Raw genomic sequence first — 230686 nt, forward strand, 5'->3', positions numbered from 1 at the left:
GCAAGCCGATGGTGCTGCCGGCCAAGGCCGACGAGTACGTGCGGCGATCCGACGACGGCTGGGCGCTGGAACTGCGGCACCCCAAGAAGCAGTACCCGTTCCTCACCGCCACCCTCGCCGAGGGCTGACCGTCCGCCGGCGGACGGTCGTCACACGACGCAGCACCCCGCCCCCGTGGACCGCACGGGGGCGGGGTGCTGCGTCGTGCGGCTAGTCCTTCTTCTTGCCCGCCAGGCCGCGCCACGCCAGCCCGGTGACGATGGCAATCGCGTTCTCCACGTCGATGTCCGATTCCACCAGGCGGTTGGCCACCGCCTCGCCCGCGCCGACGAGAGCCACGGCCATCAGCTCGAACTCGGCGTCGTCGTGCCACTCCGTCGTACCGGCCTTGAGCAGGCCGGCCGTGAGCTCGACCAGCTTGGCGCGGTTGGCGTTGATCTCGTCGGCGAAGGTCCCGGACGAGGCGGCCTCGCGCACCATGACCCGCCAGGCGTTCCGGTGCTCGCCGACGAACTCCAGCACGGCTCGCAGCGTGAACTCGAGCGTTTCACGCGGGCCCGCAGCGGGCGCGGCGCGCTCGGTGATGGCGGCGATGAACCGTTTGCTCTCGCGGTCGAGGCACGCCTCGAAGAGCTCCTCCTTGGAGCCGTAGTAGAGGTACAGCATCGGCTTGGAGATCTCCGCGTGCTTCGCGATCGCGTCCATGGACGTGCCGTGGTAGCCGTACTCCGCCAGCACCGCGATGGCCGAGTCCAGCATCTGCTGTTCACGCACGGCCCGCGGCAACCGTTTCGCTCGCGTGCCCATCCCGCTCCTCACCATCTGCGTCACAAGAATCCCAATTCAACTTACTTCACGGTAGGGATCGGTAGGGCGCGTTCCCGGCCACCGGGATCACGCGGCCGCCGTCACCCGCACACCGGCAGCCCCTTCATCTTCGCAATCCGCACCACCGAGTCGTCCACACGGTCCATCGGCAACGCCCCGGAGTCCACCTCCTGCTCCAGCCTGTCGAGCACCGCCGGCACCTGGTCCGTGGTCAGCCACAGCGCGACGTCGGCACCTGCCTCGAGCGCGGCGGCGACGGCGTCCGGCACCGAGTACGAGTCGCTGATGGCGTCCATGCCGGACAGGTCGTCGGTGAAGATCACCCCGCCGAACGGGGGTGCGCCGTAGCCGGTGCCGTCGCGCAGCAGCGACATCGCGGCCGGGCTGAGGCTGGCGGGGACGCCGTCGGTGAGCCCGGGGACGTCCAGGTGCCCCACCATGACGCCCACGTCGGGCTGCTCGGCGATGAGCTGCCGGAACGGCACCAGGTCCTTGTCCTGCAGCTGCGCCAGCGGGGGCACCGACACGGCGCCGTTGTGCGAATCGCCGCTGGACGAGCCGTGCCCGGGGAAATGCTTGATCACCGGGTGCACGCCTGCGTCGCGCAGCCCGCGTGCCACCGCACCGGCGTAGTCGGAGACGGTCTGCGGGTCGTCGCTGTAGGAGCGGTCGCCGATGACGTCGTCGTCGGGCTGCGCGCTGACGTCGGCGTCGGGCGCGAAGTCGACGGTGATGCCGAGATCGCGCAGCTTCCCGCCCCGCTCGAGCGCCATCCGATACGCCTCGTCGACGCTCATCGTCCGCGCCACCTCGCGCGCCGAGGGTGCGGGGCCGATGAGGTCGGCGACCCGGGAGACGCGCCCGCCCTCCTCGTCGATCGTGATCATGGGCGGCGGGGCCGCGATGTCCGCGTCGTGCACCTTCGCCGCACCCCCGCCGGTGAGCATCGACGGGTCGGTCCAGCTGCCGACGAACACGCCGCCCACCTGCTCGGAGGTGACGACGTCGAGCGCATCCTGCGTGCCGGTGACGCCCACCACCAGCATCTGCGCCAGCTTCTGCCGGGTGCTCAACGACGCGAGCAGGTCGGATCCTTCGCACGCGGGTGCGTCGGCGGACTGCGCCCCGTCGCCTCCGGGCCCGCCGGCCGTCGGCGCGGACGGCTGTGTCGAGGCGCCGCCCTGCGGCGCGGCCGTGGTGGCGGGCGCGGAGGTCCCGTCGCCCGCATCCCCGGATCCGCACGCCGCCGACACCACGAGCCCCGTGGTGAGCACCGCGGCGATTCCCAGCCTGCGCACACCGATACGCCTGTTGCCGAACACCATTACCGCGTCTCCTTCACGTACTGCCAGGCTCCGTTTCACGTACTGTCAGGCTTCGTCGCGCTGCACGGCTGCGAGCACCGTACCGCGAACCCCGGAAATGCCCCGGCGTGCGCGGGGCCGGTAGTAGGTTCGTCGATGAGCACGCCGCATTCATTTCGACCGAAAGCGCAGGTGACAGTCGATGTCCACCGAACCGGCCGATCTCATCGTCATCGCCTATGACGGCACCGAGAACGCCCGGCGCGCCATCCGGTACGCGGGCCGATTCCTCGCTGCCGAGCGCGCGATCCTGGTGACGGTGTGGGAGCCGATGGTGCGGCAGGCGGCGCGCATGTCCGGGCTGTCGGGCATGATGCAGCCGGACTGGCTCCCCGACGACGACACCGAGGACATCGCGCACGTGGAGGCGCGGGAGGTGGCCGAGGAGGGCCTCAAGCTGGCCGCCGACGCCGGCCTGCAGGCCGAGGCCCGCTGCATCGAGTCCGGCACCACCGTGTGGACCACCATCGTGGAGATCGCCGACGAGCTCGACGCCGACGTCATCGTCACGGGCACCCGCGGCACCACCGGTCTGCGTTCGCTCATCCATTCCAGCACGGCCGACCAGGTCCTGCGTCACAGTCACCGGCCGGTGATGATCGTCCCCCCGGGCAAGTGAGCCGGCTTGCGCAATCCCGGCGGTAGTCCCGGCGGAGTGCCCGATACCGGTAGCGGCGGCCGGGACGCGAGCGCCCCCGGGCGCGCCGGCATCGCGGCGGGGTTCCTGCTGTCCGGCCCCGGCGGGACGGTGTCCGCCACCGGCCGCACCCGCTCGTTCGACGATGCCCGCGCAGCTGCGGCGGCCCTCCGCTCGGGGGCCGCGGCGATGGTGGTGGGCGCGCTGCCTTTCGACCCGGCGGCCCCCGCAGCCCTCACCGTCCCCGAGTCGGTCACCCGCTCCGCCGGAGCGTGGGTGCCGCACCCCGACGCGCCGCAGCTGAGCGCCGACGCGCTCCGCGTGCACGTCACCGGCTACGTCCCCAGCGCCGAGGAACACCTGGCGCGCATCGGACGCCTGCTGCACAGGGTCGACGACGGCGAGCTGGACAAGGTCGTCGCCGCGCGCGCCGTGCTGCTGGAGGCCGACGCCCCCATTTCGCGCACGGCGCTGCTCGCCCGCCTGGTGGCCGGCGACACGGCGGGCAACGGGTTCACCGTCGACCTGAGCCCCGCCGGCGGACGCTACGCGGGGCGGGCGCTGGTGGGCGCCAGCCCGGAGACCCTCGTGCGCCGGCGCGGGCGGCGCGTCGAGTGCCGCCCGCTGGCGGGAACCGCCGCCCGGACGCCCGGGGCCGCACAGTCGGGCGGTCCAGAGCAGCCGGGCGGGGCGGGCGATCCGGCCGCCCGCGCGCTGCTGAACTCGGGGAAGAACCTCCGCGAGCACGCCTTCGTCGTCGACTGGATCCGCGGCGCACTGGCCCCGCTGTGCAGCGGGCTCGACGTGCCGCCCACGCCGACGCTGCTTTCGACCCCCCACCTTTGGCATCTGGGCACCGAGATCAGCGGCACGCTGGCCGACCCGTCCACCAGCGCCCTCGACCTGGCGCTGGCGCTGCATCCCACCCCCGCGGTGTGCGGAACGCCCACCGACCGCGCGCTGCACGCGATCCGCGAGACGGAGGAGCCCCGCGGCTTCTACGCCGGGGCGGTGGGCTGGTGCGACGACGACGGCGACGGCGAGTGGGTGGTGGCGATCCGCTGCGCGGAACTGTCGCCGGACAGACGCAGCGCGTTGGCGCACGCGGGCGGCGGCATCGTGGCGGGCTCGCGGGCCGACGCAGAGCTGGCCGAGACCGACGCCAAGCTGCGGACGCTCCGCCGGGCGCTGGGGGCGTGAGCACGATCCGGGTGATAACTTTGGGACCAACGATCCCGAGGAGACTTCATGAAGTTCACTGTGCCCGCAGTCGTCAGCGCGGTCATCGGCGTGGCGGTCGCTCTCGCGGTGGTCATCCCCGTGACCTCGGCCATCGAGGGCACTTCGCGCCCCGACACCGCAGCATCGTCCAACCCGTCGGACGCCCAGGTCCAGTACGGAACCCGCTGACCCGGGCGTCCTGAGCATCACCTTTCCGCGCGGGCGCCGCCGGCGCCCCGCATCCACCTCCGGCGCCGGGTCGGAACGCCACACCGGGACCCCACCCCGCACGGCGGACGGCGTCGTCGTCGCCCCGGTCCCCCGCCGATGGCTGTGGGCCGCGTCGGCCGTGCTCATGGTGCTGGCGTTCTGCCAGTCGCCCGGCCGCATCGTCGCGGACACCAAGCTGGATCTCACCGCGAATCCGCTCGGATTCCTGGCGCGCGCGGCGCACCAGTGGTCCTCGATCGCCCCCCTCGGCCAGGTGCAGAACCAGGCCTACGGCTACTTCTTCCCGCACGGCGCGTTCTTCGCGCTCGGCGACCTGGCGCATATCCCCCCGTGGGTGACGCAGCGACTGTGGTGGGGCCTCCTGCTGGCCGTGGGTTTCTGGGGCGTGGTCCGGGTGGCCGAGGCGCTGGGCATCGGCAGCCGCACATCCCGCCTCATCGCGGGCGCGGCCTTCGTGCTCGCCCCACGCGTTCTGACCACCATCGGACCGATCTCCTCGGAGACCCTGCCGGTGATGCTGGCCCCCTGGGTGCTGCTGCCGGTGATCAGGGCACTCGACGGCGGGGCGCTCGATCCGCCCGGGACACGCCCCGCGTCGATGCGCATGCTCGCCGCCCGGTCCGCGGCGGCGGTGGCGCTGATGGGCGCCGTCAACGCCGTGGCCACGGGCTTCGCCTGCCTCATCGCCGGACTGTGGTGGATCGCGCACCGGCCCGACGCCCGATGGCGTCGATTCACCGCCTGGTGGGTGCCCATGATGGCGGCGGCCTGCCTGTGGTGGCTCGTGCCGCTGTGGCTGCTGGGGCGGGTGAGCCCTCCGTTCCTGGACTTCATCGAATCCTCCTCCACCACCACCCGGTTCGCCGCGCTTCCGGAGTTGCTCCGCGGCACCAGCTCGTGGACCCCCTTCATCTCGCCGACCACCGCCACCGGTGTGGAGCTGGTCAGCGAGCCGATGCTGGTGCTGGCCACCGGCCTGATCGCGGCCGCGGGGCTCGCCGGCCTGGCCATGCGGCGGATGCCCGCACGCGGGCGGCTGCTGTCGATCCTGCTGGTGGGCCTGGTGGGGATGGCCCTCGGCTACGACGGAGCCCTCGGCTCCGCGGTGGCCGAGCAGGTGCGCGCGTTCCTCGACGGAGCCGGCGCGCCGCTGCGCAACGTGCACAAGCTCGAACCGCTGCTGCGGCTGCCGCTGGTGTTGGGGCTGGCGCACCTGCTGGCCCGCGTCCCGCTGCCCGGATCGGTGCAGTGGCGCAGGGCCCGCAGCGCGCTGGCGCATCCCGAGCACGAGCCGATGACGGCGGTCACCGCGCTGGTGGCGGCCGCGCTGATGCTGGCCTCCAGCCCGGCCTGGCTGGGCAACCTGGCGCCCCCCGGCGGCTATACCGCGATTCCCGACCACTGGCACCAGGCGGCCGATTGGCTCGCCGAACACGCGGGATCCGGCGAGGCCACCGCGGCCGGCATGACCCGTGCTCTCGTCGTCCCCGGCGCTCCGTTCGCCATCCAGGAGTGGGGCATGACGCGCGACGAGCCGCTGCAGCCGCTCGCCGAGACGCCGTGGGCGGTGCGCGACGCAATCCCGCTGACCCCGCCGGGCGCGATCCGCGCGCTCGACGCGATCCAGCGGCAACTCGCCGACGGACGCCCGTCCGACACGCTCGCACCGACCCTCCGCCGCATGGGGATCGGGTATCTGGTGGTGCGCAACGACCTGGACCCCGAGCTGGCGCGGGCGCCCCGGCCGCTCGTCGTGCACGCCGCGATCGACGGCTCCCCCGGGCTGGCGCGCGCCGCGGCATTCGGCGACCCCCCGCTGCCCGCGACGCGGCAGGTGCCGGCGGACGATTCGGGTGACGATTCGGAGGGCCGGGAATCCGTCACCGAGTTCCAGGATGCGGGCCTGCGCCAGGACTACCCCGCCATCGAGATCTACCGGGTGGGGGCCGACCCGGTCACCGTCGCGCCCTACACCGTCGGACTCGACGACGTGCCGGTGGTGGCCGGCGGGCCGGAGGTGCTGGCGCGCCCACGAGCCGTTCCGGCGGGCACAGCCGATCCGGCGGGCACAGCCGATCCGGCGGGCACAGCCGATCCGGCGGGCACAGCCGATCCGGCGGGCACAGCCGTTCCGGCGGGCACCGCCGATCCGGCGGGCACAGCCGTTCCGGCGGCAGCAGGCCCCGCGGGCGCGCGCCCCGTCCCCGTCGTGCTGTACGCCGACGCCCGGGCCGCCGGCCTCGACCCGCCCGGCGTGGCCGTCACCGACACCCCCACCGCGCGTGAACAGGACTACGGGCGGGTCACCGACGGCACGTCGGGCATCCGCGCGGCCACCGATCCGCGCCGCACGCCCAACGTGGCGCCCGATTACCCCGTGCCCGGCGCCGGCCTCGTCGAGGGCCGTTGGGTGGGGGCCACCGTCACGGCGTCCGGCTCCGCGGCCGACGCCACGCAGCTGGGCGGCGTGAATCCGGCGAGCGGCACGACGGCCGCATTCGACGGCGACGACACCACGAGCTGGGTGAGCGGCGGGGCGGACAGCGCCGTGGGCCAGTGGCTGCGGATGGATCTGGACGCGCCGATCCGCTCGGGGACCCTCACGCTGCGCACCGATCGCATGGCCGTGGGCCCGCCCGTCACGGCGATCGAAGTGCAGACTGCCCGCGGCACCATGGGCGCGGAGGTGCCGGAGCCGGGCGCCGAGGTGACGGTGCCGATCCCGCCGGGCACCACCGAGTGGATCCGGATCGAGGCGGTGCGCACCGCGGACGGCACGGCCGGGCGCCAGTTCGGCCTGTCCGAGGTGTCGCTGACCACGCCCGACGGCCCCGTCGACGTGCACCGCGAGGTGGTGCTGCCGCCACCGCCGCCCGACGCCCGGGTGACCCGGTGGAGCCTGGGGCAGGAGTTCCCCGGGCGCAGGCAGTGCGCGGCGACCGGCGGCCGGGTGCTCTGCGACACCACGCTCGGCGGCTCGGCCGAATCGCCCGGGAAGTTCACCCGCACCATCGACGCCCCGGCGGACGTCCCGCTGGGCGCGGAACTCACCGTGCGCGGACGGCCCGGGCAGGACCTGGACGCGCTGCTCACCCCGGCCGGCGGCGTGCGCGCCGAGGCCGACTCGGACATCGTCGACCCGCGTGGCAACGCCCACGCCGCCGTCGACGGCGACCCCGCCACCAGCTGGTACGCCGCGGATTCCGCTGCCCGCCACGCCACCTCGTCGCCGACGATCACGTTGCGCCTGCCCCGCGAGCACGAGGTCGCGAGCCTGCGCGTGACCCCGCCGGCCCCCGCCCCCGGCGGCCGGGACGGGCAGTCGATACCGGCCCGGCCCACCACCGTCACCGTGGACCTGGGCACCGGCCCGCAGCAGCGGGACGTGCCCGCCGACGGGATCATCGAGCTGACGCCCGCGCGCACGGACACGGTGACGGTGTCGGTCACCGACTGGCAGGAGGTCCCGGTGCACGGGGCCTTCGGCCGCCGGAAGGACCAGGCCCCCGGGATCGCGGAGCTCGCCGCGTACGCCGGACCGCACGGCACCGACCGCATCGGCACCGCCGCGGACCCGGACGCGGCGGCCACCGTCGGCTGCGGCGACGGCCCCGTCGTCACGATGAACGGACGCGCCGTCCACACGTCCGTCACGGCGACGGCCCGGCAGCTGCGGGACGGCACGCCGGTCACCGCGACCGTGTGCGGCGGAGCGACGCTGCAGCCCGCCGCGGGCCCGGACGACCTGACGGTGCGGCCCGGCGGCGCGTTCACGGTGTCCACGGTGACGCTCACGCCGCGGCCGTCGGGGGCACCGGAAGCCTCCGCCGCGGCATCGGCGGCGCCGCAGCCCGCACGCGTCGAGAACTGGGGCGACGACCACCGGGTGATGCGGCTGCCCGCGGCGGCCGCCGACCGTCTCCTGGTGGTGCCGGAATCGACCAACCCCGGCTGGGTGGCCCGCGACGCGGCCGGCACGGAACTGCAGCCAATCGTCGTCGACGGGTGGCAGCAGGGGTGGATCGTACCCGCGGGCGCCGCGACCACAGTGGAGCTGACCTTCCCGAGCGACCACTGGTATCGGCTCGGCCTGTTCGGCGGGCTCGCGCTGCTGCCACTGCTGTTCCTCGCCGCGGCGGTCCCGGCCCGGCGCCGCGAACGCACCGGGTTCGGCGCGGCGACCCGCACGTGGTCGTCGACGGCCGCGGGGGCCGCGGGCGTGCTGGCTGCGGGATTCGCCGTGTCCGGTCCGGCCGGGCTGGCGGTGACCGCCGCGGGCCTGGCGGCGACCGCGACGGCACCCGTGTGGGTGCGACGGATCCGCGCCCGCGGCGGGCGGCGCGACGGCATCGCGGCCCGGATCGCCCGCGCGTTCGCGACGGGACGCGCATGGCCGGTGGTCGCCGGCGGCGGCCTCATGCTGTCCATCGGAGTGCTGGCGACGGGGCCATGGCTCTCCGGGATGCCCTACCAGGGGCATTCCCCGTGGGCTCAGCTGTTCGCGCTGATCGGCGTGGCGGCGGCGGGTGTGTCGGCCGTGCCGGCATCCGGGCGCCTGCGTGCGTGGGCCCGGCGCGCCTCCCAGCGCACCAGGGCGCGGCGGGCAGGCTCCTCCACCAAGGCGTAGGAGGCCGCCGAGACCAGCACACTGAGCACAAGCGTCGCGATCCACACGAACAGCATGTGCCCGCCGAACATCGGCAGCCCGAAGGCGGGGAACACCATGGCCAGCACTGCGACATGCCACAGGAACAGCGCATACGACCAGCGGCCCAGCGCCAGCGCCACGGGGCCCGACAGCCACCGGTGCGCGCCGCGGTCGCGTCCGTCGCCGGGCGCCGCAAGGGTCAACGGCGCCAGCAACGCGAATCCGATGACGGCGCCGAGCCCGATCTTGCACGCGTACTGCCACGGCGCCGGCTGCACCAGACCCGGCGGCCCCGCCAGATCCGTGCACGCCAACGCGTAGGCGACGACGGCCACGCCCAGCATCGGCGCCGGACGCGCGATCAGCCTGCGCAGCCGCCCGTGCTCCAGGGCCGGCGGAGTCGCCGGCGCCGCAGCCTGCCCGGTCGCGCGTGCGGAGGCCCGTGCTGTCGCCGCCATTGCGGCCGCCGCCATTTCGGCCAGCACCATCCCCGACGCGAACCACGCCGCATGCCCCTGCAGCCAGGTGTCCGTATTGACGCCGTCCGGCACCGGCAGGTCCACGTAGCCCCAGAACAGACCGGCCACGCCCACCGCGATCAGGATCGGCACCCGCAGCCGGGTCCGGCGCCCGCGCAGCCGGATCATCAACCACGCGACCAGCGGCAGCACCAGGTAGAACGTCATCTCCACCGACAGGCTCCACAGCTGCGTCAGCCCCGCCGTCAACGCGTACGGGACGTACACCTGGGTGAGCGTCAGGTTGGCGAACCACGTCGATGCGGATGCCGAGGCGGAATCTGACGCCGCCCCGCCCACCGGCAGCAGCCACAGGACCGCGACCACCAGAACCAGGTACGCGGGCATGATGCGCACCAGGCGCGAGCGGTAGTAGCGGGCCGTCGCGGGCCGCGGGCGCAACCCGCGCGCCGCCTGGGCGTGCGGGCGCCACAGCAGAAACCCGGAGAGCGCGAAGAACAACGCCACCGCCAGGTCCAGCCGCCCGAAGACCCGGCCCGGGACGGTGTCCACCGCATTGCCCGTCTGGAACGCCACGTGCGTGGTCATCACGCCGATCGCCGCGAGCGCGCGCATCCCCTCGAGCGCGGGGATGAACCCGCCGCGGGCCGCCGCGCCGCGCGCCGCCATCCCCGCCGCGTCCACCTCAGCTCCCGCCGTAGCCGTCATCGCGCTCCAGTATGCCGCCCCGCCGGAACCGGCGGCGGCCGACGCAGGGCGTTTCCCGACCCGCGGCGCGTCACCGGACGGACCGGCGGACGCGACCGTGCTGTTAGTCTCACGTCCAACGTGTGCTCATCCTGCGCAGCGCGTACGCGGCGCGCCGTGTCACGTTGCGCGGCGCGCACCATGCCGGGAGCCACAATGGCAGGGGCCACAGTGTCAAGGGCACGACACCGGGCCCAACGACGACAACCCGCCCGGGCCGGGCGGGAACACGAGGAGCGGGGATGGCGAAGAAAAGGCTCGGCAGTGCGGGGATCGTCGCCTGCATCCTGATCGGCCTCGGCGTGTTCCTGGTGGTGGTGGCCATCATGCTTCCCACCTACACCAAGGGCAAGGCGCTCAAGACTCCGCTCGACCTGCACGTGGAGACGGTCGCCACCGGCAAGGGCGCGGTGCTCGACGCGTCGTCGCTCGTGGCCGGCGCGCCCGAGGTGGCGCACGACGTCGAGCTCGAAGCAATCCGCAACGTCACCGTGCAGGACCCGTCCAACGAAGACGTCATCACCCTGCAGGCGGGGCAGCGGCTGCTGCGCATGGACAAGCCGGCCCCCAAGTCCGATGCGCCCACCGCCCGGGATCCGCGCCTGATCAACGCCTCCGTCGACAAGGTCACGCTGGACCGCGTCACGTCCATGCCCGTCAACAACCCGGACAGCCCCAACGGCGTCTGGACGGACGCCGGCGGGCAGATGGACCCGGTCCCGCGCGACGGACTGCAGTACAAGTTCCCGTTCAACGTCGAGAAGAAGTCCTACCCGTACTTCGACCTGACCTCGCGCACCACGCACCCGATCGACTTCGCCGGCGAGGAGGAGATCGACGGGTTGAAGGTCTACCACTTCACCCAGGACATCGCGCCGGTCGACCTCGCCAAGACCGTGGGCGGCACCTCGGACAAGCTGACCATCCCGGCGAAGGCGCTGGGCGTCACCGGCGAGGGCGACGTCGAGGTGCACCGCTTCTACACCAACCAGCGCGACCTTTACGTGGACCCGGTCACCGGCGTCATCGTCAAGGGCCGCGAGGTGATCAACCAGTACTTCGCCCAAGGAGCCGACGACGACGCCCGCATCACGGCGCTGTCCGTCAGCCCCGAGACCGGGCTGACCTTCGACCAGGACACCGTCGACTATCAGCTGGAGCAGGCGCGCAACGGCCAGGACGACATCCAGCTGGTGACGTTCACGATCCCGCTGATCGCCGGCATCGTCGGTGCGATCGCACTGCTGGCGGGGCTGATCCTCGGATTCCTCAGGGCCGGCCTGCCCGGCCGCCGGGACGACGACCGCTACGACCCGCCCACCGAGCAGATCCCCACGTACTGACGGGGCGGCCCCCGCCGGCGGGGGCCCGCAACGACAGCAGCACCGCCACCGTGACCGCCGCGGTCGTGCCCAGCGCACAGACCGCGGCGGTCACGGCCATCTGCGCCACCGACGACGCGAACGCCAGCGCCACGCCCTCCGCCGCCAGCCCCGCCCACGCGAGGGCCGCCAGGCGCGTCGCATCGCGGGCGATCGCCGACAGCAAGGCCCCCTGCAGCACCGAGAACGCGGCACCGACGAACGCGAACAACCACAGCAGCCCCACGACGGGCCGGTACTGCTCCCCCACCAGGATCGGCACCAGCGGCGCCGCCGCCGCGGCGCAGGCGACCACGCCCACGCCCAGGCCGGCGAGAACCGCCAGGGTGAAGCGCACCGCGCGCAGCGAATGCTCGGGCCGGGCCATCCGCGGATAGAGCACCACCCCCACCGCCGCGGGCAACCAGAACGCCGCCTTGGTGGCCACCGACCCCATCGCGTACACGCCCGCGTCGGTCTCGGCCAGCACCACGCGGGCCATCATCAGATCGATGGACGTGAGCAGCATGAGCACCAGCTGCACCTGGGAGGCGCGCAGCACCGACGCCGTCGCCGCCCTCGAGCGGCCGGGGTCCGCGGCCGCCGCCGTCCCGTCCTCCGCCGTCCCGTCCTCCACCGTCCCGTCCGCCGCATCGTCGACGCCGGTACGCGCAACGACCGCGCGCGCCAGCAGCACCGCCACGGCCGTCCCCGCGGTACTGGCGGCGAGCGCCGCCGTGGCTCCCCCGCCGGCGAGCAGCACGACCGCCGCCGGCAACACCTTGCCCAGACCCGCGATACCCAGCACCACGCCCAGCGCCGGGAAACGCTCGTGACCCTGCAACGCACCCTGCTCACCCGCGAGCAGCACCAACATCGGGGCCATCGCCATCGCCGCGGCGGCCGCCGTCACCGGCGTGTCGAGCACCGCGGCCAGCAGCGGAGTCGCGGCCGCCGCCAGCACCGTCACGATCGCGGCGGTCCGATACGTCAGCGCGCGCCCCGCCCACGGCGCTGTGTTCCGCTGCGCTGTGTTCCACTGCACTGTGTTCCGCTGCGCTGTGTTCCACTGCACTGTGTTCCGCTGCGCTATCTCGCGCGCGATGACGGCCTGCAACGCCAGCGCCGGAACCGCCAGCACCATCTGCGCCGTGACCAGACTTGCGAACATCCCGTAGCCCGCGGGCAGCAGCAGGCGCCCGGCCACCAGGTAGAGCACGTAGGACAGCGCATTGGCGGTCATCGCGCCCGCGGTCACCCACGTCATGCCCGCAACAGTGCTGCGGCCCGCGGCGCCCGCCCCCGGCGACCGCGCCGCGCGGATGCGGGACAGCCGCCCGTCCGTCAGGGTCCGCCGGTTCGCCGTCACGCTCCCATGCTCCCAGGCGGGCGGCGAAGCGTGCGCCAGTAGTCTCTCGGTCATGCGCGCGCAGGCTCCGTCGACCGGTTCCGCCGCCGTCCGCGTCCGCCGTGCGCCCGCCGCCGCGCGGGCGGCGCTGCCGACGATCACGCTGGCACTCTGGCCGCTCGCGCTGGCGCTGCTGATCGTCGGCCCGTTGCTGGGCGGCGGGTACCTTCTGCTGCGCGACGCAGTGAGCGCCCCCCGCTCGTTCTTCACAGACGCCGCGCTGGGCGTGTCGGATTCGGCGCCTCGCGCTGTCCCTCAGGATGTCCTGGTGGCCGCCTTGTCGTCGGTCCTGGACGGCGGCATCGTGGTCAAGGCCGTGCTCGTGCTGGCGTTGTGGGCCGCCGGCGCGGGGGCGTCGGCGATGGTCGGCGTCCTGCTGCCCGCACGCGGGCTGGGGCTCCGCGCGGCCGGCCTGGCGGGGCGGCTCACCGCGTCGACCCTGGCCGTGTGGAACCCCTTCGTGGCCGAACGCCTCCTGCAGGGCCACTGGAGCCTGCTCACGGGCTACGCCGCGCTGCCATGGCTGGTGTGGGCGGGAGTGCGCATGCGCAGCGCCCCGGCCGCGGGGATCGGCGTCACCCTCCTCGCTCTCGCGCTCGCCGGGCTGACCCCCACCGGCGCGGTTCTGGCCGTCATCGTCGCCCTGGTGGTCGCGGCACTGCCCGGCGGGTGGCGGCGGGCCGTGCGCGTCGCGGTCATCGTCGCCGGCTTCGCCGCGGTGGCGGCGCCCTGGCTGATCACCGCCGCGATGGCCGCGCCCGGATCCACATCCGATCCGGCCGGGGTCGACGCCTTCGCCGCCCGCGCCGAGCCGCACCTGGGCACGCTGGGCAGCCTCGCCGGGCTCGGCGGCATCTGGAACTCGCAGGCGTTGCCGCCATCACGCACAGGCGCGGGCGCGCTGATCGGCACGCTGATCCTGCTGGCGCTGGTGGCGTGCGGTGTACGCGGGCTGTGGCGGCGCCGAGCGCACCCGGTGATCGCGGCCGTCGTGGTCCTCGCAGTGCTCGCGGTGGTGCTGCCGGCGCTCGGGGCGACCGCACCCGGGCTCGCCGCCGCGCGCTGGGCGGTGGAGAACGTGCCGGGCGCGGGCCTGTTCCGCGACGCGCAGAAGTGGGTGGCGCTCGCCATGCCGGGCTACACGCTGGCCGCGGCGCTGGAGGTGCGCGCGCTCTCACGGCTGCCGCGGCGACTCCCCGGAATCCGCGCACGCGTTGTACGGGATCACCGCGAGAATCGGCGCGCGGCTGCACAGAAGGTGCGCGGATCTGTGGGGGCGTACGCGGCCGCCGCAGCCATTTCGAGCGCGGTGCTCATCGCGGCGCTGCCGTCGCTGGCGTGGGGCGTCGGGGGCGCGCTGCAGCCGGCGCACTACCCGCAAGGCTGGGACCGGGTGGCGGCGATCGTCGACTCGGCGCCGTCCGACGGCGCGATGGCGACGCTCCCCGCCGGATCATTCCGCGATTTCGCGTGGACCCGCGGCCCCGTGCTGGACCCGGCGCCCCGGTACTTCCGGACCGACGTGCTCGTCACCGGCGACCTGCTCGTCGGTGACACCACGGTGGGCGGCGAGGGGACGCGGGCGCGCGACACCGAGGAGGCGCTCCTGGCCGGAGCCGCACCCGCCGTGCTCGCCCACGAGGGGGTGCGCTGGGTCCTGGTGCAGCACGGCACCCCGGGGACGCTCGGCGACAGCGCCGCCACCCTCGCCCAGGCCGAGCAGGTCTACTCGGACCCGGACGTGAGCCTGTACCGAATACCGGGGCCGGTGGCCGCCACGGGGTCGACCTCAGCCGACCGGGGACTGGCGTGGGCCGGGCACGCACTGTGGCTCGCCGCCGCGGTCACGGGGGCCGCGCTGACGGGCGGCGCGGCCCTGCGGCAGCGCATGCGCCTGCCGCAACGCGCCTGAGCGTGCGGCGACCCCCGCCTCAGCGCGCAGGATCGACCGCGGGCGCCGAGGCCTCTGCCAGCACCGGGACCGCCGCGAGCGCCGGGTCGATCACGGGCACAGGCCGTTCCTGCTGCGGCCGCGCCCCCACGAGTCCGCTCACCCGGCGCCCCTTCGCCACCTCGTCGAGCACCCCCAGGAACGCCTCGCCCGACCGCTCCCACGAGAACTCCTGCACCCGCGTGCGCGCCTTCCGGCCCAATTCCGCACGCAGGTTGGCGTCACCCACAAGCTCGGACACCGCGGCGACGAGCTCCTCGCGGTCGTCGACGAGCAGACCGGTCACGCCGTCGAGGACCGAGTCGGTGAGCCCGCGTGATCCGCGGTAGCCCACCGTCGGCACCTCGTGCTGGGCGGCCTCGACCACGACCAGCCCCCAGCCTTCCTTGCGCGACGGCATCACGTGCACCCACGACTGCGCCAGCAACCGGTGCTTGTGCTCCTCTGACACGTGCCCGTGGAACGTGACGGCATCGGCCACACCCAGCTCGCGGGCGTGCCGGTGCAGCGGTTCCGACCACCAGCCGTCGCCGATCACGTCGAGTCGCAGGTCGGGCATCAGCGGCCGCAGCCGCGCCAGCGCGTACATCGCGTCTTCGATTTGCTTGTGCGGCACCAGCCTCGACAGCACCACCAGGCTGGGGTGCGCCGTGCGGCTGACCGCGCAGCCCGGGGTCACTGCCGCGGGCACGGGGTCCAGGCCGGCGCGGACGACGGCGATCCGCTCGCCCTCCACTCCCAGCGTCTCGAGCTCCTCCGCGGACGGCAGCGACACCGTCAGGTACTGGCGGCGCCGGTGCAGCCGGGGCGAGGCCACCGACTCGAGCCACCAGCCCAGCCGGCCCAGCGCGCGCCCTGCCACCGGCCACTGTTCCTTGTGGCAGTGGTGGACGAGCACGGCCACGGGCGCGCCCGCCACCAGCGCAGCGAAGAAGGGGATGCCGTTCTGGGTGTCAACGATTACATCGGGCCGCGCGCCGCGCAGCGGGCCGACCCCGATGCGTCCCAGCGCGATCGCCGCGAGGGCGCGCGGATAGACGGTGATCCGGCCTCCGCCGCGGCTGACCCCGATGCTGCCCAGCCGACCCCGCGCGGGTGCTCCCGGGTATCCGGCGGTGCGCAGGGTGACGCGCACTCCGCGCCGGGCGAGCTGCTCGCCGACCTGCTCGAGATACCGCTCGCTGCCGCCGCCCTGCGGGTGTCCGGAATCACGCCAGCACAGCAGCAGCACCTCGCGTACCGGCCCCGCGCCACCCGCGCGCTCAATCGCGAGATCGACGCCGGTCACGGCGCTATCGTCTGCCGCTCCGGGCGCAGCGGTTCCACCGGACTCCTGCACGGACACGCATGCAGGATAACGGCTGATCCGCCGCCCGGCCATGAGGCCCGGGCGGCGTCCCGGCGGCACCGATCATCCGAAGAGGTCCGCCAGGCTGCCGACGCTGCCGGTGTCGAGGCTGCCGAGCATCTGCCCCACCACGCCGAACTCGTAGTTGACGGCACGCAGGTAGACGGTGGCGTGCACGCTCGGGTCGGCATCGCCGGCCCCGTCCTGCCCCTGTTCCGGCGTCGCATCTCCGCCCGGCACCGTGCCGCCGCTGATGCAGGTGCCGAGCGCCGTGTACGCGCCGCCGCCGAGCGCGTAGTCGAGCGTGTTCCGTGCGCCCGGATCCACGCGCGTCACCGCGTCGGGGTCGATCGGGGAGACCTTGCTCGCGGTGTCGTCGTCGGCGAGCGGGTCGTCCTCCGCCGCGGGGGCATCGGCCGCGGGGGCATCGGCGAGCGCCGCGGCGGGTGCGGGCTCCCCTCCGGTGCCCGCATCACCCGTCCCGCCCGTGTCCCCGGTGCCTGCGTCACCGGTTCCCGAGTCACCGGTTCCCGAGTCACCGGTTCCCGAGTCACCGGTTCCGGAGTCGCCGTCCCCCTGCTGCTTGCGTTCGATGAACCCCTGGACGATCTCCTTGACCTTCGAGTCCAGCTCGCCCACATACACGTACGGGCCGTAGCAGGTGGTGTTCACCGGGCCGGCCGGGGGCGCGAAGGCCACCGCCGTGTCCGAACCCTCTGCGGCGGTCGTCAGCTCGGCGGTGTCCAGGCGCATCTGGACGTCCGGGAGTTTGTCCGCGAGCGACGCGGACGCGACACCGGGCCCCGCCGCCAGCACCGTCGCCACCACCGTCATCCCGGCTGCTGCTGCACCTGCGGTACGCCCCATCTTCATTCGCCCGGTCTCCTTACTGCGGTTACTTCCCACACGACGACTCTTCCGACCAGGCGAACGTTAAGAACCACACGCGCCGACGACAAGCCCCACTGTGACGACTCACCCGCACCGGTGTCTGCGGTCATGAAAGCGCGGCGGCCCGGCAGGCAAAGCCGCCGGGCCACCGCGGAGCTTCCGCCGTACTACCCCTTGCTACCGGAAAGGCTCCCGAACAGGCTCCCCAGGCTTCCTGTGCCGGCGTCGCCACCGCCGGTGCCGCCGGTGCCGCCGCCGACGTCGTATCCGATCGTGCGGACGTAGATGTCCATGCCGGTCACCGTCGAGTTGCCCTCGCCGTCATTCGTCGCAGTGAAGCACTCCCCGACGGCCGTGTACTTTTCCTTGCCATCAAGCGTGTAGGCGAAGGTGTTCGAGTCCTCCGAGAGCACCATCCCGGACGGCAGGTCGATGCCCTGTTGCTCGAAAACGTTCGGCGTACCGACTCCGCTCATCATAAAGCTGAGCGTCAACGCGGCGAGATTCTCATCGCCATCGGCCTGGCCAACAATGGGATCGTAGAACCCGGCTTCCACCAGCACGTCTTTGAGCCCATCCGGCAGCACCGCGGTGAACTGCGACGCATCGACACCATCCATACCTTCGCCGGAGGCAGCACCTTCGCTGATCTTGTCGATCTGTTCCTGCGTGAGTTGACCCGCGTAGACAAGCGGGCCGAAGCATAGCTCGTCATCGGCCATCGCACCCGGCGCGAATTTCACATCGGTGACCGCTCCAACCTCTTCCGCGGTCAGCCGGCCATCGTTTACGTGGACGGCAGGCGTCACGTCCGGGCTCTCTGCCGCGCTCGCCGCAGTCGGAGCCGCAATCAACACCATGGCTGCGGCAGCGGCGATTCCGCTCACCATTGTCTTCGTGTTCATGATTTCTCCCAATCCTATACCGACAGCGACTTCAACACATTGACTATAAGCATTCGAAACTGCCGATAGAAAGCAGGAAAGAAAAAGTACTGTCATTGAATGACACACGATGGATCCTGGAGCCCGGCGGCGTGTCCACGGCCATCACCTTTACACAGCCCGCGCCGCGGACCACTACCCTCGACCCGTGCCCCGATCGCCCCTGCGCAAGCGCATCTCCACCGCCACCGCCCGCTTCGCCCGACGCGCCACGTTGCGGCGTTCCGTGCGCCTGCTCGGCGCGTTCCGCTTCGAGCAGTCCGACCCCGACAGGTTCTACCGCCCCCTCGCGCGGGACTCGGCCGAGATGATCGAGGACCTGCACCGCGGCGCGACGGGGACGGGCCTCGGCGGGTGCACCGTGCTCGACGTCGGCGGTGGCCCCGGCTATTTCGCCGACGCCTTCCGCGTGGCCGGCGCCCGCTACGTCCCCGTCGAGCCTGATCCGTCGGAGATGCACGCGCGCGAGATCGACCTGACCGGCGTCGCGATCCGCGGCTCCGGCACCGCGCTGCCGATCCGCGACGGCGCCGTCGACGTGTGCTTCTCCTCCAACGTGGCCGAGCACGTCGCCGAGCCCTGGCGGATGGCCGACGAAATGCTGCGCGTGACCAGACCCGGCGGCATCGTCGTGCTGTCCTACACCCTGTGGTGGGGCCCGTTCGGCGGCCACGAGACGGGCCGTTGGCACTACCTGCTCGGCGGCGAGGGCGCGGCGCGACGCTACCGCCGGATCCACGGGCATGAGCCGAAGAACCGCTTCGGCACGTCGCTGTTCGCCGTGCACTGCCGCGACGGGATCGCCTGGGCCCGCTCCGCGCCGTCGGGCGAACTGCTCGCCGCGTTCCCGCGGTACCACCCGCGCTGGGCGTGGTGGCTGGTCCGGGTGCCGATGGTGCGCGAGGTGCTGGTCAGCAACCTGGTGCTGGTGCTGCGCAAAGCGTGACAACGCCCTGCCCTGGCTTAACTCTGTAACAGGTTCTACTCTATGTGATAGATATCTCCCGGACGCGCTCACGGCCGGGCACGCACCACACACAAGGAGAACAGATGACCGACTACGACACCCTGTTCATCGGCGGAAAATGGGTGGCCCCCCACGGCTCGGAGCGTATCGACGTCACCTCGCCCGCCACCCTTGAGCACGTGGGCAGCGTGCCCGCCGCCGACGATGCCGACGTCGACGCCGCAGTCGCCGCCGCCCGCGCCACCGTTGACGACGGCGCGTGGGGACGCACCTCCCCCGCCGAGCGCGCCGCGATCCTCACCAAGGCCGCCCAGCTGATCACGGAGCGCAAGGACGACCTGATCGCACTCACCTCCTCGGAGATGGGCGCCACGCACGCCGGCGTCGACATGATGCAGATCACTCCGTCGCTGGCCACGCTCAACGCATATGCCGCGCTGGCGGAGACATTCGCCTGGGAGGAGACGCGCCACGGGATGTTCGGCGAGTCGCGCGTGATCCGCGAGCCCGTCGGCGTCGTCGCCGCCGTCACCGCGTGGAACGTGCCGATCTTCCTCGCCGTCAACAAGCTTGCCCCCGCGATCATGGCCGGCTGCGCCGTGGTGCTCAAGCCCGCGCCGGACGCGCCGCTGTCCACGAACGCCATCGCCGAGATCTTCGCCGACGCCGGCCTCCCCGAGGGCGTGCTGTCGGTGGTGCAAGGCGGCGCCACTACAGGCGAGTACCTGGTCAACCACCCGGACGTGGACAAGGTGACGTTCACCGGTTCCACCGCGGTGGGGCGCAAGATCGGCCGGTCGGCGGCAGACCAGCTCAAGCGCTGCTCGCTGGAGCTCGGCGGCAAGTCGGCCGCGATCGTGCTCGAAGACGCCGACCTGGCCGCGTCGGCCCCCATGCTGGCGATGAGCGGCCTGATGAACTCGGGCCAGGCGTGCGTGGCGCAGACCCGCATCCTGGCACCCCGCTCCCGCTACGACGAGGTGGTCGAGGCGCTCAAGGGCATCGTCGAGGCGATGATGAAGGTGGGCGACCCCACCGACCCGGCCACACAGATCGGGCCGGTGATCAACCAGACCCAGCGCGACAAGATCGAGGCCTACATCGCCAAGGGCACGCAGGAGGGCGCCCGGCTGGTGCTCGGCGGCGAGCGGCCCGCGGACCTCGGCGACGGCTACTACGTGGCGCCCACGATCTTCGCCGACGTCGACAACACCATGACGATCGCCCGCGAGGAGATCTTCGGGCCCGTCCTGTCGGTGATCCCCTACGACACCGAGGACGACGCCGTGGCCATCGCCAACGACTCCGACTACGGCCTGGCCGGCTCGGTGTGGACCACCGACGTCGACCACGGCCTGGAGGTGGCGCGCAAGATCCGCACCGGCACCTACGGCATCAACTGGTACGCCTTCGACCCGGGCTCGCCGTTCGGCGGGTACAAGAGCTCCGGGATCGGCCGCGAGTGCGGGCCCGAGGGCATCGACGCGTTCTGCGAGATCAAGTCGGTGCTCATGCCCGCCGGTTACACCAGCGCCTGATCCGCTCCCCGACCCGACCCGACAGCGCGACTGTATGCGGAAACCGCCGGAATCCCCCGGGATCCGGCGGTTTCCGCATACGTACCTCCGGCCGGCGGGCGAGGCGGGACGGCAGATCACCAGGCGGCGCCGACCCGCGCGAACATGCTGTCGACATAGCCCAGGAGCGTCGCCTGCATGGCCAGCAGGTGCTTGTCCACGCGCAGCACGTCCCAGCCGATATCCCGGTACTCCGCATACCGCGCGATATCGGATGAACGCTTGTCCTCGGAGCGCCGGTGCCAGTCGCCGTCGTACTCGATGCCCGCCTTCCACTGCGGCCACGCCAGGTCGATGCGGGCATGCAACTGTCCGTACTCGTTGAGGACCGGATACTGAGTACTCGGCCGCGGGTATCCGCGCCTGGCGAGCAGCAATCGCAGGCGCGTCTCCGGCGGTGAGGCCGCACCGCCGTCGACCAGGCTCAGCACGGCGCGAAGCCGGTCGCCGCCGGCCGCCCGCGGATGGGCCTTCGCCACCTGCGCGATCGCGGCGGCGTCGATGCGGGTGGCGTTGCACAAGGCGTCGAGCAGGATCAACCGCCGAATGAAGTCCTCATCACCACGCGCGTCCCAGCACCGGTCCGCAGAGGCGGGGTGCCGCGCCAGGTCGAACCCCGTGCGCGCCGGCGTCGTCACACGCATCCCCTGCACCACCGCGACCTCGTCCAGGGGCAGATCCGACGTCCAGACCGTGATCCCCGGCGTGGGCCGGGTGCTGGCGGAGCGCGGCCGGATCAATACCGGGGGCTCGAGGTCGTGATACTCGTACGCATCCCACTCGTGCTCGCGATAACGGTAGGGCGCTGTCGTGTGCGCCGGGTTCTCCCGCCTCCTGCGCTGGTCGAGGTATCTGGTGCCGAGCACCGCGGCCGCCGACCGTCCGCCGAGCACCCCCCGGCCGCGCCCGTACAGCCACGCCGCCTCCGCCATGATGCGCGCCGTACGCTGCGTGCCCGGATCGGCGTACACGCCCCGGAGCAACCGCACCTGATGTTCGCGCAACCGCCGATCGCTCAGCCCGCTGCCCGCCCGCACGCGGACCCTCCCCCGTCTTTCCCCCATGCGCCCCATGATTCCGGACGCCTCGCGCGGCGCCCTCTCGTCCCCCGCCTCACACCTCGCGAGCGCCTGCGGAAACCGCCGGAAGCGACAACGATCCGGCGGTTTCCGCATACGGATACCCGCACACGGCTCGCGCCCCGTGCCGGCGAACCGGAGCGGGGCGCGAGTCGTGACTGAAGTGACCCGGTCAGCCGCCGATCTGGTCGGCGATGATGGTGCTGCCCGCCTGGAGCGCCAGGCTGCCGAATCCGGCCGCCGGCGCGATGCTGCCGATGCCGTTGGGCACGATCACCGGCTGGATGGTGAGGTTCTCGGCCAGGTCGCCGAGGAGGGCGGAGAAGTCGCCCGCGGCGATCGCCCGGATGATGTCGACGATACTGCCGCCGCTGACCTCGGTGCACGTGCCCATCAGCAGGTAGACGCCGTCGGCCGGGGTCCATTCGGTGGTCGACGGGTTCGGCAGCGGCTGCGTGCCGATGATCGGGATCCGCACGCCCGACGCGGCCGCACCGAACTTCACGTTGTCGCCGCCGCTGGTGAGCAGCTCGCCGATGCGGCCCCAGTCCTGGGTGGCGTAGGCGACGCCCACCTCCAGGGCGGTCTCGCCGCTGACGAGGATCGGCAGGCACAGCTGATTGCCGACCGTGTCCTTCGTGGTCACCGTCAGGTCGCTGACGTCCTGCTCGACGGTGACCGTCGGCGCGTCGGCCATTGCGACCGCGGGCGCGGCCACCGCCGCCCCGCCCGCCAGCGTCGCGGCCGCGACCACGCCGACTCCGACCTTCTTGAGCTTCCCGATCCTCATGACGATCCCCTGCCGTTGGACTGCTCCGAGCCCCCGACCGGCCGCGTTGCAGTGATTCTCACTACTTCTTGGCGGTTATCATCACCCATGAAATCCTGATCGGCAAGCGGTTCGGGCAACCCGAACCACTCAGGGTCGGCAGCTCGGTCAGCCCTGGAACTTGGGGGAACGCTTCTCCAGGAACGCAGCGACGCCTTCGCGTCCCTCAGGGGAACCGGCGCTGACGCCGATGGCGGTCGCCTCGGCGAAGAGCTGGGAGCGCAGGTCCCGCTGCTCGCCGTCGCGCACGAGCGTCTTGAGCCGCCCGTACGACGCCGTCGGACCGTTGGCCAGCTGGGAGGCGAGCCGTGACGCCTCGCCGACGACCTCGTCGTCGTCCACCACCCGGCTGACGACTCCCATCGACAGCGCGTCCGTGGCCCGCAGGACGGATCCGGTCATCGCCAGATCCATGAAGCGCACCCGCCCCATGGTGCGCGGCAGCGTCCAGCTCATCCCGCCGTCGGGGGTGAGCCCCACGGCGAGGTAGGCGGGGCGGAGCTTGGCCGAGCGCCCGCACACCACCACGTCTCCGATGCCCGCCAGGCTCATGCCGGCGCCGCCGACGCCGCCGTGCAGGCCGATGACCACCGGCACGTCGAGTTCGGCGAGCGCGGCCACGGACTCGTGCAGCCGCGTGGCGAGGGCGTCGAGGAACGGCCCCGGCTCCTCGGCGGCGCCGAACTCCTCGAGATCCCCGCCGAGGCAGAAGTGCTTGCCTTCGCCCAGGATCAGCACCGCACCGATTCCATCGTCGACCTGGCGTACCGCGTCGGCCAGCGCGTCGGCCAGCGGCATGTCGATGGCGTTGCCGTTGCCGGGCCTGTTCAGGCTGATGGCGAGGACCCGCCCCTCGCGCTCGACCAGCACGGGCGGTGCGGGGGCTTCCGTCCCGGCGGGATGCTCGACGGTCTCGGTGCTGTCTGCCATCGTCTGCGGCCTCTCAGTTCTTCGTTCAAGTCTGTCGGGTCTGCCGGCGACGCCGCGGCCGGTTCCGGCGCGCGCCGCGCGAAGGCATCGCCCTCCAGTGCAGCATTTCATCCCCGGGACGGCGAACCGTCATCCCGGCCGGGAATAGCGCCGATGCTCACACGTTGTATCGGGCAACAGGTAGTTGCGCAATCAACTACATTGGATCGCGGCACACACGATCCGCTGCGTCCGTCCTGCGACCCGAGGAGCCCGCAATGCCCGCCATCACCGTCGACAACCCCTTGGCCCTGCCGCGCGTCCGCGAGATCCCCGACGACGTGGCCGGCCCCGGCAACAGCCCGCGCCCCGTGCTGGGCGTGGCCACCGCGCCCCAGGGCTTCGAGGGCGAGGGGTTCCCCGTGCGCCGCGCGTTCGCCGGCGTCGACCAGCGGTTCCTCGACCCCTTCATCCACATGGACCAGATGGGCGAGGTCCAGTACGCGCCCGGCGAGCCCAAGGGCACCGACTGGCATCCGCACCGCGGCTTCGAGACCGTCACCTACATCATGGACGGCATCTTCGACCACCAGGACTCCAACGGCGGCGGCGGATCCATCACCAATGGCGACACGCAGTGGATGACCGCCGGCGGAGGCATCCTGCACATCGAGCGCCCGCCGGAGCACCTGGTGGTGTCCGGCGGCCTGTTCCACGGGGTGCAGCTGTGGGTGAACCTGCCCGCGGACGACAAGCGCGCCCACCCGCGATACCAGGACATCGGCTCCGAGCACATCACGCTGCTGTCCACGCCCGACGGCGGCGCACTGCTGCGCCTGATCGCCGGCGACCTGGACGGCCACTCGGGCCCCGGCAGCACGTACACGCCGATCACGCTCATCCACGCGACCATCGCGCCGGGCGCGGAGGTGAAGCTGCCGTGGGACAAGCGCTTCAACGCGCTCGCCTACGTGCTGGCCGGCGACGGCTCCGTTGGCGCCGACCGCCACCCCGTCACCACGGGCCGGCTCGCGGTGTTCGGCGAGGGCGACCACCTGACGCTGCGCGCCGACGAGACGCAGGACTCGCGCACCGAAGCGATGGAGGTGTTCATCCTGGGCGGCGAGCCCATCCGCGAACCGATCGCCATGTACGGACCGTTCGTGATGAACACCAAGGCCGAGGTACTCGAGGCGTTCGAGGACTTCCAGGCCGGACGGCTGGGCACGATCCCCGCCGACCACGAAAGGCGCTGACCGGCAGCCGGGCGCCGCACCCACCGTCAAACACACGATGCCCCGCCCGTTTCCGGGCGGGGCATCGTCGTCATGCGGAGCTCGTCGTCAGCCCAGCCGCTGCTTGAGCGCCTCGAGCTCGTCACGCACCGACGAGGGCACGTCGCCGAGCTTGTCGAACCACTCCTCGATCAGCGGGATCTCGCTCTTCCACTCGTCCACGTCCACCTTGAGCGACGCGTCGATGTCGCCCATGTCCGCGTCGAGCCCCTTCAGGTGGAGCTGCTCGGCGGTGGGCACGTAGCCGATGGCGGTCTTCTCGGCGTCGGCCTTGCCCTCGATGCGCTCGATGATCCACTTGAGCACCCGCGAGTTCTCGCCGAACCCGGGCCACAGGAACCGCTTGTCGTCGCCGCGGCGGAACCAGTTGACGTAGAAGATCTCCGGCAGCTTGGACGCGTCCGCCTGCTTGCCCACGTTCACCCAGTGCGCCAGGTAGTCGTTGGCGCTGTAGCCGATGAACGGCAGCATCGCCATCGGGTCGCGCCGCACGTTGCCGACCTTGCCCTCGGCGGCGGCGGTCTGCTCCGACGAGAGCGTGGCGCCCATGAAGGTGCCGTGCTGCCAGTCGAACGACTGCGTCACCAGTGGCACCGTGTCCTTGCGGCGACCGCCGAAGAGGATCGCGGAGATCGGCACGCCCTGCGGGTCGTCCCACTCCGGCGCGAGGATCGGGCACTGCGACATGGGCGTGCAGTACCGCGAGTTGGGGTGGGCGGCCTTCTCGCCCGACTCCGGCGTCCAGTCGTTCCCGTGCCAGTCGGTGAGGTGCGCGGGCTTGTCGCCCCCGATGCCCTCCCACCAGATGTCGCCGTCGTCGGTGCGCGCGACGTTGGTGTAGATGGTGTTGCCGCCCTCGACCGTCTTCATGGCGTTGGGGTTGGACGCCATGCTGGTGCCCGGCGCCACGCCGAAGAACCCTGCCTCCGGGTTGACCGCGTACAGGCGGCCGTCCTCGCCGAAGCGCAGCCAGGCGATGTCGTCGCCCAGCGTCTCGGCGCGCCAGCCGGGGATGGTGGGCTCGATCATCGCCAGGTTGGTCTTGCCGCAGGCGCTGGGGAACGCGGCCACCACGTAGTAGGCCTTGCCCTCCGGGGAGATCAACTTGAGGATCAGCATGTGCTCGGCCAGCCAGCCCTCGTCGTGGGCCATGGCGGACGCGATGCGCAGCGCGTAGCACTTCTTGCCCAGCAGCGCGTTGCCGCCGTAGCCGGAGCCGTAGCTCCAGATCTCGCGGCTCTCCGGGAAGTGCGTGATGTACTTGGTCTCGTTGCAGGGCCAGGGCACGTCGGCCTGGCCGGGATCCAGCGGCGCACCCACCGAGTGCAGGCCCTTGACGTACTCGCCGTCGGTGCCGATCTTGTCCAGCGCGTCCTGGCCCATGCGGGTCATGATGCGCATGGACACCACGACGTACGGCGAGTCCGTGATCTCGATGCCCAGCTTGGGCTTGTCCGCAGCGAGCGGGCCCATGCAGAACGGCACCACGTACATGGTGCGCCCGCGCATGCTGCCCTCGTAGAGGCCGCGCATCAGCGTGCGCATCTCCTCCGGGTCCATCCAGTTGTTGGTGGGGCCGGCGCCTTCCTCCGTCTGCGTGCAGATGTAGGTGCGGGATTCCACGCGGGCGACGTCGGCGGGGTCCGACTGCGCGAGGAACGAGTTGGGCTTCTTCTCTTCGTTCAGCTTGGTGAACGTGCCGGCGTCGACCAGCTGCCCGGTGAGGCGCTCCCACTCCTCGTCGGAGCCGTCGGCGAAGACGACCCGGTCCGGCTGCGTGAGCTCGGCAACCTCGGTCACCCAGGCGAGCATTTCGGCATGCCGGGTGGGCGGGTTGTCGTCCGCTGAGTTCAAACCTGGAATCGTCGCTGCGGTCATCAGCCTCTCCTGGAGTGGGGCCGGAGCCTCGTCCGCACCCGCCGGGTACGCCGAGGCCGGGATTCCCGGCCGGTCGGTGCAAATCGGGGGCGCGAACTCGGCTGCGCCCCGTCGGTTGGGGTGCTACCCGAATGCTCGTCTGCCGCGTGCCACCGCCCCCTCCCCAGGGGCCGCCGGCACGTGGCCCGAGGGACACGGGCGCCGGGAGTCCTGACACGAGGTTAACGCCGTTCGCAAATTTTCTCCGAATCGGGTCCCGCACCGTGCACGACCCCCGTGGAAACGATCAGCCCGCACGCGCATCGCCGCAGTTCAGCACACCCGCCCCGCGTGATGGTCAGGGACGGTCCCAGTCCGCGAGCACGCGGGCGAGAATGTCCTCCGCCACGCCCATTCCGCCCAGGTGGCTCTCGCCGTGCAGCAGCGTCATATCGGCACGCGGCAGCATCCGCACGCAGTGCTCGCCGTGCGTCTCCGGCACGATGTGGTCGGCGTCGCCGTGGTACCAGTGCACGGGCTTGTCCACGTCGGCCAAGCGGAAGTCCCATTCCTTGGAGAACAGCATGATGTCCGAGAACGGGGCGGAGAACTGCTTGCGGCTGCCGTTGAGCAGGTCGTCGATGAACATCGCCTTGAACTCCGGGCGGGCCAGCAGGTTGCGGTCGCCCTCCGGCGAGAGGAACCCGTAGGCGTCGATGATCTGCGAAGCGAACGGTTTGACCACGCGCACCAGCGAGGTCAGCGCCATGCCGATGGGCACCCGGCCGAGCGAGACCAGCGGCGCCACCATCGCGCCGAACCCGGCGAGCCCGCCGTCCACCGCGTCCTCGCCGCGCGTGGGCGCCACGCCGCCCAGCACCGCGCACGAGCGGACCCTGTCCGGCAGGTACCGCGCGGCGGCCAGCGTGTACGGACCGCCCCCGGACAGGCCCACCACGGACATCTCGTCCAGGCCCAGGTTGTCGGCGACGATGGCCAGGTCGTCGGTGAACTCGTGGAACGACTTGTACACGTGCGCGGTGGACGAGCCGATGCCCGGACGGTCGATGCCGATGATGCGGACGTTCTCCCGCTCCGCGAACTCGCGGGCCTCCACGGGGACCTGCCGGCGGCTGCCCGGCGTGCCGTGCAGCCACACCACGGGGCGCGCGTGCGGCACGCCGAACTCCGAGAAGCTCAGGACGCGGTCACGCTCCGGCCCCACGAGAACCTTGCCCTCGAGCCGGGGGCTGGTGATATCCGTCATGCATACATGATGCCGCGTGCATGTATGACTGCGCAGCCCGGGATCCCGGCGGCCGACTCACCCCGAGACTCACCCCGAGACCCGCCGCCAATGCCACGTCCCGTCCGGGTCCTGCTGGTCCTGCCACGACACCGCGTGCCCCTCGCTGTCGAAGACGGTCTCGTAGTCGGTATCGCCGTCGCCGTCGAGATCGTAGGAGACGGTGATCTGCTCCCCGTCGTGGACGATCATCGTCTCCAGGACGCCGTCGCCGTCCATGTCCACCGCGGTGATGGTGTCGAACGGCAGGGGCTCGTACTCCAGCACGTCCCCCGGGCCCGCCGCCCCGCCCTCGGACGCGGGCCACGTCGAGACCCCGTCGGCCCCGGAATGCACCGCGGCGAACTCCTCGCCGCCCTCCAGCCCGTCCTCCGGCAGTTCATTGCCCAGCCACATCCCGTGCTCCTCTCCCCTCACTGCTCACCGCGCGTACTGGATCCCCCGCGCCCCCGGCAGGACCCGTGCTCCCCGCCGGCCCCTCGCTCCCCGCCGGCCTCGTTCCTTCGACCGTCACGGTACTGCCGCGCCCCACGCCACGCGTCCGTTCATCCACAGGCCCCGGGAACCGTCCGTGCAACCGGGCCAGCCGGCCGTCGATGTCCGCCAGCCGCCGGTCGATCTCGCGAGTCTCGCGCGCATGCGCCTCCGCCACCGCGCGCGCCGCTTCGGACTCGGCGTCGAGCACCCGGTGCGCGATGTGCTGCTCCCAGGCCGCCCGGAACTCGGCGATGGCCTCGTTGGCCCACTGGCGCACCCGCGAGCGGGCCCCCAGGTGTGCGCGGGCCCGCACGATCCACCAGGCGACGAACCCGCCTAGAACCAGAGCGGCCGGCCACGCGAATGCAGCCCACGGGCCCCCGCCCGGCAGCCCGCCCGCCAGCGGGCCCGCCGTCACCAGCCGGCCCACCCCCAGCCCGCCCGACGCGCCCATCAGGATCATCAGCCGGTCCTCCGTGGCACGACGGCGGCGCCCCGGCGGCGCGGGCAGCAGCGGCCTGATCGCTCCGCCCCCGGCATCCGCCTGCGCACCGGGAGAAGCATCCGAGAATTCGGGGACGGCGGCGGCGATGCGCTGTTCGACCATGGCCGCGAGTTCGTCGCCCATGGCTTCGAGCCGGCGTGTCAGCTCCGCCGGATAGCCGCCGATCTGCGTCCGCCCCGCGACGTCCAGCTCGTCGCGCACGGCCGCGGCCGTCCTGCGGCTGAGCGCGGCGATCTCGTGACCCAATTCCACCCGGGCACGCGAGAGCCCCGTACGCAGGGCCGCCATCCGCGCGGGAAGGCCTTCGGCCGTGCGCAGTTGGGCCTTGCGCCCGGCGAGCGCGTTCCGGTGCCGGCGCAGCGCCGACGATTCGGTGCGCGCCGCCGCGCGGGCCCGCTCCGAGCCCCGGTTCCGGCGGGCACGTTCCGCCGCCGCCCTGTCCGCCGCCAGCGCCGCATCCGCGTCGCGGGCCGCCGCCGCGCACTGCGCGTCCGCCAGTGCCGCACGCAGCACCTCCGCGGGCGCGTCCGCGGAGACGATGGGGCACTGCTCGTAGCCGGGGGCGAACTCGCCGAGCAACGCACGCTGCCGCCGCGCCGCGTCGCCGAACCCCGCGCCGCCCGCCGGGCCGGCCAGCACGAACACCACCGCCGTGCCGGGCGCCGCAGCCCGTTCCACGAGATCCAGCTCATCGACGCCGAGGGGGACCTGGCCGGGCAGGACGATCACCGCCGCCCCGCGCCCGCCGCCTGCGACCGAGGCCATGCCACGGGCGAGGGCGACGATCCTCTCCGGCACGGTCGCGCCCGGCACCGCGAACACCCGGACCCGGCCGGCCGGCGGTCCCGCCACCGATTCCTCCCGCTCAGCCATCCGCAGGCTCCTCCACCTCGGCGCCCAGCGCCACGGCGCGGTCGGTGAACCGGCGGCACCACTCGATCGCGTGCGCGCGCTCGCCCGGCTCGGCGGCCACGGCCGCCACCGCCCGCCACTGTGCAGCCTCGCGCAGCGCCGCCCGCGGCCCGTCGGCCTCCGCCGCCCAGGTGCCCGAGCCCGCCGCCCGCATGCGCCGCGCCGCGTCGGAGCGCAGGTAGCGCTCGGCCGCCTCGCGGTCGGGGCCCTCGATCGCCGCACGCATGCGCCCGAAGCGGTGGGCGTCGGCGCGTGCCGCGAGGATCCGGCCGACCCCCGCGGAGAGGCAGTCCGCGAGCTCGTCCAAACCCGTCGGCCGCCCGCCGGGCGGGAGCGAGACGGCGAGGGGGACGCGCGCGGCGGCCTGGCCTGAAGCCGCGTCCGGCCCCGCGTCCGCGCCGCCCTCATCGGCTCGCGCGCGGACCAGCACGACGGGAACGCCGCGGCGGTGCTGACGCTCGATCGCACTCAGGTCCGCGGGAGCGGGCGAGTCCAGCACCATGTGCACCGCGATGTCGACGGGAACCGCGCAGCCGCCGCGTGCCGCGCCGTCGGCCGCCGACTCGGCCGCCCACGGGTCGTTGCAGGCCGGAAGTTCGCCGACGGTGAGCGGCCCGCGCCCGTGCATCCGCGCGGACAGCGCGTCGACGAGCGCGCTCCGGCCGATCCCCGCCCGGCCGCCGACGCCGATGCACACAGGCTCGGGCGCATCGTGCACCGCGTCCGCGGACACTTCCCCCATCCGATCGGTCCCCCGTCCCCCGCGGTGTGTCCCCCGACACCGTCTGCGGCGCAGGATACCTTCCGCGCTCGCCGCGTCCGGGCCGGGATGCGTCGGCCGAGGCGGATACGGGACCATGGTGTGGTGGAAACCCCCCAGGACCCGACGCACAGCCCCGCCCCCGGCACACAGGACCCCCGGCGCGACGGCGACGTGCGGCTTCCCGACGCCGCCTCCGCCGGAGACTCCGGCACCCGGGGCGACGGCGCCGCCGCACCGCAGTGGCAGCGGACGGACGAGGGCACGGACGGCGCCGTCGGCGTGGAGCGCGACCGGTTCGGGCGTTCGCGTCTGCATCCCCGTGTGACGAGCTTCCGCACCCGCCGCGGCACGTTGACCGAGGCGCAGCTGCGGACCTGGGATGAGAAGTGGCCGACGCTGGGGCGCGACGTCCGCGACGAGGTCATCGACACGGAAGAGTGGTTCGGCCGCGACGCCCCCGTCGTCCTGGAGATCGGCTGCGGAACGGGCACCTCCACCGCCGCGATGGCGCTGGCCGAGCCCGACGTCGACGTGCTGGCCGTCGAGGTCTACCGGCCGGGGCTGGCGCAACTGCTGCACCGCATCAAACGCGAGGACATCGGCAACATCCGGCTGCTGCGCGGAGACGGGGTCGATGTGATGGAGAACATGATCGCACCTGCCTCGCTCACCGGCGTGCGGGTGTTCTTTCCGGACCCGTGGCCCAAGAAGCGTCACCACAAGCGCAGGCTGCTGCAGCCCGCGACCTTCTCGCTGATCGCCTCGCGCCTGCGTCCCGGCGGCGTCCTGCACGTGGCGACGGATCACGCCGATTACGCCGAATGGATCACGGAAGCGGGCGCCACCGAGCCGATGCTGCGTACTCTCGATTCGACTGCCCCTATCAGTCTGGAACGCCCGGTGACAAAGTTCGAGGGCAAAGGGCTCCGTGCGGGCAGCACTATTACCGAAATGATCTGGAGACGAGTCGACTCATGAGCGACCATCACGCAGTGATCCCCGGCAGGCGCGTGCTGCTGGTCTGGGACGCCCCCAACCTGGACATGGGCCTGGGTTCGATCCTGGGCGGCCGCCCCACCTCCGCGCACCGCCCGCGCTTCGACGCGCTGGGCCGGTGGCTGTTGGGGCGCGCACAGGAACTCGCCGACGAGGAGGCCGAGGCCGCGGAGGAATCCGGCGGCACGCCCCCGGCGGAGGACGACCCCATCGTCGCCGAGGCGACCGTGTTCACCAACATCGCGGCCGGGTCGGCGGACGTCGTGCGCCCCTGGGTGGAGGCGCTCCGCAACGTGGGCTTCGCCGTGTTCGCCAAGCCGAAGACCGACGAGCACAGCGACGTCGACTCGGACATGCTCGACCACATCGCCCTGCGCCGCTCCACGATGGGCCTTGCCGGCGTCGTCGTGGCCTCCGCGGACGGGCAGGCGTTCCGCGAGCCGATGGAACTGTTGACGGACGCCGGGATCCCGGTGCAGGTGATCGGCTTCCACGAGCACGCCAGCTGGGCGGTCGCCTCACCGAAGCTCGAGTTCGTCGACCTCGAGGACATCCCCGGGGTCTTCCGCGAGCCGCTGCCACGCCTCAGCCTCGAGAACCTGCCCGTCGGCGGCGCATGGCTGCAGCCGTTCCGCCCGCTCACGTCACTGCTCGACGGCAGGTGAGCAGCGGCGCACCATTGATGCCGTTCGCATCTGTACCCAGTCCCGAGATCTTCCGGAGGAGCTAGCGTTGTTCAGCAGTTGGGGGCGGTTGGCCTACCGCCATCGTCGTCTGGTGCTGGTCGCGACGACGATCCTGTTGCTCGTGGGCGGCGTCTTCGGATTGGGTCTCACGGGTCAGCTCAGCCAGAGCGGGTACGACGACCCCGGCTCGGAGTCGACCCAGGCCGCGCAGCTCGCAGACAAGACGTTCGGCCGCGATCACATGTCCGACGTGATCGTCCTCTACACGGCGCCGGACGGTCTCACCGTGGACGACCCGGCCTTCGCCACCAAGGTCGAGGACAGCCTGACCCGGCTGCAGGCCGAATTCCCCGAGCAGATCGGCGGGATCACCAGCTACTGGACGGAGACCTTCGGCAAGTCCCTGCTGTCCACCAAGGACAAACGGCACGCGTTCGCCAGCGTCCAGCTCACGGGCAGCACGGACACCCAGACGCTCGAGCAGTACCACGACATCAAGGGCCAGTTCGCGCTGCCTGGCATCAAGGTCGAGGTTTCCGGCCTGCAGCCCATCGGCGACGCGATCGGCGTCGGCACCGGCAACGACACCCAACGCGCCGAGCTGATCGCGCTCCCCGCCGTTGCCGTGCTGCTGTTCTTCGTCTTCGGCGGCGTGGTGGCCGCGCTGCTGCCGGTGATCGTCGGCGTGCTCACGATCGCCGGCGCCACCGGAGCCCTGTGGATGCTCACGCACTTCATGGACGTCAACACGTTCGCCCAACCGGTGGTGACGCTGATCGGCCTGGGCCTGGCGATCGACTACGCGCTGTTCATAGTCAGCAGATTCCGCGAGGAGCTGGCCGAGGGCTACGACGTGGGCGCCGCCGTGCGCAGGTCCGTCGCCACGGCCGGGCGCACCGTCGTGTTCTCGGCGACCATGCTGGTGGTGGCCTTCACGGGCCTGCTCATGTTCCCGCAGGGGTTCCTCAAATCAGTGGCCTTCGGCGGGCTGTTCGCCATCGCCATCGCAGCGTTCACCTCGCTGACGGTCCTGCCGGCGCTGCTGGGGCTCCTGGGCAGGCGCGTCGACTCGCTCAGCCTGCCCTTCCTCAACCGGAAGAAGACGAACGCGCAGATCGAAGCGGGCTTCTGGGGCAGGCTCACCGACTGGGTGGGCAAGCACCCGGGGTGGGTCGCCGCGCCCATCGTCATCGTCATGCTGCTGCTGATCATCCCGTTCAAGAACGTGGCGTTCGGCGGCCTCAGCGAGAAATACCTCCCCCCGGACAACCCCACCAGGGTGGCCCAGGAGCATTTCGACGAGCTGTTCCCCACCTTCCGCACCAACCCGGTCGATGTGGTCATCACCGGCGCTTCCGATTCGCAGGTCGTCGAGATCGCCACGGCGGCCAACCAGATCGACGGGTTCACCGGGCCGTTCAAGGTGGACAAGTCCGCCGACGATGTCACGGTGCTATCCGCCGGACTGGTGGATCCGGACCGCCCGGGGAACACCATCACCGAGCTCCGCGACATTCCGGAGCCCGACGGCGTCGAAGTGCTCGTGGGCGGGGTGCCCGCGATGACCGTGGACACGATCGACGCGCTGGTGGACATGCTGCCGTGGATGATCCTGTTCCTCGTCGTCACCACGACGGTCCTGATGTTCCTCGCCTTCGGCTCGCTCGTACTGCCGATCAAGGCCGTTCTCATGAGCGCGTTGGGCCTGGGGTCCACCCTGGGCATCCTGACGTGGATCTTCATCGACGGCAACGGCGCGTCGATGCTCAACTTCACCCCCGGACCGCTCATGCCGGCGGTGGTGGTGCTGCTGTTGGCGATCATCTTCGGCCTGTCCACGGACTACGAAGTGTTCCTGATATCCCGGATGGTCGAGGCGCGTGAACGGGGCGCCACGACGCGGGAGGCCATCCGCATCGGCACCGCCCACACTGGCCGCATCATCACCGCGGCCGCCCTCATCCTCATCGTCGTCACGGGCGCCTTCGGGTTCTCCGAGATCGTGATGATGAAGTACATCGCCTACGGCATGATCTCGGCGCTCGTCCTCGACGCGACGGTGATCCGCATGCTGCTGGTCCCCGCGGTGATGACGATGCTGGGCGACGACTGCTGGTGGGCTCCCAAGTGGATGAAGCGCATCCAGAAGCGCATCGGCCTCGGCGAGGTGCACCTGCCGGACGAGCGGCCCACTCATATCGCCACCGGAGTCGCCGTCGCGGGGGCCGGTGCGGGCGCGGCGAGCCCGGTCAGGGCCGCCCCGGCACGCGTCGGCGCCGGCGTTCAGCACCATGCCGGCGCCGCGACGACGGTCGGCGCCGCGCTGGCCGACGCGCCTCCGGACGCCACCACGGTGATTCCGCGGATCACGGCGGAGCAGACGCCGGCCTACGCCGCGGAGCAGGCGGAGGCGCGTACCGCCCAGCGGCCGCAGGCGCGCCCCGGGCCCGCGGGGGGACCCCGGCGGGCCGAGTCCCAGGGGACGGAACCCCAGCGCGCAGAACCCCAGCGCGCAGAACCCAGGCGTGCAGAAACCCGGCGCGCAAGCCCGGCCCCCGCGCAGCCCGCGCCCGGCCGGGCCGCCCCGCGGCCCGCACGCGGCGCTGCATCGGCCGACGCTCGCCCGGCAGGCGGTCCCCAGTGGACGGAGTCCTCCCGCACAGGCGCACCCGACCAGCCGCCCACGCGCCGGACACGCGCGGACCGCGGGCAGGCGGGCGCCGGGCGAGGCGAAGCACCGGCCCAGCCGCAGCGGCCGGGCCCGGAACGGCGCACGGCACCGCAGAACGACGCGCCGCAGCGGCGCCCGGCACGGCCGGCACGGCCGGCGACCCCCGCGGCACCGGATCCGTCGACCGCCGCGAATCCCGCGCATCGTTCGGGTGCCGAGCCGCCGCGCCGCAGCAGCGCCTCTCCGTCCACCGCCTCCGGCTCCGGGCCCGCCCGGCCGAGATACCCGTGGGAGGAGCGCCCCACCGCCCCGCGCATGCGCGCGGAGCAGGACGCGCCGCATGCCCACCCAGGAACGGGCACCGACCGCCCCGGTGCGCACTCCGCACCCGAACATGGTGCGCCGGAACCGGATTCCGCACAGTACGAGACCACCGATCCCGATGCGACCACCGGTGGGCGGCACCTGCGCCCCGACGCCTCCGGCCAGGTCACCGTGGAGGAGCTGCTGCGGCGCCACCGGGGGTGAGCGTCACGCCGACCGCCCGCGGGCCCGGTCGACCGTCCGGGTCGCGCCGGCGGTGACGACGAACACCCTGCGGGCGGGTTGCGGCATGCGTCCCTTCGACCGCCCTACGGTAGCGGCCGCCACTACCGCCCCCACCGGGCGATACGGTGAGACCGTGGCCTCCTCCCGCGACATCCTCGCCCGCGGCGTCAAGAACCGCTGGATGCTCTACATCGCGAGCATGGCGGGAGCCAACGTCTTCGCGGGCGTCATCGCCGCGGTCCTGCTCCTCTGGGTACTGCCGATACCCCGGGACGCCCAGGTGTCCGACCGCGGCGACGTCATCTTCCTGACGGCCCTGACCTACCTCGTGGCCGGCGCCGTGATCAGCGTCGGAACCGCCATCGTGCTGCTGAGCCCCTTGACACGGTGGCGCAGGCGCGGAGGCCCGCCCACCACCGCCGAACAGTCCGCCGTCATGCTCCTGCCACTGCGCCAGTCGCTGGTGCACACGGCCGTGTGGCTGATCGGCTCCCTCGCCTTCATCGCCTACAACTACTCGGACACCCCGAACCTCGCCATCACCGGCGGCATCGTGCTCGCGCTGGTCTCCGTGGGAACGTTCGGGGCCAGTTACATGCTGGGCGAACGCATCCTGCGGCCGGTCGCCGCCCGGGCCCTCTCCGACGCCGAGTACGCCCCGCAGTACGCGCCGCCGATCAGCATGCGCCTGCTGCTCACGTGGGGGCTGGGGACGCTGGTGCCCACCATCGGGCTGCTCACCCTCGCCATCGGGCAGATCACGGGATGGGTCGACGCCACCAGCACCACGTTCGCCGCCGCCGTCATCGCGATGTGCGTGCTCACGGGGCTGACGTCGCTGGTGCTCACGCTGCTGACCAGCTCGCACCTGTCCGATCCCGTACGGCAGCTGCGGGCCGCGCTGCTCGACGTGCGCAACGACGTCCGCGACACCCGTGTCAACGTCTACGACGGCAGCGAACTGGGCATGCTGCAGGTCGGCTTCAACCGGATGGTGACCGCGGTCGACGAGCGACGCCGGCTGCGCACGCTGTTCGGCAAGCACGTCGGCGACGACGTCGCGCGGCTCGCGCTGGAGAACGGCACGGAATTGGGCGGCGAGACCCGTTTCGTCGCCGTGCTGTTCGTCGACATGATCGCGTCCACGCGGATGGCCGCGGCCCGGCCGCCCACCGAGGTCGTCGACCTGCTCAACCGCTTTTTCGAGGTGATCGTGGAGGTCGTGCACCGGCACGGCGGTTTCATCAACAAGTTCATCGGCGACGAGGTGTTCGCCGTGTTCGGCGCGCCCCTGGAGATGCCGGACCCGTGCACGGCGACGCTGCGCGCGGCACGCCGGATGCACACCGAACTCGTGCGGCGCACCGGGATCGACGCGGGGATCGGCGTGTCGTCGGGCGTGTGCGTGGCGGGCAACGTGGGCGCTGCGGAGCGCCTCGAGTACACGGTGATCGGCGACGCGGTCAATGAGGCGGCGCGGCTCACCGAACTGGCCAAGATCCACCCGTCGCGGGTGTTCGCCGCGCAACACACGGTCACCGCAGCGTGCGCCGAGGAACGCGCGCAGTGGACGGCGGGCCGCAGCCTGGTGCTGCGCGGCCGCAGGATGCCGACCGGGATCGCGTACCCGGCGGACGCGCCCACCGCTGCGGACGGTTCCGAGCCGGGGGCCGGCGGCGTCGACGGAGACGCGGCAGGGGACGAGGCCGAGGCGCACTCGGCCGTCGCCGACGACCCGGGCCCCGCCACCGAGCCCCGGTACCGCCCGCGGCCCGACGAAACCGCGTGACGCTCTGCCCGCGTGACGCTCTGCCCGCGTGACGCTCTGCCCGCGTGACGCTCTGCCCGCGTGACGCTCTGCCCGCGTGACGCTCTGCCCGCGTGACGCTCTGCCCGCGTGACGCTTCCGCGCGCCGGCCGCCGTGCCGCACTCGCCTGACCGTGTGCATACGTCCCGCCCGAGCAGGTGTTCCGAGGCACGCCGGTGCAACCTGCGACGCAGACTTCGCGGACGGGGCAGATAGGCTGGGATGATGCCCGCCCGCGACACTGCTGCGCCCGCTTCCCGGCAGCGCCCCCGGTATTGGTGGGTACGCTGGGTGCTCGGCATCGGGCTGGTCGCGCTGCTCACAGCGGAGGGTTTCTACCTGTGGCCCTCGCTGCACAACTCCTGGAATGCGCTCAGCGAGATCCACTGGGGGTGGGTCGCCGCATGCATCCTCGCCCAGGCGGCGTCGATGAGCAGCTTCGGGCGCGTGCAGAAGGTGCTGCTGGGCGCCGCCGGCGTGAAGATCAGCCAGCTCAAGTCGCTGGCCGTGATCTACGCCAGCACGGCGATGAGCCTCACCCTGCCGGCCGGGCAGGTCTTCTCCACCGCGTTCACCTACCGGCGCACCCGCCGGTGGGGCGCCAGCCCGGTGGTGGCGTCGTGGCAGGTGGCCATGTCCGGCGTGCTCGCCGCCGCCGGACTCACCGTGCTGGGCGTGGGCGGGGCGCTGTTCGTCGGCACGGCGGTCAACCCGTTCACCGCCGTGTTCAGCGTGGTCGGCCTGTTCGCGCTGGCCTACGCGGGCCGCTACGTGGCCAAGCATCCCGACTCGCTCGAGGACCTCGGCCGGTGGGCGCTGCGCTGGTTCAACTGGGCGCGCAGCAAGCCCCGCGCCACCGGGATGGACCGCTGGCGCGGAATCATCGAACAGCTCAAGTACGTCCAACTGGGCGCCAAGGACGGCGCGGTCGCCTTCGGCTGGTCGTTCTACAACTGGATCGCCGATATCGCGTGTCTGGGGTTCGCATGCTGGGCGGTGGGCGCGCATCCCAGCATCTCGTCACTGGCCATCGCCTACGCGGCGGCCAAGGCCGTGGGCGCGATCCCCGGCATGCCCGGCGGGCTGGTGTTCGTCGAGGGCACGCTGATCGCGGCGCTGACCGCCGGCGGGCTCACGGGCGGCGAGGCCGTGGCCTCGGTGCTCGTCTACCGCATCGTCAGCTTCATCCTGGTGGCGATCGTCGGGTGGATCATCTTCTTCGTGCTCTTCCGCACCCAGGACCATGAAGACCTCGCCGCCGATCGTGACCTGCGCGAGCGCGAGCTGGCCGAGCTGGAGGACGAGAGGTCGGGCGCCCACGACGAGAGCGCCGCGCCGGACGACTCCGCCCATGACCGGCCGCCCGGTGGCGCACCGGCGCACGACGGTGCCGCCGCCACCACGCCTGAGGAGTCCGACGGCCCGCCCCCTCCGCTCGCCGACGGCCCGCTCGCCGACGACCCGCGCGAAGGCCCCCCGCTCGAAGGCCCCCCGCAGAACAGCACCCCGGCGGATCCCCCGGAGGCCGCCCACCCCCCGGCGACCGACCCCGCCACCGAGGTCCGTCGATATCCGAGCGCCCGCCTCCGCGAATGACGCTCCGCTCCCATACCCCGCGTTCAGACCCCGCGCTTGTGCGCCGCGTACCAGTCGATGAGGCCTGGATCGTCCACCGCGGTCCTGTCGACCGTGGTGGCGGGATCCGCGCCCAGTAGCAGCCGCTTGATCGGCACCTCGAGTTTCTTGCCCGTGCGCGTGTGCGGGATGGCCGGGGCCGCGATGACCTCGTCGGGCACGTGCCGGGGCGAAGCCTGATCGCGCACGGCCGCCTTGATCCGGTCCGCCAGCGCGTCGTCGAGATCGGCACCCTCGCGCAGCACGACGAACAGGGGCATCCAGTACCCGCCGCCGGGCTGCTCCACGCCCAGCACCATGGCCTCGGCGACCTCGGGGATCGATTCGACGGCCTGGTAGATGTCTGCGCTGCCCATGCGGATGCCGTTGCGGTTCAGCGTCGAATCCGAGCGGCCGTGGATCTCCACGCTGCCGCGCGCGGTCACCGTCACCCAGTCGCCGTGCCGCCACACGCCCGGGTAGGTGTCGAAGTAGGCGTCCCGGTAGCGCGCGCCGTCCGGGTCGTTCCAGAAGCGCACGGGCATCGACGGCATCGGCCGCGTCACCACCAGCTCCCCCACCTCGCCCACCACGGGCTCACCCGCCGGGTCGAACGCCGCCAGCGCCACGCCCAGCAGGCGGCAGGACAACTCGCCCGCCCATACCGGCACGTTCGGCGCCGCGCCGACGAAGGCCGTCACCACGTCGGTGCCGCCGCTGATCGAGTTGATCTGGACGCGCTCGCCCACCTCGTCGCGCAGCCATTCGGCGGACGTCGCCGGCAGCGTCGCCCCCGTGACGCCCACCATGCGCAGCGCCGTCAGGTCGTGGTCCCCGGCTGGATGCGCGCCGGCCTTCATGCACGCCAGCACGTATCCGGGGCTGGTGCCCAGGATCGTCACCGCGCTCTCCGCCGCCATCCGCCACAGGCCGTCCGGCCCGGGGTGCGCCGGGCTGCCGTCGTAGGTGACGATGGTGGCACCCGCCAGCAGACCCGCCACCTGGAAGTTCCACATCATCCAGCTGGGCGAGGTGAACCAGAAGAACGTCTCGCCCGGGCCCAGGCCCGAGTGCAGCACGCCCGCCTTGAGGTGCTCGAGCAGCACGCCGCCGTGGCCGTGCACGATCCCCTTGGGCAGCCCGGTGGTACCCGAGGAGAACACCACCCACAGCGGATGGTCGAACGCCACGCGCTCGGTCACGAGCGGGTGCTCACCCGCGGTGGCGGCGCTCCATCCGAGCACCCGGTCGCCGCCCGCCGCCAGCGATCCCACCGCGTCGTCCTCGCCGCGGCCGGACCGCGCCACCAGCACCGTGAGCGCCAGTCCGGGCAGGCCCGCGCGCAGCTCGTCCACCGCGGCGCGCTGATCGCGCGGCTTGCCGCCGTAGTCGTATCCGTCGGCGGCGATCAGCACCGACGGTTCCAGCTGGCCGAGCCGGTCCACCGCCGCCGGGGCGGAGTAGTCCTGGCCGCACGCGCCCCAGACCGCGCCGATGCTCGCGGTGGCCAGGAACGCGATCACCGTCTCCGCGATGTTCGGCAGGTACCCCACCACCCGGTCGCCGGGGCCCACCCCGGCCCCGCGGAGCGTGTGTGCGAGCGCGGCGGTCCGGCTGCGCAGCTCGCCCCACGGGACTGCGCGGGGCTCGCGGCCCTCCGCCAGGTCGACGATGGCGGGCCGGCCGGCGGCGTCCTGCTGCTCGGCGTGCCGGAACACCTGGTCGACGTAGTTGATACGCGCACCTGGGAACCAGGAGGCGCCGGGCATGCGGTCCTCCGCCAGCGCCGGCCCGGGATCGGTGTCGGAGGCGATGTCGAAGTAGTCCCACACGGCCTGCCAGAACGCGCCCAGATTCTCGGTCGACCACTGCCACAGCCGGTCGTAGTCGGAGGCGTCGGTGGGCACGCCGGGGCTGTCGGGGTTCAGCTGCCGCACGAGGTCCGCGAACTCGACGATCGCGCTGCCCGCCACCGCCTCCGCGTCCGGTTCCCAGAGCATCTCCGCCGCGTCGTCGCTCGCCTGTGTCACCTTCGCCGCCCTCGATTCACTGTGGTCCGGGTCTCAGGAAAGGCTATCGCGAGTGACCTCGCCCACCGACGTGAGCCCGGCCAGCCCGACGGTCAGGTCCAGCTCGGCGATGATGTTCGCGACCGCCTCCCGCGCGCCGTCGCGGCCGCCCAGCGCCAGCCCGTACAGGTGCGGACGCCCGACGGTCACCGCATCGGCGCCCAGGGCGAGGGCCTTGAACACGTCCGCGCCGCCGCGCACCCCGCTGTCCAGCAGCACCGTCAACCGGCCGTCCACCACCGGGGCGATCGCCTCGAGCGCGTCAAGCGACCCGATCGCGCCGTCCACCTGGCGGCCGCCGTGGTTGGACACGACGATGCCGTCGAGCCCCTCGTCCACGGCCCGGCGCGCGTCGTCCGGGTGCAGCACGCCCTTGAGCAGCACCGGAAGCCGTGTCCGATCGCGCAGCGTGGCGATGTCCGCCCAGCTCAACGACGGCCGGGAGTAGATGTCGAGGAACGTCTCCACCGCGGCCCGAGGCTCCGGCGAGCGCAGGTTGGCCGCCAGCGCGCCCGGGTAGCGGCGACTCATGGAGATCAGCGACCGCACGGCACCCCACGTCACCTCGACGTCCGCCTTGGCCCCGGCCGCGGCGCGCACCCGGTCCTTGACGATGCGCACGAACCGCGGGTCCGAGGTGTACTGCGCGATGCCCTCGCCGCGCGCGAACGGCAGCGACCCGATGTCGAGGTCCCGCGGCCGCCAGCCGAGCATCGTCGTGTCCAGGGTGACCACAAGCGCGTCGGCGCCGCTGCGCTCCGCCCGGCCGATGAGGCTGTCCACCAGCTCCTCGTCGGTGCTCCAATACAGCTGGAACCAGTGCGGCGCCGCCCCGGCCCCGGCGACCCGGTCCATCGCCGCCGCCGCGTCCTCCATCGGCGCGCAGCCCTGATTGGAGAAGATGTAGGGCACGCCCAACTCCGCCGCCGCCTGCGCGATCGCCACGTCCGCCTCCGGGTGCACCAGCTCGGCGGCGCCCACAGGGGCGAACAGCACCGGGGCGGGGATGCGGCGCCCGAACAGCTCCACCGACAGGTCCCGACGCGAGACGTCCCGCAGCACCCGCGGCACGATCCGGTGCCGGTCGAAGGACGCGCGGTTGGCCTCCATCGTGGCGCCCGCGCCCGCGCCGCCGGCCACGTACGCCCAGGCGCGCCGCGACATCCTGCGCCGGGCCGCCTTCTCGAGGGCGGCGAAATGGGTGGGGATCGCGGGGCGCCGGCCGAACACCCCGTCGCGGTAGATGCGGTTCTGGCGCTCACGGCCCGGGCCCTGCGCGGTCGGGGAATCCTGCGCGGTCGGGGAATCCTGCGCGGCGAGGGGATCCTGCGAGTCCGCGGCGCCGCCCGTCGGTTTCGTCTCCGTCATGAGCGCAGGATAATGGGCGGGTGGATGATCAGAGCCCCCTCGACGCAAGTGCGCCCTGCCCCTGCGGATTCGGCCCCGCCTACGGCGAGTGCTGCGGCCGGTTCCTCGGTGCCGCCGGGGGCGAGCCCACCGCCGCGCCCACCGCCGAGAAGCTCATGCGCTCGCGGTACACGGCGTTCGTCGCCGGCGACGCCGGTCACCTGCTGCGCACCTGGCATCCGGACACCCGGCCGCGGTCCCTCACGCTCGATCCGGAGGTGCAGTGGACGCGGCTGACCGTGCTCGCCACCACCGGGGGCGGGCTGCTGGAACAGACGGGCACCGTGGAGTTCGTGGCGCAGTACCGGACCCGCGGGCCCGACGGATCCCTCCAGCGTGGCCGGCAGCATGAGCACAGCCGGTTCGTCCGCGTCGGCGGGGAGTGGGTGTACCTCGACGCCGAGCCGAGCGCCTCCTGATCCGAGCGTCTCTTGCCCCGCACCCCCTTTGACCCGCGCCCACCGGTGCAGTCCGAGCGCCTCCTGAGCTGTCCGAGCGCCGGATCCCGTGCCGCAGCGGGGAAACGGTGCTCGGAACAGGGGCGCGCGCCAGGTCAGCCGTAAAGCCACGCGCGCGTGTGCGGCATGCCGCTCTCGCCGCCGGGGCCCGGGCGCACCGCCAAAGTCTGGTTGAGCCCCAGCCGGTGCGGGTACTCGAAACCGATCGCGCTGGCCGCCAGGTACAGCAGCCAGATCCGCGCCCGCTCCACCCCCACCAGCGCCACCGCCCGGTCCCACTGCCCGGTGAGGTTCGCGACCCAGGCGCGCAGCGTCAGCGCATAGTGCTCGCGCAGTGATTCCGCATCGCGCACCTCGAAGCCGCCCTGCTCGAGCGCGTCGACGGTGGCGCTCAGCGGCAGGATCTCGCCGTCGGGGAACACATAGCGGTCGATGAACGTGCGCGCCGCCGCGCGCCGCGAAGACATCACCCGCGCGCCGCCCTGCGCACGTGCCCGCGACGAGTGCCCCGGCGGCAGGGGCCGCACCGACGAGATCTGGTGGTTGAGCAACCGGCCCCCGTCGTGCAGCAGCCCGTACAGGTCCTCCGCGTACACCGGCAGGTGGTCCAGGCCCACGTGCTCGGCCATCCCGATGGAACAGATCGCGTCGAAGGGCCCGTCGTGCACCTCGCGGTAGTCCTGCAGCCGGATCTCGACCAGGTCCTCCAGGCCGGCCTCGGCCACCCGCCGGCGACCCAGTTCCACCTGCGCGTGGCTCAGCGTCACGCCCACCGCCCGCACGCCGTGCTCGCGCGCGGCGTGCATGACCATGGTGCCCCAGCCGCACCCCACATCCAGGAGCCGCATTCCCGGCTTCAGCCCCAGCTTGCGGCTGATGTGCTCGCACTTGGCCCATTGGGCGTCGTCGAGGGAGGTGCAGCCGTCCTCCCAGTACCCGCAGGAGTACACCATCGTCGGCCCCAGGAGCAGCCGGTAGAACTCGTTGCCGATGTCGTAGTGCGAGGACACGGTGACGGCGTCGCGGACCTCGCTGTGGCGTCCGCCCGCGCGCCTGCGCAGCTCCGTCGCGGGCGGCCGCGGCGGCGGTCCGACGACGCCGTGGCGGATCATGCGCGCGACGCCCCTGCGGATCGATCGCGCGTCCACCCCGCGGACCCCGTGGCTGGAGACCCGTTCGATGATCTGCGGCATGTCCAGCAGGTCGAACACGCTGCCCTGCACCTCCAGGTCGCCGGAGACGTAGGCGCGGGCCAGGCCCAGCTCTTCCGGCGCATACAGGATGCGGCGCAGCGCCCGGCGGTTGCGGAACACCACACGCACCGGGGCCTCCGGCGGTCCCGCCTCCGAGCCGTCCCAGGCCTGCAACCGCAGCGGCAACGGCGCCTTCAGCACGTCTTCGAATGTCGCCAGGATGCTCGCCGCTACCGAACCCACGTGGACGATTGTGCTCTGGCGGGCCCTCCTGCGAGGCGCTTCCGGGATTCCGCCGCCTCCCGGCGCCGAGTCGGTGGTTCTTCGGTGCTCCACCCGCTCCGCGGCACCGGAATGCGCCCACTCGGCGGGGCGCCGCCGCCGCGGCGTGGACACGCGTGCGGGCCCGCGCACGTCCCGGACCGCTCGCGTATCCTGCGGCGCGGCGTTCCCGTAACGTTCAGGGCATGTACAAGATCATGCTGGCGCTGCACCTGGTGTTCGCCATCTTCGCCATCGGCCCGCTGATCCACGCCACCACCACCGCGTCCCGCGGCCTGCGCACGGGCGACGCCGGCGCCATCGCGACGTCGTCCAAGTCCACCCGCATCTACTCGTACGCGTCGTTCCTGGCCGTGATCTTCGGGTTCGGGCTCATGTCGTCCAAGTTCCCCTGGAACGATCAGACGGTCGCGTCGTTCTCCGAGCCGTGGATCTGGATCTCGCTGATCCTGTGGTTCGTGGCCATCGTCATCGCGCTGATCGTGGTGGTCCCCGCGCTGGATTCCGCCGTCGAGAAGGTCAAGGCGGGCGAGTCCGCGTCGGCGATGATCGGCAAGGTCGCGGGCTCAGGCGGCGTCATCGCCATCCTGTTCCTGGCCACCGTGTTCCTCATGGTCTACAAGCCGGGGGCGTGACGATCCGCAGGCCGTGAGCCGGATGGCGCGTCAGTAGGGCCAGCTCGGCACCGCCGGCAGACCCTCCCGCGTGGGGCGCCCGATCAGCCAGGCGAGCAATTCCGCCTCCGGCAGGTCGGGCGTTTCGCCGTCCCATCCGGTGGCCTGCAGCGCCGGCAGCTCGGTGTCCAGGGTGCGCGAGACGAAGGTGGCCGGCCAGTCGGCGGGGACGTACCCCAGGCCCAGGTCCACGTGGTGGATCTCCAACTCCCGCCACCGCAGCACCGGGATCATCCGGGCCGGCACCGTGTGCTTCCAGTTGATCTCGGCATCCCGAAGCCCCGCGTCGATGGACCCCATCGCCCGGGTCGCCCGCGCGCCCGCGAACGCGGCATCCGCCCGCAGAAGCTCCACCGGCCGGTCGGCGCCCTCCTCGATCGCAGAAGACCGCGCGTCCGCGCCGCCCGGATACATCTCCGGCGCGGGCCGGCCGTCGAGCACGCCCCGCGCGAAGCGCCACATCGCGTCCGCGTTGCGCGCCAGGTGCGTCACCACGTGCCCCCGCGTCCAGCCCGGCAGCAGCGACGCCTCCCGCGCCTGCTTCTCCGCCATGCCGGCGAGCGTGGTCTGCAGCCGCTCCCCCGATGCGTGCACCTCGTCGACAAGCACCCCGTAGTCGTCGCCCATGCCCCGAGAGTAGCGCCGAGTTGGTGGTTCTCCGGTGCCCGAGCCCGGCCGGAGCACCGGAGAACCACCAACTCGGCGCGAAGATAGCCGCCGCTGCGAACAGCGCCTCTTCCCCTCCACCGGCGAACTCGATACGTTTCAATGACCGGGCGGACACCCGCCCAACTCGTCGCACCCGAACCGCCGCATGTTGGACACCCCATCCCGAGGAGCGCAGATGACCCAAGACGCCGACGTGATCGTGGTGGGAGCCGGCCTGGCCGGCCTGGTCGCCACCTACGAGCTCACCCGCGCGGGCCGCCGGGTGCTCGTCGTCGAGCAGGAGAACGAGGCGAACCTGGGCGGGCAGGCGTTCTGGTCGCTCGGCGGGATCTTCCTGGTCAACAGCCCCGAGCAGCGGCGCATGGGCATCAAGGACTCCTACGATCTGGCACTGCAGGACTGGACCGGCTCGGCCGGCTTCGACCGCGACGACCAGGACCGCTGGCCGCGGCAGTGGGCGCAGGCCTACGTGCAGTTCGCGGCCGGCGAGAAGCGCGCCTACATGCACGACCTGGGCATGCGGTTCATGCCCACGGTGGGCTGGGCGGAGCGCGGGCGCGGCACCGCCCTGGACCACGGCAACTCCGTCCCCCGGTTCCACATCTCGTGGGGCACCGGCCCGGAGGTGGTGCGCATCTTCGCCGAGCCGGTGATGGCGGCGGCCAAGAAGGGGCTGGTCACCTTCCGGCACCGGCACCAGGTGGACGAGGTGATCGTCGAGGGCGGCGCGGCGGCGGGCGTGCGCGGCACCGTCCTGGCGCCGTCCACCGAGTCGCGGGGGGTCAAGTCCAACAGGGACCCCGCCGGTGAGTTCGAACTGCGCGCGCAGGCGGTGGTGGTGACCTCCGGCGGCATCGGCGGCAACCAGGAGCTGGTGCGCAAGAACTGGCCCGTGGACCGGCTGGGGCGCATGCCGCAGAACATGATCTGCGGGGTGCCCGCGCACGTGGACGGCCGCATGCTGGAGATCACCGAGAACGCCGGCGGCAGCATCGTCAACCGCGACCGCATGTGGCATTACACCGAGGGCATCGTCAACTGGGACCCCATCTGGCCGGATCACGGCATCCGCATCATCCCCGGACCGTCCTCGCTGTGGCTCGACGCCGAGGGCAAACGCCTGCCCACACCGCTGTTCCCCGGGTTCGACACGCTCGGCACCCTCAAGCACATCCTGGGCACGGGGCACGACCACACGTGGTTCATCCTCACCCAGTCGATCATCGAGAAGGAGTTCGCGCTCTCCGGCTCCGAGCAGAACCCCGACATGACCGGCAAGGATCTCAAAATGCTGCTGGGGCGCGTGGGCAAGGGCGCCCCCGGCCCGGTGGACAGCTTCATGCGCTTCGGCGAGGACTTCGTGGTGCGCGATGACCTCCGCTCGCTGGTCGACGGCATGAACGCTGTCGGCTCCGGCCCCGATCTGGACTACGCGCAGGTGGAACGCGAGGTGCTGGCCCGCGACCGCGAGCTGGACAACACCTACTCCAAGGACCTGCAGCTCATGGCCGTCCGGAACGCGCGCAGCTATCTGGCCGACAAGGTCATCCGGGTGGCCCGGCCGCACAAACTCCTCGACCCCGCCCACGGCCCGCTCATCGCGGTGCGCCTGCACCTGCTCACCCGCAAGACGCTCGGCGGGCTTGAGACCAACCTGGATTCGCAGGTCATGCGGCCCGACGGCACGGCATTCGACGGGCTCTACGCGGCGGGCGAGGTGGCCGGCTTCGGCGGCGGCGGGATGCACGGGTACAACGCGCTGGAGGGGACGTTCCTGGGCGGGTGCATCTTCTCCGGCCGGGCGGCGGGCCGGGCACTGGCGCGCGACCTGGGGTAGCCGCCGAGCGACCGCCAAGGTGGCTACTCAGCAGTCCGGGTACGTTCGCGCCGCCGAACCGTACCTGTACTGCTGAGTAGGCGCGGAAACGGACCGGCGGGGCGGCCCTCACTCACTCCCCGGGCAGCCACGCCCCGTGCAGCCCCGCGGGCACCCGGTGCGGCAGCCGTACCCGGGCGCGCGGACCGGCGGCCGGCTCCTCGCCGTCGAACACGTAGAACCAGCCGGTCCGATCGCGCCGTTCAGTGACGATCGCGCCCCAGTAGTGCTCGCCGTCCTCGGTGGGCAGGTGCACGGGTTCGCCGAACGACAGTGCCTCGTCGCCCCAGGAAACGCCCGCGCCGGTGTCGAGGTCGTACCACCGGAGCAGATCCGCGTCGCCGCCGACGAGGTCCGCGCCCGGGCTCTCGCCCACCGTCGCCACCTGCCGGTGCGGGCGGCCGATGAGGCGGTCGTCGATGCGCGGGAACTCCATTCCGGCCCGGGCCACCTCGGTGCGCGTCATCAAGCCCGTCGCCGGGTCCAGCACTGCCCGCACCAGGGTGCTGGCGGTCGGTTCCTCCGCGCCGGTGACGATGCCCGGGTGGTCCCACTGCACGTAGTCGAGTACCACCGTGCCGTCGCCGGCGTCGTAGGCGTTGGCGGTGTGCCACATCCAGAACGCCTCATCCGAGCACCAGCGCACCGGCGAGCCGTCCCGGGGGATGAGCGCGATCCGCGCCCCGGCCTCCGGGCGCCACTGGAGCACCGACCCGCCGGTCATGGCCGCGGCGATGTCGAAGACGAGCGGGCACACCGGCACCACCAGGTACGTCGCGGTCAGCGCCATGTCGTGGATCATCACCGGTGCGTCGAGGCCGTCCACCGGGGTCGCCGCCCGCGTGGGGACGCCGTCGCGTCCGATCGCCGTCCACGTGAGATACGGCGGCTCGAACGAGTAGCAGAACGAGAACATCTCCCCCGTGGCCGGATCCACCTTGGGGTGGGCGGTGAGTCCGGCCGGCAGCCGGCCGTCGAAGGTCTCCTTGCACACCGTGCGCAGATCCGCCGGGTCGAGCCGGAACGGCGGGGCGGATTCCGCGAGGGCCAGCAGCCGCCCGCCGTGCCGGACGACGTTGATGTCCGGCAGGTCGCGGTCGCTGTAGGCGAGGGCGTCGCCCACCAGCTCCGGGCCCGGACGGTAGGGCGTCATGATTCCCGGCCACAGCGCCCGGCCCGCCGACTCCTCCGCCACGAGCGCCGGAGTGCGGACGAATGCGTTGCGGTAGTGCGCGGCGCCCCCGTCGAGCTCTATGCGGTGGACCATCGCGTCGCCGTCGATGGGGTACAGGTAGGAACCGATGGGGTCGAAACGCATGTTGGGGCCGTTGCGCAGGTAGCTGCCGCGCAGCGCCGCGGGCAGCTCGCCCTCCACCACCAGACGTTCGGCGTCCACCTCGGCGCGCTGCGGCTCGAACAACCCCCGCAGGTGCGGATTCGCGGCCGGGTCCACTGCGGCGGGCAGCTCGTCGAATGCGGTCATCGTCTCTCCTCGGAGGGCGCAGTCCAGCCACGTCGACTCCGATTATGCGCGCGCGTGGGCGCCGTCACATCGGTTCATCGAATTCCATGGGTTGCATCTGTCCCACTGATCACATTCCGCGTTCCCACTGGACACCAGTCCGTCCTAGCATGACGCGACGGACCGGAATTCCGGCGACACACCTCCGACCCCGGGAGCAGCGCGTGCGATTCACCTTTGCCGATGCCATGACGAACCCGCAGTACTACGTACCCCTGGCCAAGGCGGCCGAGGATGCGGGCTACCACTCCTTCGCCGTGGCGGACAGCATCTGCTACCCGGAGGTCTCCGACTCCACTTACCCGTACACCCCGGACGGCAGCCGCGAGTTCCTGGAGAACAAGCCGTTCATCGAGGCGTTCATCCTGATCACGGCGATGGCACAGGCGACGGAGCGGATCCGCTTCGTGCCGTTCGTGCTCAAGCTCCCCGTGCGCCCGCCGGTGCTGGTGGCCAAGCAGGCGGCATCCATTTCGGCGCTCTTCGGCGACCGGCTGAGCCTCGGCGTGGGCCTGAGCCCCTGGCCGGAGGACTTCGACGTGATGGGGGTGCCGTTCCCCAAGCGCGGCAAGCGGATGAACGAGGCGATGAAGATCATCCGCGGACTGACCTCCGGCGGATACTTCGAGCACCACGGCGAGATCTACGACCTGCAGTCGATCAAGATCAACCCGGTGCCCGCCAAGCCCGTCCCCATGCTGGTCGGCGGGCACAGCGACGCCGCCCTGCGCCGCGCTGTGCGTCTGGGCGACGGCTGGATGCACGCCGGCGGCAAGGCCGACGAGCTCGATGAGATCCTCACGCGCCTGGCGGCGGTGCGCAAGGCCGAGGGCAAGGAGAACGACCCGTTCGAGATCCACGTGGCCTCCATCGACGCGTTCTCCGTGGACGGGGTCAAGCGCCTCGAGGACAAGGGAGTGACCGACGTGACCGTCGGATTCCGCATGCCCTACCAGATGGAGCAGGACACCCAGCCGCTGGAGGAGAAGATCGCGGCGCTGCAGAAGTTCTCCGACAAGGTCATCGCCCAGTGCGGTTGACGGACGGGTCTACGCGGCCGGCGTGAACCATCCCACCGGTCCGGCCGTGGCGGTCACCGCACGCAGCCGTTAGCTTGGGTGTATGCAAAAGCAAGCATTGCAGGTCCGCGAGCTGGTGCGCCGGCCGGTCCTGGCCTACGCGGCCAAGCTCATGCTTGCACACCTCATCGGCGGCGTCGTGGTGTTCCTTCTCGTGCTGGAGGTGCTGCCGCTGCCCACCGGCGTCACGCCGCTGCGCCTCGACCGCGCCAACGCCGTAGTCTTCTTCGTCTTCATGCCGTTCGCAGCCGTGATGCTGCTCGGCGGCGGCCTCGTCGCGGGGCGGCCCATCCTGGCGTGGACGGCCCGCGGCGGGCCGCCCACGCCCCGGGAACGTCGCGCCACCTTGCGCCAGCCGATGCGCCAGCTCACGGTGCAGGTCGCCACCTGGGCCGTCGGCCTCGTCGTCTTCCTGGCCACCAACCTGCAGGGCGGAACGCAGCTCATCACGCTCGTGACGGTCACCATCACGATGGGCGCCACCACCGCCTGCGCCATCGCCTACGTGATGGGCGAACGCGAGCTGCGCGGGCTCGTCGCGCTGGCCGCCGCCTCCGACCCGGACGCCACCTGGCGCACCTCCGGCATCAAAGCCCGCGTCATGGTGATCTGGCTGCTCAGCACCGCCATGCCCGTGTTCGGCGTCGTGCTGCTGGCGTTCCCCGAAGCCGCGGGCCTGAACGACCGGCAGACCGGCCCCATCGGCTCGGCGGTGTTCGTGCTGGGCATCCTGGCGATCGCCGTCGGCGGCGTGGGCATGCTCTACGTGGTGCGTTCCATCGCCGACCCGGTCCGGCAGGTCAGCGACGCGATGCGGGAGGTCGAGAACGGGTCCACCAATGCGCGCGTGAGCGTGTACGACGGCTCGGAGATCGGCAAGCTGCAGGCCGGCTTCAACCGCATGGTCGCCGGGTTGGCCGAACGCGAGCTGGTGCGCGACCTGCTGAGCAAGCACGTCGGCGAAGACGTCGCACGGCATGCGGTGGAGCAGGGCACCGCGCTGGGCGGCGAGATCGACGACGTTGCCGTGCTGTTCACCGACATCATCGGCTCCACCGGGCTGGCCACCGTGCACCGGCCCGAGGACGTGGTGGGCATGCTCAACGAGTTCTTCCGCGTCGCCGTCGACGTGGTGGACCGCAACGGCGGGTTCATCAACAAGTTCGAGGGCGACGCGGCGCTCGCGATCTTCGGCACCCCCCAGCACCTTGACGACCCGGCCGGGGCCGCCCTGCGCGCCGCGCGCGAGCTGCGCACCGAGATCATGCGGCTCGGCATCGCCGACGCGGGCATCGGCGTCTCCTCCGGCCCCGTCGTCGCCGGGTACGTGGGGGCGTCGAACCGGTACGAGTACACCGTCATCGGCGATCCCGTGAACGAGGCTGCCAGGCTCACCGACCTGGCGAAGAAGCGCCCGGGGCGGGTGCTCGCGTCACAGCGCACCATCGACGCCGCGGGCCCCTCGGAGCAGGCGCACTGGCGACTGCGCGAGCGGGTGCTGCTGCGCGGGCGCGGGGCCCGCACGCGGCTGGCGACCCCGCGGCGCTCCTCTTATCCGCCGGAACTCGTCGGGCTGCAGGTGCGGTAGCGGCGGGGCACGGAGCCCCGCCGCGGCCGCTGCTTTTGGCCCGCGCCCCGCCCCGCCCCGCGCGCCTGTTGCGACGACACGCCGGGACAACGCGCGCGCGTCGGGATGTCCGGCGCGCGGCGCGGCCGCCGACAACACACAGCGCCGCCTGTGGCGTTCGCCACTCCGGGATTACATCGGCGCCCGCCGTCGTTAGCCTTGTTGCAACGTCAATCATTGCGGAGGAAACAAACCATGACGACATCCGTTCGCGAATCAGGACTCACCGCAGGCACCTGGAACATCGACCCCGTCCACTCCAGCATCGGCTTCAGCGTCCGGCACATGATGGTGAGCAAGGTCCGCGGCAACTTCGACGAGTTCACCGGCCAGATCACCATCAGCGACGACGGCGAGGCCACCGTGGTGGCCGACATCAACGTCGGCTCCATCAACACCGGCAACGACCAGCGCGACGCGCACGTGCGCTCGGCCGACTACTTCGAGGTCGAGACCCACCCCGTCGCCACCTTCCGCTCCACCGGCATCCGCGCCAAGGGCGACGCGCACGTGCTCACCGGCGAGTTCACGCTCCGCGGCGTCACCAAGCCCATCGAGATGGACCTGGACCTCACCGGCGTCAACCCCGGCACCGGCGACGGGCCCGTCGCGGGCTTCGAGGCGTCGACGGTCCTCAACCGCAAGGACTTCGGCATCACCCTCGACATGCCGCTCGACGGTGGCGGCGCGGCCGTGGGCGACAAGATCACCATCAGCATCGACGCCCAGGCCCGGCAGGCCGCCTGACCGGCCCCCGAACGTCGGGGGCTCCCATCCCCCTCGGCCCCCGACCCCGCCTGCGCGCGGCCCCCGGCCCCCGGGCGGCCGCGCGCAGGCTTCCGACCAGCACCGCCCCACCACCGACTACGGTGGTCCACGTGAGCGATACCGGAGCACCCGCCAGCACCGAGACACCCGAAGCGGGCCCCCGCGGCACGGCCGCCGGCCCGTCGACCGTCGCGCTGGCAGTCGTGGCAGACGCGCTGCTCGTCATCATTTTCGCCGCGATCGGCCGGCAATCCCACGACGAGACGAACGGCGTCGTGGGAGCCCTGTCCACCGCGTGGCCGTTCCTCGTCGGCCTCGCGGTCGGTTGGGCCCTGGTCTTCGCTGCGTCCCGCCGCAACCGGACCGCTCCGCACCCGCTGCGCGCCTGGCCGGCCGGCGTCGTCTTGTGGGTCGCGACGGTCCTGTGCGGGATGCTGTTGCGCGCCGCCACCGGCGAGGGCACCGCTTTCGCCTTCATCATCGTGGCGACCCTGTTCAACCTGCTCACCCTCGTGGGCTGGCGGCTGCTGGCCCAGCTGGCCGCAGCCCGCCGGCGGTGACGATCCGCCGCCCGCCGCCACCCTGAGTCGACTACCCGCTGAGCCCCGTGCGCGCGCCGCAGGCCGTCTCCTACCGCACTGAATCTCGCAGAGTGGCTCGGGGCGCGATTCACATAATCGCGTGCACAACGCGCGCCGCGTGCCGCGGGATGCCAGGCTGTCCCACATGAGTTCCACTCCACCCGCGCCAGGGGACGACACCCGCGAGGCCCGCCGGGACCGCGCCTTCTTCGGACAGCCGTTGGCGTTGACCAACCTGTTCGGTGTCGAGATGTGGGAACGGTTCTCGTTCTACGGCATGCAGGGCATCCTGCTGATCTACCTGTACTACCAGACCACCGACGGCGGACTGGGCATCTCGGAGCACACCGCCACCGGCATCGTCGGCGCTTACGGAGGCATGGTCTACATCTCGACCATCGTCGGCGGGTGGATCGCGGACAGGGTGCTCGGCGGCGAACGCACGCTGTTCTACAGCGCCATCCTCGTCATGGGCGGGCACATCGCACTGTCGGTGCTCCCCGGCCTGCTGGGCGTGGGCGTGGGCCTGATCCTGGTGGCGTTCGGCAGCGGCGGCGTCAAAGCCACGGCGACCTCCCTCGTCGGCGACCTGTACGACGAGGACGACGAGCGGCGCGACGCCGGATTCTCGCTGTTCTACATGGGCATCAACATCGGCGGACTCGTCGGTCCGCTGCTCACCGGACTTCTGCGCGACAACGCCGGTTTCCACTGGGGCTTCGGGCTCGCCGCCATCGGCATGGCGCTCGGGCTGATCCAGTACACGGTGTTCCGCAGGAACCTCCACGGCGTCGGCGGCCGCCCCAGCGACCCGCTCGGCCGGAATCAGCGGCTCGCCTACGCGGGCGGCGCGCTGATCGTGGTCGTGATCGTCGCCGTCCTCTCCGTCACGGGAATCATCACCGCCGACCGGCTCTCGGACATCGTCGTCGGCATCGCCACCGCGGCCACGATCATCTACTTCCTCGTCATCCTCACCAGCCGCCAGGTCACCCCGGTGGAACGCCGGCGCGTGGTCGCCTTCGTGCCGATGTTCATCGCCTCGGTCGTGTTCTGGTCGCTGTTCCAGCAGATCTTCACGGTGCTGACGATCTACAGCGACAAGCGGCTCGACCGCAACCTGTTCGGCTGGGAGTTCCCCGTGTCCTGGGTGCAGTCGATCGAGCCCGTCTGGGTGGTCGTCGGCGCCGGCGCCTTCGCGGCGATGTGGACCAAGATGGGCGAACGCCAGCCCGCCACCCCGATCAAGTTCGCGCTGGGCACCGGCGGCATGGGCGTCGCCTTCCTGCTGTTCCTGCTCATGCCCGCAGGGCAGAACACCGCGCCGGTCTGGGCGCTCGTGCTGATCCTCGGCGTCTTCGCGGCATCCGAGCTCATGCTCTCCCCCGTCGGCCTGTCGCTGGCCACCAAGCTGGCGCCGCGGGCATTCCACACCCAGATGGTGGCGCTGTTCTTCCTCTCGGTGGCGCTCGGGACGGCGCTGTCCGGAACCCTGGCCCGCTACTACGACGAGAGCAATGAGGCGCCCTACTTCGCCACGCTGGGGCTCGTCGCCGTGGCGGTCGGCGTGGCGCTGGCGATCGCATCGCCGGGGATCAAGAAGCTCATGAGCGGGGTGAAGTAGGGGGCTCCTTCGCCGGGGCCGCGACGTGGACGCGCGCCCCCATCGGCCGTGACGTTCGATGTTCGAACGCCACGGCCGTTTCGCGGCCGCAACCGTGCGATGTGGTCCGCAACTTCACGCTGATTGAAACAATTACGGGCGCGACGCATCACCGCGTTCGAAGTCCGGGCGTGACATGGACGCCACGCTCGAACTTCGAGTGTGACGGCGGGGCAGCATGCCCGGATCCTCGCACCCGAACCACGCCGCATCCTTGAAAGTTGCTCGGCCAAGGAATATACTGACGGCACTTAGTTGTTCGGCTAAGTAATGACGTTGACTTCGACAGGGAGGCGATTCCCATGACCACCGCATTCGATCCGATCGATCTCGGAGGACGGACCCTGCGCAATCGCATCGCCATGGCGCCCATGACCCGCAGCCGCGCCTATGGAGACCGAAACAGCCCCACTGCGGACACGGTGACCTACTACGCGCAGCGCTCCGGAGCCGGCCTGATCGTGACCGAGGGGACCCAGCCCAGCGTCATCGGACAGGGCTACCCGTACACGCCCGGGTTGCACGACGACGTGCAGGTCCGCGCGTGGCAGCGCGTCACCGAGGCCGTGCACTCCCGCGGCGGGACCATCTTCGCGCAGCTGATGCACACCGGCCGTGTCGGCCACCCCTCCACCTTCCCGACGCCGCAAAGTCCCGTCGGCCCCTCACCGGTACGGGCGGCGGGGCAGGTGTTCACCAGTGCCGGCATGCAGGACTTCGTCGAGCCGCGGCAGCTCACTGCAGCACAGGTGGAGAGCACGATCGAGGACTTCACACTGGCCGCCCGCAACGCCATCGCGGCGGGGTTCGACGGCGTCGAACTGCACGGGGCGAACGGGTACCTGCTGCACCAGTTCCTGTCGACGAACGCCAACCGGCGCACCGACCGGTGGGGCGGGACGGCCGTGAACAGGTCACGCATGGTGATCGAAACGACGCGGGCCGTCGCCGCGGCCATCGGCGCTCCGCGCACGGCGCTGCGCCTCTCGCCCGCCAATCCGCTCAACGACATCGTCGAGGACGACCACCGGCAGGTGTACCCGCTGATCCTGCACGCCCTCGATGGCCTGGGCCTCGCGTACCTGCACATCCTCGAATCTGTCGACCCGGACTTCACGCCGGAACTGCGGCGGGCCTGGAGTGGACAGCTCATGCTCAATCCGGCCACTCCGGGAGGGCGCACCGGCCCGGAGCACCTCGCGCTGATCGACAGCGGCGCTGCGGACCTCGTGTCGTTCGGGCAGTCCTTCATCGCGAACCCGGATCTCCCCGCGCGGCTGCGCGCCGACGCCCCGCTCGCCGTCCCGGACATGTCCCAGGCCTACGCCGGCGACCACCACGGCTACACCACCTACCCGGCTATGACAGGTGCCGCCGACCCGGCCGCCGCCGCCGTCTGACCCCGCATGAACCCCCAGGAAGGACACGCCATGACTACGCATAGCGACACGAACGGACGCATCATCCTGGTGACCCGCGCCGGCCGCGAGGACCGGCCTGGTCCGACAGAGAGGAGTGGACAATGACCGCAGCCCCGCTCGGCCACGACGACCCGGCACGCGGCCTGGCCGTCGCCCGCCCGGATTCCGACGAGAAGTTGCCGCACTACGGCGTCGTCGGCGACAACTACACGATCCTGCTCACCGGCGAGGAGACCGACGGGCGCTACGCGCTGATCGACATGCTCATCCCGCCGGGCGGAGGCCCGCCGCCGCACCGGCATGATTTCGAGGAGATGTTCCACGTGCTCGAGGGGCGGATCGACATCACGTTCCGCGGGCAGCGGCACACCCTCGCCGCCGGGGAGACGGCCAACGTACCGGCCAGGGCGCCGCACTTCTTCCGCAACAATGCGAGGGTGCAGGCCCGGGTGCTGTGCATGATCACGCCGCCCGGCCTCGATCGGTACTTCGCCGCCTGGGGGATGCCCTTGCCCACCCGCACAGAGTTGCCGCACCTGGACGATGATGAGTCCCGGCGGCGGCTGCAGACTGCTGTGGAGCTGGGGCCGCAGTATCGGATCGAGAACCTCGAGACGACGGAATGAGACGAGAGGGTCAGGATGGACGACCGGGCTGAGCAGCCAGGACGGCGGGATGGGAAGGTCCGGCACTCGACCGGCCCGGCCGAGACGCCTGGGCCGCGGGCCGGCGAGGGCAGCGACGACATCCTGGCCCGGCTCGCGCCGGTCAGCCACGCGATCTTCCGTGTCGCGCGGCTGCACAAGACGCTGGCCGGGCAACTCCTGCGGGAGGTCGGCATGTACCCCAACCAGGAACTCGTCATGATGCGCCTGTGGGCCGAGGGGCCGCAGCGCCAGGTCGACCTCGTACGCATGCTGGAGTCCGAGGCCCCCACCATGACCCGCACGATCAAGCGCCTCGAGAAGGCCGGGCTGGTGCGAACGTCGCGGAGCCCCGAAGACGGCCGCGTCGTCATCGTCGAGGCGACCGGGCAGAGTCGAGCGCTGCGTGCCGAGGTAGAGCGGGCCTGGTCCACGCTCGAAGCCTCGACTATCGGCGAATGGACCGCAGGCCAGCGCACCGCCGCGCTCGATGCTCTCGCCGCCCTGGAAGCGAACCTCACCGAGGCACCGATCACGCGGGGCGGCGAGGACGCCACGGCGCAGGAGTCCCCGGACCCGGTCGCCGACCGTGCGGGCAGGCGATCGTGATCGGCGCAGGCGCCGCGCAGCGCACGACCGGATCCACCGGCCGAGGGCCGATGAGACGCGTCCTGCGGTGGGCGGCCGTCGCGGGCACGGCCCTGCTGCTCACGGTCTGCGTCGCGCTCGCCGCGAGCTTCGTCCACCACCGCAACGCACTGGATCGCGAGGACGCGCTACTCGACCCGCCGGGCACGATGGTCTCCGTCGACGGGCATCGGATGCACGTCTACACCGAGGGCGGCGAGGGGGCGGCGCCGGATGCGCCCACCCTCGTGTTTCTCTCCGGCGGGGGAACCGCGTCGCCGGTCCTGGACTTCACGCCGCTGTTCTCACGGCTGTCGGGCGACTTCCGGATCGCGGTCGTCGAGCGCCTGGGGTACGGGTTCAGCGATGTCGCGGACGAACCGAGGGACGTGGACACGGTTCTGAGCGAGACGCGGCAGGCGCTCGGTGAGGCCGGTGTGCACGGCCCGTACGTCCTGTTCCCCCATTCGATGGCCGGCCTGGCAGCGATCCGCTGGGCACAGCTGCAGCCTGAGGAGGTCGCCGGGATCGTCGGGCTGGACGCAGCTGTTCCGCAGTCGTACTCCCACATCGCGATTCCGAACAGCCTTCTGCTGCATGCCTTCTCCGTGGCGGCGAAGCTCGGCTTGACGCGACTGGCTCCGTCGTTCGCCGACGGTCGGCCGGCGATCGCGTCGGGCGGGCTGAGCGCCGCGGACGAGGACGTCTACCGGGCTATCCTGTACCGGCGCACCGAGACCACGCCGATGATCCGCGAGATCGAGGCTGTGAAGGAGAACGCCGAGAAGGTCGGGGCCGCACCTCCGCCGCAGGTGCCGATGCTGTTCTTCACCTCGAACGGCGAGGGGACCGGTATCGACACGGACACCTGGCGCGGATACCAACGCGCGTTCCTGGACAAGGTGCACGACAGCCGCCAGGTGATCCTGGAGTCCGGACACTACGTCCACGACTACGAGACCGACACCATCGCCGGCACCGCCCGGAACTTCATCGACGGCCTGGACGACCCCCCGCGCTGACAGGGAGGGAGTTGATGGAAGCGTATGCAGTCGCGGCACCGGTTGTCCGGCAGGGGACTCCGCAGCCGTCGGGCGTTACCTGGCCGCGTTCTCGCCGGCTGCCGCTTCCTGCACCGCCCCATCACGCGACGGCGGGGCGGGTGCCCGGATCGCTCCGGCACCCGCCCCGCCGCGACCCCTCCCCGGGTCCGAGCCGCCTGCACTCAGGTCAGGATCAGCACACCGCCCAGTGCCAGCGCCGCGACGAAGACCGTCTGGATCGTGGCGAGGACGAACGGCTTGTGCCCCACCTTCTTCATCGTCGCCACGCGCACCCCGGTGCCCAGCGCGAACATCGCGGCCGTGAGCAGCGCCGTCTCCACGGTCTTGCCCACCGAGAGCACCCCGTCGGGCAGGATCCCCGTCGAGCTGATCGCCACGAACACGATGAACATCACGACGAACAGCGGCACCAGCGGCGGGCGCTTCACCGCGGCGGGATCGCTGACGGTCTCCGCATCGGTGCCCCCGGCGGCAAGGCGCACCTTGTCGGCCCGGCGGCGCATGAGCCCGATGGCGGTGAGGACTGGGGCCAGCATGAGCACGCGCCCCAGCTTGACCACTACAGCGATGGCCAGCGCGCCGCCGCCGATCGCCCCGCCGGCGGCCACCACCTGGGCGACCTCGTGGATCGAGGCGCCCGCCCACATGCCGCCCTGCTCGTCGGTGATCCCGATAAGGTCGGTGAGCAGCGGGATCACCAGGATCATGAGCGTGCCGAAGATGACGACGAGCGCGATGGCGGTGATCGTCTCCTCCTCCTCGGCATCGACCACGCCGTCGGCCGCGGCCACCGCTGCCGCGCCGCAGATCGAGAAGCCGCACGCGATCAGCAGGCGCTGTGTCCAGGTGAGCCCCATCAGCTTGCCCACCCACATGCCGAACACGATGCCCAGGCCGACGACCGCCACGATGAGGCCGATGACGCCCCAGCCGAGGTCGAGGATGTCCCCGACCACCAGCTGCAGCCCCAGCAGTGCGACGCCGACGCGCAGCAGCCTCTTGGCCGAGAACGTCAGCCCGGGCTCGATGCGCTGCGGCAGCGGGACGATGTTGGCGATCAATGCACCGAGCACGATGGCGATGAGCAGGGGACTGACCGTCGGGGTGAACTGGCCGATCAGCATCGACAGCCCCGTGCACACCGCCACGAAGGCGAGCCCGGGCAGCGCATCCCGACCCCACGACGCGAAGCGCTGCGACACAGGCGGCTTCGCCCTCGCCGGACCGGAGGGCACGGTCGCGGCGCCGGTTCGGGGGCGACGCGGCTCGTCGGCCTCGGTATCCACATCTGTTTGGGTCATGCCACCACAGTGCTGCCATTCCGCCCCCGCCAGTAGCCCCCAAACCCGGATGGGCCCATGCCTCTACGGCATGACCGAGAGCCGAGGCATACGATCGACGCATGACGTTGGAGTGGCCCGACCTCACGGTTCTCGAGCTTCTCGTGGGCATCGACGACCTCGGAAGCCTCGGCGCCTCCGCGCGCCGCGTGGGGATGGCCCAGCCCAACGCGACCCGCCGGGTCCGCAGGCTCGAGACGCAGCTGGGGCTGCCCCTGCTGGACCGCAACCCGCGCGGTTCCCGCCTCACCCCGCAGGGCACGGTGGTCGCGCACTGGGCCCGGGAGCTTCTCGCGGACGCCGAGAGGCTGCTCGACGCCGCGTCCGCGCTGCGCGGCGAGCGCGAGTCCGAACTGAAAATCGGCGCGTCGATGACGGTCGCCGAGCACCTGGTGCCGTCGTGGCTGGGGGCCTTCCGCGAGCAGCACGCCGAGGTGCACGTCCACCTGCGCGTGCAGAACTCCACCGAGGTGGCGGAGGCGGTCCTTGCCGGCGAGCACGACGTGGGGTTCATCGAGTCCCCGCACGTGGCCAGGGGGCTGCATTCCGCCGTGGTCGGTCAGGACCGGCTCACCGTGATCGTGCACAAGGGCCATCCCTGGGCGCGGCTGCGCCGCCCCCTCACCGTCACCGAGCTCGCGGCGGCACCGCTGGTGGTGCGCGAGACCGGCTCCGGGACGCGCACCACGCTGGACATCGCCCTCGCGGACTACCAGCGCCCGTCCCCGCTTCTGGAGCTGGGGAGCAGCGCGGCCGTGCGCACGAGCGTTCTGGCGGGCGTGGGCCCCGCGGTCCTGTCGACGCTGGCCACCGCGCCGTGGATCGCGAGCGGCGCGCTGCACGAGGTCCAGGTGCAGGACCTGGACCTGCGCAGGACGCTGCGTGCCGTGTGGCGTTCGCCGCGCACGCTCGGCGGGCCGGCCGGCGACCTGGTCAACCTGGCCCGGCGATCGCGGCTGCCGCAGTACTCGCCGGAACACTGACCGCCGGCGGAGCCCCTACTCCGACGGCGGGCGCTCCAGCCACCGCAGGAACTGGTCGGCGACGATCACCGCGTTGGAGGCGCCGTCGGTGGACGCCACGTACACCGCGAAGGCCAGGTCGCCCTTGATGCCGATGAGCCAGCTGGGCGGGTTGGGCTTCGTGCTGACCACCTGCCCCGTCAGCGCGTCGAGCCCCTCGTGACGCTTCAGCGAGGACAAGGCGCCCGTCTGCACCGACTCGCGCATCATGGCGCGGTACTTGTCGCGCAGCTCGCCGGGCAGCGCCGGCGGGTCGCCCTGCGGGTCCCCCGCGTCGCCGGCGAACAGCACCGGATGCGGGAGCGCGCCCACCGAGATGGTCGAGGCGGCCACCGCCATGCCGTAGGTGGTGGCGGTGACGCCGTCGTCGCCCGCGCTGCCGGTGCTCACGTCGAGCCCGGGCACCGGTACGTCGACGCCGATGCCGAGCTGGCGCGCCGCCTTCGCGACGGCGTCCTTGTCACCGGGGTCCACCCCCGCCGCGTCCAGGAACGCCTGGAAGATCACGCCCGGCTCGTCGGCCTGGTCGAGCGCGACGATGCCCTTCTCCTGCTGCGCCTGGTTGTTCTGCGCCACGGCCACCAGTTGCCCGGTGGACGGCCGGAACGCCACCATCGCCGCCGGCTGGGCCACCCCCACGACGCCGTTGCGCGCGGCGATCTGCACGTGCGGGTCCACCGACGTGGCCAGATCGGGCGGCGGGGGCCCCTGCTCCCCGGCGACCCGGTGCCGGGTGCCGTCCGGGTCGTTGATGGTGATCTCCCACCCGGCGGTGGCGTCGCGGCTGGCCTGCCACCGCTCGGCGATCGCCGACGTGACCGGCGAGGTGGCGAGCCTGTTGACCAGCACCAGCTGCGGTTCCTCCGCCACCGCCACGCCCGGGATCGCGTCCAGGGTGCCCTTGAGCACCGCGTAATCGCCGTCGCGCAGGGCCACCACGTCCACCGGCTTGCCCTGCGCGTCCGCGAGCTTGGCCGTCAGCGAGGTTTCGGTGACCAGCGGCGCCACCGGGGCGAGCGCCGCGGCGAGCCTGCGGGAGGTCTCCGCCGGGTCGCGCACCTTCGCCGGGTCCAGGCGCACCTCGTGCACCTTCTGTTCCTGCATGTACGGCTTGCCCGCGGCGTCGAGCACCGTGGGCGCCGCGGCATCGGTGCGGTTCAGGTGCACCGACTGCCCCACGCCCAGATTGGGGACCATCAGGCCCGGCGACCACACGATCCGCCAGCCGATCGACAGCTGGGTGAGCTGGCCGTCTGTGGTGTACCGCCAGGTGCGTCCGTCGCCGAAGTCCCACTTGGCCTCGAGGCTGACGTTCCCGGACCGGCCGCCGGTGGTCGCCACCTGCTCGATCGAATAGTCGATGTCCTTGGCCGGAAGGTCGGTGAGCATCTGCTCGATCACCGGACGCGCGGCCGCCGGATTGTCGGTGAGGTTGGCGGCCGACGCCGCATTGCGGCTGTTCATCGACGCCGTGAACTGCCGGACGATGTTCTCCGCCGATGACGGGGTGTCCGCACACGCGACGAGGCCCGCGACCAGCGCGGCCGTCACCGCCAATACCGCCAGCGTGCGGCGCGTGCGCCCCCGGGTCTTCACCGTCGATGTCCTCCTCACATCACGATTGTCCTATGCCGATGCCCCCGCACAGGCGCAGGGTGCCCGGGCGGATCGCGGAACCGCGTCGCCACCTGCAGTTTCCTCCGAATGACGGCGTGGCGCGGCGCGTTTTCCGGTATGCGCGCCGGATCAGCCCCCGAAGGTGGCGTCCAGCGCCTGGCGGACGTCGTCGAGCAGGTCCTCCGTGTCCTCGATGCCGGCGGAGAACCGCAGGTGGCCGTACCTTCTGAACTCCTCCGGGTACGGCGCCACCCGCGGGCCGTCGCCGGAGACGTGCACGATCAGCGACTCGTCGTGGCCCAGCGACACCGCCGAGGTGACGATGCGCAGGTTGGCGACGAAGCGGTTCTGCGCAGCGGAGTCGCCGTCGACTGCGAAGGCAAGCATCCCCCCGTATCCGCCGCGCATCTGCCGCGCCGCCAGCGCGTGCTGCGGGTGCGACTCCAGCCCCGGGTAGTAGACGTAGGCGACGCGCTCGTCCGACTCCAGCAGTTCGGCGATCGCCTGCGCGTTGGCGCAGTGCTGCCGCATGCGCAGCGGCAGCGTGGTCGCGCCGCGCCCGATCAGCCACGCGTTGAACGGGCTGATCACGCCGCCCACGTCGACCATCGCGTCCGCCTTGATCGGCTCGATCAGCGCTCGCGACCCCAGCACCGCGCCGCCCATCGCGTCGCCGTGCCCGTTGATGTACTTGGTGAGCGAGTGCACCGCGAAGTCCGCGCCCAGCTCCAGCGGGCGGAGCAGCAGCGGCGTGGCGAACGTCGAATCCACCGAGACCAGCGCGCCGGCGGCGTGCGCGATGGACGACACCGCCGCGATGTCGGTGATCTTCGTGGTGGGGTTGGCCGGCGTCTCCAGGTGCACGAGCCGCGTGTTCGGGCGCATCGCCGCGCGCACCGCCTCCGGGTCCGACGCGTCGACGAAGTCCGCCTCGATGCCGTACTTGCGCGGCAGCAGGTCGGAGAACAGCCGGAAGATCGCCTCGTAGCTGACGTCGGCCACCACCACGTGGTCGCCGGCCTGCAGGTGGGCGAAGAAGATGCCGTGCAGCGCGGCGACCCCGCTGGCCAGCACGACGGCGTCCTCCGCACCCTCGAGCGCCGCCAGCTTGCGTTGCAGCGCCAGCTGATTGACGCCGCTGTTGCGGGTGTAGAACGGCACCTCGGTGTTCGACCAGCTCATCTGCGACGGGTCGTACGGGAGGGCGTAGGAGTTGGCGAGCACCAGCGGGGTACGCACCGCACCCGTGCCCTGGTCGATCTCGTTGCCCACGTGCACCGCCGTGGTCATCGGACCCATCACGTCGGGTGCGGGTGCGGGACCGGAAGCGGAGGAGTCATCGGCGTTCACGCTCCCAATCTATGCCGGGGCGGGCGGCGGCCCCCGCGCCCCGGGGGCGCACGCACCGTGTCGGACGTCCGTCCCGGCGCCTCCGCCGCACCGGAGGAAGGCCCGCGATGTGTCATCGATTACAGTCGCCGAATCACTACCCACGAGTACGCCGCCACATACCCGTCGGTAGCTTTTCCCATACCTGCCGGTAACAATTCCATTACCCATTGGTAGCGGAATCCCGAACCCTTCGGACGCTGCCGGAACGGCAGTTCACAGGCATTCTTCCCACCGTCCACGACGCCCTCCTGACACCGAAATCCGGGGCGTTGCGCAGGCCAATGCGCATTAGGACGCTGATATGACACGCGCCACCGGAATGTGCATTATTGGTGTGGTCTCCCGCGTCGGCGACCCGGCCGGGCCGAATCCCGGCGCCCGGGGAGGCCGGCGCGCGAACCCGCCACGGGAACCCCGCCCCGGGCACCCGGCGGGCGCCGATCCGCCGTCCACCACGGGCGGATCGCCGACAATGGGGTTGCGGACCGCTGCGCGGACCACGGGGAACGGCCGCCGGCCTCCGCAGACGACTCTGCGGAGCGCGGCGGCACGGGCGGGGAGCGACACGGAACGGGCAGAGCGCGCGCCCGCCATGCGGGACCAGGACACGGCGACGACGAGAGCGATGGTTCAGATGACGATGTTCAAGCGGATTGCGGTAGTGAACCGAGGCGAGTCTGCAGTGCGCCTCATCCGCGCCGTGCGCGAGCTCAACGCCGAGCACGGTTACGGCATCCAGTCGATCGCGATGCACACCGACGCCGAACGGCGCGCGATGTTCGTCCGCCAGGCCGACGACGCCGTCTGCATCCGCCCCACCGGGCCGGGCAACGCCTACCTGGACCACGAGGCACTGGCGGACGCGCTGCGGCGCAGCGGGGCCGACGCGGTCTGGGTGGGCTGGGGCTTCGTCGCCGAGGACCCCGCCTTCGCCGACATGATCCGGCGGATGGGCATCACGTTCATCGGCCCGTCGCCGGAGGCGATGAAGCTCCTCGGCGACAAGGTCGAGGCCAAGCTGCTGGCGGAGAAGGTCGGCGTGCCGGTCGCCCCGTGGAGCGGCGGACCCGTCGAGACCCGCGCCGACGCCCGCCGCCACGCCCAGGCCATCGGCTACCCGCTGATCATCAAGTCGCGCAGCGGCGGCGGCGGCCGCGGCATCCGAAAGGTCTACGCCGAGGACGAGCTGGAGCTGGCCCTCGAGCGCACCCAGGGCGAGGCCGAGCGGTCCTTCGGCGACCCGGTCGTGTTCATCGAACGCCTGGTCACCGACGCCCGCCACGTCGAGGTGCAGATCATCGCCGACAAGCACGGCAACGTGTGGGCCCCGGGCGTGCGCGACTGCTCCATCCAGCGCCGCAACCAGAAGGTCATCGAAGAGTCGAGCTCGGTCCTCATGACCGAGGAGCAGAAGGACCACCTGCGCACGGTGTCCGCCGACCTCGTCCACGCCGCCGGCTACCACGGCGCGGCCACCGTCGAGTATCTCTACCAGCCCAGCCAGCAGATCTTCACGTTCCTCGAGGTGAACACCCGCCTGCAGGTGGAACACCCCATCACCGAGATCACGACCGGCATCGACCTGGTCAAGCTGCAGATCCTCACCGCCGCCGGCGAGAAGCTCGAGGGCGACTGCCCGCCCGAGTTCGGGCACGGCGTCGAGGCCCGCCTCAACGCCGAGGACGCGGAGAACGGCTTCGCCCCGGCCCCCGGCACGGTCAAGCTGTGCAAGTTCCCGCTGGGATCCGGCCTGCGCGTGGACACCGGCATCGCGCAGGGCGATGTCATCCCGCCCGACTACGACTCGATGGTCGCCAAGATCATCGCCTGGGGGCGCGACCGCGACGAGGCCCTGGCCCGCCTGCGCACCGCGCTGCGCGAGACCACGGTGGTCCTCGACGGCGGCACCACCACCAAGTCGTTCCTGCTCGCACTGCTGGACGAGCCCGACCTCATCAGCGGCGCGGCCGACACCGGCTGGCTGGACAAGACCGGCGCCGGCGTGGGCGGCGCCCCCGGCGAGACCGCCGAGGTGGCGCTGCTGGCCGCGGCCGCGCACGCCTACGACGTCGAGGAGTCCGTCGAGCGCACCAACTTCCTGTCGTCCGCCCGTGGCGGCCGCCCCCGCGCCTCGCACACCATCGGGCGCACCGTGGAACTCAGCTACCTCGGCCAGGCCTACAAGCTCACGGTGGGCCAGATCAGCCCCCGCAGCTACCTGATCGAGGGCGACTTCGGCGAGGTCGAGGTGGGCGTGGACCGGCTGGGGCTCTACGAGTCGCGCCTCACCGTGCACGGCCGGCGGCACCAGGTCGTCACCGTCGCCGGGCCCGCGCAGTACCTGGTGGAGGTCGACGGCGTCAGCCATCAGATCAGCCAGGACGAGGCCGGCGTGGTCCGCGCGCCCGCGCCCGCCGTCGTGGTGGCCGTGCCCGTGGCGGTCGGCGACCAGGTCGAGGCGGGCGACCAGCTCGTCGTCCTCGAGGCCATGAAGATGGAGACGGCCGTGCGCGCGCCCATCGCCGGCCGGGTCAGCGAGGTCGTCGCCACCGTCAACTCGCAGGTGGATGCCGGCGCCGCCCTGATCCGCGTCGAGCCGGAGGGCGAGGAGGGCGCTGCGACGGCCGCGGCCCCGCGCATCGAGTTCACCCCGTCGACCGCCAGCACCGACGCGGGGCAGGACCCGCGCGAACGCGCGCTGCACCTCATCGAGGTAATGGCCTCGATGATCACCGGATACGACGTGCCGGGCGAACGCGCGCAGGCGTTGCTCGACGAGTACCAGCAGCTGCGCTCGGGCCTGGCGGACGACTCCGCCATCGTCGACGCCGAGCTGAACCTGCTCACGACGTTCGCCGACGTGTGCGAGCTCTCCCGCAACCGGCCCACCTACGAGGAGGAGTCCGGCGACGAGTCCGTCCACAGCCCGCGCGAACACTTCCACGCGTTCCTCTACTCGCTCGACTCCGAGCGCGAGGGCCTGCCGCCGTCGTTCCAGGAGAACCTGGCCCGCGCGCTGCGCCACTACGGGGTGACCCCCAAGGAGGTGGAGAGCGACGCGTCCGACCGCCAGGGCCAGACCCTCGAAGAGGCCGTCTACCGCGTGTTCCTCTCGCAGCAGCGCACCGAGAACCAGATCCCGGTGGTCGCGGCGCTGCTCGAGCGCTGGCTCAGCGACGCCGCGGGATCCGCCCGCCCGGCCGACGCCGGCACCACGCACGACGCCGACCCGCTCGCCCTGGCCGACGCGGACGCCGCCGCGACCCCGCCCGAGCAGCTCGCCGAGGTGCTCGACCGCCTCATCGTCGCCACCCAGCTGCGCTACCCCGTGATCGGCGACGCGGCGCGCAACCTGCGGTTCCGGCTCTACGACCAGCCGCGCATCGCGCAGACCCGGCAGGACTCGTTCGACCGCATCCGCGGCGTGCTCGCGCGGCTCGCGGAGAACCCGCGCGCCACCGACTACACCCGCCGCATCGCGCGCCTGATCTCCACGCCCGAGCCGCTCACCGACCTGCTCGCCGCCCACGTCGCGCGCGACGCCGCCGAGGCCGGCCCGCTGCTCGACGTCATCACCCGGCGCTACTACGACATCCGCGACCTGACCGGGGTGGAGCTCACCAGCCGGGGCGGCCACCACTTCGTCACCGGCTCCTACACGCTGCAGGGCGACACCCTGCGGCTGGTGTCCGCGCTCGGCTCGCACGATTCGATCTCGGAGCTGCTCGACGAGGTCGACGGGATCACCGCCGGCGTGTACGCGGGCGGCGCGGACGGCGAGCGCACGCGGACCCTCGTCACCGACCTGTACATCACCTGGCCGGAGACCATCACCGACCCGGACGCCGTGGGCGAGGAACTCCGCACGCTGCTCGCGGGCCGGGAGACCACCGGCGACGGTCGGCGCGTCACCTTCACGGTGTGCTCCGACACGGGCCCCAACCACCAGTTCACCTTCCGCCCCGACGCAGACGGCGCCCCGCAGGAGGAGGTCGTCATCCGCGACCTGCACCCGCTCACCGCGCAGCGCCTGGACCTGTGGCGGCTGAAGAACTTCGTGGGCACCCGCATGCCCGCGGCCCCGGGCACGTACCTGTACCACCTGGAGGGCCGCGAGAACCCCAGCGACGAGCGGCTGATCGCACTCGCCGAGGTCCGCGACGCCACGCCCGAGTTCGACGCCGCCGGCGAGGTCGTCGGCATGCCGGAGATCGAGCGCACGCTCACCGCCTGCCTGGACGGCATCCGCCGGGCCCAGGGCGCACGGGCCGGCAAGCGCCGCCTCGACGCCAACCGCGTGGTCCTCTACATCTGGCCCACCATCACGCTGGCCCCCGACCGCATCGAGCAGATCGCCCGCAACATCGCGCCCATCACCCAGGGCGCGGGCATCGAGCAGATCATCCTCATGGCATCGATCAGCGACGCCGCCGAACCGGGCCAGGGCGGCGCGGGGCAGGCCGGGACGCGCGACGTCGCCGTGCGCTTCTCCTACCGCTCCGGCGCGGGCGTGGTCATGTCCATCACCGAGCCTCCCGCCCGGCCGATGCAGCCGGTCTCCGCCTACACCCAGAAGGTGCAGCGCTCACGCGCACGCGGCACGGTGTACCCGTACGAGCTGATCCCGCTGCTCACCGGCCCCGACGGCACCTTCGTCGAGCACGACCTGGCCGACGACGGCACGCTCACGCTGGCGCCGGTGGACCGCCCGTACGGCGAGAACAAGGCCGGCATCATCACCGGCGTCGTCACCATCCCCACCGAGCGGTACCCCGAGGGCGTCAAGCGCGTCGCCCTGTTCGGCGACCCCACCCGGGCCCTCGGCACCGTCGCGGAGGCCGAGTGCTCCCGCGTGGTCGCCGCGCTGACCCTCGCCGAGGAGCTCGGCGCGCCCGTCGAATGGTTCACGCTGTCCTCCGGCGCCACCATCGCCATGGACTCGGGCACCGAAAACATGGACTGGGTCTCCCGTGCGCTGCGCAAGATCATCACCTTCACGCAGAACGGCGGCGAGATCAACGTCGTCGTCGCCGGCATCAACGTGGGCGCCCAGCCGTACTGGAACGCCGAGGCGACGATGCTCATGCACACCAAGGGCATCCTGGTGATGACGCCGGACAGTGCCATGGTGCTCACCGGCAAGCAGTCGCTGGACTACTCCGGCGGCGTGTCCGCCGAGGACAACTTCGGCATCGGCGGCTACGACCGCGTGATGGGCCCCAACGGCCAGGCCCAGTACTGGGCGCCCAACCTCAGCGCCGCATGCGAGGTGCTCGTCGCCCACTACGAGCACTCCTACGTGGCGCCGGGCGAACGGTTCCCCCGGCGCGCCGTCAGCACCGACCCCGTGGACCGCGACGTGCGCAGCTACCCGCACGTGCACCCGGGCAGCGACTTCACGACGGTCGGCGAGATCTTCTCCGCCGAGAAGAACCTCGAGCGCAAGAAGCCGTTCGACATCCGCACCGTCATGCGCGCAGTCGTCGACCAGGACCACGCGCCGCTCGAGCGCTGGGCGGACATGAAGGACGCCGACACGTCCGTCGTGTTCGACGCGCACCTCGACGGCAACCCGGTGAGCGTGATCGGCATCGAATCGCGGGCCATCCCCCGCAAGGGCTGGTTTCCCGCCGACGGGCCCGACACGTGGACCGCCGGCACCCTGTTCCCCGCGTCCTCGTGGAAGACCGCTCGCGCCATCAACGCGGCGTCGGGCGTGCGGCCGATCGTCGTGCTGGCCAACCTGTCCGGCTTCGACGGCTCGCCCGAGTCGCTGCGCAACCTGCAGCTGCAGTACGGCGCCGAGATCGGCCGGGCCATCGTCAACTTCGACGGGCCCATCGTGTTCTGCGTGGTCTCCCGGTACCACGGCGGCGCGTTCGTCGTGTTCTCCGGAGCGCTCAACGACAACATGGAGGTGCTCGCCGTCGAGGGCTCCTACGCGTCGGTGCTCGGCGGCGCGCCCGCCGCGGCCGTCGTGTTCACCCGCGAGGTCAACAAGCGCACCAAGGCCGACGAGACCGTGCGCCGGCTGGAGGCCGAGCTGGCCGCGGCGACCACCGAGGCCGAGCAGGCGCGGGTCGGCGTCGAGCTGTCCGCCGCCTGGACGGAGGTGCGCTCCGCCAAGCTCGGCGAGGTGGCCTCCGAGTTCGAGGCCGTGCACAACATCGAGCGCGCCCGCGAGGTGGGCTCGGTGCACACCATCGTCAGCGCCGAGCAGCTGCGGCCCCAGCTGATCGCGGCCGTGGAGCGCGGCATGAAGCGGGCCTCCGAGTAGGCCGCAGACGCACCACCGGGCCCGGCGCACTTCGCGCCGGGCCCGGTCGCCGTTCCGCCGGTTCCCCGCGCCCGCCCCCGCGCCTGCCCCCGCGCCTGCCCCCGCGCCTGCCCCCGCGCCTGCCCCCGCGCCTGCCCCCGCGCCGCGCGCCGATCATCCTCCTGCGCGCGCATTCTCTCGGCGTGTCGTGGCAACCGGCGCGCGGCGCGACAATCGGCGCGCGGCGGCAGGACATTCGCACCGAAGTGGACCGGCTCACAGGAATTTCACAGGCTCCCCACAGCGACCTGCCAACCGCGGTTCGTAACGTCCTTTCCGGGCGCCCGCCCAGGACCCGACCGTGCCCTGCGTCGCCCGCCGAAGGAGGAACACGTGCCCACGCCGTTGACGCCGGACAACCACCACCGCGGGGTGGACCCCCGCTCCGATTCGCCGGGCGCGCGGTTCACCCGGCGGCGCGCGCTCGGACTGGGCGGCCTGCTCGGCGCGACGGGACTGCTCGCCGCGTGCGGATCGCAGGCGGCGGGCACCGCCGAGGCCACCGCGGCCACACCGACAGGGGCTGTCACGGGATCGGTCGGCGAGCAGCTGACGGCGATGCTCGACTCCGCGCCGCAGTGCGTGATGACCGCCGAGGAGACGCAGGGGCCGTACTGGTTCGACGTCGACTCGATCCGCAGCGACATCCGGGAGGACCGCACCGGGCTGCCGATGGAGCTCGCGCTGCGGGTGCAGAATCTCGCCCAGTGCACCGCCGATCCGGCGTCCGGCGCGGTCGCGAACGCGGTGGTGGAGGTGTGGCACTGCGACGCGGTGGGCGTGTACTCGGGCTTCGCGAGCGGGCCGGCAGCCGGCGGTCCGCCGCCCGGCGCTCAACAGGGACCGCCACAGGGTGCCGGGACGCCCCCGCAGGGCGCCCCGCCTGCGGGCGGCCCACCGCCGGACGGCGCCGCTCAGCCGGGCGGTTCCGGCGAGCTCTCCGACGGCGGATACAGCGTCGGCGACCCCGAATCCACGCCGTCCGACGACGCCACCTTCCTGCGCGGCGCCCAGGTCACCGGCGCGGACGGGGTCGTCCGGTTCACCTCGATCTTCCCCGGTTGGTACCGCGGGCGTGCGGTGCACGTGCACATCAAGGTGCACATCGATAAGAAGACGGTGCTGACCACGCAACTGTTCTTCGACGACGCGCTTACCGACGCGGTCTACCAGGACACCGCGCCGTACGACCGCCGAGGGGAGCGCGACACGCGGAACGACTCCGACTCGATCTACGACCCCACCGGCCTGTCGGTGAGCAGGCCGGCCGACGGCTCCATGCTGACGGCGCTCAACCTCGGCATCGACGCCTGAGCCGCCGGCCTGCGGCTGCGCGCCGTCCGTGCGCGATCCGGCGTTGCGATGGAAGTATGGGGCCCATGAGCGATTCGCAGCGCCCCGCAGACCTCCCGTCGGGCATCGACCTTTCGTTCCGGGACCCGGACGTACGCCCCCAGGACGACCTGTTCGCCCACGTCAACGGCAAGTGGCTGGACGAGCACGCGATCCCGGCCGACCGCGCCGTGGACGGGGCCTTCCGCACCCTCTACGACCAGGCCGAGAAGGACGTGCGCGTCATCATCGAGGAGGCGGTCGAGGCTGCGCGCACCGGCGCCGCCGCCGAGGGGTCGGATCAGCGGAAGATCGGCGACATCTACCGCAGCCTCATGGATTCCGAGGCCGCCGAGCGTGCCGGTACGACGCCGCTGGCTGAGGAGTCTGCCGGCATCCGCGCCGCCACCACCCCCACCGAGCTGGCCGTGGCCGTCGCCCGCCTGCAGGCCGGCGGAGTGCGCGGCGTCGTCGGGCTCTTCGTCGACACCGACGCCAAGGATTCGGGCCGCTACCTGCTGCACCTCAACCAGTCGGGGCTCGGCCTGCCGGACGAGTCGTACTACCGCGGCGACGCGCACGCCGGGATCCGCGCGCAGTACGCCGCGCACGTCGGCCGGATGCTGGCGCTGGCGGGGTTCGCCGGCGGCGGTGATGCGGAGGCCGCTGCGGCGCGCATCGTCGAACTCGAGGCGGCGATAGCGGAGGCCCACTGGGACCGGGTGCGCAACCGGGACGCCGACCTCACCTACAACGCCACCACGATCGCCGAACTGGCCGAACAGTATCCGGGGTTCCCCTGGCGGGAGTGGCTCTCCGCCACGGTCGACGCCACCGGGGCGGATGCTTCGGCCCACCCGGAGCAGCTGATCGTCCGGCAGCCGAGCTTCCTGGCCGGCCTGGCCGAGCTGTGGTCGCAGCGCCCGCTGGAGCAGTGGCGCGAGTGGGCCCTGTGGCAGCTGGCCCACGCGCGGGCGCCGTATCTGACCGACGCCGTCGTCGCCGAGAATTTCGACTTCTTCGGCCGCACCCTCACCGGCGCCGAGGAGCTGCGCGACCGGTGGAAGCGCGCCGTGTCGCTGGTCGAGGAGCTGATGGGCGAGGCCGTGGGGCGGCTCTACGTGGAGCGCCACTTCCCGCCGCAGGCCAAGGAGCGCATGCAGGTGCTCGTCGAGGACCTGTTGGAGGCGTACCGCCGCAACATCTCCGAGCTGGAGTGGATGACACCGGCCACCCGGGAGAAGGCGCTGGCCAAGCTGGAGAAGTTCACGCCCAAGATCGGCTATCCGGCCCGGTGGCGCGACTACTCCGCGGTCACGGTGACGGCCGACGACCTGCTCGGCAACGTGCGCAGCGGCAATCTGGCCGAGTCACGCTTCGAGCTGGACAAGCTGGGCGGGCCGGTGGACCGCGACGAGTGGTTCATGACGCCGCAGACGGTCAACGCCTACTACAACCCGGGCATGAACGAGATCGTGTTCCCCGCTGCGATCCTGCAGCCGCCGTTCTTCGACCCGGACGCCGACGACGCCGCCAATTACGGCGGCATCGGTGCGGTGATCGGGCATGAGATCGGCCATGGATTCGACGACCAGGGCGCGAAGTACGACGGAGACGGCAACTTGGTCGACTGGTGGACCGACGACGACCGCGCCGAGTTCGGCGTGCGCACCCGCGCGCTGATCGAGCAGTACGGCAAGCTCTCCCCCCGCGGCCTGCCCGAGCACAAGGTCAACGGCGAGCTGACGATCGGCGAGAACATCGGCGACCTGGGCGGCCTGTCGATCGCGCTGGCCGCGTACCGGATCGCCCTCGAGCGCACTGGCGGCGACGCACAGGTGATCGACGGGCTCACCGGCGTGCAGCGCGTGTTCTTCGGCTGGGCGCAGGTGTGGCGCACCAAGGTCCGCGACTCGGAGGCCGTCCGTCGGCTGACCATCGACCCGCACTCGCCGCCGGATCTGCGCTGCAACGGCGTGATCCGCAACATCGACGCGTACTACGAGGCGTTCGGGGTCTCCGAGGACGACGCGCTGTATCTGCCGCCGAGCGAGCGGGTCGGCATCTGGTGAGTGCGCCGCGCAAGGCGACGGGTCCGTACGGCGCCGGGCCGCCGGCCGCCGACGCGGGCGTCAACCGCCTGGACCGCCGCACGCGCCTGTGCATCTCACTGGCGGCGCGGCCCAGCGACGTGGGCACCCGGTTCCACAATTTCCTCTATGCGGAGCTGGGGCTGAACTTCGTCTACAAGGCGTTCACGACGGGCGATCTGGCCGGCGCCGTCACGGGCATCCGCGCGCTCGGTATCCGCGGCTGCGGGGTGTCGATGCCCTACAAGCAGGACGTCCTCCCGATGCTCGACGGGCTGGATCCTTCGGCCGAGGCGATCGGCGCGGTGAACACCATCGTCAACGATGACGGCACGCTCACCGGCTACAACACCGATGTTCTCGCCGTGCAGGCGCTGCTGCCAGTCGGCACGGGCCGCAGCGCGCTCGTCGCGGGCAGCGGGGGCATGGCGTCGGCGGTGGTGGCGGCGCTGCGGCGCTCCGGGTTCGACGACATCGTGATCGCCGCGCGCAACGAGGAGGCCGGCCCGGCGCTCGCCGAACGGTGCGGCGCCCGGTGGGTACCGGATCCCGGCGGGCACCGGGCGGATGTTCTCGTCAACGCCACGCCGATCGGCATGGCCGGGGCGGACCCGGACGCCGCCGTGGCGGATCCGGCATTCCCGCGCGCCGCGGTGTCGGCCGCGCATACCGTGGTGGACGTGGTGGCGTCGCCGCCCCGCACGCCGCTGATCGCGCTGGCCGAGGAATTCGGCGTCCGCACGGTCACGGGCGATGCGGTGATGGCGTTGCAGGCCGCGGAGCAGTTCCGGCTGTACACGGGGACTCGCCCGGACGACGATCAAGTCCGCCGGGCACGGGAGTACTCGCGTCGCACGTGAGAGGGCGCCGCCGGAGCCCGGCGTGGCCCGGGCTGCGCGCGGCCGATAGGCGGAGGTGCGGAAGATGGACGACGGCTCGCGAGACGGCGGCACCGGAACCAGCGAGAGCACCGGGAACAACGAGCCGGTCGCCCGCCGGACGCCGCCCGCCACCCCCGTCATCGCCCCGCGCTGGCTTCCCCGGGTGAACCGGCGGTTCACCAACCGGGTCCAGGGCGTGTGGGCACCGCACGTGCCGCCGTGGGCCGTCATCCTGCACGTGGGCCGCAACAGCGGGAGAGCCTACGAGACGCCGGTGCTCGCATTGCTCCGCAAGGGCACTGTCAGCGTGGCCCTCCCCTACGGCGCGCGCTCGGACTGGGTGCGCAACATCTTCGCCGCGCAGGGCTGCCGGTTGCGCCGCCGCGGCCGGATCCTCGAGCTCACCGACCCCCGTATCGTCACCGACGGTTCCGGCGGCAACGCCCTGCCCCGGCCCATGCGTGCGCTCGCCGGCCGGGTCGGCATCCTGGTGATGGACGAAGCCGCCCCGCCCAACTGAACGCCCGGCCCGCGTGCTCCATCGGGTCCGCCTGGTGTGCCCGCCCGTCGAGCGGTCTCCCCGCCCGACGGCCGATTATCATCAGGGTATGGCAGAAGGGGAAAAGCGGCGGCCCACACTGGGCGAGCTGATCCGCACCCAGCGTGAGATGGCCTCGTTGCCCATGCGTCGACTCGCGGAGATGGTGGGGATCTCCAATCCGTATCTGTCGCAGATCGAGCGGAACCTGCGCGAACCCAGCGACAAGGTGCTCGAGGCCATCGCCGAGAACCTCAAGCTGTCATCCGAGATGCTGTTCAACTCGGCGCGCCCGTCGGATCCGGAGGGGCAGCCCGAGGTGGTGGCGGCGATCCGGCGCGACCCGGACCTGACGCACGCCCAACGTGCCACGCTCGAGGAGATGTACTCGACCTTCCGTCAGGTCACCACCGAGAACCGTCGACGCGGCCGCGGCACCGGACGGGCCGCCGCCGTCCACGACGGCTCCGGATCGGCGGACACGTAAAGCGGCGCGGGGCCCGCAGTCGCTGCGGGCCCCGCGCCGTTGCGTCGGACGGGTGACGTCGGAGACGCGTCAGAGGACGCCTCAGGAGACGTCGCGTCAGGACAAGACTCCCCGGAGCACGTTGGTGGCGGCGCCGCTCACGCCCATGACCACCTTCTCCTGCGTCTCCACCAGGGCGCCGAACGGCTTGACGCCGGTGATGCCCGCGATCTTCTTCTGGAATCCGAAGCCGCGCTCGAGCGACTTCTCGTAGGTGTCGACGCCGTACAGCCCCGCCTGCTTGACGACGGACACGATCCTGCCTGCGACGTTCCCATCGGAGTCGACGGATCCGTCGATCACGGTCGCGGTCTTGTCGGTGTTCGCCATGGAATGCTCCTCAGTCCGATTCGAGTGGTGCGGTTCTACCCCGCGTGATTAACACGTTAGCAGTTTCATTGCTAACGCGCATCCCCGTTCCGCACGGCGGGCGCATCACGTCTCGACGAAGGCGCCCTGCAGCGCGGCGATCCCCGCCCGCACCGTCGGCCGGTCGTTGTCGCGGCGAGACAGCGCGAACACCTCGCGATACAGCTCCGGCTCCGTGGGCAGCACACGCACGCCGGCAGGCACAGGAAGGTGCGCCAGGCGCGGAATGAGCGCCGCCGCAAGCCCCCTCGCGACGAACTGCAGGTGCGTGGCGAACTCGGCCACGCGGTAGTCGATCCGCGGTTCGACCCCCTGGCCGCGCAGCGACTGCACCAGCCAATCGTGGAACCCCGTCCCCTCGCTCCACGCGGCCCACGGCACCCCGGAGAGGTCCGCGAGGTTCACCACCGTCTTCGACGCCAGCGGATGATCGACGGGAAGGGCGAGGTCCGCCACGTCACGGTGCAGGAAGTGGATGGAGACGTCCTGGGGTATCTCCAGCGGGAGCGTGGACCAGCTGTCCACCACCGCCAGGTCGAGCTGCCGGCGCAGCACGTGCGGGATCAGCCACTCCGCCTCCCCCTCGGCGAGCGTCACCTCCAGGTGGGGATGCTGCGTCTGCAGCGCGGCGACGGCCCGCGGGAGCACCGTGCGGCTGGCGGAGACGAACGCCCCGAGCCGCAGCGCGCCCACCACGTCGCCGTGCATGGACGCCACCTCGGATTCGGCCTGCTCCAGCAGCGACAGGATCCGGTGCCCCCGGCGGGCCAGAAGCGCCCCGGCGTCGGTGAGCCGCACCCCGCGCCCCTGCCGCTCGACCACCGCCACGCCCAGCTCCTTCTCCAGACGGCCGAGTTGCTGGGAGATGCCCGATGCCGAGACGTGCAGCGCTTCAGCGGCAGCGGCCAGCGATCCCAGGTCCGCGACGCTGCACAACGCCCGCAGTCGCTCCACGTTCAGCATGTGTCCCATGATACATTACATTTACTAATGCATATTGCTGACAACACGTCACTTGTGCTGTATTGTTCACGCCGACATTATTGATGCATGGCCTTCCGTTCCCCGTCGCGCACACTCGCCCCCGGCGCTCCGAGCACGTCGGCCGCCCTGGCCCCCGCGACGGGGACTCCCGCTTCACGCCCCGGCTTCGATCCGCGCCTCGTCGCCGCTGCCGGAGCGGCCTCGATCTCGCTCACCGCCGTGTTCACCAAGCTGGTGGACGCCTCCACTGCGACGGTGGTGTTCTACCGCTGCCTTCTGGCCGTGCTGCCCCTCGCGTTCCTCGCCTACGCCGAGATCCGCAGGAACGGCGCACCGTCGCGCCGCACCGTCGCGCTGCACGCCCTCGGCGGGGTGTTCCTGGGGCTCGACTTCGCGCTGTGGACGCAGTCGATCGCGATGATCGGCGCGGGCATCGCGACGATCCTCAACAACGTGCAGGTACTCGTGGTACCGCTGCTGGCCTGGGCGTTCTTCCGCGACAAGATCCCGATGCGGTTCGTCTTGTCCGTACCGGTGATGTTCCTCGGCATCGCGCTGGCCGGCGGGGTGCTCGGCGGCGACTCCGCCGCCGGATCCGATCCGCTGGCCGGCACTGCACTGGGGCTGCTCTCCGGCGTGGCGTTCGCCGGCTACATCATCATCATCGGCCGCACGGGGAAGTCGAGCGGCGGCGGCCCCAACTCGCAGGTGCTCGTCGCCACGGTGACCGCCGGCATCGTCGGGACCGCGTCCGGCACCGCATGGGGCGGCATCGACCTCACCCCCGGCTGGGGCGCCATCGGCTGGCTGGCAGCCCTCGCACTGGTCGGCCAGATCCTCGGGTGGGTGCTGCTGGGCGCGTCGCTGCCCAAGCTGCCGTCCCAGGTGGGCGCGTCAATACTGCTCCTGCAGCCCGCACTCGCCGTGGTGTTCGCCATGGCCATCCTGGGCGAGCGGCCCACGCACGCACAGCTGCTCGGCTGCGTCGTCGTGATCGCCGCGGTGGCGGTGGTGGCCTTCGAGCCGCGGCGAACCGCCGCCCGCGACGCCGACTCCGGGCCCACGCCCGTCGATCTCGAGCCGACGCGCTGGCGCCGGCTGCGCGGCCGCCGCGCCTCTGGCATCCGGCCCGTCGAGATCATCGAGTCGGACAGTGCCGCCCCGGTGGACAGTCGCTGATCCTCCGGCCGGTCCGCTGCCGCCGACCACCTGCTGCCTCCGACCAAGCGAAAAGTGCACGCCCGCGGGGCATGGACGCACAGAATAACCCTTGCTCGGCGGGCGCGGAACGGCCGGAACGGCGAAGCGCACCGGCCACCCGGAAATCCCCGGTGAACCGGTGCGCATCGGCAACTACGGCGCTCAGCGGCCCGTCCGCCCCGGCGGGTCAGCCCGCCCAGGTGCCCCACGGCATGGAGAAGTCGGTCAGGCCGTCGTGCCCGTTGAGCTGGCCGCCCTGCGAGTTGACGACGATCACCGGGTCACCGGGCTGCGCGTTCTCGAAGTACCACTTGGCATCCGCGGTGCTCACGTTGAGGCAGCCGTGGCTGACGTCGGTGTTACCCTGGTCACCCACCGACCACGGGGCGGCGTGCAGGAAGATGCCGCTGTTGGACATCCGCGTGGCGTATTCGACCTCCAGCCGGTAGCCCTCCGGCGAATCCACCGGCACCCCGTAGGTGGACGAGTCCATGATCATCGACCGGAAGCGCTCGCCCACGGTGTAGATGCCGTTGGGGGTCTCGTGGCCCGGCTTGCCCATCGACGTGGGCATCGTGCGCACCACCTGGCCGTCGCGCGTGACGGTGATGGTCTTCGTGGCGTCGTCGGCGGTAGCGATGAGGGCGTCGCCGATGGTGAAGTGCCGGACCGCGTCGCCCGCCTCCACGGTGACCTGCGTGTGTGCGGGCCACAGGTTCTGCGGGCGCCAGCGCGCCTGCGAGTCGCCGAACCAGTGGAACGCGCCGGTGACGCCGTTGTCGGTCGTCACGCGCATCGCCCGCTCGGCGGCGGCGCGGTCACCCACCGGCTCGGGGAAGTTGATGATGATCGGCTGCGCCACACCCACCACGGCGCCCTCTGCGGGCGTGATCTGCGGCGTGCCGAAGTTCGCGGGCTCCAGGGGCGCGGGCCCGGTCTGCCCGACGGTGGCGCCGTCCGGCCCGTGCGCGACGGGGACGCCCACCTGCTCGAGCACTCCGGCGAGGTCCTGCCCGCCGGGCAGCGGGACGTCCGGCACCTGGACGGCCGGCATCTGCGGCAGCTCGGGAGCGGCGATCTCCGGCAGCTCCACGGAGCCCGCTCCACCCAGCGGCTGCGCGGTGGCCGTGCCGCCGACCAGTGCAATGCCAGACGCCAGCCCCGCGGCCGCCACCAGTGCTGTACCCGTCCGCAGCAGACCGGCGCGCATGCGGCGCATCGCACCGCGCCGCCTGGCCACCCCGGGGACGCGGGGGTCGGGTCCGGTCGGTTGTGTCGGCATTCTCATCCACCTCGGTCGGTCCGGCCGTCAACAATTCCTGCGGGCCACCAGAGCGGCCTATCGCGTGCATTCCATCCTCCCACTACCGGGCCCGATACGCGCAGCGACCCCTTTCGCTACGACTTCTCCGGCCGCCCCGCGGCGTTTCACGCCCCCCGGTCACCGCGTTCAGCGGCCTGCGATGTGTAGCGCACGCCGGCGGAGACGCGATAGTCATCAATGCAGACGGTGAACGCCTGTCAAACAATTTGATAACGATGTGATGCGGAACACGTGTCAGTGTGGCATCGTTTGCTCGCGGCACTGGAACGACGCAGTTTTCCGAGATCCGTGAACCGGTACGACGTTGCAGGAGGAGGACGCCATGACTCGTAGTAGTGTTCTACGGCTCATCGAGCCTGGTGGAGGCTCTGCGCGCCGCGCGGATACCGCCGCGCACAGGCCCTCCGCGCTCGGCAGCACGGCCCCGGCGGCCGGCGTCGCCACCACTGTCCGCCGCCAGCACATGCGCGGCGCCAGCCTCCAATCACAACTGGTCTCGCGAGCGCTGAGCGTCACGGCGCGTCCCACCTTCTCGGTGTGGTCCTACACCAGCCGCCTGGGCTGGCCCGTGGGGATGCTCGACGCCGCCGCCACCGCCCTCCCCGCCATCGACGGCACCCAGCACCAGCCGGTCCGGCTGCAGAACTGCGACGCCGAATGGATCCAGGGGCCCGGCGCCAACGCCGAACACGTGGTCCTCTACCTGCACGGCGGCGCCTTCCTGTGTTGCGGTTTGCGCACGCACCGCCGCATGGTCTCGCGCATCTCCGCGGTCAGCCAGTCGTCCGTGCTCGCCGTCGATTACCGCCTGCTGCCGCACCACACCATCAGCGACGCGATCTCCGACGGCGTCGACGCCTACAAGTGGCTGCTGGCCAGCGGCTACAGCGCTGAGAACATCCTCGTGGCAGGCGACTCGGCCGGCGGCTACCTGGCCTTCGAGGTCCCGCTTGCCATCGCCGCGGCCGGCCTGCCCGGGCCCGCGGGCATCGTCGCGCTGTCACCGCTGACGGAGATGGACCCCACGCGCAAACTGGCCCACCGCAACTCCCGCCACTGCTCCATGTTCCCCCGGCGCGCAGTCCCCGCCCTGGCCAAGCTGTCGGATCGGATGGACGAGCAGGCGATGACCACACGCGGCCAGCTCCCCCGCGTGTGCCCCGTGGACGCGAACCTCACGGTGCTCCCGCCGACGCTCATCCAGGTGGGCTCACACGAGATGCTCTACCCGGATTCCGCGCTCATCGCCGAGCGCCTCGCAGCGGCGGGCGTGCCGTGCGAGCTGCAGGTGTGGGACCACCAGCCACACGTGTTCCAGGTGTTCGCCGACGTCATCCCCGAGGGCCACGACGCGATCGCCGAGATCGGCCGCTTCATCCGCTCCGCCTGGGGCGCGCTCCTCACCCCCGTGGACTAGCGCGGGCCCGACGACGCGGCCGCCGTCGTCGCCGCGTCGGCCTACAGTGGGCGTCGAGTCCGCCGTCCGACCCGGGAGCCGCCCCATGCCCACCGCCCACCACGCGAAGCCGGCCGTCGCGTCGTCGGAGCTCCTCGACGAACTCGCCGCCCGGCTGCCCGCGGGAGCGCTCCTGACCGACCCCGACACCACGGCCGGCTACCGCCAGGACTGGGCCAAGCAGCCCGACGCCGGCTCCCCCGCCGCCGTCGTCCGGGCCACGTGCACCGCGGACGTGCAGGCGGTCATGCGCTGGTCCGATGCGCACGGCGTGCCCGTCGTGCCGCGCGGCGCGGGCACCGGCCTGTCCGGCGGGTCCAGTGCGGTCGACGGCGGCGTGGTGCTGAGCCTGGAGAAGATGCGCGGCATCACCGTCGACCCGGCCACCCGCACCGCCGTGGTGCAGCCGGGCCTGCTCAACGCCGAGGTCAAGAAGGCCGTCGCGGAGTACGGCCTGTGGTACCCGCCGGACCCCTCGTCGTTCGAGATCTGCTCCATCGGCGGCAATATCGCCACCAACGCGGGCGGGCTGTGCTGCGTCAAGTACGGCGTGACCACCGATTACGTCCTGGGGCTGCACGTGGTTCTGGCGGACGGCACCCTGGTGCGGCTCGGCGGGCCGCGGCTCAAGGACGTGGCGGGGCTGTCGCTGACCAAGCTGTTCGTGGGTTCCGAGGGCACCCTGGGGGTGGTCACGGAGATCACGGTCCGCCTGATCCCCCGCCAGGACCCGGCCGTGACGATGGTCGCCACGTTCGCATCCCTCCGCGCGGCCGCCGACGCGGTATTGGCGATCACCCGTTCGATGCGCCCCGCGATGCTCGAGTTCATGGACAAGGTGTCCATCAATGCGTGCGAGGACCACCTGAGGATGGACCTCGACCGCGACGCCGAGGCCATGCTGATCGCCCAATCCGACGCTCCCGGTGGGCATGCCGCGGCCGAGCTCGAGCAGATGGTGGCCGCGTGCAAGGACGCCGGCGCCACCGAGGTGTTCCACACCGACGACGCCGACGAGGGTGAGGCCTTCTGCGCCGCGCGGCGCGCCGCCTTCCCCGCGGTGGCGGCCCTCGGCGAGCTGCTGTTCGAGGACGTGGGCGTGCCGATGACGCGGCTCCCCGAGCTGGTCACGGGCATCGCGGACATCGCCGCCCGCCGCGACGTGACGATCGCCGTGGTCGCCCACGCGGGTGATGGCAACACGCACCCGCTGATCGTTTCCGACGCAGACGATCCCGCCGTCGCCGCGCGCGCCGAGCAGGCCTTCGGCGAGGTGATCGAGTTGGCGCTGTCGATGGGCGGCACGATCACCGGCGAGCACGGCATCGGGCGCATGAAGAAGGCGTGGCTGCCGCAGTACCTCGGCCCCGACGAGATGGAACTCAACCGCCGCATCAAGACGGCGCTCGACCCGAAGGGGCTGCTCAACCCCGGCGCGGTGTTCTGAGCAGAACGCCTGGTGGGACCGGTCACAGCCGGACTAAGCCGCACCGCGCCGGGGAATGCCGCCGCCACGCGATATGTTATGCCGTGGTGAGAGCACGACCCCGCCGCAGCGACCGTCACGGCCGCCGGGGCGGGGCCACGCCGAGTGAAACCGACCCGCTCACGGCGGGAAGACCGATTGGAGCGGCCATGGCCACCCAGGACCTCACTGCCGACACCTTCGAGCAGACCATCACCGACAACGACATCGTCTTCGTCGACTTCTGGGCCGACTGGTGCGGCCCGTGCAAGCAGTTCGCTCCCACCTACAAGTCCGTGGCGGAGCAGAACCCGGACATCGTGTTCGGCAAGGTGGACACCGAGGCGGAGCAGCAGCTCGCCGCGGCCGCGCAGATCTCGTCGATCCCCATGCTGATGGCGTTCCGCGAGGGCCAGCTGGTGTTCGCCCAGCCGGGTGCGCTGCCCAAGCAGGCCTTCGAACAGCTCGTCCAGCAGGTCAAGGACCTCGACATGGAGCAGGTCCGGGCCCAGATGGCCCAGGAGGGCTGATCCGGCCGGGGGCGACCGGCCCACCCGACAGCACCGCCGACGGGGCGGGGCGCCCGCACGGGTGCCCCGCCCCGCCGCGTTGCAGCCCCTCTCACACCCCGTCTCCCCGGCCGCCCCTTGCCTAGCACCGCGTACTGCGGGTTATGTAGTGGGCAACGAGTGTCGGTGCTGTCTACGGATAGGGGACCACGATGGCGGACGAGAACGCGGCGCAGAAGCCTGCGCCAGGCGGCGCGGCGGATGCGGGCGCGACGGCGTCGCACGATGTGAAGCCGCGCAGCCGTGACGTCACGGACGGCCTGGAGAAGACCGCCGCGCGCGGCATGCTCCGTGCCGTCGGCATGGGCGACGAGGACTGGGGCAAATCGCAGGTGGGCGTGGGGTCGTCGTGGAACGAGATCACCCCGTGCAACCTGTCGCTGGATCGGCTGGCGCAGGCGGTCAAGGACGGGGTGCACGCGGCCGGCGGCTACCCGCTGGAGTTCGGCACCATCTCGGTGTCGGACGGCATCTCGATGGGCCACGAGGGCATGCACTTCTCTCTGGTGTCCCGTGAAGTGATCGCGGACAGCGTCGAGACCGTCATGAACGCCGAGCGGCTCGACGGCTCCGTGCTGCTGGCCGGGTGCGACAAGTCCCTGCCCGGCATGCTCATGGCGGCCGCGCGCCTGGACCTGGCGAACGTCTTCCTCTACGCCGGCTCCACCCTGCCCGGGCTGGCCAAGATGTCCGACGGCACCGAACGCGAGGTCACCATCATCGACGCGTTCGAGGCCGTCGGCGCCTGCGCGCGCGGTCTGATGAGCCGCGAAGACGTCGACACCATCGAGCGCACCTTCTGCCCCGGCGAGGGCGCTTGCGGCGGGATGTACACCGCGAACACCATGGCGTGCGTGTCCGAGGCGCTCGGCATGTCACTGCCGGGGAGCGCCGCGCCGCCCGCATCGGACCGCCGCCGCGACGGGTACGCGCGCCGCAGCGGGGAGGCCGTCGTCAGGCTCATCGCCGACGGCGTCACCGCGCGCGACATCATGACCAAGAAGGCCTTCGAGAACGCCATCGCGGTGGTGATGGCCTACGGCGGTTCCACCAACGCGGTGCTGCACCTGCTGGCCATCGCGAACGAGGCCGAGGTGGAGCTGACGCTCGACGACTTCGTGCGGGTGGGCGCGCGGGTGCCGCACCTGGCCGACGTCAAGCCGTTCGGCCGGCACGTGATGCTCGACGTCGACCGCGAGGGCGGCGTGCCCGTGCTGATGAAGGCCCTGCTCGACGCGGGGCTGCTGCACGGCGACTGCCTCACCGTCACCGGCAGGACCGTCGCCGAGAACCTGGCGGACATCAACCCGCCCGACCCCGACGGCCAGGTGCTGCGGGCCCTGGACGACCCGATCCACCCGTCCGGCGGACTGACCATCCTCAAGGGCACCCTGGCGCCCGGCGGGGCCGTGGTGAAGTCGGCCGGTTTCGACGACTCCGTGATCCGCGGGACGGCGCGCGTGTTCGACCGTGAAAGGGCCGCCTTGGACGCCCTCGAGGACGGCACCATCCAGGCGGGGGACGCGGTGGTCATCCGCTACGAGGGCCCCAAGGGCGGCCCGGGCATGCGGGAGATGCTCGCCATCACCGCGGCCATCAAGGGCGCCGGCCTGGGCAAGGACGTGCTGCTGCTGACCGACGGCCGGTTCTCCGGCGGCACCACCGGCCTCTGCGTCGGCCACGTGGCGCCCGAGGCCGTCGACGCGGGGCCCATCGCCTTCGTCCGCGACGGCGACCCGATCATCCTCGACGTCTCCGGCGGCACACTGGATCTGGGGGTGGACGAAGCCGAGCTGGAACGCCGGCGCGAAGGCTGGCAGCCACTCCCCGCGCGCTACACACGCGGGGTGCTGGCCAAGTACGCGAAGCTCGTGCACTCGGCCTCCGAGGGCGCAGTCTGCGGGTAGCGCGAGCGGGCCTGTTCGGCGCTCCCTGCTGCCCATTTTTCGCGCCGCGCGCCCGTTCTCGCGCCGCGCGCCCGATGCCGTGCCGCGCGCCTGTTGCCGCGACACGCCGGGACGATCCGCGCGCGGGAGGATTATCCGCGCGCGGGGTGATGATCGGCGCGCGGCACGCTCCCGCGCGCTACTTGCCCAGGGAGCGCAGGGTCTTCTTGGCCTCGGCCAGCTCGCGCGCGAGCTCTTCCACCCGCCGCTCCGCCTGTGCCCGAGCCGAAACGAGCACCGCGTCCACCGCCTTCGACGCCGCCGGAACCCCGAGTGCGTCGACCGACTGCACCACCGACTCCGCACGCACCGGGACCGGCTTGCCGGACCGGGCGCCGCCGCCCACCACGGTGACGGTCCACTCGTGCGGGGTGCCGGAGGCCGCGCCCTCGATGGTGACGGTCACCGACGTGGGGCCACGTCCCCGCGGCTTGCGCCGTTGCGCGGCGGTGGCACCTGGCGCGTCGGCCGCTCCCGATGCCGACTGCGCGGCGGCGGCCTTCCCGGAGCCGGACACGGTCCCGCCGGAATCCGGCTCCGGCGCAGCAGTCCTGGCCGGAGATGCGGCCTTCGCAGGCGCGGTCGGCGTCCGCTTGGCCGGGACCTTCCGCGCCGGGGCTTTCCTTGCGGCCGATGGGGCCGACGGAACCTTCTTCGCCGGGACCGCCGGCGCCTTCCTGGTCATGCGGAGTTCGTCGGCCTCGTAGGGCAGCTCGTCGTCGATCCTGCGGGGCTTGACGGTGAGGGTCGTACCGTTGATCGACTGCACCTTGGCAGAGGCTCCTGCCGGAACTTCGAGGCTGGGAACAGGGTCCCGCAGGTACACCGTCGGGTTCTTGCCGTCCGCGAGCGCCGATCGAATCGTCGCGAGATCGTCGTCGGTCAGCGAGACCGCCGCAGCGGCCGAGCGCGTTGCCATTGTGCCCATTCCTTCCGTAGCCGAGGGCCGGACTCCCGAGACATGATAAGCACCTGCGGCGGCAGCATCGTCGGCCGTGTGCGATGCACCTGGGCGGCGGCCTTCCCACGTTGCGGCGGCCAGACGCTGTCGATCCGGCCCCGGCGATAGGATCAGACCGCGGGAACCGGACGAGGGCACCGCAGGAGGGAGCGCAGTGGCAGGCCGACAAGACCCTTCGCGGCCCGGCGACGAGCCGTCCCCGCCCGACGAATCGGCCCCCATCCGCTCCCGGTCACGCGAGGCCACGCGCGCACGGGCCCGTGCCGCGGAGTCGCTGGCGCCGCCCAGCGTCGTCGACGCCACCCGCGCGGCCATCGAGACGTCCCTGCTGGGCGGCGAGCGTCGGTACGACCGCTACGAGGTCGCCGAACTCGCGGACGTGCCGGTGGAACGCTGCACCGAGTTGTGGACGGCCATGGGGTTCGCCATCCCGTCCGACCCCGACTCCGCGAACTACACGGACTCCGACGTCGCCGCGCTGCGCGTGCTCAAACGCCTCACCGACTCCGGCGTGCTCGCCCCGGACGTGATCGCCCCCATTTCACGCGCCACCGGCCAGGCCATGTCGCGGCTCGCCGAGTGGCAGGTGTCGCTGGTGACCGAGTTCGTTCTCAACGCGCTGATGGAGAACCGCCGCTCGCCCGGCAAGTGGTCCGACGACTCGGATCCGGGCGCCGCCAGCGCCGACGTCGGCGCCGAGCCGTTCGACGAGGAGACCGTCACTTCGATCGTGGTGGAGACGGCGGACGCGCTGCTGCCGATGATCGGCGAATTGCAGAACCACGTGTGGCGGCGGCATCTGGCCGCCACGGCCGAGCGCATCCTGCTGCGCACCCGCGAGGGGGACGACAGCCGCCCGTTCGCCGTCGGCTTCGCGGACATGGTCGGCTACACGCATCTGACCAGGCGGATCGACATCACGGACCTCGCCACATTGCTGGACGAGTTCGAGTCGATCTGCGCGCGGGTCATCGCCGAGCATCACGGGCGCATCATCAAGAACGTCGGCGACGAGGTCATGTTCACCGCGGACGACGCCGACACCGCCGCGCTCATCGGCATCGCCCTCCAGGACGCGATCGGCGAGGCCGAGTCGTTGCCGAAGATCCGCGTGGGAATGGCCTACGGGGACGTGCTGGTGCGCTACGGCGACGCGTACGGAGCGGTGGTGAACATCGCCGCCCGCCTCACCGGCGCGGCGCGGCCCGGCACGGTCCTGGTCGACGAGACGCTGGCGCAGCAGCTCACTCCGCCGACCGGGCTGTCCACGCGCATGATCCGGCCGGTGAAGGTGCACGGGTACTCCCGGCTGCGTGCGCGGCAATTGCGCAGGAAGACCCGGTGGATACGCGCCGACGGCGAGCGCGCCCCGCGCAACGGCCGCACCGAGGATGAGGACGCCGGGTAGTCGCCGGATAGTCTCAGCGCATGACCGAACCTGTTGCAGTGGCCGCGTCCGGCACCCTCGAGTGGTCGCCGGGACTCGACACCAGGATCACGCTGCTCTGCGCGGGGCTGATCTTCCTGTGGGCGCTGGCCCTCGGCGTGTGGAAGTACCGGCAGATGGCCGTCTCCCCCACCCACCTGGCGCACCCCTACGTCGACATCGCCCACCGTGCCGCGCTGATGTACTCGTTCGCCACGCTGCTGCTCGCGGCGTTCGCGGAGCTCAGTTCCTGGCCGACCGCAGTCAATCTCACCGCCGCGCTGGTAGTAATCGCGTTCTTCGTGGGCGCGATCGCCAGCTATACCGTCCACGGCTTCCTGCGCGATACCGACAACCAGTTCTCCCACCCCGTCCGCGGCACGCACGGGTTCATGCTCGCGCTCATCGTCGGCGAGATCGGCGGCACCGCGGTGCTGGTGGCGGGGTTCGTGGCGGGCTGGGCCTGACAGCGCCGGTTCCCGGCCGCGGCCACGTCAGTTCCCGCCGGAGTCTCCGTCTTCGTTCTTCTCGATGGGCTGATCGGTCCTGGAGTTGTCGGCGACCTCGGTGATGGTCCTGCGGGCCTCGTCGACGGCCGCGTCGTCGGGCGCCTTGAGGGTGGACTGCAGCAGCATGCCGACGCAGTGCGTGGAACTGAGCTGGATGCTCGAGTAGTACTGGACGTACCGGTACTGGACGCCGTCGACCTCCCGCGTGGACTCGCCCAGCTTGCGGTGGTCGCCCAGGCCGCTGTCCGCGTCCTCGATGGAGTCGAAGTCGACGGCGTCGCGCTGCGCCTGCAGCATCGATTCCACCTTGTCGCAGGGGGTGATCTCGGTGAACTGGGCCGTGATCGCCGCGCCCTGCTGCGATTCGGCGGCGAACTCCGCCTTGGCCGCGTCGTCGGTGGCCACTTTGCTCCCCAGCTCCTCCGGGATGCGTGAGCGGTCCAGCAGTGCGTAGGTGACTCCGCTCTGCCCCGTGGCCTCGGCCGGGTCCGACGGCACGAAGTCGTTCTGGTTGATCATGCTCCAGCCCTGCGGCACGAACATCTCGATCCGCTTGTCCGTGCCGAAACCGAGCGGGCGGTACTCGCCGTCGGGCGCGGAGCCGTCTCCGCCGGACCCGCAGCCCGCCAGCACCGCCGCTGCGAGAACACCACCTACTGCGACGACGCTCCGTTTCACTGCGATCCTTCCTGCGAGCGGCTGTGCCCCTGGCCCAGGCGACGCGGGCTCGCCGCGCCGATGATCCGAGCCGGAGCACCCAGGCTAGAACAGGGTGAACTCTTCGCTCTCGGCGGCGGGGAACAATGCGGGCTGGTGGTCCTGCGCCGGCGGTTCGTCCCGGACCGCCTCGTGGTCCTGCACGCGGTCGGCCGGTTTCGGGTCGCGTGCCCGTAGCGCGGCCGCATCCGCCACTCCATCGGGGGCGTCGGCGGCGACGTCCGGTGCAGAGTCGGCGGCGCCGAACCGGTCCGTCCCGGGCGCCTGCGTGGCGACGATCTTCCCGTCGCGTGCAGCCCGGGCCGCCTTGCCCGCCAGCGTGTCCGCCATCTCGTTGAACTCGTTGCCCACGTGCCCGCGCACCCAGCGGAACCGCACGGGGCCCGAACGCTCGGAGATGGCGGAGTCGATGGCGCGCACCAGCTCGACGTTCTTGACGGGGCTGCCGCCGGAAGTCTTCCACCCGCGCCGCTTCCAGGCCGGCAACCACTCGGTGGAGCACTTGATGGCGTACTGGGAGTCCGATTCGATCATCAGCGGCTCGTCGCCTGGATGCGCGCTGATCGCCTCGAGGACCGCGCGCAGCTCGGCGATCTGATTGGTACCCGCGGCGGCCCCGCCGGAATGCGCGCCACCGCGGTGGTCCACCCATGCCCAGCCGATGGCGCCACCCGGGTTCTTCAGGCAGGACCCATCCGTGCTGACCATGATCACGCACCAGACCATACGTTCGCATCGGGCATGTGGCCACCCCTCCACGCCGCACGCATGCGCGACATGTGTCACAGCGAGTAACGCGCGTTTCGGTTCGGGGGTGCGCCATCGCCCGTCGCCCCCGAACTTCGAGCGCAACCCCACCCGCTTTCGAACTTCGGGCGCGACGCGCGGCAGCCGACCGCGCACACGACCGAGGCGCGGCCCGGAGTACCGGGACGCGCCTCGGAATCGCATGGTCGAGGCCGGCTACTGAGTGGTGACCACCTGTGTGCCGCCGGCCATCTCGTCGTGCTTGCCCTGCTTGGTGGGGCTGCTGTTGATCGACACGGCGATGACGATGACGAACACCAGAACCGCGATTCCGATGAGGAACTGGAGGATCCAGCCGATGAACGGGATGATCCCGATGACGGTCGCGGCCGACCCCAGCACGATGTAACCGTTGCGGCGCAGCGATTCCTGCAGGGTCGGATTGCCGCCGCGTACGCCGAGCACCCGCAGGTGCAGGAGCTGTTTACCCAAGGTCTGACCCTTGTGGGTCTCGAACCAGACGTAGTACCAGACCCAGATGCCGGCGAAGATCACGGCGATGACGGACGTGACCGCCCAGTAGCCGATCGACGCGCCCAGCGTGTCGAGCGTCCCCGTGCTGACGCCGAACGCTGCGGCGACGATCGCCAGGATGATCTGCTGGGGGATGGCGATGATCAGGCCGTCGATGAAGCGCGCGCCGAACCGCGGCAGCAGCGACGCCGGCGCCCCGCCTCCGCTCATCTGATTCCCCCCGGCATCCGTGGGGTAGCTCTGGTAGCCGCCGGGGGGCGGGGGCGGCGGATAGGCGTTGCCGTACCCGGACGACGCGCCGTAGCCGGGGGCGCCGTATTCCTGGGAGCCGTAGGGCTGGGAACCGTAAGGCTGGGCGCCGTAGTCCGGCGCTCCCTGTTCCGTAGCTCCCGGCCCGGGAGAGCCGTACTCGGGCGAACCGTAGGGCGCGGCCCCGTACTGCTCGCTCCCGTACTGGCCGCCTTCGTACTGGCCGCCTCCGTACTGATCGCCTCCGGGGCCGCTCGGACCGCGCAGGTCGTCGTCCCCGTCCGGCCGCTGGTCACCGGGTCCTGTCGTCATCGGCAGCATCCTTCCAAAATGTGTCCCTCAGCACAGGGAATTGCCTAGGACACTACAGTCAGCGCGGGGCCGATGCCATGGAGGACACACCGCGACGGCGCTGCTCAGCCGCGCGGCCCGAGCCCCCGGAGCGTCCGCGAGAACACGACGCCCACCAGCAGCGCCGCCCCCAGCCCGGTCATCACCAGGCCCACGCGGTGGAACCCGGCGTCGTCGATCGCGCCGCCCATGCAGATCTCGATGATGACGGCCGCGATGTTGGCGGCGATGTACTGCAGCGTCCGGTACATCCCCAGCGCCACGCCCACCTCTTCCGTGGTGGTGACGGCGTTGACGATGTTCTGGTTGCCGATGTTGTTGAACGAGTTCGGGATGCCGAGGATCATCGCGATTCCGACGATGGCTGCGATCGTGACCGTCGAATCCGCCACCGTCGCGAGCAGCGCACCGCCGACGACGAGTCCGACGGTGCCGACGAGCAGCGCCGGCCGCGGCCCGTAGTTCGAGTAGACGCGGGTGGCCGTCACCGTGGAGGCGATGCTCACGAGCGCCAGCGGCAGCATGATCAGCCCTGCGTGGCCGGCGTCCATGCCCCGCCCGCCCTGCAGCCACTGCGGCAGCCCGAAGTACACCAGGTAGAAGGCGGTGTAGGTGACGGTGGTCCGGCCGAGCGTCATCGCCAGAGGCCGGTTGCGGAGCATCGCGCGCAGGTCGATGAACGGTTCGGGGGCGCGCAGCTCACGCCACACGAGCAGCGCTCCGGAAACCAGCATCACCGGCAGGATCACCCACCGGGGCCGCTCCGCCAGCGACAGCAGGAACACCATCGTGGTGGTGATGAAGGCGAGGAACAGCACGGTGCCCGGCAGGTCCATTCGGCGCAGTACGACGCGCGCTCCGGTGCGTTCGCGCGGCCCGTCGGGCGCGACCACACGCAGCACCCACAGGCCGGTCAGAGCCGCCATCGGCAGGTTGACCCACATGATCGCCTGCCAACCGAAGGCGGTGGTCAGCAGTCCACCCAGGGTGGGCCCCAACGCCACCATCGACTGCGAGCACACCGTGAGCACCGCGAGTGCGGTCCGCGTCTCCGCGCCCGTCTCCGCCGCCACCCGGCGCACGATCATCATGGCGGTGGGGTACTGCGTTGCGGTGCCGACGCCCAGCAGCGCCCGGGCGACGATCAGCCAGGTCAGAGACGGGGCGAGGGCGCCGAACACCGACGACGCGGCGATGATCGCGAGCCCGGCCAGGTACATCCGCCGCGGGCCGAACAACGCGCCCAGCCTGCCCGCCGCCGGCGAGACCACGGCGGTGGCGATGTACATCCCGGAGATCACCCAGGCGGTGCCGGCGAACGTGCCGAAGTCGTGGGCGATGGCGATGACGGCGACGGCGATCATCGACGAGTTGAGCGGCTGCAGCATCGAACCGGTGCCCAGCCCCATCGACAGGGGCAGGGGCACCCGCGTGCGCTCCGGCTCCGCGCCGGCGGTCGATCTGTTCCGCAACATCGCCCTCCCCGCGCGCCGGTGCTGCACAGGGTCCGCGCTCCGGCACGTGCGTGCACGGCCCTGCGCGTGCCACGATCTCAACTATGGCCCACAGTCCCCGCACAGGCGGGTCCGCCCCGCAGTCGCCGTCGCCGGATCGCCGGACGCTGATCGTCATGGGCGTATCCGGTTCGGGGAAGACGACGGTGGCCAGGCTGCTGGCGGAGCGCCTGGGCCGGCCGATGCTGGAGGGCGACGACCTGCATTCGGACCAGGCCGTAGCCAAGATGAGCGCGGGGCGGGCGCTCACCGACGCCGACCGCCGGCCCTGGCTGCGCAGGATCCGGGCGTGGATCGTCGCCTCCGCCGCCGACGGGGCGCCGGGCGTGGTGGCCTGCTCCGCACTCCGGCGTTCCTACCGGGACCTGCTGCGCGGGGCGGACGACAAGGCGGGCACAAGGGCGGACGATGAGGCCGCCGACGGACGCCCCGGTGCCGCCGCGACCGGGCCGGCACCCATCCTCTTCCTCCACCTGCATGTGGGCGGCGCGGAGCTGCGCAGGCGACTCGAGGTGCGCGTGGGCCACTACATGAAGGTGCAGATGCTCGGCTCGCAACTGGCCACGCTTGAACCGCCGTCCGTGGGCGAGCCCGCGATCACGGTCGACGCCACCGGCAGCCCCGACGCGATCGTCGACGAGCTCCTCCGGCGCCTCGCCGAGTACTGACGGCGCGTTCCCACGGAAGGTGCACCGCCCGCGGGCCGATCCGCTCAGGAGCGGCCGCTCACCACCCGGGCACCGGCGGTTTGACCCACATGATCCGTTCTTCGGGGTGGGCGCGCGCCGCCTCCACGCGATCGGGGTTGCGTTCGGCCCATGCCTGTTTTCCCTCCAGGAGTTCCACCGTCGCCTCCCACGTGGCGCGCGAGCTCGGCGGGTGCACGCCGGCGGCCCGCGCGAAGCGGCGCAGCGTCGCCTCGTCGAGCGCCGCGAGCTCCGCGGCCGCGATGCGGCGGTCCCACGCGTACCGCGCCAGCGCCACCGCCTTCTCCCGCCGCCGTCGCTCGGCGAGCTCACTGTGCGCGAAGGCGTCCGGATCATCCACGTGACCACACTATCCGCGGCCGCGCCTCGCCGTCCCGAATCACGCCGCTCACCTGGCCTTCGTCCGGACTTGTCGGTGGCGCGGCGCAGGGTGGGGCAAACTGATGTTCGCATGCTCGACCCCCATGGAAGAGGCCCCATGAACCACTGGTCCGACCAGCCCGTCTGCGCGTTCGACTTGGAGACCACGGGCCCCGACCCCACCTCGGCGCGGATCGTCACGGCCTGCGTCGCCATGCTGGACCCCGCGCGGGAGTCCCCGGCCCCGGAGTCGGTACGCACGTGGCTGCTGGATCCGGGCATCCCCATCCCGCCCGGGGCCACGGCGGTACACGGCATCAGCACCGAGGCGGCGCGGTCCGGCGGGGCGGAGTACCGCAGCGGGTACACCGAGATCCGCGACGTGCTGCGGCAGGCGTGGGACGCGGGCGCGGTGGTGGTGGCCTTCAACGCCAGCTTCGACCTCACGCTGATGGACGCCGAGGGCCGGCGCCAGGGCTTCGACCCGCTCGTGCCGGCGCTGGTGGCGGACCCGTACGTGATCGACCGCGAAATGGACCGGTACCGGCGGGGCAAGCGGACGCTCGGCGACGTGTGCCGGCATTACGGTGTGCCGCTGGACAACTCGCACGAGGCACAGGCGGATGCCGTCGCGGCCGCGCACCTTCTCTCGGCGCTGGTGGGCAAGTATCCCGATCTGCGCACCCTCGACATCGTCGCCGAGCAGACGCGCTGGCATGCGGAACGCCAGCGTAGCTTCGCCGAGTACCTCGTGCGCAATGGCCGCGACGCCTCCGACGTCAACGGGGAGTGGCCGATCCGCCGCTCCGCCTGACCCCGTCACCCGCCCTGCGGGCCTGCCGGATCGGGGTTTCCGCGCACGTACTTGTCGGTGACCGCCACGTTGTAGCGGGCGAACATTCCGGCGAGCGTGGCCAGGTCGGACTCGGTCCAGCCCCGGAGCAGTTCGGCGATCTCGCGGCGACGGCGGAGCCGCGTGGCCCGCATCCGCTCGAGCCCGCCGGGTGTGGCTTCGACGACGGACCGGCGGCGGTCCTCCGCGGACGCCCCGCGCCGGACCAGACCGTCGGCCGCCATCCCGGACACCTGCCGCCCGACGGTCGACGGATCCAGCCCCAGGGCTCCTGCCAGGGCCCCGATGGAGGACGGGCCGGACGCGTCGAGCTTCCGCAGCAGCAGGTAGCGGGCGTGGTCCAGCCCGTCGGCCGCGCCGCCCCGCCGCCGCAGCAGTTCGAAGTTGCGCACCAGCACGGCCGTCTGTTCCTCGATCCCGTCGAGGGCCGCACCCGCCGCGAAGTCGGAGTCCCTCCCGGTGTCGGAGTCCCTACCTGTGCCGTCCAAGACCCGCACCCCCTTCCGCCCTGTCGCCCCGGCGCCGCGCACGGAGCGGCGCCGGTAACATGGAGTCAATTACCGGCATAATACCGATACCTGTAAGGACCTGGTGGATGGCGCTCGACCTACGGCGATCCCTTGCGCGGCAGCGCAACGTGGTGCGGGGTTCCGACCCCGGATACGGGCGGCTGCGGCAGGCCGCCGCGGGCGCCGGGGCCATGGCCACCGCGCTGATTCCCGGCTATCTGTACGCGCTGCTCATCGGGGCCGACGCGAAGGTGCGGCTCATCTCGATGCTCCTCGCCGCGATCGTCGCGATGATGGGCGGAATGGCGCTGACTGGCAGCGCGCTGTGGCCCAAGGTCCGCACGGCGGTGTTCTTCCCCGTCGCGATCGGCGCCGGGATGACGGTCGGCGCCCTGCTCGCCGACCACACGGACGCGATGCTCGCGGTGTTCGTCCTGATCGTCTTCCTCGCCGTCTACATCCGCCGCTTCGGCCTGCCGTTCTTCTTCTACGGGTTCATGCTCTGGATCGGCTATTTCTTCGCCGCGCTCCTGCACCCGACGGTGGGGATGCTGCCGGAGCTGATCGGCGCCGCGGCGGTGGGGGCGGCGTGGGTGCTGCTGCTCACGGCGACGGTGCTGCGCACCAACCCCACGCGGGTGCTCGCGGACGTCCGGCGCACGTTCGAGGCCCGCGCGGTGGAGATGCTCTGGAGCTGCGCGTCCCTGCTCGATGCGGAGACGGAGCGCGCGCGGCGCCGCGCGGCCGACCGGATCGACGGCCGCCACGTGCGCCTGCAGGAGACCGCGCTGATGATCGAGGCCTGGTCGGCGGAGGACTCCGCGCTGCCGGCGGGCTGGACCGCGTCCGGACTGCGCCGGCGCACCCTGGAGTGGACGCTGGCCCTCGACAGCCTGGCCGGGTGCACCGGCACCGTCTCGCACGGGCCGGCGGAACTGACCACGGCGGCGGCATCCCTGGTGCGCGCCCTCGCCGCGGAGGACCGCGACGCCGTCGCCTCCGGGGCGGCCGCTCTGCGCGACGCGGCACGCAGGCCCGATGCGCCCGGTTCGACGATCGCGCCCGGCCGCCTGCGGGTCGCCGCGCTGGGGCTGGCCGGGGCGGCCGAGGATCTCCTCGACCTCGTCGAGGACGACGGCCCGCCGCCCGCAGACCCGGCCGACGACGAGGATCCGGGCGCGTTCGAGCCTGCCGTGGCCCTCGCCATGGGCAACCTGCCCGGCAGCCCGTCGGTCGCGCGCGACGTGCCGCCCCGGGTCCGCCGGTGGAACCCCCTGGGCAGGCTCAGCTTCACCAGCCGGCAGGCCGTGCAGGTGGCGGTGGCGTGCGGCCTCGCGATCTGGATCGGCCGCGAGCTCGACGCCACCCGGTACTACTGGGCGGTGATCGCCGCGTTCATCGCGTTCACCGGCACCGGTACCCGGTCGGAGACGTTCATCAAATCGGCCAACCGCGTCATCGGCACGCTCGCCGGGCTCGTCATCGGCATCTGGATGGCGCACCTGACCGCCGGGAACACCCCGCTGATGGTCACCGTGATCGTGCTGAGCATGTTCTGCGGCCTCTACCTGGTGCGGGTCGGCTACGCGTACATGATCTTCTTCGTCACGATCATGGTCAGCCAGCTCTACGGCATCTTGCACGAGTTCTCGGATCACCTGCTGATGCTGCGCCTCGAGGAGACGATCATCGGCGCGGCCTGCGGGATCGCGGTCGCCCTGGTGGTGGCGCCGCTCAGCACCCGGGACACGGTCGAACGCGCCCGGGCCGACCTGCTCACCACCCTGGCCGACCTCCTCGACGCCGCCGCGCTCGCGGGCGAGGGGAATCCGCGGGGCACCCGGGACCCGGCGGCCGGGCCGGAAGACGATGCGCCGCGCGGGACACCCGAGTTGATCATCGAACTGGGCGACCGCCTGCGCCGGCTGCAGCTGGTGGCGAAGCCGCTGACGCGTCCGCTGCTGTGGGACAACAGCCCGCGCACCACCCGGCACCGACTGACGGTCTACGGGGCGATGGTGCGCACCGCCCGCGCGGCCGTCGTCGCGCTTCCGCGCCCTCCTGCATCGGGCGCCCCCGCGACGCCGGGAGCCTCCGGCGCAGCAGAGGTGTACCGGCTGGTCGCGGAGGCGGCCCGGGTCGCGGCGGCGCATCCCGTGCCGTTGGGCGGCGGCCATGAACCCGACGGGGCGCTCACCGCCGCGATCGAACGCACGGACCGGCGCATCGAGTCGCTGGCCGCGCAGGCGCCCGGCGACGACGTCCTGCGGCCGGTGTCGTTGGCGTCGCGGTTGACCGAACTGCTCGCCGCGACCGGGCACGACGGCACCGTCCGCCATGCCGCCGGCCAGGGCGACGCCGCCCCGGCGGCCACCGCGGTGTGAGCCGCTACCCCCGAAGGTGCGCGTACCGCGGCGCGTGCTCCGGCATGATCAGCCCGCCCAGCAGCAGTCGCTGTCGCGCGGCGCCGTAGTCCCCGAGCAGACGCGCCGCCTGATCCCGTCGCGTTCCCGCGGCGACACGCGGCCGGAAGCCCACTCGTACTGAACTATTTCCGTTTCGCTTTTACACTGACCGGAGGACGACCGGTTCGATCATCGACCGCGGACGTGCGCCGATGATCGAAGCCGACACCATCGACACGGAAAGGCAAGCGAATGCGCTTCACACACCGCAACTCGACGCTTCTCCGCAAGACCGCCCTGACCATCACCTCCCTCGCGGCCGCCGGTGCACTCGCCGCCGGCTGCAGCAGTGACACCGTCGATTCGGCGAAGGACGCCGCCGGCGCGGCGAGCGACGCGGCCGATTCCGCCAAGGACGCCGCCGGCGCTGCGGGCGACAAGGCCAAGGACGCCGCCGGCCAGGACGGCGGCGGCGATGACGCGTCCGGTGGCGAGGCGACCGAGACGCAGATCCAGGGGCCGCAGGGCGAGATCACCGTGGTGGAGCCCATCGCGGACAAGTACCAGCAGGTCGGCGGGCCGGGCGGCCACCTCGGCAACCCGGTGGGCGAGCAGCAGCAGGGTCCTGCCGGCGGCTACTTCGTCGACTTCGAGGGCGCATCGATCTACTGGAGCCCACAGACCGACGCGCACTTCGTGCAGGGCAGGATCAAGGATGCCTGGCTCGCCGACGGCGGGGTCGAGGCTCTCGGCTACCCGACGAGTGATGAGCACCCGATCGAGACCGGGCTGCAAAGCGAGTTCGAGAACGCGCGGATCACGTTCATCAATGATCAGACCGAAGTGATCACGGAGAACTGATCGCACGACGCCGGGCGGTTCCGCAGGGGCACCTGCTCCGCGGAGCCGCCCGCCGCGTCCCCGGCCCCGCAGCGCCGCCCCGTCACTGAGCCGCGCACCTGATAGAGGAAACCGCCGCGGGAAACGGTGCGCGGCATGTCGAAACACCGCGCACACCGACGTCAGCCCGCCCGGCGGACCCCACTACCCCAGCAGGTGCGCGTACCGCGGCGCGTGCTCCGGCACGATCAGCCCGCCCAGCAGCAGGCGCAGCTGCGCGGCGCCGTAGTCGCCGAGTTCCCACCGGGGCGAGAAGTGCCACCGCTTGAGGGCCCACGCGTGCGCGAGCATCATCGCGTCGAAGGTCACCAGGTCCACGTCGACGTCGCCGACGGTGCCGGCCCGGATCGCGTCGGCCAGCGCGTCCCGCAGCGGGGCGGCCGTGGAGATCTCGAGCTCCTTGATGCGCGCGCGCCCCGCCGGGGTGAGCGTGCGGCTCTCCCTGTAGGTGAGCACCACCGCGTCGAGGTTTTCGTCGACGATCTCGATGTACCGGCGGAATCCCGCGGCGAAGCGCTCCACCGGGTCGTCCCCGGCGCCGGCCATGGCGGGTTCGAGCATGTCCTGGAACGCGTCGAGGATGCCGACGATCGTCCCGAGCAGCACGTCTTCCTTGCCGCCGAAGTACTTGTAGATCAGGCCCACGCTCACCTGCGCCTCGTCGGCGAGCGCCTGCATGGACATCTGATGGAACCCGGTGCGCTCCATCACCCGCACCGCGGCGTCGAGGATCTGCCGGCGCCGCGAGCTCACCCGGACCGCGCGGACCGCCTCGTCGACGGCCGCAGGGCCGATCCCCGTCGTTCGTGCCATCGTCTCCGCGCCTCCTTCCGCCGCTCACCGCATCGCCCCGCCGCCCGCTACAGCCCCAGGTCCTTGGCGACGATCGTCTTCATGATCTCGGTGGTGCCACCGTAGATGGTCTGGATGCGGGCATCGACGAACGCCCTGGACACCGGGTATTCGCGCATGTAGCCGTAGCCGCCGTGCAGCTGGAGGCAGCGGTCGGCCACCCGCACCTGCAGCTCGGTGGTCCACCATTTGAGCCGCGCCGCCCGCCCCGCGGTGAGCTCGCCGCGCACATGCGAGGCGATGCAGTCGTCGAGGTAGGTGCGCGCCAGGTCCAGCTCCGTCGCCAGCTCTGCCAGCACGAACCGCGTGTTCTGGAACCGCGAGACGGGCGCGCCGAAGGCGGTGCGCTCCTGCACGTAGCCGAGGGTCTGCTGCAGCACCCCCTCCGCGGCGGCCACCGCACCGACGGCCAGCGACAGCCGTTCCTGCGGGAGGTTGTGCACCAGCATGCCGAAGCCGTCGCCCTCGGCGCCCAGCCTGTTCGCCACCGGGACGCGCATGTTCTCGAAGGCCAGCTCGCTGGTGTCCTGCGCGTGCAGCCCGATCTTGTCCAGGTTGCGGCCGCGCACCAGGCCCGGGGTGTCCCCCTCGACCACGAGCAGCGTCAGGCCGCCGTGCCGATCCTCGCCGGTGCGCACGGCGACGACGAACAGGTCCCCGTTCTGCCCGTTGGAGATGAACGTCTTCGCCCCGTCCACCACGTACTCGTCGCCGTCGCGGACCGCGCCTGCCCGGATGCCGGCCAGGTCGCTGCCGGCGCCCGGTTCGGTCATGGCGATGCCCAGGATGGTCTCGCCGGTGACGACGCCCGGCAGCCAGCGGGCCCGCTGTTCATCGTTCGTCTGGTCGGTCAGATACGGCAGCACCACGTCGTTCTGCAGCGACAGCCCGATGGCGCAGGCCGCCGCGCCGACGCGTGCCACCTCGTCGACGACGATGGCGTTGTAGCGGTAGTCGCGCACACCCGGCCCGCCGTACTCCTCGGGGACCGGGAACCCCAGCATGCCCTGTGCACCTGCGCCCGTGAAGAACTCGCGCGGCAGCGTCGCGGCGTCCTCCCACCGCCGCTGTGCGGGCGCGACCCGGTCGCGGACGTATCCGCGCACCGCCGCACGGAAGTCGCGGTGCTCGTCGGTCTCGGCCAGCCGCGTCGGCGGCACCGACTGCGCCGCAACCGGATCGATCGTCGTGCCCATCACTCGCCTCCGTCTCCGCCGCCGGGCCGAGCGAACAGCCCGCGGGCCATGTCGTCGCGCGCCGTCGCGGTCGCCTTGTAGTGCAGCTTCTTTCCCGTTGCGGACACTGGGAGCGCCTCCACCACCCGGTAGGCCCGGGGCCTTTTGAACCGGGAGAGCATGGGGTGCTCGCGGCAGTGCGCATCCAGCGCGTCGGCCGCCTCCTGCGGCTCGCTCAGCCCGTCCGCGCCATCGCGGGGGACGACGTACGCCACCACAAGCTGGCCCCACGTGTCGTCGGGGACGCCCACCACCAGCGCGTCGGCGACCGCCGGATGCTCGCACAGCGCCGCCTCGACGCCCACCGGGTGCACGTTCTCGCCGCCGGAAAGCAGCATGTCGTCGCGGCGGCCCACGATGGTCACGTACTCGCCTTCGTCCCAGGTGGCGAGGTCGCCGATGTGCAGCCAGCCGTCGTGGAACTTCGCCGCGTCCTGCTCGGGCTCGTCCGCGTACTGCCCCGCGCTCTTGGGGGAGCGGACGATCACCTCGCCCACCTCGCGGCCGTCCCGGGCCACCGTCTCGTGCGGCAGGGCCGGCCTGTCGTCGAACAGCTTGACCACCGCGACGTCGTCGTCGATGCACGCCCTCCCCGCGGTGCCGGCCATCTCCGGCAGATCCACCGGCCGCAGGAAGGTGTTCCAGAAGCCCTCGGTGCTGCCGTACCCGTTGAAGATCCGCGGGTGCAGCACGCGCTGGTACCGCAGCGCCGCCTCGCGGTCCAGCGGCGAGCCCATGGTGACAACCCCGCGCAGCGTCGAGAGGTCGCGGGCCCTGGCCTCCTGCGCGTCCGAGAGCATCGCCAGGTTGGTGGGCGCGCCGATGAGGAAGGTCAGCCCCTGCGTTTCGACCAGGTCCAGCACCGTATCGGCGTCGAACGTGCGCAGCGGCACCACCGAGGCGCCCACGTAGAACGACGGGTTGGGGCCGGCGCAGTACAGCCCGCCGCGGTGGAACCACGGCGACATGTTCAGCGTCTTGTCCTCCGGCGCGAGCGGGAACTGCATGATCACGTCGTGCGCGCTGAAGATCTCGATGGCGCTGTTCATCGGCACTCCCTTGGGCATGCCGGTGGTGCCGGAGGTGTAGAGCCGCGTGGTCTCCTCCCAGATCGTCCGGTCCACCTGCGGCGCAGGACCTGTCGACGCGGCGACGTCGTCGAAGCGCAGCACGCGGGCGCCGTCGGGGGCCGCGATCGGCTCGCCGGGCCCCACCGCCACGATGGTCTCCGGGACGTGGCCGCTGCGGCGCAGGGCCTCCGCCGTCATCGCCGCGTTGCCGGTGTCGTAGAAGAACACGCGCGGCCGGTTGCGGGTGAGGATGTAGGCGGTCTCGCCGGAGGCCAGGCGGAAGTTCATCGGCGAGCCGACGGCCCCGGCCACCTGGGTGGCCAGGTAGAGCTGCGCGAACTCCGGGCCGTTGAACAGCTGGTAGGCCACCACATCGCCGGCGGCGACGCCCAGCTCGGCGAGGCCCGCGGCCAGCCGGTCGACCGCCCCGCCCAGCTCCCGGTACGTCCACGAGCGGCCCGACGCCGGATCGTCGATGGCGGGCCGGTCCGCGAACCGCCGGAGGTTGCGGCGGAATCCGGTGATGTAGGTGAACGCGTTCTCGAAGTACGTGCGGTACGCCAGCGCGTCGTAACCGCCGTCGGCCGCCACCGCCTGCGCCTGTTGCTGAGTTGCCATCGTGCTCGCCTCTTTCTACCCGGCCATGGTGAGGCCGCCGCTGACGCTCAGCGTCTGGCCTGTGATGTAGGTGGTCTCGGGGGAGACGAAGAACGCCGCCGCCGCGGCGACCTCCTCCGGCTGCGCGAGCCGGCGGAACGGGATCGCTTTGACCAGCGCGCCCCGCAGCTTCTCCGGCAGCGAACCGAACAGCGGGGTGTCGGTGGGCCCGGGGCACACGCAGTTGACGGTGATGCCGGAGCGGGCCATCTCGCGGGCCAGCGACTTGGTCAGCGCGATGACCCCGCCCTTGGCACCCGCGTAGATGGTCTCCCCCGCGCTGCCGACGCGCCCGGCGTCGCTGGCCAGGTTGACGACGCGGCCGCGGCCGGCCTCGGACATGGCGGGCAGGAACGCGCTGCACATGTTGACCGGGCCCAGATAGTTGATGGCCGTGACCTTCTGCGCGAACTCCGCGTCCGCCTCCAGGAACGGCGCGACGACGTCCCAGCCCGCGGCGTTGACGAGGATCGTGGGCACGCCCACCTCGTCGAGCACCCTGTCACGCAGGGCGTCGACCCTGCCTCGGTCGGCGATGTCCACGCCCATCACCGTGATCAGCTCCGGGTGGTGCTCGGCCGTCGCGGCGGCGCCGGCCTCGTCGAGGTCGGCGGCCACCACCCGCGCGCCGCCCGCGGCCAGCCGCAGGGCGATGGCGCGGCCGATGCCGGAACCCGCTCCGGTGACGACGGCGATGTCGGGGGCGGTGCTGTCCGAAACGGTGCGTTCGCTCATCGCTGGCCCTCCTCGGCATCCGCTGCTGCCGAGGGGAACCGCGGTGCGCGCTTCTCCCGCAGCGCCGTGTAGCCCTCGACGACGTCCGGCGTCATGAAGCTGAGCATCTCGTAGGCCGCGGACTGGTCGAAGATGGGTCCGGCGTCGCGCACCCAGCTGTTCAGCGCCCGCTTGGTCCACCGGATCGCCTTCTGCGAGCCGGTGCCCAGCACGTCGGCCACGCGCAGTGCCTCGTCCAGCACCTGCTCGCGCGGCAGTGCCTTGGAGACCAGGCCGATCCGCTCGGCCTCCGCGCCGGTGACCATCTCCCCGGTGAGCAGGTAGTACTTGGCCTTGGCCAGGCTGGCCAGCAGCGGCCAGACGATGGCGGCATGGTCGCCCGCCGCCACGCCAAGCTTGACGTGGCCGTCGCCGATCTTGGCGTCCTCGGCGACGATGGAGATGTCCGCCAGCAGGCCCACCACGGTGCCGGCGCCCACGGCGACGCCGTTGATGGCGGAGACCACCGGCTTGTCGCAGTTGACGATCCCGTAGACCATCTCGCTCATCTCGTCGAGCATGTGCGCGACGGCATCGTGGTCGCCCGCCAGACGCTCGACCATCGCCAGGTCGCCGCCCGCGGAGAACGCCTTGCCCGCGCCGGTGACCACGACCGCGCGCGTCTCCTTGTCCTTGGCGACGTCGTGCCACACGCGGGCCAGCTCCCCGTGCATCTCCTCATCGGTGGCGTTGTACTTCTCCGGCCGGTTGAGGGTGATGAGCAGGACGCCGTTGTCCCGCCGCTCGAAGGTGAGCTGGTTGTAGTCGGAGTAATCCATGGTGCCCCTTCCTGATCCGCCGAGTCGGGTGCGCCGTGCGGCGCATCGTCATCCGCCATGTTGAACCTGCGCTCACTTGAGGTGAATGCCCATTCACTCACTCTTAGTGAACCCCGTCACGCCGGATCCGTCAAGGGGCGCCGAGTCGACGACCGCACGCGGCGGGTACGCCGGCATCTACCCTGACGAGGTGCCCCGCCGTCCCCGCTCGCAGCGCCGCAGGCCGCCCCTGCCCGTGCGCGACGGGACGGGCCCCAGCCGGGTGCGGATGCCGCCGGAGATCGGACGGGCACCAGGGGCCGCCGCCGAGTCCGCCCCACCCGCCACGATCGCCGCATACCTGGCGGCGCGCTTCCCCGTCGACGCCGATCGGATCGCGGAGAAGATCGCCGCCGGCGAGGTGGTCGACGCCGACGGCGTGCCGGTCACCGCCCGGACGCCATTTGAGCCGGGGGCCGAGGTCTTCTACTACCGCGACCCACCGCGCGAAGACCCGGTGCCCTTCGGGCTGCGGGTCCTCCACCGCGACGAGCGGCTGCTGGTGGTGGACAAGCCGCATTTCCTGGCGTCGATGCCGCGCGGCCGGCACATCGCGGAGACGGCACTGGTGCGGCTGCGGCGCAGCACCGGGATCGACGCCGTGGCCCCGGCGCACCGGCTGGACCGGCTCACCGCCGGGGTGCTCGTGTTCACCGTGGATCCCGGCGTGCGGCGCGCCTACCAGGAGCTCTTCGCGGCCGGAGAGGTGCGCAAGACCTACGAGGCGGTGTGCGCCGCGCCCCCGTCCGTCCCACTGCCGGCGGTGCTGCGCAGCCGGATCGTCAAAGACCGCGGCGTGCACCGCGCCTATGAGACGCCGGGCGCGCCGAACGCCGAGACCGCGGTGGAGCGCGCACCCGGCGGGGAGCACGTCCGCGTGCGGGTGCGCCCCGCGACGGGGAAGACGCACCAGATCCGGGTGCACCTGGCGTCGATCGGCGCACCGATCATGTGGGACCCGCTGTACGGCACCGATCCGGACCCGGATCCCGCCGACGGCGATGACGCTGCGCGGCCGGACTTCTCACGCCCGTTGCAACTGCTGGCGCGGTCCCTGGAGTTCACCGACCCGTTCACCGGGGCCCGGCGGCGGTTCGTCAGCGAACGCGCGCTGGAGTTGTGGTAGCGCTCGCCCACTGGCGCCGACCGCGACACTGCTCTATCACATTGGTCTCACTGTTCACACTGGTCACGTGCGTGTTGCTACCATGCGGCCATGGACGCCCTGACCGATCTGCTGCAGACCTCCACCACGCTGTGGGCGGCCGGGCTGATCGGCATCGTCGTCGGGCTGATCGTGGGCGTCCTGCTGGGGCTCGTGCTCGGCAGACGTCGGCGCCGCGCCGACCGGCGCGCGGCGGGCCACGGGAAGACGCGCAGCACGAACCCGGGCGCCGACGTCACTGGCGCGACGGTGCGGTTCATCGACGCCGCCGACACCGCGCACAACGCCCTGCTGGCCGTCGACCAGAAGGAGCTGGCGGACACCGAACTCGAGGACGCTTTGCAGTCCGGGCAGCCGGCCATGCGGCGGCTGGCCGAGTCGATCATGACTCTCGCGGGCATCCACAACGAGCTGCGCGTGCGGGCGCCGAAGGCCGTACTCGACGCCGCGGAGTCCGTCTTCACCCACGTGACGTACAGCGCCATGGACGGGGTGGCCGACGGCGAGGCGTTCAGCGCCACCTACCAGGAGCGCAAGACCGCGCTGGTGGACGCGGCCCGCGCCGAGGTGCGCGCCTGACGTACGCCGCCGCATCCCGCCTCACCGCACCGGAGGAGCAGACCATGTCCGAGTACCTGGCAGACCTCGACGACGACGAGCGGATGCTGGTCGACACCGTGCGCCGGTTCATCGACCGCGACGTCAAACCCTCGGTGCGCGACGTGGAGCACGCCGACGAGTACCCCGAGCGGTGGATCGAGCAGATGAAGGAGCTGGGGATCTACGGGCTCGCGGTGCCCGAGGAGTACGGCGGCACCCCCGTCTCGATGCCGTGTTACGTGCGGGTCACCGAGGAGCTGGCCCGCGGCTGGATGAGCCTGGCCGGGGCGATGGGCGGGCACACCGTGGTGGCGAAGCTCCTCGACCTCTTCGGTACCGAGGAGCAGCGCCGCCGCTACCTGTCGCGCATGGCCACCGGCGAGCTGCGCGCGACGATGGCGCTCACCGAGCCGGGCGGCGGATCCGACCTGCAGGCCATGACCACCGTCGCGCGCGCCGAGGGCGACGAGCTGGTGGTCTCCGGCGCCAAGACCTGGATCTCCAATGCCAAGCGGTCCGGGCTCATCGCGCTGCTGTGCAAGACCGACCCGGCGGCGGTGCCGCGGCACACCGGCATCTCGGTGCTGCTCGTCGAGCACGGGCCGGGCCTCACCGTCTCGCGGGAGCTGCCCAAGCTGGGATACAAGGGCGTCGAGACGTGCGAGCTGGTGTTCGACGGGTACCGCACGCCGGCCTCGTCCGTGCTGGGCGGCGAGCCCGGCCGCGGGTTCGGGCAGATGATGAAGGGCCTCGAGACCGGGCGCCTGCAGGTGGCGGCGCGGGCGCTCGGCGTGGCATCCGCCGCGTTCGAGGACGCCCTGGCCTACGCGCAGCAGCGGGAGAGCTTCGGCGTGCCCATCCACAAGCACCAGGCAGTGGGGAATCTGCTGGCCGACATGGCGACCAAGCTCACCGCGGCGCGTCAGCTCACCCGCTTCGCCGCCGAGAAGTACGACGCCGGCGAGCGCTGCGATATGGAGGCGGGCATGGCCAAGCTGTTCGCCTCCGAATCGGCCATGGAGATCGCGCTGTCCGCCGTCCGCGTCCACGGCGGCTACGGGTACTCCACCGAGTACGACGTGGAGCGCTACTTCCGCGACGCGCCGCTGATGATCGTCGGCGAGGGCACCAACGAGATCCAGCGCAACGTGATCAGCGCGCAGCTGGTGGCGCGCGGCGGGCTGTAGCGGCGGGACGGGGCCGCCCTGGCAAAGCGCGCCTATAATCGCAGGTGGCACCCCTTGAGGTGGGGCGCATCCTGGAGGTGGCTCGATGAGCGCGCGGCACCCCGTCTCCGCCCGCCGGTTCCTCGAGTGCGTCGAGACGGCGCTCGAGCCGCCCGCCCGCGCCCTCGACAGGGTGGGCATCATCCACGTCTCCTGGGTCGGCACCGCGCGCGACGGCGGCCCCTCCGCTCCCGCGTCGCTGCAGCCGCCGGAGGCGTCCGTGATCACCCGGCACATGCGGGACGGCGACGTGCTCGGGCGGCTCGGCCGGCGCGAGTACGCGGTGCTCACCATCGCGCGGCCGGCCACGATCATCACGCGTGCGGCCGAGCTGGCATCCGCACTGCTGGGCCGCGCGGGGGTGACGGCCACCGTGGACGTCGCCATCACCACCGGCGGCTACGAGCCGGCGCGGCTGCTGATCGCCCGCGCACGGGCGGCGACCCCGCCGGACGACGACGCCGGCCCGACCACCGCGCCCATTCCCGTGGCGCGGTAGGCGAATGCGTGCCGCGGGAGAGCGACAGAGGTGCTCGCCGCATGTGTAGGGGATGAGGCAGACCGCTGACTAAATCGTCTGCACGACGCTCATGAAACTGTCGAATCGGCAGACGCACACCGCAGCCACGTCGCCGACCGTCTGAGAGATGCCGGGATTGCCGAGGTGCGCACCAGGATCGCCGGGCACGGGGTTGTCGGGGTGCTGCGCGGCGGTATGCCAGGGGGCCGGTGGTCACGTCGAGGCACTGGCAGCCGACCTTCACCCGGGGCCGTGCACTGGCAGTAGCTAACTGGCTCGCTTTGTGACGCAGCGTCCCGTTCGCCCTTATCGCCTTGGCGGCCCATCCCCGCCGTGACGGGGAACACGCTGTTTCCTGGTGGCCCTGCATGGGAAAAACCGGATCACCCCCAGGCGTCCGGGGAGAGGGCTACTACTACAGCCATCCCATCCTCCCCTGAGATCCCGCGGTAGCCAAGCGGCAATTTGACGGCAGTCATCGTCCTGACAAATAATGTTTTCCCTATCCAGGCTCAATCCATTGACTTAGTTGACTACTCGCTATACCGTGATCTCACGCCCCCAAGAGAGGCAGGTCACAGATGTATCAGCCGGGTACGACAAGTTCGACTCTTTCCGCCCCAGCGAGTTCCGCGTGGGCGAAGTCCGATCGTGACGGCAACTGGGCTCCACTCGCCCGCCACATGGCCGACTCCGCCGCGATCGCCGGGCTTCTCTGGGATGAGTTCCTCTCTCCCGCGGTGCGGCGGCTCGTCATCGACGCCATCGGCGACGAAGACCGCGCGCGCAGGGTCGCGGTGTGGATGGCGGGCGGCCACGACCTCGGCAAGTGCACCCCCGCCTTCGCGATCCAGGCCCCGGCGCTGTGCGACCGCATGATCGAGATGGACCTCGAGGTCCGCATCGGGATCGGGGACGGCGGACGCAAGGTCGTGCCGCACTCGCTCGCCGGCTTCACGCTGTGGACCGCGTGGCTCGAGGAGCGCGGCGTGAAGGCCACCCGGGCATGGACCTATGCGGCCGCATCGGGCGGCCATCACGGTGTGTACCCCGACGGCGGCGACGACACTCGGGCGATGCCCGGCACCCTCTTCACCGGCGAGTCCCAGACCTGGCGCGACACGCAATGGGAACTGGCGGACTTTGCGACCACTCTCGCGGGAATCACTGTGGACGACATCGCCACGTTCGCGAAGAAGCCGCTTCCCCAGCAGGTGCAGGTGCTGCTCACCGGATTCACGATCATGGCCGACTGGCTCGCCTCCAATGAGCGCTGGTTCCCCCTCACCGACGGGGCCCGCACCTCCGAAGAGCGCGCCGATGCTGCGGTACGCGACCTCCGCTTCCCTGCCCCCTGGTCGCCCGAACCACCGCACGAAGCAGACGAGCTGTTAAGGTCCCGATTCGGCCTCTCCGCCGGCCGTGTTCGCCCGGTCCAGGCTGCGGCTGTCGACGTCGCTCGAGCATGCGCCGGCGCCGAGCTGATGATCATCGAGGCACCCACCGGCGAGGGCAAGACATTCGCGGCACTCGCGGCTGCCGAAGTTCTCGCGGCGCGATTCGGTCTCGGCGGCCTCCAGTTCGCCCTGCCCACCTGCGCCACGTCGGATGGCATGTTCCCGACCATCGCCCGATGGCTGCCGACGACGATGCCTTCCGACACGAGGGCATCGCTCGCCCTCTCGCACGGCCGTGCCCAGTTCAACGATCAGTACCAGGGTCTGCTGGGGCGGCGTGGATTCCGCTCGACCGGTATCGGCGAGGGCACGGACCGCTGCGGCGGTGAAGTCGTCGCACACTGGTGGCTGTCGGGCCGCAAGTCGGCGGCGCTCGCCGACTTCGTCGTCTGCACCATCGACCAGATCCTGTTTTCGGCCCTGAGCTCCCGGCACGTCATGCTGCGCCACCTGGGCATGGCGGGCAAGGTTGTGGTGCTCGACGAAATCCATGCTGCCGACGCATTCATGTCCCAGTACCTGCACCGGGCGCTGGAGTGGCTCGCCGCCTACGGGGTGCCGGTGATCGCGCTTTCTGCCACCCTTCCGCCCGCTCAACGCACCGAGCTGCTGACCGCCTACAACAAGGGCCGCGGGCGCAAGGTTCCCAGCGGCGCCTACCAGGCAAGCGCCGACGCCGCCGGCTATCCGCTGATCACGGTCACCGCCCCGGCAGGAGCCGCGTCCGTCGCCGTCGAACCTTCGTCCCGTCGGGTCCAGTACCAAGTCGAGTGGCACGAGGCAAACGACTCGGATGGCGCCGACGATGCTGCCGCCCTCGCCTCCGACGTCGCCGTCGCGGCAGCCGACAGCGGGTGCATCGCGGTCGTGTGCAACACAGTCAGGCGCGCGCAGGCTGTTTTCGGCGCCCTCCAGACCGTACTCGGCGACGATGTCGTACTGCTCCATTCCCGGTTCGTCGCGCAGGAGCGCGCCCGCATTGAGAACCGGTTGCGGACCGGGCTGGGGCCAGACGCAGGCGACTCTCGCCCCAAACGCCTCGTTGTAGTCGCGACGCAGGTTGTGGAGCAGTCGCTCGACCTCGATTTCGACCTGATGTTCACTGACATCGCGCCGCTCGATCTCGTCATCCAGCGTGCAGGTCGGCTCCACCGCCACGCACGGGAGTCACGCCCCCGCGGGATGGAGCGTGCTCGGCTCGTGATCACCGGGACACGCCGCTCCGTGCAGGGAGACCCACGATTCGCGCCTGGGCTCACTTCGGTCTACCCGACGATCGCACTGCTGCGTTCCGTCGCCTGCCTCGACGCACACGGGCCGCTCATCCTCTCGCCCGCCGATGTCCCCGGGCTGGTTCGGTTCGCCTACGACGAGGGGCTCGAGCCTCCTGCCGACTGGCGGGCAGCTTGGGCGAAGGCCGAGGACCGGGATCGCGATCGCGTGGCGGACCAGGTCTCCAGGGCGAAGGTCTTCCGCATCGCCGCCCCCAAACGCGGCGGGAACATGCGCGGATGGAACAGCCTGCGCGGCGCCGAAGGCTCCGACGACGCGCTCAGCCAGGCGCAGGTGCGCGACGCCGCCGACGCGCTCGAGGTGATCGTGGTGCAGCGCATCTCCGGCGCCATCGTGGGCCCGCCGTGGGCGGGCGAGCTCGCCGGTATGCCGCTGGAATCGGCGACCGTCGTCGATGACGACCTCGCCCGCACGATCGCCCGATGGACTGTGCGCTTCCCCGCCTACATGGGCGACGGGAAGCTCGGTGACGCCGTCATCGACGCCCTCGAAGAGAACAAGATCGACTCTTGGCAGAACTCGCGATGGCTCGGCGGCGCACTCGCGCTGGTGCTGGACGAGGATCTCCGTGCCGTAGTCGCCGGCTTCGACGTGGCCTACGACGTGCGCCGTGGGCTCATCGTGAAAAAATGCAGGAGGACCAGTGACGTTTAACCTCATCGACGAACCGTGGATCGTCGTACGACGGATCGGAGGCGAGGCCGACACCGTCTCGCTGCGGACGCTGTTCGCGGAGGCGCCGCGCATTCGTCGCCTCGCCGGGGAATTGCCCACCCAGGACTTCGCGGTGCTGCGGATCGCGCTCGCCGTGTTGTACCGCGCGGTGGCATACGAGATCGACAGCGCGCCAACCACGGTAGCCGAAGAACTTTGGGAGGCCCCGGGACTTCCGCTGGATCAGGTCGACGCCTACCTCGACCAGTGGCATGACCGGTTCGAGTTGTTCGACGACCATGCGCCCTTCATGCAGGTAGCCGACCTCGCCTCACCGTCGGGTGCACAGGGCGATGTCAGACTGCTCCTGCCGGACGCGCCCCGCGGCGAGCCGCTGTTCACGATGCGATCGGCCGTCGACTCCCTGACCTTCGCCGAGGCCGCCCGCTGGTTGGCGCACTGCCAGGCCTACGACTTTTCCGGAATCAAGACGGGCGCCGTCGGCGACCCACGAGTCAAGGGTGGCAAAGGCTACCCGATGGGAATCGGATGGGCCGGTTGGCTGGGCGGAGTCGTCGTCGAAGGCGACTCTCTGCACCACACATTGCTGCTCAATCTCGTACTCGAGGACGAGCTGCGCGACGACGACCTGCCGGTGTGGGAACATAAGCCCCTCACCGCCGCGCCGCGCCCCCCGCACGCGATACGGCCGCGGGGCCCGGCCGGGCTGTTCACCTGGCCGCAGCGCCGCATCCGGCTCTTCCGAACAGACGACGCGGTCGACGCGGTGCTCGTGTGCAACGGCGACCCCGTCCCCTACACCTCCCAAATCCGCAACGAGCCGATGACTGCCTGGCGCTACTCCGAACCGCAGTCGAAGAAGTTCAAGTCGACGGTCTACATGCCGCGCGCGCATGATCCGGAGCGCTCGTTCTGGCGCGGGCTGGCAACGATTCTCAGCGGAGGGGAGCGCAGCGGCAGGGAGAACAAGACTCACGTCGCAGCCAGTGTGCCGCCCACCGTGGTCACCTGGGCCGGCGATCTCGTCGCGGCGGGAATCCTCCCCCGCGAGATGCTCATCCGTGCCTGCGCGGTGGGCATCGAATACGGCGCGCAGAGCTCCAGCTACGGCAATCTCATCGCAGACGACCTCGTCTTCCACCCCGTGATCGCTCAACCCGGTGATGTACCGCAGAAGCTCGCGGTCCTCCAGGCCGTCGAGCACGCCGACAGGGCCGTCAGTGCCTTGGCATCGCTCGGCGGCGACATCGCGATCGCATCGGGCGGCGAGCGTGGACCCGCAGCGCAACGGGCGCGCGCCAGCGGCTATCACGCACTCGATTCCGCATTCCGCGAATGGGTCTCGACGGTGCGCCCCGACTCGGACGTCGCAGCACTGGATCGCCAGTGGTCCGATCGTTGCGGCGCGCTCATCCGCGCCGAGTCCGACGTCATCATCGCCGCGGCCGGTCCGGCGGCCTGGATCGGCCGTGAGCACGACGGAAAACCTCTCACCGTCGGCCACGCCGACGCCCGTTTCCGCAGGACGCTCGCGTCGATCCTACCGTTCACCCCCACCGAGGAGCGTCCCGCATGACATCACCATCGCCCCAGTCGACGGGCAAATCGGCAGAACTCGGCACCGCTGACATCGCGCAGAAGGTGCGGCGCCTGCAAAAGCCGCGCACCGACCTTGGCCGGCACGCCTCCCGGCTGATCCACGTCCTGCAGAAGCGTGCCCTCGCCCGCGGCGGCGATTCCTGGTCCAATGCCACGCTGGCGCGCCTTCGCCGCGCGGTGCAGCATCCTGTGGGCGCCGACCCGGCCGTGTGGGAGTTCCTCTTCGAGGACCTCCCCGAGCACTGTTTCGGCAAAGGTGACGACCCGTCACCCGACGAGCGTGCCGTCCACGCCGCGGCAACTCTGTACGCCGTTCACCAGCAGTCAAAGGACCGTCCGATGCACGTCGACGGCGAGGGATTCGGCACGGCGATCCGCCGGCTGGCCAATCCGCAAGACGCGGCCGAACTGGCGATGCCGGTGCTGCGCCGCTTCAACGCGCTGGCCACCGCCGACAACCTCGACGAGCAGCTGCATCACGCACGGGGGCTGGTCCAGCTGATGCGCCGTGAGTCGATCGGTTTCGACTACGGCACCTTCGCCGAAGACCTGGCCCGGCTGCAAGACCCCGCCCACGCCGACGCGGTGCGGCTCCGGTGGGCCCGCCAGTTCCATCGGAGCATTCGGCCTGCCGCGCGCGCCGACAAGACGGAGTCCGCACCGCAGCCTGCCTGACCGAATACCACCCGACTCACCCGCATACAGGAGCCAAACATCATGAACCGCAGCCTCATCGACGTCCACATCCTGCAGACCCTGCCGCCGTCGAACGTCAACCGCGACGACACCGGCAGCCCCAAGAGCGCCGTCTATGGCGGCGTGCGGCGTGCCCGCGTGTCCAGCCAGGCGTGGAAGCGCGCGACCCGCCAGGCTTTCCACGACCATCTCGACGAGTCCGAGCTGGGCGAGCGCACCAAGTTCGTCGTCGAGAAGATCGCCATGAAAATCACCGAGCTCTCCCCCCACCTGGAGAACGCGCCGAAGCTCGCTGAGGAGGTGCTGGCTGCGACCGGCATCAAAGTTACGCCCGCCAAGAAGGCGAAGAAGTCGGAGGAACAGGAAGAGCAGGCCGCCACCGGTTACCTGCTGTTCCTCGCTCGCCGCCAGATCGAAGGGCTGGCCGCGCTGGCCGTCGAGGCGGGCGCGTCCAGCGCCAGGATCGAGAAGAAGGCGGCGAAGGCGGTACTCCAGGAGGGCAACAGCATCGACCTGGCGCTGTTCGGCCGAATGGTGGCCGATGCGCCCGATCTTAATGTCGACGCGTGCTGCCAGGTGGCACACGCGATCAGCGTGCACGGCGTACAGAACGAGTTCGACTACTTCACCGCAGTCGATGACAACGGCAGCGAGGACCACGCCGGCGCCGGGATGATCGGCACCGTCGAGTTCAATTCGTCTACCCTCTACCGGTACGCCACCATCGATGTCGATGAGCTGGCGAAGTCCCTCGGCTCGGTCGAGGCGGCAGCACGCGCCGTGGACGCGTTCCTCACCGCGTTCGTCACCTCGATGCCTACCGGCAAGCAGAACACCTTCGCCAACCGCACCCGTCCCGACTTCGTCATGGTGACGATCCGTGACGATCAGCCCGTCAACCTCGTCGGCGCGTTCGAGACGCCGATCGAGTCGAACGACGGCCGGATGCTCCGCGCCGCCCAGACACTGGTGGAGTACGCCGCGCGGCAGGACGACGCATACCGCACCGCACCGCACGCCCAGTACGCCCTCGCTGTGGGCATGGCCGATTCCGACGAGCTGAGTGAGGCACTCGCGCAGCGGGCCGAGCTGGTTGATCTTCCCTCAATGATCGAGCGCACCGTCGCCACGATCGGCGACCGGGCGGCGGTGCCGGCGTGACCACCCTGGTGATCCCGTTGCGCGGACCGATGCAAGCGTGGGGCGGGTCGAGCCGGTTTTCCCGGCGTGAAACCGGACCGGTCCCCACCAAGAGCGGCATCGTGGGGTTGCTGGGGGCAGCGCTCGGTCGTCGGCGCACCGACCCGATCGAAGACCTCGCCCAACTGCGCTTCGGCGTGCGCACCGACCAGCAGGGCTCGCTCGAGCGCGATTTCCAAACCGCCAAGCCGCACGGCGAGCCGCACTCGAAGCTCTCCTACCGCTTCTACCTCGCAGACGCCTTGTTCCTGGCCGCGGTTGAGGGCCCCGACGAGGTCATCGGCGGGCTCGCAGGCGCACTCCAGAACCCGAAGTTCCCGCTGTTCCTCGGCCGGAGGTCTTACCCGCCCGCCGGGCCGATCCGCGGCGAGGTCGTCGACACGCCGATGCCCGAGCTCCTGCGTACGCACCCGTGGCATGCCGCCGAGTGGTATCGGAGACGCCAATCCAGGCAGGTGTCACTGCCGATCGTCCGCGATCCGCTGCCGGAAGAAGACAAGCACGAGGTAGTGCGCGACCTTCCCTTCAGTTTCGATCCGCGGCACCGTGAGTACGGCTGGCGGGAGGTCCATCACGAGCGGACCGACCAGTTTGACAACCCGCTCGGCAGGCGCGCCGTCCACGATCCACTCGCACTCCTCGGGGGAGCCTGATGTACCTGACCCGCATGTTCCTCAATCCACGCCGGCGCGGAGCCATGAAGCTCCTCGGATCTCCGCAGGCAATGCACGCGGCGGTCATGGCGGGCTTCCCTCCGGGCACCGAGACCACGACGCCTCGGGGCCGCGTGCTGTGGCGGGTCGACAGGCCGGCACCCGAGCAGGTGGCGCTCTTCATCGCCAGCCCACACGAGCCGTGCCTCGTGCACCTCAAAGAGCAGGCCGGGTGGAGCACCGCGGACGCCTGGCACACCCGCGACTACCGCCCCCTGCTCGACGGGCTCTGTGCCGGCGACCAGTACAACTTCCGTCTCGTCGGCAACCCGACCCATCGCGGCAAGGATTCTCGTGGTGTCACCAAGGTTTTCGCGCACGTGACGGTGGCGCAGCAGGAGCATTGGCTGCTGCGCAAGGCAGAGCTGCACGGGTTCAGCCTGACCGCGCCCGCCGCCGAGGGGGACGGTTCGGGTTTTCCGGGGCCGATGATGGTCGCCGACCGGCAGACGCGGCGGTTCCGGCGCTCCGGATCCAGCGTCGAGGTCGGCACGGCGCGCTTCGACGGCGTTCTCGAAGTCACTGATCCCGACGCGCTGCGCATGGCGCTCTGTCACGGCATCGGCCGGGCGAAGGCCTACGGCTGCGGCCTGATGACCTTGGCCCCGGTCGGATGAGGCGGCAGTGAACACACCCGGCATGAGGCCCGCCCGGCCGCAGGAGCTGACCAGAGTCGAAGATCGACTTTCGTTCGTTTACGTGGAACGATGCACGATCGGACGCGATTCGAACGCGATCACCGCGACGGACGACCGCGGCGTAGTGCACATCCCCGCAGCGTCACTGGGCACACTGCTGCTCGGCCCCGGCACCCGTGTGACTCACCAAGCCATGGTGCTGCTTGCCGACAGCGGCAGCACCGCCGTGTGGGTGGGTGAGCACGGCATCCGCTATTACGCGCATGGCCGTGGCCTCTCGCGTACCACCCGGATGCCGGAGGCGCAGGCTGCTGCTGTGTCGAATACGCGATCGCGCCTTGCCGTGGCACGAGCGATGTATTCGATGCGGTTCCCGGGCGAAGACGTCGGCAGGCTCAGCATGCACCAGCTACGCGGCCGCGAGGATGCACGTGTACGGAGGATCTACCGGGACGAGTCCGAGCGGACCGGCGTCGAGTGGCATCGGCGCGATTACGACCCGGCGGATTTCGCTGCGTCAGACGAGATCAATCAGGCGCTGTCGGCGGCGCATACGAGCCTGTACGGCGTGGTGCACGCGGTGATCGTGGGCCTGGGCTGTTCGCCGGGGCTCGGCTTCGTCCACACCGGGCACGATCGCGCATTCGTCTACGACATCGCTGATCTGTACAAGGCCGACGTCACGATTCCGATCGCATTCTCGGTGGTCGCGGACCTGCTAGCGCGAAGGGACGACGCAGATACCGGCGCGATCGACGTTCCATCGGCCACCCGACGCGCAGTGCGTGACGCGATGAAGGGACACCGTGTGATCTCCCGTTGCGTCGCCGACCTACGGCGTCTTCTGCTGCCGGACGACGACGGTGCCGGAGCGGAGGCCGAGATCCTCGAACTGTGGGATGACAGGGTCGGCCGCGTCGCGGGCGGAGTCAACTACGAGGAAGACGTGCCTTGGTAGTTTTCATCCTCACCGCCTGCCCTGCCGGCCTCCGGGGGCATCTGACCCGGTGGCTCATGGAGGTCAGTGCCGGCGTGTTCGTAGGGCATGTCTCCAACCGCGTGCGCGAACACCTGTGGAGCCAAGTGGTCGATCTGGTCAAAGACGGGAAGGTGATCATGGTCTATCCCGAGGACAACGAGCAAGGGCTTGCCTTCCGGACACACCGGCACGAATGGACGCCGGTCGACCTTGACGGCATCACCTTGATGAGCCGCCCGATGGACACTCAAGCAACTCGAGGCCGGGTTCGCCGTGGATGGAGCACCGCATCCCGACGACGTCGCCACTCGTAGCAGATCCAAACTGCTCCTCGATTCAGTAATGACATAGAATTCGTACTGGTCAGCAAGTGTGCTCCCCGCGAACGCGGGGATGATCCCGCGGCCTCTTCGATGACCTGCGTCCGCTCCAGGTGCTCCCCGCGAACGCGGGGATGATCCGACGGACAAGATCATCGCACCGATCATCCGACGGTGCTCCCCGCGAACGCGGGGATGATCCCATCTTGAGGGCGCCGACTATCTTCTCGATACGGTGCTCCCCGCGAACGCGGGGATGATCCCCAGGCTTCAATTACGTAATCGGGAGTGGCACCGTGCTCCCCGCGAACGCGGGGATGATCCGTCGCCGAGAGCCCGTGCGCGCGCGATGTTCTTGTGCTCCCCGCGAACGCGGGGATGATCCGCACAAGATCAAACCGTCGACGCGCAACGGGTAGTGCTCCCCGCGAACGCGGGGATGATCCGTCCGTGGTGATGGGACTCTGAAACTCAAAGACGTGCTCCCCGCGAACGCGGGGATGATCCGGTAGTCACTCACTGCGCTTCACCACCCCACGGGTGCTCCCCGCGAACGCGGGGGCAGTGTCAACTCGTGGAAGCAATCGGCTCGGCCAGTAGCTTCGTGAACACCTCCCGCGGGGTGAGGAAGCCGAGTACCGCGCGTGGCCGGTCGTTGAGCTCGTCGGCGATCGTGTCCAGGTAGGGCTGGTGGTCGGTGATCTCGATGCCCTTCGGCAGGTACTCGCGGATCAGCCCGTTCGTGTTCTCGTTGGTGCCGCGCTCCCACGGCGAGTGCGGATGAGCGAAGTACACCTTCAGGTCCGTGGCCGTGGTCAGCGCGGCATGCCGGGCCATCTCGGTCCCCTGATCCCAGGTCAGGGAACCGAGGATGTGCCGGGGCATGCCGCTGACCGTATCGATGAGCACATCTGCGAGGCCGTCGGCGTTCTTACCTGCGGGAAGACCGCAGATCAGGGTGAACCTGCTGGTGCGCTCGACCAAGGTGGCGGCCGCGGACTTGCCGCCCTTCCCGATGATCAGATCGCCTTCCCACGATCCAGGAACCCTGCGGTCGGAGGCCTGCTCGGGCCGGTCGTCGATCGAGACCATGCCGACGATCTTCGCGCCGGTGCGCTCGCCGAGCGCCTTACGGGGCTTGCGGCGGGTGCGCTTGGAGCGCAACAGGATCCCGGACTTGGCGAGCTCGCCCTTGGGCAGCGCGTAGATCCACTGGTAGATGGCCTCGTGTGAGATGGTTCGGCCTCCGGCGTCAGGGGAATGCACCATGGTGTCCACGCTGTCGTCGGTAGCTTCACGGTGCAACCTGCCGGCGATCTGGCGGGGCGTGCGTGAGTGGCGCAGATCGGTGCGGACCCGCAGCTCAAGCTGCGGGTCCGCGTCGATCTTGCGGGTCTGTGGTCTGCTACGGCGCCCTCGTGCTGCGCGGTCGGCGGCCACTGGCCGGTAGCCGCCGGCCGCGCTGGCGTTGCGTTTGCGTTCGCGCCAGATCACCGTCGGGTTCCGGCCGATGTCCTCACCGATCTCCGCGTCGGACAGACCGGCCTTGATCCCGACCGCGATCTGCACTCTGTCGTCCAGCGTCAGCTGCCGCCGCCCCAACCCACCACTCCTACCGTGTCACCAGCATCATTGCTACGACGCTATGACACCGCCGGGGATGATCCGTTGATCCCCGTACTCGTGGTGAGCGCGGAAATGTGCTCCCCGCGAACGCGGGGATGATCCCCACCGTGGCCTGCATGTGTGCGCGATGGGCATGTGCTCCCCGCGAACGCGGGGATGATCCGCCGAGGTCCCAGAGGAGCTGCGACCATTCCGGGTGCTCCCCGCGAACGCGGGGATGATCCGGTCCGCGTGTTGTCCGTTCGGCGCGCAGGAAAGTGCTCCCCGCGAACGCGGGGATGATCCGTACGTGCCCGCCTTCGTGATGCCCGAATCAGAGTGCTCCCCTCGAACGCGGGGATGATCCTCGCGGCCACATCATCCGCGTGCTTCAAGTCCAGTGCTCCCCGCGAACGCGGGGATTATCCTTGTAATTAGTTATCGTTAATTGGAATTGCAAAGTGCTCCCCTCGAACGCGGGGATGATCCGCGGCGGCATCCGGCCGGTAAGCTTCGTGACCCGTGCTCCCCGCGAACGCGGGGATGATCCGTTGATCCCCGTACTGGAGGTGAGCGCGGCAATGTGCTCCCCGCGAACGCGGGGATGATCCGAAACCCGCTGGTCGGCGAACTACACGCGTGTGGTGCTCCCCGCGAACGCGGGGATGATCCCTCCACACCAGACGGAGTCCTGTAGTCGTCCAAGTGCTCCCCGCGAACGCGGGGATGATCCTTACTGGGTCGTCGCGGGTGACACCTGGTTGACGTGCTCCCCGCGAACGCGGGGATGATCCTGTAGTCAATTGCTGACTTGCGTCCACGCTTGCGTGCTCCCCGCGAACGCGGGGATGATCCTCGTATGAGTCCGCATTAGCACAATTGTCGTGGGTGCTCCCCGCGAACGCGGGGATGATCCTTACGTAATCGGGCGTAGCACCACGGCCAAGCGGTGCCCCCGCGAACGCGGGGATGATCCCAGTCCGACACTCTTCGAGTCCGAGCCGATCCGGTGCTCCCCGCGAACGCGGGGATGATCCGCTGCGGCACCGGTTCGCGACGCGCGCGTACGCGTGCTCCCCGCGAACGCGGGGATGATCCGGTGAACGCCTGGTCCCTGCCGGGTGTGCTGGGGTGCTCCCCGCGAACGCGGGGATGATCCCCCTGCCGGATCCCAGACGATGTTCGGTGCCGAGTGCTCCCCGCGAACGCGGGGATGATCCCAAGTCCCCGGATCCGTTCGTGCAGGGCAAGGCGTGCTTTCCGCGAACGCGGGAATGATCCTGGTCGCAGCTGCTCTGGGACTTGGGCTTCCGGGTACTCCTCGCGAACCCGGGGATGATCTCATGGGCGACGCCTGCCCCGCACCCCGCAAATCGGGACGTCATCCAAATTCGCGGGGCTACCGAGGGCTTCAGTTCGCCCTCAGCCCCCCACGTCCGCATTGCAGATGGCCACTGCGAAGACGCCCTGCGCGGTGTTCTGGGCGAGCACGTCGCCGTCGTCGCCGAGGATCCGGCAGGTGACGCTCCCGCCGTCGGCACCGGACATCACGGACAGGAACGCGCCGTACAGGTTCGACGCGTCCGCGTCCTTCGACCACGGGGTCTGCACGTCGTTGCTCAGCGACGTGCCCGAGTTCGATCCGACGTCGTAGCTGACGGTCGCCTGGCCGCCTGATGAATCGGCCTGGTAGGTGACCGGCGTAGTCCCGGTTGCGTTGTCCACGGCCGCGTCGATCACCAGGAACAGCAGCACTGACGTCACGATGCCCGCGAGGATCGCCAGTCCGGACAGCACGAGCCCCGCGATCGATACGCCCTTGTTGTCCGCGTCTCCGCTGCGCACCTTCGACAACGCGACGATGCCGAGTACGACGCCGATGACGCCGAGCACGATCCCGCCCAGCCCGATGAACGGGATGATGCCGAACAGCAGCGCGATGATGCCGACGACCAGCGCCGCGATGCCGATGCCGTTGCGCGGCGGCCGTGTCGGCGGCTGGCCCGGGTAGCCGTACGGCCCGTACCCCGGAGGCGCGGGCGGAACGGATCCGGGCGGTGGCGGGTATCCCGGCTGCCCCGGCGGCGGATACCCCTGCGCCCCGCGCGGCGGATAGGCCTGCTGCCCGTGCCCCGCATAGGCCGGCCCCACGGGCGGCGGATAGCCCTGCCCGGCGCCCGGCGGCGGATAGCCGCCCTGCCCCGGCGGCGGGTACCCCTGCCCGGCGCCCGGCGGCGGTGGCGGCGGATAACCTCCCGGCGCCGCCTGCCCGCCCTGCCCCGGACGCTCCTGCGACCTGTCGGCCGAGGAGTCGTCACCGCGTGGGCGATCGGACTGCCCGTCCTGCGGATCCTGCGGATCACTCATCGCCGGCACCTTCCCTCCACGTTTCCGACGGCCGAAGCCTCGAACGTCCCCGTCGGCTCTTCATCCTAAGGATCGGGAACGCGTCGCCGCGTGCAACCACGGTTACCGAATCGTTACGGCAGCGCCGCTTTTCGCGAATGCACCGGACACGCGAAACTACGACCTGTATTCACGCTTCGTCCCGACGCCGCCCGATGAGCACCGGGCATGTGGCATTACGCAGCACGCGGGCCGCCGTGGCCCCCAACTGCAGCCCCGGCACCCCGCCGCGTCCGCGCGCTCCCAGGATCAGCAGCTGCGCGATTTCGCCCCACTGGATGAGCACCTCCTGCGGGCTGTCCTGCACCACCACCCGCTGCACCTCGACGTCCGGATAGTCGGCGCCGAATCCGGCCAGCCTCTCGCCCAGCACGGCCTGCGCGATGCTCGTCTCGTCGTACCAGCTGGTCACGTCGGCGGCAGAGAAGATCGACAGCGGCACGTCGCTCCACGAGTGCACCGCCACCAGCGGCACCTGCCGCAGCGATGCCTCGATGAACGCCGCCTCGACGGCGGTGGCGCCGTTCTCCGAGCCGTCGACCCCCACGACCACCGGCCGCGAGTCGCGGTACACATCACCGTCCATGGCGCGCACCACGACGACCTGGCACGTCGCCAGCCGCACCAGAAGTGAACTCAGGGAGCCCAGCAGCCCGCGGGCCACACTGCCCCGGCCGCTCTCCCCGACGACGATGGTGCCGGCCTTCTGCGCATACTCCAGCATGGTCTTGCCCACCGGGCCGGACGTCACCTCCGTGTCCACCTCGAGGCCGGCGGCGGATTCGTGCGCCTGCGCGACGGCGGAGTCGGCGATCTCCTGTGCGGGCCGGTCGAGCGAATCGACCACCCTGCTGAGCAGCCGCCCGGTGAACCCCACACCGATCGGGGTGGGGATGACGACCACGATGTGCAACGGAACCCTGTGCAGCCGCGCGAAATCCGCCGCCCACCGCACCGCGCTCTCGGCATGATCCGAACCGTCCGTCCCGACGATCACGGGCCCGAAGGTCCTCATCAACAACTCCTCTCGCGCGCGGGGTGCAGCGTTGCGTCTCTACTGCCACCGAGACTAGGGCCCATCGTCCCAGTGCACCGGCATTCGGGCGGACCTGCGTCCCGCGCCTGCGCGACAGCCGCGCCCCCGGCGCCAGGACGGCCGCTAACCGTAGACGCGCGCGTCGTCCTCGTGCGCCAGCGCGAAGTCCGCGAGTGCCCCGCCCTCGGGTCCGGGGCCCGAGTCCGCCGCCAGCCGCTTCTCTAGCTTCTCCACCCACCGCGCCGGCAGCAGCTCCGCGGCCGTCAGTACCCGCTCGATCCCCGCCACGTCGCGCTTGTCCACGTTCATCACGCGGTTCACCTCGAAGGCCGTCACCCCGTGCCGCGCCCGCTCCACCACCTGGACGGCGTCCCCCGCGCGCACCTCGCCCGGCTCCAGCACCGCCAGGTAGAAGCCGGTGCGCCCCGTGGCCTGCACGCGCACGGGCATCTCCGTGATCCCGTGCGCCAGGCCCAGTTTGTAGCAGGGGCGGCGCGGCGCGGTCACCCGTACCAGCGCGGTGCCGATGCGGTAGACGTCCCCCGGCATCACTGTGCGCTCGTTCCAGGCGACCCCGTCCGTGCCCTCGACGCGGAGGTTCTCCCCCAGCCCCCGGTCGCTGATATCCCGGCCCAGCTCGCGTTCCCACTCGGGGTAATGCTCGGCCGGATACACCAGCACCGCCTTCTCTGTGCCGCCGTGGTTCTTCCCGTCCGCCTGGGCGTCGCCGCCGAATCCGATCTCCCCCAGCGGCACAGCGCCGTCGCGCGGGCGTTTCCCCAACGCCGACGGGACGGTGCCGCTGCGTCCCACCGTGGCCCGATCCAGCTCGCCGACATTGCCGGTGCGCACCTGCAGCACCCGCGCCACGGCGTCATCACCCGAACCCGCAACCGCCCCGCCCATACCGGCCTTCCTGTTCCGGGACCGCCCACGCCGGTGCGCCGCGCGTGGCCGGTCGCCTCCTCGCCACGTCACGCAGTTTATCGCCGCCCGGTACCGGGCCTCACGAGCCCGCATGGCCGACGGGCGGCGTCGTGGCGGCATCGCCACCCGCCGCGGTGCGCGCCGCGAGCTCCCGCGCACGCCGGTCCAGAGCGTCCCACCTTTCCGGCGGCGCGATGGCCCGCACCTCGGCGAGCATCGCCGCGATGCGGGCGTGCACGCTGCGGATCGAGCGCATCCCGTCGAACAGCTCGTCCACGGCGTAGCCGACGAACTGATCCCACGTGGGTGTCTCGAAGACCAGCCGGAGCTCGCCGTCCGCGTCGCAGAGCTCGCCGATGCGCAGCTCCCGCGTGGCCAGCGCGCGCAGCAGCGCCTCGATCTCGTCGATCGCCTGGATCGCCGTGTACGGGTCGTTGACCGCCGACGAGAGTGCGCGCAACGCGATGTCGTTGAGCAGTCGGAATCCGAAGGTGGGGTCCTGATCGAAGTTGCGTTCCAGGCCAACCTCGAAGTACAAGAGCAGCTCGTCGGCGATCCGCACGCATGAGTCGCCATGCACTTGGAGCACGACGTCGCCCTCTCTCAGCAATTTCCCCGGCCCCGCCACCATGCGGGCCCGGCAACCGTTCTCGCCGAGCCTGCGGACCAGAGCCGGAAAATCCACCTGCCGCAGCCGGGCGGTCCTGTTGGGCCACCGCACCGTGCAGCAGGGCTTGTCCTCGAATCCCGACGCCGACGGCACGGAGACGCTCCCCGCCTCGGGGTACAGCGCGTCGATCACGTCGCGCGCCCGAGCACCCACCGCCTCCAGGATCGGCGCCAGCTGCACCGCCCTGATCGCGGCGACCTGCACGACACGGAGCAGCAGCAGGGAGACGATAAGCAGCACGATGACCACTGCGGGAACGGCGACCGAGACCGTCGGCTTCTGGTAGACCATCGCTCCCGCGACCACCACGTTGACCAGCACGCCCAGCATCAGCGCGTACAGGTGCGTGATCAGCGGGTTGTCCCGGAACAGGTTCAGGCGCGGCGACTGCGCCGTCACCGCGAACTGGACCACCAGGAACAGCAGCGAGATGACGATGCCGATGAGGGTGAGCAGGCCGCCCGCCACGGCCGCCAACAACTGGACGACGGGGTCGACCTGCACCATCGGCCCGGTGCGGATGCTCCCGGCCGCGACCCCGATACCGGCGCCCGCGGCCACGTAGACCACGGTCACCACGCTCGCGCGGACGCGTCGGCGCCGCTGGATCATCCGCAGGACCGGGCGCTTGCCCTTCGGCACCCGCCCCAAGTCGAGGACTGCGCGCTGCACTCTCACACGAGCCCCGATCCGTGCACCGGTCACCGTTCCGTCAATCCAGCAGGTTCGCTTTCAACTCAGCAGGTGCGCAGTCAACCCAGCAGCTTGGCCTTCGCCGTGGCGAACTCCTCGTCGGTGAGCGCGCCGGCCTCGCGCAGGCGCTGCAGTTGCTGCAGCTGGCCGACCAGGTCGTCGCCTGGTTCCGGCACCGCCCGCGCGGCCTGCTGCGGCGGATACTGGGCTTGCTGCTGGTGCTGGGCCTGCTGGTACTGCTGTTGCTCGTACGCCTGTTCCTGCTGCTGCGTGTAGGCCTGCTGCTCGGCCGACCGCTGCGCGGACCTCCTGTTGACGGCATTCGACGTCGCCTGCGCCGTCCCCGCCACCACTGCGGTGCGAGCGACAGTGCCCAGCAGCCCCGGTCGCCCCACCCTTCCGCCGCGGAACCCGCCGCGCCGGACACCTCCACCTCTGAAGACCATGATCGATACTCCTTCACTCCGCCGCGCGCACCGCGCGCGCCAGCACGTCACGCGGGACCTGGATGTGCAGGGCGACTTCGCCGCCCTGTTCGCGGACCTGACCGGCCAACCGGCGCGCCCAGGTCTCCTCGTACACGATGAGCGCCGCAGAGGTGCCCGGCTGCAGGGATTCCTGCACGACCTCGAGGTCCTCGTCGCTGATCAGCGCCCGCGCCTCCAACGACAGACCGCCGAGTCCCGCGTCGTCCAGGTTCTCGTCGACGTCGATCTGGGTCAGCACCCCGTGCTCGTCCCGCGCGAGGTAGACGAGGTCCAGCAGGGTCACGTATCCGCGATCGACGATCGCCTGGATCTCCGCCACCGTCGCCGGGTCGATGCGTGTACCGGGAAACGTGAGGACGACGAGTTCCACCGGACCGAGGTCCGGCATGGAATCCGTCACCGGCATCGCTTCCGTCATGGGATCCTCCTTTCCGCTGCACAACCGGTCACTTTCGTCCTCCTCGATTATCGGCGCGCCCACCATGCGCGGCGACGGGTTCGCGCGCTTTCACGCCGATTCACCCGGATCGGGTGAGCGCCCCTCGCCCACGGCCGGCGCCGTGCCGGCGATCCCGGGTTCCTCGCCGAACGCCCGGTACTGCTCCTCCTTCGACGGCCCGCCGGAGATCATCCCCGACAACCAGCGCGTCGACGGATCGATGTCCAGCAGCAACGCCTTGACGAACAGCGTCAGCGGGATGGCGAGCAGCGCGCCCAACGGGCCCAGCACCCATGACCAGAACACGAGAGACACGAACGTCAACGTCACGGACAGGCCCACGGCGTCGCCGACGAACTTCGGCTGGATCACCGACTGCAGGATCAGGTTGATGACGCTGTACACGACGATGACCAGCAGCATCATCTCCGGCCCGCTCTCGAGCAGCGCCAGCACTGCGGGCGGGACCAGCCCGATGACGAATCCGATGTTGGGAATGTAGTTGGTGATGAACGACAGCAACGCCCACAGGATCGGCAGCGGAACGCCCATGGCCCACAACGCGAAACCGTCCAGCACCGCGACGATGAGCCCGAACACCGTCGAGACCAGAAGGTAGCTGCGCACCCCGGCCGCGAAGGACGCCAACCCCTCGATGACGTGCGGGCGCACGCGTGCGGCGTCCCTCATGCGGTCGGGGAAGCCGGCGGCGTCGACGGCCATGAACAGCATCAGCGCCAGGATGAACACCAGGTGCGAGCCCGCTCCCAGGAGCCCGCGCACCAGGTCGACCACCAGGTGCATAAGCCGTTCCGGGTCGATGGAGGCCACCAGGCCCTGCACCTGCCCCGCGTCGATGCCCCAGCCGACGAGCAGATCACGCACCCCGGACAACAGGTCCTGCGCCTTGTCCGCGTAGTCGGGCAGGATCGTCACCAGCTGCTCGATCGAGACCGCCAACGCGAGCACGAGTCCCAGCAGAATGGCGTAGGCGACGACGATCGCGGCCAGCATCGCCAGCCAGCCCGGGGCCCGCCTGGCGCGCAGCCACACCTGCACCGGGCCCACTGCGATGGTGATCATGAGAGCCAGCGCGGTGGGGGCGAGAACGCTCGCGAACGCCTTCATCCCCGCGACGGCGACGACGGCCGCGGCCACGCTGAGCAGGACGATCAGCCCCCGCGGCAACGGCCAGCGGGGAGAGCCCGCGTCCCCGTCGACCACGCCCCCGGAGTTCGCATCCCCCGCGCCCGCGTCCCCGGCACTCACAGTCATACTGTTCACGGTGGCCCACCGGGGCCTGCCGCGGATCATCCGCCGCGGATGAGAACCCGCGGCAGGCGCGTGCGCGGACGCATCGGCGGGAACACCAGGCTGAGCGCCGCCGCCAGCGTGAAGTAGCTACGCAGCACCCGGAAACACAGGTATGCCGGGACGTACCGGAGCGCCCGGGGCGACCAGAGCAGGCAGACGAACACGGTCATGATCAGCGGCATGCCCAGCACCGTGGCCACCACCGGCTGCCACTGCAGCTCCGTGAACGTAGCCCGGAACCCGGCGAACGCGATGACCGCGAACAGCAGCAGCGGCGCCAGCATCGCGCGGCGCGCCGCGTTGACCAGCTGGAACGGCAGCACGAACGCCCCGGTCATCGACCTGCGGTCCAGCAGCGAGCCCCGGTTGTGCGCGGCGATGTGGTAGATGCTGCGGAACCAGCGGGTGCGCTGCTCGCGCAGGTGCGCGTAGGTCCGCGGGGTCTCGCTGTAGTACACGGCCTTCGGGTCGGCCACGGTGTAGAACCCGGCGGAGCCGAGCCGGATGCAGATGTCGGTGTCCTCCCCGTTCATGCCCTGGACCATCCCCCCCACCGCCACGACGGCGCTGCGCCGGTAGATCGCGAACATGCCGGGAACACCGAGCACCCCGCGGTAACCGTCCAGCGAAACCTGAAAGAACCCGTGCCGCAGGTACACCTCCACCAGGCGCACCTTGTCGATCCACGTCTTCTCCTCCGCGGGCAACGGCATCCCGCCCACCGACCCCACGCGCGGATCCGCGAAGTGCGACATAGCGGTGCGGATGCATCCCGGACCGATCACCGTGTCCGCGTCGATGCGGACGACGAACTCCTCGGAGATCCTGGCGATCCCCAGGTTCAGCGCCACCGCCTTGCCGGGCGTCGGGCACTTCAGCACCTCGCCGGTGATCGTTGCGCAGGCCGCGATGGCGCGCTCGGCGGCGCCGGTGGTCCCGTCCGTCGAGGCGTTGTCGACGACGTAGAGGCGGACGGTTCCCCTGTAGCTCTCCGCGGCCCGGTCCACGGCGGCGATCGTGTCGGCGATGTCGTGCGCCTCGTTGTGCGCGGGCACGAGCACGGCGACGGGCGGCGCGAAGCGGGCCCGGCGTGACCGCCTCACCGCGCGCCACCCGAACAGTGCCGTCGACGCTGCGAACACCTGCTGGACCAGGAAGACGCCCGGGCCGATGCCGCCGAGCAGGGCCCACTGCCGCAGGTCGACGACGGCGCGGAAGAACACCTCGACGGCGACGACCGCGGCGATGACGGCCACGACGAGGCAGAGCACGAGGCACACGTACGCGCCTGCCGGCGTGTACGGCGAGGTGGCGCTCGTGTCCCTGGACGGCAGCCGCGCCTGCCGCAGGATGGTGTGCGGCAGGATCGCCAGGGCGACCAGTGCCGACGCCAACTGCTGGGCGAACGGTGGCAGGCTCACGAGCTGCACGCTGTGCAACAGCCAGGCGAGCACGTCGAATCCGATGCTGACCGCCGCGAACTTGCCGATCAGCGACGCGCCGATCCACAGGCGCCGCCACCCGTTGGTGTAGGCGTACGCGGCGTAGGTCACGAAGAACACGACGACGAACAGCCGGGTCGGCACGGCCACGTCGCCCCGGTCCTCGCCGAGGAGGATGAGGTCGTGCTTGTCGGTGACGCCGGTGTGCACCAGGTAGGTCATCACCAGCATCGCCACGATGCACAGCCCCGCGAAGGTGACGAGGAACCCGTTGGCGGCGCTCGGCGGGCGGTTGACCGAGATGCCCGCGGGAGCGCTGTCGACCGAGCGGAAGTGGTCGCTGATCGCGGTCGGCGCGGCCCCGCCCGGCCCGGCGGTCATCGCGGCGGCGCCGCTCGCGGGGCGCCGCCGTCGACCACCGCACCGGCCGCATCCAAGGTGAACCCGCCCCCGGCGGTGACGACGGCCGTGCATTCATCGCCGAACCCGGGGGCCGTGTACGCACCCGTCTCCCCGAAAGGCTCGATCCCCAGCCCCCGGGCGCCGGACGCACCGGTGGCGCACTGCACCATCACGCCGCCGGCGGGCGCCGTCAGGTCCAGCATGGGGCCGTCACCCGCGGTGAGCCGCCCGTCGGAGACACGCGCAGGCGTGTCGATCCCGGGCGCGGAGCCGACGAGGATGAACGGTTCCCGGGCCGCGGGCGGGGCGCCCCAGAAGAAAGGCGGCGTGTAGTCCGCGGGCACGAACCGGGCGAGGATCGGCACGACGGACGTCAGCATCGCGTTCATCTCACCCGGGATCGGATTCGTGGCGGACGGAACCACCGCTGCATGCGGATCGTTCACGTAGACGGTGAAACCGGGCGCGAGGGCGCCTGGCACCCCGGTGAGTCCCGTGCCGGGATCCGCGCCGAGCGTGAGCGCAGACGGTCCGAGCAGCTGGAACGGGTACGAGGTGACCCGTACGTCGCATCCGCCCAGATCCCTGTCGCGCTGCACCGTCAGCACCACCTCGTTGTCCAGCCGCTGGCCCCCTGGCGGCAGCGGGATGTCGATCGGACCCCCGTCCCGCTGCAATCGCCGGCTGTCGACGAGGTTCCCGTTGACCAGGGTGTCGAGCACCCACACGACGTCGTCAGGCGTGGCGGGCACGCTGAAATCCACGTGCACACCGTCCGGCAGCCGCCCGCCGGGCAGGTCGGCCGTCGAGTAGCGCACCCGCCAGCTGTGCTCCTCGCGCACCTGCACCACCGCGTCGTCGGCGCCCAGCCCGTACAGCCCCACCGCGTCGCCCGACGGTCCCGTGGTCGCTACCGCCCGCGGATCGGTATGCGGCGCGTCGCCGGACACCACAGCCGGGCTCGTAAGGTACTGCGCGAGAACATCGCCCCGCGGCTGGACGACCGCGAGCAGCGGCGTGCCGTCGACGGTGCCGACCGTCAGCCCCGCGCCCGCGTCGCGTTCTTCAGCGTCTCCCACGTCTCCCGCGTCCAGCCCGTACTCGGCGGACAGGGCGCCGGGCGGGCCGATCAGTACGGAGTCCTCGCGATCCGAGTCCGGCACGGCGTCGGCGTACGCGACGTCGTGGCCGGCCTGGGTCAGTGCAAGTCCCACCTGCGCCGCCGTCGTCCTCCACTCGTCGGAACCGTCCGCCGTCACCAGCGTCATATCGTGGTCCCACGCGGAGACCGCGTCCCGCACCGTGTGCACCGGCTCGTCCAGCGCGGCCTCGACGAGCGTGCCGCCGTCGAGGTGCACCCGCATCCCGGCCGAGTGGTCGGGCATGCACACGCCCTCGTGCAGGGCGCCCTGCACGCTCACACGTACCCGCACCGTCCCGTCGGCGGCAAGCGATTCCGGCACCGGCACCACCTCGTCCAGGTCGTGCTCTCCGGAGGGCAGCTGCGCCTTGTACACCTGGCTGCCGTCGACAGCGACAGTGAGGAACACGGTGCTGGCATCGGCGATCTGCGTCGTCCCCGACATCCGGATCTGCGTCTTCTCCCGCCCGGAGTCGACGGGCAGGGAGACGGCGAACGTCGACGACGATGCGTCGTCGGTCAGCCGCACGCCATCCTCGTATCCCAGGCCGCCGAGCGTCTTGCTGAAATGCCTGTCGGGCGGGACGTTCAGCGCAGTCGGATCGGCCGGCTCGGTGAACCAGACCGGCCGTGCGATGAGGAACCCCGCGAGCACGACGCACGCGATGCCGAGCACCCACCACGCCGAGCGCGGCGCCCGGCGCCCCCGCTCGCCCGGGAAATACTCTTCGTCCGACGGCTTCCCGTTGTCCGAAACCTCGCCGGGCTCACCGGAGCCTTCCGGGTGATCGCCACCCGGCCGTTCGCCACCGTCCTCAGCCATGCGCCGCCACCGCACTCACCGAGCGTCGCCGACGATTCCAGTACGACGTGCAGGGGATCCGGGCGGGGTCGACCCGGTCGATGTGCTTGTGCGCCACCTCCACCGCGTCCTTCAGCAGAGCCGTGGAGAGGAGCGTCGGTTCGAGCCCCAGCCCCAGCAGCTGGTCGTTGCGCACCTGCAGCTCGTTCTGGTCCGCCTCCGCACGGGGGTTGTCCACCAGGTCGATCCCGGCGCCGGTCTCCGCCTGGATCATCCGCGCCAGGTCGATGACCCGGTGCACCTCCGTCATCTGGTTCATCACCCGCACGCGGCCGGACACGCGGCCGCCCGACTCCACCGCCAGACGCACGCAGCGGACGGAGTCCCGGATGCTGATGAACGCGCGGGTCTGACCGCCCGTCCCGTGCACGGTCAGCGGGTGGCCGACGGCCGCCTCCACCACGAACCGGTTGAGCACCGTGCCGTAGTCGCCGTCGTAGTCGAATCTGTTGACCAGGCGCGGGTCCCGCGCAGTCTCCTCGGTCTGCGTGCCCCACACGATCCCCTGGTGCAGATCGGTGACGCGGACCCCGTCGTTCTGCGCGTAGAACTGGAAGAGCAGCTGGTCGAGGGACTTCGTCAAGTGGTAGACGCTGCCGGGACGGGTTGGGTACAGCACCTCGGCGCTGTGCACGTCACCGTGCCGGTCGGGGTAGTTGACCGTGAGGTACCCCTCCGGCAGGTCCAGCGGTATCGAGTCGTACCCGTAGACGCCCATGGTGCCCAAGTGCACCAGGTGCGTGTCCCGCCCGACCTCCGTCATCGCTGCCAGCAGGTTGTGGGTGGCGTTGATGTTGTTGTCCACGGTGTAGCGCTTATGCCGCGGCGACTTCATCGAGAACGGCGCGGACCGTTGCTCCGCGAAGTGCACGACAGCGTCCGGACGCAGATCCGCCAGTAGGCCGACAAGGCGCTCGTAGTCGCGCGCGACGTCGAGTTCGACGAATCCGATTCCCTCGCCCGTCACCTCGCGCCACGCACGCAGCCTCTCAGTCGTCGACGCGATCGGCGTGAGAGATCGGACGCCCAGCTCCTCGTCGATGCGCCGCCGCACCAGGCTGTCGACGATCGTCACCTCGTGTCCGTGCGCCGAGAGGTGCAGTGCGCTGGGCCAGCCGCAGAACCCGTCGCCGCCGAGAACCATCACCCGCATGTCGCTCTCCCGTCCGAATGCCGCTGCGGCCGCCGGTACCGTCGTCGGTCCTACGGCGTGACGATCGCGAAGTCCGGATCGGGCGAGTCGAGGTAGCCGACGAGCTCGGCCAGCTTCCCTGCGTCGCCCTCGGCCGTCACGCGCCCGTCCGCGACCATCTGTTCCAGATCCCCGCCGCCGACGACCGCGGCGATCAGGTCGGCCCGGGTCAACGTGAACGCCGCGTCCGGCGCCGGCAACACCGCGCCCGCCTCGACGTCGAAGTGAACCAGCAGGCCGTTGCGCAGTTCCGTGCGGTGCACCCCGCCGGAGTCGGTCAACCGCCAGTCGATGGCCACGCGCGCGTCCCATGCCCGCGGGCCGTCGATACGCAGCGCGGCCGCGTCGAAGACCTGCTCCACGCTGAGAGCGCCGGCGATGTCCGGCGACGCCGTCTGAGTCGGGGTGCCGACGGGCCCGTTGCGCAGCTCATAGGCGCCCATCAGGAAGAAGTTGCGCCACGTGCCGTTCTCGGAGCCGAAGCCGAGCTGCTCGAGCGTGTCCGCCTGCAGCGCCTTCGCCTCCGCGTTGCCCGGGTCGGCGAAGACGACGTAGTTGAGCACCTGGGCGACCCACCGGAAGTCGCCCGCTTCGAAGGACTCGCGCGCCTTGGCGATCACCGCGTCGGTCCCGCCCATGAACTCCACGTGCCTCTTGGCCGATTCGACCGGCGGATGCTGCCACAGCGAGGACGGGTTGCCGTCGAACCAGCCCATGTAGCGCTGATAGATCGCCTTCACATTGTGGCTCACCGACCCGTAGTAGCCGTGGGTGTGCCACGCCTGCTCGATCGCGGGCGGCAGCACGAGTTCCTCTGCGATTTCCATCCCCGTGGCGCCCTTGTTGAGCGCACGCAGCGTCTGGTCGTGCAGGTAGCCGTAGAGGTCGCGTTGCAGCGACAGGAACTCGGTGAGCCGCTCGGTGCCCCAGGTGGGCCAATGGTGCGAGGCGAAGACGACGTCGGACCGTCCCGCGAAGGCGTTGATCGACTCGGTGAGGTACTTCGACCACACGTGCGGGTCGCGGACCAGCGCCCCGCGCAGCGTGAGCAGGTTGTGGAGCGTGTGCGTGGCGTTCTCCGCCATGCACAGCGCGCGCCGGGCGGGGAAGTAGAAGTTCATCTCCGACGGCGCCTCGGTGCCCGGCGTCAGCTGGAACTCGATCTCTACGCCGTCGACCGTCTCGGTCTGCCCGGTGCGGCCGATGTGCACGGTGGGCGGGATCAGCGTCGGCGTGCCCGTGGACGTGGTGGGCCCCAGACCGGCACCGATGCTGCCCACCGGGCCGCGAGGCAGCGCGGCGCCGTACATGTAGGCCGCCCGGCGCGCCATCGCCGTTCCCGCATAGACGTTCTCCGCCACCGCGTGCTCGACGAAGCCCACCGGCGCGAGGATCGGACAACGGCCCGCCGCCACGTCCTTGTCCGTCGTGACCCCCTTGACACCGCCGAAGTGGTCGATGTGCGAATGCGTGTAGATGACCCCGGTGACCGGCCGCTCTCCCCGGTGCCGGCGGTACAGCTCCAGTCCGGCGGCGGCGGTCTCCGCGGAGATCAGCGGGTCGATCACCACCACGCCGGCGTCGCCTTCGACCAACGTCATGTTCGACAGGTCCAGGCCGCGCACCTGGTAGATGCCGTCGGTGACCTCGTAGAGGCCCTGCATCGCGCACAGCCGGGACTGCCGCCACAGGCTCGGGTGCACGGAATCCGGGCACTCTTCCTCGAGGAAGGCGAACCCGTCGCCGTCCCACACCGTCTTCCCCGCCGCATCCGTCACCACGCCGGGCTCCAGCGCGCCGAGGAACCCGCGCTGCGCATCGGCGAAATCCTGCTCGTCCGTGAAGGGCAGATCCTGCATCGCCTGCCCGTTCTGGGTCTTCACCGTGGCACTCACATCCGCTTGAGACACTGCGACGTCCTTTCGCCATCTGCCGACCATCCCGGACTGCGCCTACGAGCGTGGATCATGCAGGATGCCGCGACGTCACCCGGCGCGGGTGAAACCGACCGCCGAGCTTTAAGAAAGCAGGCCGATTCCACGCGCCGAGGCGACAGCGTCGCGCCGCGAGGAGACGTCGAGCTTGCGGTAGATGCTGCGCAGATGCGTCTTCACCGTGTTCACCGAGACGTACAGCGAACCGGCGATCTCCTCGGTGGTCCGCATCGACGGCAGTTCGACGAGCAACTCCAGCTCGCGCGGCGTGAGCAGCACGGTGCACCCCGCTCCGGCACGGCCGAGCCTTTCGAGCACCAGCTGCGCGAATCCGTCCCGGTGCCCGTAGCGTCCGAGCCCCTCCGCGAGCAGCCGCGCCGCCGCGGGGCCCCCGTCTCGGAACGGGCGGACGAGAGTGTCCGGCATTGCCTTATCCAGCGCCTGCGTCATGGCCTGGTGCGCCCCCGCGGCGTCGCCGTCGTCGGCGGCAAGCGCGGCGGCCAGGACCAGCGCGTCGACGGGCACCCGGCGGGTCAGCCCCGGAGCCCCGTCCCGCAGCGCCGAGTCGAGCCGTGCGCGCGCCGCGGCATGGCGCCCCCGCTGCAGCTGCATCCCGGTGTGCACCAGGACCGCCTCCATCGTCCCGGGGACGAGCTGCTCGACGCGCGCGACGCTCTCCGCCGCCCAGTTGAGTTCCCCCACCCGTAAGGCCGTGCGCAGCTGAATCAGAAGCGCGTAACCGGTGGCGCGCAAAGGCATCCGCGACCAGTCCACCGTGCGCACCACCTCATGCAGCTCCAGCGCCGCCTGGTAGGGACGCTCGGCGCCGTCGAGCTCGATCACGGCCCGGATGCCGCGGGTCAGCCCCGCCAGCGCCGGAGGCGTGCCCGGGCCGGTGGCACGCACCGCCGCGGCGATCCGCTCCTCCGCCGCGCCGAACTCGCACCGCTGATACGCCACCCATGCGGCCACCACGTGCGCCGTCACCGCCGCCGGGTCGTCCAGAAGTCCCTTGGCGCGCGCGTATTCGAGGGCGGCGCCGCTGCGGCGGTCCATCGCGACGACGGTGTCCGCGGCCACCGCGGCCATCGCCAACGCCGACAGCGCGGCCAGCGCCACCCGCCCGGCCCCCGCGACCCGCGCCACCGCGTCGGCCCGCTCGAGCTCGGCCGTCGCCCGGGTCAGGTCGCCGCGGATCAGCAGCAACCACCCCTGGCACAGCAGCCGCTGCGCGTCGATGAGCCCGTGGCCGTCGGAGCCGGATCCGGGCACCGGCGGCGGAGAGGCGACCTCGAACGCCGCGCCGCTCCACAGCGCGCGCTGCAACCGGATCGAATCCGCGATCGCTCGAACCGTGGGGGAGGCGTCGTCCTCCGCGAACCTCTCAAGGGCCACGTCTGCCGCCGTGGCGTCGCCGCAATCCAGTTGCGCGGCCGCCTGTGCCAGCACCGCGCCGGGCAACACCACCGTCTCCGCCGGCAGCGTGGCGATGAACGCGAGCAGCGCGGGCGCGTGCCCGTCCGCCACCGCGCCGGCACCCTCTCTCGCCAGCATGTCCGACAGCCGCGCTGCTGTGAATCCGGCCGTCGCCGCGTGCTCGAGCGCCCGCAGGTGCGCGCCCTCCGCGATGAACCAGTCGACCGCGCGGGCGTGGATTGCGGCGCGCACCGCATAGGGTTGTCGGACCAGCTCGGCCACAAGGTAACTCCGCATAAGCGGGTGGTATCGGAAACCGGGCTCGGGCCCTTCTTGCCGGGTGACCATGCAATTGCGGCGGGCGAGCTGGTCGAGCATTCGGCCGGCGTCCGGCTGCCCGCTCAGGGCTTCGGCGCAGCGCACGGAGAAGTGCTCCTCGTGCGCGGTGGCCAGCAGGACACTCCGCACGTCCTCCGGCAGCGCGGCGAGGATCTCGTCCGTCAGATAGTCTGCGACGGTGCGGGTGTCGCCGGAGAACTCCGCGAGCCGAGCGCCGATGTCGTCGCACCCGGCCAGCATCACCGCTGCCATGCGCACGCCCGCCGCCCATCCCCCGGTGCGGGTCATGAGCAGGTCGAGATCGCCTGATTCGAGCGTCAGCGCATGCTGGGCAAGGATCTCCCGGGCTTCGGCGTGTGTGAAGGCGAGGTCGCCGGAGTCCAGCGCAACCAGGGTGCCGTCGAGATGCAGGCGGTGCAGGCCGATCGCGGACTGGAATCGCCCGGACAGCACCAGCGTCACCCGCTCCGGCAGGAACCGGCCCGCGTGGACGAGAAGGTCGAGCGCCGCACGCTCGTGGAGCTGCTGGACGTCGTCGACCACGACGAACAGGTGACCTGCCACGCGGCGCGCGGCTCCGGCGATCGCTGAGACGACATCCTCCGGCGCCGACCCGGCGCGGCGCGCGTCCATCCCGCCGAGCACGGCGCACAGTTCGTCGGCGAGGACGTGCGGGTCGTTGTCCGCCGGCACCAGCGTCAACCACGCCGTGTACTCGGACCGCTCGACAGCACCCGCCGCCCACTGCGCCAGCGCCGCGGTCTTACCCGCGCCCGCGGGCGCCGTCACGCTCACCACCGCCGGCCTGCGCGCCGAGTCTCGGGACGCGAGCGCCTCCTCCACCCGGCTGCGGGGGATGAGACCGCAGCCGAACGACGGCGGGCGCGCGCGTGCGGCAATCCGTTCCGGCACCGCAGAATCACGTACGGCCTCGACTCCGGGCGAAGTATGCATATCCACCCCCGACGGTGAACGATCGTGCCCAGATCGTTACACGAATGTGCCGCGCGCGTCATACGTTCGGATCAAATTCGGGGCCGGCCCGTCGTGCCTGGCGCCACCGACGGCAGCTGCCGGACCTCGATGATCTCGAACGCCATCGTGTCCAGGCGCGCCATGATGCTGCGCAGCTGACTCTGGTCGACGATCGTGCCGAAAAGCGACGTCGTACCGCGCGCCCTGGAGTACTCGGCGACGAGCTCCGGGAAGGCCGATGCTGCTCGGTCCGACATCCGGGCCCGAACGACGAACACGTACTCCACGCCGATCACCTCTTGCACCATCGGAAGGTATTCCACTGCAATGAAAGAATGCCGGAAGCACGGCGGCGCGCCATCACCCGCACAGGATGATCCCGTTCCGGCGCCGCCCGCCCACACTGCAAGCACGAGCCGGTCCCGGCACCGGCGACGCAGAGCCGTGACGAATCCACGCGGCGACCGACGGAGGCGGGCAGTCATGGGTGGAACAATCGGCGATCTGCTCCCCTTCGCCATCGGGATCGCACTCTCACCGGTGCCGATCATCGCGGTCGTACTCATGCTGCTCGCCCCCGACGCGAGGAACACCGGCGTCACCTTCGCGGCGGGATGGTCGGTGGGCATCGTCGCGGTCGCCGCCATCACCTCCGCGATCTCCGCTGCCGGCGGCGCCTCCGCCACCGATGGCCCGTCCACCGGGTCCGCGGTGGCCCGGCTCGTGGTGGGACTGCTCCTGCTCGCGCTCGCCGGCAGGCAGTGGCAGAGCCGCTCATCGCAATCCGAGCCGAAATGGCTCGCCTCGATCGACAAGCTGACGCCGGCGCGGGGCGGCCTCATCGGGTTCGGGCTGGCCGCGGTGAACCCCAAGAACCTGCTCCTGTGTATCGCGGCGGGGATCGCGGTGGGCTCGGCGGGGATCGGTCTGGGGCCGAGCATCGTCGCGCTCGCTGTTTTCACCGTGCTCGCCGCAGCATCGGTCGTCGTCCCGGTCCTGGGCTTCCTGCTCGCCGCAGACCGGCTCCGCAGGCCGCTCGACCGGTTTCGGGAATGGATCCAGGCCAGCAGCGCTCAGGTTACCTTCGCGTTGTTGCTCGTGTTCGGCACCTTGCTCATCGGCAAGGGCATCGGCGGCCTGACGTAGGACGGGCACCGACAGGCACCCAGGCGCAGCGCCTGCCGTCCCTACTCGACCTTCCCTCTGCGTCTCTTGCGCATGGTCAGGACCCCGGTGAGCCAGCCGACGGCGAACACCAGGATGAGCGTCAACCAGAGCGGGGCGCTGACGGTGACCCCGAAGAAGCTGATCGAGGTGGTGTCGCGATTCATCAGCACGAAGATGATCGCCAAGATCGCCAGCACAACGGCGATCCACTGCGTGAAGGAGAGCCGGGACAGGAACGAACTCCTGTCGGATACTGCGCGCTCACTCATGACAGGTACCCCGATCGTCCGGCGGAATCGAACCATGCTCAAGCTGCCGTCACTGTAAGCCGGACCGGTCCGTGCACGGCACCCCCGACGCCACTTACGCAGCCGATTCACCCGCGACGGATGAGGACCGGGGGTCTGCCGCCACAGCACTATGAGCATGGTGGCCCAGCACACCGATCCGCGGCCACTCCCGCATCACCGCACAGCGTCGAAGGGAGTTTCGTCATGACAACCGCTCACACCGCCGAGGCAGGGGGAGGCGGCGTTGCACAAGGGGGCGGAGTCCGGCAGGGATTCGCCGCGTTCGGCGTGATCGCCGCAGGGATCGTCCTCGTGGCGAACGGCACGCTGCAACTGCTCGAGGGGATCACCGCGATCGCCGCGGACGACCTGATCGTCGTCGGCCAGCAGTACACCTACCAGTGGAACACCACCGGGTGGGGATGGGTGCACGTCGTCATCGGCGCGCTGGTCATCATCGGCGGCTTCGCCCTGATGACGGGCGCCACGTGGGCGCGCATCCTCGCGGTGGTCCTGGCGACGGTCGCGATCATCGCCAACTTCCTGTGGCTGCCCTACTACCCGTGGTGGTCGCTGATCCTCATCGCGCTCTACCTCTACGTGATCTGGGCCGTGGCCAACTGGACGCCTCGCGAAACCCCCTGACCACCCGGACTCTGATCACCCGGCCTTGTCCCGGTTGACACCGATGCCGCCGGCGCCCCGGTCCCGGGGCGCCGGCGGCCTGCCTTCCCGCGGACCCTCCCGGGCGTCTACCGTTCCGGATCGGTACGGGGCCACGCCACCGCCTCGTTCACCGTCGTGAAGACCTCGAAGGACCCGCCTCCGACCGCATCGACCACGTCCCGGACCTGCCCGATGTTCCGGGCGATCCGGAACGCGATCCCGCGCCGGGCCAGGTTTTCATGCACCGTCGTCAGCATCGACATGGCTGTGACATCGACGGTCGGCGTCGACTTCGCGTCGAGCACCACGATCCGCGTATCGTCACCGCACATCGCAGCGATCGCCTTACGGACCGTGTCGGCGTTGGCGAAGAACAATCCCGATTCGACCCGTGCCACCACGATCCTTTCGCTCACGCGGGCCTGCGGGTGACGTTCGACGTCCACCCATTCACCGTCGAGTGCCCCCAGCCGCGCCACGTGCGGGCGCGCCGACCGGTACACCAGCAGCGCCATCGACACGACGATCCCCATGACGAGGCCCGGCAGCGCACCGAAGACCAGCACTCCGAACAGCGCCACCAACGCCGCCAGGAAGTCCGGCCGCGCGGCCACACCGTAGATGCCGCCGAGCCTGCGGGACCACACGCCGTACAGCCGCCGCAGGGCCGCGAAATCGACCAGCTCGACCACCGCCGCGATCACCACGGCGGCCAGGGTCGACTCCGGGAGCTTCTCGAACATCCCGGTCAGGAAGAGCAGTGTCAGCACCGTCAGCGCCGCCGCGACCAGGCCGCTCAGCTGCGTCCGCGCGCCGGCCTCGCCGTTGACCGCCGTCTTCGAAAGACTGCCGTTGACGACCATGCCCGAGCCGAGGCCCGACGCGAGATTCGCCGCGCCGAGCCCGACGAGTTCGCGGTTGGCGTCCACCTCGTACCCGTCGCGTTCGGCGAAGGTCTTCGCCGCGCCCAGCCCCTGCGCGAACCCGATCAGCAGCACGCCGAAAGCCGGGCCGGCGAGCTCGTAGAAGTCGCGCCACGCAAGGCCGTCCGGGAGCCCCAGCGTGGGCATGCCCGCGTCGATGTGCCCGACGATCGCGACCCCGTGTTCGTCGAGCGAGAGCACGCTGACGGCCACGATCCCCAGCACCACCACCACGAGCGCGCCCGGGACCAACGGCAACCACCGTCGGAGAACCAGCAGCACCACCAGGCTGCACCCGCCGATCAGCAGCGTCCGCCACTCCGCGTCCCCCAGGCGCGAGAGAATCCCCCATGCTTGCGCGAAGAAGCCGCCGTCGGACTTGCCGACCCCCAGCAGCTTCGGCACCTGGCCGGCGATGATCGTCAACGCCAGGCCGACGATGAACCCCTTCAGCACGGGTTCGGAGATGAACGCCGCGATGAATCCCAGCCGGCACAGGCCCGCGAGCAGCCCGGCGACACCGGTCACGATCGCCAACGCAGCGGTCAACGAGAGGAAACGCCCGCCGTCGGCACCCGCGACCGGCGCGACGATAGCGGCCGACAGTACGGCCGTGCCGGACATCGGCCCCACCATCAGATGCCGGGAGCTGCCCGCCGCCGCGTAGAGGACCAGCGCCGGCACGGAGGCGTAGAGGCCCACCACCGGCGCCACGCCCGCGATGGTCGCATAGGCGAGCGCCTCCGGGACGAGCACCGCCCACACAGTCAGGCCCGCGATCGCATCCGGACGGATCCACGATGCGCGGTAGCCCTGCAGCGAGGCGAATATCCACCATTGTCGAGCCCGTCCGGCGCTCACGCGGCTCCTCCCCGCCGTCGGTTTCCTGCCTGGGCCGAGCCTGGCACTTCACGCACGCCGACGATTCACCCCGCGGGGGTGAGGACCGCATCGGATCAGCGCGCGAGGCTGAAGGTGCCGGACAGACGTGCGGTGTGCGTACCCCTTTGAAGAGGAGTGACTACCATGTCGTCGTCGACATTCCTGGACGTGTTCTGGCTGATCCTCATCAGCGTCGCCTTCGTCGTCTACCTGATGCTGCTGTTCACGATCTTCGGGGACCTGTTCCGGGACCACGAGACGTCAGGTTGGGTCAAGGCGATCTGGGTGGTCGTCCTGATCATCTTCCCGCTGATCTCGTCGCTGGTGTACCTGGTGGTCCGCGGCGGCGGGATGGCCGGGCGGTCGCGCGCGGCGGCGGCCAGGATGATGGACGCGCAGGACGCCTACATCAAGCAGACTGCCGGCACCTCACCGGCGCAGCAGATCTCGGACGCGCAGCAGCTGCTCGACGCGGGATCGATCACCGCCGAGGAGTTCGCGGCGCTCAAGGCCAAGGCGCTCGCCTGACACATGACGGTCCGGCCGCCGCGCACCCCGCTCCCGGGGTACGCGGCGGCCGGACCGTCGTCCAGTGCCGTTGACCGCCGTCAGTGCCCCCGGTCGATCCACTCCTGCAGGTGCGGGGCCTCGGCGCCGATCGACGTGCCCTCGCCGTGCCCGGTGTGCACCTGCACCTCGCCGGGGAGGGTGAGCAGCCGCTCGCTGATCGACGCGATGATCGTGGGGAAGTCCGAGTAGGACCGGCCCGTCGCCCCGGGGCCGCCCTGGAACAGCGTGTCGCCGCTGAAAAGCGCCGCCTTCGCCGGCTGGTACAGGCACACCGAACCGGGCGAGTGCCCCGGGGTGTGCATGACCTCCAGCGACGTGCCGGCCACGGGGATCCGCTGGCCGTCGTGCAGCGGCTTGTACTCCACGCCCGGGTGGGTCTTGCGCCACAGCACGTCGTCGTCGGGGTGCAGCAGGATCGTCGCGCCGAAGCGGCGGGCCAGCTCCGGCGCCACGGTGATGTGGTCGTTGTGCGCGTGCGTGCACAGCACCCCCGTCACCTTGCGGTTGCCGACGGCCGCCGCGATGGGGGCCGCGTCGTGCGCCGCGTCGATGACGAGCACCTCGGCGCCGTCGCCCACCAGCCAGATGTTGTTGTCGACGTCCCAGCAGCCGCCGTCCAGGCAGAACTGCCCGGACGTGACCACACGGTCGATGCGCAACGCGCTCACAGGACCACCACCGATCGCAGTACCGTGCCCTCGTGCACCGCAGCGAAGGCCTGCTCCACGTCGCCGAGCCCGATGCGCTCGGTGACGAACTTGTCCAGCGGCAGCCGCCCCTGCAGGTGCAGGTCCACGTACCGGGGGAAGTCGCGCTCGGGCAGGCAATCCCCGTACCAGGCGGACTTGAGCGCGCCGCCGCGGGAGAAGAAGTCCACCAGCGGCATGTCCAGCCGCATGTCCGGGGTGGGCACGCCCACCAGCACCACGGTGCCGGCGAGGTCCCGCGCGTAGAAGGCCTGCTCGTAGGTCTCCGGCCGGCCGACGGCCTCGACGACGACGTCCGCGCCGAACCCGCCGGTGAGGTCCTGCACGGCCTGCACCACGTCGACCGACGAGGCGTCGATGGTGTGCGTGGCGCCGAGATCCTTCGCCCACTCGAGCTTCTTGGGGTCGCGGTCGACCGCGATGATCGTCGACGCCCCCGCCAGCCGTGCACCCATCACCGCGGCGTCGCCGACGCCCCCGCAGCCGATGACGGCGACCGTGTCGCCCAACGAGACACCGCCGGTATTGACCGCGGCGCCGAGGCCCGCCATCACTCCGCAGCCCAGCAGGCCCGCCACCGCCGGATCCGCCTGCGGGTCCACCTTGGTGCACTGGAGTTCGTGGACCAGCGTCTTCTCCGCGAATGCGCCGATGCCGAGGGCCGGGGTCAGTGCGGTGCCGTCGGCGAGGGTCATCGACTTGGAGGCGTTGAACGTGTCGAAGCAGTACCACGGGCGACCGCGCTTGCAGGCCCGGCACTCGCCGCACACGGCCCGCCAGTTGAGGACGACGAAGTCGCCGACGGCCACGTGCCCCACCTCGGAGCCGACCGTCTCCACGATCCCCGCGGCCTCGTGGCCCAGCAGGAACGGGAACTCGTCGTTGATGCCGCCGTCCCGGTACGTCACATCCGTATGGCAGACGCCGCACGCCTGCACGCGCACCACCACGTCATGCGGGCCCGGATCCGGGATCGTGATCGGGACGAGCTCGACGGGCGCATCCTTGGCGCGCGCGATGACACCCTGAACCTGCTGCGACACTGGTGTGGACCTCCAAGACGGTCGGACGGGGCCAGCCGCGGGGGCGTACCCGGGCTGCTCATCGTCATCGTCTCATCACCGGAGGGCCCGCGCCACGGCCTTGCGAGACCCCACCGCGCGGTCTAAGGTGCCGCGCCCGCTCGCCTCAGAAGCAGCTCAGGCTGCGGGCTCAGGCTGTACGTTCAGGCTGCGCCTGCGTCCTGCTTGCAGCCGAGGCTGAGCACGGCGGTCAGCAGCGGCACCAGAACGTCCGTCACCTCGGACAGCGGCGACCGCGGCTCCCCCTTGGCCCAGTCGGCCACCACCGCGTTGACCGCGCCGGCGTAGGCGACCATGGCCGTGTGGTAGCCGCCCAGCGGCGTACTCCCCTCCGGCATGATCTCCCGGCCCGCGGTCTCGATCAGCACCGTCCACTCCGCGCGCTGACGCTCCCGCTCGTGGTCGACGTTCTGGTTGACGCCCACGGCCTCGGTGAGGGCCACGCGGGCGCGGCGCGGGTCGTCGCCGAGCGCCCGGATGTAGGCGGTGACCCCGGCGACCACGTGCGCTCGCACGTCCTCGCCGTCCACCTGGCGCATCGCCTGCGAGACCAGGCTGCGCGCCTCCTCGTTGATGCGCTGGAACAGATCCAGCAGCAGGCCCTCGCGTGAGGTGAACTCCTCGTAGAACTGGCGGGTGGACAACCCCGCGACGCGGCAGATCTCCGGCACGGACGAGCTCATGTAGCCGGCATCGGAGAACACATCGAGCCCGGCCTCCCGGAATCGTCGACGACGGTCCGCCTGCCGCACCTCTGGCGGAAGCCCACGATATCGACGCTCGGAAAGACGCTCGGTCATGATCTCAGGTTACGGCACAAAGCGGACAAAGTCAGTACTTAACGAGACGGACGTCCAACCCAATTTCGAAGCGCCGTCCCCGCGGACCGCACGAGGCGGCACGCGGGAACGGCCGCACCGGGAATTCCTTACGCGAGCAGCCCCTTGGCGATGTGCGTCACCTGGATCTCGTTGCTCCCCGCGTAGATCATCAGCGACTTGGCATCGCGCGCCAGCTGCTCCACCTTGTACTCGCTCATGTAGCCGTTGCCGCCGAACAGCTGCACGGCCTCCATGGCGACCTCGGTGGCGGCGCGCGATGCGTAGAGCTTCATCGCGGACGCCTCGGACAGCGTGATCCTGTGGCCGTCGTTCATCCGCTCGATCGCGCTGAAGACCATGTTCTGCACGTTGATACGCGCGATCTCCATCTCCGCCAGCTTGAGCTGGATGAGCTGGAAGCTGCCGATGGGGTTGCCCCAGAGCGTGCGGGCCTTCGCGTACTCGATGCACAGACCGTGGCACTCCTCGATGATGCCCAGGCCCAGCGACGCGATGCCCACCCGCTCGGCGACGAAGCTGTCCTTGGCCGAATCCTTGCCCGAGCTCTTGGCCACCTCCTCGCTCTCCCCCAGCAGCCGGTCCGGGGTCAGCCGCACGCTGTCGAAGAACAGCTCGCCGGTGGGCGAGGAGTTCATGCCCATCTTCTTCATCGGCTTCGACTGCGCGAACCCCTCCATGCCGGAGTCCAGTACGAAGGTGAGCACCTTGCGGTCGCGCGGGTCCACCGACTTGTCGCCCTCGTCGAGCTTCGCGAACACGACGACGGTGTCCGCGTAGGGGCCGTTGGTGATGAAGGTCTTCTGACCGGTGAGGATGTAGTCCTCGCCGTCGCGGCGCACCGTCGACTTCATCCCGCCGAAGGCGTCCGAGCCCGAGTCCGGCTCCGTGATCGCCCACGCGCCGACCTTCTCGAACGTGACGAGCTCCGGCAGCCAGCGCTTCTTCTGCGCGAGCGTGCCGCGGCTGCGGATGGTCCCCACCGTCAGGCCCACCGACACGCCCATCGACGCGACCAGCCCCAGGCTCACCTTGGCCAGCTCGCTGTTGAGGATCACGCTCATCGAGCTGCCGCCGCCGCCGTAGCCGCCCTGCCCGGAATCGTCCTCCGGAACCGGCTCGCCGGCCTCCTTGGCCAGCGCACGCTCCAGGGCGGTGCGCGCCATGTCCGCCAGCCCGAACGTCTCGTACAGCTTGCGGAGCACGTCGAACGGGGGCAACTCGCCGCTCTCAAGGCGGTCGGAGATCGGCTTGATCTCCTTGTCGATGAAACCGCGCACCGTGTCGCGCACCATCAAGTCGGTCTCGGACCACTCGTACATCTGCATCCGCTCCGCTCGCCGAAGGCCGGGCGCGGGTGGCCCGGCGTGAACACCGTCACCCCGGATTAGAACACGTTCACCTCGGTGCGCGCACCCTCCGGGGTAGCCCGGACCGCCGGTCGGGCCGCCTCTGCCCACTCCCCCTCACCGCGCAGCGTTCACCCCTCGTCGCGCGGCGGGAACCCGGCGACGAGCGCCGTATCGACCCCCGTCGGCCCGGTTTTCGCGGCGCCGCCGGGCGACCCCAGGGGTGCGTCGCGCCCGGGGAGCGCCTCCTCGAAGAAGCGGCCGTTGTCCGCAACGTAGTCGTTCCACTCCCCGGGGACATCGTCCTCGTAGAAGATGGCCTCGACGGGGCACACCGGCTCGCAGGCGCCGCAGTCGACGCACTCGTCCGGGTGGATGTAGAGCGACCTGCCGCCCTCGTAGATGCAGTCGACGGGGCACTCCTCGACGCAGGCACGGTCCATCACATCGATGCACGGTTCTGCGATGACGTACGCCATGGGGCCGACCTCCTCCGGGGCCGGCTGCACCGTCGACCCGACGCCGATTTTACTCAATAAAGATCATATTTAAAACTTGTGGTGCAGAATAAACACATGGCTGCTTCATCTCGCGCCAGGACCCACTCGGCGCTCGCATCGCCGAGCCGCGTAGCGCTGCTCGATCACATCCGCGGCGCCGACGAACCTCTCGATGCGCACCGCCTCGCCGAAGAGTGCGACCTGCACGTCACCACAGTGCGTTTTCACCTCGATGCGCTGATCGGCGCCGGGCTCATCACCTCACGCCCGGCACCGAGCAACGGCCGCGGGCGGCCGCGGCTGATGTACTCGCCGGTGGCCCAGGCGCGCCCGGAGGAAGAAGACCCGTACATCGAGCTGTCGCGGTTGCTGCTCATCGCGCTCGACGCCGAGGACGGCGCCAGCGCCGCGGACAGGGCCGAGATCGCGGGCTACCGGTGGGCGGAGCAGAGCCTGAACGGCAGCGCACTCGATGACGGCCCCGCCGGACTGGGGGCCGCGGCCGGCAAGATCAACGCGCTGTTCACCGAGCTCGGGTTCGAGGCCGACCACACGATGGACGCCGACGAGGACTCCGCGGAGATCACCCTGCACGAATGCCCCTTCGGCGCGGTGGCCCGGGAGAAACCCGCCATCGTCTGCCGCATCCACCTGGGGCTGCTGCGCGGGGCGCTCGACCACCTCAAGGTCGACCACCACACCGAGGAGATCGAACCGTGGGTCACCCCCACCACGTGCCGGGCCGTCATCCGCGGGGGCGGCGCCGCGGACGCGTAGGCATCGCGCAGTCCGTCACACCAGCCGCACGCCCCACACGGAGATGAACCGCTCCCCCGGCTCCAGCCGCACCACCGACTCGCCGGTGGCCAACGCGTTCGGCGGGGCCGTCATCGGCTCGGCGGCCAGCGCCGTGCGCCGACGCCCCGGTGCCAGCGTGTCACCGCTGAAGAGTTGCAGGCAGCCGAAGGCCGCGTCCGCCCATTGCTCGACGGTGCGCCCGTCGCCCCCGGTCAGCCGGACCCACGAGAGCCCGCGCCCGTCGCGCCGCAGATCGGTGAACGGGTCGTCCAGCCGCAGCGCACCCAGGATCCGGCCCCCGCGGAAGTCGTAGTCGGTGCATTCGGTGGGTTCGGACCCGGACGGCAGCGCCCGCCGGTCATCGACGAGGATCCGCGTGGCGGCGTCGAACTCGAGCACGCACCGGTCCAGGGTGCCCGTCCCCGCGGACAGGTAGGGGTGCTGGCCGTGCGCGTAGGGCAGCGCGTCCGGGCCTACGTTGCGGGCGGTCGTCGCCACCGTGAGGCCGCCGTCGTCCAGCCGGTACTCGATCTCCACGTCGAGCGCGAAGGGGTACCCCGGCGAAGGGTGGACGACAGCGCCCACCGTCACCGCGTCCGCGGCCTCCCGGCGCAGGGCGTACGGCCGCCAGCGCAGCAGCCCGTGGATCGCGTTGCCGCGGGCCGGTTCGGTGAGCGCCGTCCGATGCTCCGCGCCGTCGAAGGTGTAGCGCCCGTCGGCCAGCCGGTTGGGCCACGGGATCAGCGGCGCCCCGTGCGCGCCGTCGCACATCGCCCCGACCGGATACCCCTCGAGCACGTCGCGCTCGCCGGAGGTCAACGTGCGGATGCCGCCGCCGACCTCCACGATCACCGCGCGCAGGCCGGCGTGGCGGATCTCCCACTGCCGTCCCGACGGCACGAACCGTGGCAGCGCCCCGGGCCCGTCAGGCATCGCTCACGCCAGCCTGTGCGACGGGCTCTTGGTCTTCGCCGGGTCGCGCTCGATCACCTGCGCCCCGTCGAGCTCCAGTGCACGGTCGACGGCCGCCAGAACCTCGTCGGTGAGCGTCACCTCCGCTGCCTTGACGTTCTCGGCGATCTGCTCCGGCCGCGACGCCCCGACAAGCGCCGACGCCACGTTGTCGTTGGCCAGCACCCACGCGACGGCCAGCTGCGACATGGTCACGCCCAGGTCGTCGGCCACGGGACGCAGGCGCTGCACCGCGCTGAGCACCTCCGGCTCCAGGAAGCGGGCGATCATGTCCCGGCCGCCCTTGTCGTCGGTGGCGCGCGAACCCGCCGGCGGCGCGGAGCCGGGCCGGTACTTGCCCGTCAGCACCCCCTGCGCCATCGGCGACCACACCACCTGCGAGATCCCGAGTGAGCGGGATACAGGCACCACCCGGTCTTCAATCACCCGCCAGAGCATCGAGTACTGCGGCTGGTTGGACACGATGCGGAAGCCCGCCTGCCGGGCCAGCTCCTGCCCCGCGCCGAGCTGCTCGGCCGACCACTCCGACACGCCGATGTAGAGCGCCTTCCCCGAGCGGACGACGTGCGCGAACGCCTCGATGGTCTCCTCCAGCGGCGTCTCATGGTCGTAGCGGTGCGCCTGATACAGGTCCACGTAGTCCATGCCCAGCCTGCGCAGCGAGCCGTCGATGCCCTCGAGGATGTGTTTGCGCGACAGCCCGGTCGCGTTGGGTCCGCGGCCCATCGGGAAGTACACCTTGGTGAAGACCTCCAGCGCTTCGCGCCGCTGCCCCGCCAGCGCCGCGCCGAGCACCTCCTCCGCGCGCCCGGCCGCGTAGACGTCGGCGGTGTCGAAGGTGGTGATGCCCGCGTCGAGCGCCGCGTGCACGCACTCGGTGGCCACCTCGTTCTCCACCTGCGAGCCGTGCGTGAGCCAGTTGCCGTAGACGATCTCCGACACCTTCAGCCCGCTGTCGCCCAAGAACCTGTAGCCCATCCGTCCCTCTCCCTTCACCGCTGCCGCGTCTCTCTGCTTCTCTGACCGTCTCTGCGCGTCTCTGTCCGTCGTCACCCACCCGTATACCTCCCCGCCGACCACGGTAATCACGGTCACGCCCGGCAGGCGGCGAATAGTCATGACCGCGGGCCCGCATGCGGCATGCTGGAAGCCATGCAGACTCTGCCGATGTTCCCGCTCGGCGGCGTGGCGCTCCCCGGCGAACGCCTGCCGCTGCACGTCTTCGAGCCGCGCTACCGGCAGTTGCTCGAGGACTGCCTGGACGCCCCCGGCGGCCCACTGTTCGGCAGCGTGCTCATCGAACGCGGTTCCGAGGTGGGCGGCGGCGACGCACGCATGGCCGTCGGCTCCCGGATGCGGATCACCGGGCACCGCGGCATCGCGCCCGGGCGGCACCTTGTCGAGTGCATCGCAGAGTCCCGCATCACCGTGGTCCGCTGGCTCGACGACGACCCCTATCCGCGCGCGGAGGTGCGCGACTGGCCCGACGAGCCCGGCCCGCCCCACGTGGACATGAGTTCCCTCGTCTCCGACATCGCGGACCTCTACAGCGCCATCGACAGGCTGGCGCAGAAGCAGGACGCGCAGTCGCCCCCGCCGCCCCGGTTCGACGAGCTGCCTATGGACCCCGGCGACCGCCTCTACGCGCTGGCCGCCCAGGTGCCGATGGGGCAGTCGGACCGGCAGTCGGTGCTGGCCGCGCCCGGCATCGTGGAACGCCGCGACGCGCTGCGCGAGGCTGTCGCCGGCGTGCAGTCCATCGTCGACTTCCAGCTGGCCTGACTTTCCCGGACCCGTGCGGTCGACCGGATTCTTCGCGCGAATCCGCCGAGGCCCTTCCATCGCCGCCCCCGGTGCGCAATAATTCAAGCCGAATAGCCTTCATGCGACGAGTCTGCAGTCAGCCGCTCACATTCCGACCCACGTACGGGGAACCCCATGAGCTCCGAACCCGCGGTCTCCGGGCGCGCAACCGGTGACGCGCCCGGCACCGGCGCACACACACTCCGCACGCGCCTGGATCAGGCGCTTTCCGGCCCCTTCGTCGGGATGGTGCCGTGGATCATCCTCGGCGTCTTCGAGGGCCCCGGCCGCACGCAGTGGGCCGTACTCGTCGGCCTGCTGTTCGCCATCGGCTTCCTCATCCTCGACCGGGTCCAGGGGCGGTCGGTCAAGCTGCTCACCTCGGTCAGCGCGCTGTACTTCCTGATCCTGCTGATCGTCGTGTTCACGGTCGGCGACCAGACGGTGGACTGGCTGGAGATCTGGCTGGGCGAGATCTCCAACATCTCGCTGACCGTCATCGTCCTGGGCTCGATGGCCATCCGCCTGCCGTTCACCCTGCAATACGCGCGCGAGCAGACGCCCCGCGAACTCTGGGACAGCCCGGTGTTCCTGCGCATCAACTACGTGATCACCGGGGCGTGGGCGCTCGCGTTCCTCGTCTCCTCCGCGGCGGGGTTCTACGGCGACTACGTGCTGGGCGACAACAACGACATCTGGACCGGCTGGGTCATCCAGGTCGGCGCCATGCTGATGGCCGTGGAGTTCACCGCCTGGTACCCGGACCACGCCCGTGCCCACGCCATAACCCGAGCGGGCGGCACGCCCGACCAGCCCGCACCCCCGGTGACCGAGCTGTTCGCGCCGCTCACCGTGTGGTTCATCCCCATCGGCATCATCAGCCTCGTCCTGGACGCGGCGCCGACGTGGCTGGGCATCGCCTTCATCGTCGTCGGCGTCGTGCTGTCCGGGGTCCTGCGGCGCGACCTCGAGAAGGAGCGCACCACTGACGCGGGAGACGGCCGCTGACGGGGCGCGCCTGCCCGTCGACCAAGTTCCACTCGGTCGGCGAGATCCGGCGCCGCCCGCTCTACGACTGCACGAAGTCCCGCGCCCGGATGAGCACGAACGCGAGCACCGCCCCCACCAGCGCCACGATCCCGCCGGTGAGCAGCAGGTCGTCCATCGAGGTGGCGAATCCGCCCAGCAGTTCGTGAGCCAGCGACTCCTGCTGCTCCGGCGGTGCGGAGCCGACGATCGCGTCGACGCTGCCGTGCTGCACCGCACCGGCCAGTTCCGCGCCCCGGCCGGCCTCGCCGGCACCCTCCAGCGCGTCGCGCATGGACGTGGCGAAGATCGTGCCGTACACCGCAGTGCCCACGGCGATGCCGACCTGACGGCAGGTGTTGTTGATACCGGAGGCCATGCCCGAGCGCTGCGGCGCGACCACTCCGATCGCCGTGGACGCCAGCGGCGGGTTCACCAGACCCGCGCCCAGGCCCGCCACCAGGAACCCGGCGATGAAATGCGTCCAGTCGCTGCCGGCGTCGAGCCCCAGCATCAGGAACATGCCCACGGCCACCAGCGCCAGGCCCGGCCCGATGAGCCACTTGGTGGACAGATGCGCCGACGCGCGCCCCGCGATGGTGGCGGCCACCAACGTCATGCCGGAGACCAGGAGCATCCGCACGCCGGTCTCGAACGCGGAGTAGCCCAGGCCGTTCTGCAGGTAGATGACGATGTAGAGGAACATCGCGAACAGCGAGCCGTTCATCGCGAACGCGGCGATCGAGCCGCCGAGGAACGTCGGGATCCGCAGCAGCGACAGGTCGAACATCGGATGCGCGACGCGCCGTTCCACGACGACGAAGGCCACCAGCAGCACCACCGCAGCCGCGAAGCAGCCGAGCACCGCACCGTCCGTCCAGCCCTCCTGGCCCGCGCGGATCAACCCGTACACCAGCGCCACCAGGCCGGCCGTGAACGTGGCGGCGCCGGCCCAGTCCGGGCGGGCCGCGTGCGGGCTTTTGGTCTCCGACAAGTAGCGCAGCGTCGCCACGATCGCGATGACCCCGATGGGAATGTTGATCCAGAAGATGGCGCGCCAGCTGACCCCCGTGGTGAGCGCCCCGCCCAGGACCGGCCCCAGCGAGGTGGCGACCCCCGTGACGGCGCCCCACACGCCGAACGCGATGCCCCGCGCCTTGCCGTGGAAATTCACCGCCAGCAGCGCCAGCGACGTGGCGAACAGGATCGCGCCGCCGATGCCCTGGACCGCGCGCGAGATCACCAGCATCGTCGGGTCCAGCGCCCCCGCACACAACGCGGAGCCCCCCGTGAACACGGCCAGGCCGATGGTGAACACCTTCCGCAGGCCGAAGCGGTCGGCGAGCGAGCCGGACACCAGCAGCAGGGCCGCGAGGGTGAGCGAGTAGGCGTCGATCACCCACTGCACTTCCGTGAAGCTCGCCGACAGCTCGTGCTGGATGTCCGGCAGCGCCACCGTCACGATCGTCACGTCCAGCAGCAGCATGAACGTGGCGGCGCAGACCACCAGCAGGGTCCAGATGTTGTGGCGCCCGATCGTGGTGCCCGACGCCCCGGAACCGCGCGCCGCAGCAGCGTCCTTCCCTGCATCGGAACCGTGCGCCACGCCACCCACCTTTGTATTGTCCACCTGACGGCCCCTCCTCGCGTGACCTCGGCGCGCGGCGGCTCACCGGCGCTTCTCCGACGAACCAGTGTCCGCGCCCATCGCCACCCGAACCGCACTGAGGGCCTGTTTGCGACAATTTCCGCCATGGGCGACGAACGGATGCACGTTTCCGCAGACCTGGACACGGTGGACAAGCAGATCGTGCGCGCGTTGCAGCTCCGGCCGCGCGCGCCGTTCAGCCTCATCGGCAGCGCGCTGGGGCTCTCCGAGCAGACCGCGGCGCGCAGGTTCCGGCGCCTGAACCGTGCAGGACTGATGCGGGTGACCGCCGGTTTCCACGCGCGCGCCCTCGGGTTCACCACGTGGATCGTGCGGGTCCGCTGCCGCCCGGAGGGGGCGCAAGCGGTGGCGGAGGCCCTCGCCCGGCGCGACGACGTCTCCTGGGTGACGATCATCTCCGGCGGCTGGGAGGTGACGTTCAACCTCAGCGCACACAGCGACCGTGACGCGGAGGACCTGCTGGTACGGCTACTGCCGAAGACCACCCCCGTCATCGACGTGTCCGCGGCGGCCATCCTCCACTCGTTCGCCGGCGAGGACCCCGCGGACTGGCAGGGCTGGCGCGACATGCTCACCGCGGATCAGGTGCGGCACGTGCGGGCCGCGCCCGTGCCGGCGGCCGGCCAGGCCACGCGCCGCCCGCGCCATGCCTGGTCGCCGGACGACGGGGACGCGGCGATACTCGACGCCCTGGTGCTCGACGGGCGCGCCGAATACTCCGCGCTCGCCCGGGCCGCGGGCACCACGCTGGGCAAGGCGCGCCGCCGCGTCGACGCCCTCCTGGCCTCGGGCGTGATCTATCTGGACGTGGACATCGCACCGGCCGCCACCGGCAATGCCGCGCCGGTGGTGGTGTGGCTGACCGTCGCGCCCGGACGGCTCGACGCCGTCGGCCACGCGATCGCCGCGCACCCCGCGGTCCCGTTCGCCGCGGCCCTGACCGGGCCCGCGAACATCATGGCGACGCTCTCCACCGCCACACTCGACGACGCCTACCGCTTCGTCACCGACTCACTGGGACCGCTCGACGGGATCACCGGCTACGAGGTGACACCGATGCTGCGGCACGTCAAACAGGCCGGTGCGTACGTCGTGGACGGCAGGCTCTCGGTCAGTCCGGCAGGCCCGGCTCGCCCAGCCAAGGCTCCTGCCAGGAGGGGTAACCGCTGACCAGGTCGTCGGCCTCCGGCGGACCCCAACTGCCGGGGGCGTACTCGACGACCGCCGGCGGCGCATCGATCAGCGGCTCCAGCACCCGCCAGGTCTCCTCCACCGCGTCTTGCCGGGCGAACAGCCGATGGTCGCCGGTGAGCGCCGCGTGCAGAAGCCGCTCGTAGGGTTCCAGAGGTTCGCCGAGCTCCCGCGCGAACGCCGTCTCCAGCGGCACCTTCTTCCAGGTGCCGTCGTCGTAGGCCACCAGCTCGAGCCGCATCGCCGCGTCCGGGTCGATGCGCAGCACCACCTGGTTGTCGGCCGCCGAGTCGAGGCCCGGCAGGAACGGCAGGCGCGGGGTGTTGCGCAGGAACAGGCGCACCTCGGTGGCGGTGGCGGCCAGGCGTTTCCCCGCGCGGATGAACACCGGCACGCCCTCCCAGCGCCAGTTGTCGATCGCCAGCTTCAGCGCGATGAACGTCTCCGTGGTCGACCCGTCCGCCACCCCGTCGATCCGCCGGTAGCCCGAGTACTGTCCGCGCACCGCCTCCGACGCCAGGACGGCGGGCATCGCGCGGAAGACCTCGCTCTTCTTGTCGCGCAGATCGTCATCGGATGCACCCGTCGGCGGGTCCATCGTCACCAGGGCCAGGACCTGCATCAGGTGGTTCTGCACCACGTCGCGCAGCGCTCCCACCGGGTCGTAGAAGTGGCCCCGGTCCTCCACGCCGAAGGTCTCGCCCAGCGTGATCTGGATGCAGGTGACCGAATCGCGATCCCACAGCCGCGACAACGCGAGGTTGGCGAACCGCATGAACTCGAGCTCGATCACCGGCTCCTTGCCCAGGAAGTGGTCCACGCGCAGCAGCTGCCCCTCGTCGACCGCCCGGTGCAGCCGCTCGTTCAGGGCGCGCGCCGACTCCAGGTCGTGACCGAAGGGCTTCTCCACCGCGATGGACGCGCCCTCGGTGAGGCCGGCCTGCGCCAGGTGCTCCACGATGGTGCCGAACAGGCTCGGCGGCATCTCCAGGTAGAACAGGGCGCCGGGCCGCCGTTGCACCCGTACGCGTGCCATCTCCTCACCGAGGCGGCGGTACACCTCGGGGGTGGTCACGTCACCGGCCAGGTAACTCCAGCGGGAGGCGAACCGCGCGAACACGTCCTCGTCCAGCTCCTCGCCGGTGTCGGCGATGGCCGAGCGGGCGCGGTCCATCAGCTGATCCACAGTCCACTCGTCGGCCGCAACGCCGATCAGCGGATAGTCCAGCAGTCCCCGGCGCTCGAGCCGGTACAGCGAGCGGAACGTCATCTTCTTCGCCAGGTCGCCGGTGATGCCGAAGATGACGAACACCCCCGCCCGGCCCCGCCCCCCGTCGACTGCGCCCTCCGGATTCGACACGCTGACCTCCGCTTTCGGCTCGACTGCCGCCCACAGTAATCACCGGGCCGCGTCCGCGCAGGCGCTCGCGCCGGTTCCCCGCGCCCGTTGCCCGCGCCGGCTCCCCCTGCCGCGCGCCTGTTGCCGGGAGCCGGCTCCCCCTGCCGCGCGCTGGTTGCCGGGAGCCGGCTCCCCCTGCCGCGCGCCTCTTGCCGCGCCGCGCGCTGGTTGTCGGGAGCCGGCTCCCCCTGCCGCGCGCCTCTTGCCGCGCCGCGCGCTGGTTGCCGCGACACGCCGGGACAATGCGCGCGCATGAGGATGATCGGCGCGCGGCACAAGGGCAGCCAGGCGAAACGGCGCGCGGAACAAGGGCAGCCAGGCCAAACGGCGCGCGCCGCGGAGGAGGGCCGCACCAAGAACGGCCGCCTCAGCCGACGACCCCGCCGATCCCGAGCCCCAGCCCGTAGGTGACCAGCGCGGCGGCGAGCCCGATAGCCAGCTGCCGCACCCCCCGACGCAGCGGCGGCCCACCGGAGAGCATCCCGCCGATGGCGCCCGTCATCATCAACGCCAGCGAGGCCAACACCACTCCGACGGCGATCGCGGTCCAGCCCGTCAGACCGAACAGGTACGGCAGCACGGGGACGAGGGCGCCGAATCCGAAGGCGCAGAAGCTCGACACCGCCGCCCCGCCCGCCGAGCCCACCACATCCGGCTCGTCGTCTCCGGCACCCGCGTCCACATCGCCGGGCCGGACTCCGCGCAGCAGCCGCACGGCCGCGGACCTGCTGATCTTCCCGGCGCGCTTGCCGCCGCCGCGCTTGCGGCCGGTCCCGTGCAGCCGCGCCAGCACGTCGTCGGCGTGCGCCTGCGCCTCGTCCGCGTCCATGCCGCGCGCCCGGTACACCAGCGGCAGTTCGTTGGCGTCCACGTCCAGGTGCTCGAGCACTTCGACGGTGTCGTAGTTGGGCTGCGACGCCTCGATCAGCTCGCGCTGCGACCGGATGGACAGGAACTCGCCCGCGGCCATCGACAACGCCCCGGACAGCAGTCCGGCGATGCCCGTGAGCAGGACCGTCCCCGCCGCCACCCCGCCTGCGCTCACGCCGAGGATGAGCGCGAGGTTGCTCACCAGTCCGTCGTTGGCGCCGAACACCAGGGCCCGGAAGGTGCCGGACACCTGCGCGCGGCCGCGCGCCGCGAGCCCGCGCAGCACCTCCTCGTGGACGCGCTCGTCGGCGGCCATCGCGGGCGTGGCGTCGGGGTCCACGTCGTACGGCGAGCGGTTCTCGGCCCGCTGCGCCAGCGCCAGGATGAACACCGAACCGAACCATCGGGCCAGCCACCCCAGCACGCGCAGCCGCACGCCCCCGCGGCCCACGGGCCCGGCCTCGTCGCCCAGCAACTGCTCCCAGTGCGCGATGTGCCGTTCTTCGGCTTCGGCGAGCGCGTTGAGGATCTCGCGGTCGTTGCCCTCTCGACGCTGCGCCAGCTTGCGGTACAGGCCGGCCTCCGCGCGTTCGTCCGCCAGCCGTTTGCGCCGGCGCTTGACCTGGGCCGGCGAGGCGCCGATGCGCTGTTCCGTCACCGCGCGTCACCTCCTGCCGCGCCCGCTCGCCGGGAGTGCGGCCGCCTCACCGGATCATCCATGAACGGCGACGCTACCGCCGAGGTTTCCGCGCCCGGACCACCCGTCACCGGCGCCGACGCGTGCGGATGTGCGTCCCCGCGAGTTCGGGGAGCCGAAATCCCCAGGGCCGCCAGACACTGGCAGGAAATCGGCCGGCGCGGTGTCCGGCGCGGGCGTCAATCCGCCTGAGGCTCAATCAGCCTGGGCGCGCAGGTATCTTCCGAAGTGCGGCACCGTGAAGCCGATGGCGCCCCGCTCGGCGGAATAGATCAGCCCCTTCTTGATGAGTCCGTCGCGCGCGGGGGACAACGAGGCGGGCTTGCGGTCGAGCTCCTTGGCGATCAGCGCCGTGGCCACCTGCCCGTCGTCTCCGGCCACGTCGGCCATCGCCCGCATGTACTCGCGTTCGGCCGGGGTGGCGCGCTCGTAGCGGGAGCCGAAGAACCCCACCGCCAGCTCGTCCTCCGCCAGCGGCGACGCCACCCGCACGTCGTCGGTGGTGATGGGGCTGGCCGCCGCCTGGTCCCACACCACCTTGCCGTATGCCTGGACGAAGTACGGATAGCCGTCGGCGGCCTCGTAGAGCGCGTCCAGCGCGTCCTGTTTGAACTCCACCTCCTCCCACCCGGCGGGCACGGTGAGCGCGCGGTCCGCGGACTCGCGGTCCAGCCGGTCGATGCGGTGGTAGGCGAACAGCCGCTCGGAGTAGCTGCGCGACGCCGAGAGCACCGCGGGCAGGTGCGGAAGCCCGGCGCCCACGACGATCAGCGGGGCGCCGCCCTGGCTGAGTTCGTGGCAGGCGCCGCAGATGGCCGAGACGTCCTCCGGCGCCAGGTCCTGCATCTCGTCGATGAACACCGCGATGCCCACGCCCACGTCGCGCGCGAGTTCGGCGGCGTCGAGAAGCAGCTCGACGAGGTCGATCTCGATGTCGCCGGAGTCGGCCCGCCCCTTCACCGCGGGGACGTCGATGCCGGGCTGCCAACGCTCGCGCATGGCCTTGTCCGCGGTGGCGCGCAACGCGAACGACTTGAGCACGCCCAGGAACCGCTCCACCTGCTCCGGGTCCCGGTGCGCCGGCGCCACCTCGCGGACGGCCATGTGCAGCGCCGACGACAGCGGCCGGCGCAGATCCTGGCCGGGGCGCGCCTCGATCTTGCCCGTGCCCCACTTGCGCGCGATCGCCGCGGAACGGAGCTTGTTGAGCAGCACGGTCTTGCCGACGCCGCGCAGCCCGGTGAGCATGACGCTGCGCTCGGGGCGGCCGCGGGAGATGCGCTCGAGCACCACGTCGAACGCGTCGATCTGCTTCTCGCGCCCCGCGAGCTCGGGTGGACGCTGGCCCGCGCCGGGCGCGTAGGGGTTGCGTACCGGGTCCATGAACCGACGGTAACAACGGCGCTACGTGATTATGGTTCTCTCTTGCGCGTGTCCTAGAAGAATTTAGAAAGCGGTCAGATCCGCGCCAGGATCAGGCCGATGGGCATGCTGACGAGGATCACGGCCACGACGATGCGGTAGAGGTGCAGCCAGGCGCCGCTGCGGGCGCCGCGCACCAGGTACAGGAACAGCCCCATGGCCGGAATGAGAGCCGCGCCGCCCACGTCGACCAGCGCGACGTTCCAGCCCACCACGCCGTCGAGGCCGGTCCCCGTGATCACCAGCGCGCTGCCCGCGTTGAACAGGACGAAGGCCGACGCCACGACCGCCGCACCCGCCGGCCGCACGGCCAGCACACCCGCCGCGAGGCCCAGCACGATCTGCACGACGCCCACCACCAGCACCAGGTACGCGTTCGCCCACACGGTGAACTCGGTCGGGCGCGACGCGGTGGCGGCCGCCAGGACGCCGGCCCCCACGACCGCCGCGGCGCCGACGGCGATGAACGGCAGCGACCAGCGGGCGAACCGCAGCGACACAGTGCCCGCGCGGGCCTCTTCACCCCGCGCCCCGCCCGACGGCCGGGCATCGCGCTCCATCACCCCGTCACCCCGCGTACCTGCAGTCACGGCCATGATTCTAGGCCCGGCGGAGCCCGCGCGCCGTGACGGCGGACACCGTCCGGCGGCCCCCATGCGGCGACGGATCCCGCGGCCATTGCCCTGCCGCGCCGGTCGGCGGTACGGTTGAGGCATGAAGCGACTTCTCGTAGTTCACCGCCGTAGCGGGGTCTGATTCGACCGACCCCTCGCTGCGGGTCGTTGAGCTACACCGTCGGTCACCCTTTCTCGTCAAGGAAGACCGCATCATGAACGCTCAGCCCTTCACCGAAGTCCATTCAGCCTTCGACGCCCGTTCCATCGCGGACGGCCAGGCATTCACCGACGACGAGTCCGGCCGCAGTTCACGTCCGCTCCGCGAGTTCCGCGCCTTCACCCAGAAGCGCGGCCTGCCGCACCCCGCCACACCGCGCACCGGCATGCAGCGCACCCGCCGATGCGGCTGCCGGACGTCGGGCCTGCGCGACCGGACCACGACGCAACCGTGCACGGAGTGCCTCGACGCCGGCACGGTCGGCACCTGCCCGGCGGACCCGTTCTCCGCACGCTTCGGCCGCCCCCTGCCCAAGGGCATGCGCGACGCGGCGGCGCACATGGACTGGGAGACGTTCCTCGCCGCGTTCCGTCCCGCCGACGGCCCCCTCGTCCTGAACGACTTCACCGCTCGGCGCACAGGCTCGGCGCACCGGACGATCACCGCACGGGTGCGCGTCGACGGCGAGAACCGCACGCTGGAGGCCACCGGCGTCGGCACGATCTCCGCGATGACGGCGATCGTCTACCAGGCCGGATACCCGCTGGAGATCAACTCGTTCCACCAGCAGCGGGCGGGCACGAGGATCGCCACGTTCCTCGAATGCTCGCGCGGTTATCAGCGCCGGTGGGCGATGGGCATCGGCGAGACCACCGCAGAGTCGATCGTCGACGCCTTCATCGCCGCCGCAAACCGCGTGAGCGAGGTCCGATAGGCGGCGCTCCTGGTCGACCAACCGGGCAGAACACCGGGATCGATGCGCCCTGGGCCCGGCCGGTCGCGCCATTTCGGGGGATCCCGTTAGGGGATCTACGACGCACCGCGTAGGCTGATCGGCGAATGTACGGCACGCCGGTGCCCACCACCCGGCTGCGGTACTACCCCGCTACTCGGCGCCCGCACCGTCGGCGCCATGTTTATCGGCCGTGGAGGATGACCTGTGGACGCAACTGAATTCATGTCGGGCCTGGGCACGATCGTCATCATCGCGTCCGTCGTCATCGCAGCGCTGACGTCGCTGCTGCTGCTCATCGTGTCGATCAAGCCGGACTTCATGAACAACTGGAAGACCCCCGGCGAATCCGGCAAGGCCGAGGTCAAGACCACCGACGCGCACACCGGGCACAACGACTAGCCGCGTACCGCGTCTTCCGCTTCTGCCTGCCGCCCGTACGGGCGGCAGGCAGAAGCGTTTCCGGACCGGCGGCATGCGCGCCGGTCCCGCGGGGTTCGCGTAGTGCCGCCCGCGGATCGCTACCGCTACCCGTCCCGGCGTCCGCGCAGCCGTTCCATCTCGCGGCGGTCGCGCTTGGTCGGGCGGCCGGAGCCGCGATCGCGCACCGGCACTGCCGCGCGGTGCTCCCTCGGGGGCGGCGGCGGGCTGCGGTCGATCATGCACTCGGCCGCCACGGGTGCGCCCACCCGCTTGGTGATCAGCCGGGCGACCTCGACGATCCGCTCGCGGTCCGCGGCACGCACGCGGACCTCGTCGCCCACCGCCAGCAGCCGCGCAGGCTTCACGACGGTGCCGTTGACCAGCACGTGGCCGCCCTTGCACGCCGTGGAGGCGGCCGCCCGGGTCTTGAACAGCCGCACGGACCACAACCAGCTGTCCACCCGGCAGGTGCCGTCCGCCATCCGCGTCCCTCCGTTCTCGCGCCGTCGCTGACGGCCATTCTCCCCGAAGCCCCTGACGCACCGCAGGCAACGCCCCCTCGCGTGCCCCCACTGCCGGGCAGGCGGGCGCGACTGCTACTCGGGCGCTTGCTATAGACAGCACCTACTGGAACGTGTTCTACTTCAGGGGATGGTCTCCCGACAGCGAGGGAAGTTTCGTATGAAGGTCGCAGTGACCGGCGCCGCCGGTTTCATCGGTACGAACCTGGTGGAGCTGCTGGTGCAGCAGGGCAACGAGGTCGTCGCAATCGACCGCGTGGAGTCGGAGCACTGGCCGGAGACCGGGGTGAGCTGGGTGCGGGGCGACGTCCTCGACCCGGCCTCGATGGAGTCCGCGCTGGAAGGCGCCGAGGTCGTCTACCACCTGGTCGCCATGATCACGCTCAAGCAGAACGACGAGATCGCCTGGCGCCTGAACACCGAAGGCGTGCGCAACGTGGCGGAGGCCGCCCTCAAGACCGGCGTCCGCCGCATGGTGCACTGCAGCTCGGTGCACTCGTTCGACCAGTACGACTGCGGCGGCCACCTCGACGAGCAGTCGAAGCGCTCGGTGGGCGAAGACATCCCCGTGTACGACCGCTCCAAGTGGGCCGGCGAGCAGGAGCTGCAGAAGGTCATCGCCAAGGGCCTCGACGCGGTCGTCTGCAACCCCACCGGCGTCTTCGGCCCCAAGGACTTCGGCAGCCAGGGCGCGAAGCTGTCCCGCATCAACGACATGCTGCGCGACTCGGCGCGCGGCCGCGTGCCCGCGGTGATCACCGGCGGATTCGACTTCGTCGACGTGCGCGACGTCGCCCAGGGGCTCACCCTGGCCGCGGAGAAGGGCGCCACCGGCGAAAACTACCTGCTCACCGGGCACGACCAGGAAATGTTCGCCATGTTCAAGCTCGCCGCGCGCGTCACCGGCCGCCGCGGGCCGCTGCTGGCGTTCCCGTTGAAGATCATCGAGAAGATCCTGCCGGTGGCCGAGCCCATCACCGCGAAGTTCGGATCCGACGTGGTCTCGCGGGCCGCGATGGGGGCGCTGATCTCGCACCCGAAGGTGGACGGCGCCAAGGCCGCCTCCGAACTCGGTTACGCGCCCCGCCCGGCCGACCAGACCGTACGCGAGCTGGTGACGTTCCTGATCGACAGCAAGCAGCTCGGCGCCTGACCAGCCCGGCCTCCCAAGGAGCCTGAAGACCATGGACAAGCGGCCTCCCAGGCTGGACTCACCGGTAGTGCCGTCGGCCATCAAGGCGATGTCCCGCGCGCAGACCTGGGTGTACAAGCGGACGGGCGGCCGCGTCGGCGGGAAGTGGCGCGTGGGCGCCGGATTCCGCAAGCCGGTACCCACCCTGCTGCTCGAGCACCGGGGCCGCAAGTCCGGCCGAACCTACACCGTCCCCCTCCTCTACCTCGTCGTCGGCGGCGGGCCGGAGTCCGGGGGCGACCCGCTGACCGACGACCTGGTGGTCGTCGCCTCGCAGGGCGGGCTGCCGACCAACCCGCAGTGGTACCGGAACCTGGTGGCCGATCCGGACGTCGCCGTCCAGATCGGCAGCACCCGCCGTGCCGTGCGCGCCCACGTGGCAGGGGCCGACGAGCGTGAACGGCTCTGGCCGGCGCTGGTGGAGCAGTACGCGGACTTCGCCGCCTACCAGTCGTGGACGGACCGCACGATCCCCGTCGTGGTTCTGCAGCCGCGCTAGCGGGCGAGCCCTGCCCCGCGGTCCGTCATGCGCGGGCGGCGATCGCCCCGGCATCCACGCCGTCGGGCAGGGTGCCGTACTCGATCCCGCCGTCCCCGCCGAGCCGCGCCGCCACGAAGCCGTCGGCCACGGCCGTCGGCGCCTCGCGCACCATCAGCGACGCCTGGAACGCCAGCGCCATCGACTCCACCAGGCGCCGCGCACGTGATTCCGCGCCCGCGGGGTCGGCGGCCACCGCGGCGATCATCTTGCGCGTCCTCGCCAGGTGGGCGTCGAACGCGTGCGACGAGCCGGCCGCCAGGGCCACCTCGGCATCGAACGCCTCGACCGTCTCCGGCTCGCGCGCCATCGCCCGCAGCACGTCGAGGGCGATGACGTTGCCGGACCCCTCCCACACCGCCATCACCGGCTGCTCGCGGTAGCGCCGGGCCAGCGGGAAGTTCTCGATGAACCCGTTGCCGCCCAGACACTCCAGGGCCTCGTAGGCGTGGTGGGGGCCGCGCTTGCACACCCAGTACTTCGACACGGCGGTCGCGAGCCGGCGCAGCGGACCCTGCTCGCCGGTCTCGTCGTCGTACGCCGCGGCCAGGCGCATCGCGGTCCACGTCGCGGCCTCCGCCTCCAACTGCAGGTCGGCGATCACGCCCGTCATGGCCGGCTGGTCGATGAGGGTCTTGCCGAACGCCTGCCGGTGACGCGCATGCCAGGCCGCCTCGGCCACGGACTGCCGCATGCCGGCCGCCGAGCCGTAGACGCAGTCCAGGCGGGTGCGCCCCACCATCTCGATGATCGTGCGCACGCCCCGGCCGACCTCGCCGACGAGCCACCCCACGGTGCCGTCCAGCTCGATCTCGGAGGACGCGTTGGACTTGTTGCCCATCTTGTCCTTGAGCCGCTGGATGCGGAACACGTTGCGCGCGCCGTCGGGCAGCACCCTGGGGACCAGGAAGCAGCTCAGCCCGGCGTTCGCCTGCGCGAGCACCAGGAAGGCGTCCGATTGCGGCGCCGAACAGAACCACTTGTGCCCGGTGAGAGCCCAGGTGCCGTCGGAGAGCTCCTCCGCGCGGGTGGTGTTGGCCCGCACGTCCGAGCCGCCCTGCTTCTCCGTCATCGCCATCCCGAAGATCGCCCCGGGCTTGTCGAGGGTCAGCTGCGGGTCGTACTCGCGCGAGAACGTGCGCGGCACCCAGAATTCGGCCAGATCGGGGCTGAATCGCAGCGATGGCACGGCGGCGTGCGTCATCGAGACGGGGCAGGCGTGCCCGGGCTCCACCTGTGAGAACTGCATGAACACCCCGGCACGTGCCACATTCGCGCCCGGTCTCGGGTCCGCCCAGGCGCTGGTGTGCGCACCGTGCGCCACCGCAGCGCCCATGATCCGGTGGTACGACGGGTGGAAGTCCACCTCGTCCACGCGGTTGCCGTAGCGGTCGTGGGTGCGCAGCTCCGGAGTGAACCGCTGCACGAGCTCCGCGTCCAGCTGGAACTGCGCGCCGCCCACCAGCTCGCCCACTTCGGTCAGGTGCGGCGCGGCCCAGCCCCCGCCGTAGCGCTGCACCGCCTCCGTGAGCGCCGCATTGGTCGTGTACTCGTTGATGTCCGTGCGCGGCGGCGGCTGGTTGAACACCTCGTGGGTGGGGTGGCCGCGGCGGGCCGTGCCGGTCTGCGCCCCGGCGCCGGTTGCGGTCATGACCTCGTTCCTGCTGTTCGACGCCTCATACACTCATTGAACCAGCATTCACCGGATGTCGACACCGATCCGGGGCGGCTGCTCGTCCCTGTGCGACCCCTGCGCGCCGGCCCATTCGTCGCCGACTCATTGCGCGCCGGCCCATTCGTCGCCGGCCCATTCGTCGCCGACTCGGGGGCGGGCCCATTCGTCGCCGCGCGCCGATTGCCCACTCGCGCTCGCGGTGTCCCGGCGTGTCGTCGCAATCGGCGCGCGGCGCGACAACGGGCGCGCGGCGCCATAGGCGGGCCCCGGCCAACCTGCGTGCGGCGCGACAACGGGCGCGCGGCGCCATAGGCGGGCCCCGGCAACCGGCGCGCAGCCCAACAACGGGCCCTGGCAACCAGCACGCACCCTGACGCGACGACGGCCCCACCATAGGGCGGGGCCGTCGTCAGGCGGTTCCGGCGGAAGCGCCGGTCCTGGTGCCACGGGGTCACATGTCGGCGAAACTTCCATATCCGCCGCGGAAGAACAGCAGCGGGTCCACGTCACGCGCGGCCTCGAGTGCTGTCACCCGGCAGACCGCGATCGTGTGGTCGCCGGCCTCATGCTCGAACGCCAGCTCCGCCTCGATGCGGGCGAGCGCCCCGCTGACGACGGGCGCACCGTTGTCACCGCGGAACCACGGCAGCCCCTCGAACTTGTCGCCGCCGCTCACCGCGAACCGTCCGCAGACCTCCTTCTGGTCCGCGGCCAGCACGTTGATGCACACCGACTCCACGGCGCGCATCGCCGGCCAGCTGGTGGACGTCTTCGCCGGGCAGAACGAGACATAGGGCGGGTCGAGCGACAGTGACGTCACCGACTGACACGCGAACCCGAGCGGACGCCGGCCGTCGTGCGCGGTGATCACGGTGACGCCGGTGCAGAAGTTGCCCAGTACGGCGCGCAGCGTCCGCGGGTCCACTTCCGCATCGGGTGCCGGCCGGGCCATGGTCACGGGGGTCATAGGAGCACCCCCGGCACCGGTTCGCTGCGCATCGAGAACCCCATGCGTCCGTCGCGCGCGGCCTGGTCGATGGTCGAGTGCAGTGCCGGGCACACCGAACCCGCCGAGCCCGTCGCCGCGCCGGAGGGCCGCACCTCACCCGCCTGCATCAGCGGGCAGGACTTGTGCGCGTCGTCGAGCCACTGGATGCTCGTGTGCTCGTCGCTGTATTTCTCGGCCAGCACCGTGGTGCCGCATTGCGAGCAGTCGATCGCCTGCATCTTGTCCTCCTTACGCGCCGGCGGCACCGGATCCGGCGGTGGCCTTCTGCTGCTTCTCTGCGCGCTTGCGCTCGACGTTCTCGGCCACCTCGCGGTCCCAGTACTCGTTGGCCTTGGTGACGTCCACGTCGAACTCGAAGCGGCGCACCATGTCCTCGGTGATGTCGTCGCGGTCCACGTAGAACTGCTCGTACCAGCGGCGCAGCTGGTAGACGGGGCCGTCGTCCTCGCACAGCAGCGGGTTGTCGATGCGCGCCTTGGTGTCCCAGATCTGCACGTCCTGCTCGAAGGTCTCCATGGTGCCGTTGCCGAACTGCTCGGCCAGCGCCTGCGCCTCCTCGTCGGACATGCCGGGCAGCTTTGACACCATCACGCCGTACTGCAGGCGGAACGCGTCGGGGCGCACGGGCACGTGGCAGTTGATCAGGATGACCTCCAGGCCGTCCTGCGCCGTCAGCCGGTTGATCATGTAGGAGGGGCCGAAGTAGGAGGCGGTCGACTGTGTCACGCTCTCCTCGCCGAAGTTCACGTAGTCCTCGCCCGCCATGTCCGCGCGGGGCTTGAACGACATCTCCTGGGTGGCGATGTGGTCCTCGAAGATGTTACGGAAGTGCAGCGGCTGGTTGAGGTGCACGTAGAAGAAGTGCGCCATGTCGACGACGTTGTCCACCAGCTCGCGGCAGTTGGTGCCCTCGATCAGCACCGAGCTCCAGTTCCAATCGGTCCACTTGTCGGAGCCGTATCCCTCGATCTCCGGGATGGTCTCCTCCTCGGTGGGCTTGCCGCCCTCCGGGTCGTTCCACACGTACAGCTGGCCGTTGCGCTCGAGCGTCGGCCAGTTCTGCGTGCGGGCGCGCATGGGCACACGCTTGGCGTAGGGGATCTCCTTGCACTTGCCGTCGCCGCCCCAGCGCCAGTCGTGGAACGGGCAGGCGATCTCGTCGCCCTTGACCGTGCCCTGGGAGAGATCGCCCCCCATGTGCCGGCAGTAAGAATCGAGGACGTTGAGCTCGCCCTTGGTGTCCTGCCAGACGACGAGCTTGCCGCCGAACGCCTCCACCGAGTGCGGCGTGCCGTCGCGGAAGTCCTTCGCCAGCCCCAGGCAATGCCAGCCGCGGGCGAACCGTTCGGGGTTACCGCCCGATTCGATCTCGCGCACCTCGTCGACGACCGTATCTGCGGCGCCCCGAACCTCTTCACTGACCGTCATGGTTCACTCCAATCTCGAACGTGGTGCCCCTCACAGTGGCCTGACTGTCGGCGCTGTCACAGAAGATTCCCGCCCAGGGGGATGCGCTTGGGTCGGGGGCCGCACCGATTGGGAGGCTGCGGTGGGCCGATGGTGGAAACTAGTACGGCACTGACGGAGCGGATCGAAGACGGAGGCACAGGTATGAAGATCGGCATCTTCTCGCCGGTGGTGGTGCACCACCCGGCATCGGCCAGCGCGTGGGAGGCGGAGGCCGGCATCGCCGAGCTCGCCGACATCGCCTCGGCGGCCGACGAGCTCGGCTTCAACCACCTGACCTGCAGCGAGCACGTGGCCATCCCCACCGACGTGGCCGCAGAGCGCGGCGGCACCTACTGGGATCCGCTGGCCACCTTCGGGTTCCTCGCCGCCCGCACCCGCCGGATCAGGTTCGCGACGCAGGTGCTGGTGCTCGGCTACCACCACCCGCTCGACATCGCCAAGCGCTACGGCACGCTCGACACCGTCAGCGGCGGCCGGCTGATCCTCGGCGTCGGCGTCGGCAGCCTCCAGGAGGAGTTCGAGCTGATCGGCGCGCAGTTCGACGGCCGCGGGGCGGTCGCCGACGACGCCATGCGCGCGCTGCGCGCCTCGCTCGGCCGGACTGCACCGGAATACTCCGGCACGCACTTCTCCTACCGCGACTGGTTCGTCAAGCCCGCCGCCGTGCAGGAGCACGTGCCGATGTGGGTGGGAGGACGAACTCCGCGGTCACTGCGCCGGGCCGCCGAGTTGGGCGACGGCTGGGTGCCGTTCGGACTGCCCCACAGCCGCTTGTCCGAGCTGCTGGCGCGCCACGAACTGCCGGACGGCTTCGACGTGGTGCTCTCCGCCGAGCATGCGGTGGACCCGGCCGACGAGCCGGACCGTTGCCGGGCCGCCCTGGAATCGACCCGCGACGCGGGCGCGACGGTCGCCACCGTCACCATCGCCGCACGCAGCGCCGCCCACTACCTCGAGCAGCTCGCCGCCCTCGCGGAGCGCGCGCGCGAGGTGGGCGCCCAGCTCGGCTGAGCGCCCACCCCGCGTCGTGCCGCGGCTACTTCTTGATCCACGCGTCGTCGAACAGCATCACGCTGTCCATCGTCGGCGTCACGCCGTGCACGTTCGGCGACCAGGCGACGAAATTGCTGCCCGACGCCATCGGAACCATCGGCGCGTGCGCGGTGAACTGCTGCTGCAGCTCGGCGAACGCGGCGCGCTTCGCGTCCTCGTCCGGGGCCTGCTGGATCTTCGCGAGCAGCGCGTCCATCTCCGCGCTGTGGTAGCCGGACGAGTTGTTGGTGGACGTGCTGCTGAGTGCGCTGTACAAGCGGATGTACGGCGCCGCGTCCGGCAGGCTCAAGGCGGTGTAGCCGATGTCGTAGTCGTGGTCGACATACAGGCTCTGCACCATGTCGGTCACCGTGGGCACGAAGTCGATGTCCACGGTGAGGCCCACGCTCTCGAGCATGGCCTCCACCGTCAGCGCGTACTTCTGCGACCGCTCGTCCTGCACGCTCACGTAGGTCAGGCGGGTGGCGACGCCGTCCGCCTTCGCCTCGTCGACGAGCGCCCGCGCCGTGTCCGGGTCGAGCCCCGGCGCAGTGCCGTCGGCGTCGTGCCACTTGGACCACGCCGGGAAGATCTCCTTGCCCGGGTCCGCGGCGCCGCCGTCCACACGCTGGTTCACGGCCTCCGGGTCCAGTGCCAGCATGACCGCCCGGCGAATGCGCTCGTCAGCCCCGGGCCTGCCGGGCCGGCTGTTGAGCTGGACCTGGTCGGTGAGGCTGTAGCGGTGCAGGTACCCCGGGAACCGCTGCTTCGCCTGCTCCACGTAGTTCGGATCGCGCAGGTAGGCCATCTCGATGTCGCCGCTGGCCAGCGAGTCGATCTTCGGCTTCTCGCCCGCGATGGACACGAAGGTCAGCCCGTCCACGTGAGGCTTGCCCGCCCAGTAGTCGGGGCGCGCCGTCAGCTCCAAGGTGGACTGGCCCAGCGACTTGACGGTGAACGGCCCCGCCCCGATCGGCCTGAAGGCGGCGCCCTCGCCGGAACCGGGAGCCACGATCATCCCGTGGCCCAGCGACAGCATCGCGGGGAACTGGTGCCACGGCCGGTTCAGCGTGTAGACCACCGTCGAATCGTCCACCGCCTCGACGGACGCGACGCTGTCGGTGAACACCTGCGCGTCTGGCCCGTTCAGCCGGTTGTACCGCTCGGTGCTGGCCACCACGGCCGCCGCGTCCAGCGGCGTGCCGTCGCTGAAGGTGATCCCGTCGCGCAACGTGAGCGTCCAGGACATGCCGTCGTCGCTCTCGTCGAGAGATTCCGCGATGCGCGGCTCGTAGGTTTCCGCGACGGCGTCGTAGCGCACCAGGACGTCGTAGACCGCCGCGAGCTCCGTGCCGCCTGTCGTGCCCGACGCCTGGGTCTTCACCGGGTCCAGGCTGCGGACGGGGGCGTACGAGGCGAACCGCAGCACACCGCCGTCCACCGGTTCGCCGCCGTCCGGCTGGTCGCCGATGATGCCGACGGTGACCTCGCCGTCCGACGTTGCGGTGGCTCCGCCGCCCGGACTCTCGCTCACGCAGCCCGCCAGGACCAGCGCGGCGCCGCAGAACATCGCGGCCGCCCGCACTCCCCTTGTGAGCCTTGTGGACCCGCCTGCCCCTGTAGTCCCTGTGAACATGGTTCCTCTTCCCATTACGCAAGAAGGCAGGCGTCATCGCCCCTCGTGCCCGCCTTGTGGTTCCTTCGGCGGACCGCCGCGGCACCCCGCGCCGCGGTCCCTTCCGGCCCGCCGATTCTTTTGGCCGCCTGCGCTCGCCGGCAGCGCGCCGGTCAGCGCATCAGCACCTGACCGCCGTCGACGGGCAACGAATGCCCGGTGATGTACTTGGCGTCGTCGCTGCACAGGAACGCCACCGCGGCGCCGATGTCGCCCTCCGGGTCGCCGAACCGGTGCAACGGCACCGTGTTCAGGTACGCCTCCGCCTCCTCGGGCCGCTGCTCGGCCCAGGTGGCGAGCCCCGGCGACAGCGACAGCGGCAGGATCGCGTTGACCCGGATGCCGTCGTCGGCCCACTCGCACGCCGCCGTCCGGGTCAGCGCCCGGATCGCCTCCTTGGCCGCGGCGTAGATGCCGTAGCCCGACGGGTCCCAGCGGACCCCCGCCGCGGATCCGAGGTTGACGATGGATCCGCCGCCCGACAGGTGCGGGTGGCACGTGCGCATCAGCCGCAGAGTGGCCAGCGGGCCGGAGTCCATGACGCGGCCGTAGTCGTCGTCGGTGATGTCCAGCAGGCGCCCGTTGACCACCGTCTGGGCGTTGTTGACCAGGATCGACATCGAACCGAAGTGGTCCACCACGCGCTCGGCCAGCGACTCCGTGTCGAAGGGGTCGGTGACGTCGCAGGTGAAGGCCTGGGCGTCGCGCCCGCGCTCCCGGATCTCCTTCGCCGTCTGCTCCACCTTCTCGTAGGTGCGGCCGGCCAGCGCCACCTTCGCTCCGCGCTCGGCGAGCGCGAACGCGATGCCCTGCCCGACGCCCTGTCCGGCACCGGTGACCAGTGCCACCTTGTCTTTGATCGTCATGTGTTCCGGGTCCTTCCTCGAAGTATTTCCAGCGGTTCAGGCGCGCACGGAGACGCCGGGCGGCGCCGGGATCCCCGCGGCGCCCCCGTTTGCGCCACCGGCATCCGCAGTGGCCACCGGCCCGTACGCGGACTCGGGGTCCAGCACGCAGTGCGTGCGCCCGTAGACCGTGTACATGCACCGGTTGCAGTGCGTGCACAGCGTCTGCTTGCCGTGGTCCTCGCGGACCGCGTTGACCAGGCCCGGCTCGCGCAGCAGTCCGCGGCCCATCGCGAGGAAGTCGAAGCCCTCGCGCATCCCGGTCTCCATGTGGTCGTGGTTCGTGATGCCGCCGAGCAGGATCAGCTTGCTGTTCTTGACGACGGGGATGAACTGCCGCGCGGCCTCGAGCATGTAGAGGTCCTCGTACGGGAACTCGCCGAGCACCTTCTTGCCGAACAGCCGCACGCCCGTCTTCACCGGCTGCTTCATCAGCGCGGCGAAGTCCTCCACCGGGACGTCCCCGCGGAAAAGGAACATCTGCCGCACCACCGAAGAACCCTGGGTCAGCAGGATCGCGTCCAGGTTCGCGTCGGCGTCCAGCAGCTGCGCCGTACGCAGCGACTCCGCCAGCTTGATGCCGCCGGGGACCCCGTCGATCATGCTGATCTTCGCGGTCACGGCGATGGCGTCCCCCACCCTTTCGCGCACCGCGCGGGCGATCTCGCGCACCAGGCGCGACCTGTTGTCGATGTCGCCGCCGTACTCGTCCTTGCGACGGTTGAGCAGTGGGCTCAGGAACGCGCTAGGCAGGTAGTTGTGCCCGAAGTGCAGCTCCACCGCGTCGAGCCCGGCGTCCACGGCCACCTGCGCGGCCGCGGCGAACTGCTCGATGACCTCCGCGATCTCGCCGCGGGTGATCGGGCGGCAGTACTCGAACGAGGTGGGGTTGATGAACTTGCTGGGGGACGTGGGCGTGACGCCGGTGATCTTCTTCGAACCCACCGGGCCGGCGTGTCCGAGCTGGGCGGAGACCGCGGCGCCCTCGGCGTGGACCGCGTCGGCAAGGCGCCGCAGGCCGGGCACGGCCTCGGGGCTCATCACGATCTGGCCGGGGGCCGACTTCCCCTCGGGGCTCACGCAGCAGTAGGCGATGGTGGTCATCCCCACGCCGCCGCGGACGAAGCCCAGGTGGAAGTCGATCAGGTCCTGCGTGACCAGGCCCTCCGGCGAGCGCCCCTCCGACGTGGCCGCCTTGATGATCCGGTTCGGCACGCGCACCGGCCCCAGCGTCGCCGGGTCGAAGGGACTCGGCGTCCGGACCGGCGTCAGGCTCAGTGAGCGGTCGAGCCGCTCATGCGTGCCCGCCCCCGGTGACGGCTCGTGCGACGGCTGCGTCTGCTGCGGGTTCGGCGATTGTGCGTTCGATGACAACTGCGACACCTTTCTCGACTACGTGATGCCACTCACATTGCCGAGGTGACGCGCCCCATGACCGAATTATCCCGCCCAGGGGGAACGCGGTGCGCACAGCCTCCGATGACAGCGCCGCACAGGCCGGGCCTTCGCGGGTCACTCCCCCCCGGGCTCGGTCATCGGATTGATGCGGGCCGCGTCGATGATCTGCTTCTTCGCCGAGAGCAACGGCGCGATGAGCCGCGAGTCCATACGGTCGACGGGGACGCACACGGACACCGCCGCCGTCATCCGATAGGCGTCGACCGAATCGTCCGCACCCGCCTGCACGGCCGTGCCGAAGCAGCCGACGCCGCGCAACGACTCGCCCCTGTCGACGGCGTAGCCGCGCCGGCGCACCTGGTCCAGCTCCTGGTGCAGCGCCGCGGCGCCGCAGATGGTGCGCTCCGTGGCGGGCGTGAACGGCGCGAGGCTGTCGACCAGCCCCGCGGGCTGCATGGCCAGCAGCGCCTTCCCCAACGAGGTGCTGTGCGCGGGGTTGCGCCCGCCGATCCGCGTGGGCACCGCCGCGCCGAAGCGGCCGGGGCCGATCTTCTCCCAATAGACCACCTCGGGGCCGTCGAGGAAGGCCATGTGCACGATGAAGCCCGTCTGCGCGTGCAGGCGGTGCAGCGCGGGCAGCGCCCCGCGGTAGAACCAGTGGTTACGCACACCCTTGGTGCCCAGGTCGAACAGGCGCGGCCCCAACTCGTAGTTCGAGCCCACGCGGAACAGCCAGCGCTTGCGCTCCAGGTGGGTCAGCAGGCGGTGCGCCGTCGAGCGGGCGAGCCCGGTGCGCTCGACGACGCCGGACAGCGTGAGGAACCCGGCGTCCTCGACCGCGTCGAGGATGAGGTCCAGCCTGTCGAGCATCGACAGGCTTCCGGCTTCGTCCTTGCGATAGCCCACGGCGGGCCTCCACTCCTGTTCGCTGTCGGTGCGGCGGCGATTGTAACCGTCACCACCATCGCCCTCCGACGTTAATGCCATCACAGAGCTTCGTCGGCCCGCCGTCCCACTGCGCGACGAGCCGGGCGCCGACCCGGGACCCAGTGTCCCGGACCGGCGCCCGGCTCGTCAGGCGGCGTCCGCGCTTCGTGGGAGCCTCAGCGTCCCATCATCTCCGCGACCTCGGCGGCCTCGGCGAGGACCTGCCCGTCGCGGGGGAACCCCGAGCGCTCCAGGGCCTTCTCGTAGTGTCCCTCGACGATCCACACCGGGCCGTCGGCGAGGTGCTCGAGGCCCTGCCGTGCCACATCGGCCGGGTCCGACACGTTGAGCCCGGGGGTGTCGAACTGCAGGCCGGCCCGCTCCATCGCCGGCGTGCGGGTGACCCCGGCGGTCAGCGCCAGCACGTCCACGTCGTACTCGCGCATCTCCAGCCAGAGCCCCTCGGTAAAGATCCTGCTGAACGCCTTGGCGCCCGAGTACACGCTCATGTGGGTGCAGCCGACGAACCCGGTGACCGAGCCGAGCAGGATGATCCCGCCGCGGCCCCGTTCGCGCATGGGCCCGCCGAACAGGTGCGTGATCTCGAGTTTGCGGTCGATGTTCAGCGTCAGCACCTTGCGGAAGGCATCGAGGTCGCCGGTGACGAACTCGTGGCCGTAGGTGTTGGCGCCGGCATTGACCACCAGCAGCCCCACCTCGAGGTCCGCGGTCGCCGCGGCGATCGCGTCCATGGCACCCGGGTCCACCAGGTCCACGCTGAGGGTGCGGACCTCGGTGCCGTGCGCACGGACGGCCTCGGCGGTCTCCTCCAGCGGGCCCGGTTTCCTGGCGATGAGCAGCAGGTTGAGCCCGGCCTTCGCGATCAGGTGGGCGAACTCGGCGCCCACCGCTTCCGAGCCGCCGGCGACGACGGCCCAGGGCCCGTACTTGCGGGCGTCGAGTTCCAGGTCCGGGGCGCTCACGAGATCACCGCCAGCGGTTCGGAGCCGGACCAGTCGTGACCCCAGTAGCTGTCCGCGGTGATCTCCTCGGCCGTGTAATGCTCCTCGTCCACCAGCATGCCCTGGCAGCCGAACTCGATGTCCCAGCCGCCCGGCGCCCGCACGTAGAACGACACCATCTTGTCGTTGGTGTGCCGCCCGATCGTCGACGACAGCGAGATGCCCTCCTTGACCACGCGGTCCTGCGCCTCGCCCACCGCGTCGAGCGTGTCCACCTCGACCATCACGTGGATCAGCCCCGGACCCTGCTTGGGCGAGGGCATCATCGCCAGGCTGTGATGACGCTGATTGACCCCGAAGAACCGGATACGCAAGGGCCCGTCCGCCGGCGAGGCGTGCTCGGCCGCCGCGATCTCGGCCTCGGTGGGCTCCGCCGCGCCCATCCGGTACGCACCGCGCGGCAGGAAGCCGAGGGTCTTGACGTAGAAGTCGTAGGCGGCGCCCTGGTCCGGCACCGGGATCACCACGTGCCCCAGCCCCTGCGCACCCGTGACGAACTTCGCCCCGAACTGCGTCACCACCGGACTGTGGTCCAGCAGCGCCCCGTGGAACACCTCCAGCTTCGTGCCCGCCGGATCGGTGAACGCGATCGCCGCCTCCACCCGGCGCGCATCCGCCTCGGCCTGCGTCAGATCCCGCACCTCGACACCGTCCGCGCTCACGGACTCGCGCAGCCGGTCGAGCGCCTCCTGATCGCGCACCTCCCAGCCGACCACCGTCACCCCGTCGGACTCGCCCGGCGTGACGATGATCCGCGCCGCCCGCTCATCCATCCGCAGATACAGCGCGTTCTCATCGGGCCCCGAGCCCTCCGCGAACCCGAGCACCCCGAACGCCAGCTTCCGCCAGCGCTCCATGTCATTCGTCTGCACCTCGATGTACCCGAGCGCCCGGATCTCGCGGCGGTTCGTGACGCCGGAATTCTTCCCGTCGGCCATGGTGTGCTTCCGTCCTTCCGTGCTGTAGTGGGTCGACCGTCAGATCATCTTCCGCAGCGGCCCTTGCGGATCCGCGCCGAGCGAGCTCAGGGTCGCAGCGTGGTAGACGGTGTTGGGCGAGTGGATCGCGTGATGGATGCCGGCCTGCGCGTCGCGCCAGAACCGCTGCATCGGCTTGTCCATGCGCAGCGCGTTGCCGCCGCAGCGCGCGTAGATCGCGTTGGCCGCCTCCACGGCCCGCCACGCGGCGCGCACCTGCGTCGCACGACCCTGCGCACGCTCCGCGAACGTCGCCTTGCGCCCGCTCTCGGTGATGTCCCAGAAGCGGTCGGCATTGGCCAGCAGCTCCGCGCGCGCCGCCCGCAGGTCGGCGGTCAGCTCGCCGAACTCGTACATGGTGTAGGGATCGTCCTTGATCTTCGCGCCGTTGGCGTCGATGCGCTCGGCCTGGTAGTCCTCGGCCAGCCGCAGCAGCCCCTCGCAGATGCCGATCGTGGCCGCGGTGATGCCCATCGGGAACATCGCCGACCACGGCATCTGATACAGCGTCTCGGTGCGGCCCGAACGATCCTGTCCGGTCCCCTCGGAGACGTCCTCCCAGGTCATCGTGCGGTACTCAGGGACCACCGACCCCTTGATGACCAGGTCCTTGCTGCCGGTGCCGCGCAGGCCCACCACGTCCCACGAGTCGTCGATGATCTCGTAGTCGCCCCGCGGGACGATCACGTGCACCATCTGCGGCGGCTGCGCCATTGAACCGTCCGGGTTCGCGAGCATGGCGCCCAGGAACGCCCAGCGGCAGTGGTCGGTGCCCGAGGAGAACGACCAGCGACCGCTGAAGTCGTAGGTGCCGTCGCCGCGCGGGGTGAGCATGCCGCCGGGCATGTACGGGGAGGCCATCCAGATGCTGCTGTCCTCGCCCCACACCTCCTCGCGCACCCGCTCGTCGTTGTAGGCCAGCTGCCACGGGTGCACCCCGCACACGCCCAGCACCCAGCCCGCCGCCGGATCCAGCGACGCCAAACGCATCACCGTCTCCGCGAACTGGCGCGGCCGGTACTCCAGGCCGCCGTACTCGGAAGGCTGGAGCATCCGCATCGCGTCGGCTTCCACCAGCATCTGCACCGTCTTGTCGGTGAGCTTGCCGATCTTCTCGGCCTCCGCGCCCTGCGCGAAGAGCTCGTCCGCGTGCTCCTCGATGTATTCGAGAACCTTGTTGCCCATATCCGCCTCCCGAGGCCGTGTCGTCGACGGTGCCGACGCGGAGAGCGCGCGACACCTACGACCCAACACTCACAGCGCGGTGTGTCCGTCAGCACATTGATCCCGCCCGGCGGGACAGATGGGTCCCGCCGGGCGGGACGCGCAGCCGGGCCTCACTCCACCACTGCGTCGCTTGCCCATCCCCCACCAACCCGCAACCTCAGCGAGCAGCCGGGCCTCACTCCACCACTGCGTCGCTGAACACTGTCGGATCGCCAAGGAACCCCCGGTGCGACGGCGGCCGGTTCCCGTCGATGTCGGTCACCTCCAGCTCTTCCGCCACCTCCGCGCCTATCAGCACCTTCCCCGAGCGGTCCATCAGGCGCGGATCGCGGGCCAGCGCGTCGATCACCCGGCCCGGGAACTCGGCGCTCTCCGCGTGCGCGGCGAACCGCTTGTACGCCTCCGCGTTGGCCTCGAACGCCGCGGCGGTGCGCTCGGTCTTGAGCATGCCCATCCACAGCGACAGCGCCGCGACTCCGTACGGCCGCAGGTCATGAGCCATGTCGTGCGCCATCTTGTCCACCGCCGCCTTGCCGGCACCGTAGGCGGGCCCGTGCATGTAGCAACGGGCGCCGAACGACGACGTGTTGACGATCAGCCCCTCGCCGCCCGCCACCATCAGCGGCGCCGCATACCAACTGGCGACGTAGGACGAGCGCAACCCCACGTCCAGCACCACCTGCATCGACAGCGGCTTCTCCCAGAACGGTCCCTTCTTCGCCAGGTCGTCGTGCACCACCAGGGCGTTGTTGACCAGGATGTCCAGCCGGCCGCGCTCGGCCCGCACCCGCTCGAACAGCGCGGCCACCTGCTCGTCGTCGGCGTGGTCGCAGATCACGGGCACGCCCGTGCCGCCGCGGGCGGTGATCTCGTCGGCCGTGGCCTGCACGGTCCCCGGCAGTGGGGCGTCGCCCTCGTTCCGCGTGCGCCCGGTGACGTACACGGTGGACCCCGGCCCCGCGAGCCCCAGCGCGATCCCCTTGCCCGCACCGCGGCTCGCGCCGGTCACCACGATGACCCTGTCGGAATTCAAGCCCATATCCCTACTCCTTCGCCGACGGCCGCACCCGGCGACCGTGCTGTGCTTGCGGTCGAACCAACCATGCCCATGGTCGAACCAACTGTGCCCACGGTCGAACCAACTGTTCCCATGGTCGATCACACTGTGCCTGCGGTCACCGCGACTCTGTCACGGGCGACCACGGGGAGGCGCGCATTCCTCCGGCCGTGTGGGACGTCGTGACACCCAACGCACATTCTGTGGCCCTCGGATGGTGGGAAACCACCATCCGAGGGCCACAGAATGTGAATCGTGCGTCATCGCCGGGTCCCGGCACCCGCCGGCAATGCGCATCCGGCCCGCGCGCGGCACCATCGGAACCATGACTGATACCGCAGACGACGACAACGCAGTCCCCCGCGTCACCCTGAACTCGGGCCGCAATGTTCCGCAGCTCGGCTACGGCACCTTCAAGGTGGCCCCCGCCGATGCGGCCGCGGCGGTGGGGGCGGCGCTGGAGGCCGGCTACCGGCACATCGACACCGCGCAGATGTACGGCAACGAGGCCGAGGTGGGCGCCGGTATCGCAGCATCAGGGATCGGCCGCTCGAACCTGTTCCTGACCAGCAAGCTGAACAACGGCAATCACCGGCCCGACGACGCCCGCCGATCCTTCGAGGAGTCCTTGGCCAGGCTCGACACGGACTACCTCGACCTCTTCCTCATCCACTGGCCGCTGCCCACACGCTACGACGGGGATTTCGTCGGCACGTGGAAGGTGCTCGAGGAGTTCGCCGCCGACGGCCGCGCACGCAGCATCGGGGTCTCCAACTTCCAGGTGCCGCACCTGCAGCGCCTGCTCACGGAGGCGGACACCGTCCCGGCGGTAAACCAGGTGGAGGTGCACCCGCTGTTCGGCAACGAGCAGGTCCGCACGTTCTGCCGCGAGCACGACATCGCGGTGGAGGCGTGGTCGCCGTTGGCGCAGGGCGCCGTGCTGGACGAGCCCGCGGTGCGCGAGCTGGCGGAGCGGCTGGGGCGCACCGCGGCGCAGGTGGTGCTGCGGTGGCACCTGCAGCGCGGTGACATCGTCTTCCCCAAGTCCATGTCGCCCGCACGGATGCGGGAGAACTTCGACGTGTTCGGATTCGAGCTCGACGGCGACTCGATGGCGCAGATCGCCGCCCTCGACCGGGGGCCGGAGGGCCGTGTGGGGCCGGACCCGGACGTGTTCGACCGGATCTGAGCGCCCGGTGCCGTCACGCGGCAGGCCGGCCCTTCCTCTCTTCAGAGGAGGGCCGGCCTGCCGCGTTGCCGCTGCCTCGGCTACCCGCCGGAAACCTCGCTGCGGATCCGGTCGACCACCGAGGAATCGGCCAGGGTGGTCGAGTCGCCGGGCTCGCGGTTCTCGGCGATGTCACGCAGCAGGCGCCGCATGATCTTGCCGGAGCGGGTCTTCGGCAGCTCCTCGACCAGCATGATCGAGCGCGGGCTGGCGATCGCGCCGATCTCTTCGCGGACGTGCTGGCGCAGCTTGGCCACGATGTCCTCGCCGCCGCCGTGCGCGCTCTGCTTGAGAATCACGAACGCCTCGATCGACTGGCCGGTGGTCTCGTCGGCGGCGCCCACCACGGCGGCCTCGGCCACCGCATCGTGCGAGACCAGCGCCGATTCGATCTCGGTGGTCGACAGCCGGTGCCCCGAGACGTTCATGACGTCGTCGACGCGGCCGATCACCCAGATGTCGCCGTCCTGGTCGCGCTTGGCACCGTCGCCCGCGAAGTACACGCCGGGGAAACGGTCCCAGTAGGTGCGCTGGAACCGGTCGTCGTCGCCCCACAGCGTGCGCAGCATGCCCGGCCACGGCTCCTTGACCACCAGGTACCCGCCCTCGTTGTTGCCGACGGGCTTGCCGTCCTCGTTGAACACGTCGGCGACGATGCCGGGCAGCGGGCGCATGGCCGCGCCCGGCTTGGTGGCCGTGACGCCCGGCAGCGGGCTGATGAGGATCTGACCGTTCTCCGTCTGCCACCAGGTGTCCACGACGGGGGTGCGGTCGCCGCCGATGTTCTTGCGGTACCAGACCCAGGCCTCGGGGTTGATGGGCTCGCCCACCGAGCCGATCAGCCGCAGCGAGGACAGGTCGTACTCGGCGGGGATCTGGTGGCCCCACTTCATGAAGGTGCGGATGGCGGTGGGCGCGCAGTACAGGATGGTGGCCTTGTACTTCTGGACGATCTCCCACCAGCGCCCCTGGTGCGGGGTGTCGGGGGTGCCCTCGTACATGATCGACGTCGTCGCGTTGGCGAGCGGCCCGTAGACGATGTACGAGTGGCCGGTGACCCAGCCGATGTCGGCCGCGGTCCAGAACACGTCGGTCTCCGGCTTGATGTCGAACACCGCGTAGTGCGTGTACGAGGTGCCCACCATGTAGCCGCCGGTGGTGTGCAGGATGCCCTTGGGCTTACCCGTCGTGCCCGACGAGTACATGATGTACAGCGGGTGCTCGGCGTCGAAGGCCTCCGGCGTGTGCTCGGTGGACTGCCCGTCCACCGCGTCCGACCACCACTTGTCGCGGCCCTCGGTCCAGGCGACCTCCTGGCCGGTGCGCTTGACCACCAGCACGGTGTGCACGTCGGGGCAGCTCTCCAGCGCCTCGTCGACTGCCGCCTTGAGCGGCGAGGCCTTGCCCTTGCGGTAACCGCCGTCCGCGGTGATGACGAACTCCACGCTGCAGTCCTGCACGCGGTCGGCGATGGCCTTGGACGAGAATCCGCCGAAGATCACGGTGTGCGGGGCACCGATGCGGGCGCACGCGAGCATCGCGAACACCGTCTCGGGGATCATCGGCATGTAGATGGCCACGCGGTCGCCGGTCTTGACGCCCAGTTCGGTGAGCGCGTTGGCTGCCTTGTTGACCTCGTCCTGCAGGTCCTTGTAGGTGATGGTGCGGGTGTCGCCGCCCTCGCCCTCGAAGTGATAGGCGACGCGGTCGCCCAGACCGTTCTCCACGTGCCGGTCCACGCAGTTGTAGGCGGCGTTGAGTTTGCCGCCCACGAACCACTTGGCGTGCGGGGCGCCCGACCAGTCGAGGACCTCGGTGTAGGGCTCGGCCCAGGTGATGCGCTGCGCGGCCTCGTCCCAGAAGCCCAGGCGGTCCTTCTCGGCGCGCTCGTACGCGTCGGCTTTCACGTTGGCGTTCGCCGCGAAGTCGGCCGGCGGCTCGAAGATGCGGCTCTCGCGGCCGAGCGCGGCGATTGTCTGTTCTGTGGACACTCTCATCGTCTCCTTAGTGATGTCCGTGCCGGGTGCTTTCCATCCTGCTCGCCCGGGGCCGTCGTGTGTACCGGTTCAGGCCCGCCGCCGGGCCGGCGCTGCCGGCCCGGCGGTCGCTCAGCGCGGCCCGACCGGCAGCACCGTCTTCTTGAAGGTCGCGTTGGTCACGACGGCGAACGACGCGTACCAGGCGGCGACGGCCGTGATGATGCCGAGCCAGCCGCCGATATGCGTCACGGTGTCGTTGCCCGAGAAATCACCGGCCATCAACAGGAAGAAGGTGGGCGTCAGCAGCGCGAAGACCGCGACGATGGCCAGGTTGGTGCGCAGTGAGGCGATGAGCATGTAGGTGGTGAAGATGCTCCACGCCAGCAGGTAGACGGCCACGCCGTGATCGGCGCTGTTGCCGACGAGGCCCGTCAGGTCGGTCTGGGTGGTGAGGTACCAGAACGAGACCCAGAATCCGCCGTACGAACAGAACGCGGTGGCTCCGAACGTGTTGCCCTTGGCGAACTCCCACAGCCCCGCCCCGAACTGCACGATGCCGCCGTAGGCGAGCGCGAGGCCGAAGACCACCGGCTCCGCGTCCACCAGGCCCGCGTTGACGACACTGAGCACGAACGTGGTGAGCGCGAAGGCCCCCAGGCCCAGCGCCCCGGGGTCCGCTATGTGCGCACCCGGGATGCGACTGGTCGATGGTTCTGTCATTGCCCCTCCTCGAACGGTTCCGAAACAGTGAACTGCTGCACCTCAGCGTATGCATGGTGACGCAGCACACAAGGCCTTTGGCGATCCACCCCCCATATCGGGGGTGGCGCCGCTCGAGGCATTCGCGTGCGGCACCGCGGGCGCGGCACGGACCGGACGGGGCATCCGGCGCCCGCCGCCCGCGCGGCCGGACCCGCACCGCCGCCCCCGCCGGGCCCGCGTCGAACCGGGTCGGCGCTCAGCACGCTGAACAGCATTTTCGGGCCGCTATCGACCCCTCCATCCGGTGACGTGCCGCACAGAATCCCTGTGCCCCTCGACACATTCGGACAAAAACGCCACCCCTGCGCGAGCGCTGTGCGACCCGTGCGAGCAGGAAAGACTCCGCCGCATATGCAACAGGTCACGAATAACGGCGAGTAGACCTACTCGTGACCTTTCCGTGATCTTCCCCTACTGTCGTCGGCAGCCCGAACTCAGCGGGTGAACGTCGGACCGCCGCCGCATCCTGCCCCGCGATCCGGCAGACCGAAAACCTTCGAGGGCAGGGTCCCAGCGCGGACAGCACACCGGCGGCCATCGCAGCCCGGGCCAGAGGCCCACGGCGGCACAGGCAGCCACCGCATCGACAGCGGCACGGAGAGGAAACACTTCACATGACCGGAATCACCATCAAGCGCGCACTCGGCACCGTCGCCGCCGCCGGCATCGTCGTCGGCGCGCCCCTGGCCATCGGGGCCGGCACCGCGTCGGCCGCAGACTGGTCCGGCGTCGCCCAGTGCGAGTCCGGCGGCAACTGGTCGACCAACACCGGCAACGGCTACTACGGCGGCCTCCAGTTCAGCCAGTCCACCTGGGCGGCCAACGGCGGCAGCGGCAGCCCCGCCAACGCCAGCCAGTCCGAGCAGATCCGCGTGGCGGAGAACGTCCTGCAGACCCAGGGCCCCGGCGCGTGGCCCGTGTGCGGCCAGTACCTCAGCGGTGGCGGCACCGGCGGCGACGGCGGCCAGCAGCAGGCCCAGACCACCTCCTACCAGGAGACCTCCTACGACCAGTCCGCCGACCAGTCCGGCGCCGACTACACCGCGCCGAGCCAGCAGACCGCCGACTCCGGCGCGTCGGATTCGGCGCTGACCAAGAACGCCGACGGCACCTACACCGTGCAGCTGGGCGACACGCTCTCGAAGATCGCCATCGCCTTCGACGTCCCGATGGGCGAGCTGGCCCCCCAGGTGGCCGACATCAACCTGATCTTCCCCGGTCAGATCATCGACATGGTGAAGTGACCTCGCCGGCCGCTTGATGCCCCGCGTCACCGACGCGACCCCTGACGGCGGACGATCACACGAAACCCCCGGGCCCCCGCCCGGGGGTTTCGTACGTCCAAAACCCGTGCTGTCATCCGGGAAATGGCGGCGCCCGTCGGCTCCTACGTGCAGAATCAGAAATTCAACCTGAACATCCGTCCCATTTTGTACCCGAGGTACAAACCGCGGCGGAAAGTCGGTCGCTCGCGCACATGCGCACATCATGCCCGCGCACGTACTGTCATAGACGGGGCGCCCGAAGAGCGGCTCGACTCCCTCATGAGGCGCCCGATGTGCGTGAACCCGTCGGCAGGCACAGCCGCCGCGGGCTCCGGGCAGCGTAACCCCCCGATGCTGCCCGTGAGACGCACACCCCGGCCGCACCCACCCCTCCCCCCCATTGGGGTGCGGCCGGGCCCCAGCCTCCTGGATCCGCCGGCCGTGAGCAGTTCACGCCGGACCGGCGCGCACCTCTAGTCGGTGAGCACCTCGGACCCGAGCCAATAGCAGATCAGCACGGCCAGTTCGATGCTCGACCGGTTCTGTTGCAGCGGGCGTCCCAGCATCTCCTCTGCGCGCCGGATGCGGTACTTCACCGTGTTGGCGTGCAGGTGCAACGCCGTCGCCGCCGACTTGTGGCTGGCACCGTGCAGGTAGAACATGCGGATCGTCTCGCGCAGGCGCGCGGCCGACTCGTCGTCGTCCGCCAGCGGGCCCAGCGTCTCCGCCACCCACGACGAAGTTGCGCGCATGTCCGTGCACAACATCGCCACGGCGGACAGGCCGGGTTCGTCGTATCCGGTCGCGCGGCCGGCCGGCCGGTCCGCCAGCGCCGCCACCGAGCGGGCGAGCATCGCGTGCGCGTGCGAGCGCCGGAATCCGTCGATCCCCTGGCCCACCGTCCCCAGCGCCACGGACACCTGCTCGCGCGGCCGCGGAGCGCGCCCCGCGAGATCGGGCGCGGGGTCCCACGCTGCTCGGACCCGCTCCCCGTCGAGCAGCATCCCCGTGACGTGGTCGAGCGGATACCAGGCCCACACGCTCAGCTCGTCGGCCGTCACGGCCAACGGCCCGCTCGCCGCGCCGACGATCACGCCCAGGTCGCGCACAGCGCGCTCCAGCGTGGCGGCCCCGTCCGCACGGTCGGAGTCCTCCGGCAGCCACAGCACGGCCGCGATATGGGCCTGGTCCAGGTCGTAACGCAGGTGCGACGCGGCGTCGCGCTCCCCGTTCCCGTCGAGGACCCTGCGCACCTGCTCCACCCGCTGACTGTTGCCGCCGGTACGCCAGCGGTCGCGCTCCTCGCAGTAGATCCCGCTGAGCTGCTCGGTGATCGAGTCGATGTACTCGTAGGACAGGCGGAGCGTGTGGCGCACCGCGGCCAGGATCACCGCGGGATCCGCCCGCCGGTCGCGCTCCGCGGGATCCACCGGCGCCCCCGGCCCGGTCACCAGCATCGTCATTCGCTGCAGAAAATCGTCCTGCAGCGCCGCCAGCCCCATCCGGTACGAGCGGACGAGCACCTCCACGGGCACCTCGTGCTGCGCCATCCGACGGGCGAACTCGGCCGCCGCCGCCGGAGGTGCGATCCCCCCGGCCGGAATCCCGTGCCGCAGCGCGTGCAGCACCGTCTCGACGTTGCTGGAGATGCTGGCGCGCAGCAGATCGGCCCAGTGCCTGTCGCCGCGCATCTCCGCGAAGTGCGACTCCAGAAGCTTCTTGACCTCGGCCGAGTTCGCGTCCAGGTCGCGCTCCATGTTCGCGGCCACGTCCACCACGACGTCGCCGACCAGATCACCGACCGGGTCCGCGTACGGATCCCTCCCCGGATGCGGACGCTCAGAGCCACCGTGGATGGGTACTCCCGCCATGGCCCCAAGATAGTCGCACCGCCCACGCACCGGCTCGGGCGGCCCGGTCGTGACCACGGGTCGGCCCCCGCGCGAACCGCCTGCGCGACTGGCGGAATCTCACCGGCGGGGGTCACGCGCCCCGGCGGAACAGTCCGCATTCCGGCCCCGGCTCCGCCGCCGCATGGTAGGACCGGTCGTGACGAGTGGAGGCACATGTGACAACCGAACCGGCCGCCCCCGGCCTGCCCCCGGTCACCGGCAGCCTGTACCCGGGCACCGTCGCGGAATCGACTCCGGACAAGCCCGCGGTGATCCGCCCCGCCACACGCGAGGTGCTCACCTACGGGGACCTCGAAAGCCGGTCGCGGCGCGTCGCCCACTACCTGCGCGGCGCCGGGCTTAGGCCGGGCGACCACGTCGCCATGATGTCCGGCAACGACGTGCGGATGATGGAGATCTACTGGGGCGCCCTGCGCAGCGGCCTCTACATCACCGCGGTCAACTGGCAGCTCACCGCTCCGGAAGCCGGATTCGTCATCGACGACTGCGGCGCCGACGCACTGTTCGTCTCCGCCGAGGCCGCCGCGGCCGTGGGCGGAGAGCTCCCCGCGGTGCCGCACCGAGTGGTGTTCGGCGGCAGGGTCGAGGGGTTCGAGGACTACGACGAGGTTCTCGCCGCCCAGCCGGACGCCCCATTGGACGGCCAGCCACGCGGCCAGGACATGCTGTACTCGTCGGGCACCACGGGCCGCCCCAAGGGGATCCGGCCGCCGCTGCCGGCGGGGGACGTCGACGCGATCCCCGACCCGTACACCGAGGTGTTCAAACCCATCTACGGGTTCGACTCCGATTCGGTGTACCTGTGTCCCGCGCCGCTCTATCACGCCGCGCCACTGCGGTTCTGCGGGATGGTGACCTCCATCGGCGGCACCGTGATCCTGATGGACCGCTTCGACGCCGAGGAGTCGCTGCGCCTGGTCGAGCAGTACCGGGTCACGCACAGCCAGTGGGTGCCCACCATGTTCGTGCGCATGCTCAAGCTCGCCCCGTCCGTGCGTGAGCAGTACGACGTCTCCAGCATGCGCTGCGCGATCCACGCGGCCGCGCCCTGCCCCGCGGAGATCAAACGCCGGATGATCGAGTGGTGGGGGCCGGTGATCAACGAGTACTACGCCGCCACCGAGGGCGTGGGGGCCACCTTCATCGACTCCGAGCAGGCCCTGGCGCACCCCGGGTCGGTGGGCATCAGCGTCCTGGGACCCGCTCACATCTGCGACGAGGGCGGCCGCGAACTCCCCGCAGGTCAGGTGGGCACCGTCTACTTCGAACGCGAAAGCGCCACTTTCGAGTACCACAACGACCCCGCGAAGACCCGCGCCACACGGCATCCCGAACACGACAACTGGGCGACCACCGGTGACATCGGCCGCCTCGACGACGACGACTTCCTCTACCTCACCGACCGGGCGGCCTTCACCATCATCTCCGGCGGCGTCAACATCTACCCGCAGGAGGCCGAGAACGTCCTCACCCTGCATCCCGGAATCCTCGATGTGGCCGTCATCGGCGTGCCCGACGACGAGCTGGGCGAAGTGGCTCTCGCCGTGGTCGAACCCGCGCCGGGGGTCCGCCCCTGCGCCGAACTCGCCGACGAGCTCCTCGCCTACGTCCACAACGAGATCGCCCACTACAAGGTGCCCCGCTCAGTGGTGTTCGTCGACGAGCTGCCCCGCACGCCCACGGGCAAGCTGGTCAAGCACCGGCTGCGGGAGCGGTTCGGCTGATATGGGTTTCGGGCGCGCACGCGCGGACGACGGCGCCCCTACCGGCCCGCCTCCGCGCGATACGCGCCCGGCGGCATCCCCATCACCGCGGCGAAGTCCCGCGCGAAGTGGGCCTGGTCGCTGTACCCGAGTTCTTGTGCCACGTCGGCCAACCGGGAGTCCGGGTCGTCGCGCAGCCGGGCCGACGCCTCCTGGAGCCGGCGCCGCCTGATGAGCCACGTGGGCGAGTAGCCGATCCGCCGACGGCAGATCCGCTGCAGCCGACGCTGATCCATCGAGAACCGGGCGGCGATATCGGCGACGCGAATCAGCTTGTCGTCGGATTCGACGTCGTCGACTATCGCATTGATGAGCAGTCCTTCGTCGTCGATGGTGAACTGCCGCAACCAGTCCAAGATGAGGGCGACGACGGCGTCATCCACCGCAGTGCCATCCCCCGCAGCGCCATCCACCTGAGCGTCGTCCACGTCCACGGGATCCCGCCCGCCCATCGCGGCCCGCACCGCCGGCACCAGGCGTCCGCCCTTCGGCACTTCCCGCACCGTCCCCGCGATGTCCGCCATGCTCCGGCACGTGAGAATCGTTCCCGCCGCCGGCCGCAGCAGAACGCCCACGGCCCAGGACCGCCCGCGCAGGTCCACCGTCGACAGACCGCGCTGCGGCCCGTACAGCGCCGCGACCGCCGGTTCGATGACGACGTTCGTTCCCGGGTACTCCAGGACCGGCTGGGCGAGAACCTCCCCGGCCGGCAGGTCCCACCGCGGGATCCACACGTGCCGGGCCAGCGCCGAAACATCGTGGGGCACGGGCAGGCGGCGCACGTCGACCCGGTTATCCGGTCGCACGACCCCCTTGCTCTGCGGCGCCGCGCCGCCGACCCCGCCGGCCTCCCCGGTCGCCCCGCCGTCCCCGCCCCCGAATCCCGTGCCGTCCACCCCGCCAAACTACTCCGTGCGCTGTCGCAAAAGTTCAAGATCGCGGCCCGCACCGGCTCCTAGCGTGGACCCCATGAGCGCAGCCACGAACAACTCCGCACACACCGCCGCCGACGGCGCCCACACAGTGAACGGCACCCCGCGCGGCTTCACCTCGCTCACGCCCTTCCTCGTCGTCTCCGACGCCGCGGCGGCGATCGACTTCTACGTCGCCGCCTTCGGGGCGATCGAGGTTTCGCGCGTCGAATCGCCCGCGCCGGACGGCGAGGGCGCGCTCGTCGCCCACGCCGAGCTAGATTTCGGCGACGGCCGCTTGCAGCTGGGCGATCCCAACCCCCAGTACGGCCTGGTCGCCGCTGCGCGCCCGGCAGGGCCGGACGCCGATTCCGTCAGCAACTCGATGACCCTGTACCGCCCGGACGTCGACGCTGTGGTCGAGCGCGCGCTGGCGGCCGGCGCGACTCTGCGCGAGCCGGTCACGGACTTCGTCTCCGGCGACAGGTTCGCGTCGCTGCTCGACCCCGTCGGCCGGCGGTGGAACGTCATGACGCGCACCGTCGACATCAGCGAGGCCGAAAGCGCACGTCGGGTGGATGAATGGGCCGCGGCGGGCTTTCCAGCGATGGACGGGTGACCCCGGACAGCAGAGGGCGCGTGCTCCGCCTCCCGAGGTTCCGGGGGTGGAACACGCGCCCTCGCGCGTGTGTGCAGCCTGCTGCTACACGTTATGGCAGGCCACGTAGTGGTTCTCGCCGATCTCCCGCATCTGCGGTTCCTCTTCCTTGCACCGGTCCGTGGCCAGCGGGCACCGCGTGTGGAAGCGGCACCCCGACGGCGGGTTGAGCGGCGAGGGCAAATCGCCCTCGAGCGCGTCGAACTCGTTGTCGTCGGCCACGCCTCGCGCGCGGTCCGGGTCGGGGATCGAGGAGATGAGCAGCCGGGTGTACGGATGCTTGGCCGAGTGCTCTATGCCGTCGCTGGGCGCGATCTCGCACACCTTGCCCAGGTACATGACCATCATCCGGTCGCTGATGCTCTTGACCACCGCGATGTTGTGCGCGATGAACATCATCGTCAGCTCGAACTCCTGCTTGAGTTCCTCGAGCAGGTTGAGGATCTGCGCCTGCACCGAGACGTCGAGACTCGACACCGGCTCGTCGCAGATGAGCATCTTGGGCTTGAGCATCAGGGCACGCCCGATGCACACGCGCTGACACTGCCCGCCGGAAAGCTCGCCCGGGGTGCGGTCCCAGACCGCGTCCGGGTCCAGCCCCACGTTGGTCAGCATCTCGCGGCCCAGCGTTTCGAGCCGCTTCTTGTCGCGCACGCCCCAGATCTGCAGGCCCTCGGTGATCAGGTGCTTGACCTTGCGCCGCGGGTTCAGCGACGACATCGGGTCCTGCATGATCATCTGCATGTGGTTGCGGAACTGCCGCAGCGCCTTGGGGTTGAACTTCTGCAGTTCGTAGCCGTCGAGCGTGACCGTGCCACTGGTGGGGGTGGGCAGCTGCAGCACCGCCCGGCCCGCGGTGGACTTGCCGCAGCCGGACTCGCCCACCACGCCCAGCGTCTCGCCCGCCAGCAGGTCGAAGCTGATGCCGGACACGGCATGCACCTTCTGCTTGCCCGCATCGAACTCCACGACGAGATCCTCGACGCTGAGCATCGGCTTGTCGTCGGGGCGCAGGTGCGCCTTGCCTGTTCCCGCCATCAGACGGCCTCCAACTTCAGCTCGCGGCCGGCTGCGGTGCGTCCGGCCTTCTCGTTGGCGGCGAGCGCCGCATCGCCCTCGGGGGTGCCGACGGGGAAGTGGCACGCAACCCTGTGCGGATGCTTCGGGTCGGCGCCGGGCTCGCCGTCGGCGTCCTTCGCGACGTCGAGGGCCGGCGCCTCGGTGAGGCACCGCTCCTGCGCGTACCGGCAGCGATCAGCGAAGGCGCACCCCGGAATGGGCTTGGTCATGTCCGGCAGACCGCCGTCGATCGATTCGAGCGGCGTGTGCGGCGCGTCCCCGAGGTCGGGGATCGCCGCCAGCAACGCGGTCGTGTACGGGTGCCGCGGGCTGGAGAACAGCTGCTTGGTCGGCGCCATCTCCACGACCCGCCCGGCGTACATCACCGCGACGCGGTCGGTCTGCCCCGCGACCACGCCGAGGTCGTGGCTGACCAGGATCGACGCCATGCCCATCTCGTGGCGCAGGTCGTCGAGCAGGTCCAGGATCTGCTTCTGCACCGTCACGTCGAGCGCCGTGGTGGGCTCGTCGGCGATGACGAGCGTGGGGTCGCAGGCCAGCGCGATCGCGATGACGACGCGTTGGCGCATGCCGCCGGACAGCTCGTGCGGGTACTGGTCGATCCGGCGCGCGGGTTCCGGGATGCGCACCTTGCGCAGCAGTTCGACGGCCCGTTCCCGAGCCTGCTTCTTGTCCAGGCCCATGTGCACGCGGATCGACTCGGTCAGCTGCGTGCCGATGTGCTTGAGCGGATTGAGCGCGCTCATCGGATCCTGGAAGATCATCGCGATGTCGTCGCCCCAGAGCTCCCGCTGCTGCTTACGGGTGATCGCCTGCATGTCGTGCCCCGCGAAGCGGACCTCGCCGGTGATGTGCGTGGCGTTGTCGCCGGAGATCAGGCCCATGGCGGTCTTGCCCAGCACGGACTTGCCCGAGCCGGATTCGCCGACCAGGCCCAGCGTCTCCCCGGCCTCGAGCGTCAGCGACACGCCGTCGACCGCGTGCAGCCATCCGCGTTTGGTACGGAAGCGGGTGGACACGTTGTCGACGGACAGCAGCGGCCCGTCGTACTTGCGCTCTGCGGCGCCCGGACCGGCGGCCGTCCCGGCGACCTTGTCGGCGCCGTCGTTGGTCTCGGCGGTGGTGCTCATCGGTGACCTCCATGTCCGCAAGGGGCGGAGTCTGACTGGTGTACGGGGGTGGGCCCGCGCCCCGCGGCGATCACAGCTTCACCCCGGACCGACCGGCGGTGGCCTTCTGCGCCTTCTCGCCGACGATGTTGAACGCGAATACCGTGAGGAACAGGAACACGCCCGGCACCAGCACGATGAACGGGTGCTGCTCGAACACGCCGCCCTGGCCCTCCGCGATCATGTTGCCCCAGGTGGGGTTGGGCGGCTTGATGCCCAGACCGAGGAAGCTCAGCGACGCCTCGGCGACGATCATCACCGAGATCATCACCATGCCGAGCGACAGCAGCGGCAGCGCCACGTTGGGCGCCAGCTCGCGGACCATCACGCGCCAGCGGGTGGCGCCCATCGCCCGCGCCGCCAGCACGAACTCGCGTGAGGCGAAGGCGATGGTGTTGGCCCGCGCGATGCGGATCATGCTGGGGATCGCGAGCAGGGCCAGCGCGAACGAGATGTTGCGCAGGTTCGGCTCCAGCACCGAGGCCAACGCGATCAGCAGGATCAGTGCCGGCACGGCCAGCAGCGAGTTGGTGAGCACGCCGATCACCGTGTCGGTCTTGCCGCGGAAGTAGCCGGCGCAGATGCCGATGGCGCCGCCCACCACGATGCCGATGACCACGGCGGCGACCGCCACGATCAGCGATGCCTGCGCGCCGTAGATGGAGCGGGACAGCAGGTCCAGCCCGAAGTTGTTGGTGCCCAGCGGGTGGTCCGAGAACAGGCTCGGAGGCTGGTACCCCTTCGAGCCGAGGGTCGCGGTGGTGTCCTTGTACTCGCCCAGCGGCAGCAGCGGCGCGAGGATCGCCGCGAGGACGAGCACTACCAGCCACACCCCCGACAGGACGAAGGTGAGGTCGAAGTCGCCACCGAAGCGGGCGAGGCCGATCCGGCGCAGGCCCGCGTAGATGCCGATCAGGCCCAGCAGCACCGCCGGCACGCGCACGCCCATGATGATCGCGGACGCGGCGAGCCCGAACAGGAGCAGAGCGATTCCGACGACGAGGAGGATCCCGCCGAGCCGGTAGAGCTTCTTGCGCTCGCGGGGGTCGTCGCCGATGAAGGGGTCGTCGGGGCCCGAGCTCATGGGCCCGTCGGGTCCGCCGAGGGACGGTTCGTCGATAAGGATGTCAGACATTTGCGCGTCGGCTCCTCGGGTCGAGGTATCCGTAAGAGATGTCGATGATGCCGTTGATGACCACGTAGATCACGGCGATGACCAGGACCGCGCCCTGCACCATCGGCATGTCGCCCTGCTGGGCGTGACGGACGATCAGCGAGCCCATGCCGGGGAGGGAGAACAGGACCTCCACGATCACGGTGCTGCCGATCATCGAGCCGATCGAGATGCCGAGCATCGTGATCAGCGAGAACGACGACGGCCGGAGCGCGTCGCTCACCAGGAGACGGAAGTTGGACATGCCCTTGGCCTTGGCCACCAGGATGAAGTTCTCCCGCAGCGTGGAGCACAGGTCGCTGCGCAGGATGCGGGTGAACATCGCCATCTCGAGAAGGCTGATGGTGACGGCCGGGAGTATCGCGTGGTAGAGGTTCTGCCCCGGGTCCTCCGAAAAGCGCACCCACTGCGAGCGCGGGAACCACCCGAGGTAGTTCACGAACACGATGATCAGCAGCAGGCCGGAGAGGAAGCTGGGGATCGACAGCACGCCGAACGTGCAGGCGCTGATCGCGCGGTCCACCCAGCCGCCCTCGTGCCGGGCGGACCACATCGCGACGGGGATCGCCACGACGAGCGCGATGATCAGGCCCATCAACGCCAGCTGCACACTCACGGGCAGCGCGGCGGAGATCTGGGAGCTCACGGTGCTGTTCGGCGGGAGCAGGGACTTGCCCAGGTCGCCCTGGAGCGCTCCGGAGAGCCAGTCCCAGTACCGGGTGAGGAACGGGTCGTTCAGCCCCATCTCGTCGCGTGCCGCCGCGTACTCGGCGGGCGTGTGGCCTTCGCCGAGTGAAGCCACCGCGGGGTCGCCGGGTATCAGCTGCACAAGAGAGAATGTGCCGATACTGACGACGAACAACACCACGACGAGCTCGACGATCTTCTTGATCACGACTCGTGCCATCGTCGTTGTCGCCTCCTTTCCGTTCTTGAATCGTCCGGTTGTCCGCGCACGGAACTGCGCCCCGGAGCGGATGCCACCGCCGACCGCCGCACACGTCACCCCCGCACAGGGGATCCAAGCTGCGAAAATACGATTGTGACCGCTGACTTGTCGCCCAATATCTTGTGACGTCAACCACGTTGAATCGTGGCCCGTCTCACTGGGCGAGACACACCCGCGGGGGGTCTGCGCCATGTGGCGCATCCGGCCGCTTCCAGGCCTGATACGCCGCCCTCGCCGTTCCCGCAAGGCGCCGGACTGCAACTCGGTTCCAGTAATTCACCGTCGTGACGGCCCGGTTCGTATACTTTCACACCTGGTGTGACTGCTGTCACCGAGTCATCCCGCTCAGCAGGCGGCCTCCGCGACGTCGGATCGCCGGGGCCTCCTGTCGTCCAACCGCGGTGCCGCACCAGACCACAACCCACGCCCCATCGCCAGAACACGCCCCACAAAGGAGAATCCCGTGACGTCGATGCCCCATCGCACCCGGCGCAGAACCGGCCGGGCTACCCGACTGGCCGCCGCGCTCGCGGCAGGCGCCCTGCTGGTGGCGGGTTGCTCGTCCGCGTCGGACTCGTCGTCGTCGGGCGGCACGTCCGGCACCATCGACCCGGACGCCGTCGCCACCGGCTGGGTCGGCGCCACGCACGGCGACGTCGACGGCGCGCAGGACGGCGGCAGCCTCTCCTACGCCACCTACAGTTCCGTCACCACGCTCGACCCGGCGAACCGCCAGGACGGCGGCGCCACCGGCGGCACCGAGATGGCCGCCATCTACGACGTCCTCATGCGCTTCGACAACGACTCCCACGAGTACCTCCCGCAGCTGGCCGAGTCGCTCACCCCCAACGCCGACAACACCGTGTGGACCCTGAAGCTCCGCGACGGCGTCACGTTCTCCGACGGAACGCCGCTGAACTCGGATGCCGTGGTGTGGAGTGTGAACCACTATCTGGAGAAGCGCGGCACCCACTCGCAGATCTGGAATGCCAGCGTGGAGTCGACGGTGGCGCAGGACCCGCTGACCGTGGTCTACACGTTGAAGAGGCCGTGGAAGGAGTTCCCGGCGATGCTCACCACCGGGCCGGGCATGATCGTGGCCCCGTCCTCGATGGCGGGCGGCGAGTTCACGCCCGTCGGCGCCGGCCCCTTCACGGTGAGCAACTTCGCCCCGCACGACGAACTGGCACTCACCGCGCGCCAGGGCTACTGGGGCGGCACCCCGCACCTGGCCGAGCTGCGTTTCCCCGCGATCGTCCAGGAACAGGGCAAGGTCGACGCCATCAAGTCCGGCGGGGTCCAGGCCGGGTACATCCGCAACGTGGACGTGATCCACGGTGCGATCGCGGGCGGCATGTCCGGGTGGTCCTACGCGGCCAACATGTCGAAGGTGCTGCTGATCAACTCGCGCGACGGCCGCGCGGGCGCGGACCCGCGCGTCCGCCAGGCGATCGTCGCCGCCGTCGACCCCGAGGTGTTCGACACGCGGGTCGAGGGCGGCTACGGCGAGCCGAACTCCGCGATGTTCCCGCCGTCGTCCAAGTGGAGCCAGGACGGCGACGCCCCCCGGTACGACCCCGACAAAGCGCGCGCACTGCTCGACCAGGCCAAGGCCGACGGGTTCGACGGCGCCCTGACCTACTCGGGCGTCAACGAGGCCGCCGCGCAGAACAGCGCGCTGGCCTTCCAGGCGATGCTGCAGAAGGTGGGCTTCACCGTGAACCTCGACCTCTCGAGCAGCATCAGCGACCTCGTGAAGACGATGTACGCCGAGCACGACTACGACATCGGCTACGCCGCGTTCAACGTGCTCGACGACGACCCGTTCGTCCGGCTGTTCGGCAACCTTTACAGCAAGTCCAGCGCCAACCCGATGGGGTACGCGAACCCGCAGATGGACGACCTGCTCATGCAGTTGCAGTCCGCTCCCGACGACGATGCCAAGCGCGACGTGCTGGCGAAGATGCAGAAGCTCGTCGACGACACCGCGCCGTTCGCCACGCTCGGCGCCGGCCGGGCCTTCATCGCGATGGACGACTCCGTGCAGGGAGTGAAGCCGAACATGGACGGCATCATGCTGTTCGACAAGGCGTGGATCAAGGGCGCCTGACGCCACGGCGCCGGGGGTCGGTTCGTTGAGTGACCGGGTTCGAGCCGGCCCCCCACCCGCCTGCGGGTCTGTCGCGGAACCCCCGCGAGAACGGCTCGCGGGCTGCGGAGTGGCCTCGCAATATCCAGACCGGCTCGCGCACCTCGCCGCGCCCGCCCCGCCCGCGCCGCCGCCGGTGATAGAACTGGTTCCTATGAGCACCCCGCCCGAGGCCGCCACCCTCATCGCCGCCGTCGAGAAGTCCCCCGCCGCCGTCGCCGTGCACGACCGCGAAGGCTGGCTCGGCCTCTTCTCGCACGACGCCGAGGTCTGCGACCCGGTCGGCTCGCGCCCCAATCACGGGCGTGCCGAGCTCACCGCCTTCTACGAGACCTTCATCGCGCCGAACGACATCACGTTCCACGTCGAACACGACACCGTCGCCGGCATGACGGTGTTCCGGGACCTCACGCTCGAGACGGTGATGGGCGGGCGCTCCGGCCCCGGCGGCACGACGGCGCCCGGCGACGTGGCCCTGCGGGTGCCCATGCACCTGCGCTACGACGTGGTCGACGTCGGCGGCGAAGGGCGCACCGAGGATCTGCGGCTCGAACTGCTGCACGCGCACTGGGAGTTGCCGTCGATGATCGGGCAACTGCTCGAGCACGGCGTGGTCGGCGCCGGGGTCGGCGCCAAGCTTGTCCCGCGGCTGCTGCGCAACCAGCGAGTCGGGGGCACCGTGGGTTTCGGTCGCGCGCTGCGCCGTGCCGGGCGCGAGGGCAAGTCGACGTTGGAGGATCTACTGGGCGCGCTGTCGTCCGGGGATGGCGCCGGCGCGCGGCGGCGCCTGGCGCCGGATACGCCCATCGAACTGCCCGGCACCGGCCGGAGCATGCCCGCCGAGGAGTTCGCGGGTACGCCGCGCGGCCTGCGCTGGCGCAAGCTGCTGTCCGCGGGAATGACCGTCACCGCGACGATCGAGTCGGACGGCGCGCGGGGCGTGGGGCTGTTCGAGTTCGACGGTCGGCGCGACCGGGTCAGCCGCGCACGCCTTTTCCTCCCCCGGTGACGACCCCGGGACGGCTTTCCACGACGGCGTCCCGCAGCACTTGCGCGCCGGAGGCGAAGCGTCGCACCCGTTCGACCTCCCACAGGCGGGCGGGCACCGCCCCGCGCAGTAGCGCCCGCATCGTGTCCGGCGACTCCCCCAGCGGCGCATCTGACCCCGCGAGGACGATGTTCCCGGTGCGGCGCCCCGCCAGCATCGCCGGGTCGGAGACGATCACCACGTGCGCGAACGCCTGCAGCATCGTCGCGGCCTCGCGCCGCGCGGTGCGGCGGTCGCGCGTGTCGCCGCAGTTGACCATGTAGATGCCACCGGGCGCCAGGACGCGGACGGCTTCGGCGGTGAACTCCGCAGTCGTCAGCCGCTGGGGCGTGACGGCGCCGGAGAACACGTCGCGGATGATCACGTCGCGGGTTTCCTCGCGGAGGGATTCGAGCACCGTACGCGCCTCCCCCGCGCGCAGCCGCAGGCGTGGCGCCCGCGGAAGGTCGAACCAACCGCGTACCAGCTCCGCCATCGCGGCGTCGATCTCCACGACCACCTGCCGCGCATCGGGATACCCGTCCGCGAGGTATCGGGCCATCGAGCAGGCGCCGCCGCCCAGGTGCAGCGCCCGCAGGTGGTGGTCCGCAGCCCAGCGCGGTTCGATCAGCGCCGCGAACCACCGCATGTACTCGAAGTCCAGCCGCCGTGGATCGTCCAGGTCCACATGGGAGCTCTCCACGCCGTTGACCTTGAGCACCCAGCCGTGGGGCGTGAAGCGGTCCGGAACCAGTTCGCATGTGCCGGTGTCAATTTCGTACACGCCTGCGACAGGACCGCCGTCGCCCGGGCCCGGATCGGATGCCCCACCGCGCCGTGACCGTCCCTTACGGTCTCCCCGCCCCATCAGACGCGCTCGCGGAGCTCCCGCTTGAGCAGCTTGCCGCTGGCGTTGCGGGGCAGCTCGTCGACGAAGACCACGCGCTTGGGGACCTTGAACGACGACAGCCTGCCGCTGACATGCGCGATGAGGGACTCCGCGGTCACCGGCGCGCCGTCGCGGAGCACGACGACGGCCGTCACCGCCTCGATCCACTTGTCGTCGGGCATGCCGACCACCGCCGCCTCCGCCACCGATTCGTGCGTGTAGAGGGCGTCCTCCACCTCGCGGGACGCCACGAGCACCCCGCCGGTGTTGATCACGTCCTTGATGCGGTCGACCACGGTGATGTAGCCCTGCGCGTCCCGCGTGACCAGGTCTCCCGAGTGGAACCAGCCGTCACGGAAGGCCTCCGCCGTGGCGGGTTCGTCATCCCAGTACCCCTCGCACAGCTGCGGCGAACGGTAGAGGACCTCGCCCGGCTCGCCGTCCGCGGTCTCGTCGCCGTCGGCATCCACCACCCGGGACTCGACGTAGAACACCGGCCGGCCGCACGAGTCCGGCCGGTCGTCGTGGTCCTCGGGCCGCAGCACGGTGGCCAGCGGGCCGATCTCCGACTGGCCGAAACAGTTGTAGAAGCCCAGCTCCGGGTACCGCCCGCGCAGCCGTTGCAGCACGGTCACCGGCATGATCGAGGCACCGTACTGGGCTTTCGTCAGCGACGACAGGTCGCGTTTCTCCAGATCGGGGTGGTTCGCCAGCGGCACCCACACCGTGGGCGCGAGGAACAGCGAGCCGATCCGCCGGGCCTCGACGGTCCGCAGGATCTCCGCCACGTCCGGCGCCGGGAGCAGCGTGATCTCCGCCCCCACCGCGAGGTACGGCAGCATGAACACGTGCATCGCCGCCGAGTGGTAGAGCGGCATGCAGATCAGCGGCCGGTCCTCGGCGGTGAGGTCGAGCGCCATGATGCAGGAGACGTACTCGCACATCAGCGCGCGCTGCGTCATCATCGCACCCTTGGGCCTGGAGGTGGTGCCGGAGGTGAACAGCAGCTGCGCCAGGTCGCCGCCGCCCACGTGGCCCTCCTCCGTGAGCTCCTCGTAGGTGGGCACCGCGCCCCCGCGGACTCCGTCGAGGAAGCAGGACGCTCCGTCGCGCAACAGCAGGACCATCTCCACGCCGAGGTCGCCGCACACGGGCGCGGCTGCGTCCTCCAAGTCCGGGTCCACCAACAACGCGCGGGTCGCCGTGGTGCGCAGGACGTGCGCCAGCTCCTCACCGCGCAGCGCATAGTTGACCGGCACGTGCACCAGCCCCGCCCGCGCGCAGGCGAGGAACCCGATCAGGTACGCGTCGGAATTGGTGCCGAACGCCGCCACCCTGTCGCCGATGCGCAATCCCTTGGACCGGAGCCATCCGACGCCGCGGGACACGGCGTCGTCGAGCTCCCGGTAGGTCCACGTCCGGCCCTCGAAGACGAGGGCGGCACGGTCGGGGTGGCGCGTCGCGGAACGGCGCAGTACGCCGTCGACCGTGTTGGCGTGCGGGTCCAGGCTCATAGCCGCAGATCGTAGCCGGGTTCCGCGGCGGCCGGAACCCGTACGCACTGCCCCGCCGCCAGGCGGACGGGCGGCCAGGCCCCTGCCCGTGGATACTGGCGGCATGGAGGACACGACCGGCACCGCGCCGACGTCCGGAGAAGCGGACCAGGTGCTTGCGGACACGCTCGAGGACGCCGTGTTCGACGGCGCGGACTTCACCGGGGCCACCCTGCAGGGCGCCAACTGGACGCGCGTGGGCTTCACCGGCTGCAGCTTCCGCGACACCGACTTGTCCGGCCTGGTGACCGAGGCGGCGACGTTCACCGACTGCGACTTCGCCGGCGCCGTGCTGACCGACTCGCACCATTCGGGGAGCGCCTTCCGCAACTGCCGGTTCGAGTCCGCATCCCTGCACGGCAGCACGCTGCGCCACTCGTCCCTGCTGGGCAGCGTGTTCGACCGTTCCCGGCTGCGGCCGCTGACGCTGGATGAGGTCGACTTCACCCTCGCCGTGCTCGGCGAGACGGACCTGCGGAAGGTCGACCTGTCCGGCTGCAGGCTGCGCGAGGCGGGCCTGACGGGCGCCGACCTGCGCGACGCGGTGCTCACCGGAGCCGACCTCACCGGCGCAGGGGTGCACGGTGCGCGGCTGGACGGGGCGGATCTGCGCGGCGCGCGCGTCGACCCCGGTCTGTGGGTGACGGCGAGCCTGCGCGGCGCGCGGGTGGACGTGGAGCAGGCGATGGCGTTCACGCTCGCGCACGGGCTGAGCCTGGGGTGACGCGGCGGCATCCGGCCTGACCGTCTCGTCGGCACGCGGCCGGCGGCGGTCTCAGCCGAGCCGCTGCACCCGGGCCCGCGCGTGCTCCACGCCGTCGACCAGGAACCACAGGCCCACGCCGCCGTCCGTCGCTGCGCTCCGCACCCGCAACCGCGCACCGGGCTCCACCGGGCGAAGGTATTCGATGATCACCCGGTGCGGCGCCGACCGCAGCGCCGGTTCCTCCGCCAGCAGGTCCTCGACCGCCTGCAGGTAGACGGCGTTGTTGAGGTGCCGCATGGGGTCGATGTCCGCGGATCGCAGCGCGAAATCCTGCTCGTCCGTCCCGTCCGTGAACGCCGGGGCCGCGGCGGTGAGCATGGGCCGCCAGCGCAGCCGATGCTCGGTGGTGCGCGCGAGCAGGTCGGCCTCGAGCTCGTCGCTGATGCGCATGGGCGCACCCGTCTCCGGGTTGATGCTGATCCAGAACGCCTCGGTCTCGATCAGCCCACCGGGGGCTCCCGCGGTCTCCTCGCTCGTCAACCGCACCCGCATCGTGGCCCAGCGGGTGGACATCGCCGAGCACCAGCGCTGAAGATGCAGCTCCGAGTGCCAGCGGATCGGCCGGAGCACGTCGATGACGCTGCGGCGCACCACCCACACCGGGTTGACGTCGCCCGGCATCTGCGCGATGTGGTCGAACGCGATGTCCTGCAGGAAGCGGGCGACCCCGTCCAGGCGGAGGCGCTCATCCCGGTCCACGTCGCCCGTGCGCACCCGGCGCCGGTCCTCGAACATGGGGCCCGATTCCGGCATGGGCTGCAGCGGCTCGGGCGCGCTCACCGCGCCGTCCGCGGACTCGGCGGCACCCGGTCGCGCAGGGACCTGCCCGTTCACAGCGCCGAGGACAGCTTGTCGCCCAGCAGCTTGGCGAACGCGGCCGGGTCGGACAGCTCGCCGCCCTCTGCCAGCACCGCCATGCCGTAGACCAAGTGCGCGGTGTCCGCGAGCCCGGCGTCGTCCGGCCGGGACTCGTGCGCCGCGCGCAGGCCCGTCACCAGCGGGTGCGTGGGGTTGATCTCGAGGATCCGCTTCATCTGCGGAAGCTCCTGCCCCATCGCCCGGTACATCTTCTCCAGCTGCGGGGTGATGTCGAAGGAGTCGCCCACCACGCACGCCGGCGACTCGGTGAGACGCGTGGACAGCCGCACCTCCTTGACATCCTCGGACAGCAGCTCCTGCATCCAGCCGGTGAGTCCCGCGAACTCGCCGGAACGCTTCTCCCGTTCCTCCTCGGCGGCCTTGCGCTCGTCCTCGCTGTCCAGGTCCACCTCGCCCTTGGCGATCGACTGGAAGCGCTTGCCCTCGAAATCCTGGACCGCGTCCACCCAGACCTCGTCGACGGGGTCGGTGAGGATGAGCACCTCGACGCCCTTGGCGCGGAACGCCTCCATGTGCGGCGAGTTCTCGACGGCCTGCCGCGACTCGCCGGTCATGTAGTAGACGACGTCCTGGTCCGCGCCGGCCCGCTCGATGTACCCGGCGAGAGTGGTGCGGGCGGGGGCGTACTCGTCCGAACCGTCCCCGGCCTGATCCTCGACGCCCTGTTCCTCGTCGCCCTGCGCCGCCGCGGTGTACGTCGACTCGAACGACGAGACCTCGAGGATCTTCTTCTGGTTGTCGGCGTCGGAGAGCAGCCCCTCCTTGAGCACCCGCCCGAACTGCTCCCAGAAGGTCGCGTAGTCGTCGGGCCGCTTGTCCTTCATCTCGGCGACGGTGGCCAGGACCTTGCGCACCAGCCCCTTCTGGATGCGCCGCACCTGGCGGTCCTGCTGGAGGATCTCGCGGGAGACGTTGAGCGAGAGGTCCTGCGCGTCCACCACGCCCTTGACGAAGCGCAGGTACTCCGGCATGAGCTCTTCGCAGTCGTCCATGATGAACACGCGCTTGACGTACAGCTGCACGCCGCGGCTGTGTTCGCGCTGGAACAGGTCGAACGGCGCCTGCGACGGGATGAACAGCAGCGCCTGGTACTCGAAGGTGCCCTCCGCCTTCATGGGGATGACCTCGAGCGGGGAGTCCCAGCCGTGGCTGACGTGCCGGTAGAACTCCGCGTACTCCTCGTCGGTGACCTCGCTGCGCGGGCGGGTCCACAGCGCCTTCTGCGAGTTGACGGTAACGACCTCGCGCGTCGGCTCGCCCGGCTCCTCCCCCTCCTCGGGCGGCGGCGCGGGCACCGTCTTCTCCATGCGGATCGGCCACGCGATGAAGTCCGAATGCCGCTTGATGATGCCGGTCAGCGTCTGCTCGGAGGTGTAGTCGAACAGGTGGTTCTCGTCGTCCGCCGGCTTGAGGTCCAGCGTGACCGAGGTGCCTTGCGGCGCGTCGGCGACGTCCTCGATGGTGTAGGTGTCCTCGCCGTGCGACTGCCACTTGGTGCCGGCGTCCTCGCCCGCCTTGCGTGAGACCAGCGTGACAGTGTCGGCCACCATGAACGTGGAGTAGAACCCGATGCCGAACTGGCCGATCAGCGCCTCCGCCGCCGCGGGGCTGTCGGAGTCCTTGGCCTCCTTGGCCGCCACGAGCGCCTCGCGCAGCTGACCGGTGCCGGACTTCGCCAGGGTGCCGATGAGGTCGACGACCTCCTCGCGTGACATCCCGATGCCGTTGTCGCGCACCGTCAGCGTGCGCGCCTCCGGATCCGCGATCAACTCGATGTGCAGGTCGGACGTGTCGACGTCCAGGTCCTTGTCCTGGAACGCGGCCAGCCGCAGCTTGTCGAGCGCGTCGGACGAGTTCGAGATGAGCTCCCGCAGGAACGAATCCTTGTTGGTGTAGATCGAATGGATCATCAGATCCAGGAGCTGGCGCGACTGCGCCTGGAACTCGCGCGTTTCCACCGAGGGTGCCACGGGATTGTCCTTTCGAACGAACTGTCCTGCCTGCGCTCTCGCCGCGCGCGGGGCCCGCACGCGGCGATGCGGCGGTGCACTGTCGCGCACTTCCGCCGACCGGCATGGTAGCGCGCGGTACGGACACCGCCGGCGCGTGGACCGGAGCGGGGCGGCAAGGCGCCACCCGACCGGCGGATTCGAGCCGATCCGAGCTCTCCGCCACACCACCGACGAGAACTGTGCTTGGATCACATCAGACCACTTTGATCACAACAGAAACACGCAGTCTGGTCACAGCTGAATCGCCCAGTCTGGTCGCCGCAGATACATCCAGCCCAATCGGAAGGTCCGAGCATGTCGTTCTGGGAGTCGATCTGGCTCATCATCGTCGTATTCGCGTTCGTGTGCTATCTGATGGTGCTGTGGACGATCATCACGGATCTGTTCCGCGACCACAGGCTCAGCGGCTGGTGGAAGGCCGTCTGGGTGATCTGCATGTTCATCTTCCCGCTGTTCACCGCGCTCGCGTACCTGATCGCCCGCGGCCAGGGCATGGCCGAACGCCAGCGCGAGGCGATCGGCGCCGCGAAGGCCGCCCAGGACGATTACATCCGCAGCGTGGTGCACCAGTCCTCCCCCGCGGAGCAGATCGCCGACGCGAAGTCGCTGCTGGAGAACGGCACGATCACCCCGGACGAGTTCGAAACGATCAAGGGCAAGGCACTGGCGTGACATCCGGAACGGCGGCGGCGCGATGAAGAACCTGCTCTCCAAGATCAGCTTCTCCCAATGGCTGGGGCTCGTCCTGGCGGTCCTGGCCATCATCTTCGTGTTCACCAACACGAACACGGCGAACATCACGTTGTACGGGCTGCATCTCAGCGGGCCCACCTGGCTGATCCTGCTGATCATCCTCGCCATCGGCTGGCTGATCGGCCTGCTCACGGGTAGAAAGCGGTACAGAAGCAACTGAAAGAGCTCGTCGTCGCGCACGCCGGGAGGTGACCGGGATGGACAGCGCCGGTACGGCCGCGCCCGCCATCGAGGTGGTGCGGGGCGATATCACCCTGATCAGGGTCGACGCCGTCGTCAACGCCGCCAACTCGTCACTGCTCGGCGGCGGGGGCGTCGACGGCGCGATCCACCGCGCGGGCGGGCCTGCGATCCTCGCCGAATGCCGCGCACTGCGCCGCACCACACTTCCCGACGGTCTTCCCGCGGGCCAGGCGGTCGCCACCACGGCCGGCGACCTGCCGGCGCGGTGGGTGATCCACACCGTCGGGCCCGTGCACTCCCCGACGGGCGGCGAGCGGCAGGCGGCGCTGCTCCGGTCGTGTTATGCGAGCAGCCTCGCCGTGGCCGACCGCCTGCACGCGCGCACGGTGTCGTTTCCGCTGGTTTCCGCCGGCGCGTACGGCTGGCCGGTCGATGATGCGGTCGCGCAGGCGGTCGAGGGGATCCGCGCATCCGGCACCGCAGTGGGGGCCGTGACGCTGGTGGCCTTCGACGAGCACGTCGCCGACTTGATGCGCCGGGCCCTCGCCTGACGACGCGGCATCACCCGCCGGTGGCCACAACCAGGTTCAGCGCCCGTCCGCCGGGCCCTCACCAGACCTGGTGTCGGTTTCCTCAGGCCACAACCAGGTTCAGCGCCCGTTCGCCGGGCCCTCACCAGGCCTGGTGTCGGTTTCGTCGGCGCGCGCCCTCTTCGCCGCATCACGCAACTCGAGCCCGTCGGTGAGCATGTCGCCCACCTCGCGGGCCACGTCGCGGACGCAGGTCGTGATGATGGTGGCGATCCGCCCCACCCGCACCGCCGTCGACTCCGTCAGCTCCTGAGCAATGTCCTTGCGCGATTCGAACTTGCCGACCATCACGCACCCCTCCCTTCTGTCCGCGCCCTGCACCCCGCGGCCGGCGGCCGTGCAGGCCTGTCCACCCCATCATGCCGCACCGGACGACCGCTCGATCACCACCGTGGGCACACCGGGGCGCCCCACCAGCGCGTTCGGCAGCGCGAAGCGGAAGATCTTCCCCCACACCGAGCCGATCTGCCGCAAGAATCCGCCGGTGTTGTAGGGCAGTCCGTAACGGCTGCAGATGTCCTCGACCCGCGGGGCCAGCTGAGGATAGCGATGCGCGGGCAGGTCGGGGAACAGGTGATGCTCGATCTGATGCGACAGATTGCCGGACAGGACGTGGAACAGCGGGCTGCCCGCGATGTTCGCGGAGCCGAGCATCTGCCGCACGTACCATTCGCCCCGGCTCTCGTCGGCGGTCTCCTCCTCGCTGAACGACGCGACGCCCGTGGGGAAGTGGCCGCAGAAGATGATCGAGAACGTCCACAGGTTGCGGACGAGGTTGGCGGCACCGTTCCCCACCAGCGTGGTGACGAAGAACGGCCCGGTGAGCGCGGGGAACACCGCGTAGTCCTTGAGCACCTGGCGGCCGGCCTTGCGCCACCAGCCCACCGCCAGCGGCTTGATGTCCGCCCAGCCGCGCTTGCCCTGCACCACGTTCTCGATCTCCAGGTCGTGCAGCATCACGCCCCATTCGAACAGCACCATCAGCATAGCGGCGAACAGCGGATTGCCCAGGTGGTGCGGGTACCACCTCTGATCCGGGTCCATGCGCAGGATGCCGTAGCCGATATCGCGGTCCTTGCCCACGATGTTCGTGAACGTGTGGTGCATGTAGTTGTGCGAGTGGCGCCACTGGTCCGCCGGGCAGACGGTGTCCCACTCGAACTCCCGGGAGTTCAGCCCGCGTTCGCGCATCCAGTCGTACTGGCCGTGCATGACGTTGTGGCCGATCTCCATGTTGTCGAGGATCTTCGACAGGCTGAGTGCGCCGACGCCCGCCAGCCACACCGGAGGCAGGAACGGCACGTACATCGCGGCGCGGCCTGCCACCTCCATGCCTCGCTGCACCTTGATGACGTCGTAGATGTATTTGCGGTCCGCGGCGCCGAGGTCCGCCACCGTCTCGGCGCGCAGCGCGTCGAGCTCCCGGCCGATCTCCTCGACGTCCTCGCGGCTCAGGACCACCGCGCCGGGCCGCGCGTCATCGTCGCGTCGAGCAGGTTCTCGGCGGGTGATCGTGCGGCCCAGCGGGCCCAATAGTGCGAACATGTGTACTCCTCGTCGATGGTCGGTCGCGGTTTCCGGCGGGACAGGTCCGGCGGCTGGCGCGTCAGACGGCGATGTCGACGTCGCCGACGGGCCTGTTGATGCACAGCTGGATCGGCTGGTCGGGCTCGGCGTCCGCCTTGCCGGTGAGCGCGTTGCGCGTGCAGCCGGAGCGGCGCACGGCCGTGCACGAGAAGCAGATGCCCATGCGGCAGCCGTATTCGGGGCTCAGACCGGCGGCCTCGGCCTGTTCCAGCAGGACGTCGCCGGTGTTGGCGGCATCCACTCCTGATGCGGAGAAGGTCACCGTGCCGCGCACGTCGTCGTCGGCGGGCGGGGCCGCGGGGGCCGCCTCGAACGCCTCGGTGTGCAGGTTCCCACCGATGCCCATCCCGTCGTAGACCTCGCGCACCGCGGTCATCATCCGCGCCGGCCCGCACAGGTAGGACTGCGCTCCACGCACCCACGGCGCGGCCTGCGCGAGGTGCTCGGCGGTGAAGTGCCCGTCCACGTCGCCCGCCCCGGGAGTGCCCGTGCACCCCACGGCGACGGTCACGCCGAGGGCCTTCCCCAGCCTGCGCAGCTCGCCGGCGTGCACCAGATCGTCCGGCCGGCTGACGTAGTGCAGGAACGCCACTCGCCCCTCGTGCCGCTCGTCGACCAGTGTCCGCAGCATCGCGAGCACCGGAGTGATCCCGCTGCCGCCGCTGATGAGGACGATGTCGCGCGGCCGCGGCCGGGGCAGGTGAAACTCCCCGGCGGCCTGCTCCAGGTCCACCATGAGGCCCGGTTCGGCCCGCTCGAGCAGCTCCCGGGAGACCAGCCCCGACGGATGCGCCTTCACGGTGAGTTCCAGGCGGCCGTCGTCCGCGTGCTCGGAGCCGCACGGGGAGAAGCAGCGGGTGTGCCGTACCCCGTCGACCACCACCCCCACCCGCACGAACTGCCCGGCGCGGAAGCCGCGCCACTGCCGCGTCGGCCGGAGTTGCAGGGTGACGGAATCTGCGACTTCACGGTGTACATCCGTCACCCTCGCCCGAAGCTCATTGGCCGTGACCGTCGGCGCGATCAGCTCGGTGTACCGGTCGACGCCATGCGGCGTCGCCATGGTCTCGAACAGGCCCACCAGCCGGCCAAGCATCGGCGCCACAGGCCTGCCAGCTGCAATCTGTCCCATCATGTTGCACCCTCCTGCCGCTCCTCGCGGCCTCCCGACCCTTCGGTTGCGCACGCTCTCCACGTCGACGCCGTACCGATCCGGGATGCGGCCGTACATTTTCAGTGCACATCCGTACACTGATCATTGTGACAGCTGAGTACGCGACCGGGTCAAGGGCGACGGACTGTGATCTGCGCTACGGACATAGAATCGAAGGCATGGTCGAGCCCCTCGGCGCGGCGCGGGTCTCGCGCGCGGAACGCAAACAGCTCACCCGCCGCGCACTGCTGGACGGGACGTTCGACCTGCTCGAGGACCGCAATTTCTCCGGACTGAGCCTGCGCGAGGTGGCCCGCGCCGCCGGCATCGTGCCGACGGCCTTCTACCGGCACTTCGCCTCGCTCGACGACCTGGGCGTAGCGCTCGCAGAGGAGTCGATGCGCGTCGCCAGGCAGGTGCTCAGGGACGCGCGGCGCGGCGGCGATCCGATCACCATCGACACGGCGCTGGACGCGCTCGGAAGTAAGGTCGGCGACCATCCCCGTGAGTTCCGCTTCGTCACCCGCGAACGCCACGGCGGAATGGCGGAGATCCGGCGCGCCATCGGTTCGGAGCTGCGGGCGCTCGTCGGCGAGCTCGCCATCGACCTCGCCCGCACGCCGGCCCTGGACGCGTGGGCGCCCGCGGATCTGGAAACGGCCGCAGACCTTCTCACGGTGACAGCGCTGGAATCGGTCCCCGGCCTGCTGGGCCCGCAGCGCGACCACGCCGCAGCCCTCGATCGTGCGGGACGGCAGCTGCGGATCATCACCACCGGAATGACCGCCGCCCGCCCGCGCGGCTGAGCGCGCACGGCCGGCGCCCCGCACCTTCGCGGCGGACCTTCTCCGGCGCTGTACGGGCGATCTCCGCGACGGCGCAGCGCCGCCCCAGGTTGAGGAGCCGACGGATCTGCCCTAGCGTCTGACAGCAAGGCTAGCGCCAGACCGACACCGACACTCCGGGCCGGCATCCTCATCTTCCGGGGATCCGGGACGGCACAGGGGAGAGGCCGACGTGAGGACTATCCACGATGCCTGGCAGGGCATCCGCAAACCCGTTTTCATCCCCGCATCACTGATCATCTTCGGGATGATCGCCTTCGCCGTCGTCTACTCCGGCACCGCGGAGGACGCCTTCACCTCTTTGAAGGACGGCATCGCCGACGGCGTCGGCTGGTGGTACATTCTGTCCGCCACCGGCTTCGTCCTGTTCGCCGCCTACTGCGTGTTCAGCCGCGTCGGCAGCATCCGGCTGGGCCGGGACGACGAGCGGCCGGAGTTCGGCGTGTTCTCCTGGTTCGCCATGCTCTTCAGCGCGGGCATGGGCATCGGCCTCGTCTTCTACGGCGTGGCGGAGCCGCTGTCCCACTACATCATCCCACCGCAGTCCGGCGGGATCGAGGGCGGCACGGACGCCGCGGCCAACCAGTCGATGCAGTTGACGATGTTCCACTGGGGGCTGCACGCATGGGCCATCTACGTGGTGGTCGGCCTGGGCCTGGCGTACATGACCTACCGCAAGGGCCGCCCGATGTCGGTGCGGTGGCTTCTCGAGCCACTGCTGGGGCGCAAGCGGATCGAGGGCCCCATCGGGCATGCCATCGACGTCATCGCCGTCGTCGGCACACTCTTCGGCATCGCCACGTCGCTGGGCTTCGGCGTGCAGCAGATCTCGGCGGGCCTGGAGTACCTGGGCTGGCTCACGGTGGACAACCCGGTCAAGATCATCATCATCGTCGTCGTCACGGCGATGGCCACGCTCTCCGTCGTGTCGGGCGTGACCAAGGGCCTCAAGTGGCTTTCAAACATCAACATGGTCCTCGCCGCGCTTCTGGCGCTGTTCGTGCTGGCGCTGGGCCCCACGCTGTTCCTGGCGCAGGCATGGGTGCAGAACCTCGGCGGATACGTGCAGGCGCTGCCGCAGATGATGCTGCGCACCGCGCCGTTCTCCGATGACACCTGGCTGGCCGACTGGACCATCTTCTACTGGGGCTGGTGGATGAGCTGGGCGCCGTTCGTGGGCATGTTCATCGCCCGGATCTCGCGCGGGCGCACCATCCGCGAGTTCATCGCCGGGGTGATCCTGGCCCCCACGGTCATCGCCTCTCTGTGGTTCACGATCTTCGGCGATTCCGGGATCCTGCGGCAGCGCGACGACGGGGACATGCTGGTCGACGGCGCCGTCGACACCAACACGACGCTCTTCCACATGCTCGACGGCCTGCCGCTGGGCGTCATCACGAGCGTGCTCGCGATCGCGGTGGTCGTGTTCTTCTTCGTCACCTCGTCCGACTCGGGATCGCTGGTGATCGACATGCTCTCCACGGGCGGCGACATGAACACGCCCAAGATCACGCGCGTGTACTGGTCGGTGCTCGAGGGACTTGCCGCTGCAATCCTGCTGGTGGTGGGCGGCGCCGGATCGCTGACGGCCCTGCAGACCGCGTCCATCGCCACAGCGGTGCCGTTCTCGATAGTCCTGGTGCTGGCCTGCGTCTCGATGCTCAAGGCGTTCCGGTTCGACCTGGCGCACCGCCCCCGGTACGTCCACGTCTCGACGCCGGGCGGCGGCGGGTCCACCGTGCTCGCCACCTCCGGCGCTGCGGGACCGGACAAGCCCGCGCAGCAGTCGACGCCGCCGGGGGCCGGTCCGGAGCGCGAGCCCGTCGGCGCGACGCCGACCGGACAGAGTGCCGAGTCCGAGCATTGGTGGCGCAGGTCCAAGGTCTCCGCGACGTTCGCCGGCCTGTCGCCGTCGGACCGCCCGGCACCTGAGCCGCAGGACGACTCGCTCGTAGTGCGCGTGCATGAGATCCCGGTCAGCGCCCTCGAGGTGGACCCCGAGACGGGCGCGGTGGGCTTCGACAGGTCCGCCGGGCCGTCGGACCCGCTCGGCGGCGAGGTGTTCGACACGCCGGAGTTCGCCGAGTCCGCCATCGGCGCCGAGATGCGCAGCAACGGAAACGGCAACGAGGGCAACGGCGTCGGGAACGGTGACGGAAATGAAAACGGGGACGGCGGCGGTGCCGCCGACCCCGCTCCGCCGGACTGACGCCCTCCGGCTGATCCTGCCGACACCGCGGCCCGCCCGACGAACCCCGTCGGGCGGGCCGCGGTTCTTCGTGTGCGGAGGTCGGTGCACGCGCCCCGGCGAGGCGCACGAGACCGCGCCCACACCTCGCCCGCACTTGTGTTCTGACCCACTGGTAACTATGTTCGTCTGCGGAATGGAAAACGTACGTCCAATTCGTACGTCCGTATCATAACTCAAGGAGTTTACAATGGGTTCACTTCCGGGTCTCATCGACCTCCTCCCCCTCATCGGCATCATGGACGGGTTCGACACGATGTCGCTCAACGGCATCGGGTCCGCACAGACCCAGTCCCTCGACGCCGTCGGCTCGCTCGAGGGCCTCCTCGGCGGCGGCGCGTAACCGCCACCCCCTTGCCGGCCGGGGCGCCGCCCGGCCTCTTCACAGCACCGAATCAGGAGAAACACATGCTCACCGACTCCCTCACGAACGCCTTCGGCGTCTTCAACACCAGCATCGAGAACGGCACCGGCTCCATCGGCGCCCTCACCGGCGACGGCATCGGCAGCCTCGGCGACATCCTCAAGCCCTTCTTCGCGGGCCTCGAGACCATGAGCGGCGCCGGCGAGTAGGCCCGGCCGATCGCGGGGCGCCCACCACCTGGCGGGCGCCCCGCGATCCTTCGCTTGCCGTGCATGATCTGCACTGCCGTACGGTATTTTCAACCTGGACGAAACAGCCCGCCATATATGCGGCCCGGCCGCCCCGCCCGAGTGTGGACACCTGTCCGGCCACTCCTCTAGGCTGGACTCACATTGCGGACAGGGCTCCCGGGCCTGACCGCCACCGGAGAACCCGCGACGAGCGAGGAGCAGCCGTGCGCTTCGGAGTCACCCTGTTCACCAGCGATAGGGGCATCACCCCCGCCGCCGCCGCACGCGCTGCGGAGGACGCCGGCTTCGACGCGTTCTACGTGCCCGAGCACACGCACATCCCCGCCCGCCGCGAGGCCGCACACCCCGCCACCGGCGACTCCTCGCTGCCCGACGACCGCTACATGCGCACACTCGACCCCTGGGTGGCCCTCGGCACCGCGGTACCGGTGACGTCGACGATCCGTCTCGGCACGTGCGTCGCGCTGCCGGTGGAGCACGACGTGCTCACCCTCGCGAAGACCATCGCCACCGTCGATCACCTCTCGGGCGGGCGGGTGACGCTAGGCGTCGGCTTCGGCTGGAACCTCGACGAGCTGCGCGACCACGGCGTACGCATCGACCGCCGGCGCACGATGCTGCGCGAATACCTCGAAGCCATGCAGTCGCTGTGGGACCAGGACGAGGCCGAGTACCACGGCGAGTTCGTCGACTTCGACGCCGCGTGGGCCTGGCCCAAGACGGTGCAGCGCCCGCGCGTGCCGGTCGTGGTGGGCTGCGCGGGCAACGATAAGAATTTCCGCTGGATCGCCCGGAATGCCGACGGCTGGATGACCACCCCGCGCGAGGGCGCGCTCGAGGACGGCATCACCGGACTGCGCCGCGCGTGGACGGAAGCCGGACGCGAGGGCGACCCTCTGATCAGCGCCCTCGTCCCGGGGCGCCCGGACCCCGACGAACTGGCCCGCTGGCGCGACCTGGGCGTCACCGAGGCGATCTGCGGCATGCCCGACGCGGACGAACCGACCGTCGCCGCCTACCTCCAGCATCTCGCAGGCCGCATCGCGCATCTGCGGGAACCCCGGCCGCGCGCCGCGCCCGCGGCGGGCGCTGCGGCGGAATGATCACGCCCCGGGGCGGCGGCCCTCTATCGTTGCCATCGGGACCCCCGGTTCGAAGCCGAAGGAAGCGAGGTGAGCGGTGCGGATAGCCCTGCTGTCGTACCGGAGTAAACCGCACTGCGGCGGGCAGGGCGTATACGTGCGCCACCTGAGCCGGGGCCTGGCGGGCCTGGGCCACGAGGTGGAGGTCTTCTCCGGCCAGCCGTACCCGGAGCTGGACCCGCCCGTCACCCTCACCCGCGTGCCCAGTCTGGACCTCTACCGCGAGCCGGACCCGTTCCGCACGCCGCGTCCGTCGGAGATCCGCGACGGCATCGACCTGCTCGAGCTGGCGACGATGTGGACCGCCGGCTTCCCGGAGCCGCTGACCTTCAGCCTGCGCGCGGCCCGGATCCTGGGACGGCGGGCCGGCGAGTTCGACGTCGTGCACGACAACCAGTGTCTGGGCTACGGGCTGCTGCGGATGCAGCGCGCCGGGCTTCCTGTCGTCGCCACCATCCACCACCCGATCACCCGCGACCGCGACCTGGACCTGGCCGCCGCCGGTCTGCGCCGCAAGCTCACTCTGCGCCGGTGGTACGGGTTCCTCGCGATGCAGGGGCGCGTGGCCCGCCGCATCCCCACCCTGCTGACGGTGTCGCGCTCCTCCGAGGCCGACGTCGCCGAGGCATTCGACATCCCCGACGGGCGCCTGCACACCATCCCGCTCGGGGTGGACACCGCGCTGTTCGCGCCTTCCGCCGCGCAGGCCGCCGCCCCCGGAGGCGCAGGGCCGTTCCGCATCGCCTGCGTCGCCAGCGCCGACATGCCCCTCAAAGGAGTCGGCACCCTACTGGAGGCGGTGGCCAAGCTGCGCACCGAGCACGACGTGCGCCTCGACCTGGTCTCACGGCCGACACCGGGCGGCGCCACCGAGCGGCTGATGGACCGGCTCTCGGTGCGGGACATCGTCGACGTGCACTCCGGCATCGACGACGACGCGCTCGCCGGGCTGCTCGCCGGGGCCGACGTGGCGTGCGTGCCATCGCTGTACGAAGGGTTCTCGCTGCCCGCCGTCGAGGCGATGTCCTGCGGCACCGCGCTGGTCGCCAGCGCCGCCGGCGCACTCCCCGAGGTCGTCGGCACCGACGGCGCCGCCGCGTCGCTGGTGCCGCCCGGCGACGCGGGTGCGCTGGTGTCGGCCCTCGGGGCGCTGCTGACGGACCCGCCGCGCCGCCGGGCCATGGGTGCGGCGGGGCGCGCGCGGGCCGTCCGCGAGTTCAGCTGGGAATCGGTGGCCGCGAAGACCGTCGAGAAATACGAGTCCGCGATCGCCGCGCGGCGGGCGGGCATGCGGGAGGGGCGATGCTGACCTTCGACTTCGACCGGCTCGGCGTCCGGCCCGGCATGCGCGCCATCGACATCGGTTCCGGCAACGGCCGGCACGCCTACGAGCTGCTGCGACGCGGAGCGGACGTCGTCGCCTTCGATCAGAGCGCCGACGACATGGCCGAGGTGGAGACGATGTTCGCGGCCCTGCGCTCCGAAGGCGAGGTGCCCGAGGGCGCCGCCGCTCGTGTCGAGGTGGGCGACGCGCTGGCCTTGCCGTATCCCGACGACGCATTCGACATCGTGGTGCTCTCCGAGATCCTCGAGCACATCCCCGACGACGGGAAGGCCATCGCCGAGGCGGTGCGCATCCTCAGGCCGGGCGGCGTCGCCGCGGTGAGCGTGCCGCGCTGGCTGCCGGAGAAGCTGTGCTGGGCACTCTCCGACGAGTACCACGAGGTGGAGGGCGGCCATGTGCGCGTCTACCGGGCCGACGAGCTGGCAGCCAAGCTCACGCGCGCCGGCCTCACCGTCGCCCACCGCGACCACGCGCACGCGCTGCATGCCCCGTACTGGTGGCTCAAGTGCGCAGTGGGAGTGGACAATGCGGATCACCCGCTGGTGCGCGGATACCACCGGCTGCTGGTGTGGGACATGATGTCGGCGCCGCCGCTGACCCGGCTGCTGGACAGGGCGCTCAATCCGCTCATCGGCAAGAGCGTGGCGCTGTACCTGACCAAGGACGAGGTCACCGTTGGCGCGCCCTGAGCCGCCCGAGGTCCCCGGCGTGCTCACCGCCGCGCAGGCGGGGGCCACCGGCGCGGCGATCGCCCGGATGCAGGAGCCGTCCGGGCAGATCCCCTGGTTCCCCGGCGGCCACACCGACCCGTGGGACCACGTCGAGTCCGCGATGGGGCTCACCGTGGCAGGCCTGCAGGGCGAGGCGGAGGCCGCCTACGCCTGGTCCGCGGCCACGCAGCGCCGCGACGGATCCTGGCCGATGCGGGTGCGCGGCCGGCGCGTCGAGGATGCGGCCACCGACATCAACTTCTGCGCCTACATCGCCGTCGGCGTGTGGCACCACCTGCAGGTCACCGGTGACGCGGATTTCGCGCGTCGCATGTGGCCGACGGTGCGCCGCGCCCTGGATCTGACGGTGTCGATGCAGGCCCCGGGCGGGGAGGTCTGGTGGGCCCGCGACGTGCGGGGACGGCCCGTCCGCGAGGCCCTGCTCACCGGAAGCTCGAGCATCCGCCTCGGCCTGCTCTGCGGCATCCGGCTGGCCGACGCCCTCGGCGTGCCGCAGCCGGGGTGGGAGTCGGCGTGGGCACGGCTGCACCACGCCCTGCGCGACCGACCGGAATCGTTCACGCCCAAACCCGAGTACTCGATGGACTGGTACTACCCGGTGCTGTGCGGCGCCCTGCGCGGCGACGACGCCCGCGCGCGCATCGCCCGCCGCTGGAAAGACTTCGTCGTGCCGGGCCTCGGTATCCGCTGCGTGGACCACAAGCCGTGGGTGACCGGCGCGGAGACGTGCGAGCTGTCGCTGACGCTGGCGGCCGTCGGCGACACCGACGGGGCGCGGGAACAACTCGCGGCGATGCAGCACCTGCGCGACCCCGACGGGTCCTACTGGACCGGGCTGGTATTCGCGGACGGCAAGCGGTGGCCGGTGGAGGTGAGCTCGTGGACGTCCGCCGCGGTGCTGCTGGCCGCCGACGCCATCGCGGGCGCCACGGGCGGAGCGCGCCTGTTCGCCGACGCCGCATCCACGGAACCAGAGGGCGTGCACAGCCCCGCGTGATACACGGGCTTCCCGACCTGCCGCCGCGCGTGCTCAGCGGGGCCGGACGCGCTCGAGCACGCGCAGCGACCCGGTGACCGAGCGTTCCACGAACGCGCCGGAATCGATCGCCTGCCGGTAGATCTCGTAGGGCGGCCGGCCGCCGTCGGCCGGGTCGGGGAAGACGTCGTGGATCAGCAGTGCACCGCCCGCCCGGACCCGCGGGGCCCAGCCGTCGAAGTCGGCCTGCGCGGCGGCCATGGAGTGCCCGCCGTCGATGAACAGCAGGTCCAGCGGAGTCCGCCACAGCGCCGCCACGCCGGCCGAACCCCCGATCACGGTGACGACGGTGTCCTCCAGGCCCGCATCATGGAGGGTGCGCCGCAGTCGGCCGGCCGTGTCGAGCCGGCCCGCGTGCGGGTCCACGAGGGCCGGGTCGTGGTAATCCCAGCCGGGCTGATGCTCTTCCGAGCCCCGGTGGTGGTCGACGGTCACGACGGTGGCCCCGTTCTTGCGCGCCGCCGCGCCCAGGAACACCGTGGAGCGCCCGCAGTACGTGCCGATCTCGGCGCACACGGCGCCGCCGGATGCCGCGGCGCAGTAGCGCGCCGCCGCGTCGAACAGCGCCACGCCCTCGTCGAGAGGCATGAAACCCGGGGTCGCCTCGATGACCTCCAGCAACTCCCGGCCCACCCGCTCGCGCGCTTCTGCGACCGCCACGGCCATCTGATCCGTTCCGTCCGTCATCGGCCCCGCCCGTCGCCCGTCCTGCCCGTCACCCGTCCCGCCCGTGGTCTGACCGGGCGGCCTTCGCACGCTGGTGCAGCACCTTACCCACCATCGCATCGAACCTGGTCCCGGTGGGCCACCCGACATAGTGGCACAGGAAGATCGAGATCTCCCGCAGCTGATGTTCGTCGAGCTCGCCGTTGCCCAGCGCCGCCCCCACCTGGATCTCGGCCACGTCGAGCATCCCCTGCGAGGACAGCGCGCCAAGCAGCAGCAGCCGGCGGTCCCGCACCGTCAGACCCTCGCGCTCCCATATCTCGCCGAACAGGTGGTCCGCGGTGAGCGCGAAGAAGTCCCCGGGCCCGTCCTGGACATCGAACCCGTACACCTCGTTCATCCTCGCCAGACCGCGGGCGCGCCGTGCGCCCTGGCCGTCGGAGTCGTTCTGCACCTGGGTCATTCGTCCTCCTCCGTGCCGGTGGCTTCGTCCAGTGCGCCCGCACCCCGCCCGGACCCCACACCCAGCCCCTCGCCGAGGCCCTTCAACGCCCGGCGCGCCAGCGGCAGGTCCGCGCCGGTCCGTTCGCCCAGCGCCAGGGCCAGCGCCAGGTCCTTCTCCCCCAGATCGCGTACGTGCGTGAGAATCGGGTGCCAGCCGTCTTCGGGCGCGACAGGACGCGTGCTGTCACGCAGCATGATCGCGCCGGCTCCACCGGTGATGGCGTCGGAGTGCCGCACCACCTTTCCGAGCTCGGTGATGTCGAGCCCCGCCGACTCCGCAAGGCGCTGCGCCTCGGCGGCCGCCGTGAAAGACACGAAGTGCAGCAGATTGCGTGCCAGCTTCATGCGCGTGCCGGCGCCGACCGGCCCCGCGTGCACCACCAGTGCGGCGAAACTCTCGAACGGCGCGCGCACGGCGGCGAACGCCTCCTCTGTGCCGCCCACCATCACCGCCAGTCGGCCCTTCTGCGCCCCCGCCACCCCGCCGCTCACGGGCGCGTCCACCAGATCCACTCCGCACGCGGCGCATTCGGCGGCGAGCGCGGTGGCCGTCGTGTCGGCGATAGTCGAATGCACCGCGATCACCGTCCGCGGGCGCGCCGTGGTCAGAATCCCATCGGGACCCGCTACCACCTCGCGCACCTGCGCGTCGTCGAGGACGGCGACCGAGACGACGTCGGCGTCACGCGCAGCCTCGCCGGGGGTCGCGGCCACGCGCGCGCCCTTCTTTGCTACGCGTTCGGCGGCCGCGGGCCGGGCGTCGCACACGGTCAGCCCGCCCGGCCAGTCGAGCCACCGCTGCGCCATGGGCGACCCCATGTTCCCGAGGCCTATGTACGCCAGACGAGCCGGACCGGCGTTTCCGCGGGTCGCGCGGACTGAATCCGGCACCGGCCGTTGCTGTTCCACTTGCACTGAGTCCACCTCTGCTGAGTCCGACCGTGCTGAATCCTGCTGTTCCGGGGAGTGCCGCATCATCGCCACCTGTCGGCTTCCGCCGCCCATGTCATGAGCGGATGATCTGTCCGCCGTCGACGTTGAGTATGTGACCCGATATCCACGCCGCGTCGTCTGAAAGCAGGAACAGGCAGGCTCCCACCATGTCGCCGACGGTCCCCATGCGGCGGATCGGGATGCGCTCGACCATGTCGGCCACCATGTCCTGCGGGGTGACGCTCCTCGTGGCCTCGGTGTCAGTGGGCCCGGGGGCGAGCGCGTTGATCCGGATGTTCGAACCGCCGAGCTCCGTCGCCAGCTGCTGTGTGAGGCCGTTGATGCCCGCCTTGGCCAGCCCGTAGAAGCCGGAGTAGAGCCATGCCGCGGTGGACGATTGGTTGACGATGGATCCGCCGCCGTTCTCGGACATCGGTTTCCACACCGCGCGCGTCACGTTGAGCGCCCCGTCGAGATTCACCGACATGAACTTCTTGTAGTAGTCCCAGGGGACCGTCAAAAGCAGATCCAGTTTCATCGAGCCGTAGATCGCCGCGTTGTTGACCAGGTGGTCGATGCCGCCGAACTCGGTGACGGTGTAGTCCGCCAGGTCGGCGGCGGACTCCGGATCGGCGACGTCCACGTGGTGGAACGTCGCCGTGCCCCCCTCAGCGCCGATCGCGTCCGCCACGGCCTTGCCGCGTTCGGAGTCGATGTCTGCGAGGACGACCCGCGCCCCCTCACGGGCAAGGCCGCGGGCGTACGCCTCGCCGATCCCCTGCGCCGCGCCTGTGACGACGGCGGTCCTGCCTTCGAAACGTGCCATGGTGCTTCCCCGGTTCTCGTTGTGGACTGCCCGGTGCGCGCTCGCGCCCCGGATGCTTGCTGTCATGCCGGATACGCGACGGCCTTGGTCTCCAGGTACTCCTCGAACCCTGAGACACCCATCTCCCGTCCGATCCCGGACTGCTTGTAGCCGCCGAACGGCACGTCGGCCGAGTACCAGATGCCGCCGTTGACGCTGAGGGTCCCGGTGCGCACGCCCCGGACCACACGGTCGATGCGCCCCGGATCCTCGCCCCACACAGCGCCGGAGAGCCCGTAGGGGGAATCGTTCGCAATGCGGACCGCGTCCTCGTCCCCGTCGTGCGGGAGGATCACCAATACAGGGCCGAAGATCTCCTCACGCGCCGTCCGGGACGAATTGTCGAGTCCCGCAATCAGCGTCGGCTCAATGTAGAAACCCTCGTCCTTCCCCGCCGGCCTACCGCCGCCGCAGACGACGGTGCCGCCCTCCTCCACGGCGAGCCGCAGGTACTCCTCGACGCGCGCGCGCTGCCGCTCGGAGATGAGCGGGCCGCAGATGGTCCCCGGGTCCGCGGGATCCCCGGGCGCCAGCCCGCCCATCACGTCGGCGGTGGCAGTGACCGCCTCCTCCAGCCGCGCACGCGGCACCAGCAGCCGGGTGGTCAAGGCGCAGCCCTGCCCGGCATGGGTCGAGACGGTGAAAGCCGCGGTGGCGCAGGCGGACGCCAACGCCCCGGCGTCCAGGTCGTCGAGCACGATGAACGCCGACTTGCCGCCGAGTTCCAGGAAGACCTTCTTGAGGCTCTCCGAGGCCGCGGCCATCACCGCGCGGCCGGTGTCGGTGGAGCCGGTGAATGACACCAGGTCCACGCGCGGGTCGGTCGCGAGCTGTGCACCGAGCGCATGGTCCGACGAGGTGACGACGTTGAACACTCCGGCGGGGAATCCCGCCTCCTCCGCGGCGATCTTCGCGACCAGGGCTGCGCACCACGGGGTGTCCGGTGCGGGTTTGAGCACCACCGTGTTGCCCGCGGCCAGCGCCGGGCCGACCTTGGCGAGGTTGATCTGGTGCGGGAAGTTCCACGGGGTGACTGCGCCCACCACACCCACCGGCTCGCGGAGCAGGGCCCGGCGGGTGAGGATTCCCATCGGGCGCGCCGTGCCGAGCTCCGTCTCCCATTGGTAGCTCTCCGCGAGGTCGGCGAAGTATCCGAGGTCCGAGACCGGACCCTCCAGCTGGGGCCCGGTGGTGAAGAACGCCGGTGCGCCGGCCTCGGCGATCGTCACCTCGCGCAGTTCCTCGATGTGACTCTGCAGGCGGTCCCGCAGTGCCCGGAGGCACCGGGCCCGCAGGACGTGGTCCCGCGCCCAGTCGGTCGTATCGAATGCTCGGCGCGCCGCCGCGATTGCAGCATCCATGTCCTCGGGCCCGGCGTCTGCGGCCAGGCCCAGCGGCATGCCGGTGCTCGGGTCGACGGTGGCGAAGGTTTTCCCCGACGAGGCGTCGACCAGTTCGCCATCGATGAGCAGCTTGGTGTTCTCTGCGGGTCCAGGCCTGATCAGGCTTTCCGCCGGGTCCTGAGTACGGGTCCGGGTCATCGGTCACCGACCTTCCAGGTTCGGCCGTCTTCAGAAGAAGGCGGGCTAGACAGCTGTCTGGACTATAGTTCGACAGTGTGATCCACGCAATACGGAACGCGTGATCGAACAATACTCTGGACAATTGTCTGGTCATGTGTCGACACGGGGCGATTTCACCGCTACGGTGATCCCCACCACACACGGATGGCAGTCGATCCCGACATGCGAGGTACGCGATGACGACCACTGACGACGCTCCGACACCGGTCACGCTCCACGACCCGGACGTGTACGTGGAGGGCGTCCCCCATGAGTTCTTCTCCTGGCTGAGGCCGGCCGAGCCGGTCTACTGGCAGCCGGAGGAGGAAGGCTCCGGCTATTGGGCCGTGACCCGCCACGCGGACGTCATCTCCGTGTCGCGTGATCCGGAGACCTTCTCCAGCGCGCTCGGCACCTCCCAGCTCCAGGACTTCGACGAGGAGACGCGGCAGAAGCAGGCCGCCATGCTCCTCAACCTGGATCCGCCGGAGCACACCCGCCAACGGCTGCTGGTCAGCCGGGGATTCACCCCTCGGGTGATCGCCCGGCTGGAATCAGACATCCGCCGGATCAGCGAGGACCTGGTCGACGCCGCGGTCGCCGAGGGTGAGGTGGACTTCGTCGAGGCGATCGCCGCGCCGCTCCCCCTCGCAGTCATCGCGGCGCTGCTCGGCGTCCCCCGGGAGGACACCGGCCGCCTCTACGACTGGTCCAACCGCATGATCGGTTTCGAGGACCCGGACTTCCACACCACCGAGGCCGACGGGGAGATGGCCGCGGCCGAGATCTTCCTCTACGCCAACGAACTCGCCGCGCAGCGGCGCGCGAACCCCCGCGACGACATCATCACCGCGCTGGTTCAGCCCGACGAGGACGGGCACATGCTCTCCGAGGTGGAGTTCAACATGTTCTTCGTACTGCTGGTGATCGCAGGCAACGAGACCACCCGCAACTCCGCCACCGGCGGCATGCTCGCACTGATTGACCACCCCGGGCAGTGGGACCGGCTGCGCGCGGATCCGTCCCTGGCTCCGACCGCCGTCGACGAAGTCCTGCGCTGGATCACGCCGGTCATGGACTTCCGCCGCACCGCCACCCGCGACTGCATGATCGGCGATCAGCCCGTCGCGGCCGGCGACAAGGTCGTGATGTTCTACGCCAGCGCCAACCGGGACGAGGCGGTGTTCGACGACCCGTTCGCGTTCGACATCACCCGGACGCAGAACGCCCAGCTGGCATTCGGCGGCGGCGGAGCGCACTACTGCCTGGGCACCCATCTGGCACGCCTCGAGCTGCGGGTGCTGTTCGAAACACTCGCCGCCCGCGTCGAGCTTGTGGAACGGACCGGCCCCGCACGGCGTCTGCGCTCGAACTTCATCAACGGCATAAAGGAGATGCGCGTGCGGTTGCATCCGGCCTGGGGAGCGCCGTCGTGAGTGTGGACGGATGCACGGCCGGGGCACCCGGCGGAGTGCCCGCGTTCGAACCGACGCGGCGGCACCTCAGCGCGCAGCAGGCCGCGACAGTCGAGTCGCTGACGCAGGCCGCGGTGACCGTGTTGCGCGGCAAGGGCTACTCCGGCCTGACCATCCGGCTCGTGGCCGCCGATGCGGGCGTGGCGCCGGCCACCGCGTACACCTACTTCTCTTCGAAGAACCACCTGATGGCGGAGGCGTTCTGGCGGCGCCTTGCCGCGCTGCCGGAAACCTCTCCGGAGCGCACGTCTCCGCAGGGCTCGTCCCGGCTCGAGCGTGTCGCGTCGGTGATGCGCGGTGTCGCCCTGCTGGTCTCGGACGAGCCCGAGCTGTCATCCGCGGTCACCGCAGCGCTTCTGGGCGACGACCCGGAGGTGCGCCACCTGCGCATCCGCATCGGCATGAACATCCGCCGGCGGCTGTCGCTCGCCCTCCGATTCGACGAATCGGCGGACTCGCGCACAGCGGACGGCGCCCAGGATCCGGGCGGAGCGACGGACGAAGACGTCCTCGAGGCGCTCGAGACGGTCTGGGCCGGCGGCCTCGTGCGCGCGGGAATGGGGCACCAGACCTACCACGAGATCGCCGACAGGCTGGAGACCTTCGCCGGCCTGATCCTGAGCAGTGAACGAGAGGGGAAGTGACACCATGACGGTACGGCCGATCGCGGGCGGCGGCTCCGCCGCCGAGGTTCCGGCGCGGGACCGGGTCTTCGACCCGTACGACTACGACTTCCACGAGGACCCGTACGCCACCTACCGGTGGTTGCGGGACGAGGCCCCGGTGTACCACAACCCGGACATCGGCTTCTGGGCCTTGTCGCGGCACGCGGACGTGCGCGCCGGGTTCCTCGACGCCGGGCGCCTGTCGAGCGCCAACGGGGTGGCCCTCGACCCGGCGGCCTACGGACCGCACGCGCACAAGACGATGTCGTTCCTGGCGTTGGACGACCCCCGCCATATCCGCATGCGCTCGCTCGTGTCGCGCGGGTTCAACCCACGGCGGATCGCGCCGATGCGGCGGAGGATCACCGAGATCACCCACCAGCACCTCGATCCGGCGCTGGAGAAGGGCGAGTTCGACTACATCGCCGAATTCGCCGGCCGCATACCGATGGACGTGATCTCGGAGCTGATGGGCGTGCCCGACGAGGACCGGGTGGAGATCCGCAGGCTCGCGGACCTCGTGGTGCACCGCGAGGACGGCGTGCAGGACGTGCCGCAGGCGGCGATGGAGGCCGCCCTCGAGCTGATCGCCTACTACACCGATCTGCTGGCCGAACGACGGCGCGCCCCCACCGAAGATCTGACCTCCGCACTCGCCGAGACCGTCGTCGACGGCGACCGCCTCACCGACGAGGAGATCATCGGGTTCCTGTTCCTCATGGTCGTCGCCGGCAACGAGACGACGACCAAGCTGCTCGGCAACGCCGTCTACTGGGCGCACCGGTTCCCCGACGAACTCGCCAAGCCCTTGGCGGACCGCGCGATGGTCCAGCCGTGGATCGAGGAGACACTCCGGTACGACACCTCCACCCAGATGCTGGCGCGCACCACCATCGACGAGACCGAGTATCACGGGATCACGGTGCCCTCCGGGGAGAAGGTCCTGCTGCTCGTCGGTTCCGCCAACCGCGACGATCGGGTCTTCGAGGATCCGGACACCTACCGCATCGGACGCGACAGCTCCGGCGGCCTCCTCAGTTTCGGCGTCGGGACCCACTACTGCCTGGGGGCGCACCTCGCCCGTCTGGAGGCCGACATCGCCCTCACCGAGCTGCTCGACGCTGTGCGGTCCCTCGAGATCGACGAGGCCGCGTCGGAACGCGTGCACTCCACGAACGTGCGCGGGTTCGCCACCATGCCGATGCGTGTCACGCGCCGCTGACGCCGCCCCCTCCCGAAAGGCCATGAACGATGCCACGATTCGACCCGCACCCCCAACGGCGGCCGGCGCTCATCAGCGGCGCGTCCTCCGGGATCGGCACCGCGACCGCGCGGGCGCTCGCAGCGCTCGGCCACCCGGTCATGCTCGGCGCCCGGCGCGACGACGAGTGCGCCCGCATCGCGGAGAAGATCCGCGACGAAGGCGGCGAGGCCTTCGCGGCCCGGCTCGACGTCACCGATACGCAGTCGGTGGACGAGTTCGTCGCTCGGGGCGAGGAGGCGTTGGGCCCCACGGAGATCGTCGTCTCCGGTGCCGGGGATCTGCGGGTCGGCCGCATCCACGAGATGGACCCCGCGGTGTTCGCCGCGCAGCTCGACGTGCACCTGAGCGGCGCGCAGCGGCTCGTCGCCAGGGTCGTGCCCCATATGGTCCGCCGACGACGCGGGGACGTGGTGCTGATCGGCTCCGACGTCGTGGCCGCGCCGCGTCCGCGCTCCGGTGCGTACAACGCCGCCAAGGCGGGGGTGGAGGCGATGGGCCATCAGATGCGGATGGAGCTGGAGGGCACGGGGGTCCGCTCGTCGATAGTGCGACCCGGCCCCACGCAGACGTCGATGGGCATGGACATGAGCGCCGAGGACGCCGGCCCCCTTCTCGAGGACTGGATGCGGTGGGGATTCGCCCGCCACCCCTACTTTCTGCGCGCCTCGGACATCGCCGCGGCGGTCACCACGTGCGTCACCTCGCCGCGCGGCGCCCACGTGACGCTGATGGAGGTCCAGCCCGAGGCGCCCCTGCACGAGCAGACCACGAAGGAGAACTGACATGACCACGCAGATCACCTCCCCTCCCCGGGTATCCGGGGAACAGGATGAGAACGGGCACCTCGAGGAGTTGCGCACCGACCCCATCGGCCTGATGCGACGGGTGCGGCGGGAGTGCGGCGACGTCGGCGTGTTCCGCCTCGCCGGGCGGGACGTCGTCCTGCTCTCCGGGGCGGAGGCGAACGAGTTCTTCTTCATGTCCTCGGACAACGACCTCGATCAGGGTGCGGCCTACCCGTTCATGAAGCCGATCTTCGGCGAAGGCGTCGTCTTCGACGCCAGTCCCGAGCGCCGGCGCGAGATGCTGCGCAACCAGTCGCTGCGCGGCGAGCACATGAAAGGCCACGCCGCCACAATCGCCGCCGAGGTGCAGCGGATGGTGGCCGGCTGGGGCGACGAGGGCGAGATCGACCTGCTCGATTTCTTCGCCGAGCTCACCATCTACACCTCGTCGGCATGCCTGATCGGGAAGAAGTTCCGCGAAGAGCTCGACGGCCGGTTCGCCCACCTCTACCACGATCTGGAGAAGGGCACCGACGCCATCGCCTTCGTCGATCCGCACGCCGACATCGACAGCTTCCGCCGCCGCGACGCGGCCCGGGCGGGCCTGGTCGAGCTGGTCCAGGAGTCGATGCACCGTCGCATCGCGGACCCCCCGGCCTCCGACGCCGAGCGCGACCTGCTCGACGTGCTCGTCTCCATCCGCGATGACGACGGGGAACCCCGCTTCTCCGCCGACGAAGTGACCGGCATGTTCATCTCGATGATGTTCGCCGGCCACCATACGACCTCCGGCACCGCCGCCTGGACGCTGATCGAACTGCTCCGCCACCCGGAACTGCTGGCGCGGGTGGACGCCGAGCTCGACGAGCTTTATGCGGACGGGTCCGAGGTGAGTTTCGGCGCGCTGCGCCAGATCCCGCTGCTGGAGTCGACGATCAAGGAGACCCTGCGTCTGCACCCGCCGCTGATCCTGCTGTTGCGTGTGGCAAACGGGGACTTCGACGTGTGCGGCTACGGGATCTCGGAGGGGGACCTGGTGGGCGCCACCCCGGCGGTCTCGAACCGGATCCCGGAGGACTTCCCCGACCCGGACGCCTTCGACCCCGGCCGTTACGTCTCGCCGCGGCAGGAGGATCTGGCGAACCGGTGGTCCTGGATCCCGTTCGGCGCCGGGCGGCACCGCTGCGTCGGCGCGCAGTTCGCCACGCTGCAGCTCAAGGCGATCTTCTCGGTACTTCTGCAGGGCTTCGAGTTCGAGATGTCCCAGCCGTCGGAGTCCTATCGCAATGATCATTCGAAGATGGTCGTCCAGCTGGAGCAGCCGTGCCGCGTGCGCTACCGGCGCAGGCAGCGCTGACGACCTGCACGCCGGGCCGTCACGCCCCATCCCCCACCGACGCCGAAGGAGTCGACCATGCGCATCGAAGCGGACCTCGACCTGTGCCAGGGACACGCCATGTGCGAGCTGGAGGCACCGGATGTGTTCCGCGTGCCCAAGAACGGCACCGTCGAAATCCTGGACGAGACCCCTCCCGACGACCTGCACGACGACGTCCGGCGCGCAGTGCAGTACTGCCCCGCGCAGGCGCTCAGCAGCGTCGACGACTGACCCCCGTCCCCACATCCCCGACCGAGGAGTATCCGTGACCGCATTCATGCGAGATGAACTGGACGAGATGGTCCGCCGCTGGCTGGAGGCCAATAAGAAGTGCGAAGCCGAGGGAGACTGGCTGCCCCTGGCGGAGATGTACGCCGAGGACGCCACCTACGGGTGGAACTACGGGCCGGCCGAGGACTTCATGGCCGTGGGCCGCGATGAGATCCGTGAACTGGCCCTGGGCCAGGAGATGTCGGGCCTGGAAGGCTGGCGGTACCCGTACCAGTCCGTCCTGATCGACGAATCCACCGGCGACGTGATGGGGATGTGGAAGCAGATCGCCAACGCACGCCGCCCCGACGGAAACCACTACGAGGTCCACGGGTTCGGCGGCAGCTGGTTCCGCTACGGGGGCGACTGGCAATGGTCCTGGCAGCGGGACTTCTTCGACTTCGGCAACGTGTCGGCGCTCTTCATGGAGATGATCCAGGACGGTGCGCTCTCCGCCGGTATGCACAAGCGGATCGAACGCGCCACCGCGGACAAGCGCCCCGCGGGGTGGTATCCGCTGGGCACGACTCCGGTCGCGTTGTGGTGAGCCGCCCGCTGAAGACGCCCGAGCGCGCCGGCGCGCCCGCCTGCACCGGCACGCTCGGCCGGCAGCGCCTGGCGTCGCTGGTACCCGAGCTGCTGCTGGCCGGCCACCTGATCGACCGCGCCGCGATGCCCCACGTCCTCGCCCGGCTCGGGCGGGAGGGGATGACCGCGGTGGCCATCGAGGAGTGGCTGGCGGCGAGCCCCGTGTACACGCGGCGCATGCAGCAGGCGCTGGGATTCCCCGGCGCCGACGTGCCCACGGTCTTCAAGGGGATGCAGCTCGACATCGGCGCGCCGCCCCAGTTCATGGACTTCCGGTACCAGGTGCACGACGCCCGCCACGGCGCCTTCCACCTCGACCACTGCGGCGCGCTGCTGGATGTGGAGCCGATGGGCCCGGACTACGTGACCGCCATGTGCCACGACATCGAGGACCCCACGTTCGACGGCACCGCGGCGGCGACCAACCCGCGGGCCCGCTGCCGCCCGGTCCACCGTCCGCCCCGCGCCCCCGCCGACCGCACGCCGCACTGCGAGTGGACGGTCACCATCGACGAGGATGCGCCGCCCGCTCCGTACCCGCCGCAAGCTGCGGCGATGGACCGCACCGAGGCCGCGCGCGTTCCGCTCGACCGGATCGTCCCCGGCAGCGGCGGGCGCGACGACTATGCCGGGCCACTGCTCGCCGACCTCCGGTGGGACGAATGGTCCGGGCCGGCGCTGCACCGCATGGCCCAGGAGATCGCGCTGCAGGGCCACATGCTGGTGCTCGGGTCGGCGATGGCCTTGCGCAACAGGCTCGACGCCCGCGATGTGCAGGACATCCTCCTGCATCAGTGCACGGGGATCGCCGCGGTGACCTCCGACCGGCTCTGCACCGCGCTGGACCTGCCACGGAACAGCACAGGCCTCGCCGAGCTGCTCGCAATCCATCCCGCGCTCACCCCGTACCCGTACGTCGGCGCCCGCGTGGTGCCTGGGCCGGAGCCCGTGCTCGAGCTACCGCAGGACTCGCCGGCCGTGCGCGACGGGGCGTGGCCGGCGCTCCTGGCCACCCGCGCCGGGGCGCCCGCCCTGGACGCTCTGGTGCGCGGCGTCGACCCCCGGTTCAGCACGCACATCGTGTCCGGACCCGAGAAAGAAGGAGGCGCCGCAGGACGGAGAGTCGTGCGCATCGCGATCCGCACCGACGCGCGACCGCACCCCGAATCCGACGACGCGGCACTCACGCGGTTCAGCGGCGGAGCCGGCTTCGCCTTCGATGACGCGCGCCCGTCGCTCCCCTTGACCGTGGTGGGATCGGGGTGACGCCGTGCAACTGACCCGCTCCGCCCCCGTCCGCGCCGTCGGCGGCTTCTTCGCCCTGAGTCTGGACACCGTCTGGTCCACCTTCTCCCGCCCGGTTCAAGTGCGCGAGTTCTTCGACCAGGCCTGGTTCATCACCCGCGTCTCCGCGGTCCCCACGGTCCTGGTGGCGATGCCGTTCACAGTGCTCGTAACCTTCATCCTCAATATCCTGCTGCGCGAGATCGGCGCCGCCGACTTGTCGGGCGCCGGCGCGGCGCTGGGGACGATCACGCAGATCGGGCCCATGGTCACCGTGCTCATCGTCGCGGGCGCCGGCGCGACGGCCGTGTGCGCAGACTTGGGCGCCAGGACCATCCGCGAGGAGATCGACGCGATGTCGGTCCTGGGCATCGATCCGGTGCGCCGGCTCGTGGTGCCCCGGGTGTGGGCGTCGGTGTTCGTGGCCCTTCTGCTCAACGCCCTCGTCTGCCTCATCGGCATCGTCGGGGGATTCGCCTTCTCCGTGGGGCTGCAGGGCGTGAACCCGGGGGCGTTCACCAGCGGGATCACGCTGCTCACCGGCCTCGGCGACCTGATGGTGTCCGAGGTGAAGGCAGGCCTGTTCGGCATGCTGGCGGGCCTGGTCGCCTGCTACCGGGGCCTGTCCGTCCACGGCGGCCCCAAGAGCGTCGGCGACGCGGTCAACGAGACCGTCGTCTACGCGTTCATGGGGTTGTTCGTGATCAACGTGATCGTCACCGCCGTAGGCGTCAAGGCGACGGCGGGCTGAGTCATGTCGATCGCCGCCACCGGGAAACTCGTCCGCACGCGCCGCGCCGCGGCGCGCGGCTCCGCGTCCTTCGACGAGTTCGGGGACAAAGCCCTGTTCTTCTGGGATGCGCTGCGGCACATCCCCACCGCGCTCCGGCTCCACAAGAAGGAGACCGTGCGCCTGATCGCCGAGATCGGCATGGGTACCGGAAGCCTCGCCGTCATCGGCGGAACCGTCGTCATCGTCTCGTTCCTCACGCTCTTCGCCGGCGGCACCATCGCGATCCAGGGCTACAGCTCGCTCGGCAACATCGGCGTCGAGGCGCTCACGGGCTTCCTGTCCGCATTCATCAACGTGCGGGTGGGCGCGCCTGTGATCGCGGGGATCGGGCTGGCCGCGACCATCGGCGCCGGGTCCACGGCACAGCTGGGCGCGATGCGCGTGAGCGAGGAGATCGACGCCCTCGAATCGATGGCGATCCCGTCGATCCCATACCTGGTGAGCACGCGGCTCATCGCCGGGCTCGCCACCATCGTGCCGCTGTACTCACTGGCCGTCGTCGCCGCGTTCGCAGCGAGCCGTTTCACCACCGTGACCCTCAACGGCCAGTCCGCCGGCGTGTACGACCACTACTTCAACACCTTCCTGTCGCCCGCGGACATCGTCTGGTCGTTCGGCCAGGCGATCGCGATGGCCGTCGTCGTGATGCTGATCCACACGTACTTCGGTTACACCGCCTCCGGCGGCCCCGCGGGGGTGGGCCGCGCCGTCGGCCACGCGGTGCGGGCGTCTCTGGTGGCCGTCGTGAGCATCACGCTGCTGACGTCCCTCGCCATCTACGGCGCATCCGGCGACTTCCACCTGTCGGGTTAGGGGATCCAGGATGACGCTGAGACGCACACGGACCGCGCCGCGCCGGCGCGGGCCCCGCGCACGCCCGCGCAAGGCCGCCGCGACGGTGCTGGCCGCCGGGCTGTGCGCGATCGTCGTGGTGTGCCTCATGGCCTACGGCGAGCGGTTCACGCCCACGGCGCGGGTGACCGTCGTGGCCGACCGCGCGGGGCTGGTGCTCGACGTCGACGCCGACGCCACCTACCGGGGTGCCGAGGTGGGCCACGTCGCGCACATCGCGCGCACCGACGACGGGCACGTGCGCCTGGCTCTGGACCTCTACTCGGACCGCATCCGGAAGATCGACCGGAACGCGCGCGTCGAGATCGCGGCCACCACCGTTTTCGGCGCCAAGTACGTGCACTTCCTCCCACCGGAGCGGCCGTCCGGCGCCGCGCTCACAGAGGGTGACGTGGTGGACGCGCAGCACGTGACCGTCGAGATCAACACCGTGTTCGAGAACCTCACCGGCCTGCTGGAGGAGGTGGAGCCGCAGAAGATCAGCACCACGCTCGGCGCGCTGGCGGACGGGCTCCGCGGCCAGGGGACGCCCCTGGGCGAGGCCCTCGAATCCGCCGACCGCCTCGTCGGCCGGGTCAACGCGGAAGCGGGAGCGGCGCTGGCACAGGACATCGCGGATGCGCCGGAGGTCACCGGCGCCTACGCCGACGCGGCGCCGGACCTCATGACGGCACTGAGGCAGGGGATCACGACCGCCGACACCGTCACAGGGCGCCAGGAGGCCATCGGGGCGGGACTGCGCTCGGCCACGGCCATGTCGCGTTCCGGCACCCGGGTGCTCGACGACAACGCCGGACCGCTCGACCGCATGCTGCACCTGCTGGAACCCACCACCGGACTGCTCGCCGAGTACTCCCCCGAGTACACCTGCCTGCTCAAGGGCCTCGAGGTGACCCGTGAACGGGGCGAGCCCGCCTTCGGCACCACCAACCCCGGCATGTCGCTGGATGTCGGGTTGGTGCCCGGCACGCCCATCTACCAGTACCCGCAGCACCTGCCGAAGGTGAACGCGAGCGCCGAACCCGGCTGCTACGGGCTGCCGGAACTGGCGCCGGGCGAACACGCTCCTTATCTGGTGACCGACACCGGGGTGAACCCGTATCCGCCGGAGCGCACCGAGCCGCGGCTCACCGGCCCCACCGTGCTCGAGTACCTGCTGGGCGCCCCCGAGATCGGAGGGCCGTGACATGTCCGTGCCACCGAGCCTCCGGCCACGGCTGCCGCGCCCGTTCGGTCCCCGCTATACGGGCGCGCGGCGCCGGCGCGTCCCCGGCTCCGTCGTGAAGATGCTCGCCTTCGCGACCGTGATGCTGCTGATCCTCGGGTTCCTCGTACTGGTATTCGGTAGGTTCCGCACCGGCGAGCGCACCGGATACCAGGCCGTCTTCGCCGATTCCTCCGGCATGTCGGACGGCGCGCCGGTACGGGTCGCAGGCGTCCAGGTGGGCCGCGTCGAGAACCTGGTGCTGCGCGAGGACTCCACCGTCGCGGTCGCCTTCACCGTCGACGCCGAGCTGACGCTGCCCGCGGACTCGCGGGCGACGATCCGCTACGAGAACCTCGTCGGCGACAGGTATCTGGAGGTCCTCCCACCTCAGGGCACCGCGACGTCCGCGCCGATGGAGCCGACGGGAGCCGGCACGCTCGCCCCCGGCGCGGTGATCCCTGTCGCGCACACCTCCCCCGCCCTGGACCTCGACCTTCTGCTGGGTGGATTCCAGCCGCTGTTCCGCGCCCTGGACCCCGGTCAGGTCAACAGGCTCACGGCCGCGTTGATCGACACCTTCCAGGGGCGCGGACAGTCGCTGGCGTCGCTGGTGGGGAAGACCGGACGGTTCACGCAGACCCTGGCCGATTCCGACGCCGTCATCGGCCGCGTCATCGACAACCTCAACACCGTCCTCGACACCGTCGCGGACCGGGGCACCCAGTTCGACGACGTCATCACCCGGCTCCAGGAACTGGTCAGCAGCCTCGCAGCGGAGCGTGATCCGTTGGGCGAGGCGGTCACCCGCATCGACGCGGCGGCGCAGGCGGCGGGAGGACTGCTCCACGATCTGCGGCCGCCGCTGGATTCCACCATCGACCAGCTGGGCCGCACCACGGCCCTGATCGAGCAGGACGAGGCGAACGTGTCCGACCTGCTGGCACGGCTCCCCGAGACGTATCAGTTGCTTTCGCGCACAGGATCATACGGCGATTTCTTCCAGTTCTACATGTGCGGGCTGGTGTTCCGGTTCACCGGCGCCGACGGCGAGATGTTCGAGTACCCGATGGTCCAGCAGTACGAGGGGAGGTGTGCGCCCAAGTGAAGCAGTTCCGGGAACGCGATCCCGCGCCGATCGCGGTCATCGGCGTGGTCCTCACGCTCATCGCCGTCGTGGCCGCGCTGCAGTACGACAGGCTCCCGCTGTTCGACGGCACCGACACCTACCAGGCCGACTTCGCCGAGGCCGGCGGGCTCGAGGTGGGCGACGACGTCAGCGTGTCCGGCATGGCCGTCGGCACGGTGGAGGGCATCCGACTGCGCGGGACCTCCGTGCGCGTCACCTTCGGCGTGGACGACGGGGTGCGGCTGGGTCGCGACACCCGTGCGGCTATCACCACCGTGTCCGCGCTGGGCGACCGCGGCCTCGCGGTGACCCCCGACGGCCCGGACTCACTGGGACCCGGCGGCGTCATCCCGCTCGACAACACGCGTTCGCCGTACTCGCTCACGGACGCGCTCGGGCAATTGTCGGACACGGTCGACGCCACCGACACGGCCCGGCTGGACGAGTCGTTGCGGACGCTGTCGGAAACCATGGCCGCCGTCGATCCGCGCATGGACCGGGCGCTGGACGGCGTGGCGCGCCTGTCGCAGACGGTGTCCTCGCGCGATGAGTCACTGCGCGCATTGCTGGACAGGGCGAACGAGGTGACCGCGATCCTGGAACACCGCAGCGATCAGATGGACGCGCTCCTGGTGGACGCCGATCTCATACTCGGAGAACTGCAGCGCCGCCGCGACGACATCGCCGGCCTGATCGCGAACGTGGACACGCTCTCCACGCAGCTGACCGGGCTCGTCGCCGACACCGAGGACTCGCTGAAGCCGACGCTGCAGAAGCTCGACTCGGTGCTCGACATGCTCAACGCCCGCCGCGACGACATCGCCGCGGCCATCGAGAACCTGGGGCCGTACTCGCGCGCGCTCGGGGAAAGCGTCTCCAACGGGCCGTTCTTCCTCGCCTACGTGCAGAACGTGCTGCCCGAGGCCAACCTCGCGCCGCTGATCGATCTGCTGGTACCGCCGAACGGAGGTGACTGAGCATGCCGCGCGCACATCGTTTCCGCGTTCTGCACCGCGCTGCCGGACGCGGTGGGCGCTACCGGGGGCTCGCCGTGATCGCCGTCGTCTGCGCGCTGCTCGCCCTGTCACTCGCGTACGTGCGGTCCGGCAGCGGAAGTACGGAGATCTCCGCGGAGTTCAACTCCGCGACAGGGATCTACGAGGGCGACGACGTCAAGGTCCTGGGCGTGCGCGTCGGCACGATCGACTCGATCGACCCCGGTCCGTCGAGCGTGCGGATCACCATGCGGATCGACGACGACGTGACCGTGCCCGCCGACGCGGAGGCGTTGATCGTGTCGCAAAGCCTCGTGGCGGCGCGCTTCATCCAGCTCACTCCCCCGTACGACGGAGGTCCCCGCATGCGGGACGGCGACGCGATCCCCCTGCAACGCACCGGCGTACCCGTCGAGTGGGACGACATCACGGCCTCGCTCGCCGAGTTGACCGATGTGCTGGGCCCTCCTGATCAGGGGCCGAGCAGCACCGACGCGGACGGGCACGGGGATCCGGGCTCCCTCCCGTCCATCATCACCCGCGCGGCCGGGATGGTCGACGGCCGCGGGGCGGCGTTCAAGACCGCGATGACGGAGCTGTCGCAGGCGCTGTCCACCCTCGCCCACGGGCGCGAGGACCTCTTCTCCATCGTCCGCAACCTGCAGGTGTTCGTCTCCGCGCTGCGGTCCAGCTCCGACCAGATCGCCTCGTTCAACCGCAACCTCGCGGCGGTGACCGGCGTGCTCGACGACAACCGCGATCTCCTGGGCTCGGCGCTGTCGAGCTTGGACGGCGCCCTGGCCGACGTCCGCGGATTCCTCGACGAGAACGGCGAGCTGCTCACCCGGGATCTCGCGCAGATCGGAGACGTGACGCAGGTGCTCTCCACAAAGAGCGAGGAGCTGGCGGGCATCCTGCACCAGGCGCCGACTCAGATGGCGAACTTCTACAACATCTACAAGCCTGCGCAGGGCTCGATGACCGGCGTGCTGTCGGTCCCCAACATGGCCAACCCGATCCAGTTCATCTGCGGATCGATCGCGGGCGCCGCCCGGTCGAACTCCGCCGAGGCGTCCCGACTGTGCGAGGAGTACCTGGGCCCCTTCCTGAGCACGCTGCGGATGAACTACCCCGACGTCCTGCTCAACCCCGTCACCGGCGTGTTCGCCGACCCCGGCCAGGTCGTCTACAGCGAACCGGGACTCGCGGAGTCCGTGCCGGAGCTCCGGGCGCCCACCGCGGACCCGGGTGCCGCACCGCCGGGGCAGCCCGCCGCCGGCGCACCGGGGCCGCACGCCTCCGCGATGCACGACCTGCTCCTGGGGGTGCTGCCGGGATGAGCGCACACCGCACCGTGGTCGGGACCGGCACCCCCGGGGGCCGCCGTCGTCTGCGCGCCGCAGCGGCGGTGCCGGCCGCCCTGCTGCTGGCCGTTCCGGCCGTCGCCGGGTGCGAGTGGAACGGCATCGAATCGATGCCGTTGCCGGGCGCCGCGGGGCACGGGGACGGCGCCTACACCGTCACCATCGAGATGCCCGACGTCACCACCATCACGCGCAACTCTCCGGTCATGGTCGACGATGCCGTCGTCGGTTCCATCACCGAACTCGCACTCCGCGGGTGGCACGCCGAGGTCACAGTGACGATCGACGGCGGCACCGAGCTGCCCGCCGACACGGTCGCCTCCGTCGGGCAGACCTCGCTGCTCGGCTCCAGCCACATCGAGCTGTCCACCCCTGCCGACGGCGCGGCGGCGGGGACGCTGGCGGACGGTGATGTCATCCCCCTCGAGCGCGCCGGCGCCTACCCGACCACCGAGCAGACCCTCTCCGCCTTGTCTCTCGTCCTCAACGGCGGGGGACTCGGGCAGGTGCGGGAGATCACCGGCGAGCTCAATGACACCCTCGACGGCCGGGCCGGCACCGTCGGCCATCTCGTGGGCGAGCTCGACACGCTGATGGGGACACTCGACGGGCAGCGCGAGCAGATCTCCTCCGCGCTCGACGGGCTCGACCGGCTCTCCGCGACGGTGGCAGGGCAGAACTCCGTACTCGACACGGCGCTGGTCAGCGCGGACGGTGCCGTGGACGCACTGGCGCAGCGGCGCACCGATCTGACGGCCGCGCTCACCGCGCTCGGCGAGTTCGGGGACACCGCGCGCCGGGTGATCGACGCCGGCGGACACGACCTCGTCGATTCCGTCGCCGACCTGACCCCGGTGCTCCGGCGGCTGGCCGACGCCGGAAAGGACCTGACCGGTTCGCTGTCCGTGCTCCTGACGTTCCCGTTCCCGATGAACATCCTCGACAACACCATCCGCGGCG

199 protein-coding genes, 2 pseudogenes and 1 CRISPR repeat array (2 of these 202 only partly in view) are annotated in these 230686 nt (G+C 70.9%); of the genes and pseudogenes, 102 read left to right on the top strand and 99 right to left on the bottom strand.

Annotated features, from left to right (window positions below; translation table 11 throughout):
- Positions 1 to 128: the final stretch of a MaoC family dehydratase gene (locus FO059_RS15655; RefSeq protein ID WP_143910825.1), read on the top strand. 712 nt of this gene lie to the left of the window's left edge; the window shows 128 of its 840 coding nt (coding positions 713-840); its start codon lies off the left edge, out of view; it ends in the stop codon at positions 126 to 128.
- A gap of 82 nt (positions 129 to 210) precedes the next feature.
- On the opposite strand, the gene FO059_RS15660 is transcribed toward FO059_RS15655, so the two are convergent.
- Positions 211 to 807: a TetR/AcrR family transcriptional regulator gene (locus FO059_RS15660; protein WP_143909899.1), complete on the bottom strand. Its 597-nt coding sequence runs from the start codon at positions 805 to 807 to the stop codon at positions 211 to 213.
- 101 nt (positions 808 to 908) lie between these two features.
- The gene (locus FO059_RS15665) at positions 909 to 2153 is read right to left on the bottom strand and encodes a glycoside hydrolase family 3 N-terminal domain-containing protein (RefSeq protein ID WP_143909900.1); all 1245 of its coding nucleotides are present in this window, start codon (positions 2151 to 2153) and stop codon (positions 909 to 911) included.
- A 181-nt stretch (positions 2154 to 2334) separates the two neighbouring features.
- Here FO059_RS15665 and FO059_RS15670 point away from each other — a divergent pair, with 181 nt between their 5' ends.
- From FO059_RS15670 to FO059_RS19025, 4 genes and pseudogenes are all read left to right on the top strand, one after another.
- Positions 2335 to 2811 (top strand): universal stress protein, encoded by a 477-nt coding sequence (locus FO059_RS15670; RefSeq protein WP_143909901.1) that lies wholly within the window; start codon positions 2335 to 2337, stop codon positions 2809 to 2811.
- 90 nt (positions 2812 to 2901) lie between these two features.
- Positions 2902 to 4029: an isochorismate synthase gene (locus FO059_RS15675; RefSeq protein ID WP_372497857.1), complete on the top strand. Its 1128-nt coding sequence runs from the start codon at positions 2902 to 2904 to the stop codon at positions 4027 to 4029.
- Between the two features lie 48 nt (positions 4030 to 4077).
- Positions 4078 to 4239, top strand: coding sequence for a DUF2613 domain-containing protein (locus FO059_RS15680; protein WP_143909902.1), 162 nt, complete (start codon positions 4078 to 4080; stop codon positions 4237 to 4239).
- Positions 4240 to 4405: 166 nt separating this feature from the next.
- Positions 4406 to 7801, top strand: a pseudogene (locus tag FO059_RS19025) (alpha-(1->3)-arabinofuranosyltransferase domain-containing protein); the annotation flags it as partial.
- Between the two features lie 971 nt (positions 7802 to 8772).
- On the opposite strand, the gene FO059_RS15690 reads toward FO059_RS19025, so the two are convergent.
- Positions 8773 to 10116: an acyltransferase family protein gene (locus FO059_RS15690; RefSeq protein WP_408033851.1), complete on the bottom strand. Its 1344-nt coding sequence runs from the start codon at positions 10114 to 10116 to the stop codon at positions 8773 to 8775.
- A gap of 281 nt (positions 10117 to 10397) precedes the next feature.
- On the opposite strand from FO059_RS15690, the gene FO059_RS15695 reads away from it, so the two are divergent.
- Positions 10398 to 11498 carry a DUF3068 domain-containing protein gene (locus tag FO059_RS15695; RefSeq protein WP_143909904.1) on the top strand — a complete coding sequence of 367 codons (1101 nt, stop codon included), beginning with the start codon at positions 10398 to 10400 and terminating at the stop codon, positions 11496 to 11498.
- On the opposite strand, the gene FO059_RS15700 is transcribed toward FO059_RS15695, so the two are convergent.
- Positions 11425 to 12939, bottom strand: a complete 1515-nt coding sequence (locus tag FO059_RS15700; protein WP_199256965.1) for a polysaccharide biosynthesis protein — start codon at positions 12937 to 12939, stop codon at positions 11425 to 11427. The genes FO059_RS15695 and FO059_RS15700 overlap by 74 nt on opposite strands.
- On the opposite strand from FO059_RS15700, the gene FO059_RS15705 reads away from it, so the two are divergent.
- The gene (locus FO059_RS15705; RefSeq protein ID WP_235671095.1) at positions 12938 to 14836 is read left to right on the top strand and encodes a hypothetical protein; all 1899 of its coding nucleotides are present in this window, start codon (positions 12938 to 12940) and stop codon (positions 14834 to 14836) included. The genes FO059_RS15700 and FO059_RS15705 overlap by 2 nt on opposite strands.
- Positions 14837 to 14855: 19 nt before the next feature.
- Here FO059_RS15705 and FO059_RS15710 read toward each other — a convergent pair whose 3' ends face one another.
- The 3 genes from FO059_RS15710 to FO059_RS15720 form a co-directional block, all read right to left on the bottom strand.
- Positions 14856 to 16163 carry a glycosyltransferase family 4 protein gene (locus FO059_RS15710; protein WP_233266660.1) on the bottom strand — a complete coding sequence of 436 codons (1308 nt, stop codon included), beginning with the start codon at positions 16161 to 16163 and terminating at the stop codon, positions 14856 to 14858.
- Positions 16164 to 16286: 123 nt separating this feature from the next.
- Positions 16287 to 17096, bottom strand: coding sequence for a hypothetical protein (locus FO059_RS15715; RefSeq protein ID WP_143909905.1), 810 nt, complete (start codon positions 17094 to 17096; stop codon positions 16287 to 16289).
- Between the two features lie 185 nt (positions 17097 to 17281).
- Entirely contained in the window at positions 17282 to 18019 is a 738-nt protein-coding gene (locus FO059_RS15720) for a hypothetical protein (RefSeq protein WP_143909906.1), read from the bottom strand.
- A 187-nt stretch (positions 18020 to 18206) separates the two neighbouring features.
- Between FO059_RS15720 and FO059_RS15725 the strand changes: the two genes are divergently transcribed.
- Positions 18207 to 19004, top strand: coding sequence for a class I SAM-dependent methyltransferase (locus FO059_RS15725; protein WP_233266661.1), 798 nt, complete (start codon positions 18207 to 18209; stop codon positions 19002 to 19004).
- Positions 19005 to 19108: 104 nt separating this feature from the next.
- Complete coding sequence (locus FO059_RS15730) at positions 19109 to 20563, top strand: aldehyde dehydrogenase (protein ID WP_143909908.1); 1455 nt, start codon at positions 19109 to 19111, stop codon at positions 20561 to 20563.
- A gap of 116 nt (positions 20564 to 20679) precedes the next feature.
- Here the strand turns inward: FO059_RS15730 and FO059_RS15735 are convergent, their stop codons facing one another.
- The 3 genes from FO059_RS15735 to FO059_RS15745 form a co-directional block, all read right to left on the bottom strand.
- Positions 20680 to 21666: a hypothetical protein gene (locus FO059_RS15735; RefSeq protein ID WP_143909909.1), complete on the bottom strand. Its 987-nt coding sequence runs from the start codon at positions 21664 to 21666 to the stop codon at positions 20680 to 20682.
- Between the two features lie 187 nt (positions 21667 to 21853).
- Positions 21854 to 22471 carry a hypothetical protein gene (locus tag FO059_RS15740; protein ID WP_143909910.1) on the bottom strand — a complete coding sequence of 206 codons (618 nt, stop codon included), beginning with the start codon at positions 22469 to 22471 and terminating at the stop codon, positions 21854 to 21856.
- 147 nt (positions 22472 to 22618) lie between these two features.
- Positions 22619 to 23440 carry an enoyl-CoA hydratase/isomerase family protein gene (locus FO059_RS15745; RefSeq protein ID WP_158726354.1) on the bottom strand — a complete coding sequence of 274 codons (822 nt, stop codon included), beginning with the start codon at positions 23438 to 23440 and terminating at the stop codon, positions 22619 to 22621.
- A 257-nt stretch (positions 23441 to 23697) separates the two neighbouring features.
- On the opposite strand from FO059_RS15745, the gene FO059_RS15750 reads away from it, so the two are divergent.
- Complete coding sequence (locus tag FO059_RS15750) at positions 23698 to 24675, top strand: pirin family protein (RefSeq protein WP_143909912.1); 978 nt, start codon at positions 23698 to 23700, stop codon at positions 24673 to 24675.
- Between the two features lie 87 nt (positions 24676 to 24762).
- Here FO059_RS15750 and FO059_RS15755 read toward each other — a convergent pair whose 3' ends face one another.
- The 5 genes from FO059_RS15755 to FO059_RS15775 all read right to left on the bottom strand — a co-directional run bounded on the left by FO059_RS15755 (position 24763) and on the right by FO059_RS15775 (position 30513).
- Positions 24763 to 26592 carry a phosphoenolpyruvate carboxykinase (GTP) gene (locus tag FO059_RS15755; RefSeq protein ID WP_143909913.1) on the bottom strand — a complete coding sequence of 610 codons (1830 nt, stop codon included), beginning with the start codon at positions 26590 to 26592 and terminating at the stop codon, positions 24763 to 24765.
- Positions 26593 to 26929: 337 nt separating this feature from the next.
- Positions 26930 to 27838 (bottom strand): alpha/beta fold hydrolase, encoded by a 909-nt coding sequence (locus FO059_RS15760; protein WP_143909914.1) that lies wholly within the window; start codon positions 27836 to 27838, stop codon positions 26930 to 26932.
- A 69-nt stretch (positions 27839 to 27907) separates the two neighbouring features.
- Entirely contained in the window at positions 27908 to 28273 is a 366-nt protein-coding gene (locus FO059_RS15765; protein WP_143909915.1) for a DUF6802 family protein, read from the bottom strand.
- A complete protein-coding gene (locus tag FO059_RS15770; RefSeq protein ID WP_143909916.1) occupies positions 28257 to 29732 on the bottom strand; it encodes a hypothetical protein in 1476 nt (491 codons plus the stop codon). Before FO059_RS15770 ends, FO059_RS15765 begins: the two co-directional genes overlap by 17 nt.
- Positions 29725 to 30513, bottom strand: coding sequence for a hypothetical protein (locus FO059_RS15775; RefSeq protein ID WP_143909917.1), 789 nt, complete (start codon positions 30511 to 30513; stop codon positions 29725 to 29727). The genes FO059_RS15770 and FO059_RS15775 overlap by 8 nt, the downstream gene beginning before the upstream one ends.
- A 300-nt stretch (positions 30514 to 30813) precedes the next feature.
- Here FO059_RS15775 and trmB point away from each other — a divergent pair, with 300 nt between their 5' ends.
- From trmB to FO059_RS15800, 5 genes and pseudogenes are all read left to right on the top strand, one after another.
- The gene (gene trmB / locus FO059_RS15780; RefSeq protein WP_233266689.1) at positions 30814 to 31512 is read left to right on the top strand and encodes a tRNA (guanosine(46)-N7)-methyltransferase TrmB; all 699 of its coding nucleotides are present in this window, start codon (positions 30814 to 30816) and stop codon (positions 31510 to 31512) included.
- Positions 31509 to 32195 (top strand): NYN domain-containing protein, encoded by a 687-nt coding sequence (locus FO059_RS15785; RefSeq protein WP_143909919.1) that lies wholly within the window; start codon positions 31509 to 31511, stop codon positions 32193 to 32195. Before trmB ends, FO059_RS15785 begins: the two co-directional genes overlap by 4 nt.
- A 67-nt stretch (positions 32196 to 32262) precedes the next feature.
- Complete coding sequence (locus tag FO059_RS15790) at positions 32263 to 35415, top strand: MMPL family transporter (RefSeq protein ID WP_143909920.1); 3153 nt, start codon at positions 32263 to 32265, stop codon at positions 35413 to 35415.
- 154 nt (positions 35416 to 35569) lie between these two features.
- Complete coding sequence (locus FO059_RS15795) at positions 35570 to 37225, top strand: adenylate/guanylate cyclase domain-containing protein (protein ID WP_233266662.1); 1656 nt, start codon at positions 35570 to 35572, stop codon at positions 37223 to 37225.
- A 241-nt stretch (positions 37226 to 37466) separates the two neighbouring features.
- A pseudogene (locus FO059_RS15800) lies at positions 37467 to 38585 on the top strand (lysylphosphatidylglycerol synthase transmembrane domain-containing protein); the annotation flags it as partial.
- A gap of 278 nt (positions 38586 to 38863) precedes the next feature.
- Here FO059_RS15800 and FO059_RS15805 read toward each other — a convergent pair.
- Complete coding sequence (locus tag FO059_RS15805; protein WP_143910830.1) at positions 38864 to 40858, bottom strand: acetoacetate--CoA ligase; 1995 nt, start codon at positions 40856 to 40858, stop codon at positions 38864 to 38866.
- A gap of 63 nt (positions 40859 to 40921) precedes the next feature.
- The gene (locus FO059_RS15810; protein ID WP_143909922.1) at positions 40922 to 42295 is read right to left on the bottom strand and encodes an alpha-hydroxy-acid oxidizing protein; all 1374 of its coding nucleotides are present in this window, start codon (positions 42293 to 42295) and stop codon (positions 40922 to 40924) included.
- Positions 42296 to 42315: 20 nt separating this feature from the next.
- Between FO059_RS15810 and FO059_RS15815 the strand changes: the two genes are divergently transcribed.
- Complete coding sequence (locus FO059_RS15815) at positions 42316 to 42753, top strand: YchJ family protein (protein ID WP_143909923.1); 438 nt, start codon at positions 42316 to 42318, stop codon at positions 42751 to 42753.
- A 134-nt stretch (positions 42754 to 42887) separates the two neighbouring features.
- Here the strand turns inward: FO059_RS15815 and FO059_RS15820 are convergent, their stop codons facing one another.
- Complete coding sequence (locus FO059_RS15820; protein WP_143909924.1) at positions 42888 to 44228, bottom strand: SAM-dependent methyltransferase; 1341 nt, start codon at positions 44226 to 44228, stop codon at positions 42888 to 42890.
- A gap of 224 nt (positions 44229 to 44452) precedes the next feature.
- Here FO059_RS15820 and FO059_RS15825 point away from each other — a divergent pair, with 224 nt between their 5' ends.
- Positions 44453 to 44902 carry a DUF2269 family protein gene (locus FO059_RS15825; RefSeq protein ID WP_143909925.1) on the top strand — a complete coding sequence of 150 codons (450 nt, stop codon included), beginning with the start codon at positions 44453 to 44455 and terminating at the stop codon, positions 44900 to 44902.
- 30 nt (positions 44903 to 44932) lie between these two features.
- Here the strand turns inward: FO059_RS15825 and FO059_RS15830 are convergent, their stop codons facing one another.
- Positions 44933 to 45568 carry a maleylpyruvate isomerase N-terminal domain-containing protein gene (locus tag FO059_RS15830; RefSeq protein WP_143909926.1) on the bottom strand — a complete coding sequence of 212 codons (636 nt, stop codon included), beginning with the start codon at positions 45566 to 45568 and terminating at the stop codon, positions 44933 to 44935.
- A gap of 217 nt (positions 45569 to 45785) precedes the next feature.
- On the opposite strand from FO059_RS15830, the gene FO059_RS15835 reads away from it, so the two are divergent.
- Positions 45786 to 47447, top strand: coding sequence for an FAD-binding dehydrogenase (locus FO059_RS15835; protein ID WP_143909927.1), 1662 nt, complete (start codon positions 45786 to 45788; stop codon positions 47445 to 47447).
- A gap of 112 nt (positions 47448 to 47559) precedes the next feature.
- Here FO059_RS15835 and FO059_RS15840 read toward each other — a convergent pair whose 3' ends face one another.
- On the bottom strand, positions 47560 to 48969 hold the full coding sequence (locus tag FO059_RS15840; protein WP_143909928.1) for a carotenoid oxygenase family protein: 1410 nt from the start codon (positions 48967 to 48969) through the stop codon (positions 47560 to 47562).
- A 203-nt stretch (positions 48970 to 49172) separates the two neighbouring features.
- On the opposite strand from FO059_RS15840, the gene FO059_RS15845 reads away from it, so the two are divergent.
- The 9 genes from FO059_RS15845 (at position 49173) to FO059_RS15885 (ending at position 58440) form a co-directional block, all read left to right on the top strand.
- Positions 49173 to 50048, top strand: a complete 876-nt coding sequence (locus tag FO059_RS15845; protein WP_143909929.1) for a TIGR03619 family F420-dependent LLM class oxidoreductase — start codon at positions 49173 to 49175, stop codon at positions 50046 to 50048.
- Positions 50049 to 50130: 82 nt separating this feature from the next.
- Positions 50131 to 51675 carry an adenylate/guanylate cyclase domain-containing protein gene (locus FO059_RS15850; protein ID WP_143909930.1) on the top strand — a complete coding sequence of 515 codons (1545 nt, stop codon included), beginning with the start codon at positions 50131 to 50133 and terminating at the stop codon, positions 51673 to 51675.
- A 234-nt stretch (positions 51676 to 51909) separates the two neighbouring features.
- Entirely contained in the window at positions 51910 to 52461 is a 552-nt protein-coding gene (locus tag FO059_RS15855) for a YceI family protein (protein WP_143909931.1), read from the top strand.
- 131 nt (positions 52462 to 52592) lie between these two features.
- Positions 52593 to 53042 carry a DUF3054 domain-containing protein gene (locus tag FO059_RS15860; protein ID WP_168226631.1) on the top strand — a complete coding sequence of 150 codons (450 nt, stop codon included), beginning with the start codon at positions 52593 to 52595 and terminating at the stop codon, positions 53040 to 53042.
- A 166-nt stretch (positions 53043 to 53208) separates the two neighbouring features.
- On the top strand, positions 53209 to 54687 hold the full coding sequence (locus FO059_RS15865; RefSeq protein ID WP_143909932.1) for a peptide MFS transporter: 1479 nt from the start codon (positions 53209 to 53211) through the stop codon (positions 54685 to 54687).
- A 341-nt stretch (positions 54688 to 55028) separates the two neighbouring features.
- Positions 55029 to 56126: an alkene reductase gene (locus tag FO059_RS15870; RefSeq protein WP_143909933.1), complete on the top strand. Its 1098-nt coding sequence runs from the start codon at positions 55029 to 55031 to the stop codon at positions 56124 to 56126.
- Between the two features lie 122 nt (positions 56127 to 56248).
- Positions 56249 to 56773, top strand: a complete 525-nt coding sequence (locus FO059_RS15875; protein ID WP_143909934.1) for a cupin domain-containing protein — start codon at positions 56249 to 56251, stop codon at positions 56771 to 56773.
- A 15-nt stretch (positions 56774 to 56788) separates the two neighbouring features.
- Positions 56789 to 57400 carry a MarR family winged helix-turn-helix transcriptional regulator gene (locus FO059_RS15880; RefSeq protein ID WP_143909935.1) on the top strand — a complete coding sequence of 204 codons (612 nt, stop codon included), beginning with the start codon at positions 56789 to 56791 and terminating at the stop codon, positions 57398 to 57400.
- Between the two features lie 50 nt (positions 57401 to 57450).
- A complete protein-coding gene (locus FO059_RS15885) occupies positions 57451 to 58440 on the top strand; it encodes an alpha/beta fold hydrolase (protein WP_143909936.1) in 990 nt (329 codons plus the stop codon).
- 203 nt (positions 58441 to 58643) lie between these two features.
- Here FO059_RS15885 and FO059_RS15890 read toward each other — a convergent pair whose 3' ends face one another.
- On the bottom strand, positions 58644 to 59783 hold the full coding sequence (locus FO059_RS15890; RefSeq protein ID WP_143909937.1) for a YeiH family protein: 1140 nt from the start codon (positions 59781 to 59783) through the stop codon (positions 58644 to 58646).
- Positions 59784 to 59884: 101 nt separating this feature from the next.
- On the opposite strand from FO059_RS15890, the gene FO059_RS15895 reads away from it, so the two are divergent.
- Positions 59885 to 60805, top strand: coding sequence for a LysR family transcriptional regulator (locus tag FO059_RS15895; protein ID WP_143909938.1), 921 nt, complete (start codon positions 59885 to 59887; stop codon positions 60803 to 60805).
- A gap of 15 nt (positions 60806 to 60820) precedes the next feature.
- Here FO059_RS15895 and FO059_RS15900 read toward each other — a convergent pair whose 3' ends face one another.
- Together FO059_RS15900 and FO059_RS15905 are read right to left on the bottom strand one after the other, a co-directional pair.
- Positions 60821 to 62458 (bottom strand): NTF2-like N-terminal transpeptidase domain-containing protein, encoded by a 1638-nt coding sequence (locus tag FO059_RS15900; protein WP_143909939.1) that lies wholly within the window; start codon positions 62456 to 62458, stop codon positions 60821 to 60823.
- 132 nt (positions 62459 to 62590) lie between these two features.
- A complete protein-coding gene (locus FO059_RS15905) occupies positions 62591 to 63760 on the bottom strand; it encodes a trans-sulfuration enzyme family protein (protein WP_143910832.1) in 1170 nt (389 codons plus the stop codon).
- Positions 63761 to 64493: 733 nt separating this feature from the next.
- On the opposite strand from FO059_RS15905, the gene FO059_RS15910 reads away from it, so the two are divergent.
- The 6 genes from FO059_RS15910 to FO059_RS15940 all read left to right on the top strand — a co-directional run bounded on the left by FO059_RS15910 (position 64494) and on the right by FO059_RS15940 (position 75497).
- Positions 64494 to 70130: an ATP-binding protein gene (locus FO059_RS15910; RefSeq protein WP_143910833.1), complete on the top strand. Its 5637-nt coding sequence runs from the start codon at positions 64494 to 64496 to the stop codon at positions 70128 to 70130.
- Between the two features lie 411 nt (positions 70131 to 70541).
- Positions 70542 to 71483 carry a peptidase associated/transthyretin-like domain-containing protein gene (locus FO059_RS15920; RefSeq protein WP_143910834.1) on the top strand — a complete coding sequence of 314 codons (942 nt, stop codon included), beginning with the start codon at positions 70542 to 70544 and terminating at the stop codon, positions 71481 to 71483.
- Positions 71484 to 71548: 65 nt separating this feature from the next.
- A complete protein-coding gene (locus tag FO059_RS15925) occupies positions 71549 to 73573 on the top strand; it encodes a M13 family metallopeptidase (RefSeq protein WP_143909940.1) in 2025 nt (674 codons plus the stop codon).
- A gap of 68 nt (positions 73574 to 73641) precedes the next feature.
- Positions 73642 to 74451 carry a shikimate 5-dehydrogenase gene (locus tag FO059_RS15930; RefSeq protein ID WP_143910835.1) on the top strand — a complete coding sequence of 270 codons (810 nt, stop codon included), beginning with the start codon at positions 73642 to 73644 and terminating at the stop codon, positions 74449 to 74451.
- 64 nt (positions 74452 to 74515) lie between these two features.
- The gene (locus FO059_RS15935; protein ID WP_143909941.1) at positions 74516 to 74992 is read left to right on the top strand and encodes a PNPOx family protein; all 477 of its coding nucleotides are present in this window, start codon (positions 74516 to 74518) and stop codon (positions 74990 to 74992) included.
- An 88-nt stretch (positions 74993 to 75080) separates the two neighbouring features.
- Positions 75081 to 75497 carry a helix-turn-helix domain-containing protein gene (locus tag FO059_RS15940; protein WP_143909942.1) on the top strand — a complete coding sequence of 139 codons (417 nt, stop codon included), beginning with the start codon at positions 75081 to 75083 and terminating at the stop codon, positions 75495 to 75497.
- 96 nt (positions 75498 to 75593) lie between these two features.
- On the opposite strand, the gene FO059_RS15945 is transcribed toward FO059_RS15940, so the two are convergent.
- Both FO059_RS15945 and FO059_RS15950 read right to left on the bottom strand, forming a co-directional pair.
- Complete coding sequence (locus tag FO059_RS15945; protein WP_143909943.1) at positions 75594 to 75866, bottom strand: hypothetical protein; 273 nt, start codon at positions 75864 to 75866, stop codon at positions 75594 to 75596.
- A gap of 105 nt (positions 75867 to 75971) precedes the next feature.
- Entirely contained in the window at positions 75972 to 76868 is an 897-nt protein-coding gene (locus FO059_RS15950) for a LysR family transcriptional regulator (RefSeq protein ID WP_143909944.1), read from the bottom strand.
- Positions 76869 to 76955: 87 nt separating this feature from the next.
- On the opposite strand from FO059_RS15950, the gene FO059_RS15955 reads away from it, so the two are divergent.
- On the top strand, positions 76956 to 78068 hold the full coding sequence (locus tag FO059_RS15955) for a DMT family transporter (protein ID WP_143909945.1): 1113 nt from the start codon (positions 76956 to 76958) through the stop codon (positions 78066 to 78068).
- Positions 78069 to 78276: 208 nt separating this feature from the next.
- Here FO059_RS15955 and FO059_RS15960 read toward each other — a convergent pair whose 3' ends face one another.
- Positions 78277 to 79308, bottom strand: a complete 1032-nt coding sequence (locus tag FO059_RS15960; protein WP_143910836.1) for a L,D-transpeptidase — start codon at positions 79306 to 79308, stop codon at positions 78277 to 78279.
- 568 nt (positions 79309 to 79876) lie between these two features.
- On the opposite strand from FO059_RS15960, the gene FO059_RS15965 reads away from it, so the two are divergent.
- The 4 genes from FO059_RS15965 to ilvD all read left to right on the top strand — a co-directional run bounded on the left by FO059_RS15965 (position 79877) and on the right by ilvD (position 84810).
- The gene (locus tag FO059_RS15965; RefSeq protein WP_408033858.1) at positions 79877 to 80830 is read left to right on the top strand and encodes an alpha/beta hydrolase; all 954 of its coding nucleotides are present in this window, start codon (positions 79877 to 79879) and stop codon (positions 80828 to 80830) included.
- Positions 80831 to 80915: 85 nt separating this feature from the next.
- Positions 80916 to 82316 (top strand): FAD-binding oxidoreductase, encoded by a 1401-nt coding sequence (locus FO059_RS15970; protein ID WP_143909947.1) that lies wholly within the window; start codon positions 80916 to 80918, stop codon positions 82314 to 82316.
- A 188-nt stretch (positions 82317 to 82504) separates the two neighbouring features.
- Positions 82505 to 82864, top strand: coding sequence for a thioredoxin (gene trxA / locus FO059_RS15975; RefSeq protein WP_143909948.1), 360 nt, complete (start codon positions 82505 to 82507; stop codon positions 82862 to 82864).
- A 191-nt stretch (positions 82865 to 83055) separates the two neighbouring features.
- Complete coding sequence (gene ilvD / locus FO059_RS15980) at positions 83056 to 84810, top strand: dihydroxy-acid dehydratase (RefSeq protein ID WP_143909949.1); 1755 nt, start codon at positions 83056 to 83058, stop codon at positions 84808 to 84810.
- A 178-nt stretch (positions 84811 to 84988) separates the two neighbouring features.
- Here ilvD and FO059_RS15985 read toward each other — a convergent pair whose 3' ends face one another.
- On the bottom strand, positions 84989 to 85768 hold the full coding sequence (locus FO059_RS15985; RefSeq protein ID WP_143909950.1) for a hypothetical protein: 780 nt from the start codon (positions 85766 to 85768) through the stop codon (positions 84989 to 84991).
- Positions 85769 to 85964: 196 nt separating this feature from the next.
- On the opposite strand from FO059_RS15985, the gene FO059_RS15990 reads away from it, so the two are divergent.
- Together FO059_RS15990 and FO059_RS15995 are read left to right on the top strand one after the other, a co-directional pair.
- The gene (locus FO059_RS15990; RefSeq protein ID WP_233266663.1) at positions 85965 to 87218 is read left to right on the top strand and encodes an adenylate/guanylate cyclase domain-containing protein; all 1254 of its coding nucleotides are present in this window, start codon (positions 85965 to 85967) and stop codon (positions 87216 to 87218) included.
- A 20-nt stretch (positions 87219 to 87238) separates the two neighbouring features.
- On the top strand, positions 87239 to 87703 hold the full coding sequence (locus FO059_RS15995; protein WP_143909951.1) for a hypothetical protein: 465 nt from the start codon (positions 87239 to 87241) through the stop codon (positions 87701 to 87703).
- A gap of 27 nt (positions 87704 to 87730) precedes the next feature.
- Here FO059_RS15995 and FO059_RS16000 read toward each other — a convergent pair whose 3' ends face one another.
- The 4 genes from FO059_RS16000 to FO059_RS16015 all read right to left on the bottom strand — a co-directional run bounded on the left by FO059_RS16000 (position 87731) and on the right by FO059_RS16015 (position 91818).
- Positions 87731 to 88423 carry a hypothetical protein gene (locus tag FO059_RS16000; RefSeq protein ID WP_143909952.1) on the bottom strand — a complete coding sequence of 231 codons (693 nt, stop codon included), beginning with the start codon at positions 88421 to 88423 and terminating at the stop codon, positions 87731 to 87733.
- An 84-nt stretch (positions 88424 to 88507) separates the two neighbouring features.
- Positions 88508 to 89176: a ribonuclease H family protein gene (locus FO059_RS19030; RefSeq protein WP_143909953.1), complete on the bottom strand. Its 669-nt coding sequence runs from the start codon at positions 89174 to 89176 to the stop codon at positions 88508 to 88510.
- A gap of 249 nt (positions 89177 to 89425) precedes the next feature.
- A complete protein-coding gene (locus FO059_RS18830) occupies positions 89426 to 90304 on the bottom strand; it encodes an RDD family protein (RefSeq protein ID WP_233266664.1) in 879 nt (292 codons plus the stop codon).
- A 104-nt stretch (positions 90305 to 90408) separates the two neighbouring features.
- Positions 90409 to 91818 (bottom strand): MFS transporter, encoded by a 1410-nt coding sequence (locus FO059_RS16015; RefSeq protein WP_143909954.1) that lies wholly within the window; start codon positions 91816 to 91818, stop codon positions 90409 to 90411.
- A gap of 83 nt (positions 91819 to 91901) precedes the next feature.
- Between FO059_RS16015 and FO059_RS16020 the strand changes: the two genes are divergently transcribed.
- Positions 91902 to 92525 (top strand): gluconokinase, encoded by a 624-nt coding sequence (locus tag FO059_RS16020; protein ID WP_143909955.1) that lies wholly within the window; start codon positions 91902 to 91904, stop codon positions 92523 to 92525.
- Positions 92526 to 92583: 58 nt separating this feature from the next.
- Here the strand turns inward: FO059_RS16020 and FO059_RS16025 are convergent, their stop codons facing one another.
- Complete coding sequence (locus FO059_RS16025) at positions 92584 to 92904, bottom strand: hypothetical protein (protein WP_143909956.1); 321 nt, start codon at positions 92902 to 92904, stop codon at positions 92584 to 92586.
- Between the two features lie 138 nt (positions 92905 to 93042).
- On the opposite strand from FO059_RS16025, the gene FO059_RS16030 reads away from it, so the two are divergent.
- A complete protein-coding gene (locus FO059_RS16030) occupies positions 93043 to 93738 on the top strand; it encodes a 3'-5' exonuclease (RefSeq protein WP_143909957.1) in 696 nt (231 codons plus the stop codon).
- A gap of 5 nt (positions 93739 to 93743) precedes the next feature.
- On the opposite strand, the gene FO059_RS16035 is transcribed toward FO059_RS16030, so the two are convergent.
- Positions 93744 to 94265 carry a MarR family winged helix-turn-helix transcriptional regulator gene (locus FO059_RS16035; RefSeq protein ID WP_158726356.1) on the bottom strand — a complete coding sequence of 174 codons (522 nt, stop codon included), beginning with the start codon at positions 94263 to 94265 and terminating at the stop codon, positions 93744 to 93746.
- A gap of 107 nt (positions 94266 to 94372) precedes the next feature.
- On the opposite strand from FO059_RS16035, the gene FO059_RS16040 reads away from it, so the two are divergent.
- Both FO059_RS16040 and FO059_RS16045 read left to right on the top strand, forming a co-directional pair.
- Positions 94373 to 96670 (top strand): FUSC family protein, encoded by a 2298-nt coding sequence (locus tag FO059_RS16040; RefSeq protein WP_158726357.1) that lies wholly within the window; start codon positions 94373 to 94375, stop codon positions 96668 to 96670.
- Positions 96671 to 96943: 273 nt separating this feature from the next.
- Complete coding sequence (locus FO059_RS16045) at positions 96944 to 97552, top strand: LGFP repeat-containing protein (RefSeq protein ID WP_143909960.1); 609 nt, start codon at positions 96944 to 96946, stop codon at positions 97550 to 97552.
- 183 nt (positions 97553 to 97735) lie between these two features.
- Here FO059_RS16045 and FO059_RS16050 read toward each other — a convergent pair whose 3' ends face one another.
- Genes FO059_RS16050 through FO059_RS16070 form a run of 5 tightly spaced genes read right to left on the bottom strand, consistent with a single transcriptional unit; the run spans position 97736 to position 102958 of the window.
- Complete coding sequence (locus FO059_RS16050) at positions 97736 to 98404, bottom strand: TetR/AcrR family transcriptional regulator (protein ID WP_143909961.1); 669 nt, start codon at positions 98402 to 98404, stop codon at positions 97736 to 97738.
- Between the two features lie 47 nt (positions 98405 to 98451).
- The gene (locus FO059_RS16055; protein WP_143909962.1) at positions 98452 to 99639 is read right to left on the bottom strand and encodes an acyl-CoA dehydrogenase family protein; all 1188 of its coding nucleotides are present in this window, start codon (positions 99637 to 99639) and stop codon (positions 98452 to 98454) included.
- A complete protein-coding gene (locus FO059_RS16060; protein WP_143909963.1) occupies positions 99639 to 101366 on the bottom strand; it encodes a class I adenylate-forming enzyme family protein in 1728 nt (575 codons plus the stop codon). Before FO059_RS16060 ends, FO059_RS16055 begins: the two co-directional genes overlap by 1 nt.
- Before the next feature lie 15 nt (positions 101367 to 101381).
- Positions 101382 to 102140, bottom strand: coding sequence for an SDR family NAD(P)-dependent oxidoreductase (locus FO059_RS16065; RefSeq protein WP_143909964.1), 759 nt, complete (start codon positions 102138 to 102140; stop codon positions 101382 to 101384).
- Positions 102137 to 102958, bottom strand: coding sequence for an enoyl-CoA hydratase/isomerase family protein (locus tag FO059_RS16070; RefSeq protein ID WP_143909965.1), 822 nt, complete (start codon positions 102956 to 102958; stop codon positions 102137 to 102139). The genes FO059_RS16065 and FO059_RS16070 overlap by 4 nt, the downstream gene beginning before the upstream one ends.
- Positions 102959 to 103226: 268 nt before the next feature.
- Here FO059_RS16070 and FO059_RS16075 point away from each other — a divergent pair, with 268 nt between their 5' ends.
- The 12 genes from FO059_RS16075 (at position 103227) to cas2e (ending at position 116072) form a co-directional block, all read left to right on the top strand.
- Positions 103227 to 104123, top strand: a complete 897-nt coding sequence (locus FO059_RS16075) for a pseudouridine synthase (RefSeq protein ID WP_233266692.1) — start codon at positions 103227 to 103229, stop codon at positions 104121 to 104123.
- 90 nt (positions 104124 to 104213) lie between these two features.
- Entirely contained in the window at positions 104214 to 104741 is a 528-nt protein-coding gene (locus tag FO059_RS16080; RefSeq protein WP_143909967.1) for a hypothetical protein, read from the top strand.
- A gap of 44 nt (positions 104742 to 104785) precedes the next feature.
- Positions 104786 to 105949, top strand: coding sequence for an acyl-CoA dehydrogenase family protein (locus FO059_RS16085; RefSeq protein WP_372497947.1), 1164 nt, complete (start codon positions 104786 to 104788; stop codon positions 105947 to 105949).
- 85 nt (positions 105950 to 106034) lie between these two features.
- Positions 106035 to 106487, top strand: coding sequence for a nucleotidyl cyclase domain-containing protein (locus tag FO059_RS16090; RefSeq protein ID WP_143909968.1), 453 nt, complete (start codon positions 106035 to 106037; stop codon positions 106485 to 106487).
- Positions 106488 to 107089: 602 nt separating this feature from the next.
- Positions 107090 to 109912, top strand: coding sequence for a CRISPR-associated helicase Cas3' (gene cas3, locus FO059_RS16095; protein ID WP_143909969.1), 2823 nt, complete (start codon positions 107090 to 107092; stop codon positions 109910 to 109912).
- The gene (gene casA / locus FO059_RS16100; protein ID WP_143909970.1) at positions 109902 to 111509 is read left to right on the top strand and encodes a type I-E CRISPR-associated protein Cse1/CasA; all 1608 of its coding nucleotides are present in this window, start codon (positions 109902 to 109904) and stop codon (positions 111507 to 111509) included. The genes cas3 and casA overlap by 11 nt, the downstream gene beginning before the upstream one ends.
- Positions 111506 to 112207, top strand: coding sequence for a type I-E CRISPR-associated protein Cse2/CasB (casB, locus tag FO059_RS16105; protein ID WP_143909971.1), 702 nt, complete (start codon positions 111506 to 111508; stop codon positions 112205 to 112207). Before casA ends, casB begins: the two co-directional genes overlap by 4 nt.
- A gap of 42 nt (positions 112208 to 112249) precedes the next feature.
- Positions 112250 to 113389, top strand: coding sequence for a type I-E CRISPR-associated protein Cas7/Cse4/CasC (gene cas7e / locus FO059_RS16110; RefSeq protein WP_143909972.1), 1140 nt, complete (start codon positions 112250 to 112252; stop codon positions 113387 to 113389).
- Positions 113386 to 114081, top strand: a complete 696-nt coding sequence (gene cas5e, locus FO059_RS16115; RefSeq protein WP_143909973.1) for a type I-E CRISPR-associated protein Cas5/CasD — start codon at positions 113386 to 113388, stop codon at positions 114079 to 114081. Before cas7e ends, cas5e begins: the two co-directional genes overlap by 4 nt.
- Positions 114081 to 114758: a type I-E CRISPR-associated protein Cas6/Cse3/CasE gene (gene cas6e / locus FO059_RS16120; RefSeq protein WP_143909974.1), complete on the top strand. Its 678-nt coding sequence runs from the start codon at positions 114081 to 114083 to the stop codon at positions 114756 to 114758. The genes cas5e and cas6e overlap by 1 nt, the downstream gene beginning before the upstream one ends.
- A gap of 22 nt (positions 114759 to 114780) precedes the next feature.
- Positions 114781 to 115737, top strand: coding sequence for a type I-E CRISPR-associated endonuclease Cas1e (cas1e, locus tag FO059_RS16125; protein ID WP_199256982.1), 957 nt, complete (start codon positions 114781 to 114783; stop codon positions 115735 to 115737).
- Positions 115731 to 116072 (top strand): type I-E CRISPR-associated endoribonuclease Cas2e, encoded by a 342-nt coding sequence (gene cas2e, locus FO059_RS16130; protein WP_143909976.1) that lies wholly within the window; start codon positions 115731 to 115733, stop codon positions 116070 to 116072. Before cas1e ends, cas2e begins: the two co-directional genes overlap by 7 nt.
- Positions 116073 to 116130: 58 nt before the next feature.
- Positions 116131 to 116587: direct repeats of the CRISPR family, unit length 29 nt; unit sequence GTGCTCCCCGCGAACGCGGGGATGATCCG.
- 58 nt (positions 116588 to 116645) lie between these two features.
- On the opposite strand, the gene FO059_RS16135 is transcribed toward cas2e, so the two are convergent.
- The 14 genes from FO059_RS16135 to FO059_RS16200 all read right to left on the bottom strand — a co-directional run bounded on the left by FO059_RS16135 (position 116646) and on the right by FO059_RS16200 (position 135667).
- Positions 116646 to 117680 carry an IS30 family transposase gene (locus FO059_RS16135; protein ID WP_143905932.1) on the bottom strand — a complete coding sequence of 345 codons (1035 nt, stop codon included), beginning with the start codon at positions 117678 to 117680 and terminating at the stop codon, positions 116646 to 116648.
- 1425 nt (positions 117681 to 119105) lie between these two features.
- Entirely contained in the window at positions 119106 to 120050 is a 945-nt protein-coding gene (locus FO059_RS18480; RefSeq protein ID WP_158726358.1) for a DUF4190 domain-containing protein, read from the bottom strand.
- A gap of 169 nt (positions 120051 to 120219) precedes the next feature.
- The gene (locus FO059_RS16145; RefSeq protein WP_143909977.1) at positions 120220 to 121104 is read right to left on the bottom strand and encodes a universal stress protein; all 885 of its coding nucleotides are present in this window, start codon (positions 121102 to 121104) and stop codon (positions 120220 to 120222) included.
- A gap of 144 nt (positions 121105 to 121248) precedes the next feature.
- Positions 121249 to 122031 (bottom strand): MOSC domain-containing protein, encoded by a 783-nt coding sequence (locus FO059_RS16150; RefSeq protein WP_143909978.1) that lies wholly within the window; start codon positions 122029 to 122031, stop codon positions 121249 to 121251.
- Positions 122032 to 122131: 100 nt separating this feature from the next.
- A complete protein-coding gene (locus tag FO059_RS16155; RefSeq protein WP_143909979.1) occupies positions 122132 to 123400 on the bottom strand; it encodes a DUF2254 family protein in 1269 nt (422 codons plus the stop codon).
- 74 nt (positions 123401 to 123474) lie between these two features.
- On the bottom strand, positions 123475 to 123861 hold the full coding sequence (locus tag FO059_RS16160; protein ID WP_143909980.1) for an SHOCT domain-containing protein: 387 nt from the start codon (positions 123859 to 123861) through the stop codon (positions 123475 to 123477).
- A 13-nt stretch (positions 123862 to 123874) separates the two neighbouring features.
- A complete protein-coding gene (locus FO059_RS16165) occupies positions 123875 to 124321 on the bottom strand; it encodes a DUF6325 family protein (RefSeq protein ID WP_233266666.1) in 447 nt (148 codons plus the stop codon).
- A 90-nt stretch (positions 124322 to 124411) separates the two neighbouring features.
- Complete coding sequence (locus tag FO059_RS16170) at positions 124412 to 125617, bottom strand: AI-2E family transporter (protein WP_143909981.1); 1206 nt, start codon at positions 125615 to 125617, stop codon at positions 124412 to 124414.
- Positions 125618 to 125652: 35 nt separating this feature from the next.
- A complete protein-coding gene (locus FO059_RS16175; RefSeq protein ID WP_143909982.1) occupies positions 125653 to 127479 on the bottom strand; it encodes a glycosyltransferase in 1827 nt (608 codons plus the stop codon).
- On the bottom strand, positions 127476 to 129464 hold the full coding sequence (locus tag FO059_RS16180; protein WP_143909983.1) for a hypothetical protein: 1989 nt from the start codon (positions 129462 to 129464) through the stop codon (positions 127476 to 127478). Before FO059_RS16180 ends, FO059_RS16175 begins: the two co-directional genes overlap by 4 nt.
- Positions 129457 to 130656, bottom strand: coding sequence for an NAD-dependent epimerase/dehydratase family protein (locus FO059_RS16185; RefSeq protein ID WP_143909984.1), 1200 nt, complete (start codon positions 130654 to 130656; stop codon positions 129457 to 129459). Before FO059_RS16185 ends, FO059_RS16180 begins: the two co-directional genes overlap by 8 nt.
- A 50-nt stretch (positions 130657 to 130706) precedes the next feature.
- Positions 130707 to 132554 carry an alkyl/aryl-sulfatase gene (locus FO059_RS16190; RefSeq protein WP_233266693.1) on the bottom strand — a complete coding sequence of 616 codons (1848 nt, stop codon included), beginning with the start codon at positions 132552 to 132554 and terminating at the stop codon, positions 130707 to 130709.
- 159 nt (positions 132555 to 132713) lie between these two features.
- Positions 132714 to 135296, bottom strand: a complete 2583-nt coding sequence (locus FO059_RS16195) for a LuxR C-terminal-related transcriptional regulator (protein WP_143909986.1) — start codon at positions 135294 to 135296, stop codon at positions 132714 to 132716.
- 113 nt (positions 135297 to 135409) lie between these two features.
- On the bottom strand, positions 135410 to 135667 hold the full coding sequence (locus tag FO059_RS16200; protein ID WP_143909987.1) for a hypothetical protein: 258 nt from the start codon (positions 135665 to 135667) through the stop codon (positions 135410 to 135412).
- Between the two features lie 175 nt (positions 135668 to 135842).
- Here FO059_RS16200 and FO059_RS16205 point away from each other — a divergent pair, with 175 nt between their 5' ends.
- On the top strand, positions 135843 to 136505 hold the full coding sequence (locus tag FO059_RS16205; RefSeq protein ID WP_143909988.1) for a GAP family protein: 663 nt from the start codon (positions 135843 to 135845) through the stop codon (positions 136503 to 136505).
- A 41-nt stretch (positions 136506 to 136546) separates the two neighbouring features.
- Here the strand turns inward: FO059_RS16205 and FO059_RS18570 are convergent, their stop codons facing one another.
- A complete protein-coding gene (locus FO059_RS18570; RefSeq protein ID WP_199256966.1) occupies positions 136547 to 136795 on the bottom strand; it encodes a LapA family protein in 249 nt (82 codons plus the stop codon).
- A 225-nt stretch (positions 136796 to 137020) separates the two neighbouring features.
- Here FO059_RS18570 and FO059_RS16215 point away from each other — a divergent pair, with 225 nt between their 5' ends.
- Entirely contained in the window at positions 137021 to 137461 is a 441-nt protein-coding gene (locus FO059_RS16215) for a DUF7144 family membrane protein (protein WP_143909989.1), read from the top strand.
- Positions 137462 to 137568: 107 nt separating this feature from the next.
- On the opposite strand, the gene FO059_RS16220 is transcribed toward FO059_RS16215, so the two are convergent.
- Positions 137569 to 139266 (bottom strand): SulP family inorganic anion transporter, encoded by a 1698-nt coding sequence (locus FO059_RS16220; protein WP_199256967.1) that lies wholly within the window; start codon positions 139264 to 139266, stop codon positions 137569 to 137571.
- Positions 139267 to 139431: 165 nt separating this feature from the next.
- Between FO059_RS16220 and FO059_RS16225 the strand changes: the two genes are divergently transcribed.
- Positions 139432 to 139815, top strand: coding sequence for a PLDc N-terminal domain-containing protein (locus tag FO059_RS16225; protein WP_143909990.1), 384 nt, complete (start codon positions 139432 to 139434; stop codon positions 139813 to 139815).
- 80 nt (positions 139816 to 139895) lie between these two features.
- Here FO059_RS16225 and FO059_RS16230 read toward each other — a convergent pair whose 3' ends face one another.
- The 5 genes from FO059_RS16230 to fdxA all read right to left on the bottom strand — a co-directional run bounded on the left by FO059_RS16230 (position 139896) and on the right by fdxA (position 144313).
- Complete coding sequence (locus FO059_RS16230; protein ID WP_143909991.1) at positions 139896 to 140525, bottom strand: MBL fold metallo-hydrolase; 630 nt, start codon at positions 140523 to 140525, stop codon at positions 139896 to 139898.
- Positions 140522 to 141607 carry an S-(hydroxymethyl)mycothiol dehydrogenase gene (locus tag FO059_RS16235; protein WP_143909992.1) on the bottom strand — a complete coding sequence of 362 codons (1086 nt, stop codon included), beginning with the start codon at positions 141605 to 141607 and terminating at the stop codon, positions 140522 to 140524. Before FO059_RS16235 ends, FO059_RS16230 begins: the two co-directional genes overlap by 4 nt.
- Before the next feature lie 182 nt (positions 141608 to 141789).
- Positions 141790 to 142446: a TetR/AcrR family transcriptional regulator gene (locus FO059_RS16240; RefSeq protein ID WP_143909993.1), complete on the bottom strand. Its 657-nt coding sequence runs from the start codon at positions 142444 to 142446 to the stop codon at positions 141790 to 141792.
- A gap of 128 nt (positions 142447 to 142574) precedes the next feature.
- On the bottom strand, positions 142575 to 143807 hold the full coding sequence (locus FO059_RS16245; protein ID WP_143910843.1) for an acyl-CoA dehydrogenase family protein: 1233 nt from the start codon (positions 143805 to 143807) through the stop codon (positions 142575 to 142577).
- Positions 143808 to 143965: 158 nt separating this feature from the next.
- Positions 143966 to 144313: a ferredoxin gene (gene fdxA, locus FO059_RS16250; protein WP_143910844.1), complete on the bottom strand. Its 348-nt coding sequence runs from the start codon at positions 144311 to 144313 to the stop codon at positions 143966 to 143968.
- A 96-nt stretch (positions 144314 to 144409) separates the two neighbouring features.
- Between fdxA and FO059_RS16255 the strand changes: the two genes are divergently transcribed.
- A complete protein-coding gene (locus FO059_RS16255) occupies positions 144410 to 145111 on the top strand; it encodes a helix-turn-helix transcriptional regulator (protein WP_143909994.1) in 702 nt (233 codons plus the stop codon).
- 15 nt (positions 145112 to 145126) lie between these two features.
- On the opposite strand, the gene FO059_RS16260 is transcribed toward FO059_RS16255, so the two are convergent.
- Entirely contained in the window at positions 145127 to 146065 is a 939-nt protein-coding gene (locus tag FO059_RS16260; protein ID WP_143909995.1) for an aldose 1-epimerase family protein, read from the bottom strand.
- A 3-nt stretch (positions 146066 to 146068) separates the two neighbouring features.
- The gene (locus FO059_RS16265) at positions 146069 to 147082 is read right to left on the bottom strand and encodes an aldo/keto reductase family protein (protein WP_143909996.1); all 1014 of its coding nucleotides are present in this window, start codon (positions 147080 to 147082) and stop codon (positions 146069 to 146071) included.
- Between the two features lie 174 nt (positions 147083 to 147256).
- On the opposite strand from FO059_RS16265, the gene FO059_RS16270 reads away from it, so the two are divergent.
- Positions 147257 to 147886, top strand: a complete 630-nt coding sequence (locus FO059_RS16270; protein ID WP_143909997.1) for an LON peptidase substrate-binding domain-containing protein — start codon at positions 147257 to 147259, stop codon at positions 147884 to 147886.
- 156 nt (positions 147887 to 148042) lie between these two features.
- Entirely contained in the window at positions 148043 to 148915 is an 873-nt protein-coding gene (locus FO059_RS16275) for a DUF3159 domain-containing protein (protein WP_199256968.1), read from the top strand.
- A 61-nt stretch (positions 148916 to 148976) separates the two neighbouring features.
- Here the strand turns inward: FO059_RS16275 and FO059_RS16280 are convergent, their stop codons facing one another.
- Positions 148977 to 150563, bottom strand: a complete 1587-nt coding sequence (locus tag FO059_RS16280; protein WP_233266667.1) for an MFS transporter — start codon at positions 150561 to 150563, stop codon at positions 148977 to 148979.
- A 123-nt stretch (positions 150564 to 150686) separates the two neighbouring features.
- On the opposite strand from FO059_RS16280, the gene FO059_RS16285 reads away from it, so the two are divergent.
- A complete protein-coding gene (locus tag FO059_RS16285; protein ID WP_143909998.1) occupies positions 150687 to 151772 on the top strand; it encodes an Lrp/AsnC family transcriptional regulator in 1086 nt (361 codons plus the stop codon).
- On the opposite strand, the gene FO059_RS16290 is transcribed toward FO059_RS16285, so the two are convergent.
- The 4 genes from FO059_RS16290 to FO059_RS16305 form a co-directional block, all read right to left on the bottom strand.
- Positions 151714 to 153153 (bottom strand): glucose-6-phosphate dehydrogenase, encoded by a 1440-nt coding sequence (locus tag FO059_RS16290; protein WP_143909999.1) that lies wholly within the window; start codon positions 153151 to 153153, stop codon positions 151714 to 151716. The two genes, FO059_RS16285 and FO059_RS16290, sit on opposite strands and share 59 nt — an antisense overlap.
- A 406-nt stretch (positions 153154 to 153559) precedes the next feature.
- On the bottom strand, positions 153560 to 154720 hold the full coding sequence (locus FO059_RS16295) for a VIT1/CCC1 transporter family protein (protein ID WP_143910000.1): 1161 nt from the start codon (positions 154718 to 154720) through the stop codon (positions 153560 to 153562).
- Between the two features lie 234 nt (positions 154721 to 154954).
- Entirely contained in the window at positions 154955 to 156142 is a 1188-nt protein-coding gene (locus FO059_RS16300; protein ID WP_143910001.1) for an ATP-binding protein, read from the bottom strand.
- 74 nt (positions 156143 to 156216) lie between these two features.
- Entirely contained in the window at positions 156217 to 156771 is a 555-nt protein-coding gene (locus FO059_RS16305; protein WP_143910002.1) for a hypothetical protein, read from the bottom strand.
- A 239-nt stretch (positions 156772 to 157010) separates the two neighbouring features.
- Between FO059_RS16305 and FO059_RS16310 the strand changes: the two genes are divergently transcribed.
- Both FO059_RS16310 and FO059_RS16315 read left to right on the top strand, forming a co-directional pair.
- Positions 157011 to 157730, top strand: a complete 720-nt coding sequence (locus FO059_RS16310) for an alpha-isopropylmalate synthase regulatory domain-containing protein (protein WP_143910003.1) — start codon at positions 157011 to 157013, stop codon at positions 157728 to 157730.
- A 225-nt stretch (positions 157731 to 157955) separates the two neighbouring features.
- On the top strand, positions 157956 to 158150 hold the full coding sequence (locus tag FO059_RS16315) for a hypothetical protein (protein WP_143910004.1): 195 nt from the start codon (positions 157956 to 157958) through the stop codon (positions 158148 to 158150).
- Between the two features lie 125 nt (positions 158151 to 158275).
- Here the strand turns inward: FO059_RS16315 and FO059_RS16320 are convergent, their stop codons facing one another.
- On the bottom strand, positions 158276 to 158653 hold the full coding sequence (locus FO059_RS16320; protein WP_143910005.1) for an RNA-binding S4 domain-containing protein: 378 nt from the start codon (positions 158651 to 158653) through the stop codon (positions 158276 to 158278).
- A 199-nt stretch (positions 158654 to 158852) separates the two neighbouring features.
- Between FO059_RS16320 and FO059_RS16325 the strand changes: the two genes are divergently transcribed.
- Positions 158853 to 159845 (top strand): NAD-dependent epimerase/dehydratase family protein, encoded by a 993-nt coding sequence (locus FO059_RS16325; RefSeq protein ID WP_143910006.1) that lies wholly within the window; start codon positions 158853 to 158855, stop codon positions 159843 to 159845.
- A gap of 31 nt (positions 159846 to 159876) precedes the next feature.
- On the top strand, positions 159877 to 160383 hold the full coding sequence (locus FO059_RS16330; protein WP_143910007.1) for a nitroreductase family deazaflavin-dependent oxidoreductase: 507 nt from the start codon (positions 159877 to 159879) through the stop codon (positions 160381 to 160383).
- Positions 160384 to 160408: 25 nt separating this feature from the next.
- On the opposite strand, the gene FO059_RS16335 is transcribed toward FO059_RS16330, so the two are convergent.
- The 4 genes from FO059_RS16335 to FO059_RS16350 all read right to left on the bottom strand — a co-directional run bounded on the left by FO059_RS16335 (position 160409) and on the right by FO059_RS16350 (position 164534).
- Entirely contained in the window at positions 160409 to 162073 is a 1665-nt protein-coding gene (locus tag FO059_RS16335) for an acyl-CoA dehydrogenase family protein (protein WP_143910008.1), read from the bottom strand.
- A 475-nt stretch (positions 162074 to 162548) separates the two neighbouring features.
- Complete coding sequence (locus tag FO059_RS16340) at positions 162549 to 163064, bottom strand: flavin reductase family protein (RefSeq protein WP_233266668.1); 516 nt, start codon at positions 163062 to 163064, stop codon at positions 162549 to 162551.
- Complete coding sequence (locus FO059_RS16345) at positions 163061 to 163324, bottom strand: hypothetical protein (protein ID WP_143910009.1); 264 nt, start codon at positions 163322 to 163324, stop codon at positions 163061 to 163063. The genes FO059_RS16340 and FO059_RS16345 overlap by 4 nt, the downstream gene beginning before the upstream one ends.
- Positions 163325 to 163334: 10 nt before the next feature.
- A complete protein-coding gene (locus FO059_RS16350; RefSeq protein ID WP_143910010.1) occupies positions 163335 to 164534 on the bottom strand; it encodes a Rieske 2Fe-2S domain-containing protein in 1200 nt (399 codons plus the stop codon).
- 183 nt (positions 164535 to 164717) lie between these two features.
- Here FO059_RS16350 and FO059_RS16355 point away from each other — a divergent pair, with 183 nt between their 5' ends.
- Positions 164718 to 165587 carry an LLM class F420-dependent oxidoreductase gene (locus FO059_RS16355; RefSeq protein WP_143910011.1) on the top strand — a complete coding sequence of 290 codons (870 nt, stop codon included), beginning with the start codon at positions 164718 to 164720 and terminating at the stop codon, positions 165585 to 165587.
- 25 nt (positions 165588 to 165612) lie between these two features.
- Here the strand turns inward: FO059_RS16355 and FO059_RS16360 are convergent, their stop codons facing one another.
- From FO059_RS16360 to FO059_RS16395, 8 genes are all read right to left on the bottom strand, one after another.
- On the bottom strand, positions 165613 to 167142 hold the full coding sequence (locus FO059_RS16360) for an ABC transporter substrate-binding protein (RefSeq protein ID WP_233266669.1): 1530 nt from the start codon (positions 167140 to 167142) through the stop codon (positions 165613 to 165615).
- A 254-nt stretch (positions 167143 to 167396) separates the two neighbouring features.
- Positions 167397 to 168149, bottom strand: coding sequence for an SDR family NAD(P)-dependent oxidoreductase (locus FO059_RS16365; protein WP_143910012.1), 753 nt, complete (start codon positions 168147 to 168149; stop codon positions 167397 to 167399).
- Positions 168150 to 168185: 36 nt separating this feature from the next.
- Positions 168186 to 169460, bottom strand: coding sequence for an NADH:flavin oxidoreductase (locus FO059_RS16370; RefSeq protein WP_143910848.1), 1275 nt, complete (start codon positions 169458 to 169460; stop codon positions 168186 to 168188).
- A gap of 240 nt (positions 169461 to 169700) precedes the next feature.
- Positions 169701 to 170492, bottom strand: a complete 792-nt coding sequence (locus FO059_RS16375) for an IclR family transcriptional regulator (RefSeq protein WP_158726360.1) — start codon at positions 170490 to 170492, stop codon at positions 169701 to 169703.
- 197 nt (positions 170493 to 170689) lie between these two features.
- Positions 170690 to 171496, bottom strand: coding sequence for an SDR family NAD(P)-dependent oxidoreductase (locus FO059_RS16380; RefSeq protein WP_233266670.1), 807 nt, complete (start codon positions 171494 to 171496; stop codon positions 170690 to 170692).
- Positions 171493 to 172473: a VOC family protein gene (locus FO059_RS16385; protein ID WP_143910014.1), complete on the bottom strand. Its 981-nt coding sequence runs from the start codon at positions 172471 to 172473 to the stop codon at positions 171493 to 171495. The genes FO059_RS16380 and FO059_RS16385 overlap by 4 nt, the downstream gene beginning before the upstream one ends.
- 39 nt (positions 172474 to 172512) lie before the next feature.
- Positions 172513 to 173697 (bottom strand): acyl-CoA dehydrogenase family protein, encoded by a 1185-nt coding sequence (locus FO059_RS16390; protein WP_143910015.1) that lies wholly within the window; start codon positions 173695 to 173697, stop codon positions 172513 to 172515.
- A 217-nt stretch (positions 173698 to 173914) separates the two neighbouring features.
- Positions 173915 to 174778 (bottom strand): SDR family NAD(P)-dependent oxidoreductase, encoded by an 864-nt coding sequence (locus tag FO059_RS16395; RefSeq protein ID WP_143910016.1) that lies wholly within the window; start codon positions 174776 to 174778, stop codon positions 173915 to 173917.
- Between the two features lie 343 nt (positions 174779 to 175121).
- Between FO059_RS16395 and FO059_RS16400 the strand changes: the two genes are divergently transcribed.
- Complete coding sequence (locus FO059_RS16400; RefSeq protein WP_143910017.1) at positions 175122 to 175985, top strand: aldo/keto reductase; 864 nt, start codon at positions 175122 to 175124, stop codon at positions 175983 to 175985.
- Between the two features lie 80 nt (positions 175986 to 176065).
- Here FO059_RS16400 and acs read toward each other — a convergent pair whose 3' ends face one another.
- On the bottom strand, positions 176066 to 178021 hold the full coding sequence (gene acs / locus FO059_RS16405) for an acetate--CoA ligase (protein ID WP_143910018.1): 1956 nt from the start codon (positions 178019 to 178021) through the stop codon (positions 176066 to 176068).
- Positions 178022 to 178132: 111 nt separating this feature from the next.
- Positions 178133 to 178723 (bottom strand): acetate uptake transporter, encoded by a 591-nt coding sequence (locus tag FO059_RS16410; protein WP_143910019.1) that lies wholly within the window; start codon positions 178721 to 178723, stop codon positions 178133 to 178135.
- A 656-nt stretch (positions 178724 to 179379) separates the two neighbouring features.
- Between FO059_RS16410 and FO059_RS16415 the strand changes: the two genes are divergently transcribed.
- Positions 179380 to 180009 (top strand): LysM peptidoglycan-binding domain-containing protein, encoded by a 630-nt coding sequence (locus FO059_RS16415; protein ID WP_143910020.1) that lies wholly within the window; start codon positions 179380 to 179382, stop codon positions 180007 to 180009.
- Positions 180010 to 180503: 494 nt separating this feature from the next.
- Here the strand turns inward: FO059_RS16415 and FO059_RS16420 are convergent, their stop codons facing one another.
- Complete coding sequence (locus FO059_RS16420) at positions 180504 to 181901, bottom strand: PucR family transcriptional regulator (RefSeq protein ID WP_143910021.1); 1398 nt, start codon at positions 181899 to 181901, stop codon at positions 180504 to 180506.
- 245 nt (positions 181902 to 182146) lie between these two features.
- On the opposite strand from FO059_RS16420, the gene FO059_RS16425 reads away from it, so the two are divergent.
- Positions 182147 to 183667: an AMP-binding protein gene (locus FO059_RS16425; protein WP_143910850.1), complete on the top strand. Its 1521-nt coding sequence runs from the start codon at positions 182147 to 182149 to the stop codon at positions 183665 to 183667.
- A gap of 38 nt (positions 183668 to 183705) precedes the next feature.
- Here FO059_RS16425 and FO059_RS16430 read toward each other — a convergent pair whose 3' ends face one another.
- Positions 183706 to 184602, bottom strand: coding sequence for a helix-turn-helix domain-containing protein (locus FO059_RS16430; RefSeq protein ID WP_143910022.1), 897 nt, complete (start codon positions 184600 to 184602; stop codon positions 183706 to 183708).
- Positions 184603 to 184675: 73 nt separating this feature from the next.
- On the opposite strand from FO059_RS16430, the gene FO059_RS16435 reads away from it, so the two are divergent.
- The gene (locus FO059_RS16435; protein ID WP_143910023.1) at positions 184676 to 185236 is read left to right on the top strand and encodes a VOC family protein; all 561 of its coding nucleotides are present in this window, start codon (positions 184676 to 184678) and stop codon (positions 185234 to 185236) included.
- A gap of 84 nt (positions 185237 to 185320) precedes the next feature.
- Here the strand turns inward: FO059_RS16435 and FO059_RS16440 are convergent, their stop codons facing one another.
- The 4 genes from FO059_RS16440 to FO059_RS16455 all read right to left on the bottom strand — a co-directional run bounded on the left by FO059_RS16440 (position 185321) and on the right by FO059_RS16455 (position 189605).
- Entirely contained in the window at positions 185321 to 186313 is a 993-nt protein-coding gene (locus FO059_RS16440) for an ABC transporter ATP-binding protein (RefSeq protein ID WP_143910024.1), read from the bottom strand.
- Positions 186313 to 187485: an ABC transporter ATP-binding protein gene (locus tag FO059_RS16445; RefSeq protein ID WP_143910025.1), complete on the bottom strand. Its 1173-nt coding sequence runs from the start codon at positions 187483 to 187485 to the stop codon at positions 186313 to 186315. The genes FO059_RS16440 and FO059_RS16445 overlap by 1 nt, the downstream gene beginning before the upstream one ends.
- 70 nt (positions 187486 to 187555) lie before the next feature.
- Positions 187556 to 188659: an ABC transporter permease gene (locus tag FO059_RS16450; RefSeq protein WP_143910026.1), complete on the bottom strand. Its 1104-nt coding sequence runs from the start codon at positions 188657 to 188659 to the stop codon at positions 187556 to 187558.
- The gene (locus tag FO059_RS16455; RefSeq protein WP_143910027.1) at positions 188652 to 189605 is read right to left on the bottom strand and encodes an ABC transporter permease; all 954 of its coding nucleotides are present in this window, start codon (positions 189603 to 189605) and stop codon (positions 188652 to 188654) included. The genes FO059_RS16450 and FO059_RS16455 overlap by 8 nt, the downstream gene beginning before the upstream one ends.
- Positions 189606 to 190119: 514 nt before the next feature.
- On the opposite strand from FO059_RS16455, the gene FO059_RS16460 reads away from it, so the two are divergent.
- Both FO059_RS16460 and FO059_RS16465 read left to right on the top strand, forming a co-directional pair.
- Complete coding sequence (locus FO059_RS16460) at positions 190120 to 191757, top strand: ABC transporter substrate-binding protein (protein WP_143910851.1); 1638 nt, start codon at positions 190120 to 190122, stop codon at positions 191755 to 191757.
- Positions 191758 to 191950: 193 nt separating this feature from the next.
- Positions 191951 to 192805, top strand: a complete 855-nt coding sequence (locus FO059_RS16465) for a nuclear transport factor 2 family protein (RefSeq protein WP_143910028.1) — start codon at positions 191951 to 191953, stop codon at positions 192803 to 192805.
- Here the strand turns inward: FO059_RS16465 and FO059_RS16470 are convergent.
- The gene (locus tag FO059_RS16470) at positions 192774 to 193691 is read right to left on the bottom strand and encodes a spermidine synthase (RefSeq protein ID WP_143910029.1); all 918 of its coding nucleotides are present in this window, start codon (positions 193689 to 193691) and stop codon (positions 192774 to 192776) included. The genes FO059_RS16465 and FO059_RS16470 overlap by 32 nt on opposite strands.
- The gene (locus FO059_RS16475) at positions 193691 to 195226 is read right to left on the bottom strand and encodes a fatty acyl-CoA synthetase (RefSeq protein WP_143910030.1); all 1536 of its coding nucleotides are present in this window, start codon (positions 195224 to 195226) and stop codon (positions 193691 to 193693) included. The genes FO059_RS16470 and FO059_RS16475 overlap by 1 nt, the downstream gene beginning before the upstream one ends.
- Before the next feature lie 103 nt (positions 195227 to 195329).
- Between FO059_RS16475 and FO059_RS16480 the strand changes: the two genes are divergently transcribed.
- Entirely contained in the window at positions 195330 to 195989 is a 660-nt protein-coding gene (locus FO059_RS16480) for a pentapeptide repeat-containing protein (protein ID WP_143910031.1), read from the top strand.
- 51 nt (positions 195990 to 196040) lie between these two features.
- On the opposite strand, the gene FO059_RS16485 is transcribed toward FO059_RS16480, so the two are convergent.
- Entirely contained in the window at positions 196041 to 196865 is an 825-nt protein-coding gene (locus tag FO059_RS16485; protein WP_233266672.1) for an acyl-[acyl-carrier-protein] thioesterase, read from the bottom strand.
- Entirely contained in the window at positions 196862 to 198880 is a 2019-nt protein-coding gene (gene htpG, locus FO059_RS16490; RefSeq protein WP_143910032.1) for a molecular chaperone HtpG, read from the bottom strand. The genes FO059_RS16485 and htpG overlap by 4 nt, the downstream gene beginning before the upstream one ends.
- A 336-nt stretch (positions 198881 to 199216) precedes the next feature.
- On the opposite strand from htpG, the gene FO059_RS16495 reads away from it, so the two are divergent.
- From FO059_RS16495 to FO059_RS16505, 3 genes are read left to right on the top strand one after another with little or no spacing between them, the layout of a single operon-like run.
- On the top strand, positions 199217 to 199594 hold the full coding sequence (locus FO059_RS16495; protein ID WP_143910033.1) for a PLDc N-terminal domain-containing protein: 378 nt from the start codon (positions 199217 to 199219) through the stop codon (positions 199592 to 199594).
- A gap of 22 nt (positions 199595 to 199616) precedes the next feature.
- Entirely contained in the window at positions 199617 to 199835 is a 219-nt protein-coding gene (locus tag FO059_RS16500) for a hypothetical protein (protein WP_143910034.1), read from the top strand.
- A gap of 37 nt (positions 199836 to 199872) precedes the next feature.
- Positions 199873 to 200409 carry an O-acetyl-ADP-ribose deacetylase gene (locus FO059_RS16505; protein ID WP_143910035.1) on the top strand — a complete coding sequence of 179 codons (537 nt, stop codon included), beginning with the start codon at positions 199873 to 199875 and terminating at the stop codon, positions 200407 to 200409.
- 99 nt (positions 200410 to 200508) lie between these two features.
- Here the strand turns inward: FO059_RS16505 and FO059_RS16510 are convergent, their stop codons facing one another.
- The 3 genes from FO059_RS16510 to FO059_RS16520 form a co-directional block, all read right to left on the bottom strand.
- Positions 200509 to 200736 (bottom strand): hypothetical protein, encoded by a 228-nt coding sequence (locus FO059_RS16510; RefSeq protein WP_143910853.1) that lies wholly within the window; start codon positions 200734 to 200736, stop codon positions 200509 to 200511.
- A gap of 69 nt (positions 200737 to 200805) precedes the next feature.
- On the bottom strand, positions 200806 to 201993 hold the full coding sequence (locus FO059_RS16515; protein WP_143910036.1) for a fatty acid desaturase family protein: 1188 nt from the start codon (positions 201991 to 201993) through the stop codon (positions 200806 to 200808).
- A 61-nt stretch (positions 201994 to 202054) separates the two neighbouring features.
- Complete coding sequence (locus tag FO059_RS16520) at positions 202055 to 203167, bottom strand: ferredoxin reductase (protein ID WP_233266695.1); 1113 nt, start codon at positions 203165 to 203167, stop codon at positions 202055 to 202057.
- 200 nt (positions 203168 to 203367) lie between these two features.
- Here FO059_RS16520 and FO059_RS16525 point away from each other — a divergent pair, with 200 nt between their 5' ends.
- The 8 genes from FO059_RS16525 to FO059_RS16550 all read left to right on the top strand — a co-directional run bounded on the left by FO059_RS16525 (position 203368) and on the right by FO059_RS16550 (position 211111).
- Positions 203368 to 203994 (top strand): TetR family transcriptional regulator, encoded by a 627-nt coding sequence (locus FO059_RS16525; RefSeq protein WP_143910037.1) that lies wholly within the window; start codon positions 203368 to 203370, stop codon positions 203992 to 203994.
- A 211-nt stretch (positions 203995 to 204205) separates the two neighbouring features.
- A complete protein-coding gene (locus FO059_RS16530; protein WP_199256969.1) occupies positions 204206 to 206242 on the top strand; it encodes a BCCT family transporter in 2037 nt (678 codons plus the stop codon).
- A gap of 229 nt (positions 206243 to 206471) precedes the next feature.
- A complete protein-coding gene (locus FO059_RS18485; RefSeq protein WP_158726361.1) occupies positions 206472 to 206624 on the top strand; it encodes a hypothetical protein in 153 nt (50 codons plus the stop codon).
- A 65-nt stretch (positions 206625 to 206689) separates the two neighbouring features.
- A complete protein-coding gene (locus tag FO059_RS18490) occupies positions 206690 to 206854 on the top strand; it encodes a hypothetical protein (protein ID WP_158726362.1) in 165 nt (54 codons plus the stop codon).
- Between the two features lie 245 nt (positions 206855 to 207099).
- Positions 207100 to 207999, top strand: coding sequence for an LLM class F420-dependent oxidoreductase (locus FO059_RS16535; RefSeq protein WP_143910038.1), 900 nt, complete (start codon positions 207100 to 207102; stop codon positions 207997 to 207999).
- Between the two features lie 76 nt (positions 208000 to 208075).
- Entirely contained in the window at positions 208076 to 209347 is a 1272-nt protein-coding gene (locus FO059_RS16540) for a glycosyltransferase family 4 protein (RefSeq protein WP_143910039.1), read from the top strand.
- A complete protein-coding gene (locus FO059_RS16545) occupies positions 209341 to 210072 on the top strand; it encodes a class I SAM-dependent methyltransferase (RefSeq protein WP_143910040.1) in 732 nt (243 codons plus the stop codon). Before FO059_RS16540 ends, FO059_RS16545 begins: the two co-directional genes overlap by 7 nt.
- Positions 210059 to 211111 (top strand): prenyltransferase, encoded by a 1053-nt coding sequence (locus tag FO059_RS16550; RefSeq protein ID WP_143910041.1) that lies wholly within the window; start codon positions 210059 to 210061, stop codon positions 211109 to 211111. Before FO059_RS16545 ends, FO059_RS16550 begins: the two co-directional genes overlap by 14 nt.
- A gap of 33 nt (positions 211112 to 211144) precedes the next feature.
- On the opposite strand, the gene FO059_RS16555 is transcribed toward FO059_RS16550, so the two are convergent.
- The 5 genes from FO059_RS16555 to FO059_RS16575 form a co-directional block, all read right to left on the bottom strand.
- Positions 211145 to 211837 (bottom strand): class I SAM-dependent methyltransferase, encoded by a 693-nt coding sequence (locus FO059_RS16555; RefSeq protein WP_372497925.1) that lies wholly within the window; start codon positions 211835 to 211837, stop codon positions 211145 to 211147.
- Positions 211838 to 211865: 28 nt separating this feature from the next.
- The gene (locus tag FO059_RS16560; protein ID WP_143910042.1) at positions 211866 to 212279 is read right to left on the bottom strand and encodes a carboxymuconolactone decarboxylase family protein; all 414 of its coding nucleotides are present in this window, start codon (positions 212277 to 212279) and stop codon (positions 211866 to 211868) included.
- Entirely contained in the window at positions 212276 to 213139 is an 864-nt protein-coding gene (locus tag FO059_RS16565) for an NAD(P)-dependent oxidoreductase (protein ID WP_233266673.1), read from the bottom strand. The genes FO059_RS16560 and FO059_RS16565 overlap by 4 nt, the downstream gene beginning before the upstream one ends.
- Before the next feature lie 187 nt (positions 213140 to 213326).
- On the bottom strand, positions 213327 to 214079 hold the full coding sequence (locus FO059_RS16570; protein ID WP_143910043.1) for an SDR family oxidoreductase: 753 nt from the start codon (positions 214077 to 214079) through the stop codon (positions 213327 to 213329).
- A 62-nt stretch (positions 214080 to 214141) separates the two neighbouring features.
- Positions 214142 to 215659 (bottom strand): aldehyde dehydrogenase, encoded by a 1518-nt coding sequence (locus FO059_RS16575; protein ID WP_143910044.1) that lies wholly within the window; start codon positions 215657 to 215659, stop codon positions 214142 to 214144.
- A gap of 218 nt (positions 215660 to 215877) precedes the next feature.
- On the opposite strand from FO059_RS16575, the gene FO059_RS16580 reads away from it, so the two are divergent.
- The 15 genes in view from FO059_RS16580 to FO059_RS16650 are tightly spaced (at most 57 nt apart) and all read left to right on the top strand, a layout consistent with a single transcriptional unit that may run on beyond the window.
- On the top strand, positions 215878 to 217116 hold the full coding sequence (locus tag FO059_RS16580) for a cytochrome P450 (protein ID WP_143910045.1): 1239 nt from the start codon (positions 215878 to 215880) through the stop codon (positions 217114 to 217116).
- Positions 217113 to 217799, top strand: coding sequence for a TetR/AcrR family transcriptional regulator (locus FO059_RS16585; protein ID WP_233266674.1), 687 nt, complete (start codon positions 217113 to 217115; stop codon positions 217797 to 217799). The genes FO059_RS16580 and FO059_RS16585 overlap by 4 nt, the downstream gene beginning before the upstream one ends.
- A gap of 4 nt (positions 217800 to 217803) precedes the next feature.
- Positions 217804 to 219042, top strand: a complete 1239-nt coding sequence (locus FO059_RS16590) for a cytochrome P450 (RefSeq protein ID WP_143910046.1) — start codon at positions 217804 to 217806, stop codon at positions 219040 to 219042.
- Positions 219043 to 219071: 29 nt separating this feature from the next.
- Positions 219072 to 219866, top strand: a complete 795-nt coding sequence (locus FO059_RS16595) for an SDR family oxidoreductase (RefSeq protein WP_143910047.1) — start codon at positions 219072 to 219074, stop codon at positions 219864 to 219866.
- 1 nt (position 219867) lies between these two features.
- Entirely contained in the window at positions 219868 to 221226 is a 1359-nt protein-coding gene (locus FO059_RS16600; RefSeq protein WP_143910048.1) for a cytochrome P450, read from the top strand.
- A 57-nt stretch (positions 221227 to 221283) separates the two neighbouring features.
- Positions 221284 to 221478 carry a ferredoxin gene (locus FO059_RS16605; protein ID WP_143910049.1) on the top strand — a complete coding sequence of 65 codons (195 nt, stop codon included), beginning with the start codon at positions 221284 to 221286 and terminating at the stop codon, positions 221476 to 221478.
- Between the two features lie 46 nt (positions 221479 to 221524).
- The gene (locus tag FO059_RS16610; protein WP_199256985.1) at positions 221525 to 222064 is read left to right on the top strand and encodes a Cif family virulence factor; all 540 of its coding nucleotides are present in this window, start codon (positions 221525 to 221527) and stop codon (positions 222062 to 222064) included.
- Positions 222058 to 223371: a hypothetical protein gene (locus FO059_RS16615; protein WP_408033852.1), complete on the top strand. Its 1314-nt coding sequence runs from the start codon at positions 222058 to 222060 to the stop codon at positions 223369 to 223371. Before FO059_RS16610 ends, FO059_RS16615 begins: the two co-directional genes overlap by 7 nt.
- Positions 223372 to 223375: 4 nt before the next feature.
- Complete coding sequence (locus FO059_RS16620) at positions 223376 to 224140, top strand: MlaE family ABC transporter permease (protein ID WP_143910051.1); 765 nt, start codon at positions 223376 to 223378, stop codon at positions 224138 to 224140.
- Between the two features lie 3 nt (positions 224141 to 224143).
- The gene (locus FO059_RS16625) at positions 224144 to 224995 is read left to right on the top strand and encodes an MlaE family ABC transporter permease (RefSeq protein WP_143910052.1); all 852 of its coding nucleotides are present in this window, start codon (positions 224144 to 224146) and stop codon (positions 224993 to 224995) included.
- Positions 224996 to 225005: 10 nt separating this feature from the next.
- A complete protein-coding gene (locus FO059_RS16630) occupies positions 225006 to 226220 on the top strand; it encodes an MCE family protein (protein WP_143910053.1) in 1215 nt (404 codons plus the stop codon).
- 1 nt (position 226221) lies between these two features.
- Positions 226222 to 227346: an MCE family protein gene (locus FO059_RS16635; protein WP_143910054.1), complete on the top strand. Its 1125-nt coding sequence runs from the start codon at positions 226222 to 226224 to the stop codon at positions 227344 to 227346.
- Entirely contained in the window at positions 227343 to 228344 is a 1002-nt protein-coding gene (locus FO059_RS16640; RefSeq protein ID WP_158726363.1) for an MCE family protein, read from the top strand. The genes FO059_RS16635 and FO059_RS16640 overlap by 4 nt, the downstream gene beginning before the upstream one ends.
- A gap of 2 nt (positions 228345 to 228346) precedes the next feature.
- Complete coding sequence (locus FO059_RS16645) at positions 228347 to 229702, top strand: MCE family protein (protein WP_143910056.1); 1356 nt, start codon at positions 228347 to 228349, stop codon at positions 229700 to 229702.
- Positions 229699 to 230686 carry the 5' portion of an MCE family protein gene (locus tag FO059_RS16650; protein WP_143910057.1) on the top strand. It continues 188 nt past the right edge of the window, so 988 of the gene's 1176 nt are visible here — the first part of the coding sequence; its start codon is at positions 229699 to 229701; its stop codon lies beyond the right edge, outside the window. The genes FO059_RS16645 and FO059_RS16650 overlap by 4 nt, the downstream gene beginning before the upstream one ends.

Source organism: Tomitella fengzijianii (assembly GCF_007559025.1).
Lineage (GTDB): Bacteria > Actinomycetota > Actinomycetes > Mycobacteriales > Mycobacteriaceae > Tomitella > Tomitella fengzijianii.

Coding starts and splice junctions, on each gene's coding strand:
- FO059_RS16340 (WP_233266668.1), bottom strand. CDS start 163,064: ATGACCCCCGTGACCATGGCCCGGCCGGCACCCGATGCGGAAGTGGAC.
- FO059_RS16145 (WP_143909977.1), bottom strand. CDS start 121,104: ATGAGGACCTTCGGGCCCGTGATCGTCGGGACGGACGGTTCGGATCAT.
- FO059_RS16450 (WP_143910026.1), bottom strand. CDS start 188,659: ATGTCTGACATCCTTATCGACGAACCGTCCCTCGGCGGACCCGACGGG.
- FO059_RS16565 (WP_233266673.1), bottom strand. CDS start 213,139: ATGGGGTCGCCCATGGCGCAGCGGTGGCTCGACTGGCCGGGCGGGCTG.
- FO059_RS15690 (WP_408033851.1), bottom strand. CDS start 10,116: ATGACGGCTACGGCGGGAGCTGAGGTGGACGCGGCGGGGATGGCGGCG.
- FO059_RS15750 (WP_143909912.1), top strand. CDS start 23,698: ATGCCCGCCATCACCGTCGACAACCCCTTGGCCCTGCCGCGCGTCCGC.
- FO059_RS16385 (WP_143910014.1), bottom strand. CDS start 172,473: ATGGCCGACGGGAAGAATTCCGGCGTCACGAACCGCCGCGAGATCCGG.
- FO059_RS16180 (WP_143909983.1), bottom strand. CDS start 129,464: ATGGCTGAGGACGGTGGCGAACGGCCGGGTGGCGATCACCCGGAAGGC.
- FO059_RS16610 (WP_199256985.1), top strand. CDS start 221,525: ATGCGAGATGAACTGGACGAGATGGTCCGCCGCTGGCTGGAGGCCAAT.
- FO059_RS15960 (WP_143910836.1), bottom strand. CDS start 79,308: ATGCGCCGCATGCGCGCCGGTCTGCTGCGGACGGGTACAGCACTGGTG.
- FO059_RS15855 (WP_143909931.1), top strand. CDS start 51,910: ATGACGACATCCGTTCGCGAATCAGGACTCACCGCAGGCACCTGGAAC.
- FO059_RS15840 (WP_143909928.1), bottom strand. CDS start 48,969: ATGACCGCATTCGACGAGCTGCCCGCCGCAGTGGACCCGGCCGCGAAT.
- FO059_RS16310 (WP_143910003.1), top strand. CDS start 157,011: ATGAACGCTCAGCCCTTCACCGAAGTCCATTCAGCCTTCGACGCCCGT.
- FO059_RS15770 (WP_143909916.1), bottom strand. CDS start 29,732: ATGGCTGAGCGGGAGGAATCGGTGGCGGGACCGCCGGCCGGCCGGGTC.
- FO059_RS15870 (WP_143909933.1), top strand. CDS start 55,029: ATGACCACCGCATTCGATCCGATCGATCTCGGAGGACGGACCCTGCGC.
- FO059_RS15825 (WP_143909925.1), top strand. CDS start 44,453: ATGTACAAGATCATGCTGGCGCTGCACCTGGTGTTCGCCATCTTCGCC.
- FO059_RS18490 (WP_158726362.1), top strand. CDS start 206,690: ATGCTCACCGACTCCCTCACGAACGCCTTCGGCGTCTTCAACACCAGC.
- FO059_RS15945 (WP_143909943.1), bottom strand. CDS start 75,866: ATGGCGAACACCGACAAGACCGCGACCGTGATCGACGGATCCGTCGAC.
- FO059_RS15890 (WP_143909937.1), bottom strand. CDS start 59,783: ATGACCCAAACAGATGTGGATACCGAGGCCGACGAGCCGCGTCGCCCC.
- FO059_RS16070 (WP_143909965.1), bottom strand. CDS start 102,958: ATGGATTACTCCGACTACAACCAGCTCACCTTCGAGCGGCGGGACAAC.
- trxA (WP_143909948.1), top strand. CDS start 82,505: ATGGCCACCCAGGACCTCACTGCCGACACCTTCGAGCAGACCATCACC.
- FO059_RS16415 (WP_143910020.1), top strand. CDS start 179,380: ATGACCGGAATCACCATCAAGCGCGCACTCGGCACCGTCGCCGCCGCC.
- FO059_RS16630 (WP_143910053.1), top strand. CDS start 225,006: ATGACGCTGAGACGCACACGGACCGCGCCGCGCCGGCGCGGGCCCCGC.
- FO059_RS16170 (WP_143909981.1), bottom strand. CDS start 125,617: ATGACTGTGAGTGCCGGGGACGCGGGCGCGGGGGATGCGAACTCCGGG.
- FO059_RS15995 (WP_143909951.1), top strand. CDS start 87,239: ATGACCGAACCTGTTGCAGTGGCCGCGTCCGGCACCCTCGAGTGGTCG.
- FO059_RS16165 (WP_233266666.1), bottom strand. CDS start 124,321: ATGACGGAAGCGATGCCGGTGACGGATTCCATGCCGGACCTCGGTCCG.
- FO059_RS16475 (WP_143910030.1), bottom strand. CDS start 195,226: ATGAGCCTGGACCCGCACGCCAACACGGTCGACGGCGTACTGCGCCGT.
- FO059_RS15925 (WP_143909940.1), top strand. CDS start 71,549: ATGAGCGATTCGCAGCGCCCCGCAGACCTCCCGTCGGGCATCGACCTT.
- FO059_RS15705 (WP_235671095.1), top strand. CDS start 12,938: ATGCGCGCGCAGGCTCCGTCGACCGGTTCCGCCGCCGTCCGCGTCCGC.
- FO059_RS15700 (WP_199256965.1), bottom strand. CDS start 12,939: ATGACCGAGAGACTACTGGCGCACGCTTCGCCGCCCGCCTGGGAGCAT.
- FO059_RS18485 (WP_158726361.1), top strand. CDS start 206,472: ATGGGTTCACTTCCGGGTCTCATCGACCTCCTCCCCCTCATCGGCATC.
- FO059_RS16255 (WP_143909994.1), top strand. CDS start 144,410: ATGGCTGCTTCATCTCGCGCCAGGACCCACTCGGCGCTCGCATCGCCG.
- FO059_RS16330 (WP_143910007.1), top strand. CDS start 159,877: ATGGACAAGCGGCCTCCCAGGCTGGACTCACCGGTAGTGCCGTCGGCC.
- FO059_RS16300 (WP_143910001.1), bottom strand. CDS start 156,142: ATGGACCCGGTACGCAACCCCTACGCGCCCGGCGCGGGCCAGCGTCCA.
- FO059_RS16555 (WP_372497925.1), bottom strand. CDS start 211,837: ATGACGGACGGAACGGATCAGATGGCCGTGGCGGTCGCAGAAGCGCGC.
- FO059_RS16465 (WP_143910028.1), top strand. CDS start 191,951: ATGAGCACCCCGCCCGAGGCCGCCACCCTCATCGCCGCCGTCGAGAAG.
- FO059_RS15665 (WP_143909900.1), bottom strand. CDS start 2,153: ATGGTGTTCGGCAACAGGCGTATCGGTGTGCGCAGGCTGGGAATCGCC.
- FO059_RS15865 (WP_143909932.1), top strand. CDS start 53,209: ATGAGTTCCACTCCACCCGCGCCAGGGGACGACACCCGCGAGGCCCGC.
- FO059_RS15905 (WP_143910832.1), bottom strand. CDS start 63,760: ATGGGTCCGATGACCACGGCGGTGCACGTGGGCAACGAGATCGACCAG.
- FO059_RS16505 (WP_143910035.1), top strand. CDS start 199,873: ATGGACAGCGCCGGTACGGCCGCGCCCGCCATCGAGGTGGTGCGGGGC.
- FO059_RS16040 (WP_158726357.1), top strand. CDS start 94,373: ATGGCGCTCGACCTACGGCGATCCCTTGCGCGGCAGCGCAACGTGGTG.
- FO059_RS16410 (WP_143910019.1), bottom strand. CDS start 178,723: ATGACAGAACCATCGACCAGTCGCATCCCGGGTGCGCACATAGCGGAC.
- FO059_RS15950 (WP_143909944.1), bottom strand. CDS start 76,868: ATGCTGAACGTGGAGCGACTGCGGGCGTTGTGCAGCGTCGCGGACCTG.
- FO059_RS16150 (WP_143909978.1), bottom strand. CDS start 122,031: ATGGGCGGGGCGGTTGCGGGTTCGGGTGATGACGCCGTGGCGCGGGTG.
- FO059_RS16205 (WP_143909988.1), top strand. CDS start 135,843: ATGGGTGGAACAATCGGCGATCTGCTCCCCTTCGCCATCGGGATCGCA.
- FO059_RS16215 (WP_143909989.1), top strand. CDS start 137,021: ATGACAACCGCTCACACCGCCGAGGCAGGGGGAGGCGGCGTTGCACAA.
- FO059_RS15935 (WP_143909941.1), top strand. CDS start 74,516: ATGGACGACGGCTCGCGAGACGGCGGCACCGGAACCAGCGAGAGCACC.
- FO059_RS16060 (WP_143909963.1), bottom strand. CDS start 101,366: ATGGCAACTCAGCAACAGGCGCAGGCGGTGGCGGCCGACGGCGGTTAC.
- FO059_RS16595 (WP_143910047.1), top strand. CDS start 219,072: ATGCCACGATTCGACCCGCACCCCCAACGGCGGCCGGCGCTCATCAGC.
- FO059_RS16455 (WP_143910027.1), bottom strand. CDS start 189,605: ATGGCACGAGTCGTGATCAAGAAGATCGTCGAGCTCGTCGTGGTGTTG.
- FO059_RS15715 (WP_143909905.1), bottom strand. CDS start 17,096: ATGAAGATGGGGCGTACCGCAGGTGCAGCAGCAGCCGGGATGACGGTG.
- FO059_RS16605 (WP_143910049.1), top strand. CDS start 221,284: ATGCGCATCGAAGCGGACCTCGACCTGTGCCAGGGACACGCCATGTGC.
- FO059_RS16645 (WP_143910056.1), top strand. CDS start 228,347: ATGCCGCGCGCACATCGTTTCCGCGTTCTGCACCGCGCTGCCGGACGC.
- FO059_RS15735 (WP_143909909.1), bottom strand. CDS start 21,666: ATGGGGGAAAGACGGGGGAGGGTCCGCGTGCGGGCGGGCAGCGGGCTG.
- FO059_RS15805 (WP_143910830.1), bottom strand. CDS start 40,858: ATGCTCTGGGAACCGGACGCGGAGGCGGTGGCGGGCAGCGCGATCGTC.
- FO059_RS16030 (WP_143909957.1), top strand. CDS start 93,043: ATGAACCACTGGTCCGACCAGCCCGTCTGCGCGTTCGACTTGGAGACC.
- FO059_RS16265 (WP_143909996.1), bottom strand. CDS start 147,082: ATGGGCTACAGGTTCTTGGGCGACAGCGGGCTGAAGGTGTCGGAGATC.
- FO059_RS15730 (WP_143909908.1), top strand. CDS start 19,109: ATGACCGACTACGACACCCTGTTCATCGGCGGAAAATGGGTGGCCCCC.
- FO059_RS16395 (WP_143910016.1), bottom strand. CDS start 174,778: ATGGGCTTGAATTCCGACAGGGTCATCGTGGTGACCGGCGCGAGCCGC.
- FO059_RS15760 (WP_143909914.1), bottom strand. CDS start 27,838: ATGACGGATATCACCAGCCCCCGGCTCGAGGGCAAGGTTCTCGTGGGG.
- FO059_RS15965 (WP_408033858.1), top strand. CDS start 79,877: ATGCGCGGCGCCAGCCTCCAATCACAACTGGTCTCGCGAGCGCTGAGC.
- FO059_RS15660 (WP_143909899.1), bottom strand. CDS start 807: ATGGGCACGCGAGCGAAACGGTTGCCGCGGGCCGTGCGTGAACAGCAG.
- FO059_RS15680 (WP_143909902.1), top strand. CDS start 4,078: ATGAAGTTCACTGTGCCCGCAGTCGTCAGCGCGGTCATCGGCGTGGCG.
- FO059_RS16055 (WP_143909962.1), bottom strand. CDS start 99,639: ATGGGCACGACGATCGATCCGGTTGCGGCGCAGTCGGTGCCGCCGACG.
- FO059_RS16400 (WP_143910017.1), top strand. CDS start 175,122: ATGACTGATACCGCAGACGACGACAACGCAGTCCCCCGCGTCACCCTG.
- FO059_RS16200 (WP_143909987.1), bottom strand. CDS start 135,667: ATGGTGCAAGAGGTGATCGGCGTGGAGTACGTGTTCGTCGTTCGGGCC.
- FO059_RS16545 (WP_143910040.1), top strand. CDS start 209,341: ATGCTGACCTTCGACTTCGACCGGCTCGGCGTCCGGCCCGGCATGCGC.
- FO059_RS16275 (WP_199256968.1), top strand. CDS start 148,043: ATGAGCTCCGAACCCGCGGTCTCCGGGCGCGCAACCGGTGACGCGCCC.
- FO059_RS16600 (WP_143910048.1), top strand. CDS start 219,868: ATGACCACGCAGATCACCTCCCCTCCCCGGGTATCCGGGGAACAGGAT.
- FO059_RS15740 (WP_143909910.1), bottom strand. CDS start 22,471: ATGAGGATCGGGAAGCTCAAGAAGGTCGGAGTCGGCGTGGTCGCGGCC.
- FO059_RS16580 (WP_143910045.1), top strand. CDS start 215,878: ATGACGACCACTGACGACGCTCCGACACCGGTCACGCTCCACGACCCG.
- FO059_RS15895 (WP_143909938.1), top strand. CDS start 59,885: ATGACGTTGGAGTGGCCCGACCTCACGGTTCTCGAGCTTCTCGTGGGC.
- FO059_RS15940 (WP_143909942.1), top strand. CDS start 75,081: ATGGCAGAAGGGGAAAAGCGGCGGCCCACACTGGGCGAGCTGATCCGC.
- FO059_RS15835 (WP_143909927.1), top strand. CDS start 45,786: ATGACCCAAGACGCCGACGTGATCGTGGTGGGAGCCGGCCTGGCCGGC.
- FO059_RS16320 (WP_143910005.1), bottom strand. CDS start 158,653: ATGGCGGACGGCACCTGCCGGGTGGACAGCTGGTTGTGGTCCGTGCGG.
- FO059_RS15755 (WP_143909913.1), bottom strand. CDS start 26,592: ATGACCGCAGCGACGATTCCAGGTTTGAACTCAGCGGACGACAACCCG.
- FO059_RS16355 (WP_143910011.1), top strand. CDS start 164,718: ATGAAGATCGGCATCTTCTCGCCGGTGGTGGTGCACCACCCGGCATCG.
- FO059_RS16635 (WP_143910054.1), top strand. CDS start 226,222: ATGTCCGTGCCACCGAGCCTCCGGCCACGGCTGCCGCGCCCGTTCGGT.
- FO059_RS15880 (WP_143909935.1), top strand. CDS start 56,789: ATGGACGACCGGGCTGAGCAGCCAGGACGGCGGGATGGGAAGGTCCGG.
- acs (WP_143910018.1), bottom strand. CDS start 178,021: ATGAGAGTGTCCACAGAACAGACAATCGCCGCGCTCGGCCGCGAGAGC.
- FO059_RS15810 (WP_143909922.1), bottom strand. CDS start 42,295: ATGACGGAGACGAAACCGACGGGCGGCGCCGCGGACTCGCAGGATCCC.
- FO059_RS15775 (WP_143909917.1), bottom strand. CDS start 30,513: ATGGGGGAAGTGTCCGCGGACGCGGTGCACGATGCGCCCGAGCCTGTG.
- FO059_RS16225 (WP_143909990.1), top strand. CDS start 139,432: ATGTCGTCGTCGACATTCCTGGACGTGTTCTGGCTGATCCTCATCAGC.
- ilvD (WP_143909949.1), top strand. CDS start 83,056: ATGGCGGACGAGAACGCGGCGCAGAAGCCTGCGCCAGGCGGCGCGGCG.
- FO059_RS16520 (WP_233266695.1), bottom strand. CDS start 203,167: ATGGGACAGATTGCAGCTGGCAGGCCTGTGGCGCCGATGCTTGGCCGG.
- FO059_RS16260 (WP_143909995.1), bottom strand. CDS start 146,065: ATGCCTGACGGGCCCGGGGCGCTGCCACGGTTCGTGCCGTCGGGACGG.
- FO059_RS16625 (WP_143910052.1), top strand. CDS start 224,144: ATGTCGATCGCCGCCACCGGGAAACTCGTCCGCACGCGCCGCGCCGCG.
- FO059_RS15785 (WP_143909919.1), top strand. CDS start 31,509: ATGAGCGACCATCACGCAGTGATCCCCGGCAGGCGCGTGCTGCTGGTC.
- FO059_RS15745 (WP_158726354.1), bottom strand. CDS start 23,440: ATGGCAGACAGCACCGAGACCGTCGAGCATCCCGCCGGGACGGAAGCC.
- FO059_RS16270 (WP_143909997.1), top strand. CDS start 147,257: ATGCAGACTCTGCCGATGTTCCCGCTCGGCGGCGTGGCGCTCCCCGGC.
- FO059_RS15910 (WP_143910833.1), top strand. CDS start 64,494: ATGTTCAAGCGGATTGCGGTAGTGAACCGAGGCGAGTCTGCAGTGCGC.
- FO059_RS15850 (WP_143909930.1), top strand. CDS start 50,131: ATGCAAAAGCAAGCATTGCAGGTCCGCGAGCTGGTGCGCCGGCCGGTC.
- FO059_RS16575 (WP_143910044.1), bottom strand. CDS start 215,659: ATGACCCGGACCCGTACTCAGGACCCGGCGGAAAGCCTGATCAGGCCT.
- FO059_RS16560 (WP_143910042.1), bottom strand. CDS start 212,279: ATGACCCAGGTGCAGAACGACTCCGACGGCCAGGGCGCACGGCGCGCC.
- FO059_RS16045 (WP_143909960.1), top strand. CDS start 96,944: ATGCGCTTCACACACCGCAACTCGACGCTTCTCCGCAAGACCGCCCTG.
- FO059_RS16015 (WP_143909954.1), bottom strand. CDS start 91,818: ATGTTGCGGAACAGATCGACCGCCGGCGCGGAGCCGGAGCGCACGCGG.
- FO059_RS15985 (WP_143909950.1), bottom strand. CDS start 85,768: ATGGCAACGCGCTCGGCCGCTGCGGCGGTCTCGCTGACCGACGACGAT.
- cas1e (WP_199256982.1), top strand. CDS start 114,781: ATGAGGCCCGCCCGGCCGCAGGAGCTGACCAGAGTCGAAGATCGACTT.
- FO059_RS16175 (WP_143909982.1), bottom strand. CDS start 127,479: ATGACCGCCGGGCCGGGCGGGGCCGCGCCGACCGCGATCAGCGACCAC.
- FO059_RS16285 (WP_143909998.1), top strand. CDS start 150,687: ATGGGCGACGAACGGATGCACGTTTCCGCAGACCTGGACACGGTGGAC.
- FO059_RS16245 (WP_143910843.1), bottom strand. CDS start 143,807: ATGTACGAGTGGTCCGAGACCGACTTGATGGTGCGCGACACGGTGCGC.
- FO059_RS15955 (WP_143909945.1), top strand. CDS start 76,956: ATGGCCTTCCGTTCCCCGTCGCGCACACTCGCCCCCGGCGCTCCGAGC.
- FO059_RS16050 (WP_143909961.1), bottom strand. CDS start 98,404: ATGGCACGAACGACGGGGATCGGCCCTGCGGCCGTCGACGAGGCGGTC.
- FO059_RS16435 (WP_143910023.1), top strand. CDS start 184,676: ATGAGCGCAGCCACGAACAACTCCGCACACACCGCCGCCGACGGCGCC.
- FO059_RS16080 (WP_143909967.1), top strand. CDS start 104,214: ATGGACGCCCTGACCGATCTGCTGCAGACCTCCACCACGCTGTGGGCG.
- FO059_RS16460 (WP_143910851.1), top strand. CDS start 190,120: ATGCCCCATCGCACCCGGCGCAGAACCGGCCGGGCTACCCGACTGGCC.
- casB (WP_143909971.1), top strand. CDS start 111,506: ATGACATCACCATCGCCCCAGTCGACGGGCAAATCGGCAGAACTCGGC.
- FO059_RS15885 (WP_143909936.1), top strand. CDS start 57,451: ATGAGACGCGTCCTGCGGTGGGCGGCCGTCGCGGGCACGGCCCTGCTG.
- FO059_RS16190 (WP_233266693.1), bottom strand. CDS start 132,554: ATGCAGGATCTGCCCTTCACGGACGAGCAGGATTTCGCCGATGCGCAG.
- FO059_RS15670 (WP_143909901.1), top strand. CDS start 2,335: ATGTCCACCGAACCGGCCGATCTCATCGTCATCGCCTATGACGGCACC.
- FO059_RS16325 (WP_143910006.1), top strand. CDS start 158,853: ATGAAGGTCGCAGTGACCGGCGCCGCCGGTTTCATCGGTACGAACCTG.
- FO059_RS15765 (WP_143909915.1), bottom strand. CDS start 28,273: ATGTGGCTGGGCAATGAACTGCCGGAGGACGGGCTGGAGGGCGGCGAG.
- fdxA (WP_143910844.1), bottom strand. CDS start 144,313: ATGGCGTACGTCATCGCAGAACCGTGCATCGATGTGATGGACCGTGCC.
- cas7e (WP_143909972.1), top strand. CDS start 112,250: ATGAACCGCAGCCTCATCGACGTCCACATCCTGCAGACCCTGCCGCCG.
- FO059_RS15970 (WP_143909947.1), top strand. CDS start 80,916: ATGCCCACCGCCCACCACGCGAAGCCGGCCGTCGCGTCGTCGGAGCTC.
- FO059_RS18830 (WP_233266664.1), bottom strand. CDS start 90,304: ATGACGACAGGACCCGGTGACCAGCGGCCGGACGGGGACGACGACCTG.
- FO059_RS16510 (WP_143910853.1), bottom strand. CDS start 200,736: ATGGTCGGCAAGTTCGAATCGCGCAAGGACATTGCTCAGGAGCTGACG.
- FO059_RS16090 (WP_143909968.1), top strand. CDS start 106,035: ATGAGCGCGCGGCACCCCGTCTCCGCCCGCCGGTTCCTCGAGTGCGTC.
- FO059_RS16525 (WP_143910037.1), top strand. CDS start 203,368: ATGGTCGAGCCCCTCGGCGCGGCGCGGGTCTCGCGCGCGGAACGCAAA.
- FO059_RS16075 (WP_233266692.1), top strand. CDS start 103,227: ATGCCGCCGGAGATCGGACGGGCACCAGGGGCCGCCGCCGAGTCCGCC.
- FO059_RS16570 (WP_143910043.1), bottom strand. CDS start 214,079: ATGGCACGTTTCGAAGGCAGGACCGCCGTCGTCACAGGCGCGGCGCAG.
- FO059_RS16185 (WP_143909984.1), bottom strand. CDS start 130,656: ATGCGGGTGATGGTTCTCGGCGGCGACGGGTTCTGCGGCTGGCCCAGC.
- FO059_RS16440 (WP_143910024.1), bottom strand. CDS start 186,313: ATGGCGGGAACAGGCAAGGCGCACCTGCGCCCCGACGACAAGCCGATG.
- FO059_RS16240 (WP_143909993.1), bottom strand. CDS start 142,446: ATGACCGAGCGTCTTTCCGAGCGTCGATATCGTGGGCTTCCGCCAGAG.
- FO059_RS16515 (WP_143910036.1), bottom strand. CDS start 201,993: ATGTTCGCACTATTGGGCCCGCTGGGCCGCACGATCACCCGCCGAGAA.
- FO059_RS16495 (WP_143910033.1), top strand. CDS start 199,217: ATGTCGTTCTGGGAGTCGATCTGGCTCATCATCGTCGTATTCGCGTTC.
- FO059_RS16590 (WP_143910046.1), top strand. CDS start 217,804: ATGACGGTACGGCCGATCGCGGGCGGCGGCTCCGCCGCCGAGGTTCCG.
- FO059_RS16065 (WP_143909964.1), bottom strand. CDS start 102,140: ATGAGCGAACGCACCGTTTCGGACAGCACCGCCCCCGACATCGCCGTC.
- FO059_RS16160 (WP_143909980.1), bottom strand. CDS start 123,861: ATGGTCTTCAGAGGTGGAGGTGTCCGGCGCGGCGGGTTCCGCGGCGGA.
- FO059_RS16020 (WP_143909955.1), top strand. CDS start 91,902: ATGGCCCACAGTCCCCGCACAGGCGGGTCCGCCCCGCAGTCGCCGTCG.
- FO059_RS16390 (WP_143910015.1), bottom strand. CDS start 173,697: ATGGGCAACAAGGTTCTCGAATACATCGAGGAGCACGCGGACGAGCTC.
- FO059_RS16335 (WP_143910008.1), bottom strand. CDS start 162,073: ATGACCGCAACCGGCGCCGGGGCGCAGACCGGCACGGCCCGCCGCGGC.
- FO059_RS15720 (WP_143909906.1), bottom strand. CDS start 18,019: ATGAACACGAAGACAATGGTGAGCGGAATCGCCGCTGCCGCAGCCATG.
- cas6e (WP_143909974.1), top strand. CDS start 114,081: ATGTACCTGACCCGCATGTTCCTCAATCCACGCCGGCGCGGAGCCATG.
- FO059_RS16350 (WP_143910010.1), bottom strand. CDS start 164,534: ATGACGGTCAGTGAAGAGGTTCGGGGCGCCGCAGATACGGTCGTCGAC.
- FO059_RS16420 (WP_143910021.1), bottom strand. CDS start 181,901: ATGGCGGGAGTACCCATCCACGGTGGCTCTGAGCGTCCGCATCCGGGG.
- FO059_RS16470 (WP_143910029.1), bottom strand. CDS start 193,691: ATGGGGCGGGGAGACCGTAAGGGACGGTCACGGCGCGGTGGGGCATCC.
- FO059_RS16345 (WP_143910009.1), bottom strand. CDS start 163,324: ATGCAGGCGATCGACTGCTCGCAATGCGGCACCACGGTGCTGGCCGAG.
- FO059_RS16365 (WP_143910012.1), bottom strand. CDS start 168,149: ATGACGATCAAAGACAAGGTGGCACTGGTCACCGGTGCCGGACAGGGC.
- FO059_RS16445 (WP_143910025.1), bottom strand. CDS start 187,485: ATGAGCACCACCGCCGAGACCAACGACGGCGCCGACAAGGTCGCCGGG.
- FO059_RS16500 (WP_143910034.1), top strand. CDS start 199,617: ATGAAGAACCTGCTCTCCAAGATCAGCTTCTCCCAATGGCTGGGGCTC.
- FO059_RS15830 (WP_143909926.1), bottom strand. CDS start 45,568: ATGGGCGACGACTACGGGGTGCTTGTCGACGAGGTGCACGCATCGGGG.
- cas3 (WP_143909969.1), top strand. CDS start 107,090: ATGTATCAGCCGGGTACGACAAGTTCGACTCTTTCCGCCCCAGCGAGT.
- FO059_RS18570 (WP_199256966.1), bottom strand. CDS start 136,795: ATGAGTGAGCGCGCAGTATCCGACAGGAGTTCGTTCCTGTCCCGGCTC.
- FO059_RS15695 (WP_143909904.1), top strand. CDS start 10,398: ATGGCGAAGAAAAGGCTCGGCAGTGCGGGGATCGTCGCCTGCATCCTG.
- FO059_RS16085 (WP_372497947.1), top strand. CDS start 104,786: ATGTCCGAGTACCTGGCAGACCTCGACGACGACGAGCGGATGCTGGTC.
- FO059_RS18480 (WP_158726358.1), bottom strand. CDS start 120,050: ATGAGTGATCCGCAGGATCCGCAGGACGGGCAGTCCGATCGCCCACGC.
- FO059_RS16480 (WP_143910031.1), top strand. CDS start 195,330: ATGGAGGACACGACCGGCACCGCGCCGACGTCCGGAGAAGCGGACCAG.
- FO059_RS15875 (WP_143909934.1), top strand. CDS start 56,249: ATGACCGCAGCCCCGCTCGGCCACGACGACCCGGCACGCGGCCTGGCC.